Genomic DNA, 230,686 nt, shown 5'->3' with positions numbered 1-230,686 from the left:
GCAAGACGATCTTAAAGAGTGTGTCGTGGACTACTGGGACCGGACACTCGATTCCGCCGCTGTGGGAGCGCTTGACGACGATCTTGACCCGGCACATCTCGTCTGGCAGTTCGACCAGTATCTTCGGCAGTTCTCATGGCAGTGGCCTGCGGATGTCCCCGTTGTCGGCTTTGCCACGGGCGAAACCTATCGCAACACCACCACCGGTGAGTACCTCGAAGTTATCGAACCAGTCTCAGAGAACCGAAACGCAATGGATTCGTTCAAGATACGACGGTACACCGGCGACCCAGAAACCCACGACAGTGAGACGGAAATTCTCGATAGCACTACCGTTGTCGATCACATTGTTAATCGGCGACTTCTAATCCAAGCCCGTACCGACTCGGAGTCACTACCCGAGTCGACTGAACCGACAACGTGACCAGCGCAATTGGTCTGCATAGATATCTTTCGACTTCAGTTCTTCACAGTCTGAGTAAGCTCACACACGACTAAGATAGACGAAGTGATATTAAAACAAGAGAGAAATAGCCAAGATAGCCTTCTACAAGTCATATTTGCAGCCGTATTGTCGAAATATAGTCCCACAGTGCTAATATCTTGCCCTACTTTGAAAACAGATACTGCGTATTAGCTGGTCTCGTCTGTTGGACGGGAACATCGAAGGCACACAACGCTCTCTGCGACCCAGTTCACATCTGTCGAGCCACAGTGTGGGCAGCGGTGGTGGTCGGTGTCGTACTCCGTCGTCCCCCGAGGGGTCGCAAGGAAGCCGTCGTTAATGACCTGCTGAATAAGACTTGGGAACCGCTGGCGTTTGACGACGGCTCGCTGTGCGAGGAACCTGCCGGGGTCGCCCGGGTCTGTGCCATGGAGGTCTTCCCAGGGAAGAGCGATTTCGCCGTTGGCGGGGCCACGGGCGACCTGCTGGATGAGCGTTGCAGCGGACTCGAACAGCGGCGTCGTCCCCCACGCCTGCGGGTTGTCAATAGCACTTCCAGCGTCTTTGTAGGCTGATTCCGCCTCGCGGTACGCCGCCTCGACACCGTCGAGCCCTGCAACGGTTCGGAAATCCGCGACGAACTCATCGAGACAAGCGTGCTGAACCGGATGCTCGAGCCCGTTGGTCAAATCCTTGGCCACGGCGACGCCCTCGACGCCACGACGGGTGGCGCGTGTGTCGTTTCCGGCGACACGGTAACAGACCGCGCTTGTTGCGAGGTACTGAAGCCCGTCACCGACCCAGCCCTTCTCGTCAGCACCGAACGGCTCAATGCCTTCTCGCGGGTCCGAGAGAACACGCCACCCAGCCCGCGTGTATTCATCTCCAGCCCGCCGATAATCGCGGTCAGCGATAGCAGCGACTGCTGCCGCTTGGTGTCCTGCATCCTGTGTGCGCATGAAGCCCTTACGGGGTACGCCCTCACAGGCTTTCGCACCCAACAAATCGGTATCACAGTCGGCCTGAACCGTCAGACAGAATACAGCCCCGCCCTCTCAGTGGTACATGGAGTCGGTACCTCTTGTTACGGCGCTTACGGTGTCATTTCGGTTTGTTATCGGGGTGGTTGCCGCTGTCGCCGCGACGGTTGTGATGGATCTGGTAATGGCCAGACTGCCGGAAGGCGAAACACCGCCGTTCATTGCCTCCGGTGTGTTAACAAACAGTGTCCCAGCCGACGCGCCGGGTCGGCTTGCGAACGTCGTCCATTACATCGCTGGCTGGTTGACTGGGCCGTTGTTCGTCTGGATGCTTCTCACCAGCGAAGGCCTTCTCGGTGGCCAGTCAATACTCGCGACAGTCGTCGCTGCTGCGGTCCTCTATTCGCTGATGGTCGGCTTCTTTGTCTTTGTCGTGCTCCCACGTTCCCGACTGCCGTCGGCTCGGATGGCGGATATCCGACGGGACTGGGCGATTTCGGCGGCTGCGTATCTACTCGTTCTCGTGCCACTCGTCGCACTCGGGTCTCGGATCGTCTGACCTGAGTTGAAGCGCAATCCTCTTTGGCTGAACGGTAACCGGGGTGTTTACTGCCCGCCTGACGGCGCTCACTCGCCGACCGACAGCGTGCCGTCCGGCCCCACCTCACCGACTTCGCCGGTGTGATACCAGTCGTCCCGAAGCGTTTGTGAGCCAGTCTGGCCGTCGTCGAGGAACCCACCGAGGACGGTTGGCCCACGGATCAATAGTTCTCTGTTTTCGGAGACAGCGATTTCAACGCCCGGCATTGGGTCGCCAATCGACCCCTGGACGAAGGATTCTGCCGGGTTCAGTGCGCCGACACCGGTTGTTCCGACCGAACCGTATAGCTCGCATACCGGAACGCCAAGCCCCCGGAAAAAGTACAGCAGATGGTCGTCGAGTCGGCCAGTCCCGGAGAGAGCGTAGGTGAGGTTTGATAACCCCGCTTCTTGCCGCAGCGGCTTGTACACGAGCCGGTTGGCGGCTCTGTATTTCAGCGGCGTTCCCTGGCCTTCGACGATACCCTCCCCGTAGGACGCCACTCGACCGCCGACTTTCCGTTTCATCCAGCCCATGTCACCCAGACGGTCCTGTATCGTCCCGTAGAGCTGCTGGTACATCTTTGGGACACCGACGAGCACCTCCGGCTCAACAGCCGCGAGTTGGTCGATAAACTCCTCGGCCCCGAGGTATGCGACGGCACTCCCGGTCGCCCAGAGGTAGTATGTCGAAACACGCTGATAGATGTGTGCCAGCGGAAGCGAACAGGTCCCGGTCGCTCCGGGACCGGTAGGAAGCGCCTCGCGGAGGCTCTCTGCTGCCGCCAGAAGATTTCGATGTGTCAGCGCACAGCCGGCCTTCTCTGCGGGGGAAGCCACGTCAAACGCGACTGTCGCAACCTCGTCACCGTCCGTCTGCAGACCGGGCAGCACTCTCGCCTCAGCAGTCGGTAAGTCCTCGAAATCGAGCACGGTTTCGACGGCCATCGCGAGGTCGTCGGCCACGTCTCCCGCTGCCACGAGTCCGGTTGCGCCGGTCCGCTCGATAATCTGGGCTGCCCGGTCGTCGCTCGCGGACGGGTAGAGTGCAACCGGGACCAGCCCGGCGAAGTGACAGGCCAGGTCGAGCACGGACCACTCGTATTGGGACTGTGCTCTGATTGCCAGTCGGTCCCCGGGGCGCAGTTCCGTCGATAGGAGGCCGCCCGCAACTGCCTTCGCCCGCTCGGCCAACTCTTCGAAACTCCGTTCGACGAACTCGCCGTCATCTCGGACGAGCGCCGCGGTCCGGTCCCCGTGGTCCGAAACGATGTCTTCGAACCAGGACGCCACTGACCCGTCCGGGACCGAAAGCGAGGCTCCGTCGTAGATGTCGCTGTCGAGGCGCACACCGGCGTCCTCGCTCTGGCGATCAACTGGGACGGGGTCTTCTGATGCCGTCCGGTCATGATAGAGCTGCCCGGGTTCGTACTCGTAGTCGTCACTGACCTCTGTCTGGAAGTAGTCAGCGTAGTTCTGGTCCTCGTCGCCGGCGGCGATGTGCGCATCGAGCCAGTCCCGGGCAACTGTCAGGACCTCCATCGTGACGTACTCCCCGTTTTCGTGTTTCTCGCGGAGTTCTTGCACCTTGTCGGCGAACTCTTCGTGCATCTCACGGTGATTGTAGAAACAGTCGCTGCAGTCCATGGCGTAGCCACAGTTCTGCATGAACTCTTCCTCGTCACCGAAATGGTACTCCGTGTAGCGTTCAAGTTCCCGGAGAATGTCACCAACCATCCGTCTTTAGCTAAGATGAGAACCGCGTGACAGCGACGGCTTATCGAGGCTATTTTTCGAGAGGAATGAGGAGGAGAAGTCTGTGCACAACCCTCGCTCCTCAACGAGAATCATGCGTCGGCTCACTACGCTTTTTCCCTCTGAGTTCCTCGAAGAGCACGCCGAGGAACTCGGCGTGGTCGAGCGAGAAGGCAAGCTTCAGATTCCTGTCCTCGTGTGGGCGCTCGTGTTCGGCTTCGCCGCAGGCGAGAGCCGAACACTCGCTGGGTTCAGGCGCTGCTACAACGCCACAGCTGACGAACCGATCTCTTCTGGCGGCTTCTATCACCGGTTGACACCGACGCTGGCAGAGTATCTCCGCGACCTCGTCGAGCGCGGCCTCGACGAGGTCGCTGTTCCAGACGCTTTTGACGCTGATATCGACCGATTCAGGGACGTGATGATCGCTGATGGAACAGTGTTGCGGTTGCACGAATTCCTCTCTGATGAGTTCCAAGCCCGTCACGAGGAGCAGGCTGGAGCGAAGCTCCACCTGCTCCACAACGCCACCGACCAGACAATTGAACGGATCGACGTAACGGACGAGAAAACGCACGACAGCACGCTGTTCAACACAGGTTCGTGGCTACAAGGACGGCTAGTTCTGTTCGATCGAGCGTACTTCAAGTACCGCCGTTTCGCGTTGATCGACGAGAACGATGGCTACTTCGTGAGTCGGCTGAAGCAGAACGCGAATCCGGTGATAACGGCGGAATTACGGGAATGGCGCGGCCGCGCCATTCCCTTGGAGGGCAAGCAGATCCACGATGTGGTCGATGACCTCTCGCGGAAGTACATCGACGTAGAGGTCGAAGCGGAATTCAAGCGAGGGCAGTACGAGGGAACGCGGTCACTGGATACGAAGCGGTTCCGCGTCGTCGGCGTCCGCAACGAGGACGCCGACGACTACCATCTCTACATAACGAATCTGCCGAGAGAGGAGTTCCTGCCGTCAGATCTAGCGACGCTGTACCGGTGTCGATGGGAAGTAGAAACTCTGTTCCGTGAGTTGAAGACGCAGTATGAACTGGACGAATTCGACACGAACAACCCTGATGTCGTGAAAATTCTACTATACGCTGCGTTGCTGTCACTGCTGGTGAGCCGGGAGTTGTTGGATCTGGTCACCGAGCAGGCCGACGATGAGATCGTGTTTCCGCCGGAACGCTGGGCGGCGACCTTCCGGTCGCACGCCCAGCTCATCCTCCACAAACTCGGCGAGTACCTCGGTTACTCGCCACCGCCGTTGTTGGAGCGGCTAATCGAAGACGCTCAGAAGATTCATCAGCAACGGCCGATCTTACAGGAGACACTCGCTACCGCTACACAACCGAGGTGTGAGTCTTAGCTAAAGACGAATGTGTCACCAACCTCCTCCTCGGAATGGCCCTCGTTCATCGCCGTGTGGAGGTCGTTCAGCAGCCCGAACAGGCGCTTGTGCTGTTCATCGAACCGCTCGATATTCGTGCTGTACCGTTCGTCATCCCACTCGGCGAACTCCCCTGTCGAATCTGTGCCCATACCTGTTCTGTTACCCATTATTTGAAAAGCAACTCTCACGTTCTCACCGAATGAAAATGCGGTCTGCTCTCCAAGTAGTTGCCAGATAACGTTGCATCCGGGATGCGAGAATTACGTGACGAAGCGGTCGTTGATGTCCTCACTGACAACGGAATCGGCGTGCTGGCGCTGTCCGGCCCGACGGGGGCGGCCCCGTATCCGTTCCCGGTCGCGTTCGGGTACGACCCGGCGACGGATAGTCTTGCGTTTCACCTGTCAGAGAGCGACGATAGCCAGAAACACCGGTATCTGACCGCGGACGCCTCCGTCGGGTTCATGGTGTACGAGGAAACCGAGCCCAAATCGGTCTGGCGAAGCGTCGTGGTCACGGGTGAGCTGGTAGAGACGACGTACGGCGAGGTAGAACCGGCCCTTGCCTCGCTGGCCAGCAACACACAGTTCGCCCCGAACCCAGTCAGCTGGGACGACACATCGACGACGACGCCGTACGAACTTCGAATCGACGACTGGTATGGACGTGAATTCCGAGTCGGGTGAAACCGGTGTTGCAATCCACTAACAGCAGCGGGTATCGAACTCCTCTGGAGCGCTGTATTCGCTGCTCCGCGTCGCGGCTTGTGTTCTCACTTCTCGGGAACCAGCGCACGTAATTATGTTGTGAGGCCCGTATCTACAAACAGAGGTGTTCTAGATGCTACCGCCAACAACTGCGCTACTCCAGCACGGACCGATGGGGCCCCACGGTGGGGGAATGGGTATGGGTACGACTCCGGTCGGTTGGTGGCTGCTGCTCGCAGCGTTCATCATCGCTGTTGTGGCGATAGGGGGCCTGCTGTACGTGCAGCTACAGCGCGAGGCGACGGTTGAGCCGGATTCACTGGAAACGCTTAAACAGCAGTACGCATCCGGTGAGATTGACGAGAGCGAACTTGAAACGCGGGCTGACCGCTTGCTCCAGCACGAGTCATAGGCCACGACACTGGCAGTTTTCAGCCGCTGTTAGTTGGCGGAAGGAGCGTCACCCGTAGCAGCGTAAACTGTGTCACCCTGCTTGCGCCCACGACTGCCTGACACGCACTTCGTGGTACATTTATTCTACAACGGTGTACAGTGGGTATGGACCCGGACGACGTTCGAGACGACTGGGCCTCCCGTTCCGGGAAGTTCTCGCCGGCGTACTACGCCGAACTCGGACCGAATGAGGTGAGTGAGACACTGGTCAACGTGCTCGACCACTACGTCCACGACGACGCCCGAATCATCGAACTGGGCTGTGGCTCGGGCCGCCATCTGGCACACCTGCAGACCAGCGGATACGGGAATCTCACTGGTATCGACATCAACGACGAATCCTTTGACGTGATGGCTGAGCACTACCCGCGGCTCGCGGATTCGGGGACGTTCCACACCGGTGCCCTCGAAGACATTGTTACTGAGTTCGAGGACGATGCCTTCGATGTCGTCTATTCGGTTGAGACGCTCCAGCACATCCACCCGGACGACGCATGGGTGTTCGAAGAAATCGCCCGTATTGCCGGCGACCTCCTCGTAATCGCCGAAAACGAAGGCAACAGCCCCGAACGTGGACGCGCAGACACTGACGTGAGCTACGTCGATGACGATTTCCCGCTGTATCACCGCAACTGGAAGCAGGTGTTCTCAGAGCTCGGGTTCGCACAACTAATTCGAGAACCCACCTCTCGGGACACTATTCGCGTGTTCCGTGCGCCGTAGCCCGCATTGGTATCTGTCACTTCTGGGCGACTCCATAATCGAACAGCTACCCGTCGGGACATTCACAATCGATAACCGGGCAGCAACTATTTGTGTCACGGTATCATGCATCAAATTGGATCGCTATGCAACTGTGCCAAAACTGTCAGGCGGCTATCGACGAGTACCTCTTGGACAAACAACTCGAACCCCTGCGAGACCTCACAGTCGACGACTTCAATCTCTGTGCAGACTGCGTGACAGTCGTCGCGGACGCCTGTGTGGAATGTGACGGCGCGGTGTACGTTCCCCGGTCTGAAACTGCTGTCCCTGACTGCTGTCCGGCGTGCCGGTCGGAGCACATTGACGAAACCGGGACCGACCCGGGCTGGCATTTCGACACGGTGTCGACCTGACTCGGGCCATACATCTGGATGCTGACTCGGAGCATCCGCTCGGAACTGCCGACGTGGGCATCACCCTCGTTTTTGACATTACTAACAGTGGACCGAGAGACTGTTCGGTGGCCGAATGAGAACTCCGTGTTACGGACCAGAGTAGAACAATACGTCTCGGTACAACTGGCTTCGAAAGCACTGCGGATACACACTGTTTTCGAGAATTTCTGAACAGCAGGCCGGGCCGTAGAGGCCGTGTGTGTGCGTCACAGTGGCGATAGAAGCTTCATACTCCTCCAGCACATACGATTGGTCTCTACTGGAATGACACACTCGACACGATATATCGGCTTGCTGTTTGCTGCGCTTGCACTCATCTGGGGACTCTCCTTTGTGGCGATCAAGACTGGTCTCGAAAGCGTCCCGCCGGTGCTGCTGGCAGCTGTCCGACACGACATCGCTGCAGTCGTCCTGCTTGGCTATGCCCTCTGGCGAGGCCGGTCACTGCGCCCACAGACCCGCGATGACTGGTCGCTGATTCTCATCGGCGGGACTGTCCTCATCGGCGCACACTTCGCGCTTCTGTTCCTTGGACAGCAGTACGTCCCGAGTTCCTTCGGCGCAATCCTGCTCAGTCTCACGCCGGTTGTGACGCCGGCGTTCGCATCGACACTGATTCCGAGCTACAGGGCTCGACCGCACGAACTCATCGGCACCGTCTGTGGGTTCATCGGCGTGGTTATTATTGCGAACCCCACACTGGGAGCGGTCGGCGGCCGCCTGCTCGGCGTCGCCCTCCTCATCAGTTCCGCTGTCGCCTTCGCTGTCGGTGCAGTCCTGACCGAACGCTACACCAGTTCGCTCCCGCTCGTGAGCCTGCAGGCCTGGATGACGCTGCTCGGTGCTGCCATCCTGCACGCCGTCAGCGTAGGGCTGCCCTCGGAGCAACTCGGAACCGTCACCGTTGGGCTTGAACAGCTAGCTGCGATCGCGTATCTCGGTATCGTCGCCAGCGCAATCGGGTTCCTCCTCTACTTCCGCCTGATAAGCACAGTTGGTGCCGCTGAAACCAGTCTGGTTTCGTACGTGGTGCCAGCAGTGACGGCTATCAGCGGCTGGCTCCTGCTCGGTGAAACACTCGGTCCGGTGACCGTCGCCGGCTTCGCTGTCATCGTGGTCGGCTTCGCGTGGGTGAAAGCCGACGTGCTCCGGTCGCTACGCCGCCGCCGGACAGACTCGCCGTCGTACCGACCGTACGGGCCACAGGACGACTGTGTCGTCGTCAGCGGGAACGCGTACACGACACGAGAGTGATGCCCTGATAGCATGGGCGTCAGGCCTTAGCCGCTGTCACTCATTGTAACGGTATGACTTCCCACCCTGGGTTCCACTCGCTACACGACGAGACGGCGGCATCCATCTCCGTGACCGGTGACCTCCCGGACTGGCTCCGTGGCAGTCTCATCCGGAACGGACCCGGCGCGTTCTCCCTCCCAAACGGTAGCAGTGTCGACCACTGGTTCGACGGGTTCGCGATGCTGTACCGGTTCACCTTTGACCCCGACAGTGACGCCGTGCACTATCGGAACCGCTTCCTCCGGACGGACGCGTACGAGGCGGCGACGAGCGGCGAGTTCGAAGGCGGCTTTGCGACCGGCGAGACGACGCTCCGCTCGCGGCTGGCGACGTTCCTGACTGACCCGTACGACAACACGAACATTATCGCCGAGCGGTTCGGTAGTGAGTACGTCGCCCTGACCGAATCGCCCCGGAAAGTGCGCTTCGACCCGAATACACTCGAAACGACGGGTCACGTCGAACACGACGACGGTGTCCCGACTGGGCAACTCTCCTGTGCCCACCTCAAACGCGACCCGACGAGCGGCGTCCTCGTGAACGTCGACACGGCGTTCGGACGGACCAGCCAGTACCACGTCACTGCCATGTCACCCGATGGGGCCCGGAAACACGTCGGGAGCGTCGACACCGACCAGCCGGCATATATGCACAGTTTCGCGCTCACGCCGCGGTACGTTGTGCTGACGGAGTTCCCACTCCGACTCGACCCGCGACGGTTTCTCAAGCCCGGCCGGCAGGCACCGTTTATCGAGCAGTTCGAGTGGGAACCAGACCGCGGGACCCGAATCGTTGTCATGGACCGGACTACGGGAACCGTCGTCGCTGAGCCGGTCATCGACGCCGTGTTCGGCTTTCACCACGTCAACGCGTTCGAGCGAGATGGGGGCAGGGAACTGGTGTTCGACCTCGAAACAGTACCCGACGCGACGACCATCGACTCGCTATATCTGGACAACCTTCGTGCAGGCGAGATGGGCGCTATCGTTGGCCGCATCGAGCGGTTCACTGTGGACCTCGGTACCGGAAGCGGTGCCCCTCGCTACGGCGACGTCGACGCGGCGGTGTCACGCGAGATGTTGTACCCTGACGGCAGTGCGCTGCCGACCGTCTCACCGGCTCGCTGGTGTCGTCCGCACCGGTACGTGTACGCGATGGGGATGGATACTCCCGTCACCGAGTGGGCCCGGCGCGTGCTGAAACTCGACACGGACACGGGCGCTGTCGAGACGTTCGACGACGGAGGGGACTACTTCGGCGAGCCGGTGTTTGTCCCTGCACCCGACGGCGACACCGAGGATGACGGCGTGGTGCTAGTCGTTGCGCTGGATGCAGACGCCGATCGGTCCCGGCTACTCGTCCTCGACGGTCAGACGTTCGAGGAGCGCGCCAGCGCATCGCTCCCCCACGCAGCCCCGTTTGATTTCCACGGCCGATACTTCCCCGAGCTCCGGGTGGCGGCTGGCGACTGAGTCGTCGGGGGGACCCCTTCTTAATACGACTTCATCACTTCTCAGATTTGCCCACCCAGACAGTGTCGGCTCTGACCGGAACAGCAGATTTTTTACATGATGTTCGGTCTGCCTAAACTTCGAAAACGCTTTATCCATTTAGGCTGGCCTAAACAGTATGTTGAACGAATCGATCGACACCGCTGAACCGTCACACCGGCTGTCGGTGTCACGGACACTGAACGGAGCGTTGTGAATATGGTAGCAGTGGGGAACCGAACGGGGACGACGTTCGACCGTGATGTCATCATTGTCGGGGGCGGTCCGGCCGGATGTGCGGCGGGTGTGTTCACGGCCAGAGCGGACCTCGATACAGCCATCTATGACCGTGGTCGCTCGTCTCTCAAGCGCTGTGCCTACCTCGAAAACTACCTCGGTTTCCCGGCCGGTATCGACATTGAGACGCTGTATGACCGCATTCAGGACCACGCCGAAACCGCCGGCTGTACCATCGTCTCCGAGCTGGTCGACTCGCTCGACAGAACCGATGATGGTGAGGGGCATCCGTCTTTAGCTAAGATGAGAACCGCGTGACAGCGACGGCTTATCGAGGCTATTTTTCGAGAGGAATGAGGAGGAGAAGTCTGTGCACAACCCTCGCTCCTCAACGAGAATCATGCGTCGGCTCACTACGCTTTTTCCCTCTGAGTTCCTCGAAGAGCACGCCGAGGAACTCGGCGTGGTCGAGCGAGAAGGCAAGCTTCAGATTCCTGTCCTCGTGTGGGCGCTCGTGTTCGGCTTCGCCGCAGGCGAGAGCCGAACACTCGCTGGGTTCAGGCGCTGCTACAACGCCACAGCTGACGAACCGATCTCTTCTGGCGGCTTCTATCACCGGTTGACACCGACGCTGGCAGAGTATCTCCGCGACCTCGTCGAGCGCGGCCTCGACGAGGTCGCTGTTCCAGACGCTTTTGACGCTGATATCGACCGATTCAGGGACGTGATGATCGCTGATGGAACAGTGTTGCGGTTGCACGAATTCCTCTCTGATGAGTTCCAAGCCCGTCACGAGGAGCAGGCTGGAGCGAAGCTCCACCTGCTCCACAACGCCACCGACCAGACAATTGAACGGATCGACGTAACGGACGAGAAAACGCACGACAGCACGCTGTTCAACACAGGTTCGTGGCTACAAGGACGGCTAGTTCTGTTCGATCGAGCGTACTTCAAGTACCGCCGTTTCGCGTTGATCGACGAGAACGATGGCTACTTCGTGAGTCGGCTGAAGCAGAACGCGAATCCGGTGATAACGGCGGAATTACGGGAATGGCGCGGCCGCGCCATTCCCTTGGAGGGCAAGCAGATCCACGATGTGGTCGATGACCTCTCGCGGAAGTACATCGACGTAGAGGTCGAAGCGGAATTCAAGCGAGGGCAGTACGAGGGAACGCGGTCACTGGATACGAAGCGGTTCCGCGTCGTCGGCGTCCGCAACGAGGACGCCGACGACTACCATCTCTACATAACGAATCTGCCGAGAGAGGAGTTCCTGCCGTCAGATCTAGCGACGCTGTACCGGTGTCGATGGGAAGTAGAAACTCTGTTCCGTGAGTTGAAGACGCAGTATGAACTGGACGAATTCGACACGAACAACCCTGATGTCGTGAAAATTCTACTATACGCTGCGTTGCTGTCACTGCTGGTGAGCCGGGAGTTGTTGGATCTGGTCACCGAGCAGGCCGACGATGAGATCGTGTTTCCGCCGGAACGCTGGGCGGCGACCTTCCGGTCGCACGCCCAGCTCATCCTCCACAAACTCGGCGAGTACCTCGGTTACTCGCCACCGCCGTTGTTGGAGCGGCTAATCGAAGACGCTCAGAAGATTCATCAGCAACGGCCGATCTTACAGGAGACACTCGCTACCGCTACACAACCGAGGTGTGAGTCTTAGCTAAAGACGAATGTGGTGAGGGGTTTGTCGTCGAGACGCAGGACGGAGAGACGGCCACGACCCGTCGCGTCATTGCGGCGACCCGCTACGATGGCGAGTATATGCGTGGTCTGGACGACGATGCGGCAATGTTTGAGACGTACGAACACGACGGCGAGGAACGGGAAACCTTCGACCGCGGGTATGCTGACGCGGACGGAACAACACCGGTTCCGGGTCTCTACGTTGCATCACCGTCCGAAGCCGCTGATATGCAGGCTATCATTGCGGCCGGTCGGGGCGGACGGGTCGCACGTCGGGTGATCGCGGAGACGAGACTTGACGACGGCTGGTGGGAGGCTGTCGCTGACGATGTGGACTGGGTCCGACGCGAAGCTGAACTAGACGACGAATGGACAGAACGAGCAACTTGGGTCGAATATTTCGACGACCGGTACGCCGAGGATGCTCCGGTCGAGCCCGATTCGGATCGGTTCCAGCGGGTCCGTGAGGCGGCCCTCGATGAACGGCGCTCGTCGTATATAACATCCGACGAGATAGCTGATCGAACAGAAACAGGGCAAGAAGCACTGGCAGGCTATCTGGACCCCGCGGCGGTCGTTTCGGGGCTCGACCAGACCGCTGTTCTCGATGCGATGGATGACAAAACGATCCGGAACTACCTCGGCGCGAGCGACGGATGCGCGGAGGTGAGCGAGTAATGGCCAGCGAGACACGCGGAGCCACCGATGTATGGTCGCAAGCCAGAGCCTGGCTCGACACTCTCGACGGGTCCCTGTTCGGGTTGTGTGTTGCGAGCGTTGCCGTCGCCTTCGGGGCTGGTCTCCTGCAGGTGAGTTTCGGAGCGTACTCGATGACGATGCTTCAGGCGTGGCAAGCCGTGTTCGACCCGAAGGTGTGGTTCAGCGTTCGGGCATGGCAGTCGTTTTTCTTCGGGGCAGAGCTTCCCGAACTGCCGAAACGGACGCTCATCGTCTGGAACATCCGGATGCCACGGGTAATCGTCGCCGTGCTTGCGGGGATGTGCCTCGCCGTCTCCGGGGCGATATTCCAGGCCGTGACACGTAACGAACTGGCAAGTCCGTTCGTGCTAGGCGTGAGTTCCGGGGCGGGACTCACCGTACTGCTGACTCTCGTTCTGTTCAGCAGTCTCGCCCCGTTTCTCCCGCTGTTTGCTGCGGTCGGTGGCTCCATCGCGTTCTTACTCGTGTACATGATCGCGTGGAAGGGCGGAACGAGTCCGGTTAGACTGGTTCTGGCCGGTGTCATCGTCAACATGGTGTTTACGTCCCTCCAGCGGGGGCTGTTCTTCTTCGCTGACGATCTGGGCGTTGTCCAGTCAGCACTGGCCTGGATTACCGGTTCGCTCACGGGCGTCGGCTGGGAGGAGTTCCGTATCGCTGTCATCCCGACGCTGGCCGCGACGCTACTTGCGCTGGCCGGCGCACGGCAACTGAACCTCCTCCTGCTCGGCGAGGAGACCGCGAGTTCGCTCGGGATGAGTGTCGAGCGGGTCCGGTTCATGCTGTCCGCGGTTGCCATTCTGGCGGCCAGTACGGCAATCTCCGTTGCGGGGATCATCGGGTTCTTCGGCCTCGTGGTTCCACACATCGTCCGACTCATCGTCGGGAGTGACTACCGCCGACTCCTCATCGGCTGCGTGTTCGTCGGGCCGGCGTTGATGGTCGTTGCGGACGTTGGTGCACGGCTGGCCCTGAATCCCGCACAGGTTCCGGTCGGTGTCGTCACCGGCGTCGTCGGCGGCCCGTACTTCCTCTACTTGATGCGGCGACAGGAACAGATGGGTGAGATCTAATGTCACAGAACAACCCTAACTCGGATGGTATCGCCACGGCCAACGACATCGCTGCTGGGTCCCAGTCCGGTCACCGGGACCGGCCGCTGGTCGGCGACGATGTGGTGCTTTCGTACTCGGGGACGGATGAACCGGTCATCGACGGTGAATCGATCACCGCCGAACCCGGGGCCGTGACTGCGCTCGTCGGCCCGAACGGGTCGGGCAAGAGCACGCTGCTGAAAGGCCTCGCCAACCAGCTCGAACCGGACGCGGGATCGGTACTGCTGGACGGGCAAGACATCCAGACGCTGGAGACTAAAGCGATCGCCCGAAAGCTCGGCCTGCTCTCTCAGGAGAGTACGTCGCCAAACAGCATCTCGGTCGAGGATCTGGTGTATCACGGTCGCTACCCTCACCGCGGGTTCTTCGACAGTGTCACCGAAGAAGACGAGGCCGCCGTCGAGCGGGCGATTGACCTGGCCGGCTGTGGACACATCCGTGAGCGCGAAGTCGGTAGCCTCAGTGGCGGTCAGAAGCAACTCGCCTGGATCGCGATGGTTCTCGCACAGGACACTGACGTGCTCTTGCTCGATGAGCCGACGACGTTCCTTGACCTGCACCACCAGCTTGAGGTGATGGAAATAATCGAAACGCTCCGCGATGAGAGCGATATCACCATCGTGGTCGTCCTGCACGACCTCGAGCAGGCGGCCCGCCTCGCTGACCGGATGGTCGCACTCAAAGACGGCGAGATACAGGCTCGGGGACGACCCGAAGATGTGGTCACGGAGCAACTACTCGCTGATGTTTTCGAAATCGAGGCAGAGGTCTCGGCCACGCCACGCGGACCGCGCGTGAATCCAATCCGGGCCCGCCACGATGGTGACGACCACACTGGTGGTGGCGATACTGCTGAGTCGGACCGCGCCGAAGAAGTCGTTGCCGAATAGGAGCCACGAAATTGGACCCTGCCCGACGGATTCTTGACGCGGACGCTGGAGTCCGCGTTTGAAACCGGATTGTTCTGGCTCGGTGAACCGGAACAACTATATAATTTTTAGGCTAGCCTAAAACAATGGCTGACGACACCACAGACACCGAGACACCGACGCGGAGAGAGTACGTGAAATACGGGGGAACGGTTCTCAGCGCTGGATTGCTTGCGGGATGCACCAGTGACGCCGAACAGGGAGTCGGGACGACACGGACGGAGTCAGAGGCGGAGACAGACACACCCACTGGGAACGGCTCGTACTCCGTGTCGATGTCGCCAACGGGAGAAGTGACGTTCGACTCGCCACCGGAGACCGTCTTTACGCGGCTCACACACCACGCCGATATGGCGTTTGCGCTGGGGCATGGAGATACCGTCACGGCCATGCACGCCCCAGAGTACTACAGTGGGCTATGGAGCCAGTTCGTCGAACGGCTGCCGGGGGTGTCGCTGGACTGGACCGGGCTGTACTCCTCGTGGAAACCGAGCAAGGAGAAACTGTACGAACTGGACAGCGATATCCACCTGGCAGACCCGGCCTGGATCGCTAAACAGGACAGCTGGGGTCGGGAGGACTTCGAGGAGATCGCTACCAACGTCTCGCCCTGGTTTGGCAACTCACTGAGTGACCGACACGCCGAACCTCCGTCCGGATGGGCGAACTACGAGTACTACACCCTTTGGGAGCAGTTCGAACTTGTGGCCGAGGCGTTTCAGGAACAGGCCCGCTACGAGGCGCTCGCGGCCATCCACGACCAAATGCGCTCGACCATCGACGCGAACTTGCCACCTGAGTCGGAACGCCCGTCAGCAGTGATGCTCGCCGCGGCTGACCTTGACGAAATATACGCGTACACGCTTGACAACCCCGGGTTCCTGACCGCACACACTCGCCCATTCGGTGCACGGGACGCCTTCGAGGGCTCGGTGGAGACGAACTCAGTGGTCGACTTCGAAACGCTCCTCGAGGCTGACCCGGACATCATTCTGCACCTCGGCGGATTTGAACCGAGTACGAACCTTCCGAAGCGACGGGAGGCGTTCAAATCTGACCCAGTTGGGTCGGAAATCACGGCCGTACAGAACGACCGGATCTACCCCCAGGGGGCGAGATATCAGGGTCCGATACTGCATCTCTTCCAGTTGGAGATGACCGCAAAACAACTGTATCCCGAGCAGTTCGGCGAGTGGCCAACCTACACCGAGGGGCCGTATCCCGAGATTCCGCCCGAGGAACAGCTGTTCGACCGCCAGCGGGTCGCGGACATCGTGAACGGCGACATCTAACTGTCACTATCCAAACTCCTGAACAACAGTATTGAGGAAGAAGCTAGATTATCTGGATGAATGAACTGCAAAAGACACAATTGTTAGCAGTATATGTGGAATATAAGGGTATAGCCATCTGCTTGTCCAGAAAAGTTTTATAGTACCGTGCCATCCACTAACATATGTTAGTACACGAAGGAAACACGCACTCATACACCACTGGCTCCGACCGATATTGCCGTCACTGCAACGACGTTGCACTCGCTTACGACCCGTCGGCTGACAGCCCTCGCTGTCGGTCGTGCGGAAAGCTAGTCTAGCGCCATTCCGGGCCTTGCACTCGTATAGAACGATAACACTAGCCACACAGAGGCCTGCTCCGTGGACATTGTTTTACCATTAGCCACAAACGTCTGTCAAGTAATGCAGCGATTTGTGTGGCTGCGGCTCAATTGAATCCACAGACGGCGCCGGGATAGGTCGTTAGAATCACGGGTATGAAGCGGGAGAGTAATGTTATGCACAACACCCTCTTCCGCTTCGTGAAGCAAGTGGCTTCGCTCGCTCAAAAGCTTACTGACGCTGCGCTGATGGAACTGAGTGATCCAGCCGGCAACGGGTTTGCCGGCTGGAAGCACGCAGTCTTGCTCTATCTGCGCGAACACATGAGCGCGGAGTACGAGGAAATCATCGACTGGGCCGAAGAGATGGAACGTGTTCGAGCGGTATTGAATCTTCAACGCGGGGAGTTTCCCGCGCCTTCGACGCTGTGTAAGGCGTTCAAACGGGCATCGATGACTGTCTGGCGACAGCTGCTCCGCCGGTCGGCGGAGCTGCTGGACCAGAATGGTCACGCCGCAATTGATGCCACCTACTTCGACCGTCAGCAGGCATCGTCTCACTACTTGCGACGGATTGATCGTTCCGTCAAAACGATCCAGACGACGTTTCTCGTAGATACAGCTGAGGGAGCAATTCTTGACTTACACTGCAGCACGAAGTGGCCTGACGAAACCAAGATCGGCCCGAAGGTCGCCCTGCGGAACGCGGGCGACCTTCGAAGCTTGGCCGCTGACAAAGGCTATGATGACATGAGCTTCCGTGAGGAGCTTCGAAACGCCGGGATTCGTCCGCTGATAAAGCACCGTGTTTTCGCTCCTTACGATCACGCACACAACGCCCGAATAGACGACGAGCTCTATGGTCAGCGATCACAGACCGAGTCCGTCAACTCCTCAATCAAGCGCTCGCACGGCTCCGCCGTCCGAGCGCGTGACTGGTTCCGCCAGTTCCGGGAGATAACGCTCATAGCCGGCGTTTACAACGTGGAGCAGGCAATTGAACGCTGAAACGCCGAAATTCGCCGGATTCAATTGAGCCGTGGCTGCAAACCAGTGCGGATTGATTACAGCTTGACGAGAACTTTGATCGCCTCGCGCTCGTCCATCGCCTGATACCCTTCTGGAACGCCGTCGAGGTCGACTGTTTTCGTGAAGATCGGTGACGGGTCAAGCGTGCCCTGCAGCACATCGGCCAGCAGTTCATCGGCGTAGGCACGAACCGGTGCGATGCCACCGTTGAGCCCGATGTTATCGCCGAACAGCGAGAACATGTCCAATCCGGAATCATCGAGGCCGTGTGGGACGCCGACGTAGCCGACGGTCCCGCCAGGACGACAGACATCGATAGCGGTCTCCATTGCCGAGGCCGCACCGACACATTCGAGGACGTGATTTGCACCGCCGTTAGTCAGGTCGTCCGCGGCGTCGACGGCGTCCTGACCACGGGCGGCGACGGTCTCTGTCGCACCGAACGACTCGGCGAGTTCGAGGCGGTCCTCGTGGTGCCCCATCGCGATGATGCGTTCCGCACCGAGGCGTCGCGCCGCGAGAACGCCACACAGTCCAACGGCCCCGTCGCCGACGACGATACAGGTGTCGCCTTCACTGACACCGGCGCTTACCGCCGCGTGGTGGCCCGTTCCCATCACGTCTGTCAGCGGCAGAATCGCTTCCAGCGTGTCCTCGTCGTCGGCGTGGCGGTCTGGGACGCGGACGAGCGTCCCGTCGGCTTCCGTTGCTCGGACGTACTCGCCCTGGCCGCCGCCGTTGTCGCCGCCCCATGAGTCGCCGTTGACACAGGACGTGTGCAGTCCCTTCCGACAGAACTCACACCGGCCACAGCTGACGACGAACGGGGCGAACACCCGGTCGCCGGGTTCGACTGAGCGCACGTCGTCGCCGACTTCCTCGACGATACCCATCGGTTCGTGGCCGACGCGGGAGCCCTCTTCACGGTCGCTCTGGCCGCGGTAGAACCACAGGTCGGAGCCACAGACGGCAGTGTGGGTCACGCGTACAATCGCGTCAGTTGGCGATTCGATTTCGGGTCGGGGAACCTCTTCGACGGTGATATCACCGGGGCCACGGTAGATGGCTGCGCGCATAGATCCGTTTCGGGTCGGCTGTGGAAAACCGTTCTCATGCCGTCTGTCGCATCCGCCCGGCCGTGTTATTGGATGAAAACAATTACCAAAGATGGAATATAAATACAGAAACATGACGGACGTTCTTATTGTCGGTGGTGGTCCCGCCGGCCTGAGTGCGGCACTGTTTGTACAGAAAAACGGCCTGGAAACGACAGTCTTCGACACTGACGGGACCTGGATGCACAAGGCACACCTGTTCAACTATCTTGGGGTAGGTTCTCAGGACGGGTCCGCGTTCATGGAAACCGCCCGGACACAGGTGGATAGCTTCGGCGTCAACAGAAAGCAGGGTACAGAGGTGACTGACGTGCACCAAGCTGACAGCGGATTCGAGGTCGCAACTGAGGACGAGACGTACGAAGCACCCTACCTCGTCCTCGCGACGGGTGCCAACCGTGACCTCGCTGCGTCGCTTGGCTGTGAGATGACCGCTGAAGATGTCGTTGACGTGGACGTGACAATGGAGACGAGTGTCGATGACGCCTACGCGACAGGGGGAATGGTCCGAGCGGAGGAGTGGCAGGCTGTCATCTCCGCTGGCGACGGCGCGGCGGCGGCGCTGAACATTCTCACGAAGGAGGAGGGAGAGCACTTCCACGACTTCGATACGCCTGCCGACGCCGACGCGATGTTCGGTCCCGGAGAGTAGACCCCGAAACGGCTCGAGATGGGTCTCTCATTGCTACCCATCCAGCACCGTTCTATCGGCCATTGACTGACGGGTCCGGGCCGTGTTCGACGCCGGTTCAATCCGGTACTAAGCAGGTCCGTAAACTGCGCCATTGGGACTGTATCACGTCGCTGCAGGCGGTTCGAGACCGCCGACCCGGCTGGCCGTATTATCCACTGATTCACTATGGGAGCGTAGAGCGATGTGGTTGCTGTGAAGGAGTTCGCGTTCACCCTCAGGTTCACTGTGGGTGCCGATCCGGTAATGGACCTGTTTCACCAGTACCTGAGGCTACGACTCCGGAACGCCACGTGTACCGTGACTGAAAACGCCATGTGGCGCATCGATCATGTAGACGGTCCCGCTGACGCTATCCCCGCGTTTGATGAAGTCTTTCTCAACGACGAACGCTGTAACGAGTGTCTCGACGAACACGGCTGCTCTGGGACGCGAGAATACCAGGTTCTCGACCGGCAGCCGGCTGCCAGAATTGTATATACGTATCACGCCCGGATTGACCGGTGTTGTGCGGTGCCTGCTGTCGTTACCGATTATATCGGCGACGGTGTCGTCTTCGAATCGGAACGCACCGGGGGTGCGTACCGGTGGCGGGTGTTGTCGCCAGTCGAGACATCGCTTGACCTGCTGTTCGAACATCTCGAATCGGTACTTCCGACTGGGGTGCAACTCGATGTAAACCACCTGGGAAACGCTGAACGATGGCGAGAGAAAACACAGCCCGCGTTTCCATAGTGACTGCATGGAGTCCACGGCTGTATGTGTTCAGTGTAATAGGATGTAAACACATCTCGACGATATACGATTCCGCTAAGCCTACGCCGAAATCAGTGGACTGACCGCTCGTCGCTTTCGTCAATGTCCTCAATCGGGTCAGCGTTGCCAAACGATGGCTCCGGACCATCTCCGGCCGCGGCCCACTCGCAGGCATTGGCGAGGACCTGCTGGACCGCGTCGTTGTGGTAAACTGGATAGGTCTCGTGGCCCGGCCGGAAATAGAATATTCGGCCTGCCCCGCGGCGGTAGCAACATCCTGACCGGAACACCTCGCCGCCCTCGAACCAGGAATTAAACACGAGCGTGTCCGGCGCGGGGATGTCGAAGCGCTCGCCGTACATCTCGGTTTCTGGGAGTTCGATGTACTCGTCGATGCCATCGGCGATTGGATGGCCTGGCTCGACGACCCACAGGCGCTCGGTTTCGGCGGCTTCGCGCCATTTGAGGCTGCAGGTCGTTCCCATCAGTTCGCGGAAGATCTTGGAATAGTGGCCTGAGTGGAGGACGATGAGCCCCATGCCGTCGAGGACCCGCTCTTTCACTCGGGCGACAACCTCGTCAGCAACTTCGTCGTGCGCGGCGTGGCCCCACCAGGTCAGAACATCCGTTTCTGCCAGTACATCCTCGGTGAGCCCGTGTTCAGGCTCCTGAAGCGTCGCGGTTTCCGTGTCGAACCCGCGCTCTGCTAGTGCTGTGGCGATAGTGCCGTGAATCCCGTCTGGGTAGAGGTCCGCGACAGCTTCGTGTTCCTGTTCGTGGACGTTCTCGTTCCAGACCGTGACGCGTGTCATAGTCGTGATTTCCTCCTCCGCCGTAACGGCGTTCGCCAAGCGGCAATCCGTACGATTAGTGGGTGCCAACCGGGTTCGCCTCTGTTGGGCATTCATCGGGAATCCTCCAGAAGAGATTTAGCTGCCTCAGATACGGTTTTGTGTATCTTGGTCCTGAGCATCCGGATTATCCCACCGCGCGCCAGCGCCGCGCCACGGTGGCCATAACAGCCGCAACGTTGGCCCCTGATACGACCCGATTTCCAACCGTATCCACAGGACTGTGAATAACGCCCTGAAACGGCCAGATACAGACGACTGTATGGTGCTGCTGTAGGAGTACAGTTGAGTGTAATCGCGGCGTAAAGCACGGTTATACCGGATACACACGACTGTACTCCATTCCACCCAGACACACATGATAAACCCTGTATTTTGTCCCGTCAGGGCTTCTCGCTTCTATTCCACCGCTATTCTGAATAGATGATGATGTAAACAGTAGATAAGTATAAATACTCCCTGCCAGACGGCGTGATTGATGCACCCTACCAGAAACCGCTGTATCGGAAGGTTTCGAGCGATAGACCTGCGTAGCGAGGTGGTGCCGAAATGAGAGTCCGACATCGCCTCCCGGAGCGGGTGGCTGGTGGAAGTTCGGCCTGTCCGGACGAACAGATTGCGGGGGTGAGAACCAATGTCTGAACACACACTGGTGTTGATGGCACTGCTACCACTGGCGACGATTGCGGTGCTGATGGTCGGGCTGTACCAGCCCGCGACACGGACGATGCCTATCGCGTGGGCGGTGGCGGCCATCGCCGCTTTCGTCGGCTGGCAGATGTCCCCTACGCTGATCGCCGCCGCATCAATACGTGGGGCGCTGACAGCGACCAGAATTCTTGTCATCGTCTTTGGGGCGATACTCCTGCTGTACACGCTGAAACAGTCCGGTGCGTTCGAGGTCATCAACGCAGGGTTCTCCTCGATTAGCGACGACCGGCGCGTACAGGTCATCCTGCTCGTCTTCCTCATGGGGTCGTTCATCGAGGGCGCGGCTGGCTTCGGGACGCCCGCAGCCATTGTTGGCCCGCTGCTGGTCGGTCTGGGTTTCCCGCCACTGGCTGCAGTGGTCGTTGCGCTCACGGGGAATATCCTCGCAATCACCTTCGGTGCGGTCGGGACGCCGCTGATCATCGGACTGCGTGACGTGGTGTTCGCGGAGGGCACGGGCGCCTCACAGCAGGTGCTTCAGCAGGGTGGCTTCGCGAGCGTCGGTGCCTACGTCGCCCAGATTGGCGTGTGGGCGGCGCTCATCCACGCTATCGTTGGCATCGCCATCCCGTTCATCGGCGTGGCGATGATGACCCGGTTCTTCGGCGAGGAGCGGTCGATCAAGCCTGCGCTCGAAGTCCTGCCGCTGTGCCTATTCGCGTGGGCTTCCTTTGCCATTCCGTACGTCGCTACCGCGTACTTCCTCGGCCCGACGTTCCCGGCGCTGCTGGGTGCGATGGTCGGGCTGCTCGTGGTCACGACGACGCTGCGAGCTGGCTACTTCCTCCCCGATGAGGAATGGGACTTCGGCCCGCAGGCCCAGTGGCCGGACCACTGGATCGGCAGCATCGAACCCGGAGAGGGTGTCGGCACCACGTCGGGCGGGAGCCGAGAGGGAACTGTTGCAGCCGACGGTGGCACGGCAACGTTTGAAGACTCGCACTCGCAGGATATGTCGCTGGGTATGGCCTGGCTGCCGTACCTCCTCGTCGCCGCGTTGCTCGTCGTGACCCGCGTCGTCGGTCCGGTTCAGGAGTTCCTGGCGACCAACGGCGTTCTCATGTGGAACAACATCCTTGGCACGCCGTTCTCGGAGGGCGTCGAGATGTTCTACCTCCCGGGGAGCCTCTTCGTGCTGGTTGCCGTGATTACCTACGCGCTTCACGGGATGTCTACCGACGAAATCAAGGCCTCGTGGAGTGAGGCGCTTCGGAACATTGCACCGGCTGTCGTCGCGCTGTGGTTCGCGGTCGCAACGGTCATGATCATGCAGCGGACCGGTAGTGCAATCGTGCTGGAGACCGCGCCGATCAACTCCGGGATGCTCGGTCTGTTGTCCGAAATCACGGCAAGTGGGACCGGCCAGATGTTCCCGTTCTTCTCGGGCTTCATCGGCGCGTTCGGCGCGTTCATCGCCGGTTCGAACACTGTCAGCGACATCCTGTTCGGGCTGTTCCAGTTCCAGGCCGCACAGCAGATCGGCGCGCCGACCCAGATCGTCGTTGCCGCACAGGCGGTCGGCGGCGCAATCGGCAATCTCATCGCGATTCACAACGTGGTCGCCGCCCTCACGGTGGTCGGCCTTATTGGCGAGGAGGGGCGTGTCATCCGCCTCGAACTGATTCCGGTGCTGTACTACGGCGTGTTCACGGGCATACTGACGCTCATTCTCGCCTACGTCGTGGCTCCGGGCGCGTTCTAACCCGACTCACCTACCCACCTACCCTCCACCTACTCCCTACTCATGGCATACGATTCCCGACTCCCCGAGCAACGTGACCCGGCGACAGACCCGAGCGCGAACTACGACTATCAGGGCGACAGCGTCAACCGACCGGACCTTGTTTCGGCGCTGGAGCAGCGCGTGGACGGCGACGTACGCTTCGACACGTACACTCGTGAGCTGTTCGCAACCGACGCGAGCGCGTACGAACAGCTCCCCATCGGCGTCGTCTCGCCGGTCTCGACCGAGGACGTGGTCGCGGTGATGGAGTACTGCGCCGCGGAGGATATTCCGGTGCTTCCACGGGGCGGCGGGACCAGTCTCGCCGGGCAGGCCGTCAATGAGGCGGTCGTCCTCGATTTCAAGCGGTACATGGATGAGCCGCTGTCGGTCGACCCGGATGCACAGCGGGCCCGTGCGCAGGTCGGCATCACTATCGCCCGGCTTAACGACCGGCTCGAACCCCACGGGCTGAAGTTCGCGCCGGACCCGGCGTGGGGTGATAAGAGCGTCCTCGGCGGTGCAATCGGAAACAACACGACCGGCGCACACTCGCTGAAATACGGCAAGACAGACGCCTATATCGAGGAGTGTGAGGTCGTTCTCGCGGACGGTACCCGGACGACCTTCGGCTGGGTCGATGTCGACGAGCTTGAAGCGCGGGCGGCCGAGGCCGGCCCGGACGCCGACCTCGAAACACGGATCTACGCCGAAGTCGCGAAGATCCTCGCAGAAGACGCCGCGGAGATCGACGACAAATATCCGGAGCTCAAACGCAATGTCTCCGGGTACAATCTGGACGAACTGGTCGACAGCGCCAGGGAGCGCGGCGAGGTCAACCTCGCCCGACTGCTCGCCGGGAGCGAGGGGACGCTGGCCGTCGTGACCGAAGCGACGGTCTCGCTTGAACCCGTCCCCGAGGCCACGGCCGTCGCCATGTTGACTTACGACGACATCATCTCCGCGATGGAGGACGTCGCCCCGATTCTCGACCACGACCCCTCGGCCGTCGAGGTGATGGACGACGTGTTACTTGACCTCGCGTCGGAGACGCCAGAGTTCGCCGATGTCGTCGGTATGCTTCCCGAGGAGACGGACTCGACGCTGCTCGTCGAGTTCTACGCGGATTCGGCCGAGGACGGCGCACAGAAGGTCGCCGACCTGCTCGCCGACCGGCTCCCGGGCTACGACGCCAGAGAGTCCCCGAGCGAGGAGGCGAATTCGGTTACCGATGCCCCAGTCCACGCTGTCGATGCGCTGGAGGCATACGACGCGGACCGGCAGGCGAAGTTCTGGAAGATGCGCAAGGCTGGGTTGCCGATCCTCCTGTCGCGGACTGGTGACGACAAGCACTGGCCGTTCGTCGAGGACACGGCGGTTCCGGCCGAGAATCTCCCGGAATACATCGCCGACATCCGGGAGTTGTTCGACGAGCACGACACATTTGCCTCCTACTACGCCCACGCTGGCCCCGGCGTCCTGCACATCAGGCCGCTATTGAACCTGAAATCCGGCGATGGCATCGAGACGATGGAGGCCATCTCCGACGCTATCACTGACCTTGTCGTCCAGTACGACGGGTCCGTATCGGGTGAACACGGCGACGGTCGCGCCCGAACCCAGTGGAACCGCAAGCTCTACGGCGACGACCTCTGGGAGACGTTCCGCGACCTGAAGTCGGCGTTCGACCCCGACTGGCGGCTGAACCCGGGGAACATCTGCGGCGAGCACGACCCGGCCGAGAACCTCCGGTACGACCCCGACTACGAGTTCGATGCGGGCTTCGACCCCGCACTCGACTGGGACAACGAGAACGGGTTCCAGGGGATGGTCGAACTCTGTCACGGCTGTGCGGGCTGTACCGGCCATCAGGAGACTACCGGCGGCGTCATGTGTCCGACCTACCGCGCCGCAGAGGAGGAAATCACGAGCACTCGCGGCCGGGCGAACATGCTCCGGTCGGCGATGGACGGGGACCTCCCCGACGACCCCTTCGAGGAGGAGTTCGTCACCGAGGTTCTGGACCTCTGTATCGGCTGTAAGGGCTGCAAAAAGGACTGTCCGAGCGGCGTTGACATGGCGAAGCTCAAGGCCGAGGTGGTCCACGAACATCACCAGCGAGAGGGTATTTCGCTTCGTGACCGGCTGTTCGCCAACGTCGAGACAGTGCTCTCGCTGGGAAGCACGTTCGCCCCGGTGTCGAACTGGCTGATGGACCTGCCGGGCTCGGGACTGCTCATGGAGAAAACGGTCGGTATCACGGAAGAGCGGACGCTACCCGGCTTCCACCGGACCACGTTCCGGGACTGGTGGGCTGACCGCGGCGGCGCAATGGTCGCGGCGAGCAAAGCTGACCGAAAGGCGCTCTTGCTTGCCGACCCCTACACGAACTATAGCCACCCGGACGTCGGGAAGGCCGCCGTAGAAGTGCTGGAGGCGGCGGGCGTCCACGTGGTCGTGCCTGACGGTGTGACCGACAGCGGTCGTCCCGCGTTCTCCAAGAGTATGCTGGACCACGCCCGCGAGACGGCACAGGCGAACGTGGACGCGCTCGCGCCACGAATCCGCGACGGCTGGGACGTGGTCACTATCGAACCTTCCGACGCAGTCATGTATCAGGTCGACTACTGTGACCTGCTCTCCGGCGACGATGTCGATACCGTCGCGGAGAACACGTACGGCATCTGCGAGTATCTCGACACGTACCGGCTGGGAGAGACGATCCCCTTCGACGAATCGGGCGACTCGCTGGCGTACCACGGCCACTGCCACCAGAAGGCGACGAAGAAAGACCACCACGCTGTCGGCGTTCTGCGCCGGGCCAGATATGCTGTCGACCCGCTTGATTCGGGCTGTTGTGGCATGGCCGGCAGTTTCGGCTACGAGGCCGAACACTACTCGATGAGCGAGGGTATCGCGGACCTCCTGCTGGGACAGATAGACGACTCCCCTGCTGAGCAAGTCGTCGCACCCGGCGCATCCTGCCGGTCCCAGATCGACGATTTCGGCGATGGCGAGACTGAGCCGCCACATCCCATCGAGATGGTCGCAGCGTCGATCCAGTAACCGGGTATGCAGCGACAACCCCCGGCAGTGATCAGAACCCAAACCCGTCTTTCTGCCTGACCGTGACGTCGTGCTCGGCAACTGTTGCCCGAAGCGCCTGTGTGAACGGTTCGGGGTCGAACTGACCGTGGACGCGAACCGTCGTCGCGGAGTCTGTCCGGGGCTGTGCGGTGATTTTCGGCCGACCGATTCGGCCACCCGTGTGGATATCGACGCTGTCGAGTGCGTCGTATGACTGTGTTTCGACCTGTTCGGCTGTCTCGATGGCCGCGGGGACGCCCTCCTCGACCACCTGTGACGCGAATGCGGCAGCCCGCTGGTCCGGCGACCCGAACAACAGGTCGACGGGTGTCAGATAGTCGTACTCGACGAAGTAGGCTCGCTCCGTACAGAACAACACGTCGATAAGCCGGAGCGGGTACGAGCCGCGCATCGTGTAATGCAAGTGGACGCGGAGTTCATCGGTCACGAGAACCACCCTTTCGCAGTGGCCGCGTCAGCGACCGTTCCGTCTGAGGCAACCTTCGCACGTCCCACCCGATACATCGTATACACCTGGACGAGTAGGAAGACCGCCCAGAGGGCGTACCCGCCCGGTGCACTGCCGAGTACGGTCGTCTGCACGGCGAACATCTGTAATCCCAGCCGTGTCGCCAGCCCAGTTCCAATCAGGAGGACGCTGAAATAGCCGAAAAACGCGGCTGCGACCCACATTGCGGCAATCCGACCCCAGCCCGGCATTGTGTGCTCCGGGAGCCGGACTGTATTGACGAGCTGGACGATGACGATGTATGGCCACATCAATAACCCGGACATCGACGCCCCAACGACGAGCAATCCGAAGGGGTCGGATATCGATATCGGCAGGGTGAGGATGAGCACGCCCCAGCCACAGAAGACGGTCAGGAGTCCCCAGAACAATCGTGGCAGACTCCAGCCCGCCTCCCGACCGTACAGCTCGTAGATAATATCGGAGCTGTTCCGGACGAACGACTCGATAATCGCGTATTCGGTCGTGAACAGGGCGAGAAACAGTGTGACGTAGATGACGCTCGTCGTGAACCCGCCGACCGACGGCGCAATCTCGATGAGCCACATATCGACTGCGTCACTCGTCGCCCCCGGTGCCTGTGACACCGCGATGACGACCAGCATCGTCGTGACCAGCAGGAGGCCCAGCAGGAAGGTCAACAGGTGTTCTAACTGTGTCACGCGCCACCAGCCCCGCCACCGTTTGAGGTTCTGCGTGTCCGGGGTGAACGTGAACCCGTCCTCGTGAACCGTCTCGGGGTCGTCGCCGGCGAAGGGGTTCTTGATTCGGCCCTGATACCGACCCATTCCGTAGCCTTTCTCCCGTATCCAGAGGCTCTGTGAGAGATTGAGGTAGCCGCCCGCGCCGGCGTAGGCCAGCGCTCCGACCAGCACAGCGATGGTTCCGACCGGCGAGTAGTCGCCGACTTCCGTCAGGCTCCCCGGGACGCTGACCAGTACGTCAAGCGACCCGATGAGAACGAACAGCAGCAGTGTGAACGCAATCGACAAGGCCACCAGGATTAGCTGGAGGCTCTCGACGACGTTGTACATCAGCGGCGTCACCTGGTATGTGACCCAGATGAACACCATGAGCCCGATGCCGAACAGTCGCCAGCCAACGATGTTGACGCCGGCGAAGTCGTACGTGCCGAGGGCGAGCCCTTCGGCCCCGATTCGTGCGGCGCTCGCAGCCCACCCTGGCCAGCCGAGACTGACGAACCCGCCTATAAGCATGGCTAGTGGGAGGACCGGGTGCACTCGCTCGAACGCTCGAAACACGCTTTCACCGGTCGCAAGGGTCCATCGCTGTATCTCTGTGTTGATGACAAAGTGGAGACAGACGGCCACGAGGAACAGCCAGTACAGCCCCCACCCGTAGCTGGCGACCAGATGTGGCCAGAACAGCGTCTCACCGCTGCCGAGCGACGCCCCGAGCATGATCGCGCTGGGACCCACGACATGGCGGAGCTTCGGTACTTTCGGCAACGAGAGTTCTCTGAACCGCCCGCCGGTCCCCGTGTCTGGATGGTCGTCGCTCTCCGGTGCCGCCTCGAGGTTATCGTATGCGACCGGGGTGTACGAGGAGATTGGGTAGCGCTGCTCTTTACGGGAGGCGTACACCTCTGCTGTCTCCGACTCCGTCTCTTCCGCTACGTCCGACTGTTCCGTCGGCTTTTCCTCTGGCATCGGTGAACTCACCCACCGACGTAGTGCCAGACGTGTCCGTGGTCGACAGCCAGGTCAACCTGTGGGAGGTCCTCCAGCGCAGGCCCGATAGCGTCCCACCACTCGTCAGCGGTCTTGTACCCCGCCGGATGCTCCTGAAACACTTCGGTAATGAGTTTCCCGGCATCGGTGTCGGGGTTTTCGCGGAGATAGTCGTACGCAGCCCGTAGCGCCGCACGCCGGTCGTCGAGTACATCCCCCGTCCCCGGCAGGTCCGCGTCGGCGATGCTGTGCTCGACCGGGGGCTCTCGTTCCTGTTGGGGTTCCGCGCCCGAGCCGACAAGCTGGGAGAACGGGATCCACCAGACCCGACTCCGTGCCCCGACTTTCCGCGTTTCCAGATCCCCTCGTTCTACGAGTACGTCGAGCTTGTTGTGTGCCGTTTTCCGGGAACAGCCGAGTGCGTCCATCACATCGGTTGCCGTCAACGGTTTCGCCTGGTCCGCCCGATCTTGAAACACCGAGAGCACTCGCTCCGGTGTGAACTCTGCCGTGGACGGTGGCGACCCGTCAGCCCGACCATCGTCCGCGGTATTGCTCATACGTAGCCATTACAGTCGTATGTAATAGACTTTTCTGCATAACCTCCGTTTCGGGAGCAAACACTTCCCCTCCGTCTGACGCTTGATAGACATCAATCACACACGAAGGCATGAATGTACCCTCTCAGTGGATACACCAACAATGGGGTATCAAAAAGCCTCTTCATTGGTCTCCCTCCGCCAGCGACCACGCTCCGTTGTATCAGTCTAATTCTTGCTCAGCCGGCTCCGGTGCAGACACCGACTGCTCGGTTTCTACGACCGCACGCTCTGGTAGTTCGATGTCAGGTTTCCGACCGAGCGTCAGCAGGCGCTCAGTGAGTGTTAGCTCCTCAGGACTGGGGCTGGGCTTTTGTACTTCCTCGTAGTCGACGATTACCTGCCCCGCCTCGGCCGTGATACGGACCGCACAGAGCTGGTACGAGGGGTAAAACACCGGGGGAAGCAGCCCGATGACACCGTCCCGACGGTGGAGCCGCTTGAGCCAAGTCCCGCTGTTGACGACTAACCCACCGTCGACTGACTGCACGCTCGGTCGGTGCGTGTGACCGTAGCAGAAGACAACCACGTCTTCCTTTTCGTCGAACACTTCGCGGGCGGCTTCCTTGTACGTCGTCTGAGTGTCGACTGTGAGGTCTGTCTCGAAAACGCCAAAGCGATTGATGGTCTTCTTGATATCCCGTCGAAGGAGATACAGCGGGATGCCCACGAGCAACAGGAGCCCGGCCAGCGACGCATTCACTACGAGCAGCACCCAGATGGCGGTCCCGACGGTTCCGAACTGGCCCAGAAACGACGTTGTCGTTTCGACCGGTGCCGACCAGACTCCGAGCAGGTTCAACGCCGCCAGAATCGCCAGGATAGCACTAACGTTGAACAACAGCAGGAACGGGACGAGTGCGTACCGCAACAGCGGGTTCATTTCCCGGTAGAAGTACTTCGAGAGCATCCACACCGGGACTCGTTCCGTTGGCGTCACCGCCTGCACGTCCTTGAGCCAGTTGTACCGACCCCGGTCCGAGAGCTGGCCGGCCCGACTCGTCACCAGCGTGTTGTAGTAGTAGCCAAGCGGTGTCACGTTGGTGTGGCCCCAGTCTTCGATGCGGTTGTTGGGGTCCTGCTGATTGCCGTGTTCGAAGTGGATGGCCTGGTCCCCGACCAGACGGGTAATTGACTTCGACTGGACGAGATTGACGTTGTACGCCGCGAACCGCTCCGCGTACTCGTCATAGGCCGCGAGTTCGTGGTCGTGATTCCCTGGGATCAGGGTTATTTCGATGTTCTCGCCGGTCTTTTGCAACTGCTCGAACAGCGACGGATAGGTCGCTTCGAGGACATCGAACTTCTCCAGTCCCGACATTCCGGTGAACTCCCACAGCCCGAACGCGTCGCCGTTAATGAGTAGCTCGACGTCCTCGTCGGTGGTCTCCAGCCGCGATAAAAAATCAAGCAGTTCGTCCAGAAACTCCACGTCCTCTAGCTGTTCGTCGCCGCCGATGTGGAGGTCGCTGATGACGTAATAGACGCGGTCGTCGGCGGTGCCGTCCATTGAATACGGGTTCTTGACCCACAGACAAAGGCGTTGCTCTCCGGGATATCACGGCGGCAGGTCGTCGCTTCGGCTGGGTGTGTCGCTGGAATACGTGTTCCCGCCGGTGTCGCGACCTGCCCGATTACAGTTCAAGCACGGCCCGGAATCGTGCTTCGTTGTCGATCATCCGGCCGTAGGCCTCATTCACCTCTTCGAGCGGGTAGGTCTCTATTTCCGGTGCGATGTCGCGAAGCGAACTGAACTCAAGCGTGTCCTGTGAGTCGCGTGCGTGTCCGGAGGCCCAGCCCTCGACAGCGCCCCGGGTCTGGACGAGTTGCTGTCCGCTCACCGCTACCGGTTCGCCGGGGACGCCCACAACCACGACGGAGCCGTCGACACCGATGCCGCTGACGATGGAACTGATGGCGTCACTCGACGGTGCCGTCGCCAGCACCACATCGGCCCCACCAAGCTCCTGCAGTCGCTGCCCGGCGTCTGTCTCCGCCGCGTTAATGAAGTGGTCGGCTCCAAGCTCTTTCGCCAGCGATTCTTTTTCGGGCGTTCGGGAGATCGCGGCCGTCTCGAAGCCAGCTGCGTGTGCATACTGGATACCGAGGTGACCGAGGCCGCCGACGCCCTGCACGGCGACGAGGTCGCCGACGTTCGCATCGCTGTTCCGCAGCGCGTTGAATGTCGTCACGCCCGCACAGAGGAGCGGTGCTGCGGCCGCCGCATCAAGTGATTCCGGAATCTTTGCGAGCGCCTCCGACGGTGCGGTCATGTACTCCGCGTACCCGCCGTCGTAGCTCAGCCCGGTGATTTCACCGTTCTCACACTGGAGGAAGTTCCCCTGCCGACACTGGTCACACGTCGAACAGTGGCCGCCGTGCCAGCCGACGCCGACTCTGTCGCCCACCTCCCAGGCGTCGACAGCGTCGCCGACGGCGTCTACGTGGCCCGCCACCTCGTGGCCGGGAACCCGCGGATAGGAGACGACCGGGTTGGTCCCTTCTTTGGCGAACACGTCGCTGTGACAGATGCCACAGGCGTCGACCGAGACCCGTACCTCGCCGGGGTCCGGCTCGGGCACGTCTCGTTCGACGACCTCGAAGTCAGCCCCTGGCTCGGGTACGACTGCCGCTTGCATTGTATCAGACATATCGCTACTTTCGGCTCGACGCTGATAAGCGGCCAGTTAGCAGAGAGCTGTACGGGGCGTTTGTTGGGATGTCCGACCAGACCGCACCGAGGCGGCTCCTCGTTCAGGACCGGAGCCGCTGGATTCGCTTCTCTGTCGGCGGGTGGGTCGAAAACAGCTTCTCAAACAGCCCCTTGTCGGCGTTGAAAATACAGAGGGCGTTCATGCTGTCGTCGACGGCTGATTCCCGCCCCTCCGCACCGCGAGAGATTTTTTCGAGCGCACGGGCCAGCGGCTCGCCGGTGCCGATGGCGCGGCGCGCGTCCGCGTCGGCAACGTATTCCCGATACCTCGAAATCGCCAGCACGAACACCATGACCAGCGCGTTCGCGAGCGAGGAGGCGATCATCGCCATGATCCAGGAACCGATGTTTCGCTCGCCGCCGAACAGCACTGCGAAGTAAGCGACGTAGCCGACGAGCATTCCGATGGACTGCCCGACGACCATTGTGATGACGTCCCGGTTCTTGATGTGTGCCAGTTCGTGCGCGATGACGCCCTCCAGTTCGTCATCGTCCAGCAGTTGCATCAGTTCGCTCGACACGACGACGACACCCGCACCTTTCCGGCCGACGGCGAAGGCGTTGGGCACGCCCATGTCCATCACCATCAGTCGCGGCTCCTCGATACTCATATCTCTGCAGAGCCGCCGAACCATCTGGTGGACGTAGCCGAACCGCTGGTCGTCCGGCATCTCCTCCGCGCCACGGAGTGCCAGCCACTTCCCGAGCTTGTACTGGATCGCCGGCACGACGAGGATGCCGACGAGGAGCACCGGGACAAGCGGCAGGCCTAACAGCACCGACAGTGCCGTTCCGGCGAAAACGTAGAACGCGAACAGAACCGCACCGACGACAAGCATCCGCACCTGTAATCCGAAATCTGTCATACAGGGTCAAATCCGTCCGGCCACATAAACCGTCTGGCTGATAGCGCCGCTTGCGTCACTGGATTTCGCTGCGGATACAGCGCTTACGGCTTGTGGAGCGCGTAACTCCGTCGCCCATGGGTTTCAAGCGTGAGAGACGCCAGCCGCCAGTCGGTCTCTGAACAGAACTGGTGGACGGCAGGGATGACGCCGTTCACGATTTTGTAGTCGTCGCCCGTAATGTACCCGTCATCTGCGACTGCTCGCTGGCTCTCTCTGAGTTCGGCCAGCGTGGCCTCGTATTCGTGGGAACTGTTGATGTACACCCAGTCGAGCGAGTCAGTGTCGGTCTCACGGAGCACGGTAATCGGCTCAGCGTCCCGCAGATGTACAGTGCCCTGATGACCGCTGAATCGTTGCTTAGCAGCCTGCCGCTCTTCGTCGTTGTCCCACTGGTCGACCAGATAGAGCGTTTCCGGCCGCGTGACCCTGCTGATTGATTCGGCGAAGGAACCGTCTCCAGTACCGAACTCGGCGGCGGTCCCGCTGGTCGGCAGGTGTTCGAGGAGATCCGTCCGTTGGGGGAGAACTTGCACGTGTTCGAGCGCTGCCGCCGGGAGCGACGCCGGCACGCCTTCCTTCCGGTCCAGAATGGCCGCTGCTGCGGCTCCTTCTGTCGTGTCGGGTGGGAACGCAGTCTGATAGAGTCCGGCAATCAGCGGGTAGAGACGGTCCGGACAGGACTCGGTGATAGCGCGCTTTGCCCACGATAGTGACATTATTTTGAAATGATACTGCAACGGAGAGTAAAAGCATGCCGACTCCCCGCTCGCTATAGAGCCGAAAAGCTATGCGCCTGGGTCCGAAACGGCACTGGCATGCCTGTTTCCCGCTTTCTCCGACGGTTCCGGCCCTACTCTGTCCCGATCTGTCTGTTTACGGTGGTCGGCGCTGCCGTGTTGTTCGTGCCGGTGCTGGTTCTCGGGGACGCGACCGGACGCACATACGCCCTGACCGTGGCGGTTCTCATCGTCGCAATCTCGTCGGTCCTTCCGTACGCTGCCGCCGTCGGTGTTCTAACGGTCCCGTTCCTCTACACTGGCGTCGGGAGCTATGCGTCGCCGGCGGTCCTGCCGACCGACGCAGAGTCCCTTGCGCTGGCCGGAGTCCTCCGACACGTGGTCGCGGGCATCTCGTATGTCGTCGCGGCCACCGCTGTCGGCGCTGTCGGCATCGGCCTTGATTTCGCAGCTTCGAGTGGGTCGGAGCCGTTTCCGGCGGTCGGTTTCCCGTCGTTTCCGTCACTCGGGGTTCCGCCGTTTCTGCTGCTCGGGGGCGTGGTCACCGCTGGTGTCTACGTTACGGTTCAACTGTGGCGGTACGGGAAATCGCTCCGGGACCTTGGTTGGGAGACCGTTCTCGGCACGGGCGTTCTCGGCTTGCTCCTCGCTGTGGCGCCTGTGGTCGCGCTCTGGATTTTCGGGTCGTACGGCTTCTGACCGTCCCCGTGTTCCCTGCGAGAGCCGGCTTATTTGCAGACCGTCCGATAGTCGGTGCTACCCGCCGCCTTCCAAACGGCTTAATGGCGCAAGCATCAGTACTCAATAATGACTCAGCAACAGTCCCCGACAGATGGAGGTCCACGAGCGAGCGGTATGCCGATGCTCGGCCTCGGTACCTGGCAGAATGAAGACGCAGAACAGTGTGCCGAGAGCGTTCGGACGGCGCTGGAGGCCGGCTACCGACATATTGACACCGCACAGGCATACGACAATGAAAGCGCAGTCGGCGACGGTATCGCTGCCGCTGACGTGGACCGCGACGATATTTTCCTGGCGACGAAGGTCTGGATATCGAATCTCTCGCACGACGACGTGATCGAGACGACCGAGGAGAGCCTCGACAAACTCGGCGTCGATTCGGTGGACCTGCTGTACGTTCACTGGGCGGCGGGCGAGTATGAGCCTGAAGAGACGCTACCTGCGTTCGACGAACTCGTCGACCGCGGCCTTATCGACAACGTCGGCGTCTCGAACTTCGAACCGCACCACGTCGAAACGGCGATGGACGTGCTCGATGCTCCGGTGTTCGCAAATCAGGTCGAGACGCACCCGTTCCTCCAGCAGTCGGAACTCCGTGAGCACGCGGCCGAACAGGACTACGAACTGGTCGCGTACTCGCCGCTGGCCCGCGGTGAAGTGTTCGGTCACGATGTCATCGAAGCCATCGCCGACGACCACGACGCCAGCGAAGCGCAGGTCAGCCTCGCGTGGCTCCGTGAGAAGGGTGTGACGGCGATTCCGAAGGCTACGAGTGAAGCCCACATTACGGACAATCTGGCGAGCCTTGACCTGTCGCTGACGGACGCCGACATCGACCGTATCGACAATATCGATACTGTCGACCGACGTGTCGACCCGGATTTCGGGCCGGCCGCGTGGGACTAAGTCGGCGTCGGAGTTTCTCGGCCGAGTTTGCTAATCGGCTGTCGGTCCGTGACACCATGTCTCTCACAGCCCTCTTCACATTTCGACCCCTTGAACAGGTAATGAGATATTTTTGTTCTGACGGGTGGTCCAACTGACCTGGCCTATGCTGCGGTCCGCGGTCACTGAGCGTCCCTCAATCCCGGCTCGCTACCGCGACAGCGCACTGTTTGTCCTGCTCGCCGTGTTGTTTGGTGGCTCGTTCGTCGCAATCAAAACCGGGCTTCGTGAGCTGCCACCGGTGCTGTTTGCTGGCCTCCGGTTCGACTTGGCGGCGGTGACGTTGCTTGGCTACATCGTCTTTACCCGGCCCCGGTCGACGTGGCTACCCCGGACTCGCGGCGACTTCGTGGGTATCGGGATGGCGGCGCTGTTCCTGATCGCGCTCAACAACGGCCTGTTGTTCCTTGGCCAGGGCGCGACAACGCCCGCAGCGGCGTCCGTGATGTACGGTCTGAACCCGATACTCGCCCCTGTCTTCGCCTGGTGGCTGCTGGGCGACCGACTCTCGTGGCTCGGCGCGCTCGGTATCGGTGTCGCGCTGAGCGGCGTTATCCTCATCGTACAGCCGTCGCCGTCGACGTTCACCGACGCGAGCGCTATCGGGCAACTGCTCGTCCTCGGGGCGGCCGCGGCCGTTGCGCTGGGAAGCGTGCTGCTCCAGCGTGTCGGTCCGCAGATGGACAGTACTCCGCTGACTGCGTGGGCGATGGCCGTCGGCGCGGTGCTCCTCCACGTCGCAAGCCTGCTGGTCGGGGAGCCACCCACGGCCGTCATCGGCATCGGCCCGGAGACGATTGCGAGCATCGTGGCTGTGGGCATTCCCTCGACGGCAGTCGCCTACGCCATCTACTTCGGCCTCATCAATCGCATCGGCCCGGTTCGTGCGAACCTGGTCGCCTATGTCGTGCCGATATTCGCCGCGCTCATGGGCTGGGTCCTGCTCGGCTCGTCGGTGTCACTGTGGACGCTTGTCGGCTTCCTCGTCGTCGTTGCGGGCTTTGCCCTCATCGAGCGCGTGACGATCCGGATGGAGCTTCGCCGGCTCTACCGCCGGTTCGAAGACACGTCGCCGAAGCAGACGCCGCCGTGTGACGACTGAACGCCTCGGTAACTACAACCGCGGCGGACGCGTTACGTTCTGTGACCGTCTCAGTGGTTTCCTGCCGGTGACACAGGCCAAGCCAATCATGTACCGGCAGCTCCTAGCTACGGTATGGACCCTTCTGACGTGGAAACTGTGTTCGTCGCCGGAGCCAGCGGTGGGACTGGGCGAGCGACGCTCCGACTGCTCAGTTCGCGTGTGCCGACGGTCCGGGCATTGACCAGCACCTCGGCAAAAACAGACGACCTGCAGGCGGCCGGCGCTGACGAGGTTGTCGTCGACGACTTGCTGCATCCGATTGCGCTGACCGATTCGCTGTCGGATGTCGATGTCGTCCTGAGCGCCGTCGGGTCGGACATCACGGATGTCTGGTCACAAGATGAGTACGTCGACGGTGCGGGAACGACCAATCTACTCGATGCGGCTGCCGACGCCGGCGTGGAGGCGTTCGTCATGGAATCCGCCATCGGCGTCGGCGACGAACCGGCCAGTCCGCTCGCGGCGGCCTTCGATGTTGCCATCCAGCCGATACAGCGCGCCAAAGCAACGGCCGAGGCCGCAATCCGTGAGGCGCCGGTTCGACACACAATTCTCCGTCCTGGCGTCCTCACGAACGGGCCCCGAACTGACACCGTCTCCGTTGCCGAACCCGGCGCGAAGCTCTGGGGAAGCGTTTCGCGGGCCGACGTAGCCCGACTGATGATTGCTGCGCCTGTCACACCGGCGGCGGAAGACCGGACGCTGGAAGTCGTTGCGAAGCCGTCGTTCCCGGACCGCGCGCTACATATCGATTGGCAGCTCCCGCAAAGCGGGCATGCGGGAACCGTGACGGTCGATACCACAGACGGCGGCCCGTAGCGGGCAAGCTACCCGTGTGCAAATACGGCTCCAGCGTGAAAGGTCCCTGATGACTGCTGTGGACCACGCGAACGCCGGGTATCGGCGACTGTACGAGCAGGACGGGCTCTCGTTCGGGCTTGGATTTCCGCTCACAGACGAAACGGAGTCGACGCCGGATATCGACGCAGAACTCCGGCTGGCAAGCCACGCCGAAGCAGTCGGGTTCGACGCGCTCTGGGCGCGAGACGTGCCGACGTACTGGCCGCGGTTCGAGGACGCCGGCGGGGCCTTCGACCCGTGGTCGCTGCTGTCCCACGTCGCCGCCCACACCGAGTCAGTGGCGCTCGGCACATCGAGCATTGTTCTCCCGCTGCGCCACCCGCTCCACGTGGCAAAGTCGGCCGCGTCTGTCGACCGGCTCTCCGACGGCCGTCTCGTGCTTGGCGTTGCCTCGGGCGACCGCGACCCGGAGTATCCGGCGTTCGGTGTTGACCCCGAGAACCGGGGCCAACTGGTGCGTGAAAGCGTCGATGCACTCCGCGCGCTCTGGCGAGAGGAGTACCCGACGCTTGAGGGTTCCTGGGGCCAGATTGACGGTGAACTGGATGTTCTCCCGAAGCCGACGACAGATACGCTCCCGCTGTTTCCGACCGGGAACGCCAGACAATCGACGGAGTGGATCGCCGAGAACGGCGACGGCTGGATATTCTACCACCTTCCCGAATCGACGCTTGAGTCGTATCTCGACACGTGGCGCGGTCACGCGCCACAGAAGCCGTTCACGATTGCCCTGCAGGTCGAGTTCGCCGATGACCCGACGGCCGAGCCCGAACCGCTTCACCTTGGCTATCGGGCCGGCGTCGAGTGGTTCCGAGAGTATTTCCGACGGCTCGACGACTACGGCCTTGACCATGTTATAGTTGGGCTTCGTGCTGCGGAGCCAGCGGCGGCGATGACGACGTTCGCCAGCGAAGTCATCGAGGAACTGTGACTCCAGCCGTCGATGGCCGTCTATGTTGATCTCGCGGCGCGGTCACTCTGAGATATCTGGATACGACTGTCGACCGCCCTGTGTCTTTCTGGCGACCAATTGAGCGGTGGCGGCGGTCGTCCCGTCCGTCGTCGTGGTTCGCTCGTCGTAGTGTAGCACGGTCAGCCCGAGTCCCGCCCTGAGCAGTTCGTTCGAGGCGAACCGGTATCGGTCTCCCGAGGGGCCGCCGTCCACGTCGTCGGTCGTCCGGAGGTGGTGCTGAATGAACAGACAGCCGCCGTCGGCCAGCGCCTCAATGATATCGGGGAGGCGGTCGACGGGCCGATAGAAGCTAATCGTAATGACATCGTACGTCGACGCCGGGTACGCGAACGATTCGAGATCTGCCTGTAGCCACTCGATATCGCCTTCGACGCCAGCCGCGCGTGCGTTTTCACGGGCAATCTGAAGCCCCGCACGCGACTGGTCGACCGCATCGACGCGGTACCCGGCCGCTGCGACCGGCAGTGCGTTGCGCCCGGTCCCAGTTGCGATGTCAAGCGCCCGACCCGGTGGGAAGGTCGGCAGGTATCGTTCTAACACTGGATGTGGGTCCGGACGTTGCGGGTACGTCCCCGTTCGGTATCGCTCGTCCCAGGTCGTCATGGCTCCGGTAACCACCCGCCAAGACATGAAGCCTGTGGGCTGTGCCACAGCGCTTGCGTTGCGTTCCGTTTCCGGGCGCGACAATCTCAACTGACTTATTTGCACACCTGTGACCTATCCACAGGCTACCAGCTATGGACAGTCAAACCGGTGTGACCAGACGGCGACTGCTTCTCGGTCTCGGAAGCGGACTCGGTCTGCTTGGGGGTGGCGGTGCCTACGTGTACTGGTCGCTGCAGGGCGACTCCGGCGAGTATACTGCGCCGAACTCACAGCCAGTCGTCACTACGCGCGGACTTCTCGACTCAGCCGAGGAACCGGCCGCTGAGACCGAGGGCGCGTGGTCGTTCGACGACGCGTCGGAGGTGTTCCTGTTCGTCCACGGATTCAGTACCGACGCTGAGACGGCGCGAGATAATGCCTACACAGCGCAGCTAGCGCTCGGAGAGTCCACATCCGCACCGGTTGTCGCATACAGTTGGGATTCCGACGTCGAATGGGAGCAGGCCAAGGACAACGCTGTGGCGAACCGTACTCTCCTCGCCCAGTGGCTGATGGAGTGGGCCGAAACCGACGGGCGACCCGTCCACGTGCTCGCCCATTCGCTTGGCGCGCGGGTGACCGGCGAGACGCTTCGCGTGCTTGCCGAGCAAGGAGCGACAGACGTGCTTGCTTCGGTGTCACTACTCGGCGGCGCTATTCCCTACGATAGCGTGGTGCAAGGTGGCCGTTACGGCGACGCTATCGAGGCTGTTGACGCTCCGGTGTCGAACTTCTACAGCCAGAATGACAAGGTCCTCTCGTGGGTGTACCGGGCGTCGGACCGGGCACACGCCGTCGGCCACGCTGGAACGCGTGACGCTGGGCCGCTTCCCGACGGCTACCAAGACGTGAATGTCACTGACCTTGTTGCCGACCACTACTCGTACTTCGAACCGGGTGAGGGCTGTCTGGCGCGTGTCGTTGCTGAAATCGAGTGATGTGGCTCTGCCTTCACTGCTGCTAATAGAACTATATACGGCGGAAGTGTTATCTCAACTATGGGAACTGCTGTCAGACCAACGGCTGCTACGCGCCGGAGTGGAACATGAGCCTCTTTACTGCTGTTGTCGTTTTCGTGGTGGGGCTGCTCTCAGGCATCGTTGTCCGGTGGGTCGCTGGACTTGCTGCCGTTCTTGCGCTCGTTCTGGTGCTGTTGGGTGTCACCACGCCGGATATCGGTCTGGTAAACTTCGTGGTCGAACAGTACTACCAGGGTAACGAACTGCTGTTTCTCGCCGGATTGCTGTTCGGGCTGGACGCCGAACACACCAGAGATACTGTCGAGGGGTAACTCACAATCCTCGAACTCGCTGAGCCTGTTGGACTGGCGTTTCGGGGGAAGTGTCCACCAATGACGAGCGTTTGAGTGCGCTGTCACAGCGTTGCTGGTCCAGATAAACCGTGGTTACGCTTCAGGACAGAAAATATACGAATGGCGGATATCGCTGTCATACGTGAGTGACCCCGCGGGCGTTCTGAGTAGCGTTGCAACTGAGTAGAGGTCGCCGGCCGCTCCCGCTGTATTGAACAGCAGGGCGAGGAAGGCTGCGAACGCGAGAAGCGGGAGTGGAATGAACAACACGGGGAGAAGCAACGCGTCGAGTACAACGAGCGGCGCGATGCCGACGATAATATTGTGAGTCCGCACCTGAAACTGATGAAACGCTGCCACATAAAACGCGCCGAGCTGTGGGGCCACGCCGTAGGAAACATCGTAGCCGAACCATCGATAGGCGAGCCCGTGAACTAGTTCATGGAGCACAGTAGCTGCGACAATCGTGCCGATGCATGTGACCGCGACCAGCCCAGACGCGAGCGTGAACGTGATGCCTGTGGCGGTTTCGTCGACCGAAAAAACGGCGTCGAGCGCGGTTCCCTGGGCGTACCAGAGTATGCCGCCGAACACCACCGCAGCGACCGGTACCAGCACACTCACGAGACCGAGTATCACCAGCGGCGGGTATCGAAACGGCCGGGGTGACTGATAGCCCGCCGGCGTTGCAGGGCGCAACGTGTCGGCGGGAGTGTAATCGCTTGTCGGCATACCCGTGATTCAGCCGGAGGACTGAAAAATCAGGATGTCACTTTCGCCCGGTTGTAACTGAGAAGCAACCAGTCACTGCCGGTTGGTTCGACAGCAGGCGGCGAGCATATATTCGCTCTCATACAGCTATATAGAACTCATATAAAGCACCTATACCAGATTCACCGATGTTTCACAAACGACCTTACATAGATGGCTTCACCACCGACGTTTCATCCGGACCTCGGCGCACCACACCAGCGAATCCGCGGTCACAGATGGGAGGAAATCTACGTTGTCGGCGACGTCCACGGGTGTCGTCCGACCCTCGAACGCCTCCTGAACCGGTTAGACCCCACCCCGGACGAACTCGTGGTCTTCGTTGGTGACCTCGTCCGAAAAGGTCCGGACAGCGCTGGTGTCGTCGACATGGTCCGGCACACGCCGAACTTCCTCACCGTCCGTGGCAACAACGAGCAGAAACTCATCGACGGCCGCAAATCGATTCCGTCGTTGACCGACGACGACCTCTCGTGGATGGCGTCGCTCCCGGTGGCAATCTCGTGGGACGATTCGCTGGTCGTCCACGGTGGCGTCGACCACCGCAAGTCAATCGCGGAGCACGAACTGACTGAACTGCTGAACATGCGCTCACTTGTTCCGGACGGAAGCTACGACCGCCCGTACTGGTTCGAAACACGCCGTGCTGACCCTCGCATCTTCTTCGGTCACACGGTGCTTTCCGAGCCATTCGAGACACCTACTGCGGTTGGTCTAGACACCGGGTGCGTTTACGGCGGGCAGTTGACGGCGTACCAGTGCTCGACGCAGGAGTTCGTCACGGTGGACCCGGAGACGACCCACGAAGCCCGGTCGTCCGATAGCATCGTCGACCCGGAGCGTGCCCCGCCGACATCAACGTAACCCGATGGACCACGATTTAGAACCCCCCATCCCCGCGTACGAGCCAGCGGATGTCGACCTGACCGACTCGTCGCTGTATCTCAACCGTGAATTGAGTGCGCTCGCGTTCCAGCGGCGCGTGCTCCACGAGGCGCTGGACGAACGGAATCCGCTGTTGGAACGGGTCCGGTTCCTCGCTATCGTCACTCGCAATCTCGACGAATTCACGATGAAACGCATCGGCGGCCTCAAACAGCAGATAGAAGCCGACGTGACCGAAACGGCCCCAGACGGTCGAACGCCCGAGGAGCAGTTGGCGGCGGTCCACGAGACCCTGCGGCCGATGCTAGCGACGCAGGCCCGCTGTTACCGCGACGCGATTCGTCCCGCGCTTGCTGCGGAAGGTATCGAGATTCTCGACTACGACGACGCTGCTGCCGCGGAACAGTCTGAACTGCGAACCTACTTTGAGGAGTCTGTGTTGCCGACCCTGACACCGCTTTCGTTCGACCCGGCACATCCGTTCCCGTTTATTTCTAATCGGTCGCTCTCGCTCGCTGTTCTCACCCGGCATCCGAACGCCGAGGACCCGACGTTCACCCGAATCAAGATTCCGCCGAACAGGCCGCGGTTGGTCCAACTCGGGGACGATACTCGATACGTACTGCTTGAGGAGGTCATCCGTGCGAACCTCGATCTGCTGCTGCCGAACGTCGAAATCGTCGACACGGCCCTGTTCCGACTGACCCGCAACGCGGAGGTCCGACGTAATCAGGAGATTGCCGAGGACCTCATTGACATGGTCGAAGACGTCCTCGAACAGCGGCGATTCGCGTCGGTTGTCAGAATGGAACTCTCTCCCGACGCCGACTCCCGTATTCGCTCGACGCTCGCGACACAGCTCGGTCTCGACGAGCGCGAGATATACGACCTCTCGGGTCCGCTGGATTACCGGGATTTCGCGGAGTTGACCGACCTTGACCGACCGGACCTCTCGCTGGACGAGTGGACGCCACAGCCACACCCCCGTCTCAACGGTCACCGACAGCAGTCGTTCGGGAGGCCGGATACGACGGACCCGAGTGTCTTCCGGCGCATTCAGGACGGAGACATCTTGCTGTATCACCCGTACCACGACTTCACGGACACCGTCCAGCGGTTTCTCTCAGCAGCAGCTGAAGACCCGGACGTTCTGGCGGTGAAAGCAGCTATCTACCGGACCGCAAGCGACTCACAGATCATCCAGTCGCTGATAACGGCCGCTGAAAACGGGAAACAGGTGGCGGTGATGGTCGAACTGAAGGCCCGCTTCGACGAGCAGAACAACCTCGAATGGGTTCGCAAACTGGAGGAAAACGGTATCCACGTCGCCTACGGAACGGTGGGGCTGAAGACCCATACGAAGACGGCGCTGGTCGTTCGGGAGGAAGACGACGGCGTCGAACTGTACTCCCACATCGGCACGGGGAACTATCACTCCGAGACGGCGAAGGGATACGTCGACCTCGGACTGTTGACCGCCGACCGTGACATCGGCCGCGACCTGACCAAGGTGTTCAATTTCTTCACCGGGCCGTCGCTGGACGAGGAGTTCCGCGAACTCCTCATCGCACCGGTGACCATGCGCAAGGAGTTCACCCGGTGCATCCGTCGGGAAGCACAGCACGCACAGGCCGGTCGGCCTGCCCGTATTGTCGCAAAAATCAACGGACTCGAAGACCCCGGTATCGTCGCCGAACTGTACCGCGCATCGATGGCAGGCGTCGACATCGACCTCATCATCCGCGATATCTGCCGCCTCCGACCCGGACTGGAAGGCATCAGCGAAAACATCTCGGTGTACTCGCTCGTCGGCCGCTTTCTAGAGCATTCCCGTATCTTCTACTTCGAGAACGGCGCACGGGGCGACCCCGCTACCGAAGACGACTGGGGCGACCCCGAGTACTACATCGGTAGCGCCGACTGGATGACTCGCAACCTCGATTACCGGGTCGAAGCAGTCACACCCGTGACAAGCCCCAAAATCCAGCGCCAACTCCGTTTCACCCTCGACCTCCTCCTCTCGGACAACCGCAAGCTCTGGGAGATGGACAGCGACGGCGAGTACCACCAGCGGTATCCGGACGACGGCGAGCGCGTGATCAGCGCACAGGACATCCTGATGCGAGAAGCGCTAAAAGCCGGTCGCTCTGAGAACCTCATTACAGGTATCCCCGGTGACTATCCGATAGCCGGTGATCTCTGTATCGCAGGCGAGAGCACCCGGCAGGCGGCGGCAGATACCGCTGAGGGTAACCCAACTGAAGTCACAGATGGTGGGGAGACCGACGAGGTACTTTCGACGTACGGCGACCGGTGGTACGTCCCGGACAGCGTCGTGTACAACTACGCTGTTCGAACACCCGATGGAGAGCGGCGCTACCTCAAAACCAAAGCTGGCGTCACTGATCTCCTCGAACGACTGTATAGCGATACGGAATAGCTATTCGGCTATACTATTTCTCAGTTTCTTTTCGGCTCAGTAACTGCGTTGCCCCATCAATATGGGACCGCTTCACACAAAATGTGTTTTAATCCTTCACGAGGCCTATGAGCATGGCCTATCGAGTGTCCCGATGTAACTATGGACTTACAGGAATTCGTCCGCTCCAACGCCCCCGCAGACGGCGGCGATGGCTTCCAGAAGGAGAACAACAGACTGCTCGATATCCCACTCGATGGGACTGTGGTGGTCAAAGCCGGGTCGATGGTCGCGTACACCGGCGAGGTCACGTTCACTGGCAAATCCTCGGCGGAAGGCGGTATCACGGGCTTCGTCAAGGAGGCCGTGAGCGGCGAAGGGACGCCAGTCATGGAGGCCGAAGGGAGCGGCCACCTCTACGTGGCCGAGAACGGCAAGAAGGTACAGGTGCTGGCACTCGATGACGGAGAATCGATATCGGTCAACGGCACTGACGTGCTCGCGTTCGAATCAACTATCGACTACGAAATCAACACTGTCGGCAGTCTCTCTGGCATGGCTGCTGGCGGCCTGACGAACGTCTACCTCACCGGCCCCGGCGAAGTCGCGCTGACGACACACGGCGACCCGCTGGTGATGACGCCGCCGGTCTTCACCGACCCGGACGCGACCGTTGCGTGGAGTTCGAACCTCTCGCCGTCTATCGAGATGAACAAGACCTTCGAAATCGGCCAGACCTCTGGGGAATCGATCCAGATGGAGTTTACCGGTGACGACGGCTTTGTCGTCATCCAGCCAAACGAGGAAGGGTCTGTCACGCAGAGCCAGAGCTAATCGCCGCCGAGTTACCGCGTCGAAGACACCGAGCGCTTGCGGAGTCGTCCCCGAACGAACGGCCGGATTGGCGTTATGCCCAGATTGAGTCGCTCGATTTCGACGACATCGAACGACTGGTCAGCGACGAGCCGTGTCCCCGTCTGTCGGGTCAGATGGCACCCGCCGGCGAGTCGTTTCCAGAGCGGTGCGAGCGCCGACTGTAGCCGGGCGCGCCAGCCGTCGTCGATGACGTGCTCGAAGAAACGCAGTTCGCCGCCGGGTTTGAGGACGCGGGTGATTTCACTCATCGCGGATTCAATGTCCGGAATCGTACAGAACACCATCGACGTGATGACGACGTCGAAGGTGTCCTCGTCGTACGGGAGGGCTTCGGCCGGTGACGACTCGATATGAATCGGCGTGGCCTGCGTGTTCGCCTGCTCCGCTGCCTGCCGCCGCATATGTGGGTCCGGCTCGATAGCGTGAAACTCCGTCGAGGCGGTCGCAACGCTCTCGAAATACGGAAACATCGCGCCGGTTCCAGCGCCAAGATCCAGCACCGTTCCATCCAGATTCGCTACCAGATACTCACGATGTGGTCGCAAGAGCGTCCGCTCGATGAGCGCCGTTGCTGGGTCGTAGACCGCCGCAAATAACGGTGCTGAAGGTTCCTGACTGGGGTTCGGTTCAGGGGACACGCCAGTAGTACTGATGGCTCCCCTGAAAGCATTGGGTCATCTGAAGGGTGTCACACGCGCTCGTCACTCATTGCTGTCAGTCCCCGTCTGCCGACATCTCGATGCCTGCCTCGTCAATGTCGACTTTGGTTTCGGTGAGGTCGCTGTCTCGCCACGTCCCGCGTCGATACCAGCCGTACGCGATAATCGCTCCCGCGACATTTGAGACGGCGAACGATATCCAGATTCCGGTTTCGCCGAACGGCACAGCGGCGAACCACGCAATCGGGAAGCGGATAACGCCGAGCATCAACACCGATATCGCTGCGGCGGTGAGCGTCTTTCCGGCACCACGGAAGCTCCCGGTGTAGGCCCGCATGATGCCGATGAATCCGAAGGAAAGCGCGACGTAGCGGAGGAACTGCGTCGTGATTTCGACGACTTCGGGGTCCGTCGTGAACAGGTCGGCTATCGGTGCGGCGGTGAACCAGACGAGCACGCCAGCCAGGGAGAGCACGCCGAACAGGACCGTCGCTGCAAGGCCAGCTGCCTTCGCTGCCCGGTCCGGCCTGTCGGCCCCCATGTTCTGGCCAGTCATCGTCTCAACGCCACGCGCAACTGCGATGGCCGGCAGGAAGACGACCGAGAACACGCGCGTCCCGATGCCGTAGGCGGCGACGACCGTATCTGGGAACATTGCAACGATGACCAGCAGCAGGTTCATCGACAGCGCACGGCCCGTCCCTTCGATGGAGGCAGGCAGGCCGATGCGAACGAGACGGCGGAGATACGACAGGTCTGGGGCCATATCGCGGAGGTGAATCTGGACGCCGCGGTTCCCTCGGAACATAATTGCCAGCCCGACGACCAGCGCCAGCGCCCGCGAAAAGACGGTCGCGATGGCAGCCCCTTCGATGCCGAGTTCGGGGAACGAGATGGTCCCGACGAGCGGTGCGTTCTCGACGACCGTCCAGCCGAAGATCAGGAACGGGTCGATGATGATGTTGAGGACGACCGAGCCGAACATGACGAGCATCGGCGTTATCGTGTCACCGTAGCCCCGCATCAGCGCGACGAAGACGAAGAAGCCGAACATGAACAACAGACCCAGCGAAATGACTTCCATGTAGCTGGTCGCCATGGGAAGGACGTCTTCGGACGCGCCCATCAGGCTGAGAAACGTATCGACGCCGAGATAGCCCACGATACCGAGACCAAACGAGACGATGACGGCGAACGTTACCGTCTGGGACGCAGCGTACTCGGCTTCGCGCTCCTCGCCTGCGCCGGTAAACTGTGCGACGAGGACGCTGCCGGCGACGGATATCCCCATCCCGAGCGAGATAAGTAGGAACACCATCGGGAACGCGAAACTGATCGCCGCCAGCGCGTCCGTGCTGTACTGGCCGAGCCAGAACGTGTCCGCGAGGTTGTACGCAGTCTGGAAGAGATTCGTGATGACAATCGGCATCGAGAGGAAAAACAGCGGCTTCCCGATGCCACCCGACGTGAGGTCGAATTCCTCGGGGCCTTTGAACAGCGAACGAACGCGACTCCCAATCCCCATCAGCGGGTCGCCTCCGCTGGTGCGTCCGCAAAGAGGTGTGTCTCAGCGTATCGCGTAATCGTCTCGTTGAATCGGTCTATCGAACGGTCTGTGGCGACGTGTCGGGTATGGGCACCTGTAATCGTCGTCACGAGGAACTCCGCTGCAACACTCGGCTCGACTGTGTCATCGAATTCACCGGTTTCGATGCCGGCTACGATGATTTCCCGCAACTGGTCAAAGAGCACGGCATCGAACCTGGCCAGTTGTGTCCGGAAGGCGTCGTTGTACGGGGCCTGTGCCTTTATTTCGAGTAGTGCTGTTCTGAACTCTTGGCCGGGTATCGTTCGCCCGTCAGTGAGAACCGTGTCTAACAGCGAATCGAGTTCTTCCCGCGGTGTACTCCCGTCGACGCCCGTTATTTTTGCAGTGTATCGTTCGTACAAGAAGTCCAGAAACTCGGCAAAGAGGTTCTCTTTGCTGTCGTAGTAGTAGTGAATAGACGCTTTGCTCCGGTCCGCCTCGGCAGCGATGTCTTTGACCGTGAGTGCGGCGTACCCGTGCTGGCAGAGGGCGCGGTACGTCGCCGCAAGAATTTCGGTAGCTGTATCGTCATCCATAACGGCTGTGACAAAACTTACTAACTGGTTAGTCAAAAACGCTTTGAACCCCACAAACTAAATTATAAACGATACATAGGCCGAATCAAGCACCGAAAGACTAACTAACCAATAATCTGACTGAGCAATAGTATCGGGGTCACAACCGTTATCCAACCATGGTCGAAACCGTTACGCAATGGCTGGACCATCGGACCGCACCTTCTCGGACCAGACCGAGGAGATAATGCAGGCGACCTACCGGGCGTTGCGCGAGCATGGGTACGCTGACCTCACGATACAACGGATCGCGGACGAGTACGGCAAATCGACGGCTGCAGTGCACTACTACTACGACACGAAAGACGACCTTCTTGCGGCCTTTCTCGATTATTTGCTGGAGCGGTTCGTCGATTCGATTCACGATGTCGAGACAACGGACCCTGAAGCACGGCTGAACCTCCTGCTCGACGAACTGCTTGTCAAACCGCAGGAAAACCCCGACCTCTCGGTCGCTCTGCTAGAGATGCGGAGTCAAGCCCCGTACAAGGAGGCGTTCAGCGACCGGTTCCGACAGAACGACGAGTATGTTCGGTATATGCTCAAGGCAGTCATCAACCATGGGATCGACGAGGGCGTATTTACTGATGTCGACGCGGAGCACGTTACCCGTTCGCTGCTGACGATCATCGACGGTGCCCGGACTCGAGCCGTGATGCTAGACGACACTGAGGAACTCGAAACGGCCCGACAGACGGCGAGTGAGTACGCCGACGCGATGTTACAGTAGTAGCCCACCGGCCAGCCGCCATGTACCTGTCCCACAGCGTCCCGACTGTTGTTAGCTGGAACCCTCGGTCACACCGCGAATAATCTCACGACCAGAGGGCAATCAGCGCGATAACGACTGGAACACCTGTGAGTACAACAATAACGAACTTCCCGAATACCATCCACATCTCGGCAATATGGATACCGGCAATTAAGAGGTTGAACAGGAACAGTACCATATCACCTGCGCCGCTGTTCTGGAGGGGAGCAGCTAGCACTGCGAGCGAGACTATCTCAGTGTCTAGCTGCATACTCTCAAAAAACGACGACGTATCGTCACGACGGTACCGAACTCTGCTGCTGCAAACGCACAGCTACCCGTTTCGGCCCGTTTGAACAGCCGACGGGTTGCCTACGAGTCCACAGCATCGCCGCCTGCAACACTCTGTTCTGCAGGCGGCTGAATGGTCAGGTGGTCCCGCATCGATTCGATGAGGGACGCCGGCAATCGAATATCGCCGTCGGAATCCCGTTCAACGCCAAATATCTCTTGAATGTCGCTGTTGATGACAATCGTCTGGAGTTCTCCCGTAGTTGTATTGATCGTAATGTTTTGTAGTGTGCCGACTTCGCGGCCATCGGTACTCACGACCCGGACGTTGGAGAGCTGGTTTGCGAGGACCGTTCGCATACTAGTCAATCATACCGAAATTATCATAAAATTACTGCATTTCTCACAACTCTCTGCGCCCTCTCCCCTCTTACTGCAAGATCATTGCCTACGTGGATGCCACGAATACTGTCGCCACTGAACCATCGTCACAGATATTACCGTTTATATCGCAGCGAATTCGCCGCCTCACCGATCAGATCAGCATTACCGAGTTCAACGCGGTTTTAACCTATCGCTGGTGCTTTTTCAGTCCCGGTGTAACCGCTACCCGTATGCCAGCGAATGGCCCTCCACTTGCGATGCGGTACTGTTGGCAGCATCGCTCTCAAACGCACGCACAGTCGCCCGCACCACGGGAGGTGGTTCTGTGAGCGTCCGGTCGGTGGCGCTAGCCGCGGTGCTTATCGCCGCGGCAGCGACGGGTCCGGGGCTTGCTGCCGCGGAGCAGCAGGCCACGGTCTCAGAGGATAGCTTCCCGCTGCACGCTGACGAACAACAGGTGGTCACTGGGGAGACCACACTGGAACCCGGGACAGAGATGACGGTCAGAATCAAGTCAGCCAACGCGTCGAACCCGTTCCTTTCTCAAAGGCAGGTCAGAGTGCAACCCAATGGGACGTTCGTCGCCCAGTTCGATATGTCGCACATGCCAGCGAACATATCCTACGAACTGTCCGCTCATGTCGACGGCGACACGCTGTTTGAACGTACTGAGACCATCGCCCCGTGTGACGGCGACTGTACTGATACGGTACCGGAGACAGCGACCCCGAAGCAGACTGACGACGGCGAAAACACTGTCACGGTCTCCCAGGGCGACACCGCCGAAATACCGGTCTCTATGACTGACGGAGGGACCAAAACGCTCTCTGTTGGAAGCGAAGCGACCAACTACCGGATCAACGCGACCGTCAGTGACGACGACAGCGACGGCGAGGTGCTGGTCCTCTTTGACACTGCGGTCGCCGGCACTGAGGGGGCGACGCTTCGCGTGGCAGACGATGGTGACTCGCTGACCGTGACCGAGTCGGAGCCGGACCTCCCGTCGACCCTTGACCCCGCCGCGTACCCGTACCGCGTGTTCGATGGGCAGTCGACTGACGGGACACCGACTGTCGGCCGGCTTATCATCGAAGCTAATGGGACAGCAAACGAGCAGTTCGAGGTCGAAGAATCGGCCGACTTCGGGCTGGAAGAACCAGTCGTCAAAGGGCGGCAAGGAGAGACTGCTCGAATCCATGTCGTCCTTGCGACCGCTGACGCGGCCACCATCTCTATCGGGAGCCCGGAAATCAACTACGAGATCAATGCGACCGTCCGTGACGGGAACGGCGATGCCCGTGTCGCTCTCCTGTTTGACACCACGGCGGCCGGCCACGACGAACCGACCCTCGAAACCGCTGCGGATGCCGATGCCGTGGCGGTTGAATCCGGCTCGGAGGTCGCCCTCGATTCGCAACTTGACGCGGGCACCTACGACTTGTCGCTGTACCGTGGGACTGAGATGGATGGCCGGCCCGACACGGTCGGCACGTTGCTCATCACAGATGGGAACACCACATCTACAGACGCGTCTTCCGACGGCGTCGATTCAGTTACCGGCGAAACATCGGCTCCACAGCAGTCACAGGCTGGTGACTTGGGGATCAGTGCTGGTGCTCTCGCTGTCGGCGGCATCCTCGCTATCGTTGGCGTGGGGATCTGCCTTCGGTCCGTCATGAACTGATCCCAAGACAGTCGTCTCGAAACACGGTTTTTGAACCCATCTCGAAAGTGTCTAAAGTGGCATCCACTGTCAGAGGCCTGCTCTCACTGGTGTACCCACGACCGCGGCCTCGGGGCTAGATCGGTGAGCCGTGCGTTTTTGCCCGGAAACCGGTCACGGTTGAACTGTCGTTTTTTGTACTGTCTCGCGGACAGTCACTCGCCAGTCAGTAGCGCAGCGAGACCGAGAACGGTGAGACAGAGACAGAAAAACAGCACGCCCGGCTCGACGACTTCGAAAACGAACCACGCGAGTGTGCTGGTGCCACTGACGGGCCCGGTCTGTGGACTCGCAGGAGCTAAGACCCCGGCTCCGGCGGTTGCGTCTGCCAGTCGCTTTGCACCCCACTGAACGAAGAGACTCGCAAACCCAATCAGCCCGACCCCAGTAACAACATCGGTCATCGACTGTTGGATACGCGGCGCCAGGTCGCGGTCGCCGACCAGCACAATCGGGTCGCTGGCGGGACCGTACACGGTCATCTCGTTACCTTTCGAGGAGTACACCGTTTCGACCGGTTCGATGAGTTCCGCATCCTTGAGATTCGAGATGTGGTAGTGGACGTTCTGGACCGACGTGTCACACCGGTCCGCTATCTCGGATGGCGTTCCAGGCTCGTCGTACAGCGTGCGGAACAGCGACCGGCTGGTGTCCGACGCGAGCGCGTCGAACACGTCGTCGGTTTCGTTCTCTGCAACACCGAGTACCCGCGGTGATTCGTCTGCTGTCCCGGTCCGCTCCTGTATCGTTTCGATCGGGCTCGACATGGCGTCACTGTCGGATATATGATACGGGACTCCTCAAAGGTCTGTGGCTGGCTTAAAACGAGTTTTAACCATCAGTACGGTTCTGTGCTGCCCGGGCCGCGCGGACCGGTTCGACCGCCCCGTGACCGGTCGCGTTGTCGAGTCCCGGCCGTCCCACGTCCCTCGCAGTCTGTTCCAGCAGGTGCTCGGTTTCGTGGGGGGACAGCGACTCGTTTGCGTCCAGCAGCAGGGCCGCGGTGCCACCGACGTAGGGGACTGCGGCCGAAGACCCGACGAAGCCGTCAGGTGCGGCGGCGGCGAACTGCCTGTCCGGAGCCACGATGTCGACGCCGACCCGGTTATCGGCTGTCGGCCCACGCGAACTGAACGGTTCGAGCTGGTCGACACGGCTGTTGTACGCCCCGACAGTAATCACTTTACGGGCCGTCCCCGGAGCGACGATGCTGTTTCGAGCCGCCGTGTGCTGGAGGTCGTGCGTCGGAGACACGAGCCGTAACCGTGCGCCAGTCGGCGACGCTGGCCCGCGAATCACGAGATAGTAGTCGCCTGGTTTGACGTCGGCAACGATACGCTCGTTTGGCACGTCGTCGCCGCGGTAGGGCTGTGAGCGAGCGACGAGGCGGGAGTCGGTTCCATTTGTCCAGTGCAGTTCGACTGTGTACTGCTCGTCTGCGTATGCTCGTTCCCATGAGAGCCAGACCGTGATTTCGGTCCCACCTCTGATGTAATTCTGCCTGCTCCCGTTGGTAAACGCGACTGTCCGATTCTGGACGGTATCAGTGGTGTACTGCCCTGACCAGTGGGATTGTGCGAGATTACCAGCTGGGGCGATGAACACTGACCCACGCTCTGTCGCCTGTGTTGCGTTGCGGGCGACTGGCCCGGTTCCATCGCCTGGCTGCCCGTAGAAGGAAACGGGTGCGACGATCACGTCGATATCCTCTCGGACCAGCCAGTCGACTGCCTGTTGATAACTGTCGATGCTGTCAACCCGGGCGAGATACAGGTCAGCATCCGGTGCGGTCCGTGACACCACGGCGGCCGTTGCAGTCCCGTGAGCCTCGTGGGTATTGTGCACGGAACCAATCCCGAAGCTCCGTGTTTTGACGACTTGGCCGGCAATCGTTTTCGATTCCGTGTCGAATCCGGTCGGATCGACAATGCCGACCGTGACGTTCGAACCTGTGACTCCGGCCGCGTGGAGCCGTGCGAATCGGCCAGCTGCTCCGTCTGACACCGATACTGACGCGTCATCGGCCCTGTCCGGGCGGGAATCTGTCGGACCTGCCACCGCGAGCGTCGCGATGCTTCCAGTGAGTGACGCGATCGCGATGACGGCTAGCAGCAATACAGTCCGATCACGCACCCCTGACCACCTGCCGCGATAATACCGCCGGTCCGGGGGGCGCGGGTCTTGCAGTGAACACTGGTTGGGTACCGAGCACCGTACCGAGATGCTTGGCTACTCGGTGAGACACATTGCAGAGCACGTCGGCTGTGAAAACCGATACACGCACATCGACATAACAACAGTATAGCCGGCGGACACGTCGTTTCATCGTTACTTTCGGTCTGTGTAGTGTGGGACCCAACTGTAGTGCCAACGCACTGTGAATTGAGCGGTCGACAACGGGGAGAGCGGGCTGTACCCGTTGTCGTGTGGACATCCGGGCTGGGATGGAGTCCGGTTCGTGGAAACCGGTGGCACACGGGGAGGGCGCTGGCAGCCGGGACCTGTTACAGGCGGTCACCGGCATTTGACTCGTTGGACGGGAGCATAGTAAAGCTACCAGAGACTAAAAACTAGTTTTAAACGTCAGGTCGCGTGGTTGGCCACAACCCACATATTGGGCACTCGTCGTCAACAGAGTTGCACCGGAGTGTGAGATGGAAGATAATTTTGGGTCGGCCATCGGATTCCGACTGGATGTTGCGCCCTGACATTGGCCTGCCGAGATTCAGCGGCGGGCCGCTGGTTCCCGTTGCAACGTACCTCCTGGTGATTGTGGTCCTCTCCGGACTGATGACCATCTCCCCCGGCGCATCGCCGCCACCCGTCCTGGGAATGATCTGGGGTGTCTTCCTCGTTGCACTCACGGCTGGTGCGCTCAGAATCGAGACCGTCTCACTGCGCTCGCTACTCCCGCCTGTTCGCACACTGGTTCCCGTGATTGAGGTGGTCACCGCGTTCTGGGGACTGTACAACCTTGTTGCGGTCGCCCTCGCTATGGGTGGCATCTCTGGGTTCGAAGTCTCGCTGTCGAGAACCGCTGCCCACCCGCTGTTGTATCTCGCGGCACTTTTCAGTTCGCTGCTGTTCACTGCCATCCCGGAAGAACTTCTCTTCCGTACGTACCTGCAACAGAAAGTCACGAGGCTGGCCGGTGGGACAACTCGGCGGGCGGTGCTGTCTGGCATCGCTCTCGTTGCGGTCCTGTTCGCCCTCTTTCACCTGCCGCGGTGGTTTCTCGCTTCAGGGCACGGCGTTAGCTCCGCACTTGCGGCCAGACTCTTCGGATTGACGCTTATGGGGCTTGCTTACGGGAGCGTCTATGCGCTGACTGGCAACCTCTGGCTCGTCGCCCTGTTCCATGCATCAATGAATCATCCGCCGGTCATCGTATCGGTGAGCATCCCGTCCGAGCTACATCTGGTGGTCAGTGTGCTCGAATACACTGTCATGGTTTCGCTGGTCTACCTGACTGTCCGTCTGTCACGACGGCTCACCCCTTACCGGGTCACGGCGGGAGATATCTGCCTCGACCGAGAAGTAGGACGTGTCGGGGGTTCCGGGCTTGCTGCGTACGTTCTTCCCGTCTGCAGGTGCGGAGCAGCCCCAGACTGCTCTGCCAGTAGCTGTCTCTGGGTTGTTCATTATAGTTAATTAGTTATAAGTGACAGCTATTCTATGTGGTATATGGTTGTGTTAGACAATGTCAATGAACGCTGTTGTGTATAAGGGACCGAAAGAAGTGGCTGTCGAAGAAGTCGATGAACCAGAAATAGAGCACCCGAACGACGTACTTATCGACATCACGACGTCGTGCATCTGTGGGTCCGACCTCCATATGTACGAGGGGCGGACGGCAGCGGAACCCGGTATCGTGTTTGGACACGAGAACATGGGCATCGTCACCGAAGTCGGGGAGGCCGTCTCCTCGTTGGAGGAAGGCGACCGCGTCGTTGCGCCGTTCAACGTTGCCTGTGGCTTCTGTGAGAACTGCGAGGCTGGATACACCGGCTTCTGTACGAACGTCAATCCTGGCTTCGCCGGCGGAGCCTACGGGTACGTCGCCATGGGGCCATACAAGGGCGGGCAGGCCGAGAAGCTCCGTATTCCCTACGCAGACTTCAACGCGCTCAAACTCCCGGATGGGGATGAGCACGAGGACGCCTTTTCGCTGCTGGCGGACATCTTCCCGACAGGCTGGCACGGGACAGAACTCGCAAACCTCGAACCGGGCGACTCCGTCGCCATCTACGGGGCCGGTCCGGTCGGGCTGATGGCCGCTTACAGCGCGAAAATCAAGGGCGCAGCGGAGATTTACTCCGTAGACCGCGTTCCGAGCCGGCTCGAACTCGCGGAAGAACACTGCGACGCGACGCCAATCAACTTCGAGGACGGCAATCCGGTCGAGCAGATCAAAGCGCAACACGGCGGTGGCGTCGACAAGGGCGTAGACGCTGTTGGCTATCAGGCCATCGACCCGGATAAGGAAGCTGACGACGCGTACGACCCGGCGCGAGAGAACCCGGCCGTCGTCATCAACAACCTCATCCGAACGGTGAAACCGACCGGCGAACTGGGGATTCCAGGGCTCTACGTTCCAGAGGACCCGGGCGCGCCGGACGACATGGCCGCGCAGGGCCGCCTCGGTATCGACTTCGGACTGCTCTTCGAGAAGGGGCAGGCGCTCGGGACTGGCCAGTGTAACGTCAAGTCCTACAACCGGGAACTACGTGACCTGATTGACGAGGGTCGCGCCGACCCTAGCTGGGTCGTCTCTCACCGGGTCGGGCTTGAAGAGGCTCTCGAGATGTACGAGGCCTTCGACAACAGAGAAGAAGGTGTCACCAAGGTCCTGCTGGAGCCCTGACACCAGAACACCAGCCCATTTTTCGGCGATAGCTATACATCCTGCTACCCGGTATGGACAGCTATGTGTCAGTACTGTAGCTACCGGTTCCACGACGGCTGGACGCAGCTACTGTCCTATGATGATGTCTATCAGGCCGCGATGGGCGGCGACTCCGAGTCCACCTACGGGTTCCACGAGTCGTGGGACGAACTCCGCGAGGAAGTGGGCTACGGCGCAACCTGACTCACCCTTCCCGCGGGAACGGGTCACTGGCAAGCGTCTCCGTTCGCTCTTTGTCCGTAGCCAGACAGCCGTCAAGTTCAGCGATGAGTGTATCTCCGTCCATCTCCTGTCCAATAAAGACGAGCCGCGTGGACGGGTCGTCGTTGCCCCACTCCCCGATGGGTCCCGCCTGAACAGATGGGCCGGCCTGACTCACGCCCAGCACCGTCTCGGGCCTGCTGGCGACCCACGCAAACCCCTTCGCGCGGACGATAGCACCGTCCCAGTCGTCGAGCCAGTCATTGAACCGAACAGGGTGAAACGGCGTGTCTCGCCGATAGATGAGCGACTCGACGCCGTGTGCCGCTGCAGCCGACATCTCGTCGTCGTGTTCGTGGTCGGCATGGTCTTCTGCCCCGGCTAACGCCTGTTTCCAGCCCTGTCGTCGCTTGGCGTCCTCAAAATTAAAGCGTCCAGTCCCGAGTACGTCGCTAGGGTCGACTTCGCTGTACGTGGTTCGATGGATGGCTGCTCGAGGTTGGAGCGCCTTAACCGCGGCTTCTACGGCGTCCAGCGCGTCCGCGGGGACCATGTCACATTTGTTCAGGAGGAGTACGTCGCAGAACTCTATCTGGTCGACCAGGACCTCGGTGAGCGGGCGTTCGGGGTCGGGGGCGGCCTCCGGAAGCGATTCCTCGGGGTCGAACGCCTTCCAGAATCCGTAGGCGTCGACAACTGAAACCGTTGTATCTAGATGCAGTCCGTCGGGCGGGTCGCCCCCGTCCGGGCCGACTGTCAGCGTTCTGGCGATGGGAATCGGTTCGCTGATACCGGAGGCTTCGACGATGAGATAGTCAAACGTCCGCTCCTCGGCAAGTCGCGTCACCTCGGTGACGAGGTCGTCCTGCAGTCGGCAACAGATACACCCGTTCGAGAGGTCCACGACGCCCTCTTCTCCCGACTCTGCCTCGTCCGCGAGAAGCTCGGCGTCAACATTTATTTCCCCCATATCGTTGACGACGACAGCGATTCGCCTGCCTCCGGGCTCGCTTAACAACCTGTTTACCAGTGTTGTCTTCCCCGCGCCGAGTGGCCCGCTGATGACCGTCATTGGAACCGAGTCCGAGCTATCGGTAGCCATGCTATCACAACACACGTGTCAACACGTATTAAAGCCGTGTCCGGGTGCCAACTGGAGACGCAAGCCAGCACTTTGACTGTCACACCCGCTGAGCGAATGGCTTTATTTCGCCCCGACCAGAGATGCGACCATGGAACTGGAGACGGAGGCGTGGACTGATATGACCGAGGTCGAGACGGACCTTGCGCTGCTCCCCGTCGGAAGTACGGAACAACACGGGCCACACGCGCCGCTCGGAACGGATACACTCGACGCCGAAGTGGTCGCCGAACACGGTGCTGAGCGCCACGACGACCCCGTCGTCGTCGCACCGGCAGTCCCCGTCGGCGTCGCCGAGGAGCATCGGGCCTTTTCAGGGACGCTGTGGACCTCCGAATCGACGTTTCGGTCCTACGTCCGCGACATCGTCCGGAGCCTCGCCAGCCACGGCTGGGACCACGTGGTGCTGGTCAACGGCCACGGCGGCAACATCGACGCGTTGCGGGAAGTCGCGGGCACGATAGCCCGCCACGACGAGGCCTTTGCCGTCCCGTTCACGTGGTTCAACGCGGTCGGCGACCACAGCGCCGACATGGGCCATGGTGGGCCGCTGGAAACCTCGCTACTCCAGCATACGAACCCGGAGGCTGTCCACGAAGACCGGCTGGATGAGGCCGCGGACGGTGGCAGCGACGGCTGGGGGGAGTGGCAAAGCGGCGTCAACCTCGCGTTCGATTCCGACGAGTTCACCGAGAACGGCGTCGTCGGCGACCCGCGAGAGGGCAGCGCCGAACGCGGGGAGACGCTGCTGGAGCTGGCGACGGAGTCGCTCGTCGAACTCCTTGATGAAATCGCGGATCGGCCGGTCGGACCGCGTGAGTAAGCGGTGAAGAAAAACGCAGATAGCTGCTATTGAAACCACGCTAGCTGGTTCCTTCTCAACATAGTTCACACCTACTCTCTTAGTAAGAAAAATTCGATTGTGTAAATGCGGGCGAAATAATTATCAACGCTAACGAGTAGTGGTAAATAGTCCGCAAATATGTCTGTATATTCGGTGATTGTCTGAGGCGGTCACGATACCATTCACGATCCCGCATACTGATCAAAAGCGGATGTGCCGACTCAGTCGTCGCCTGTCCCTCGCTTCCGGATCTGTTTTCCGCCGGCGTCCGGCGTCCGGAGCACCGTCTCGTCCGTCTCCGGGCCCAGCACTTCCACGCGAACACTCGACACTTTGTACTCAGGAATGCCGGCGGTCGGGTCGAACGTCTCGCCGGTGAGTTTGTTGACCGCACCAGCCGCGAAGTGCATCGGGATGAACAGCGTCCCCGGGCCGACGCGGTCGGTGACCTGTGCCTTGACGACGATATCGCCCCGCCGGGACTCGACGCGGACGTACTCGCCGTCGGCGATGCCGAGCTTCTCGGCCGTCTCGGGATGTACTTCGACGAAGCTCTCGCCGACGTGGCTCATCAGCCCCTCGACACGGCGGGTAATCTGTCCTGTGTGCCAGTGATACAGCACGCGCCCGGAGGTAAGCGTCAGCGGGAACTCCTCGTCGGGAATCTCGCCGGGGTGTCCGCCGTCGGCAGGAACGAAGCGGGCCTTCCCGTCCTCAAAGTTGAAGTTCCCCTCGTCGTAGTCATAGAGGTACGGCGTGCCATCGTGGTCCTCGTCCCAGCAAGGCCACTGCAGGCCATGTTCTTCGCCGGATTCGAGCCGGTCGTACGTGACGCCGCCGTAGATGGGCGCGAGCGAGTTGATTTCGTCCATGACCTCCCGCGGGTGGTCGTAATCCCAGTCGTAGCCGAGGCGACGGGCCAACGCCTGCGTGATTTCCCAGTCCTGACGGGCCTTGCCCGGCGGCTCAGACGTGGGTCGAACCCGCTGGATGCGTCGCTCCGTATTGGTGAACGTGCCGTGTTTCTCCGGCGACGTGGCCGCAGGGAGCACCACGTCGGCGTACTCCGCCGTTTCGGTCATGAAGATGTCCTGTACGACGAGGAACTCTAGGTCTTCCAGAGCCTCGGCGGCGTGCTGGATATCGGGTTCCGAGAGCGCCGGATTCTCGCCGACGACGTACATTCCCCGAAGGTTCCCCGCGTGGGCCTCGGCGAGCATCTCCGGCACTTTGAGCCCGGGCTCCTCCGGCGGGCGCTCGCCCCACGCGTCGGCGAACTTCTCGCCGACCTCGTCGTCTGCTGGGTTCTGATAGCCCGGTAGACTCCCCGGAAGCGTCCCCATGTCGCCACCGCCGCCCTGGACGTTGTTCTGCCCGCGGAACGGCGAGAGACCAGCGCCCGGCTTGCCGACCTGTCCGAGGACGAGTGCGAGGTCGGCCATCGCGATGAGGTTCTCCGTGCCGTGGCTCTGCTGGGTCATTCCCATCGCCCAGCCGAAGACGACGCTGTCGGCCTCGGCGAGTGTCTCGGCCGCCGAGGCGAGTTCCTCTGGCGACACACCCGCCAGTTCCTCGACTTTGTCGGGCGTGAACGCCTGGACTTTCTCCTTGACTTCCTCGAAGTTCTTCGTGTTACGCTCGATGAAGTCCTCGTCGTGGAGATCGTGTTCGATGATGTAGCGAATCAGGCCGTTGAGCCAGGCCACGTCGTAGCCGGGGTTGGTCCGGGTGTACTGGTCGGCGTGTTCTGCGATGCCGATTTTCCGCGGGTCGAACACGACGAGGTCAGCCCCCTCACGGACGTTCTGCTTGATGCGGGTCGCCAACACCGGGTGAGACTCCGTCGTATTGGAACCGCTGATGAGGTAAGCGTCAGCCTCGCCGATGTCCTCGTTGATGCGGTTGGTCATCGCGCCGTAGCCGAGCGTCTGCTGGAGCGCCGCGACCGTCGAGGAGTGACAGAGCCGGGCGCAGTTGTCGATGTTCTTCGTGCCAAGCACCTGTCGGGCGAACTTCTGGACGAGGTACGCTTCCTCGTTGCTGCCTTTCGAGGAAGCCAAACAGCCCAGTGAGTCGATGCCGTGCTGGTCCTGAATCTCGGTGAAGCGCTCGGCCACATAATCGAGCGCCTCCTCCCAGGTCGTCGGTTCGAGTTCGCCGTCGTCGTTGCGAATAAGCGGCTCGGTGACCCGTTGCTCGCTATTGGCGAACTCGTGACCGAACTTCCCTTTGACGCAGGTCGAGAAGTTGTTCGCGGGCGCGTCGTCGGGGTCATCGACAGGGACGACACCGAGTGAGTCGCCGTCCTTGCCCCACATCTCGAACCGGCAGCCGACGGCACAGAACCCGCAGGTCGTCTCTTCCTTGTCGATTTTCGAGAGCCGGTAGTCGCTGACTATGTCGGCGATGTCGAACAGCCGGCCCTCGGGCATCGTGTTCGCCGCGATGCTCTCGGCGGTGTGTTCGCCGGCGAGAAACGCCTTCTTGCCGTAGTCCTTGGCGATGTCGCCGGCCCGGCGTTTTGCTTGCGAGGCGAATTTGGCGAGACCTTGCTTGCTCTTCGCCGCTCTCGGGTCGCCGGGCTCGAACCCGCGGTTGGGAGCGGTAGTATCATCGATGGTCTCAGCGTCCTCGTGTTCGATGACCTTCCCGATCGAGTTCCGCTGTGTAAAGCCCGGCAGCGGGAGCGTCGCCGCGCCGTCGATACCCTTCTCGGTCAGCGAGCCGGTGGGGCAGACGGTAGCGCAGTGGCCACAGGAGACACATTCGGAGTCGTGCATCGTCTCGGCGTCGGACTGGAAACCGATGCGAGTGTCCTCGCCGTGACCTTCGATACGGAGGACGCCTTCGACTTGCACGTCGTTGCAGGCGTCGACACACCGGTTACAGAGGATACACTTATTCCGGTCGATTTGGATGAACGAGGAGGTGTCGTCGATGGGTTCGTACTGGTCGCGCTCGTCGAAAACGCCGTAGCGGGGGTGGTCGACACCCTCGCTGATGGCGGCGTCCTGCAGTTCACAGCGCCCATTGCCGTTGCAGGTGGTACACCGGAGGTTGTGGTTTGAGAGGACGAGGTCGAGGTTGACGCTGCGGGCTTCCTCGGCGTCGGGCGTGTCCGTTGACACAGACAGCCCGTCTTCGGCGGGGAACGAACACGACGGGACGAGACCGTGTTCCTCGGTCTCGACCATGCAGGTGCGACACTCGCTGCGCGGGCCGACCTCGTCGCTGCAGTCCCCGTCGCGGTCGTAGTAACACAGGGCCGGAACATCGGCGTCGTCTTCGACGCCCTCCGCACCGGGGTCGACACTGACGATATCGTCGTCGAGGTCCTGCAGAGCGTCGATGATGGTCGACCCCGGGGCGACCGTGACCCGCTCGCCGTCGACGGTAAGCGTCGTCGGGTCGTCTGTGTCGGTTCCCACGTCGGGGTCGTTGGCGGTGCCGGTCTCGAACTCGTGAGTGACTGGCGTCTCAGGCTGTGGGTCGTGTAGGTCCGGAACTCGTGGAATCGATTTGTCTGTGCTCATAGCTTCTCCGTACAGGTGCCGCTGGGACAGTGTCCGTCAGTGTGAGCGCGGAACTCGGGCTCGAACTCGTCGATAGCTGTGGTCACTGGCCGCGGCGCGTGCGCGCCGGTCTGACAGTTACTCGACTGGCGCATCACCCGGGACAATTCGCGTATCTTGTCGTTCTCGAACGAGCCGTCGTATATGTCGCGCAGCAGTTCAGCGAGCTGCTTCGTTCCCTCACGGCCGGGCACACACCGGCCGCTGTTCTCCATCGATGCGAACCGCGCCCGCTTCCCAACCGTTTCAACGGTACATCGACCGGTGTCGAACAGTTCGACGACGCCATTGGTTCCGAGCCCGGCAGCCCGGAGCGACTGTGCGGTCGGTGCCAAATCAAGACTGCGCGTGACACCGCCGAGGACGCCGCCAACACAGGCCATTTTGAACGACCCGTCCATCTCGACCGCCTCGCGAACCGCTGCGAGGCTTGCGCTTGACCTGAGTTCGACTGTCGCCGAGTCCGCAACGTCGCCGGCGACCGCTACGATTCGCGTCCCGGGGTCCGCCGCGTCAGCGTCGACGCTATCGGGCTCGGCGACGGCTCGCTGAACCTGCGCGAACGTCCGCGGCGTGTGGACGACTGTTGGGCGGCCGTACAGGCCTCGTTTGGCCGGTGATGGCGGCTGGAGCCGCGGTTCGATGCGGTCGGCCCCTTCCAGTGCTTCGAGCGCCGCCGTGGGCTCGCCGGCGCGGAACTCGCCCGGACCGGCCACCAGTTGCGGAACGACAGGCAGGGTGTCGGCGGCTGCGTCGATTGCCTCGCGGAGGTGCGCCTGCAAGTCGGTCTCCGACTCGTTTACATAGACGACAGCGTCACCAGCGTCCACGTACTCGGCGACCGCCGCAATCCCGTCGAGGACTGCCATCGGTGCGCCGGACAGGAGCGTGTCGTCGCCCGTCGGGAGGTCGCTGGCGTCGTTGGCGTTACAGACGACCACTGGGTCACCGTCGGTTTCGCTGGCTGTTTCCCACGTATCGGCGACCGGTTCGTCAGCGGCGGCGTCCCCGCGACCGCGGCCCAGCAGCCCGGCTCCCGCTGCAACGTCGGCGGTCCGTTGGGTCGAGACGAACGACCAGTCGGCCGGCGAAAGCGGGGCGACCCAGCCACAGGGGCCCAGTACGTTGCGGCGGCCGACTGAGAGCGGGCCACGCTCCGGGGCGGGGAGCGACGCCGTTTCGGGGTCGTGCTCGACGACAGCGTCCGCATCGGCTGTCGGTACTGTCCCCGCTTCCAGTGCGTCGATGAGGTCACGGACGGTCGCCGGTGACGGGTCGCTGTAGAAGGCTGTCCGTCCGTTACGCGTGACTATCACTAGCGGTGTGGCTGCTGTGATGCCCGTCGGTCCCGTCCTGACGACCGGTGTCGAGCCCGCCGTCGTCCGCGCCGCGGAGAAGACCCGGTCCCCGTTCTGTGACCGGCCGTCCGTCGACACCCGGACGGCGGTCGAATGAGCGAGGGCCGTGGTTTCCCGTGTCATACTCTGTGCCTCGTGTTGAACGATTAAAAACCCCAGCCGAGCGGTCCCGGGACCACTGGTTGCAGTGGCGTCATCGACCCACACAACATATCACTTGCTTATACAATAATGGGACAGCGCTGGCCGAGTCGTTCCGCTGAAACAATGAGGCAGCGGGACGTTACCCCCAATCGAAATCATGAACCCACGGTTCGAGGAAGTCAAGACGGAGGCGTCAGCCGCGATAACCGAGGCCGACCTGCGCTCGGTGTACACCGGCATTATCCACGAGGACGGCCGCCACGAGTACTATTTCGGTAACGACACCGAGGAGGCGGCCGAACTCCGCGAGGCAGCGGCCATACAACTCGGAATGGTGCTTCGCGTCCTCGCGGACCGCTCGGACAGTAGCGTCGACGAACTGACGACGCTCGCCGCAGAGCGAGCAGAACAGATGGAGTTGCGATAAGATACGGAACGGCCGCGCTCGCTACCCGGTGGTCGCGATAGCTTCGATTTCGACCGCTGCACCTTTCGGGACCGCACCAACGCCAACGGCGCTCCGCGCCGGTGGCTCCGATTCGAAAAACTCGCTGTAGGCCTCGTTGAACGAGTCGAAGTCGTCGATGTCGTCGAGATAGACGGTTGTCTTGAGTACGTCGTCCAGCGAGAGGTCTTCTGACTCCAGAATCGCCGCGACATTGTGAAGGCACTGCCGCGTCTGGTCGGCGACTGGCTCGTCGTTGAGCAGTTTGCCGTCTGTCGTTAGCGGGAGCTGTCCGGCGGTGATGAGGAGGTCGCCGTTCGTCGTTGCCTGACTGTACGCGCCGACCGCGGCCGGTGCCTCGTCGGTGCTGACTACGCGCTTCATATCCGGCCGTACCTGCCCCCATCTCATAAACCCCTGCTGTGACGGGGGACACTCACACAACGTTCTCGAAAGCCAACCAGTTGTGTCCAGTCACTGATTGATGACGACAATCGCTATCAGCGCCAGACCGATGCCGGCGGCTTTCGTCAACGTCATGGACTCCCCGAACGCGATAACGCCGATGACTGCGGCAGTGATGAAGTACATCCCACCGATGGTGGACACGATCGACGTGGGCCCCACAGTCACGCCGACGAACGTCGAGACCACGCCGACGGCCGCCGCGACGCCCGCCGCGCCGGCAAACATCATCCCCCGGTTTGTGACGACGAACGATGCGTCTGAGACAACGACGTATATCCCGGTGACGACCGTTGCAGCGGCGTAGGACACGAACGCCGCGGTCTCCGGGTCCATTGTACTTGACGCGACGTTGCCAAACGCTATCCAGAACCCCCAGGCTATCATCGTCCCGAGCCCGAACAGGACGGCAGCGTTCATCTGTCCGCTCTCCAGATGAGTCGGCTCCAACTCTCTCTAAGCGTCCTTGGCGAACGGCGACACCCATGCTCGTGCAATCGACGCATTGATTTGGTCGTATGTGGCCCGCTGACTTGAGTTCGGTGCCCGCTCGCCGCGTGTTTTTTATATTGACTCCGACAAAAGTATGCTAATGGCTAACGTCCCAGAAGACTCGTCGGACCGGACGCTGGAGGACGTGTTCTATCCGGCTGACAGAGTCCCGTTCGTCGAGTGGGACGAGCTATCCGGCGCAAAACCGACGGTCGTCCTGACCGGGACGGTCGCGCTGCTGGCGTTCGTGACCGGCCTTTCGAATCTGAGTCAGGCATCGCTTGCACTTAATGGCCCGCTGACCGCCGTCGTCGACCTTCCGCTACCGTTCGTCAGGTTCGGTGGGGTGTTGTTCGCGTTCGTCCTCGGCATCGTGACGGTCGGGCTCCAGCGGCGCAAACAACTCGCGTGGCGCGTGGCGGCCGTCGTGCTTCTCGGTCTGGTAGTACTGCCGCTTACCACGTTTCAGCCAACTGATATCCCGTTGTTGTTGCTAACGCTGGTCACGTACCCGCTGCTGGTCCGCAACCGTCACCGGTTCGACCAGTCTCTTGACCTCTCGCCGATTCAGATCGCATCGCTGTCGGCGATTTTTGGCGTCGTTCTCTACGGGACCGTGGGTGCCTACGGGCTGCGAGGCCAGTTCCTCGAACTCGACAGTTGGGGCGACGCCGTGTACTACGTCGTCGTCACAATCGCGACGGTTGGTTACGGCGATATCACACCTGTGACAGCGGAAGCACGGTGGTTCTCGCTCTCTATCATCCTGTTCGGAACCGGCGCGTTCACCGTCGCCGTAGGCGCGCTCATTGGCCCCGCTATCGAATCCAGAATGGCGACAGCGTTCGGAGTCATGACAGCATCAGAACTCACACTCCTCGAGGACCACGTCGTGGTTCTTGGGTACGGAGACGTTACGGCATCGCTGCTTGAGGAACTGGGCGACGAGACGGAGGTTGTGGTTGTTACCCCCGATGAGGAGACGGTCGCGTCGCTGCAGGGCGAGGGCGTGAATCTGCTCACCGGTGATCCCACCGATGAAGATGTCCTCAGGGACGCACGCGTCGGGACCGCAAGCGGTGTTGTGGTGGGGAGTAACGACGATGCCCGCGACGTGCTTTCGGTCATCGCGACGAAGAACGTCAATCCTGACATCCGCACAGTCGCAGCGGCGACTGCCGAGAAACACGTCGAGAAGTTCCGCGCGGTCGGGGCGGACGAAGTTATCAACCCCCGTTCTATCGGCGGACGGCTTCTAGGAAAGTCGGTGCTGGGCCGTGAGTCGAGCGAACCACTACTGGACGGAATCGTTGCGGATGACGGGGAGAGCGGAGACACCACAGAGTAACGGTCCCGACGCTCGCCAGCGACGGTGTCGACCGGCTTGCATCGCGCTGTGGGATAGTAATATATGTATTCGATACTGAATATTGACGCATGGCCACCTCGGACGCCAGTGGCATTTCGGAGATCGTCGGCCGGCTACTGGTGCCACTGTGTGCCGCATCCGGGGCGCTCGTGCTCGCGGGGTTCTTCTTTCCGACGCTTGTCGGCGAAGCCGTGACTGGTCCGGCGTGGCTGACTATTGCGCTCGTGTTTTTCAGTTCGGGACTCTGTTACATCGCGCTCCTTCCCTACTCCGAAGACGCCACTGCGCCGGCCGCGGCCGATGTCCTGCTCCGCGTCCGGCGGACAAAGGTCAAACGGGCCATCAAAGAGTTCCTCACACAGCACGAGCCAGCCATCCTCGCGTTCCCGGTGCTCGTGTTCGCCGCGTTCTTCGGGCTTCAGATCGCATTCCCTGCACGGACGACGGGTGCCGTCGACGCCGCTGCTGCCACAGTCCTTCGCGGCGGCGGCCCGCTGTTTCTCGCCGCGGTCTTCCTCTCGGTCTGTTACTGTCTGTTTCTGTTGCTTGGGCCCTGGGGCGAAATCAAACTCGGCGGTCCGGACACGGAGCCAAGCTACACGTATCCGACATACTTTACGCTCGTTTTCACCGCCGGCATCGCGGCTGGACTGGTGTTCTGGGGCCCCACTGAGGCCCTGTTTCACTACGACCAGCCACCGCCGTACATCGGGGCAGCAGCCGGGTCGCCGGGCGCCGTCAACGGCGCGCTTGTGTACACCCTCTTTCACTGGGGCGTCTCGGCCTGGAGCGCCTACGCTGTCATCGGCGTCCCGATAGCGTACTTCGCGTTCACGCGGGGCGCTCCGCTCCGGGTCTCGACAGTGCTGGCCCCCTTGCTCGGTGTCGATGAGCTCGATTCGGCCTGGGCCACACTGGTCGATACGCTGGCCGTTTTTGCCACTATCGGGGGCATCGCCACCTCGGTCGCACTCGTGAGCGAGCAGTTCCTCGCCGGGATCAATTACCAGTGGGACGTGGCAGCCGGTGAGGTCGGGCCGGTCCTGTTCGTCGGCGGCTTGACCCTGATATTTGTTGTCTCCAGCGCGACTGGGATCCACCGTGGCATCCGTCGCATCGCCGGCCTCAATATCGTCTTGTTTGGCCTGTTCGCGCTTCTCATCGCCGCCGTCGGTCCACGGTTGTTCATTCTCCAGCGAGGAACGCAGGCACTCGGGACCTACGTGGTGGAGTTCGTTCCGTTGAGTCTTCACACGGGCGGGCAGTGGGTCGCGGCGTGGACCGTCTGGAACTGGTCGTGGTGGTTTTCGTGGGCACCCTTCGCAGGGCTGTTCATCGCCGCACTCTCCCGCGGTCGCCGGGTCAGAACTGTCGTGTTCACGAGTGTCGTTGCGACCTCGGCGGCGACGATGGTCTGGTTCCTACTGCTCGGTGGTACGTCGCTGTTCATCCAGCAGACGGGGCAGGCCGATATCCTCGCCGCGATCGCACAACGTGGCGGTTCGGAGGCGGTCGCCGGCTTCCCGCTGTTCGCGTCATTACCGCTTGGACAGCTTCTGATGTTCCTGTTTCTCGCGCTCATCATCGTGTTCATGGCCACGTCGGCGGACACCTCGACGCTCGTCGTCTCTGTTCTGGCAACGCGACGGGGGATGGCACCGTCGGCGACGCATATCGTCTTCTGGGGTATTTTTCAGGGTTCAGTCGCCGTTTCGGTGTTGCTTCTCGGTGGTGCTGAGACGCTTCAGGCCCTGGCCGTCCTGACTGGCGGCCCGTTCGCCGTAATATCACTTGTGGCGGTCGGCGGGCTGACCGTGACCTGGTACCGGGACGAGCAGGGCCACACCTCCCTCTTCCGACGCGCCGTCAGGAAACTGCCGGACATTCAGACACACCACGACGTCGATCCACCTGAAAAGAAATAGACGGCGCGGGTACTGTGATTTTAGGCCTTGGCGATTCCGGTACAGAAGTTCTCGACGATCTGTTTCCCGGCGTCAGTGAGGATGCTCTCCGGATGGAACTGGACGCCGATGTGCGGTTTTTCGGCGTGCTGGACGCCCATCACGATGCCCTGCTCGTCGTTCGTGTGGGCCGTTTCCGAAAGCGTGTCTGGGAGTTCCGATGCCTTGACGGCCAACGAGTGATACCGCCCGACCTCAAACGGGTCGTCGACGCCGTCGTATAGCCTCGTTCCATCGTGGCGGACCTCCGAGGGCTTCCCGTGGACCACGCTCGGCGCGTGGCCGACAGGAGTCCCGTGGGCCGCACAGAGCGCCTGGTGGCCCAGACAGACGCCAAGCGCCGGGTACTCTGTCTCGGCGAACACGTCGATGGACACACCGGCCTCTGCGGGCGTCCCGGGCCCCGGCGAGACGACGATGCCGTCCGGGTCGAGTTCGTGGATGCCCTCAACATCGATAGCGTCGTTCCGGCGGACCGTGACATCGTCGAACTCGCCGACGTACTGGACCAGATTGTAGGCGAAGGAATCGTAGTTGTCGATAATGAGTATCATCGCATCCCCTCCATCGGTTCGGTCTCGGATTCGACGGCGAACGACCCCTGTTCGCCGAGCGCCTCGTCGACGGCAGTAACGAGCGCCCGGGCCTTGTCCAGTGTCTCCCTGTACTCCGCCTCTGGAACGGAATCATGTACGATGCCGCTCCCGACGCGGAGGCGGTACTCGTCGTCGTAGTGAACCAGCGTCCTGATCGTGATGTTCAGCGTCGCACGGTCGTCGAAACCGAACATCCCGATACTGCCGGTGTAGGGCCCCCGTCGGGTCCGCTCCACCTCGTCGATAATCTCCATTGTCCGCGGCTTCGGCGCGCCGGTGATGGTCCCACCGGGGAACACGGCTGCGACCGCGTCGGCGATGCTCACCGCGTCGCGCAACTCCCCTTCGATGAGGGAAACGAGGTGCATCACCTCGGAATACCGGTCGACGCGGCGGTACTCGGCGACGTCGACGGACCCATACTCGCTGACCTTGCCGAGGTCATTGCGTTCGAGGTCGACCAGCATGGCGTGTTCAGCCCGCTCCTTCTCGTCGCTACAGAGGTCTGCCTCAAGCTCCTCGTCTTCCGCTGGCGTCGCGCCGCGCGGCCGCGTCCCGGCAATCGGCTCCGTGAGCAACTGGTCGCCATCGACGTCCAGCAACAGCTCCGGGCTGGCGCTGACAAGGTCGACGCCGGGGAACTCAAGCAGGGCTGAGTACGGAGCCGGATTCACCCGACGGACAGCGTCGAAGGTGTCGACTGGGTGGACGGCCGCCGGGGCGGTCAGCCGGTGTGAGACGTTTGTCTGGAACGTGTCGCCGTCCCTGACGTACTGTTTTATTTGCCGGACGCGGTCGGCGAACGCTGCCTCGCCGCACTCGCTTTCGAACGTGGCCTGACTTGCAGCGGTTGGCTGGGACTGGACGTGTTTCTCGCCGTGGATGGCGTCCTGTGCTAGCTCTCGGGCCATCGTCCGGCCACGCTCGAATGCCGATTCAGGCGACCCGTTGACGGTGGGACAGGCCGTTACATGTATCTCGACGTCGCCGTCGTGTGGCTCCTCCCACGCGGCGATGCAGTCGAACACGCCAAACTGAAGCCGTGGGAGGCCATCCGAAACGGTTGTCTCTGGGATGTCTTCCAGTTCCCGTGCTACGTCGTAGGAAAGCCACCCGAACGCGCCACACGGGTATGGAACCGTACAGTCGCCCCGTTCTAGGTGTTCGCGGTCGAGTAGGTCGTCGATAGCTTCGAGACTCGGACTTCCGCCATCCTGTGCGGGTGTCGCTCCTGCGGACACCTCGACGCGCTCGATTGGCTCGATGCCGAAGTACCCCCAGCCCGACTGCCCACCGGTCGTTTCGAGATAGAAGCCGTCTGTGTTCTCGTCGCGGGCGCGGCGATACGCCTCGAACGGGTCGGCAACGGTGACGCGCGCCTCAACCGGCACACGGGTGCCGTCCGCTGCTGCCCTCGCAGTTTCGATGAACGATTCTTTGTCGGTGCTGAATCGAATCTCAGTCATAGTGCAGTTGCTCCTAAGCGAGAGGCCCTGCCTCTCGGTGTGGTTGTGTAGACCAAGCATGGGTCAGGACAAAAACCTTCGGTACTCCCTCCTACTGCCTGAAATACTGCCGAACTGTCGACTGACTACGGCTAAACACTGGACGAATAGCCGATATCATTTCAAAGGCTGGACTATTCCGCATCACTCACTATTCCGACGGGGCTTGAGGAAAACATCGAACGCTTGGCCAACCCCAGCAGTTGACCGTGTAGCAGTCTGCTCACTCTGAACATCTAACTGGGGACTTCGGGGCCGACAGCAAACCTAGCAACAATGACTACAGTAATCGACGGGAACGAAATCGGCGACCAGATCACGGAGGGCGTCGCGGCGTGTACGGACACGCTCGTCAGCGAGGGTGTCACACCGGGGCTGGCGACTGTGCTGATGAGCGACGACGGCGCGAGTGAAACGTACGTCTCGATGAAACAGCGGGCCTGTAATGAAATCGGCATTGAGGGGTTTCATCATCAAATCAGTGCAGACGAGTCGGCCGAGGCGCTGTTCTCGACCATCGACGAACTGAACGCGGACCCGGCGGTCCACGGAATCCTCGTTCAGATGCCGCTCCCCGACCACGTGCCAAAGCGCGACGTACTGGAGCGCATTGACCCGATGAAAGACGTCGACGGGTTCCATCCCGAAAACGTCGGCCGACTCGTCGCGGGGAACGCGCGATACAAGCCCTGCACCCCCCATGGAATACAGAAAATGCTGGCCGAAACTGGTGTTGTGACGGAGGGGAAAGACGTTGTCGTCGTGGGTCGCTCGGACATCGTCGGCAAACCGATGGCAAACTTGCTCATCCAGTACGGGCCGGGCGGGAACGCGACAACGACCGTCTGCCACTCCCGAACTGATGACCTTGCGGACAAGACTCGCAACGCGGACATCGTGATTGCCGCCGCCGGGGTTCCGGAGATGATAGACGGGTCGATGCTCTCGGCGGGTACGACAGTTATTGATGTGGGCATCAACCGGGTTGATGCTGACACGGAGAAGGGGTACGAACTCGTCGGGGACGTGGACTTCGAGAGCGCTAAAGAGAAAGCGGACGCCATCACCCCGGTTCCCGGCGGTGTTGGACCACTCACCATCGCGATGCTGCTGTATAACACTGTGAAAGCGGCCAGCCTCCAGTCCGGCGTCGATATTAGGCTTCCGTAGGGCCCGTTCGCAGGACTACCCGCGTGGACTGTTATATCGTTTCGACCGCACCACACTCCGGGCATGTAATCAGGAGTTCACCTGCTGGGTCCTGTTCTCCCTCTATGACGTTGTGACCGCTGGCACACTGTTCGTGCATATACACCTCGTGGCTGTCGTGCTCACGCAGCCAGATGTGGCCTTCTTCCGGTGCTGAAACGATGCCGTGACAGAAGTAACACTCGCCGTTCATACAGAATCGATGACAAGCCAGTATCAAATAGCTACCTCTCAGTGTGGGATGCTGCTCGTTTTCAATTCTACAGCGCCGGCGAGAACACAACATATAGCGGAAAAGACAACTATTGTTTCAAAACTAAGATGCTTCAGCCCAACAATCCGATATGGACTACTGTTACACGGGCGACACACACGAGAAACTCTTCGCGGCGTACCGGGCCGATGAAGAGCCGTTCCCGACCCAGACGCAGATGGAGTTCCCGCGGCGGGAACACCGAAGACCGGAAATCGACATCCTCAAACGACTGTTCTTCCCGACCTGTTGGAACGCTGCTGAACTGGTCCGGGACGAGCTCGCCGTTCTGGACCGTCTTGACACTCTGGGCGGCCTCTTCTTTGCCGGTATTAGACCCTACTCCGGGTCGGACCCGGCTGAAACAGTTGACGCCGTCATCGATCAGCTCCCGGCGGTTCGCACACGACTTAAAAAGGACGTGGAGGCCGCGTTCAAAGGTGATCCGGCGGCAAAGACGTATATGGAGATAATCCGGTCCTATCCGGGGTTCATGGCAATACTCGTACAACGGGTCGCACACACCCTCTACGAGGCCGGAGCCTCCGAGTACGCTCGCGAACTCACCGAATACGCCAAGACTGAGACCGGCATCGACATCCACCCCGGCGCTGAAATCGGCGACCACTTTTTCATCGACCACGGGACTGGCGTCGTCATCGGCGAAACCACAACTGTCGGGGAGTGGGTCCGCCTCTATCAGGACGTGACGCTTGGCGCGCTCCACTTCGAGGCCGACGAGAGCGACGAACACAGATTAAAGAAGGGCTACAAACGACACCCGGATATCGGCGACCACGTCGTCATCGGCGCGGGCACGAAAGTTCTGGGTGCCATCAGCGTTGGTGACCACGTCAGCATTGGGGCGAACTCCTGGGTCACCGACGACATTCCGGACGATACGAAAGTGTACGTCACAGACCACCCGACACAGGAACGAAAACGAACCAAGTAAAATCGGAACCGATATCGCCCGGTTTCTGAGACTGCAAAGATACCACGAATTGGCTGGACGAACGCTTCTGACTGGTGTACCCGGCCCGAGGACCTCTCATACTGTTGTTGTCTGTCCAGTCGCGAGAAGGACTCCTCTTCTAATAGATTAGAATAACAACTGTACCAGCATTAGGGGCTGTTGGAATCGCTCCCGCCGTTCACTTTAGTCGTCACCGGGAACGAACTCAGCGACTCCGCTCAGGTTTCGTGACCAGACGCCCTCACCACGGTCGAGTCCGTCGTTCCACTTCCCCACAACAGTCGAAACTGCGAGGTCGCCAGTGACGTTGTTCATAGTTGCAATTCGCCCAAGAATCAGTACCTCACAAAGCATCGCCAGTTAACCTGACCTGAGTCACCTGTTCTGTTGGGATGAGTCGTCGATAGCGGTCGAAGAACACTAATCGAGGCCGGAGCTGTCGCTGTCGGCGGCGATCAGCCGCCGACGCGACAGCGTTGCCACTCACGAAGCGGCGTACTCGGTCGGTGATTACCGGTGGAACCGGTCATCAGGTGGTCGGTTCGCGGGGACGGCCCGACGCACTGCGAGGGCCGTCCACGCGGCCCGCCGAACCATATTGACGAACTCCTTGTATGGCCACCACCAGAGGCGACGCCCGCCTCGGCGGGGCGTCGCCACGTATTCGTAGTGGAGATACCGCCAGACGTTCTGCAACAGCAGACTCACCACAACGTACAGAAACCGAACCGTCGCATCTCGCGTTGTCGTCGTCGCTATCGCTTGCTCAGACAAGCGATAGCTCGACTCGATACCGAAGCGTTTGCTGTAATGGTAGCGAGCATCGCGTGGTGTCTCGATGAACGGCGCGTCAGCGGCGTAGCCGTGACGCGCCACACCGTTCTCGTCGTACCGTCCGTTCAGGTACGTACAGTCGATGTAGACGGGAAACTCGACGGTCCAGCTGTGACCGTCGAGTTTCCCTGTCAGGTCGTGTTCGATGACACGGCTCCACCCTTCCGAGAGTTCCTGCTGGATCGTCTCACCCCACCGGATGATTGGGATCACGTAGGGGTAGTTGTGCGCCTGGAGCAGCGTGAGACACTTGCTATCGTAGAATCCCCGATCAAGGTAGACGGCCTTGACCTCGGTGTCAAGGCCGTCGAGAACACCGAGGAACTCGGCGAGGACGCTGCTAGCGGTGTCGCCGTCTTCGAGACGGCGCACCGCCAGCGTGTAGCGCTTGTTCTTCACGCGTGCGTAGAGCGTCGCGTACGCGTGGAATGCAGTGGTTCCACGCTTGGCTTCTGAATGATAGAGGCCCTCTGTGTCGTCTTCATCACCGTAGTAGGACCGCAGGTGGAGGTCTGCGCAGACCTCCACCTGCTCGGGGAGGAGTTCGACGACATCTCGCCGAAGGAGCGTGTTAGCGACTCGTTCGAGTCGTTCCGGCTCGAACTTCGTCCGGAGGTGGTACAGGATCGTGTTCGCCGGTGGCGACTCTTCACTGGAGTTGCACAGCGTGGAGATCGAGGTCCCGTCGGCGGTCGCGCCGACGAGGACCTCGTAGATGTCCTCGGGATCGATTTCAGCGTTATTCGCCAGGGTAAGAGAAACTTCCTCGTCAAGCCGGTTGACGAGGAAGTTAAGAAGTTGGTCTTCGTGGATTTCACTGTCCGCTTGCTTTGCTTGCTTGGACACAACTCAGCAAGCGGACTCCTTCAACTTGCGAGCTTTGTGAGGTACTGAGAATAGGGTCGACCCCGGCGACGAATCCAACGACCTCCAGCGGAAGGCCGACCTGTGTGAGAATCACAGTGAGCATGACGATCCCCGCTCCCGGAACGCCAGCGGTTCCGATGCTGATGAGGACGGCCACAATTAAGACGAAAATTTGCTCAGTAAGCACTAGTGGCTGTCCGACGACGTTTGCGGCAAACATCACGGTGACCGCCTGTCGGATGGCAGCACCATCCATGTTCGCCGTGGCACCGACCGGGAGCGTGAACGAATACACTCGCTCAGCGATCTGCAGGTCTTCGTCCGCATTGCGCATCGTAACAGGGAGCGTTCCGCTCGACGACCGAGTCGCGAACGCAGTCACCATCGCGTCCTTCGCTCCGCTGAGGAACGCAATCGGCGACACGTCGGCAATCACGCTCATCAAAAGAACGAGATAGGTGAAGCCGATGTGAATGCCGATTGCAATAGTGACTGCCAACACGAGCTCGCCCAGCGAGGAGAACAGGCCGATGCCTTCAGTGCCGATGCCGGACGCCATCAACGCGAACACACCGAGCACACCGAATTCGAGGACGCCACGGACGATGACAAACATCGCCTCAGCACCCACTTCGAAGGCCTCGAACACTGAATCGACACTCTCTGCGAGCGCGTCTTGCCGGGCGCGGACGTATGTCAGCGCGATTCCAAAGACGATGACGAAGAAAACCGTCGCCAGCAGATTCCCCTCTGCGAGCGCCGCGACGGGATTGTTCGGCACGATACCGAGAACGACATCAAGCAACGACGGCGGCGCTTTCGATTGCGCTTCACCGCCGCCGAATTCGAGCCCACGACCCGGCTGAAGCACGTTTGCAACCGCGAGACCAATAATTCCTGCGAGGGTCGTCGTCAGGGCGTAGAGACCGACTGTCGCACCGCCGATTTTTCCAAGTTTTGCGGGTGAGAGCTGTCGAATCCCGGTCAGCAGTGTGAAGACGATAATCGGGATGACCAGCATATTGAGCAGTCGGAGGAAGAGGTCGCCTACTGGTCTGACGACAGCCATCTGCTCCCCGAACACGATACCGGCACCTGCTCCCAGTACGAAGGCGACAAAGATGCGCCAGATGAGCGGGATAGATCGATACCGGCTCCATAGCGTGCGAATGGGTTGTATCATATTACACAGCAACGGGTAGTCTTATAAAAACCCGTTAGCCCCGCCAGTATGTGCAAGCGGCTATGATGCGGTTTTCTCTTACAAGGTTCCGTTTTCAGACGGGTCTGTCGCCAAATGGCAAGTGCTACAGCCGTTCATCTGAAAAGGATAGCAAAATAGCGGTTGGAATTCGCTTGTTTTCAGAAGCGCGACGCCGTTGGCACTCCTGCCTGACGGTCGTTCTTACCGTTTCTCGCTTCGCTGTCGAGTTTCCCGTATCTAGAGAGTGGTCCAGTCAGTGACGGCCTGCTCACCCGGTTGTGGTCAGTCGGCCGGTGGACTGGTTTTCGGTTCGACGACCCGACGAAGCTCCGCTCGCAGCGCCGTCCACTTCGCCGCGATGAATCCCAGCAGGATACATCCGAACCCACCGACGGTGGCGAGCGTGACCTGCTGACCGAGCACGAGCCAGCCGGCGAGCGCGGCGAACAGGGGGATGACGTACTCGATGAAACTCATCTCGATAGGGCCCAGCTGGTCAAGTAACCGGAAGTACAGCAGGAAACCGCCGATACCGGCGACGACAGCCAAATACAACAGCGCCGCAAGCGCGGACGGCGTCCACGATGCGTCCGCAAACGACTGTCCGGGAAGTACGAGTACGGTGAGATGGAGGACAGCGGCTCCGATAGCCATCAACCACGCCTGTGTGGCCAGAAACGACATCGACGGACTGGTGTCGTGCGTGACGACGGCCGGGATGGCGAACGCCAGTGCTGCTGCGAACACGAGCGCGATTCCGATAGTACTGCTGAGGAGATTCGCTGGGTCAGGGTCAGCAATGACGACAACGCCGGCGAAGCCGAGTACCACGCCGACCCCAGTATTCGCGGTGAACGTGTCATCGCTCGACGCGAGCTTCGTCAGCGCGGGCGTTACGACGGGAACGAGACCGAGCAGTACGGCGGCGACGGCCCCGGTGACGTACTGTTGCCCGGTGAACAGGAATACGTGATGCACCCCGATCATAAGCGAACCCCCAGCGAGGACGTACACGTAGTCGTCGCGGGTCTGTGGCCGCTCTAGCGCGCCTGTGACAGCCAGCGCGGCAAACAGGAGAACGGAGGCGATGTCGAAGCGGACGGCAGCGAACGGTACTGGCGGCAGGTCGGCAAGGCCGACATCTGTCGCCATGAATGCAGTACCCCAGATTGCAGCCAGGAGGAGAAAGCAACCGGTCGTTCGATAGCGACTCATTCAGTTGCCGGTCACCACCCGACGGTAAAAGGGCCGTCGAAGCCTGTTGCAAATTGCTAGATGTTGCCACTGCGCCAGCGACCACTGACGCGGTGCCGATGACCGGGCGGCATCTGTCCGGGGAATACACGGTTGGGACCAGTGTAGTAGTGAGTAACGTCGACAGCGGTCCAGTTCTCACGCCGAAAGCTAAGCCTGCTTCAGAACCGGCATTTGGATGTAATATGAACTATATGGGTGAACATATTGCATATTTGAGAACATATATTGCAGAAATAATAAGAAAACACCCTATCTGGATATAAGTCTATACCAGCGAATAGCGGGCTATGCCGTTGGAATGCAGTTCTGTACCTCTGCTATATCCGCACTTTCAATGATTGTGTCCGCTGCGTCGATTGCTGTTTCGGGAACGCGTTCATCGGGGTCAAATAACACCGCGGTATCTGCCTCGATGAACGCCTCCGTATCAGTGTGTGAATCGCCGATATAGGTGATTGAGACGGGATTCTGCTTGCTTCGAATTTTTCTCAGTAGCTCTCCTTTCTCATTGGGACCGACACCGATATCGATAGCCGAAACCCGTCTATCCTCGAACCGAAGCCAGTTTCCACGAACAAACGCCGGTTCGTACGGCTCGAATCGCGTTGCAAGGTTCGCAATGCCGGCACTGAGGATGCCGAATCGGATATCCGTTTGCTGGAGGTGGGCGAGGAGGTCGACAGCACCTGCTTTCGGCTTGAGGGCCCGGGTCGCACGAGTGATATCTGATCTGGTGATATCGTTCGCACGCCACACGTCGACCGCTCCCTGACACCACTCTGTAAACGTAATTTCTCCGGCCTCGAACCGGTTCATTAGCGCCTCGGCTTCCGGTGTTGTTCCGTAGAGGGTGTGCAACAGCTCGAACCCGCCGCGCTGTCGAGTGAGCGTCCCGTCGAGGTCGAACACTACAAGATGCGACATACTACCGTTCTGCAACAACCTCTATCTCAACGTCGATATCGACTGGCAATTTAACGACTTCCACAGCACTGCGTGCAGGATAGGGTGGTGACATGAGCTCACCGTACACCTCGTTCACCTCGTCGTAGTATCGCATATCCTTCACGAACACCGTCGCCTTCACCACATCGTCAAGCGAAGCGTCACCGGCCTGCAACACGGCCGCGACGTTCCGGAGTGTACGCCGGGTCTGTTCACCGGGCGTGCCCTGGATTACCTCGCCGGTATCCGGGTCGACTGGCCCCTGCCCGGAAACGTACATACGGTCACCGCTAGCGATTCCCTGTGAGAACGGGCCGATACTATCAGGTGCGTCGTCTGTTGTTAGTTCTTCCATGGCTGTTTAATTGGGTGTCGGCTTTTCGTCCGCATCGTAGACCTCGTTGATGAACGATGTTGGCAGGCTCGTCGTCAATCCGCCGTCAAGCACCAGATTCTCACCGGTCAAGAAACTCGACATTTCGGAGGCAAGGAACAGGGTCGTATCAGCGACTTCTCGCGGTGTGCCGAACCGCCCGAGCGGATACTGGTCGAGCCAGCGCTCCCGGGCGCTCGTTTCACCGGTCCGTTCCTCCGTGTTTTCCATCTCCGCCCGCCTGTTCGCTGTTTCGATGGTCGCCGCCGAAATAACGTTCGAGCGGACCCCGTGTTGCCCGTAGTGGGCGGCGATGTTTCGGGAGAGCGCCAGGAGCCCGCTTTTCGCCTCGGAGTAGCCGGAGAGACCGACACCGAACAGGCCGTTGACTGATCCCATATGGATTATCGACCCGCCGCCAGCGGCGACCATCGCTGGCAGTACCTCTTTGCTCAGGAGGAACTGGCTTTTCAGGTTCAGGTCGACCATCGATTCGAAGGTCTCCTCGTCACACCGGTGCAACAGATTGGCGGATTCGTCTGCGCCACCAGCGTTGTTCACAAGCACGCGGATGTCCCCGAACTCTTGGATGGTCGTGTCGACAAGGTCCCGTACCGCCTCCCGGTCTGTAACGTCACATTCGACCGGAACAACGCGGCCATCGTGTGTCTGGGTCAGTTCCGTCGCAACCGCTTCCACGTCCTCGTAGGTGCGCGAACAGACGACGACATCGCCACCAGCTTCGGCGAACCGGGCCGCGATCTCGCGCCCGATACCCCGTGACGCGCCAGTCACAATGGCTGGCCGGTCCGCTAGTGATAGTTCTACCATGACACTGACACCCACGTAAGCTGCCCCCTTGAAAGTTGCTCTTGGCCGTTCATGTGATTCGATACTCCTCGATGGCGGCCATGTCGATAGAGACTCCGAGACCGGGACCGTCCGGGGCCGGGAGGCAGCCGTTGCTGACCTCGAACGGCCGCTCGATGATGTCTGCCTCCCAGCCGTAGTACGTCGAATCTGGGGGCAAGGAAAAGCCCGGGATGCCGATGAACGCGTGGAGGATCGCCGCCGTTCGAATCCCCAGGTCGAACGCACAGTGGTGGGTAAAGGGAACCCCGGCGTCTTCAAGGATGGCGGCCTGCTGTCGAATTCCACTGATGCCGCCGGCTGGGGTCAGGTCGATAACGCCGACATCCATCGCGCCAGCTTCGACAAGCGATTGCAGATTATGCGAGATATACGTGTCCTCGTTCGGCGCGATCGGCTGGCGGAGTCGTTGTCGGAGCCGGGCTAGCGATCTGTGTGCATCGACGCGAATCGGCTGTTCCATATACTGCAGGTAGATACCCGCATCTTCGAGCATCGCGCCGACCCGAACCGCCTGGTCGAGCGTCCAGCCCTGATTCGGGTCGAGTCGAAATTCGAGCTGTCCGTCGACCTCATCGTGCATCGCTCTGATTCGCTCGACATCCTGTCGCCAGTCCCGTCCTGCCTTCGTTTTGAGGACAGTGAAGCCCGCTTCGTGCGCTTCTCGGGCTTTGACACGAGACTCCTCGGGCGAGAGGATGCCGAGACAGAAGGCAACAGGGACCTCAATAGGAGCAGTACTGTCGCCATCGACGCTTTGCCGGTGTTGTTGTGTCCCCTGTGTCGGTGCTGTCCATCCGCCGAGCAGCTCATACACTGGTCTATCGAGGGCTTTCCCGACGATGTCCCAGCAGGCCGTTTCGACGGCGGCAAAGAACATATCGACGTTGGTGTACTCGACGAACACCTGCCGGCGGAGTCGCTCGATTTCGAACGGCGACTGGCCCTCAATCATCGGCCCAACTCCGTCTTCGATAATCGACTCGGTGGCTTCCGGTGACAGGAAGACACGCATCTCGCCCCAGCCGCTAAGGCCCTCATCTGTGTCGACACGGACGAGGACGCGTTCCATCGAACGTAACTTTCCGTGGTTGGTCACGTACGGCCCGATTCCGAGATGTTCATCCAAGTCGGCCAACGGTACATCTACAGTTACCGCTGACACGCCAGTTATCTCCATGCCATTCTGTCGTCCGGGAACCGATATCAAAGTACCGCTTCCCCCTCTCAGCTCACTGTCTCGATGGCGGTTTCGACCCACTCCAGTGACTGCTCTGGAAGCAGTCCGTAGTTATAGAAGGATAGCCGCGGCACTCCTTTCGAGTCAAGAGTCTCCACGATATCGACCACGGTCGCCTCGTCGTCGATGGCCGGATGGCCCGGCAGGAGACCAACGTGGAGTGGCACGTCATCAATCACCGTCTCAACGGCGTTGTACGCACCTATGACTGCGTCACTTGACGACTCGTAGGCCGGCAGACAGTAGTAATCGACGTGGTTCGAGAGCGCTTGTAGGTCGGCCCCAACGATCCACTCGCGGCCGGGTTCCGGCGCGCCGACGTAGTAGCCAAGCGGTGTTGTTCCCGCGGCGTCAGCCAGTGTGGCGTACAGTGACGACAGCATCCGTTCGCGGACATCGACGTACGCGGCGACAGTACTGTGCTCCGCAAGCCAAGCCTCCGGTGAGCGGTCATGTGACAGCTCGCCAGCGACGATATCGTCCAGCGCGTTGGCTACCGTCTCGCGTGCCTGTTCAGCATCGACGTCCTCAGCCGTCGCATTCTCCTGACAGTGTGGACAGAAACACATCCCGAGCAGGAACTCTCCGAGCACCCCCAGCCGTGCGTGAATCTTCTGATGGTGCCATCCAAAGCCCGTCCCGTAGAAGTAATCGAACGTTTCCAGTTCGATACGGGCAAACGTATCGCGGGCCGCCAGATCCGAGACCAGTGCCGAGAGATACGTCTGGACCACGGGTTGGGACGGGCACAGGCCAAAGATCAGGTCGTCACCGTGTGCAGATTCCAGCGTGTACTCGGGGTTGGCCATCCCGAGCCGAGAGTTGTGGCAGCCGACTGTCCAGGAATTGAGTGAAAGCTCTGACAGGCCGGCGGCGATGTCCGCGACCCAGTCCCCGTCCATCTGTTCATACGGCACTGGTTCGAGGTCCCCGTACTCTGGCCCGGGCTCGAAATACGAACTCGCGCGGGCGAACAGCGTCCGCCGCTCCGGATTGTGTGGCGTGAATGCCTGCACAGTGTGATAGTTCGTCGCAAGGTTCAGTTCGTCAACGCCGACGCCACGCAGTCGTGTTTCCACCTCGACCGGCCCTTCGTCCAGAAGGTCCCACGGGTACGCCCACATCGCGAATTCCATACGCGACCAACTATGGCGGCGATAATAAAAGTAGAGGCGGTTACTCCTTGACTGCGCCAGCCGTCATGCCAGCCACGATATACTCCTCTAGGAAGAGCGTGTCATAGAAAGCGCCACATGCAAAGCAGCAGGGTGCGGAAAGTGTGTCCAACACAACCGCGACCCTGCAGGACGTAGGTTCGGTTAACGACTTCTTGAATGCGGCGGCTACCGAGACAGTACCGCTGTTCGAGCATCTTGAGTTCGAGTTTCTGCTGGAGTACGACGTGTTCGCCCCCTCGGGGCGGGGGCGAACACGAGTCCATGAGCCACCAGACCTCTTTCGCGGCTTTCTACACTGCTACTACAAGGATGTATACGGCACACGTCCAGTCACACGAGAACTCCAGCACAGCCTCGTCTGGTACTACTGCGGACTCGACAAACCACCATCCAGAGACACAGTTGACCGGTTTCTTACCGATCTCGAACACGTCATCGATGATGTCTTCAAGAGACTCGTCGAGCAGGCCGCCTGCCGGGGCCTGCTCGACTCGACGTACTCCATCGACTCAACCCACATCGAAGCGGTCCAGTACAACGACGCCGCCTCGTGGAACTACGACCCAACAGCTGAGGAACACTACTACGGCTTCGGCTGTACGATCGTCTCGACCGGTCCAAAGATTCCGATAGCAGCGGAGTTCACACAGAGCAAACAAGCGGATCAAGAGACGGCGATGCGCGTCACGTGTGACGCGCTCGCCGTCGATACACCCATCTGGATGCTTGGAGACAGCGCATACGATATCCTCGATTGGCACGACCACCTGCTGGCCGCAGGGGTCGTGCCAATTGCCCCGTACAACCCGCGAAATACCGACGATCCGCTCGATATCGAGTATAGGGTCGAAGATCGTATCACCGAACACAGTGAGGAAGTTCTGCTCAAACAGTCCATCTTGGACGAGACGTACAACCACCGGATAGGAGTCGAACGAACTAACGATGCCGTCAAGGACTGCGGCCTCGGGCACGTCCGCGCCCGAGGCCGCGTCCACGCTCGAACAGAAGTGTTCGTTGCGCTCTGCCTACGACTCGTCGTTGCAATCACCAACTACGAGCGAGGAAACGAGCCGGGCTGTGAGATGCTATGAGATGGATTCTATGACACGCTCCTCCTATAGCCAACTTCTAGGTGAATATCTGAATGATATCATAATGCCCGTTTCTCGGTCATGACTTCTGGTACAGTGTCTACTGGACATCTAGGCTTTCCCATCACACAATTTAATTCGAGAAGGGTCAGCAGTATCTCAACAGTTAGTCAGGAGAATCAGTGAATCATTAGCAAAGGGTTAGAATCCAGTTGTCATAGTTAAAAAGTCGAGACCGGAATGAGCCGGAAAGAACGGTGTGACCGAAGCCGCTCCGGCTCACTGTCAAAGTGGAGAGAGCGATCCGAGTCGACAGCGACTATACAGGGCACGAGCGTCCCTGAGGGGGGTGGTAAGGATTGGGCCGGTGTTGTGGGTGTCGGGTAACTGCCCTCTCCATCAGTGTCTAAACCGCAGGGGTGTATTGTTATAGTCGTGTCGCTCTTGTGAAGCACGTTGTTGATTTTCAGAGGGCAGCATCAAGAGCATGTTTGAGCGCTTCGTCACCTGGTTTTCTGTAGAGTTCGCAGCGGAGCTGAAAGGCTCTGAGATACGGTGTTAGCTTGTCCTTTGACACTCCTCGATGGGGCGAGAGCCACCGTCGCGTCAGCGACGCGTGGCTCTCGCAACCGTTGACGTGTACTTCGCCATCAGCGTATTCACCGTCGCCGTGGACGACGTATTCGCGGGAGAATGCGTCGTCTTCTTCGAGCGGCTCGTACGCTCGAAATCCGTCCGTATAGACGGTCAGCGACTCCTCATCGTGGTCAGCAAGCAGGAGTCGAATAGTCGATTCACCAGCGGATTTCGCTGGCACGACGTATCGATCGTCCGAGCCACGATCGACCAGCGTGAACACCGGCGGTTTGTCGCCGTCGTACGAGCCTCGTCCACGCGTGGACAGGCCACGCGAGCGCGACTCCTGGTCGCGCTCGCGGCCTTTGAGACCGGCAGAGACGTACACTTCGTCGATTTCGACCGGTCCAGACAGTGTGATCGAAGGCGCGTCGAGCGCGCTGGCGAAGCGCTCGACGCGCCGTCTCACCGTTCTGTACGAAAGATCGAGCTCCGCCTCGATCTGGCGAATACTCGTGTTGAACCGTAAGAACACGTAGATCGTGAAGTACCACTCTTTCAGCGAGAGCTTCGAATGAGCGAAGATCGTGCCGGTCTTGTCGTTGAACGTCCGGCCGCAATTCTTACACAGATACCGCTGATACTCCCGATAGCTGCCGTTTCTGACCGCCAGGTCAGAACGGCAGCGGGGGCACTCGACGCCATCACGCCAGCGAACCTGCTGCAACAGGTCCGCTGCAGCCGATTCCGACACGAACCGGCTTATTGGGAACATATCGGGCACCGCTGGCGCGGTGCCCTTGCCCTCTTCGACTTTCAGCCGCAGCTCTCGCTATCAACAATCTCCTTCGCAAGAGCGTAGAGTTTATATTTATATGAGATAGGCAGCTGTAGCTGAGATTTATCCGGCACGAAATAATTGGAATCGACCTCCTCAACCCAACTATCAATTCAGACCGGCCGACATAGATCACTAGCAATGTATCAGAGTTTGAATGGAGACACAACTCACAGAATCCGACACCCACGTAATAGTCCACGTATTAATTTATATGTCAGACTAACATATATTCTGAGCTATATTTAGGTGATGCCTTCACAGAGCGAACAAGATACCGATAATTCTGGTGCATTCATATTTATTAAGTTACACCTACTCATATAATACTGTATTAACTGCTGAGCGAGAACGTTCAACCTGTGATTTCTCTCTATTTTTCTCACAGTCAAAAAGATCATAATAGCACCTGAGTAACAACAGGTTGTTTGTAATGCTATCGCAGTATCGAATAATGACTGACTGCGGCGACGTCGCCCACTCACCAGTAGAACAGGCGGGAAAACGACCAGAGCTTATACACCATCAAGCACCGCCGTTGGGAAACACGCGTTCGGTCGAAGTTGTAACGAGAGTCCCCATGTTCCTCCCACCAGCGTGGTGTTTGCGTCCCCAGAATCCGAAGTTTTTACCGCCGGCGTTTAAAATGGATTCGTATGAAAGATTGGATTGATGCCTATAACGGACGTGACTGGCAAACCACAACGGACGGAACGGTTCGGTACGCACTGTTGGGCCTCGGTTGGTGGACAATCGACCTGGCACTCCCCGCGATTCAAGACTCTGATCTAGGTGAAGTCACGACGTTTGTCAGTAGTTCCTCGGAGAAAGCCAAACGTCTCGCCGACGAAAACGGTGTAGACCACGGGATAAGTTACGAAGAGTTCCACGACGGGAAGGCGTCCGACGCGTTTGATGCCATCTACATCGGGACACCGAACGCTTTCCACCTAGAGTACGCCAAAACAGCCGCGGAGTTAGACAAAGCGATCCTGTGTGAGAAACCAATGGAGTCAACAGTCGAACGGGCAGAGGAGATGGTTGAGGTCTGTGAGGACGCCGCCGTGCCGCTGATGATCGCCTATCGAATGCAAACTGACCCCGCCGTCAGGCGTGCAAAGGAACTCATCGAAGACGGATTCATCGGTGAGCCAGTATCCGTATACGGCAACAATAGCCAGCCGTTGCTTGAGATGAATCCGAACACAGACCAGTGGCGGCTCGATCCGGACCTGTCAGGATATGGCACCTCAGTGATGGACCTCGGGATTTATTCGATTAACACGACTCGGTTCTTGCTCGAAAGAGAACCGCTGGCGGTGCAGTCACAGATGGATTCTCATGGGGAGGCCTTCGAGGACGTGCCTGATGAACGCTCCGGAGCATTGCTTGCGCTGGAAGACGGTGTCAAAATGGTCACGACCGATAGCCAGAACGCCCACCGTGATACGCAACTGAAAATAACTGGAACGGACGGGCAGATCGAACTCCGTCCAGCGTTCCACGGGAAAGCGAAACTCCATCTGTCTCGGAACGAGACCACAGTAACTGTCGAACACGAGAATTTCGACGCGGAGGATGAAATGCGAGAGGAGTTCGATTACTTCGCTGACCGCGTTTTGACTGATGCTGAGATTGTCCCGGACGGTCGCCATGGCCTCCAAGATATGCGGATCATCCGAGCAATTCACGAGGCTGCGGAGAGCAGCGATGTCGTCGAACTGTAACTGAGTCGTTCGGCTTTTCTAATTCTGTCGCTGATATATTGTCTTGAAGCTCAGTTATGTGCCAATAGCGGCTGTCGTGTTATTCCAGTCAAGACGGTGCACAGCGCAATCACAGTATCGTATTTCGAGGAAGTTTCCGGGTGAGGTTCCACTCCGCTCACCCTCCAAGATTGAAGATCTGTTTTCGGAGCCATAGTTAGCTGAAAGCCCCAACGAAGATTTACAATCCATCGTACCAGGTGTCGTTTAAAAAGCTATGGCCCAGAGCTGAAGCCGAAAAGTAATAACAGCTGTACAGATGTTATGTGAGAGGTCCCAGCGAACTCAACAGGCCTGTTGGCCACTAGTATCGGACACCTGTGTTCGGTATAGCAGCTTACGGACTTGCTGTCGCAGAGATCATATACAGTTGAAGCTAAACCAGGTCTTACCGTCTAAGTCGATCTAGCCACAATATATCACTATTTGGTGAGGCTGGTGTATTCTTGTGACTAGAATGTCGAGTATAAAAACAAAGGCCCACAATTCCTACCCTATATTTTTGTTTATATATTTGAGTTTTTACTAGTATCTTTCTTATTGTCGTACTTGGCTTGTTATGGCTATATTATAGCGAATTTATCACTAGAAAGTGCATATGTATAGTAAGGACAGAAAATATCGAGGTATTCCGTCACAGAGTGAAGTTGTGCAACATACACTGCAGTAATGGCGTGGTCAGTCACTCGCACTGCAAGCAAGGCACAGAATGGCTTCAGTGAGGCCGATGACCTGTCGTAGACTAACTGGGGCAGACAATGCACGATCCACCGTTCAGGAGTATTCATGAAACGTTCCCGGTGAGAAGTGATGCTATCTGGGTGTTCTGGATCGCCCTGTCAATAATGAGCGTTGTCGTCGGTGGGGTACTAGAATTTCGCCATGTTCGGACTTGATTTCTTCCTCATCGCGAAGATCTTCTAGCATCCCTGCGCCACAGATGGCCAGTTAATCCGAAAGCCATTCGTCTTTAGCTAAGACTCACACCTCGGTTGTGTAGCGGTAGCGAGTGTCTCCTGTAAGATCGGCCGTTGCTGATGAATCTTCTGAGCGTCTTCGATTAGCCGCTCCAACAACGGCGGTGGCGAGTAACCGAGGTACTCGCCGAGTTTGTGGAGGATGAGCTGGGCGTGCGACCGGAAGGTCGCCGCCCAGCGTTCCGGCGGAAACACGATCTCATCGTCGGCCTGCTCGGTGACCAGATCCAACAACTCCCGGCTCACCAGCAGTGACAGCAACGCAGCGTATAGTAGAATTTTCACGACATCAGGGTTGTTCGTGTCGAATTCGTCCAGTTCATACTGCGTCTTCAACTCACGGAACAGAGTTTCTACTTCCCATCGACACCGGTACAGCGTCGCTAGGTCTGACGGCAGGAACTCCTCTCTCGGCAGATTCGTTATGTAGAGATGGTAGTCGTCGGCGTCCTCGTTGCGGACGCCGACGACGCGGAACCGCTTCGTATCCAGTGACCGCGTTCCCTCGTACTGCCCTCGCTTGAATTCCGCTTCGACCTCTACGTCGATGTACTTCCGCGAGAGGTCATCGACCACATCGTGGATCTGCTTGCCCTCCAAGGGAATGGCGCGGCCGCGCCATTCCCGTAATTCCGCCGTTATCACCGGATTCGCGTTCTGCTTCAGCCGACTCACGAAGTAGCCATCGTTCTCGTCGATCAACGCGAAACGGCGGTACTTGAAGTACGCTCGATCGAACAGAACTAGCCGTCCTTGTAGCCACGAACCTGTGTTGAACAGCGTGCTGTCGTGCGTTTTCTCGTCCGTTACGTCGATCCGTTCAATTGTCTGGTCGGTGGCGTTGTGGAGCAGGTGGAGCTTCGCTCCAGCCTGCTCCTCGTGACGGGCTTGGAACTCATCAGAGAGGAATTCGTGCAACCGCAACACTGTTCCATCAGCGATCATCACGTCCCTGAATCGGTCGATATCAGCGTCAAAAGCGTCTGGAACAGCGACCTCGTCGAGGCCGCGCTCGACGAGGTCGCGGAGATACTCTGCCAGCGTCGGTGTCAACCGGTGATAGAAGCCGCCAGAAGAGATCGGTTCGTCAGCTGTGGCGTTGTAGCAGCGCCTGAACCCAGCGAGTGTTCGGCTCTCGCCTGCGGCGAAGCCGAACACGAGCGCCCACACGAGGACAGGAATCTGAAGCTTGCCTTCTCGCTCGACCACGCCGAGTTCCTCGGCGTGCTCTTCGAGGAACTCAGAGGGAAAAAGCGTAGTGAGCCGACGCATGATTCTCGTTGAGGAGCGAGGGTTGTGCACAGACTTCTCCTCCTCATTCCTCTCGAAAAATAGCCTCGATAAGCCGTCGCTGTCACGCGGTTCTCATCTTAGCTAAAGACGGATGATCCGAAAGCCATATACACCATATTAGGCCAACCTAAAACATGGACAAGGCAGACGATTCAAATGGTCTCACCCGGCGCGACTACCTCTCCGGCGGTAGTGTGCTGCTTGGCACGTCGATCGTTGCTGGCTGTTCCGGTGACGGTGGCGAATCGCCCAGTACCGCTACATCGCGCGATAGCGGAACGGACACATCGACCCCATCAGATAATGGCCCCTACACTGCCTCACTTTCTCCCGTCGGGGAAGTCGAGTTCGACTCCGTCCCGGAGAACGTCTTCACGATGTACAATCAGTATGCAGATATGTTAGTTGCGCTCAATCACGGTGACGCGGTCAATTCGATGTTCGTGCCAGACATGGCTGGGCCATCGATGAACCACTACTACGAGCGACTTTCCGGCGTCTCTTTTGAGTGGGAAGACCTTCCCAACCCCTACGATAATTTCAGCAAGGAGTTCTTTTATAGCCTCGGTAGCGACGTTCACTTCCTTGACCCCGCATGGGCGATTACCCAGGAGAACTGGGATATGAGCGATATCGAGGAAATTATCGACAACATCGGCCCCTTTTTCGGAAATTTCTACAGCGGAACACACAGTGACCCGCAGGGACCCTACAGTGGGGACTACCAGTATTACACGCTGTGGGAGCTTTTCAGTCGTGTCGCCACCGTATTTCAGGAGCGAAGGCGTTACGAACAGCTCAGAGCCGTTTACGATGAGCTCATCAATACCATCCAAACGAACCTTCCGCCAGAAGAAGAACGACCGACAGCGATTCGGGTTACACTTGGCGATGACCAGTTTTGGACGTATCATCTGAACCGTCCGGGATTTTGGCTCGCCGACACGCGTCCACTTGGAGCCAACGACGCTTTCGGGGATGAAACGTGGGACGGTCTCTGGGGTTCAGTTGGCTATGAAACGATGCTGGAGGCGGACCCTGACGTAATCCTCCACCTCTGGGGAATGACACCGCGCTACGACATGGATGATATCCGCGGGCGACTCGAGTCACACAGCGTTGGGAAAGAGCTCGCCGCAGTCCAAACCGACCGTGTGTACGCACACGGAATGCGATACCACGGCCCTATCATGAATCTGTTCCAGATCGAGATGACCGCGAAACAACTCTACCCAGATATCTTTGGTGAGTGGCCAACCTACGAAAACGGGGATCACTATCCAGAGATCCCATCGGCTGAACAGCTTTTTAGCCGCGACCGCGTTGCCAATATCATTACGGACGGGTAGTGTAGTCGAGGCGGCTTCCAGAGCCTATGGCGAACTCCAGTCGTACCGCATGACGAGGTCGTCCTCATCGATTTCGCTGGCGAGTTTGTCTACGAGTTCATCCCGTTCAAGATCGCCGAACTGTTCTAGTTCGTAGGGTTTGACCGTTACCGGTGAGGACTCACCCTCAGCGATGCGCTCTTGCAGTTTGGCGATGCCGTAGATGAGTGCCTCGGGGCATCCGTCTTTAGCTAAGATGAGAACCGCGTGACAGCGACGGCTTATCGAGGCTATTTTTCGAGAGGAATGAGGAGGAGAAGTCTGTGCACAACCCTCGCTCCTCAACGAGAATCATGCGTCGGCTCACTACGCTTTTTCCCTCTGAGTTCCTCGAAGAGCACGCCGAGGAACTCGGCGTGGTCGAGCGAGAAGGCAAGCTTCAGATTCCTGTCCTCGTGTGGGCGCTCGTGTTCGGCTTCGCCGCAGGCGAGAGCCGAACACTCGCTGGGTTCAGGCGCTGCTACAACGCCACAGCTGACGAACCGATCTCTTCTGGCGGCTTCTATCACCGGTTGACACCGACGCTGGCAGAGTATCTCCGCGACCTCGTCGAGCGCGGCCTCGACGAGGTCGCTGTTCCAGACGCTTTTGACGCTGATATCGACCGATTCAGGGACGTGATGATCGCTGATGGAACAGTGTTGAGGTTGCACGAATTCCTCTCTGATGAGTTCCAAGCCCGTCACGAGGAGCAGGCTGGAGCGAAGCTCCACCTGCTCCACAACGCCACCGACCAGACAATTGAACGGATCGACGTAACGGACGAGAAAACGCACGACAGCACGCTGTTCAACACAGGTTCGTGGCTACAAGGACGGCTAGTTCTGTTCGATCGAGCGTACTTCAAGTACCGCCGTTTCGCGTTGATCGACGAGAACGATGGCTACTTCGTGAGTCGGCTGAAGCAGAACGCGAATCCGGTGATAACGGCGGAATTATGGGAATGGCGCGGCCGCGCCATTCCCTTGGAGGGCAAGCAGATCCACGATGTGGTCGATGACCTCTCGCGGAAGTACATCGACGTAGAGGTCGAAGCGGAATTCAAGCGAGGGCAGTACGAGGGAACGCGGTCACTGGATACGAAGCGGTTCCGCGTCGTCGGCGTCCGCAACGAGGACGCCGACGACTACCATCTCTACATAACGAATCTGCCGAGAGAGGAGTTCCTGCCGTCAGATCTAGCGACGCTGTACCGGTGTCGATGGGAAGTAGAAACTCTGTTCCGTGAGTTGAAGACGCAGTATGAACTGGACGAATTCGACACGAACAACCCTGATGTCGTGAAAATTCTACTATACGCTGCGTTGCTGTCACTGCTGGTGAGCCGGGAGTTGTTGGATCTGGTCACCGAGCAGGCCGACGATGAGATCGTGTTTCCGCCGGAACGCTGGGCGGCGACCTTCCGGTCGCACGCCCAGCTCATCCTCCACAAACTCGGCGAGTACCTCGGTTACTCGCCACCGCCGTTGTTGGAGCGGCTAATCGAAGACGCTCAGAAGATTCATCAGCAACGGCCGATCTTACAGGAGACACTCGCTACCGCTACACAACCGAGGTGTGAGTCTTAGCTAAAGACGAATGGTGCCTCGGGGCGTGGTGGACAGCCCGGGACGTGGATGTCAACCGGAATGACTTGCTCTGCACCTTTGATCACGTTGTATCCTTCCTGAAATGGGCCACCGGAAATGGTACAGGACCCCATCGAGACGACGAACTTCGGCTCGGGCATCTGGTCGTAGACGCGCTTCATCCGCGGTGCGAACTTCGAAACAATTGTGCCTGGAACGATAATCAGATCTGCCTGTCGCGGTGATGCCCGAGGGACTCCGGCAGCAAAGCGGTCGAGGTCGTGTTTCGTCGCGAGAGTACCCATCATCTCAATAGTGCAACAGGCGATGCCGAACTGCAGCACGAACATGGAAGACCCCCGAACCCAGTTCAGGAACGTGTCGAATTTCGTGAGTATGAACGGAGATGACCCAAGCACCTCCCGAAGTGTAGAATTAAATCGGTCGTTTGCTCTTCTGCCGGGGCATATCCGATCATCTGACTGTGCGTCGTCCACATTCCGCCGATCACTACTCATGGCCAGATGGTGATAGATAGTGGGGCCGGATGCACGAACTGTCGTACACACTAGTGTCTTTATTCGGAAGCCGCTTTCAGAACTCGCCTGTGAGATATCTCCGCTTGGAGATCCAGTATGCACTGGAGTATCAGCGTCCGATGCACCGCCTTATGACCGAAAGCGATGCAATCAAGCGCGAATGGCTCGTCACATGGAAAGTCGGCGTCGAAGACGGAATTGCCTATACGTTGTTCTATGTCGTCGGCGATCGCGAGCCGTACGAATCGGCGCTTTCTGGGGTTGAAACCATGGAAAGCTACGATATTACACCCGTTCGGGACGAGGCGTTCTATGCGTTCATCCGTGGCCAAGAGACTGACCGATCACGACAGTTCTACACGGCGTTCGAACAGCCGACCCTAATGATAGTCCCACCGGTTGCCTACCGGCCGCATGGGATCGTGTTGTTCGACGTCGTCGGGGAGCCTGCCGCGCTCGAACAGGTCCGGAGTGCGCTTCCCGATGGAATTTCGGTAAATGTCCGGAAAATCGGCGAATACGATGCCAGTCCCGGAACATTTGCCACCGGCCTCACTTCACGCCAGCGCGAGGCACTCACCGTGGGACGAGAAGTCGGGTACTACGACGTCCCACGAAATGGGAGCGTCGAGGACGTTGCCAAAGAACTCGGTTGTGCCCCGAGCACTGCATCGAACCATCTCAGAAAAGCAGAGGCACGGCTTGTTGAACGGACGTTCAAATGACAGCTACCACAGAGATGGTTAGATATCGGTGCACCACTCCCGTGTTTGAATTACTTGAATGAGTGAAAGTAGTAGAACGTCGCGGGTGGATTATTGGTTATCACGATGACTGGCAAGTGGGTTATTGAAAGCTATATAGAATGCACCATTCAGTGACATTCTGAGCTCAGCAGCGGTCCCGGCGGATGAACAGGAACGCTGCAGCGTCTAGCGCGACCAATATGACGCCAACATTGACGCTGGAACCGGAAGCTAGAGCCATGGTGGATTCTGTATTTGCTATTGCAATTATGATGACGACACTGTCGAGCGTTCTGGGGTCGACCAATCTGAGAGGAGATTACAGAAAGGGGTCAGAACTGTACGTCTCACGGAGGCCCTTCCCAGATCATCGAGCAAGCAGTGTGTCACAGAGAACACCACGGTGTCTGCAGTAACATCGTATCAGATGGTCTCTATTGCCAGATTACTGCGGACATCGTGGCGTCTGACCGAAAAAGATAGGCATAATACTAAATCGACACCACGATGTCCGCTGTTCTACTGAGCGTTTGAGAAATCAGGAGTCAATTACTGCGGACATCGTGGTGTTATTCCATCGTAGTCACACCACGATGTCCGCTGTTCTTGTGGGCCGGAGAGGAGAACAGCGGACACAGTGGTGTGTACTCAGACAGTAGAAGTGCTATGAATTACTCAGGGAGAGGCTGGAAGCTGCAAACCAGATCAATAATAGGAGATAACACTCCCACCCCACTTTGTCCGCTGTTCTTCAGGCAGGACGGGAAGGGAAAGCAGAAACGGCAACATTTGAATTGAAATCTTGTTTGTCTAGACTAGGTATGTTCTCAAGTAATACTATAGTGCTCTCTTCTACAGCTATCAAATTACATTACGGTCTAGCTCTCTGCAGACCATAATAAACCTTTCCCTAATATATAGGTTCTCTCTCACCCCTCTCGCCCTTCTCTAGTTACTGCGGACATAGTGGGGTGGGAGGGTCCCCCCAATCGTTTATAATAAAAAGAACAGCGGACACTCCGGACACTGCGGACAGGGGTGGTTTTATATAGATTCCTTCCAATACGTCAAGCAACGACTATGGGGATGTTCGAACGTGACACCGAGATCTACTTGGATCGGGATGCCCTCCGAGAGGATTACCAGCCTGAGAACCTTGTCGGGCGTGATACTGAGCTAAACCGGTATCGAGCTGCGCTTCAACCCGTAATCAACGGTGAGCAGCCCAACAATATCTTCTTGTACGGTAAAACGGGGGTCGGGAAGACTGCTGGTACGCGGTATCTAATCGACCATCTCGAAGAAGACGCAGCAAAGTACGAGGATATCGATCTCACGGTGAAAATGTTAAATTGTGACGGCCTCTCCAGTAGCTATCAAATCGCTACCCGACTCGTCAACGAATTCAGGGACGAAACGAGCCAGATCAGTACGACGGGATATCCGCGCGCGACAGTGTATGATATGCTCTGGACCGAACTCGACTCCTGTGGTGGCACTATCTATATCGTTCTCGACGAAGTCGATCACATCGAAGACGACAGTATCCTCTATCAACTCCCACGTGCGCGAGCAAACGACAACCTGAGCTCTGCGAAGATCGGTATCATCGGTATCTCGAACGATTTCTCTTTCCGCGATGACCTCTCCCCGAAGGTCAAGAGCTCACTCTGTGAAGAGGAAATCCAGTTCCCCGCATACGACGCGAAGGAGTTGATACAGATCCTGCAACAACGCGCTGATGTAGCGTTTCACGACGGCGTCCTCGAAGACGGTGTCATCGAACTGTGCGCTGCTTACGGCGCGAAAGACGCCGGTGACGCACGACAGTCACTTGACCTGCTCATGAAAACGGGCGACCTGGCCCGCGACAAAGACACAGACACGATCTCGGAAGACCTTGTTCGAGAGGCACGTGACGTTCTGGAACGGGGTCGGATTCAAGAGGGTATTTCGGGACTGACCCAACACGGTCATCTGGTGGTATATGCTATGGTTACACTTGACCAGGAAGGGAAGACGCCGGCCCGGACACGGGATATCAGACCTCGATACACGAACTTCGCCGAAAAGGCAGGGATTGACCCGCTTGTTCCACGCCGGATGCGTGACCACCTCGGTGAACTGTCGATGTTAGGTATTATTTCGGCAATCGAACGGAACGAGGGACGGCGTGGTGGGACCTATCGCGAGTACTCTCTCGAGATGGACCCGGAAATGATTCTTGCAGCGCTTGAGAAGACTGTTGACGATGTTGGAATCCACAAATCTGTCACTAACCTTGTCGATGCCGAAGCGACGCTTTCGGACTTCCAGTCTACGTAGGAACGGCGGACATGGTGGTGTCGGAACCGACCGATACGGGATGGTTCTCAGGATATAGAACAGCGGACACAGTGGTGTTCAACAGTGACGACTCTTCTGTATTTACCTCAGTAGCGCGAAGAACTCCGGACACAGTGGTGTTCAACAGTGACGACTCTTCTGTTGATGGGATAATATTTCCTGTGAAATCTACTGATATTGCTTTTGAGAATCAAATACGTGTGATAGTTGTAATTAACACCATCTTTCAGGCAAGAATGGCTGAATAGTGGTTTTCTACGTCAAGTGATTGCTTCCTCGAAAACCAGAGACAATCCGCCTATCACGTGAATCGGACCTCTCATCTAAATCATCGCGTAAAGCCTCTCCTTGCACAGTATCACAGGCCAGACTATTGCAACCTGTCCACGTACGGTTGCTTGATGGGTGGCAACTTTCCAACCCAATGATGGGAAATTCTGAGATTGATTGTCAGTAAAATATTCACATAAGGACGCTATTGGGCTAGATACCCTGATCTGTATGCTTGCCACTAGTACCTACCTGACCTGTTGTTGTCGGTATTCGACAACTGGATCACTCCGTCAGCGCGCACTGTCACCAGAAAGTTCCGGTACTGAAATGTGATGGTCTGAGTCGCTGGTCCGGTTGACTGGCCCGGCTGTGTGCCGAACAGCAGTGTCTCAATTGCACCGACATCAATGTAGTCGTGCAATGGCGACTCACGATACGTTCCTGCTTCTGTTCCCGTCTGGTCGGCGATGGCCTGAACAATAACCGCGGCAAGCTCCTGATCGCTAGTTGGGTCGTACCGAACTTCAGTGAGGGTGCCGCTCGTTGCCGCAAAGAGGCCCGTATCCCCATCAGCCTCATCGCTCCGGCTGTCGTCGGTCATCTATCTAGCAAATAACTGGAACGCACGTATAATATATGTATGAATATTCGGGCATGATAATTACCCCCTCCAATCCGACTTGGGTTAATTCACGTCTAATTAGATAAGCTATACCGTATAGCTATTCGGCTTGCGCTGGTTAGTCTATACGCGTAGGATCACCCCATTCGTAGCCAGGATGGAACATACATGATAACAATAACCACAGTCATCTGTGCAGTGTGTGTCAGCTGAGGATATCCGTCCCCATGCACCAACTACATAGACGGCAGCTACTCGGAGTCGTGTGTTCGGGCTTGACTGTACTCGCCGGTTGTGGCAGCGATCAAAGCGGTAATTCGAGTGAGACTGAGACTGGTGGCGGTGCCGAACCAACGCCGGACTCAGCTGCGGTAACTGCTACGAATAAATCGACGCTCAGCGGTAACGACGACAGATCAACATAGTTCGGTCAGGTTACACGGTTCCCTAAATCGTATGCGATGACAGCCACAGTGCAGTCCGGAGGGCGGACCGTGGAGATGTCTGGCCGTTTCTACCGGGGAGATATGTACTAGTTATTCGATCAGCAGGGACAACAGATGGAGATGTATCACATTGGGAACAGTACGTACACCGTTGTTGGAGGGCAGTGTGTCCGGGGAACGATGCAACAGGGGATGGGCCGTGACGAGGTTGATCCAGGCCGTTTCTCCGATCAGCCGGAGGAAAACCCGGAAGTCACGCCGGTCGGTCGGGATACTATCGATGGTGAGGAGGTGCTGGTGTATGAAATCTCTCAGGCTGAGTCCCAGAAGCCGTTGACATACTACATTCTGGCGGACTCCGGATATCCGCGACGTATTGAAGGCGAGTCAATGCGGTGGGACTTCCACTCGTGGGGTGTGGTTGACCCGATCCAGAAGCCCGAAGGAGACTGTCAGTCAATGCCCGGTGGCGGCACGATGGCTGACGGTGGCAGTTAATCGCTCAGCTAGACGTGACTTGATGGGGCTACTCCGAGAGTAAGCAGTTCTCGACGTACCGTCGAAATTCGGCTCTCACGTCGTCGATTGTGTCCTCGTCGCTGGTAATCCGTTCCGCCTGAATCCCGACTAAAACTGTGTGGAACAGTGCGGCTGTCTGCGATGGGTCTTCGACAGTAAATGCGCCGGCGTCAACACCCGCTCGGATAACACGGGCGATCTGCTTTCGAATAAAGTCATCACTCCTGCGAAAGAGACGGTTGTAATCGTCGTCGTGCGCTGCCTGCGCTCGCAACTCAATCACAGCCTGGGAAAACTCGATATCACTGTTGTTGCTTGTCCCAAATATTTCGTCGACGATCACGTCAATGTATGCTTCAGGGGATTGGTTGGGAAGCGGAACTTGGTTTTCGACCTGCTCAAGCATATAATCAAGAAGATCTACCAGCAACTCGTCTTTATTATCGTAATGATGATATATGAGCGATTGACTCTTCCCGAACTCATCACCTATCTTTGAAATAGTTAGATCCGCGTAGCCGTGCTGACGCAGTGCATAGAAGGTTGCCTCGAGGATCTCCTCGCGGGTTCCCTCCGGGTTCTGAAAAAAGGTTATCTCGTTAGTCATCTTTACATTGACCGTTCCGTGCTTGAGCGGTACGGTTCAAATCACTCACGGTTTTGCTGTTCGCTCGCTGTTGACCACGTGGCCAATCTGGGGTCTCGTTTTCATCACTGGATTGAGTAAGGGCAGTTGTTGGTAGATAGCTATATTCTTGACTATACATTCAATAAACTTAAGCGTATTGTTGGCCCCTGTATCACGGAGTGAATTGGACTGCATTCTAGTTCTTTGTATTCACACACTCATCCGAGTGTATCGCACGTATCTGCCCATTTGGTGTGCTCTCAGACCCTTCTAACGCCAACACTCTGAGGTCCCAAAAATCAAACAGCGCGGGTTTTGATCGATTGGTTGTCCTATCTGACTTCAGAAGAGACGAAAGCACTATATGTGATTGAACGTTTAGTCAACTACAGGAACATGACGACTGGTAACCGAAGAATTTCGAAGCCGTTTATGACTACCAACGAACCGCGGATTGAATGGAAGCCTTACTAATATGGCACCGAAGGCACAGAAGCTGCTACTCCTGGCCGTAGTTGGCATTGTCGTAACTAGCGGAACGGCAACCGCTGCGGTCGTTGGGAGCCCCGATATCGTTGCAACGCTTGAAGACGACGGTGTCGCCCCTGGTGAGCAAAAGACTGTAGAAATTTCCCTAGTCAACACCGGGGATTTGCAAAGTGGTTCAGCTCAAAATCCGGCGTTAAACAGCGAGGTAACCGCTGCTAAGGGACTCACCGTGTCACTTAGCTCTGGCGACGCACCAATATCCGTCAAGAACTCGAAACGAAGCCTCGGGACCCTCCAAGTCGGCCCAAAGGTTACAGTCCCGTTTGAGATCAGCGTGGATGAAGACGCGGACTCTGGAACACACGAAGCACAACTGAAATTGAGGTACAAGCACGCGAGCTTCATCTCTGAAGAGACGGGGGCTCGAGACGAGAACGAGAACACTCGGACTGTCGACGTTGAAATCGATGTCACCAATGACGCCACGTTTAATGTGACTGATATTGATTCGAATGCCCGCGTTGACTCTACGGGCACAGTAGCGGTTACTGTTGAAAATACCGGAAGCAGTTCCGCACGGGACTCCGCGGTAACGCTGGAATCCCAGAGTCAGGACCTCACAGTGAGCGGCGGCGCTGCCACTTCACGATTCGTTGATAAGTGGGAACCGGGCGAAGTCCGGACGTTCAATTATCGTGTGAGTGCCGCTGAAGCCGCCGAGCCGGAGCCGTACGGGTTTGAGCTGTCGGTCGCATTTGACAACGAGGACGGCCTCCGAACGCAATCAGCAGGACAATCCATTGCAGTCGAACCTGATCCTGAACAGCGGTTCTCAGTCGTCAATTCAAGCAGCTCTGTCGCCGTCAGCAACACGGGAACGTACGAGGTTCAGCTCCGCAACACAGGCCCGTTGACTGTTGATGACGCATCTGTTACGTTTGCTTCACGGAACGCCGATATAACGTTCGGCAAGAGTTCCTCGACAACAGCATATGTTGGCAACTGGGAACCCGGTGAAGTTCGGACCGTCCGAGTTGATGCAACAGCCAGCCCCGATGCCGAGGACCGAAGCTACGCGCTGTCGGCCAACGTCCAGTATGATGATCACGAGGGCGACACCAGCACCTATGACGATGTACAGTTGAGCCTCAGTCCGGCACCTGAACAGAACTTTGGCGTGTCCAATATTGACACCTCACTCCAAGCCGGTGAAGACGGCTCACTGAGTGCAACCCTCACAAACACTGGAACGCGTGATATTGAGAACGTTGTTATCGCTTGGGAAAGCCAGCAGTCGACACTATCGCCAAAAGAAACGCAGTACGCTGTCGGAAATCTCGATGCAGGCGAATCAGCCAACTTCAGCTTTGGTGTTGACGTGTCCAACAGCGCAGAGGCAGGCGCTCGGCAGTTTGACTTCGGAGTGAGCTATCGCGACGACAACGATGACAGGGTTGACGCAGAGACACTTGAAGTTCGCTCAACAGTGGATGGCAGTCAGGACGAATTCGACATCGAAATGCAGAATTCGACGCTCGGCGTCGGACAAGACCGCTCAATTACGTTTACGATAACGAATACGAAAGACAAGACGCTGACCAGCATTGAGGGGAAGGCGTTCGTCAATGATCCGCTCAGCAGCAGTGACGATGAAACGTTTATCGCTGAGCTGGGACCCGGAGAGTCAGAAACGGTTTCCGTCCAGCTCTCAGCGGGAAGCAATGCGCTGGACAAGACGTATCCGCTCAATCTTGACTTCCAGTATGAGACGCCAGACGGGGACAAACGGGTTTCAGACACCTACAGTCTGCCAATAGAAGTTACGGACCAGTCCGGAAGCGGCGGGACGCCACTGTGGCTTATCGGTGGTGTTGGACTTCTCGCAGTCGTTGGCGGCGTGGTCTGGTACAGCCGACAGTAACTCTCCGAGGCTAACGTATATGACACAATGTTAGACTACCAGAAATATATCGACATCCTAGACGATTGGATTGTCAATCGTGACAAGACAGTCGTCGCTGTGTTCATCGTCACAACCCTCATTCTGTCGGCGGGGTTCGGCATGACTGCGACCGACTCGGGGACATCACAGTTCACCGACGGCGTTCCTGCACAGGAAGCGTTCGACGAGGTGAACGACAACTTCGAACGCGAACCGTTCGGTGAGGGGACTGGCTCCACGACGCTAATCCAGAAAGACCAGAACGTCCTGTCGAAGCCGGCCATCCTCAATATGCTGGAAGCCCAGAACCGGTTGACACAGCGCGAATCACAGGACGTTGTCGGAACGACGAGTGTTGCACAGGCCGTCGCACAGACGCTTGACCCGGACGCGGAGACACTGCCCGAACAGATCGATGCTGTAGAAGCAGCCTCACAGTCGGAAATCAAATCCGCCACTCGAACGACGCTCGAGCGCCAGCCGGCAGTCGCAGGACTTCTCAGCAACGACCTGAACCGAGAAGAGCCGTCTGCATCGGCAACACTGACGACTGTTACCCACGAGGTGTCAGGTGTCTCAAGCAGTGCCGGGACAGAGGGGTCATCACCACTGACGCCCATTCAGCAGGAAGCGGAGTTTATTGTTAGTTCGGTCGACGGTGATATCTCTGTCTTCGGCAGTGGGCTCATTTCTGCAGAACTGAGCAGTGTTATCTCCGATTCGCTGGGACTCGTTGTCCCGGCTGCTGTGGTCCTGATTCTGTTCTTCCTCATTATCGCGTACCGGGACCCGTTTGATCTGCTCATTGGCCTCGTCTCCCTTGCGATGGCGATTGTCTGGACATTCGGGTTCATGGGCTGGGCCGGTATCCCGTTCACGCAGATGTTGATCACAGTCCCGCCGTTGCTCCTCGCCATTGGAATCGACTTTGGGATTCACGCCGTGAACCGATATCGTGAAGAGCGCGTCGAGGATGTCGAGCCGACGCCCGCAATGCGGACCGCAACAGACCAGTTGCTCCCGGCCTTCTTCATCGTGACAGGCACGACAGTTCTGGGATTCGCGGCCAACGGGACCAGTCAGCTTGGTCCGATCCGCGACCTTGGGTTTGTCGCCAGTGTCGGAATCATATTCACGTTCCTTATTTTCGGTATCTTCCTGCCGTCGCTCAAACACTTCACGGACCGGCAGCGGGTGCGATACGACCTCCCCGAATTCAGTATCGCTCCGATCGGCTCTGAGGACTCCGCAGTCGGCAAATCCCTCACTATCGGTGTCACAATCGCCCGCCGGGCCCCGTACGTATTCTTCGCTCTTGTGCTGGTGTCTACGGCAGCCATGGGGGCGTATGGAACTGGAATCGATACCCGGTTCACCACTGAGGACTTCCTCCCACCGGAGGAGAACCCCGGGTACGTCGAGGTTCTGCCGGAAGCTGTGGCTCCGAGCGAGTACACAGTCACGAAACAGATAAACTATCTTGAGGACACCTTCGAGAGTGGCGAGAGTGACACAGTAACAATATACGTCGAAGGATCGTTACAGGATGGAACAGCGTTAGAGGAAATCTACCGGGCGAATCAGGACCCGCCTGACTCATTTGTCACAGCCGGCGGAAGTGCAGATACGACAAGTATCCTGACGGTGATTAACCGCTACGAGCGTGCTTCGCCGGAGTTCCGACAACTCGTCGCCCAGAACGACCAGAACGGGAACGGCGTTCCCGACCAGAACCTTCCGACTATCTACAACGCGCTGTATGACTCACCGTACGGTGACCGCGCGGCATCGTACATGACTGACGACTTCACGCGCACGCGAGTTGTATATTCTGTTGAGTCCGATGCGAGTCAACAGGAAGTGACAGATGACACGAGAGCCGTTGCTGATGAGTTCCGGATGGAGGCGACCGCAACCGGTAGCGTTGTGGTATTAAAAGCCGTCTCGGATGTAATCGCAGAGTCGGCGTACATAAGCCTGGGTCTCGCAATTCTCGCGTCTGCAGCGTTCCTGTTCTTCGCCTACTGGCTACTCGAACGCCGTCCCGGGCTCGGGGCTGCGAACCTCATCCCGATACTGCTTACCATTGCTGCCTTGGCTGCGACAATGCGGTATCTGGACATCCCATTTAATGTCCTCACCGGAACGACGTTATCGATCGGAATTGGGCTCGGTATCGATTACTCTGCCCACCTCGTCCATCGGTTCTCCGAGGAGTACCGGGGCGACGTCGGCTTGCTCGAAGCACTCGACATTAGCGTCCGGGGAACAGGTGGCGCATTGGCGGGCAGTATGGTCACCACAACATCTGGCACCGGAGTACTCGTCCTCGCAGTCGTCCCGATCCTGGGTCAGTTCGGGTTGCTGATCGCCCTCAGCGTCCTCTATTCGTTCGTAGCGTCCATACTGGTCCTTCCGACCTCGATCGTTATCTGGGACCATAGCCGTGGAACGCTTGGGACACTGCTCTCGTCGAGCCAATCACGGAGTGTGAATTAATGCGGTCCACTCACCTCGGTTCCTGCTCACTTGAGACTCATCGTGTCCCAATTGAACGAGTTAGTCAGGATCGCTCAGATACCGCGCTTGAGCAAGCGGCACCGTACTGCCACCCCAGCCGAAGTCAGGAGGGACGACTGTCTGTATGACTGACGAGAGCGATGCCCTGTGTGCAACTGAAAAAGAAATTATGCACGCAACTCACCGGGCGCTTGTTAACAGCGGGTACGCTGAGCTCTCGATATCGCGTATCTCTGATGAGCTTGACAAGGCCAAGTCGACGATATACCACTATTACGACTCAAAAGACGCGCTCCTACTCCGGTTCCTCAGATTCACCGTTGACCGATTCGAGGCGACAATCAACACCAGCATCGGTGACAACCCGAAAGAAGATCTCAACCACATTATTAGCACACTTCTCCCGTGTCAACTACCGGAAGAGAAACGCCAGCTACACAGCGTTTTAGTCACGCTCTCCCCGCAAGCACTTGAGCGGGCGGTGTTTCGCGAGCAGTTCACCGAAATCGATACTCGACTTGCTACAATCATCGAAAAAACTGTTCGGCGAGGCGTTGATGCGGATGTGTTTCGCGATGTCGATCCGACACACGCGGCCGAACACATTCTGGCAACGATTAAAGGAACCATGTATAGCCGCCTCACGACCAACCGTGAAGCCGCGACGGCCGCAGCGAAAGCGTCTCTGTTCTCGTATATCGATTCGCATCTGATTTCGTAGTTCCTGCCAGTCTGGGTCACGGTGCACTCTCTCTGCTACACGGTCCGGAGCAAGTCAATCACAGGCTATCCGCCTGCAGAACTACCGAGGGTGGGAAATTACCGAGGATTGCTGTTTTTTTGATAGTGTGCTTCTGCCCGGAAAGGCAGGGCAGCGGGGCCGACCACCGCTTAGCTTCTGAGTGTCTTTCAGTTAATAACCGAGGTGTTCGCGGATGAGGACAACGGTAGTGCGACCCTCTTCGAGTTCTTGGCGGAGGATGAGTTGCTTGGCGATCGCAGAGTCGACGCCGTAGACCTCCTTTGCACGCTCGTTTTCGAGGGGGTACGCGACGGTTTCCAGTCGGTCAAGCGCGTCCTCAAGCGTCGGCACGATTTTATTCACACCACTGACGATAACGACGTTACTGGCCGCAAACGGATACGCACCGATGCGGCTTCCCGAACGGTCCGCCGCGACGAGTTCGCCGGTCTGGGAAATGCCGTTGATGCCGCCGAGGAAGTAATCGGCCATCTGTGACTCTCGCCGAGCAGCTTGGCGCTTTGCGTCGTCGTCGATACTCCAGATTTCCTCGGGAAGGCTCTCCCACCCGTGATCCCCATCACTCAGGTACTCGTCGAACCCGATCTCTTCGAGTGTCGTCGAGTGGCCGTTCATCACAGACGCTTCTGCCGGGATGAGTGACTGCAGTTCCGCGAGTGCATCGTCGGCCGAGTTAACGACGATGACCTCGAATCCGTTTGCCTCCAAGTTCTCGACGGTCTCCTCAATGGTTTCTTCGGAGGCCAGTTCGTCCAGTGATTCGTCGATATCCGCGTCGTCAGCGAAATCTGATTTCTGTTGAGACATATTTTGTCGGTAGGTGTATCAGCATCAACACGAAGGCGTAGCTAGCCCAAAAGTGCTCGCGGACACCGGTGTCAGGTAGTTACATCGGTGATACTCCACCCTCAGATAGGATGTAATGTGCGGATAGAAACTCTGTGAACATGGTTTCTGGGCTTCAGAATCTCCCACCCCGATGTGGTCGGACTCGCCTCTGTCCGGAAACAGCACGGGGCGGCTGTGATATCAATTGCTGAAAACCGGGGGGTAGCATATATTGCTCTCCATTCATCATGTTACACTATCAATGCAAATGGCACGGAAGGAAACTACAGACACTACTGGAACACCCTCGAAGATGGTCCTGTTCTGTCCGGACTGTGATTTTGAGAGCGGGATGGTCGGAGGAGACTGGGACGTTTCGACCACCGGATATACGACCCGATATCACTGCCCGCGATGCCAGCACTCGTTTGGCGTTTCCAATCGCCGGTAACGCATAAGCAGAGTATGGTGGACGTGGACGGATTGTACGTCCGGTAATACTGAAAAACCGTACCGCTGGGAATCTTGTATCAGTCGTCGCTTGGCACAGCCTCAACGGATTTCTGCCCGCTGTCCTGCCAGCTAAAGAAGCTTGCCAGCGCCGGCCCTGTGATGTTATGCCAGACGCTGAACAGCGCGGGAATGAGTGCGGCCGCAGGCTCAAACAGGGTCGTTGCCAGCGCAACGGCCAGCCCGCTGTTCTGGAGGCCGACCTCGAACGCACAGGTCCGAACGCGGTCTGTTGACATCCCAGTTGCCCGACCGACACCGTACCCCGAGCCAAGCCCGATAGCGTTGTGAGTAACGACTGCCACCAGCACGAGTAGACCGGCAGTGAGAATATTATCCACGTTTGCGCCAACGACGCCAGCGACGATCGCGACAATGGCGGCAACACTGATAACCGGGAACACATCGGTACCGATTTCAGCAGCTTTCGGTGAATAGCGGTCCAGCAGATACCGGATCGTGAACCCGAGAAACACCGGAATAATGACGATCTGAATGATGCTCTGGAACATCTCTGCGAAGGTGACGTTTATCTGTTCACCGAGGGTAAACACCACCCAGGCCGGCATCACGATCGGTGCTGCAAGGGTCGTAAGGGTCGTGATTGCGACGGAGAGGGCCACGTCGCCCCGACCGAGATACGCCATCACGTTCGATGCGGTCCCACCGGGGGCGGCACCAACCAGAATGAGACCGATACCGACAGCATCTGGAAGATCGAGCAGGACATACAGCCCGTACGCAGCGGCGGGCATCACCAGCCACTGCGTGACAGCGCCGATACCGATATCCACTGGTTCCTTGATCAGTCGCTGAAAGTCCGCCGGCTGGAGCGTCAACCCCATCCCAAGCATAATTAGCCCGAGTAGTGGGGACACGTAGTCCAAAACTGGGATGAACGGGTCCGGCCTGACGAGAGCGAGCCCTGCCAGAATGACGACCCAGACGACGAAGTATTTGCTCGCAGCGCGACTCACCGCACGAAGCGTCGATACTGAAGTCACATATCTGGATGATGAACAACACAAAAAAAGTTTACTCTGGATCGCCGTATTGTCGAATTATGAACCCGGGGTGAGGGGCGGCCAGTGGTCCGTCGGCAAGACAGTGGATTGCTGGTACCAAGATCGGTGTAGACGTTCGACGAACTGTTTGAGAGAATAGGTACCCTGTCGCTGAACTAGTAAGAACAGCTGTTACCTATCCATCCGTTTGCTTGACGGCTTCCACCAGCAGGTAGCGACCGGAACTCACAGAACCCACGCAGCAATTTGCGCCAATGTACAACTTCGCCATCGGACCTGATCTAATCGGTTAGTTCAGCTACACTCTACATTAGTACTAGTTGCCTATTAGAGGTCATTCGTGGCCTACTCGTAGGCAACTGGAAACTACGATTAGTAGCACATACCAATCAAGCTGGAACATGATGATTCAACCCTCACTACTGCACTACCGGGGCAGAAATCTGTACAGTACTCCGGCTACGTCGGAGGTTCACTGGTGAGCACTCTTGCACGTAACATCAGCTCTTGGCTACTTGTTGCCACCGTGGTCGCCACTAGTGGGACAGTCGGGACAACGGTTGCATTCCAGGATTCTGCACAGGACATCCAGACAGAGAACGAAGCCCTTCGCGCTGAAAACGAGGAATTGCGTGAACAACTGAACGAGACTCGGGAAGATCGACAGGCCGCAAAAGCCCGCGCTGAAGAACTCAACAAACAGTTAGAAACACGTAACGAGGACGTAGACACACTTGTTTCGGAACTAGAAAGGAAAGAAAAGATGCTAAACGCCAGTCAAGCCCGGCTTGCGGAGTCCCGAAAAGATCAAGCGGGCATGCCGCGATCCGAAATGGAAAAACGGCTTGATTACCTCTGTGCACAGCCAGAGAACAGGGATAGATTCGGCTGTCAAGAGTTTGGTCCCCGTGAATAACATCGGTGACCTCTAAGTAAAGTCACCCTTCAGAACTGCTGAATCCGATTCTATGCTGTTGGATATACTACTGCACAGATTCCTATTCCACATGGCAAAATTCTTGATAGACTCACTACGGTCGCAACTGCGGGAGCTACCGCACGTTATCCGGAATACGATGTCACTGTAGATCTGGTTCCTGTTCACCAGTGATCTGGGAAAGGCAATAGAGAGTCAGTCGATCACATCGACAGCCGCGTAACCCCGTTTGATTACGGTGAACTAAACCGAACTAGCTGTGGAGCATCTTCGAACCGCTGGTGAGCATGATTTTCGGGATGGACCGTCGCTGTCGGCGGCGGACTGCCGCCGACGCGACAGTGTCACCACTGACGACCGCCGTCCGGCCCGATGGACAGCTACCGGAAGAACCGGCCGTCAAGTGGTTGATTCGCTGGAACAGACCTGCGGACACCAAGTGCTGTCCAAGCTGCGCGAAGCGTCATTTCGCAAAACTCCGTGAACGACCACTGCAAGAGGCGGCGCCCCCCACGGCGGGGCGCCGCCACGTACCTCCAGTGGAGATATCGCCAGCTGTTCTGAAGCAGTAGGCTCACTACAAACATTACCAACCGTAGTCCAGCATCCTGAGAACTAGTGAAAGCGAGGCTCTGCTTGGCTAATCGGTAGCTTGATTCGATGCCGAAGCGCTTGCTGTAGTGATCTCGTGCATCTCGTGGCGTGTCGATAAAGGGCGCGTCAGCGGCGTAGCCGTGACGCGCCACCCCGTGTTCGTCGTACCGTCCCTGCTGGTACACGCAGTCGATGAACACAGGGAACTCCACCTCGCCAGCGAGATCGTGTTCGATCTCGCGGCTCCAGCCTTTGCTGAGTTTGTTTTGAATCGTCTCACCCCACTTGACGATCGGCATCACATAGGCGTAATTGTGCGCGTACAGCAGCTTGAGACAGGTGCTGTTGTAGAAACCTCGATCAAGGTAGACGGCCTTGACGCCGAGGTCAAGGCCGTCAAGGAGTTCAAGAAACTCACCGAGGACATCGCTGGTGGTTTCGCCAGCAACGAGCTGGCGAACCGCCAGCGTGTATCGCTTGTTGCGTACGCGCACGTAGAGCGTTGCATAGGCGTGAAACGTCGTTGTTCCACGCTTGGCCTGTGAGGAGTACAGAGCCTCGGTTTCGTCCTCATCACCGTAGTAGGGATCGAGGTGGAGGTCTGCGCAGACCTCCACCGGTCGATCTGGAAGTGTCTCAAGCGTATCTCGTTGAAGCAGCGTGTCTCCAACCGATTCAACCGAATCCAGTTCAAACTGATCGGTGAGATGTCCACGGACGGTATTAGCGTGTGGTGAGTCGTCAGTCGTTTCGCAGACGTGATTGATCGAGGTCCCGCCGGCGCTGGCGCCGGCGAGGACCTCATAGAGCGTCTCTGCCGTGACCTTGACATTCTCGCCGAGATCTAATGAAAGTTCCTCGTCAAGACTATTGACGACAAAATTAAGCAGGTGCTCTTCTTCTATCTCGCTGTCTGCTTGGGTGGCTTCCACACTCTTCCCAAGTAGACGCTTCCTCTAACCCGATGTGATCGACTGACGCTTCACCCGACTACTCAGAAAGGTCCGCATAGAGTTGAGTAAACCCGCACTCCGGACAGAGGTATGCAGAAAGTGGGGCTTGATACCCGACACCGAGGCGGTCGAGGATACCGCCGTCTCTCTCAGTTTCGATGTAGAGGTCACCGACGCCTTCGGCAGTTACGTTTGTCTGCTCCATCAGGACATCACAATCCGGACAGGATCGTTCGCTCATGTCTCAGTATCGTGTTTCGCTCATCATACGCAAAAAGACCTAGCCGCTGTTTCATTGGCTGAAATGCTACTATCGGCATCTCCCTACGTTAAACACATGCTCTGGCTCTGTATGCAGCACTCGACTTCTATCAATCTTGAACTCTGGTTTGCTTCGATGGGTCTCACGGTTCTCGTCGGGTTTGTTGTCGCTGTACTGGCGGCTACCGGTGAATGATTGTTGCTGACTACAGCTTCCGGGTCCACGATGTTCCTGACAGAACCAGGGTAAATCGTTGCCATTGTGCTATACAGAGGGGTATGGCGTATGTTCTAAGGCCAGCATACTACGGCTGATTAAACAGCCAGAGAGTCAAGCAGATTTGGCAGGCACGGATATCTGCGCAGATTAACGTGGCCCAAAGAACGCTACTCGTTCAGTACTTCAACATCAAACTTCGAGTGCCAACGGTACCGTCGCCCTCCCCAAACAAATGTGTCCCGGGCGAAAGCATACAGCCCCAAGGGGACAGCGGCTACAAGTGCTGGTACCGTTAGCAGTAGCGAGGCTCGTCGAACCCCGAAGCTAGCACTGACACCGGCTGTCAGTGCCGTTAGTACCACCGCGAGGAGCGGGAAGAAGACACAACCGATGAGAACGGCGACCAACACACCAAATGAGAGTTTTGCTACCGTTGGATCATGCGTTGAGAAAATCTGGTTGAACCGGATATGTCGTTCAAGCGTCTGCCGGAGACTTCCACCCATTGGCACCCGGCGTACGCGTTGAACTGATGTCACACTAATGTGTTCCCCGAGGAGACCATCGTCGCTGATCGTCTGGCGGAGCTCCGAAAGGAACCTTTCCTCGTCAAGATCACTTCTGTCAAATATGACAGCCCCGCCCCAGGCGTGGTCACCCATGTATGTCCCGAGCGTGCCCCCAAGGACATAAACAGGCTCTAACAGGACTGCAAGCGGATCTTGACCGACGAACGCCGGCAACTCTGTTGTCGGGCCGTATTCGGCGTAGTCCTGGTGGAGGCGGTCAAGCCAGTCCGGGGGGTGATGAAAGTCATCGTCGGTCCAGACAAGACGGTCGTGATTGGCGGCTTCCATCCCAGCGGCAATAGCATTTGCTTTCCCGGAACACCCGACAGGGTCGCCGGCAGGGATGGACTGGACGTTCTCCGAGAGCGGTTTTCGGTCCACAACCGGGTCGTCCTTACTATCGTGGATGATGAGGAGTTCGTCTTCGGGACCTAACTGTGCGGCGACATCGTCGCAGGCGGCGGTCCAAGACACCGTCGGGAGGAGTACACTTGTTGGCGTGCGTGTCTGTCTGTTCGACATCCCTACTCGAAACGTGAGCGCGGATATGGATGGTAGTTTCTTATGACTTCTCTGACTGAAGCCAGACAGAAAGCCCAGAACGGCACAACCTATATTGACGAACCAAGAGATGGCCCGCTCACAGTGTCCGACGTGTGAGATCCTGAAGCACTCGCAGACCTGCTCGGTGACGAGTGTGCGCGCACGATTCTCGTCGAGGCGAAAAAGAAGCCTCGCTCGGCGGCAGAGCTCAGCGACTGCGCCGGGGTCTCGGAGCCGACAGTCTACCGCCGACTCGAACGGCTCCGAGAGTACGATCTTGTCACCGAAGATATCCAGCCAGTCACCGATGGGAAGAATTACAAACTCTATCGGACAGAACTCGATGGCATCGAACTCGATCTCAGCGAAGACGGCTTCGACATCACGGTCTCGCGTCGGGACCGGATGGTCGACCGCTTCACACAGTTCGTAGAGGGTAGCTGATATGCTCGCCATACTCCAACTCGATCTCGAAACGTTACGAACAGTCCGCCAGGTCAGCGAGATAGTTCCGATGATTCTCGGACTGGCAATCAGTTACCTTGCCTACACGGCGTACCGGCAAAACCGGAGCCGCCCGATGTTGTATATAGCGATCGGATTCATACTGGTGTTGTTCGTGCAGGCTCCGCTGGCCCTGATATTCGTTCACATTCTGGAACTCCCCACCCCGCTACTCAATAGCCTCCTTCAGATTCCTGAGTTTGCCGGCCTGGGACTGATTCTCTACGGCTTGTGGACCCCGCGGCGGGACTGAACCGCCTGTCGAACATTGAACTTGACGATTGGGTCAGGGCGTCACGCAAATTTTTGTAGTCAATTGCCGGTCATCGCCGGAGATGGGGTCAGGACGACCGGTAATTCGTTACAAAAGTCCGTATCAGTCGGACGGTTCAGTTCCGTGTCCATCGCTGGAGGGATTACCGGACACGGCTCCGTCAGTCGACCGGGAACCCGTCCAGCGCGGCTGGACGGCTTCGTTGTGTGAAAGCGTTTCAGGACCGTAGCGGACGACAAACAAGGTAGCGAGGACCCCGAACGTGCCGGTCAGAATCGCCGCGTATGGGACCGGCACTGCTGCCGCGCCGCCGACAGCCTGCCCGGGGACGTTCACCGCGGCGTTGAGCGTCCCGTGAAACAGTACGGCACCGAGAACAGATCCGTCCGACGCGTTGTAGTACCACGTGAGGATGACCGCAAAACAAACCACGCTGGCAGTGTACAGAACCGGTGAGTGGGGGTACACGTCGTAGACGAACATCGGGACGTGCCAGAGTGCCCAGACGCCACTGACGAGAACACTCGCGGTGAGCGCACTGAACCGCCTCTGGAGATGTGGGAGTGCGAATCCCCGCCACCCGAACTCCTCGTTTCCACCGGTGAACAGTGTCGCCAGCACCAGATTAAACAGGAAGAGCGGGGCCAGTTGCCCAAGGGAACTGCTGTCGGGAAGCCCCACGAGTGAGAAGACGACGACAGCGACTCCGAGGGCTCCGACCACCGGGACGGCGATTGCGAGTCCGTACCAGCGGAGTGGTCGTCGCCAATCGAAAATCGTCGCGAGCCAAGCGCGGACTGATTCACCACGGAGACGCGTCACGACCGCTCCCGCGGCGCCAGGGCCGAAGGCTCCGAGGACTATTCCCAACATCCCCAGTCCCGACCGTGCGGTAGTTATCGAAAACGTCGCAATCCACACCGTCCAAGAGAGTCCGATTGCCAGTGCGGAGAACACCACAACCGGATGTTCGTTGATGAGTCGTGCGAGCAGCGAGCGGTTCGATTCCATCACGCTCGGAGAAACGGCTGGAATACCTATCAGGGACGCCGGCCGGCTTCATTCGCTGAAGTTACCGTCCACTCTTATACTACCCGTCAGTTGAACATTGCCGAATCGGGATATCTGCTCCCAGGAACGCTTTGACGGTACAGAATCCAAATCTGCTCTAATAACAACTGGTAGTATATACTTAGGGTCCGGATAGATTGTGAGCGAAATCGCAGGACGGCAGAAATCAATTCCCACAATTACTCTTGGCGGTCGGTATAGCTTGAGACCCACTTCTCTCAGTGAGCCGTTCTACTAACGGACCGATTCATCCGAATTAGCACGGAGTCACTGATGACCGTTCGCTGTACTTAATCTCTACACTCATGTGAACCACGTTGCTGGTGAGTCAGAGAGCGGTTCGGACAATTTCTTTGAGAGCTTCTCGACTAGGTTTACGTAAGATTCGGCGGCGAAGTCGGAAAGCTTTGAGATATGGCGTGAACTAATCTTTTGAGACGCCTCGGTGCGGCGAGAGCCACGCGTCGCACAGAGCCGCCTCGGGCGCTGTCTGTCGAAGGTGCTGCGCAACGTTTTCGTACTCCCAGCACTCTCTCGGACGAATCGTTCGAGTTTCTCTTATTTGATGTCTACCATGCTTGCGATTCCTGCGATAGATTTGTTGCTCCTAGGTCGGATGAGTCCGTGAAAGTACTGCGTCCCGCGACGCCACGTCGTCTCACAGTTTCGCCACGAGAGCCGACGGCTCGGGGATTCGTCTCTATTCACTAGTTTCATGCGTGGAAGAGTATCCTTGCGGGAAACACGCTTTTGAACAAAAAACATTTTACATACACCCACAAAGGCCTGCTGTGGACCGACGTAGATTCCTCCATGGCGCAGCCCTCCTTCCGACAGCCGGTCTGGTCGGACTCTCTGGCTGTAGTAGCTCAGAGAGCCCGCCACCACGCCGGTCCCGAGTCCTCAGCACAGTTACAATCGATAGCGCCCAACTGCTGGCTGAGCTCGTTGACGACCCGTGGGTAGCCACCAGACGAGACGGCGTCCCAATCAATGGACAGAACGCGCAGTCACTCGACAGCAATGCCAAGGATTCACCGAGTGGACTGTCGGTCATCGGCTCGCTGAGTCCCGTTGGAACGGCCCAAGCACAGAAAGGCGGTGGTGGCGGTGGCCGCGGTGCTGTTGGTCGTGGCCGAGGCTCCTCCTATTCTGATGCGCCTCGTACTGGACGAGGCCGTGCCAAGTACCACGGTGGCGCCTACGTTGGGGCGTGGTACGATGACCACGATGACGAGGTGCGCCGGGCCGAAACCGAAATCTCCGAGGTGGGCATTGCCCGTACCGGCCCAGTAAGCGACACCGACGAGGAGCTGCCTTCGCCAGGGCCGGTTTCGTGGGATGAGATGTGGCAAAATCCCGACGATACAGTTAGTATCGACGTCACGAACGCAGGCTGGTACCGAGTCGGCACACACACTACCGCAGCCGACGGCACTAATCTCGGCTGGGAGGCCGTCGATGTCCTCGTCAAGGACGACAATGATACCTACAGCATAGCCCAGAAGTGGAAGGTCTCACCCCGAATTTGACCCGCAGCTCGCCCGTCCGCCGTTCGTTGCCCTGAGTCCCCCCAATGACACCACGACCGCACCATCCGCGCCACAGCGTCCCGCTGCTGCACGCGCTCACGTTTATCGTTGCGCTGTGTAGCTTTGCGTACGAACTCGTCTTTGCCGAGCTCTACACAGTTGTCTTCGGCGGGAGCGTCACTCAGTACGGCCTCACCATCGGATTGTTCTTTTCGTCGCTGGGGCTAGGATCGTTCCTCTCAGGCCGATTGGAGACAGACCCCGAGTCGAACTTCTTCCGTGTCGAAACGTACCTCGCCGTCGTTGCACCGCTTGGGTTCCTCCTCGTTATCCTGCTCGGAACGCTCAGATACCCCGCTGCATACGCGCCACTAGTCGGCGCGATTGCCCGGCTCCCGATTGTCACAATCGGGTTCCTCTCAGGGTTCGAGTTGCCGCTGTTGACCACACTATCGGAATCGGTTCGGGATACGGCGCGGCCCCCCTCCAGTATCGCCCGCGGGGTCCGGCGACTCACCAGCCATCTGAATCGGGCCTTTGGAGTGGTGTTGGGCGCCGCTTTTAGCATCAAGCGGCGAGAGGGCAAGCCGAGCGACCCAGCCGATGAAACAAGTGCCTATGCAGCAGTATTGGGCTTTGACTACCTTGGCGGGTTAGTCGGCTCACTTGTCTACGTGTTCTTCCTCTATCCGGCAGTTGGACTCATACCGTCGGTGTTCGTCCTTGCGTTCCTGAACGGCGTCGCTGCGCTAATCTTCGCGAGCACGACGGCGAACACACACAGACCAACGCTTCGAAGCCGACTCCCACAGCCAGTAGGATCAACGGGGAAGGCGCTGTTCGCAGTCTGCCTGCTCGTCACAGCAAGCACGGGTGCCGCGGCTGTCAACGCGGGCCCGGTCGGCGAGGACGTCTCTGAGTACTACTTCGAACGAGAATTTGAGTTGGAGTACGCTCCGGGGGCGATGGACGTTGCTGTCACAGACACGCGGACGACGAGGTACCAACGCGTCACGGAGTACAACCGAACGTGGACCGGCAGCGGCGACAACCCGTACTTCGGTGCCACCACGGAACACTGTCTCAGATTGGATTCCGCTGTCCAACTCTGTGAGTCGTGGGCAGACAGCTATCATCAAGGGCTCGTCGACGTCCCGCTGTCGATGTTCGAAAATAGTACTGACACGAAGGTTCTCCTCATCGGTGGGGGCGATTGGGCGGCGATGGACCGACTGCAACGCCACGGGGTTAGTGTCGACCACGTCGATATCGACGGCGAGTTCATGCAGCGGGCGAAGACCGATCCGTTCCTTGCGCAGTACCACGACGGAGCCTACCGATACGAAAACAAATCGACGCGCGTGCAAGACGCGTTCCAGTACCTTGAGCAGTCCGAGCAGCGCTATGACGTAATCTTGCTGGACATCCCTGGGGCGACCGACGACGACCAGCTCCCGCTATACTCTGTGGAGTTTTACAGTCAGCTGCGCCAGCATCTTACAGCAGACGGCGTGATCGCGACGTGGACGTATTCACGGTACAGCTACGCCCAGCACAGAACTGCGTACTACAACACGGTTCACAAAGCCGGCCTGACGAGTGCAGCACCGTATTTCGCATGGGAAGATATTGACGCAGATGGCGAGACAGAGCGCGTCGAGCGGTTCACACTGCTCGCACCGGCACCGCGCGATTCGCTTTCGCCACATAACGGCACAGCATACATGAACCGCTATCAGCACCGCTACCAAGCGGTCGAGTGGGTAGACACGCCGAGATACGCCGGTGTCCGGCCGAATAGCGTGTTCCATCCAAACTACGATATCCTCATTAAATAATGGGCGACACAACACACCAGACCACGACTGAGCTCTATCTGGCACATCCTGATGTGCCGCCGTCGTTCAACGCGATGGATGTAAAACAAGCACAGACGCTCCCCTTCTGTGGGGAGACAGCTACCTTCCGCGTCATCGGCAACTCACACGCCGTTACTGCCGACTCGCTCGGGTTCCATGAAATTTGCTCGTGCAAACCCATCTCCGAACAGGATGCCGAGGTAATTCCGCTCGAACAGGGCTGTACGGACTCACTTGCGAGTCCACACGGTGTGTCTAGCATGGCAATGACTCTCCCACTATCGGAATTTGACCCGGAAGCGGACTACGACCTTTGCTACGAGTTCGGGCCACGTGCCTATACGGCGATCACGACCGACGACAGGACGTTCGAGACGTACCACACTTACCCAGAGCACGACTTGCTGGTGGTTACCACCACAAGCATCACGCAGTACTGGGCCACGACCACCATCTAACGGACCGATTCACACCATGAGCGAGTACACAGGCGACGTGACTCTCAACGGCGGCATAGAGACACCGGTTCGGATGTCCGGACTGGAAGACATGTATGTACAGCCCGACTCGATTGACGGCGATCTCGACTTGCGAAACGTCGAGTACGTCTTCACCGGTGTGCCAATCACACCGGCTGCTGACGTGGCTGACCCGGTGACTGATATCACCGGTACGCTGGAGGATGGCTACACGGAACCGGATGGCGTCCATGGTGACCTCGCGGTTGGCACAGCCGAAGACGTGTTCATCGCCCACGGCGCTGTCGATGGGGCACTCTCGGCGCGTGGCCCCGAACAGGTCTTTGACGCCGGCACAAGCGATGCGCCGTCCCGTGACCCCGCAACCTACGACGTCACGGTAAGTGGCTGGCAACAACAGCGAGAGGTAACGGATCCCAACACTGGGGTCGTTCTCTCAGGCTGTCAGTCTACCGTTAACGTGACAGGCGCGACAGGCAGTGTCAGCTGCTATCTCATTGGGACGAACAACGAACTCATTGTTCGCGGCGATGCCTCTGTCGAGGTCCATATTGTCGGTCGGGACAATCGAGTCGACCTGGGTCCCTACATCGATGTCGACACGGCCGTCGAAACCGGATTCGACAATACGATCGACGTGCAGCCGTTTCCGGCCGACGATCTCATTGAGACGACCGAAGACGAAGCGTACAGCGCGGTCACGTTCGGCCGCGCGAAGGTGACTTATCAGTCGGTTGCCGAGGATGAGGACTGGTGTCGAGGGTGTGGTGAAGCCGCTGATGCGATCATCGAACGCCAACAAAAGGAGGCGTTCTTCATACTGGGGACGCCAATCATTACGTACGAAGAAGGGGGCGGCAGCTACGAGTGCGAACACTGCGCACACTCCGCCCCGGATACATCGCTCACTCCGGAGGAACGGCGTGAGATTTTTTGAACGACTATGCTCCAAATAAACAATCACGCTACTAAATAGCTACCCCAATGCCCAGTTCACTCTCCCCTAGCGACGTATGAGCTCAGTCCCCGACGCCGAGACATGTTCGTATCGCTTTGACCCGTCAAACGAGACAGACGCGTATATCGAGACAACATGGGAGTGCCCACACGAGTCTCACGCAGAGAGCGACAACTGCATCTTCCATATGTCGCGTGCCGAGCGCCGGTCACTCGATGTGACCGACGACGATATCGTGCAGACACTCCGTGAGAACCTCACCTCTCAAGACCCGCGAAGTAACGAGTACGTCGGGGCCGACCTTCCCACAATGTCGCTCACATATCAGCAAATCGACGGGGCGACAAACCATCTGCTCAACTTCCAACATGCCGATATTGCGGCACTAGACATCACCCACGGCCACATTGCGCAAGGAATCAATCTCCGGGAGGCGACCATTGGCAGTCTCAAGCTCGACGATGCCATCCTATCGGGTATTCTTGAGGCGACAGCAGTCACGGTCACCGACGAATTCTCGGCGAATGAGACGACGTTCCACGAAGATGTCCGCTTTTCTCAGGCACACTTTCACGGTCGTGTCGACTGCGATGAAGCGATCTTCGACGAGGATACGAGCTTCCGAGACGCATCATTTACCGGGGAGACCTCATTTCGGAACATCACCGCACGTGGCTCCAGCCACGAGTTAGACGATCATATCTCCTTTGCTGGCGCTCACTTCGAGTCAGCCGCATTGTTCAATCGCGCAGCGGTTGAGTGTGCGACGTTTGCCGACACGCAATTCGACGATGATGCGACGTTTACCCACGCGATATTCGGCGATGACACCACATTCGCGACTACAGAGTTCCGCCGGTCAGCAACGTTCAATGAGGCCACGTTCAACGAAGACGCTACGTTTACCGACGTTACTGTCGATGGACGTGCCAACTTCCGGGGAACCGAGTTCAATGGCGGCGCCCGTACCGTTGAAGATGATATCGCATTCGACAATGCGCATTTCCGTGGGGATGCTGATTTCAAGCTAGCCCGGTTCCGGTACGCTGATTTCAGCGAAACCACGTTCGATGGGCGGCTCAACCTCGACCGTGCGGAGTTCGAAGCCCGGGTCGACTGCCATGATATGCACGTGCTCGGCGACCTCTGTCTCGACCGGGCGGTGTTCAGCGATCCTGTACATGCCCACGACGCCACCTTCGAGGGCTCTGTTAGTGCCTTCGAAACGGAGTTTTACGGCGACGCGGATTTCGTGAACGCGACCTTTGGTGGGCCTGCGACCTTCGATGAAGTGCGGTTTCACGAGGACGTGAGCTTCAAGAGAGCGACGTTCAAGTCCGAAGCCAGCTTCGTGGGTGCGCTCTTCGAGGGGGAAGCAAAATCGCTCGAAGATAACGCTACATTCGAGGAGGCGGTCTTCGAGACCAACGCTACGTTTCGGGAGGCTACGTTCACGAACCTGTCTCTATGGGATACTAGGTTCGCGGTCGAGGTTGATTTCACCGGCGCGACCGTTACTGGTGAGGTGCATATCCGTCTCCACGCGCTTGACGATGATATCTATATGAATTTCGTCAGCGCGAGTATTAGTGGCGGCCAAATCGTCGAACCCGGCGATTCCAATATTCCATTCGACTTCACCGAGGCCACAGTCGGAAACGTCCAGTTGGGAAGCGAGAACGGGTCCGGTGAACTGCTTGATCAGTTTCGGTTCTGCCGTACTGACTTCGACCATTTCGACTTCTCGGATCACCACTCGTACTTAGAGCGGAACGACTGGGTTCTACACGAGTTCAGCGGGAACAACGCGACTGGCGATTTCAGCGTGGAAATGACTCCCGACGTGATTGAAGAGACCTACCGGAAAGCAATGACGAGTGCCAACGACGTCGGCGATACGCCCGCGAGTCGCGAGTTCGAATACAAGCGGTTCCACTACAACCGGCGAAAAAATCTCAGTCTCATCAGAGACGAATACTCGCTGGACGCAACGACGAAGGCAAAGAAGGGGGCTAGTGTCGTCCTGAACCGTGTGATGCAGTTTACTTGTGGCTACGGGAATCGACTCCCGCGGATTGCTGCGCTTACGTTTCTTCTTCCACTCGTATACGGCATTTTGTATGTCCTCGGAGGCCCCTTGGAGACTGGGGCAGGCGTTGTCTGGAATGCCGAGGACCAGCTGGCAGTAATAGGAAACGGCATCTACTACTCATACATTTCCTTTTCTACCATCGGCTACGGCGGAATCGGTCCTATCGGGTGGGGAGCGAAGCTCCTCGCGGCGAGTCAGGGGATGCTCAATGGACTCCTGTTCACGCTGCTCACGTTTACCCTGTTCAAGCGGGTGCTTGGTGGGAGTTAGCCACGCCAGAAAGGTAGTTGAACGCGTCCACCGAGCACTGAAGCTACCGAAAACCGACCCCGCCAAGGTACAATCCGTTAATTGACACTAAACAACATATTTGATCCAGCACTGCCATCATCAAACCACTACTGCTCACGCGTGCATACACACCACCGCTTCCGGTGAAAAACCACCAGACTACAGTAGTATTTACACTCGAAACACGGTGTGGTGAACCTGGGATGTGACCATGCTCAGCGCAGGAATAGCCCTACACTTCGAGTGCCTCCATCGGCTCAACCTCGAAGGTCAGCAGATGCGACCGGAGTTGGGCGTAGGCCCCGTCACCGTCAGTCGTGACACAGTACCGATTTGGCCTTGCCTGACGAGGATTGGCGTCGTTCTCTTGCCACGCCGCCAGCGTGAACTCAAGCGCCTCCAACTCGCTGTCAGCACCCTCAAAGACGGCCGCGACCGACGGCGTCCCGTGGTTGTCAGCGACGTAGGCAACCTCAACAGCGTCGTGGTTGGCGTCAAGTCTCTGCCAGCCATCGAGTTTGTCTGGCGGGTCCTCGGCGAACTGCTCGATTTCGCGCTGGGTCAGTTCGGCTTCTGCGGCGTCGCGCCACGCTTGCTTGATGTCCTCGGCTTGGGACCGCTCGATCTCCTGAAGGACGTCGCTGTCGATACAGTCGGCGGCCCACGCAAGCACGGTCTTGGCCTTCTTGTGCTTCTGCTCGGGTTCGCCGTCCAGCTGTCCGAAGTTCATCTCTTGGGGAGCCATCAAGAGAACTGACGACCGCCAGTAGCCGGGGTCAGCGTCGCATTCCTCGTCGGCATCGGGAGCCCACGACTCCATTGAGGTTCGGACTTCCTCGTGGTGTCCGAAGCCGGTTCGGACGCCGCCGGCGCGCAGGATTCGCTCCGCAAGGTCGATGGTTCGCTCGCGCTCGTCAGCGGGCGCTTCATCGGGGCGCTCAACGTCGGCGTAGAATGGCAAGCCGACTTTGCTGATGATCGTCTCTTTGTAGTTTGAGGTAAGCAGCGGTTCATCAACGAAGATCGGGTCAAACGGTGGTTCGGCTGTCGGCAACATACTGGAAAGCCTCCAGCCCATTCGTCTTTAGCTAAGACTCACACCTCGGTTGTGTAGCGGTAGCGAGCGTCTCTTGTAAGATCGGTCGTTGTTGGTGGATCTTCTGAGCATCCTCGATCAGCCGCTCCAGCAACGGCGGTGGCGAGTAGCCGAGGTACTCACCGAGTTCGTGGAGGATGAGCTGGGCGTGCGACCGGAAGGTCGCCGCCCAGCGTTCCGGCGGAAACACGATCTCATCGTCGGCCTGCTCGGTGACCAGATCCAACAACTCTCGGCTCACCAGCAGTGACAGCAACGCAGCGTATAGTAGAATTTTCACGACATCAGGGTTGTTCGTGTCGAATTCGTCCAGTTCGTACTGCGTTTTCAACTCACGGAACAACGTTTCTACCTCCCATCGACACCGATACAGCGTCGCTAGATCCGCCGGGAGAAACTCCTCTCTCGGCAGATTCGTGATGTACAGGTGGTAGTCGTCGGCGTCCTCGTTGCGGACGCCGACGACGCGAAACCGCTTCGTGTCCAGCGACCGAGTTCCCTCGTACTGGCCGCGCTTGAATTCTGCTTCCACCTCTACGTCGATGTACTTCCGCGAGAGATCATTGACCACGTCGTGGATCTGCTTGCCCTCCAAGGGAATGGCGCGGCCGCGCCATTCCCGTAATTCCGCCGTTATCACCGGATTTGCGTTCTGCTTCAGCCGACTCACAAAGTAGCCGTCGTTCTCGTCGATCAACGCAAAGCGGCGGTATTTGAAGTACGCCCGATCAAACAGAACCAGTCGTCCTTGCAGCCACGATCCCGTCTTGAACAGCGCGCTGTCGTGCGTTTTCTCATCAGTCACATCGATCCGTTCAATCGTCTGGTCGGTGGCGTTGTGGAGCAGGTGGAGCTTCGCTCCAGCCTGCTCCTCGTGGCGGGCTTGAAACTCATCAGAGAGGAACTCGTGCAACCGCAACACGGTTCCATCAGCGATCATCACGTCCCTGAATCGGTCGATATCAGCGTCAACAGCATCAGGGACAGCGACCTCGTCGAGCGCGGCCTCGACGAGGTCGCGGAGATACTCTGCAAGAGTAGGCGTCAACCGGTGATAGAAACCGCCAGAAGAGATCGGTTCGTCAGCTGTAGCGTTGTAGCAGCGTCTAAACCCAGCGAGTGTTCGGCTCTCGCCTGCGGCGAAGCCGAACACGAGCGCCCACACGAGGACAGGAATCTGAAGCTTGCCCTCTCGCTCGACCACGCCGAGTTCCTCGGCGTGCTCTTCGAGGAACTCGGAGGGAAACAGTGTAGTGAGCCGACGCATGATTCTCGACGAGGAGGTGTCAGTGTGCACAGCGGACTCCTCCTCATTCCTCTCGAAAAGTAGCCTCGATAAGCCGCTGCTGTCACGTGGTTCGTCTCTTAGCTAAAGACAGATGGGTCTACTATTCTTGACCAACCCAGATCGAATACCGCGAGTGCAAGTAGAACAAAGCCCATAGCTCATGGTCTCCAAGTTAGGATCACTCTTGTTATCGTTGATCCTTGTCACCTCTCTCACAGGATACTTGCTAATCTCGTCTTCAGAATAATAGAGAGTCAAATAGCTATCAGCGTACTCAGATGGGTTATGTGATTGCCATGGATCATTGGGAGGCGCATAACCTATCTCAGAACTGGTATCAAATTGCATCTAGATTGCTAGCTATGTTCTAAATATATATTATTTCTGCATATTCAATTTTGATTGGACCCAGAAGAGCATCAAATGTGAGTTCCTCAAAATTCCCAGTTTGGCCAAAAGCCGATAAGGTCCGGAGAAGCCAGAGGATATTTCACTAGAGGGGGCAACAAGGGTAGTAGAGCCACCTACACTCATGAATAAAAAATCACTTGACAGATCAGAACGCCCGACCGTTTCTAAGGACAACAGGCGTGGGGCCGAGTTCGATAAAAGCAGGGAATATCGGCATCGACTATGGCATGTCTGGGATGTGAGAAAGCCAACGGTCGCGTTCATTATGCTTAACCCCAGCACCGCAAACGAAAACGAGAACGACCCAACGCTACGACGGTGTATTGGCTTCGCAAAAGATTGGGGATATGGTTCAATTGAAGTGGTCAATTTGTTCGATTTATGCGCTACAAATCCTGACGATCTTCGGGATCATCCTAATCCAGTGAGTGATCAGAACGATGAATACCTACAGAAAGTGTCTGAAACTGCTGAACTGGTAGTGGCGGCATGGGGGGCTAATGGGACGCTATATAATCGAGGGTTGGAAGTTGCAAAGAAACTAGATGTAGATTTGTATGCTTTAGATACTACGAAAGATGGACATCCATCTCACCCACTTTATCAACCAACCGATACTGAATTAGAGTCTTGGAATGCAGGCATGCTGCGCGACAAGGCCGACAACTAAGATTGAAGTTGTCAAGCAATACGTTCACTCCCCAACCGCTTCCTCAACAATCTCGATTTCCTCGTCGGTCAACCCATACAGCTCGTAGACGATCTCATCGATCAGTTCGTCAGTCTGCTCGATCTTCGCCTCCAATTCGTCGGCCCGATCGACCGTCTCCATGTAACTCGCCAGGCCATCGCGAACGTCGTCGACGGCGGGCAACGTCAGCTTCCGCAGCCGATCTACCAGCGAGTTCGTCTTCGTCGCCGTTTCACGGAAGTCAGCGAAGCCACCGGCCTCGTCGACGGCGACCGGCACATACGTCCGGATAAGCGCGGCGACCCGTTCGTCGAGATAGTAGCCCGCAAAGAGGTCAGAATTCCGGTAGGGGGACCCGAGTGTGGCCTGACTCATAGGTTAATACTCTAGACGGTAGCAGGTAAGCTAAAGAACCTAGTGGAAACCAATAGGCCGCCCTCCGGCAATAACTAACAATCAAACGAGGGAAACAGTGGTAAAAAGTCGACGCTGTCGGACAGGTGTCGATGGCTAACCAACAACGGTCCGATATTTCACGAAATGTTGGTTAGCTTTACTCGGAGACGAACTGGACCATTGAGTCCTTTGCCTGACGTGACTTATCGCTCCTCCCAGTCAACTTCAGCTTCGAACGAGCTGGCAATATTGAATAGGGTCCTCTCATCAAGATGGCTACCAACGAGCATCATTCCAACAGGCAGTCCATCCGGCTTCGCGCATGGAACGGTTAGTGCCGGATGGTTCGTCAGATCAAACATACCCGTATTCGCCAAGTTACCAAGCGTTCGGCTAACCCGCTCAACCCGATTTAGACTGTCATCCCGCTCATACGGAAGCATTGGAGTTGTCGGAAGAACTAGCGCGTCGTGTTCTTCCAGATGGACATTATATTTCCGTTCAGCGTCGAGTGCAAGGTTCTTTGCTTTCGCGTATAGTTCAATACTGTACTCATCCTGTAGATGAGCGTCAGCAAGGAGTGACGTCTTGACCGTTGGCGGGAACTCATGGGCACGCGCCTCACGGAACTTACTGAACGCTTCAAGTAGATCATCCCAGTACCAACCCTTGTAGTTCGTCCCAACGCCTTCGTCTTTCAGGAGACTGATCCCACCCTGAGTTGCTGCAACGGTCCAAATCGGAACAGTGAGTCGGTGTGTCTCAACTGACACTGGCTCTGTTTCCACACCGAGTCCCTCAAGAACCTCAATAGCATCCCGGACAGCGGTATCAACTTCTTCATCTGAACTTTCCCAACCAAACCCTTCCTCAAGGACACCAATGGAAATGTCCTCAAGGTCTTCATCGAGTGCCCCGGTGTAATCGTCTGCCTCAACACCACGGGGTTGGCGAGGGTCCATTTTGAGCCCATCGTGGAGATCTTCACCAGCAATCGCCTCAAGAATCGCTGCAGCATCCTCGACAGTCTTGGCCTGTGGTCCAGTGTGGTCGTACCCACGATCAATCGGGAAGATCCCAGTGTACGGCACAAGACCTGTGGTCGGTTTAAGCCCGACAAGTCCAGACCAAGCGCTTGGGACCCGAATAGAGCCTCCCTGATCGCCACCAAGAGCAGCATCACAGTCACCTGCAGCCGGTGCGGCCCCACTGCCACTGGATGACCCTCCTGTGAGGTACCCCTCAGCGTGTGGGGTTTCAACGGTGCCAAAGTCGCTAGTATCACTCGACCCGGACCACGCGAAGCTCTCCATATTGAGCTTTCCTGTGAGAGTGGCTCCAGCGTCCAGTAGTCGAGTCGCCACAGTAGCATCGATCTGTGGAACATACCCTTCAAGGACTGAGGAACCACACGTCATTTCGTAGCCAGCGAGCGCGATATTGTCCTTGAGTCCTATTTCCATACCCGAAAGTGGGCCGTCTTCGGCTCCTTCAACGGTGAATTTCGTGATCCACGCATTGTATGGGTCTTCGTCAGCATCTGGTCGATACCCCGGTGACCGGTCAGTGTACTTGATATCGTGAACGCCAAACCGCGGATTGTCGGCTTCAGCAACGCGCTCAGCCGCTTCAAGTGTCGAGTTAACTAACTGTTGATAGTCCTCAACCTCCTGGTCGTTTAGACTCAACCCCGCAGCAGCAGCAAGTTCTACAAGCCGTTCTTGCGAGGGCTGGTGGATGGTTTGGTCGTCACTACTTGGCATACACTTCTCCTGATTCAATTGCGACGATGGAAATTGTATCTGACACTATTACCACAGCTGTTCCTCAGAGCACATGATTAAATATTTTCCCTCGATGGCATTATTTTCGAGTTATCGGGCAATTTTGATTATATTCGACTACATATATTGATTATACACGCCCAAAAGAAAACCTATGTTTCTCACGAGTCGTGCCGTAATTCATATTTCAACGACCGGCTTATCTCCATGTGTGGTCATCTAACTAACATATAATGGGTTATTGCTCTGTGTGAGATAACCACAGTCCAGCAGACCGTTCACCCTCTTAACCACATCCTCACCACTCTCAGTTTCCGCGTTGGTCAGCCCGCACAACTCGTAGACAACATCAGTGACCAACTCGCCGGCCGACTCGGCCGTCTTCGTATAATTTGTCAGCCCGTCACCAATGCCGTCAACGGTTGGCAACGACAATGCCAGAAGCCGATTTCCCATCGAGTCCAGTTTCGGCAGCGTGAGATGTATACCGGTCAAGCACATATACTATATTCCGGGCTCGGGGCCTATGAGGCACAGGCGTGGGACTTTTAATCCCGAGACAGAGGGTTCGAATCCCTCCGAGCCCGCTCGCATCCGTTCGTCGATCACAACCGCTTCGGCTCACCAAATTGTCACAGCATCCGTCTTTAGCTAAGATGAGAACCGCGTGACAGCGACGGCTTATCGAGGCTATTTTTCGAGAGGAATGAGGAGGAGAAGTCTGTGCACAACCCTCGCTCCTCAACGAGAATCATGCGTCGGCTCACTACGCTTTTTCCCTCTGAGTTCCTCGAAGAGCACGCCGAGGAACTCGGCGTGGTCGAGCGAGAAGGCAAGCTTCAGATTCCTGTCCTCGTGTGGGCGCTCGTGTTCGGCTTCGCCGCAGGCGAGAGCCGAACACTCGCTGGGTTCAGGCGCTGCTACAACGCCACAGCTGACGAACCGATCTCTTCTGGCGGCTTCTATCACCGGTTGACACCGACGCTGGCAGAGTATCTCCGCGACCTCGTCGAGCGCGGCCTCGACGAGGTCGCTGTTCCAGACGCTTTTGACGCTGATATCGACCGATTCAGGGACGTGATGATCGCTGATGGAACAGTGTTGCGGTTGCACGAATTCCTCTCTGATGAGTTCCAAGCCCGTCACGAGGAGCAGGCTGGAGCGAAGCTCCACCTGCTCCACAACGCCACCGACCAGACAATTGAACGGATCGACGTAACGGACGAGAAAACGCACGACAGCACGCTGTTCACCTATGGAAACGCTGCTACCTAGACGAACCACCGTTATCGACAAAATATTTGCGCCGTCCTGTAGTCTGCGGCTCTCCCAGCCGGCAGGCGGCCGATATCTTCAGGCGGTGCGGTCGCAGTCTGGCGATAGCTGTTGCTAACGCTGGCCCCGACCGGCCACTGAGGGCCGCCCGCCCGGCGGCCCTCAGTTCCCTCCTCTATGAACTCACATCAGGCGGGTCGTATACTTCGCCCCGGTCTAGCATGTGGTAGATCGACACCAGCATTTTCCGAGCGCAGGCGACGATTGCCTTCTGTGAGTTCTTCCGGCTAGCTAACCGCTCATAGAAGCGGCTCAGGTACTCATCGTTACAGGTGTGAACTGCTGTGTTTGCAGCCTGGACGAGCAACCACCGGACACGACCCGATCCACGTTTCGAAATACTCCCTTCGATCCGCGAGTCTCCTGACTCGCGGATTACCGGGTTCAATCCCACGTAGCTGACAACCGATTTATCACCGTCAAACCGACTGATCTTGCCTAACTCGGCGTAAATCGTCAACGCCGTATAGTAACTCACGCCGGGAATGGTCATCAGCAGCTGGGTCTCCTTCAGAGACCCAGCGCGCTCCTCGATCGTTTCTTCGAGTTCCTGTATCTCCTCGGTGAGCGTCTCTATCAGTTCGAGATACGACTCCAGCAACGCGTCCCACGGCGTCGGGAGCGAGAGTTCCCGGAGGAACTCTCGTCCCTCCTTGTTCAACGGCTTCACGTCCTCAGTGATGCCGTGATCGGAGAGAAGTCCGTGAATCTTGTTGGCGTACTTTGTCCGGTTTTCGACTAGGGTCTGTCGCCCGCGCACGAGTGCGCGGGCTTCCCTGATCTCGTCGGTCGGAACATAACTCTCTGGCACCGAGTTCAGCCGCACCATCCGCGCGAGTTCTTTTGCGTCGACGCGATCGGTTTTCTTGTCCGAGTTAGCAATCTGATTCAGCTCCTTCGGGTGAGCGACAGTCACATCCAAATGTTCGGACAGCGTATCGTGGATGTGGTAGTAATTGCTGGTCGCTTCGAGTGCGGCTTCGGCACCAGCGTACCGCTGGGCGAGGTCGTCTAGGTTCGCGTTCTTGACGCGAACCTCTTCGACGATCTCCCCAGCCTCATCCATTACTGCCACCTGTGCGTACCGTTTGTGGACATCAATTCCAAGGTACATTGTCTGTTCACCCGGGACGCCAGTGCGTGAAGCAGAGATTCACCTATTCGGGCTTTCCCGGATGCCGCGCCCCGCGGCATCCGGGCTGTAACGCCCATGACTCGGCTTCTTTCGCACACGGACCAGTCAACACGACGTGCTCTAAGGCACGGAATAGCGGTCGGTCTCTTGCGCCCCATGTCTTAATTCACGCTCTCATGGCGTAGCAGCGTTTCCATCGAGTCAACACAGGTTCGTGGCTACAAGGACGGCTAGTTCTGTTCGATCGAGCGTACTTCAAGTACCGCCGTTTCGCGTTGATCGACGAGAACGATGGCTACTTCGTGAGTCGGCTGAAGCAGAACGCGAATCCGGTGATAACGGCGGAATTACGGGAATGGCGCGGCCGCGCCATTCCCTTGGAGGGCAAGCAGATCCACGATGTGGTCGATGACCTCTCGCGGAAGTACATCGACGTAGAGGTCGAAGCGGAATTCAAGCGAGGGCAGTACGAGGGAACGCGGTCACTGGATACGAAGCGGTTCCGCGTCGTCGGCGTCCGCAACGAGGACGCCGACGACTACCATCTCTACATAACGAATCTGCCGAGAGAGGAGTTCCTGCCGTCAGATCTAGCGACGCTGTACCGGTGTCGATGGGAAGTAGAAACTCTGTTCCGTGAGTTGAAGACGCAGTATGAACTGGACGAATTCGACACGAACAACCCTGATGTCGTGAAAATTCTACTATACGCTGCGTTGCTGTCACTGCTGGTGAGCCGGGAGTTGTTGGATCTGGTCACCGAGCAGGCCGACGATGAGATCGTGTTTCCGCCGGAACGCTGGGCGGCGACCTTCCGGTCGCACGCCCAGCTCATCCTCCACAAACTCGGCGAGTACCTCGGTTACTCGCCACCGCCGTTGTTGGAGCGGCTAATCGAAGACGCTCAGAAGATTCATCAGCAACGGCCGATCTTACAGGAGACACTCGCTACCGCTACACAACCGAGGTGTGAGTCTTAGCTAAAGACGAATGATTGTCACAGTTCATCAGCAGTCAAACCCAGCACAATCGCAAGACACAAGCCGAATACAGGCATATTATTCATACTTCACTAGCCGGCTCTCAACAAATGACCCAGTGTACAAACTGCGATACGGAAGTCCCCATTCTTGAGGGGAGTTGTACCGACACATATGGTCGACTGTGTGAGGCGTGCAAAGAGATCGTCTCCAGACCAGGGCACCAGGCGAGCGATGGTAGCTCCTCATCATAGCCGCATTCACCATTGAACTGCTATATAGCATACCCACCCCCACACTCCGTTCAGAGACGCCTGTAGTGACTCGTGTTCGTTCAGAACGTCCGCTCGGTATACCGACGGCATCTTCTCTAGTGCCCACGCATCCAGTGCGTCAGTGTGGAACTGCCGTAAAAACGGCTCGATCTTGTTGAGACCGTCGGCCCGTCGATTCCCTCCTTTGATGCGACACTCGTCAGAGCGATGGAACCGAACGCCCCGCCACCGATAACGCGCTGGCAGGCCTTAGACAAACTCCAACAGGCCGGTGTGTCGGTGTTCGTCTCGATGTCGACCACATACTCGCCGATGGGCGAAGACGACTTTCACGAGCTACTCAGCTACTTCAGAGCGCTTGGTGAGGTTGTGGTCCTCCACGAACCAATCAATCCCCGTGGCGCGAATTTCCAGCAGTGTCTCACTGCCGCCGAGCAAGCCGGCTACGACGACGTTGTCGAGGAACTCCAGCAGGTGCAGGACAGTCATCAGTACTGGGTTGAGTACGCCCTCGAACAGTTGAATACAGTCCAGCAGGTCGCAACGCGCTTCGACGGGCTCGACGTCCACTCTTGGCCAGACGATGAGTTGGTGCGCTCGACGAGCGGCCAACTTCGGTCGAAGCTCACGGCAATACAACAGGCCGTCTCACCGGAGTCGTTCTCCACACGTGCTACGGACGCCTCGCCTGAGCAGTCCGAGTTAGCCCGGGACGGGGAGTCCATAGACCATCTTATCTGACGTGTCTATCAGGCACCGCGTCAGGGTCCGGCAGGTCGACGTTACGGCCCTTGCCGGCACAAGCTGAGTATTAGTACGTGGCAGGACACGGTGTCGTGAAAAGCGCTAACCAATAAGGCCCCGGCAGAACCCAAAGCTGTTGGTTAGCTACCCACTCGGATTTCTAACCGTCATTTGTTTCTCTCCTCGATCCCCTGGACCAACCGTTCAGGAAGTATACCTATCATCCGAACCGACGAGCAAGTTCGTAAGCGATGGTAACAGGGATACTGATAGCGAGCACTCCGAATATGATTTCATCGACAGTCGGGCCAGACTGAGTTAGTGAACTGTAGAACACGAGAGCACCAGTGGCAAGAACGCCGATGACAGTTGCGACGTATTTTGGATTTGTCCACTGGGGAGGAGGGGCATTGGTAGTCACGTACTGACATTGGACTGTGGCTGTTCTAACTTTTCTGGAGTCCTATTGCCTTCGCACCTCCTATCCATAGATACGTAACCTGTACTGCCTGCCCCGCACACGAGCCACTCACCCAGAGCCGACCGCTCTTCCTTGGCGTCGACGGCGAGGGTGCCGCGCATTACTGGGACAGCTACGAGTTCGCCGTGGCTGTTGTCGCCGCTGGTGGTGACGCTGAGAGGGTCGTGTTGGCGGAGACGCCCTTCGAGACGCTCGAAGAGTGGTGCGAATACACGCGTGGTGAGCGCGGCTGGGACGCTGGGCCGCACGTCGGTGGATCGCTTGTCGGCGATCTTATTCGAGGTGTTGGGGCATGAGTTGCACTGTGGAAGAACGGCGGCGGGTTCGTCGAGCCGCGCGGGCTATTCGTGACGAGGTGGCCACTGAGTCCGTCGATGTGCTTGCGCCGAGCGCGAGTCAGTACGGTGCCTGGACGCTTGACGCGGTGTTCGGGACTGTGAGGGTGTGTCACCGGAAGTGCTCAGGGAGTTGGCGCTCGCTGGGTTGACGCTCCAGCCGATGCCGTCGCAAGCCGAGTACCAGCACGTCGCGGCGACAGTATAGAGAGTAGACGTTAACCAACAACAGCTGATCGGTACCCGGACTGTTGGTTAGCCGAGAACCGATTAGCTTCTGTCCGGCGTTTGTTTTTCGCTATCTCACCAGAAATACCCGTTCAGTAAGCGTGCAAAGAATACAATTGAACCAGACGAACGCAAGCGAAGACACAACGGATATAAGAAATTGCACAGAAGATGGAATTATTTACTCGGCCGACAAGCTAGGATAGTAAAAAAGCACTCCTTGTATATTTTAGAAAATCTGTAAAATGGGAATGAAATCAAAAAACCGATTCAGTGGTTGGGCGCTAATTATATTTGCAGTAGCAGTGCTTATTATCTCTGGCTTACTCATTGGTGCTCCCTCGGAGCCGACGAACAAGGCTTACACCACAGAGACGAATGAATCGCAAGTGTCTCCCGATGACGAGGTAGTTCGTTACAATGACCTTTCAGCAGCGGGCCAAGACGTGTTCGACCAAGCACTCCGTGCTGATGGGATTGCCACAGTGAATCAGTCACCGCCAGATTTCGACTATCCAGATGATACAATGGACTATACCTACGTCGAAAAAAGCGGGACGATATACACCATAGGCACTGGATCAAACCCATGCAGGATGTGTGCCTTCGTGGAGCCACTTGGTATCGTGGTTGGGCTCGCGGGGGTCATCCTGTTACTGAGCGGTGTGTATCGCCTGATAAGCAGGGAAACTGACGCTACATAGAGCTGATTATCGGTAGAGGAAGAACGGAAGCGAGTGCACCGGGCAGCACTGGCGATTCAAGAGGAAGTGCCGACTGAGTCTGTGGACGTGCTTGCACCGAACGCGAGTCAGTACGATGCCTGGACGCTCGATGCTGTGCTTCGGGATGCTGAGGGTGTGCCACTGGAAGTGCTCAGAGAGTTAGCGCTGGCCGGGTTGACGCTGCAGCCGACGCCGTCCCAAGCTGAGTATCAGCACGTGGCGGCGACGGTGTAAAAGCCGCTAACCAACAATAGCTGCTCAGAACTCACGACTGTTGGTTAGTCGAGAAGCGATTGGTTGCTGCCCGGCGTTCGTTTGTCACGAGCTCAACAGAAATATCCGCTCAGTGAGTATGCGACTGGAACTCTCAATTGGGATGAGAACAGCAGCGACAGTCGTCCCGCTATTAAGGGGACTCGCTCGTCGAGTTTGTCTCGAGGTTACAGGCCATGAGCGTCGAAATGGTGCTTGCCGTGAGTTCTCCCGTATCGTCGACCTCCGCGCGCGTCGGGGATCGGTTACAATCGAAGTTTTCGGGCGTGACCTGTTCGGTGACGGTCGTCTCGGTTTCGAGCACACCTACCGATAGGGAGTACGTATCGGGCTCGCTGAGCGTAATCAGTACAGTGCCCTCAGGTTCGGCCGTGTAGACGGCGTCGAAGTGCGCTGTCGAGTCCTTCTCGACGAGGATTCGCGTCGTCCACGTCTCCTCCGATGGGTTCCGGAGCATGAGCGTGTGGCTGCCTTTCCCCGTGTCTGTGGGAATCGGGTCGTCGCCGAGCGTTTCCGACGCAGATTCACGAGCAGCAACGTGGTCGCTCACGACGCCTTGGCACGCCATCCGCGTGGAAATACCCAGCGAGTCAAGTGTCCCGTCGTCCTGGACGCTGATCGTCGTCTTGGTCACGTTACAGGTGAACTGGCTGGGTTCGACGGTAATCTTTTCCGTCGCATCCAACTCGGGGACGGACACACGAGCGGTGTACGTGTCGAGATCAGTGAGCGACGCCACAATGCTCGCGTTCGGTTCGAGTTCCACCGATTCCTTGAACACGGTTTCGTCCGCCGTCGAAACCGTCACCGTCCCCTGATGAGACTCCGCCGCCGGATTCCCGAACGCGACGTGGTGGGGAGTTCTGAGACCGCGCTCATCGAGCGACTCAGCGCCGATGGTTCGCTCGACAGTTCCATCGGCGGCGACGTGTGTACGCTCGGTTTGTTGTTCAGTGTTGGTTTGCGTGTCCTCAGAGGTTGGCGTCTCGGAATCTGTCGGCAGTGAGTCACTCGATCCAGCTTGAGTGGTGCAACCGGCGACTGCGGTTGTGAGACCAATTCCTGTGCTTGCCAGAAACGTTCGCCGTTTCATACCCTACCATTGGAAGGTGGAAGTATCGCGCTATCCCAGATTCAAATACGTCTTTGAGTCCCGGCTACTCACTCACGCCGAGTGGGCGTGATTCCGTGCTGGCCGATACGTCCCCCAGTACCAAGCAACGAAGAACAACAGAATCAGGAAGATGCCAATTCCCAGCACGACTCCACCAGGCCCGGTCGCAAACGTTCCGAGCGTCTCCCACATGGTTGGGTCGGGTTGCTGAACAGGGGACGCACCAGCCCGGGGCGATGATACTGGTGTCGGTACTGACCGGCGTATATGGGCGAGTACACTGACGGCTCCGACGAGACCCACTGCGCCGAAGACGCGACTCAACGCCGTCTTGAGCGACGGGCTTGTTCGTTCTGCCCCCGCGAAGAGAACGAGCGCGCTATTGGTCGGCGCGTACACGTCCATTTCGCGGCCCTGCTCGGAATACCACGTCTCGACGACCGCCACCAGGTCTGCGTCTTGGAGTCGGTCGAGATGATAGCTGATATTCTGTACCGAGGAATTGAGTTCAGTTGCGATCTCCGATGCTGTCGTTGGTTCCGCGTATATCTGGCTGAGAATGCGGCGTGCAGTTGTTGAGGAAACTGCTGAGATGATCTGTTCCGCTGATTCATCTTCGAAGTCAACGAGCCTCGGTTCCAAACTACGATCCGAAGCTGTTTGTGGGGTGGGTTTCAGGGGTAATAATGAGGACATTGTTGTCTGATTCGCTTGTAGGAGTATGTGATTGGGGAAGAGTCAAAGCAGTATTTGAGTCCAATTCTTGTCGAACTATGCTCCTCCGAGACGCTTTCGGAGTGGTGCGAATACACGCACTTGGAGCGCGGTTGGGAGACTGGTCCGAATGTCGGTGGGTCGCTCGTCGACGATCTTGTCCGAGGTGTTGAAGCGTGAGCTGCACCGTCGAGGAGCGCAAGCGTGTTCGGCGAGCTGCGCGGTCGATTCAGAAGGAAGTGCCGACTGAGTCCGTTGATGTGGTTGCACCGAGCGCGAATCCCCGCAACATTTCAACGTCGCGGGGGAGGACACACTCGATGCCCCCCATCATCGATGAAACCGTGTTCGGCGAACCCTCCAGAGGGCTTGCAGTGGTTTATCTCTGTGGCGCACTTCTGCTGGCCGGCCAGCAAGTGTACTACGTTATTGTAGAAGGGGCGACACCGTTCTATGCTGGACTGTTTCTGAGCACCGGGATGGCCCTCTCCGGCATTGCCGAGTCCCTGCCGAACCCCCGACGACGGGCAGCTGGCGTCTTGCGGGTCACAGCACTCGTCGTGCTGGTGAGCATGCTCGTAATTTTGTTTGTCACACCCGACCTCCTTATCAACTAAGAGCGGTGATCGATTCGAATTCACTGCTGCCGGCCGGGTGTGTTCTTGAAGAGGAACCGCCACGACCGCTGACGATTCCCGGGGAGATCTGCCGTATCAGTCACGCCGCTACTGACAGATTCTAAGCGAGTGATCGGGTTCGCCTATACATGAGTCCGCTATACTGAGTAGAGGAAGCCATGGCGGTACCCTCTTATGACCGACCACTCGAACTCACATATGATTGGGCTGGGGACGCTACTTATAATTCTCACAGTCTTTGTGGTGATGACTCTGACTCTCGGTCTGCTACTTCGGTTGCTGAAAGACGCTGACGGACTCTGAGCAGTCAATTAACTGGACTGACTTGATCATTACAAGCAATTGACTCAGTGCCCGCTGTTTCTCGACGCCGTGCCGCGAGACACCGACGGCGTCCCAGCCGAGGTACTCCGGGAACTGACGCTGGCCGGCCTAACGCTCCGGCTGACGCCCTCGCAGGCCGAGCATCAACACGTCGTCGCGACAGCCTGACAGAACCGAATACTCCACTTTTTTATTAACATACTTCGGTTCCAGTTCTCCTATCCCTCATTCCGTCTGCGCTGACCGAACGCTTATGCCACTCATACAGCAACTAGAGGTATGGCCAGCTCGACGCGCGATGGAGAGCCCCACGAGGATGAGATTCGGATGTGGCGCGAGGGGGACTCGTGGATCATCACGGATGTCGAAACCGGCATCACCACGCAGGGCGAGACTCGTCAGGAGGCTCTGGAAATGCTTGACGACGCGGTCGCGGGCTATAAGGGCGAACGCGGCCACGAACCCACCGACGAAGAACTCCGAGAGCTGGGAGTTGACCCCGAAGACAATACCACCGGTAATGGCGATCTGCCCGACTTCATGCAGTAAATGGCCCGGGGCAAGTTCTCTGGTCGGGATGTCGTGAAGGTCTTGGTAAATGTCGGTGGCTTCGAGTGGCGTCGGACGACTGGCGATCACGCCCAACTCTACTACCAGCACCCAACCAACGAGAGCGACCGACGACACGTTACCGTTCCGCTACACGATGAACTCAAAACGGGAACGCTCCGAAGCATCGCCGACGATGCTGGCGCGAACGATTTTGCGGCGTTCTGTGAGTGGCTCGACCGCAATTCGTAGGCGAACCAACTCGTCACCGTCGGCTGCGAGTACCTCGAGTCGAAGCGCTGACGCGACACTTCGATAACGGGGTGTTTGACAGGCGATTCCTCTATCTTTCTGTCGAACTGTGTGACTGTTTTGCATGGGTCGGGATGGTTTCGAGACTACTCCTGACAGTTTGCGACCCCGTGCCGGGGCCTGCGGGGGGTCCCACAACGGCGCGAGTGCCTGAGTTGAACCGATAGAGCAATCATAGTCTGACGGCGCGGACTCACCCCTATTTTGTGACCCTCCACCGGGTGAGAGGCGTTCCAGAGAGAGCGTCTTGACCACCAGCTATGTCAGAGAAACACGCGATCCAGACCAAGTTGAAGGGCTACGTCGTCATGAGCCAGAGCGGGCCAGACAGCCTTGGCTTTGGCACGTACACACGCACCCATCCTTCATATCTGAAAGAGCGCGTTGAGGCACAGCAGTCTCCAGCAGCCGGCGGCGCGGGCAACGTCAAGCGAGCACGCCACATCGCTCGCGAGTACCGCGGCTGGGACCGACCAAGCGATGGCGGGCGAGACGTGATGTGCAGTGACTCATCCAACCATATGACCTGCAGAACCGACGAGTGCGACGCGCCGATCTTCGACGCCGAGCGCATCGTGTCTGTCGACGGAGAGTACGGGCCCTGCATGGCTGTTGGGCGTCACGCCGGCGTCTGTTCCAGCGGCCATCTCTCTGTCTGGGACGTCGCTGAGGCCTGAGTCCCCGTCGGCCGCGTACTCGCCCGTATTTTGTGTCCCCCTGGTGGGTGAGGGGTTTCCCGAACATGAGTACCGAACAGCAGTCCGTCGACGAGCAGCCTTCAGGCACCGAAGCCGACGACCGACCGGACATTCGTGCCCAGCACCGGCAGGCACAGGCCAGTGGCGAGGTTTTTGCGGGGCGTCCACGGGGTGAGAGGTAGATGTGCTGCCCCGACTGCCAGTAGGCCCCACAAGAGAGACTCAACCTCGACAGTTGAGAAACGGTTAACGAGGAGCATGCAAAAGTCGGGCTTGTGACTGACGATCTCGCGTATCCCTCTGTCGAACTCATCCTTGAGCTCCACGACCAGGTCGTGACAGAAGGCGACATCACGGAACCGGGGGTCCGGTCAGAGGACGCGATTGCATCCGCACTACAGTACGTTTCGGAGGGGTTCTTCGGGGAAGTACCTGAGACGATCCATCAAAAGGCGGTCCATCTGATGCGACTACTCGTTTCGGATCATCCGTTCGTCGACGGAAACAAGCGAACGGCACTCCGAACAGTGGTCGTTTTCTATATACTGAACCGATACACGTTTGAGTACGGTGATGAAATTCGAGCGCTCTTACACCGGTTTGCGACCGGCGAAACCACAGTCGACGTAGACACTGCAGTCATCTACTTCCGGGCATGTGCTCGCCGCAACTGATAAACCGATACACTGGATAATGATAGATAGAGAAATGGCGTCTAGCACCGATTCCTCGACGGCGATTGACGAGGAAGTCCGCCAGTTGTACGAGCGATATCAGGCGGCCGAAAGCGACGCCGAACGCCGCGAGATTGCGCTTGAAATGGGGAAGCTCGATGGACGTCGCCACGCAGATATCTACGCAGCGCTCGAAAACGAGTGAGAGGTCCTCCGTTCTACGGTTGCCCGTCCAGCGGAGTTTGTAGATAGGCTGTTCGGTCGCCTCTTCCAGACGATTCTGTTTGCTTGTAGTAACGTGGAGAATGTCGACGCGCATGTCCGGGTCGCGTGCGGTTGGCGACAAGAGCAGTGGTTCCGGATTTCGGGGCAATTTGTTGCACGCTGATCACATCTGGTACCCGATGGTATGAGGGGAGTACAAGAGCTGCATGAAAACTAGGTGTCAGGCCCCGCAGAAATCACTGATTGCGAACCTCCCCACGCCGCCGCTCGCACTCCGCACGCTCCAGTGTCCACTCGTACGCACTCTCGAGCGTTGATCAACCAGGCCACACCAGAACCCGTTCGGTCGCTGTGACGGGTGCAGCCAGCCGCTGATCCCGAACCGTGACAACGCAGCCGTGCTCGACGAATACCTGCTCGCACGTTGTCGGCGATCGCCTGAGTGGCCTGTTGCCAAGTTTCTCAACTACTATAACCGATCAACCGTGACCCCGCGCCGCAACTCTGCTAGCTGACACGAATTCAAACACTCAGTGAGACAAGCGTGAAATAAATGCATCCGATTGCAAAGTTATGCTGTTATTCTTCGTGAGACTGTGGCCAGAAGTGTCTGATATTACCTCCAAAACTACCGCTCTGGATGTATAAATCCTCATATTCCAAGTTGGTTATACGTGTGTGAGTATTATACTTGAAAATACCATGTCGGTACCGTGGGCCACTCCGGCTGGCATTGCATACATTGGACTATTTTTTCTTACCGGGGTCGGTTGCATGGTGTCTCTGCCCCGGGCATGGACGGTCGCTGATATTGAGGTCCGGTATGGTTTAGTCGGATTACTCAGTTTAACTGGCCTCTGGGCATTGTTCAAAACAGCCTTTTTTATCGCCCCTCTCTCATTGCAGTCGGCAATCTATATTATCGGGCTTATCTCAGGGTTTGGAGCCGTCTGGGCATGGTTGTACTTCGCTTCCGCTTACACTGGCCGGTCACTCCACAAAAATTCGACACTCCGCCGACTCGGTGGCGTTGCCTTCCTTATTATCACGGTACTAAAACTCACAAACCCAGTTCATAAACAGTACTTTACAACCACCGAAATGACGACTCCGTTCCGGTATTTAGCGATCGAACACGGACTCGTTCATTGGGTGTCGACAAGTCTTTCGTACGTTCTCGCAACTATTGGTTTGTTTATGATTTTCGAACTGTATGTTGAGTCAGGGTACGATACAACGCCACTTGGTGTGCTGACAGCCCTGCTGGCTTTGCCTGTTACAATAGACCTCATTGCCATAGCAACGCCACAGTTAATTGAATTCATTTATGCCCCAGTTGGGGTTGCAATCTTTGCCGTTGGTACCTTGTTTATTGTTGGCGATCAGTTCCTTGCGGTTCGGACTACGGCCCAGGGTGATGCAGCTACAATAGTACTGGACGAGACAGAGCGGATTCAAGCATATTCACCCCCTGCTGCGGATATTTTCCCGGAACTCGATGGAGCAACAGGCACACCTCTCGACGATGCGCTTCCAGCAGTTGCAGCCACCGAGGACAAGGACGCTGATCAGGTCATCGAACGCGACGGCAGCGATGGACCGCGCTACTATCTCATTTCTCCTAGGTCGATGACGATGGGAGACTCAACAGTTCGAGTTCTCGCGCTTTCGGATGTCACAGAATCAGAACGCCAGCGCCACAACCTGATCCAGCGGAAGCGTGAACTCGATAAACAGAACGAGCTCTATCGAGCGATCATCTCTGCGAGCTTCGCCTTTGTCTTTCAGATTGATACAGAGGCTCGGTTCAGTTTTGTTTCGCCGTCTGTCGAAGACTTCACGGGGTACAGACCCGATATGCTCAATGGCGAACCAATCTCGATACTTGGGTCTGACGAGCAAGCAATCAAAGAGGCACGCGACTATCTTGCCCGCGTACTCAACGATGGTGAAGCTATTCAGGTCCGTGGCCACCCAATTGAAACTCAATCCGGTAACACGGTCTACGGAGATATTCGGGCAGAGCCAATTTACGAGCCCAGCGTTGCGTCAAGCGCACGGACTACAGAGAATATTATCGGTGCCCAGGTGATGGTGCGGGATGCAAGTGAGCGCCGTCAGCGTGAGGGGCTAATCAGCGTTATCAACCGCGTTCTGCGTCATAACGTGCGTAACAAGCTCACTGTGATTAACGGACATGCCAAAATGCTGGCAGCTGATCTTGACGGAGATAGCGCTTCGAAGGCAGACCGTATTCTTAATGCTGGTAATCACCTTCTGAATCTGAGCGAGTCTGCCCGCCGTATCGAATCCCATCGTGAACTGTCCCCAAAGTTAGAACCGCTTGATATTGTACCGGTTATTAGCGAGCTGCTCACCCAACTCAATGAAGAGTACTCTGGGGCGTCAGTGGCAACAGACATTCCAGAGACTGCCATTGCGGAAACACAGCCGCGGATCGAAACTGCGCTATGGGAAATTCTTGACAACGCTGCGCAGCACACAGGTTCGGAGCCGACGATTGACATCGATGTCACTGTAACTGACAAACAGGTTCTGATCAGGATCCGCGACTATGGACCAGGGCTCCCAGAGACCGAGCAAAAGGTACTAGCGACTGGGGAAGAGGATCCGCTCGTCCATGGTCAAGGACTCGGACTATTCTTAGCTCATTGGATCATTACAAATCTAGATGGCGAAGTTTCTGTAGCCACGACTCGGGGGACTTCCGTTGATATCCGACTCCCGACACCGCCAGAGACAGTAACCCCTGAGACTCAACCACAGAACTAGTTTTCTTGTTTTCATTTACCTGTAGAATTTCATGAATTTGTAACAGTTGTTCCGGATTTTGGGGTGATTTGTTGCGCGTCAATCACACCCGGTACCCGGTGCGATAAGGGGTTACGGGGACTGCACGAGAGTCGGATGTCAGGCCCCGCGGAAATCACTGATTGTGAGCCTCTACACGCCGCCACTCATACGCCGCCCGCTATAGTATCCACTCGCACACATTCCCGGGCGTCGGCCAACCACGCCACACCAGAACCTGTTCGGTCGCTGCGACGGGTGCCGCCTGAGCGGCGGCCCCGGAAATTTATCCACCTGTGGGTACACTGTACATACATGACGACCCGCGTCAATTTCCGATTGCCCGACGAACTTCTGGACAAAGCGGATGTCGCGGCCGCAGCGACACACAAAAACCGGACAGAGATCGTCGTTGCGGCGCTGCAGGAGTACTTAGATGAGATGGAGGATCAAGAGACGTTCAAGGAAACTGTTGTCGACCTCTATCTCGATGGTGAGATTGGCTTTGACTCGCTGAAAGAGGTCATCGGGCGGCAAGACGCCGAATCCGTCCGGGCGTCCAAGACCCTTCTTGACCAGGGCGACGAGATGGCCGACGATCTCGCGCAACTGTGAGCGCTGCATGATTGTCGCGGATACAGCTGCACTCATCTCACTCGCGTCGGTCGACCTGCTTGATACGTTGCTCACCGAATTCGAGGTCGCTACCACGGAGACAGTTATCTACGAACTCGATGCAACCAGTGCCTATGACGATACCCACGGCCACGCCGCACAGACTGTCCTCGACAATACAGCGCAAATCACTGTTAGACACGTTGACGGCACGCTTGCCTCATCCCGGATTGACGATGGCGAAGGGAGTTGTGCGCTCCTGTGCAACGACCTCGACGCAGCGTTCTTGATTACTGATGATCTTCGTGCCCTGCCCGAGCTCCAGACCGCTGTCGACGCACAGGTCGCGATTTCACCCATCGTGCTCAAAGCACTGGTAACCCGGCAGGTTCTCGATAGACAGACTGCTCTGGAGAAGCTTGACCAGCTCGCCGAACAGCGGTCCTGGCTTGGACAGCCGATCTATCGGCGGGCACAGAAGTTGTTTGGAGAATAGCGGGTCCGGACGGGAAGCCATCTTGTTGCAACTACTCGGGCCAAATGGCCGGTCTATGACTTCGTAGCCCTACTCGCACGCCCATCGCTTCTCATCGGCAGTGATCATCTATGTGGCCCGTCGTCGAGTCTCTCGATCACTCTAGCCCACTATCACAGAAGTGGCAGATACGGACATTTGGTTTCGTTAGTGTCCAGACCGACGGTGGCCCATTCACGTATATCCAGTACTGTCAGTGAGTATCTGTACGGTTTGTGCCAGAAGCCCCAGCACCACACAGAGGACCATCGCCACTGCTGTCAGCACGATAATCCCAAGGAGGGCACCACCAAGCGGTGGAAGCAGTTGATCGAGGGACAGAGTCGCCGGGAGGAAACGTAGCATCGTCCAGAAAATTAGAACCGCTGAGGCCACGGCCCCAGCACCGGCACCAGCGCATAGCAAACGCCGTGCCCACGTTCCAGACTGTCCCCAGTGCGTATGTGCGGCTAACAGCCCACCGCTTCCAAGGCCCAGTAGTCCGACAATCAAAAACACGCCAAAAAAGAGGCCAGCTACGCTTGTTCCCCCGGTGGCTGGCTGTTCATACGTTACAATCGTACCGATAGTCGCTATGAGTGAGCAGAGGGACCCGCCAATAGTTCCAACAGCTAACCGACGCGGGGATACTGAACAGGGCATGCTAGCAACACTTCTGTCGGAAATTAAAACTATTCTGGACTGGCGGAGCAGCGGTAACGCCTGCTTCTACCGATTTTGACACCGACCATCACGTTCGGCACCGGTATGGTAGTCTGACCGTTTGATTCCTTGCTTGGGCGGCACTCTGACCGGTGTGTCTGAGATGTAATAATGATAGCGTGTACTTCCGGGAGATTCACTAACCAACACTCGGTGGAGAAAACGGTCCAACGTTGGTTAGTCAGAAGAATGCTGTGGAACAATTCACAAAGCGGCTGATTGAAGAACTATTGCTAGTGAATTGGCTGGTCAGTAGGCCTGCGTACTACCGTAGCGACTGTACTGACTCCGAGATATGTTTCGGTAGCCTGCGAGATATCGGCGCGAACCAGCACCTCATCAGCGGTTCACGAGCAACCCAGGCTCGGCCCAGTGGCGGGTACGCGAATCCCCGCAACATTTGACCGTTGCGGGAGACGACACGCCCGATGCCCTCCATCATCGATGAAACCGTGTTCGGCGAACCCTCCAGACGTCTTGCAGTGGTGTACCTCTGTGGCGCACTTCTGCTGGCCGGGCAGCAAGGGTACTACGTCATTGTCGAAGGGGCGACACCGTTCTATGCTGGACTGCTTCTGAGCGCTGGGATGGCCCTCTCTGGCATTGCCGAGTCCCTGCCGAAACCTCGACGACGGGCAGCTGGGGTCTTACGCCTCACGGCACTTGTCGTGCTGGTGAGTCTGCTCGTAATTTTGTTTGTCACACCCGACCTCCTCATCAACTAAGAGCGATGGTTAATTCGCACTCACTGCTGCCGACCAAGTGTGTTCTTGATTCATCAGGTGGGAATGAAACAACTGCTCGGTAAGATTCAGTCGATCACATCGGGTTAGAGGAAGCGTCTACTTGGGAAGAGTGTGGAAGCCACCCAAGCAGACAGCGAGATAGAAGAAGAGCACCTGCTTAATTTTGTCGTCAATAGTCTTGACGAGGAACTTTCATTAGATCTCGGCGAGAATGTCAAGGTCACGGCAGAGACGCTCTATGAGGTCCTCGCCGGCGCCAGCGCCGGCGGGACCTCGATCAATCACGTCTGCGAAACGACTGACGACTCACCACACGCTAATACCGTCCGTGGACATCTCAGCGATCAGTTTGAACTGGATTCGGTTGAATCGGTTGGAGACACGCTGCTTCAACGAGATACGCTTGAGACACTTCCAGATCGACCGGTGGAGGTCTGCGCAGACCTCCACCTCGATCCCTACTACGGTGATGAGGACGAAACCGAGGCTCTGTACTCCTCACAGGCCAAGCGTGGAACAACGACGTTTCACGCCTATGCAACGCTCTACGTGCGCGTACGCAACAAGCGATACACGCTGGCGGTTCGCCAGCTCGTTGCTGGCGAAACCACCAGCGATGTCCTCGGTGAGTTTCTTGAACTCCTTGACGGCCTTGACCTCGGCGTCAAGGCCGTCTACCTTGATCGAGGTTTCTACAACAGCACCTGTCTCAAGCTGCTGTACGCGCACAATTACGCCTATGTGATGCCGATCGTCAAGTGGGGTGAGACGATTCAAAACAAACTCAGCAAAGGCTGGAGCCGCGAGATCGAACACGATCTCGCTGGCGAGGTGGAGTTCCCTGTGTTCATCGACTGCGTGTACCAGCAGGGACGGTACGACGAACACGGGGTGGCGCGTCACGGCTACGCCGCTGACGCGCCCTTTATCGACACGCCACGAGATGCACGAGATCACTACAGCAAGCGCTTCGGCATCGAATCAAGCTACCGATTAGCCAAGCAGAGCCTCGCTTTCACTAGTTCTCAGGATGCTGGACTACGGTTGGTAATGTTTGTAGTGAGCCTACTGCTTCAGAACAGCTGGCGATATCTCCACTGGAGGTACGTGGCGGCGCCCCGCCGTGGGGGGCGCCGCCTCTTGCAGTGGTCGTTCACGGAGTTTTGCGAAATGACGCTTCGCGCAGCTTGGACAGCACTTGGTGTCCGCAGGTCTGTTCCAGCGAATCAACCACTTGACGGCCGGTTCTTCCGGTAGCTGTCCATCGGGCCGGACGGCGGTCGTCAGTGGTGACACTGTCGCGTCGGCGGCAGTCCGCCGCCGACAGCGACGGTCCATCCCGAAAATCATGCTCACCAGCGGTTCGAAGATGCTCCACAGCTAGTTCGGTTTAGTTCACCGTAATCAAACGGGGTTACGCGGCTGTCGATGTGATCGACTGAGATTTGGAATCTTGTATTCAGATTCCGTATCGTACTTGTTTCCGGTAGCTGTAATTTCATCCATGCGCCCTGCCCTCCGATACATCATCTCAGTAGGTGTTGGACTCGCAGTGACGGCGCTTGCAGTAGCATTCGCCACAGCGGACCACCTGATCATGCTTTCGCTTCTCCCACTCTATGGGGCGGTAACGTCAATGATGTTAGCACATAAGCAGCAGTGGCTGTCCCTTTCCCGTGGGAGTCCCACTCGGTCAACAAGGAAACGAGGAGCTATTATCGGTGGCCTTGGAGCATTCACTGGGTCACTACTTCTCCAAGCATCGATTCCTGCGGGGCTTGCTGGGTACGGATTAATGCTTCTCGGCATGGCTGGAGCGATTGCTGACTTGGACCAAGCCACCAGTACTGACCAGGCTACCACAAGCGATTGACTCAGGACTTGCTGTTTCTCAACGCCGCGCTTCGGGAGACCGACGGCGACTCACCTGAAGTCCTCCAGGAGCTGGCGCTGGCTGGGTTGACGCTCCAGCCGACGCCCGTCCAGAACGAGCACCAACACGCAGCGTGTTATAAAACTGTTCACAGCCGGCCAAGGGAATCATGTTTTGGTCACTGGTTGATACTAATTGGGTTCAATAGCTTATTCACCCTGAACTGTGCAATTTCCGTGCATGTCCTCCATTGCCAGCTTGATACGCAACTTGAGCAGAGATGAGATCGTGAGTATCACAATTATCGGCATAACTGTCGCGGTGTTTGCCTGGTATCGGACCAGCATGACTGGTATACAGCGGTTGAGCAACTCTATTATCGTTCTCCTCGTGAGTATTGGCTGTGCGACGGCTGTAACAGTAGTTCTGAAGGAATGGAATCCCACGTGGTATTCCTCATGATGATAGACGATGAGTGGCCCAATTGCGTGAGACCGACCTATGAAAATCCCGCACCGGCAAATCCAATTTCTTGAACAATTAGATTGAGCTGACACCGACCAACTGGTAATAGTGTTCAGTTCGTAGGCTCACTGAGCAGCCGGTTCACCGTCTCCGACACGAAAAAAGAAGCTGCCGTGCTGACTTGATCCTCTGTATCGGTCACGCTGGTACCGACAGACGGTGGGGAGTTCGAAACGACGCTGTTGCATAGAGGGCGCATATGCAGCAAAGCAGAATCCACAGGGAGAACGACTGGAGCCCTCCTACCATGTTTCATTCCTGGGTTACGCCGGGAAGGGAGAGTCCCCCGTCAGGATTACAAAAAGACGCCAACCGCGGCCAGCGAGGAAAGCGCCGTGACGAACACGGGGATGGCGTACAATTGTATCAGGTATGCGCGTCGGTGTTTTGCTTCCAAATCCGATGGCGAGGATTTGGTGATAATCGGGTCGACTGATCCGGAGCCCTGTAATCGCACACGCCCGTTCTGAATATCTACGACCCTACCGACCACGGTTACCGTATCTCCAGCACTCATCGTCGTTTCCTGAAACTGGGCCGTCCCTTCCGGCGTCCGGACAGCATTCAAGACCCAGCCGAAAACCCCCGGTGAATCGGCAGTCTCCGCTTCAAGTTCGATCCGACCACCGAGTTCATCGTATTTTTGTGGCCACCCCTCACTCGGGGTCCGTCTGTCTTCAAATTCGGGGGGATCAAGCTCCGTAGCAATCGAATTAAGAATCGATTCCTCGCCAGATCCAAGCAAGTGTTTGAGTTCGTCTGTAGCACTCAGATTCTTTTCCCTGCTAACGTTGCTGATTCTGACATTCTTGGTCTCTCCCGCGATTACGAGTGTTTCAGCATCGATTCCAATACCTGCAACAGACCAGTAGGACATATGGTTGAAAATGTCGTATCGTCGGAGGGTCGCAACCTTCCAAAACGCCAACTCACACTCTGTGGACTGAACAGGCGAGGTGATTTTTTGATCCGTGTCTTTTATTTGACCGGATAGTTTCGCCAGTTCGCCATCACTGACCGTGGCTGAAGACAATGAAGGAAGTCTGATTATCTCTTGGTACTCCTTTCGGGTTTGCCATCCTCGGTACACCAGTGGCGACGCGAGTGCCATGAGTACCATGAATAACAGGAGACCGCTACCGATTGCCTCGCCAAGCCTAGCGGCCTCAGTCATCGCGAAAACACTCGAAAAGACAGAACGAGGATTCATATGCTAATTTTACAATAGACGGCATACGTTCCAGACCCTACCGAGGCTGTCAATATGAGAAACGGTGCATAAGTTACTTATAACGTACGAAAGCGAGCTCAGATACTTGGAGACAGTATGCTGACGTCACGCTAGATATGAGCATGACAATGGATAAAATGTAGAATATGTAGCGCTCACTTGTTATATTAGAGAATTATTATAGAATGAAAAATACAATATATCCTGCAACAACTGCGACAGCGGTCCAGAGAACGTACTTTTTTGCTAGTTGTTTCGGCTGAGCACTGGATTCGTCTCTCGACATATTTTCGTATCGTTCGTAGACGAGTTTGAATTTTCTCACTACTGCGTGCTCTGAGACAGAACAGTCGAAGCTAAAGACAGGTTCCTATTTTTGATGATTGTAACGAAATTGAGCATGTCACGGAATCGTTCGCAGTTGCTCAGTAGACGGTTATGCTTCCTGCTCCGGGCTCGGTCAGCGGTAGTTGCTGGCTCTGAAATTGTAGAAAGAGTATATGTGCGATGCAGCTGAACGATTGAACGTGTCAGAACAGCCCTCCACAAATTCGAAGAGCTTGGTCAGCACAGAAACCAAGATTACAGCAGTCTTCGTCATACTCGGCCTCGTATCGGTGTACGGCACAACAGCTGTAACTGATAAGCAATGGGTTCACTTCGCCGTGCTCATCGGCGTTGGCGTCATCGCCCCAACATTCATTAACGAATGGCGTGACTAATCGGATTGCGAATCCGACACACACTATTCATCAGAAGATGGCGTGTCCGGAGCGACCCGCAGTCGTTTTTGCCTGTCGAGACGACACAAATCAACGATGCTAGTCGTGTCTACCCCACCGACAGCCCCACCGGCCGAACGACTGGTCACACCCGTGACGGCATACCAGTCCAACAGTGACACAGCTATGTGGCGTCCCCAATCCACCCGTGAGCGATGACGATAGCGCCGTCGCCAAACCCGCCTCGCTCCTGACGAAGACACAGCGGTCCCGGATCTGTGCGGCGTTTGCCGAGCAGGACGAACACCAGCGTCGGCGAGACCAACAGCAGATCCGCGAACGAATACGGGCCGGTGTGACAGATTTTGACCTTCTCGCTGACTACCCCGACCAGCAGTTCGACCTCGCTTTCGATGATCTTGACGACGAGGAGATAATAGCCACGCTTGCAGACGTTTGGCTCGTTACTGAGCGGCTACGAGCACTCCGCGGTATCGAACGCAAAGCAGTCATCCAGTGTGCGAGCGAGCGTGCGAGCGCGTTGTCGTCAGAGTTAGAGGGAGAGAGTATCGACAATGTGGAGCTCGTCTCGGCGGCAACATACCGTCAGCAGGGTCGTGCGGCCGCCGAAGCTGAACAGAGGAATCGCTGGGGCGAGCGCGTCGACAGCTTGTTGAAGACCGCTGCAGTCGCTGCGCTTCCATTACTGGTGGGCTGGTTTGCTGACACAGTGACCGAACAGAATCTGCTAGCGACTCGGGCGGAAGTCGGCATTGCGATGGCCCTCTCCGCGCTGGTCGTCATCATAGTGGCCGCGAGCGTCTTCCTGATCAAGGGCGCACAAGCGCTGAAACACGATATCATTCCAGCCACTAGGCGGTTCCGTCAGGATCCGACCGCTATCGTCAGAAACATCGCAACGGCGCTCCGGCGGCCCGGCGCGAAACTTAGGGCAATCTGGGACGAGCTCTGAGCCTGCCGCAGCGTCTATGATTAGATTGGGACCAGATTGAGGACTAACTCATGGACAGTGACCGTCCATGTCATCGCGTGAGTAATCGCTGTCACGGTCAGATTTTCGGTCCGTTCGTAGGCATAGCCCCACACCATCCCGGGGAGTGCGGTGGTCATTCCCCAGCGTAGCGCCCCGAGCGTACCCACATTCGGCGTGACTAGGCCAACTAAGACGTGCATGAGTCCAAACAGGAGTCCACCGATAACCACAGTTCCAGCCAAATCGAAGCCTTTGCGGAGCGTTCCTTGGATGATGCCTCGGTAAACGAGTTCCTCTGCCGGAGCGGCAAAGACGAACATTCCGACGAATGCGGCTGGCCAGAGCAGCGGCTCGGCCGCAAGGTCGAGATGTCCAGTTCCGGCCACTGGGTCAGGGTGTGGCAACCCGAGAGCCGCCAGCACTGGGGAGAGGACGACTCCCTGTGCGGCGAACACAAGTGGGATGAAGATGATCCAGGCGGCGTCTTCCAGCGTGGGAAGACGAAGCTTGCAGTAGTGGTCAATATCACTACGCCAGGCGAGAAACGCAGCAGCGAAGACTGCGAAGCCGACCTGGATAGAGCGAAGTCGGAGGGCCGAAACGGCAGGGACCGTCAGGACGCCAGCAAGGCGGAGCACGGTACCGGCGACCACGATGCTAACAACACCAGTCACCCACGCAGTGACAGCAATTCCGAGGGCTGCCACGCCGGCACGGAGCCGTGTGGAGATCGGCGGGCTCCGATCAGCGCCCCAGTCGGTCAAGACGTTCATGAGTCACCTCTGTGCGTCAACCGGTTGCAACAGTGATCGGAGACAGTGCTGCGTACCCTGGACTGGGAGCGGAGTCGTGATGGGGTCGTCGACATCGCAGGTCAATCCGATGAGTAGAGGATGTATAATGCCAGTCGGCCGTTTACAGGCATTATACGGCCATACACCCGATTCTATCCGTTTATGTTGACGGCGGTGTACGGGCGTACACCCGGGGGGATCCATTTTTTCAGGTCGACTTCACGAATAGTGTGCAGCAGCTTTTCGCTGCTCAATCTCTGAGCGAAATCAATACGCTCGTTTTCAATCACCCCGCCGAAATCACTGACTGAGCTTCTCTACCCCACGCCGCCGCTCGTCCTTGTCACGCTCCAGTGCCCACTCGTACGCACTTCCGAGTGTCGGCCACCCACGCCACATCAGAACCCGCTCGGTCCCTACGACGGGTGCCGCCAGCTGCCGATCCCGAACCGTGACCGCGTAGCCTCGCTCGACGAATACCTGCTCGCACGTCGTCGGTGATCGCCCAGGTGGCACACCCGCCTCAGTCACAGCCTATCATACCGTCCAGTGAATCGGATACATGCAGCCCGGCACACTCACGCGGTATGTACAATATCTACGTCAGCAAGCTCCAGAAGAGGCTCCGTGTCGAAATCATTCTTGTTGTGGGTGATGAAAGTACCACCCTCGGTGTGTGCAGTTGCGAGGTTCAAGAGGTCGACAGGGTCAAGAGAGACATCTTGCGACTGTAGACGTTCTTCGAGAGAGGCGGCTTCAAGCGCGGTGTTCCCGGTGAAGTCGATGATGCGGTCCAACGTCGATATGAGGCGCGTTCGTGCGCGTTCCATCTCCGACCGACTGCTACAGGAGCGGTAGAACTCGAAGGCGACAAGCGACGGGATTGTCCACTCCTCACTACGATACTGTTGTAGGTGGCTGACAACCTCGGGGTCAGGGTTCGCACCGCCGAGCTTCACCAATATGTCGTTGTCCAAGACGATCATTCGTCACTGCGACGGTCCAACGATTCGTTCAGTTCCTCGTGGGTCTCACGCATATCGTCTGCAAGACTCCCATCATCGAACTCACTGAGGAACCCTGCCATCTCCTCTACGTCTTTCTCGCTTCGGCTAAGGCGGTCCAACAGGTCGTTGAAGCTTTCGTCGTCCCGCTTCAGGTCACGCAGTCGCTCTTTCACTTCATCGGTGACTCTGATAGTACTCATGTGTATACGTTGTGTACAAGCTGTTAGTATCTCTTTCGGTGACTGAGAGAAGTAGTCCGCTGTGTGGTGAGATGCCGGCGGCATCGTACCCAGATGTACCACCTCCGCGCTCTCGTCACCGCCTTCGAGGAAGTCGACCAACCACACCACGCCAGAACCCGTTCGGTCGCTGCGACCGGTGCTGCCAGCTGCCGATCCCGAACCGTGGCTATGTAGCCTTGCTCGACGACTGCCTGCTCGCACGTTGTCGGCGAGCGTTCAGGCCGCCTGTCGCTGATCTTCTTTGCCACCCTTACGCACTGATTAGCTAGTAGCACGCTGTCAAATAATCAAATGGCCACAGCAAGGACTGTACGTATTCCAGTAGCAGGGTGTTTGAGTCATCGGTAACAGGAGATTTCATGAACCAAGAGTATCTCGTCTGATACTTGGGTCAGCAACTTTATGAAGCGAAATTAAGTAGATTCGATATTGTGTCCGAGATGTCGCGTATTACGGTCCTCCACGTTGATGATGAACCGGATTTCTTGGATGTAGCAGCCGAACTTCTTGAGCAGCAGTCTAGCGATTTCAATGTTATTACCGAGACAAGTGGTACTGAAGCGTTAGAACGACTCGCAGCAAGCGATGTTGATTGCATCGTCAGCGATTACAGGATGCCCGAACAGGACGGTATTGAACTGCTTGAAGCCGTCCGAGAAACGTATCCTGACGTACCATTTATTTTGTTTACTGGACAGGGGAGCGAAACAGTCGCAAGTGATGCCATTGCTGCAGGCGCAACCGATTACCTTCGAAAAGGCCACGGCACAGAGCGATACGAATTACTGGCAAATCGTATCGAAAATGCCGTTGACCAGTATCGTACTAGCCAGCGGGCTGCCGAACTTGAGCGGGTTCGTGCCCTCGCAAGTAGTGTCGACCAGGCACTCATCCGAGCGGACTCGATTGCAGAAATTAAAACCCGCGTCTGTGAAATCATTAGCGAGTCCGACCCCTACCTTTTTGCGTGGATTGGCGAGCGTGATCCCGACACAGATCGGATCGAGCCCTGCGCCTCTGCTGGCGTTGAAGAGTCGTACTTAGAGAACATTACTGTCACTGCTGACGATTCACCTACTGGACAGGGGCCTGCAGGTACGGCTATCCGGAAGCGACGCATCGCTGCCTCACAGAACATTCAAAACGACCCGGAATTCGAGACTTGGCGGGAGGAGGCACTTGAGCGGGGGTACAAAAGTTGTGCCGCGGTTCCACTAGAATACGACGGCACGTTGTACGGTCTTCTGGGTGTGTACTCGTCTCGCTCGTTTGCCTTTTGTGAGAGCGAGCAGGCGCTGCTCAGTGAACTTGGGGACAACATCTCCCATGCCGTGCATTCGCTGAAGATTCGTGATGAGCTGCGTGCAGAGCGGACCTTCATCGACCAAGCACTTGACTCGCTTGCAGACATCTTCTATGTTCTCGATCCTGAGGGCCATATTCAGCGCTGTAACGAACAGTTCGCAACGGTGACTGGACGTAGCGAAGCACAGCTCTCGAACCGTGATGTGATCAACCTCTTTCCAGACGACGAGCATGACACAATCTCTGAAGCAATCGAGGAGACGCTCACTACGGGGCAAACAGCCATTGAGGCCGATTTACTTGCTGAGGACGGCAAGCGGATTCCGTATGAATTCACCGGGAACCGCCTGACAGATCAAAATGGTAATCTGAGAGGACTTGTCGGTACTGGCCGCGATGTCTCCGAACGGAACAGGCGTGAACGAGAGCTTGAGGATCAAAAAGAACAGCTAGAGCAATTTGCAGCCACTGTTAGCCATGATCTACGGAACCCGCTAAACGTAATTACTGGCCGTCTAGACCTCGTTCAACAGGAGTGCTCAAGCGAACACCTCGATGTGATCGAAACAGCGACCGACAGAATGGAGCGTATTATCGAGGACCTGCTGTGGCTGACTCGTGAGCAACGGGAGATTGGGTCACAGGAACCAGTTGCGATTGAAACCGCTGCTGAGGCCGCGTGGAATATTGCGGCTGACCCTGCCGATGACGCCGAGGTGTATTGCGATTGTGGAGGTGCTACTCAGACGCTGATCAGAGCAGACGTGGATCAATTCCAGCACCTCTTGGAAAACCTGTTCAGGAACGCAATTGACCATGCTGGCGTGGATGTCACCGTCGTTGTTGGTATGATTTCTAGCGACGATGTTGGGTTCTATATTGAGGATGATGGGCCGGGAATCCCCGCTGAAGAACGCGAAAAGGTGTTTAATCTTGGATATTCGACCTCTGAAGCGGGTACTGGGATTGGCCTCAACATCACCAAGCGAGTCGTCGACGCTCACGGATGGGATATTCGTGTGACTGAAAGCTCGATCGGCGGAACACGATTTGAGATTACTGGCTTGGAGATAATCGAGTGACGACCAATCTTCTCTGCGCATAACACACACGCTGCGAGAGTCTCATTCCAGCAGTGGTTCCGGATTTCGGGGTAGTTTGTTGCACACCGATCACACCCGGTACCCGGTGCGATGAGGGGGGTGCGAGAGCTGCGTGAAAACTAGGCGTCAGGCCCTTCTGATATTGGTCCCCCCTGCGTCTGCTTCGGGGTCGTATACACCGCCCAATTGGGCACCGTTCCGGGTTGAGTTCATGAATCGCGTGGAGCAACTCCTCGCTGGCTTACCCACGAGCACGATACGCTCGGTTTCGGTTATCTGCTTGCAATTACCACATGGACTTCACCCCATTTGATGACCCGTCGGCGACGATCGCCACAACAGCTGTCCGCTAGAACCGGTCCATCCCGAAATGACAACTGCGCTTGCTCGAGCGAACGGAACGCACCGAATGCAAAACCGAGCGATATGCGAGTACAGCGATTCTGCTGCTGATTCTCTCAACCAAAAGAGAAGATATCTGAACCAGTGTAGCTCCCGTATCAGTATAGACTGCCACTAGATGTGAAACCAAGACATCCATTCCACACCCACAAAACACGATTGCGCTATGAGGCAGATTGATTAATTTTTTAACCATTCAGCAGCGTGACGCCAATATGGTCCCGCTTGAATTGCAAGCTCCCCTCCAAAGTAGTGACATCCTCGGTGGTGCCGCAGCCACTGTAATACTCCTATTCCAGTTAGCCCTTGTTGGAGTCCAAGTCGCTGGTATGTGGACGGTATTCAGTAAAGCCGGCCACGCAGGTTGGAAGGCAATTATCCCGATATATAATCTGTACGTGATGCTCCAGATCGGTGAGAACAGATGGTGGTGGCTGCTACTGCTTGTCGTTCCGGTTGTGAACCTCTACGCAGTGTATAAGATTCATGCTGGCGTAGCTCGGGCGTTCGGAAGAGGCATCGGGTTCGGACTTGGACTCCCATTCCTTGGCATCCTCTTCTTCCCGCTGATGGGCTTTGGCGACTACCAGTATCGCAACTCTAGCCAGTTAGCATAATGAACGTGCAAGCACGGCTGATTCTGGTCACAGCTGCAACGCTTTGTCTCCTCGCACTCGCTGGCTGCGGGCAGCCCGCCGGTTCGCTCTCTATGGAGCCAGTGGATGACGAAGAGCTAGCTAACAACGCCAGCACACAACTCTCTGAAGAAGAGTTGGGAGATCTAGAAGAACGCGACCGCGGTATGCGAGTTCTCCGTCAGGCCGCGAAGAACGACTCAGTGACGGTCGCCGCAACGGAGCCGCCGCATAGTGCTAACGAGACGGTGTATCGGACCGGTAACCGATTCTATACGCTCTCGTACGCTGCGGTCAACACGACGACTGGCCGACAAGTGACGTATCGACTCGACAAGAATGTAACCACAAACGAGACGGTAGTGTTTAGTTAGTAGCATTGTGCCAGCGAGCGAAACTCAGCAACCAATTTTCGGCTGTTTCCGGTTCGACATGGCTAAAGCAATTCGAAAACGACGAGGTTCGTCGCTTTAGTTCTCGAAAAATCCGTTCGACAGCGTTCCGATTTCCGTGGCGAGACATCTGAAATCGGAGTCCAGCTCGTTGCAGTGCAGTTTGAAGATGTTGAGCGCCATCGACGAGAAAGACGGCAGTTTCGACGTCGTGTTTTTGCCGAAGTTCGCGCAAGAAAATTTCTGTGAGAGTGGTCGTAGTCGTCGCAAATAGCCGGATGTGAAGCAGTTCGTTCGACTGCGGATCGGCCGCGGCGTACAGCCAGAACTGCTGATCGTTGATCCAAATCACTGTTTCGTCAATCGCAATCTGATTCGGAGATTTTCCAGAGTCGGGCTGTAGATCGGCTTTCTGCACCCAATCGTGGACGGCTTTGCGACTGCGTTGGACACCCAGATCTTCGAGTAATTCAACGGTATTCGATAGCGAGAGGCCCGCAACGTGCGATTGAATACCCAACGCCATCGCTGGCTCGGGTGTCCGCTCGCGCTCCACAAAACCCAAATCAATCCAGTCTCTACATCCGCTGAGGCGCGTGATTTCTGCCATGGACAGCTGAAATCACTCTCGCCTCACTTTTCACGCTTAACTAAACACGACCACTAAACAGTACCGAGTTTAGAAAAATGATGAACTACTTTTATTCTGCGGAATATGAACCACTGTGTCACAGACGAACGAAGATGCTGTTCGAGCGTACTACACGGCGGTCGATGCTGAAGAGTATGATACAGTGTTTGCTCTCTTTGATGAGAGTATAGTGTATGAACGCCCTGGGCAGGACAACATTCGTAACAGAGACGCTCTCAAGGACTTTTATCTCAACCAACGGCCGCTGTCTGCTGGGTCCCATGAAATCCACTCGCTCACCAGCGAAGACGAGACTGTTGCGGTGAGAGGGACATTTAGCGGCGTGCAAGCTGATACCGCTGTCTCATTTGGATTTGCCGACTTCTTCGTATTCAACGAGGCTGGTCTGATTAAGCGTCGCTACACCTACACGGACCGAGATACGGTTTGATTGGTCGCGACGCTGAAGCTCAACGTGGCGACTGAGGGCCGTGTTCCCGCGTGCGTCGAGACAGGATAGGAACCCCAGCAAGGGGTTGTACTTGTACTGTGATGTGTGTTGGAACCAGCGCCGGAGGATACCAGCAAACCACACCCGAGCTCAAAGACGAGCATCTCAGCGGTATCTCGTTCAACGACACCACCCACCTCATGCCATGTGCAATATATACGGTCCCACCAGGAACGGCCATCGACGGAAAGGCGAGCGGGGAACTCACGGAAGGTGGACGGAGACTGCTGAAAAAGTCGCTCATTTCTCTCATTCCGTAACTGGGCGACAATAGAAGCAGGTATTCGTTTCGACAAAACGGCCAAGAATCAGCACGGTCGGTAATTCCTCTGTACTGCCTGTCCCGTACACGAGCCACTCACGCAGGGCCGTCCGCCCTTCCCTGGCGTCGACGGCTTGCTCGCCAGCGACAACTCCATGGCCGGTCGAAGTTCACCAGCAAGCGCGACCGGAATCTCGCTCACGGGCTTGGCGAAATCCGACGCATTGCGAGTGCGCTGTCTGAGAGTAAGGCGGTGAAAGAGCAGGCAGCCACGTTCTTCAGGGAAGCCCAAGACAAGGACCTCCTAATCGGACGGTCGATTGAAGACGGTGCAGCGGCCGCTGTGTACGCTGCCTGCCGGTGCAATGGCCTCGTGACGATGGAGACGGTAGCCGACGTTGCCCGGTGTTCAGACTCCCATATATGGAACTGCTACCGGACGTTCTTGGTGGAACTTGACCTTCCGATCCCAGTATCGCTCCCGGTGGACTGGGTGGCGCGGATTTGTTCGGACCTTCCATTCGACGTTGCCCCGGAGATTCGCCAGCGGGCACTCGAACTTGCAGAGCAGGCAACTGAGTCAACAGCGGTCAACGGGCGACCAGACGGTGTCGCAGCCGGCGCTCTGTACCTCGCCGGGAAAGAATCAGATATCCGGCTCACACAAGCGACGATCTGCGAGCCACTGGATGTGCATATTACGACGGCCCGCCAGTGGTTCCAAGAAATCGAGGAGCATATCGTTGCGTGACCGCTCGCGACCGTTGTTTTGCGTGCCCCGGCGAAGGTGCAGGGCGAGCCAGCAAGCACGTCCTGAGAAGGACACATGTCAGTTACTGATACTTCAGAATCGGCGGCACAGCACGACTCTTCGAGTGTTTTTGCGTCGGTCCCAGCGCCACGGTCGCCAACGAAAGTCGCATCGTTTGTCGAACGAGTCCTTGTCGAACTTCGCCACGAAGCGGTGGCTGCTCGGTACGTGACTGATCTAGACCAAGCCGGAGCGAAGACGATCTGGTGTCGAGTTGAGCACACGCCGTTGGACATCGACGCAGAGTACGTCCAGATTCGAGACGACCCCCGGCTAGGGGTTGACGTCGAGCCGTGTTCGCAGGCGACGGTTCGAGAACGACTGTGCCAGTGTCTTGACCACGATCGGACTGGGCGCGTCGACGTTCGGCCGCTGGCTGATGTCTCGATGTGCGACGGCTGATGAGACGATACCACTACTCGACAGAGCAGCCGTAGGTCTCAGAATAGGTGAAGAATTATACTACACGAACGTATAGCATTTGTATATGTCTGATGCAGACAGCGATACTGGAAACGGTGGTCCAGAGATGGTACAGATAAACCTCCGATTGAGCAAATCGTTTCTCGAAGACATCGATGCAACGTGGCAGGAGGAGGGATTCAATTCGCGGAGTGAGTTCCTTCGCCATGTCGCTCGGGATGCAGTGAAGCACCCCGCATTTAGTCGGAGTGGGTGGAAACAGATTGCCGCGAGCGAGCACGATCTTCGGGCGGGTAATGCTGAACTGGTTTCGCGTGAAGAAGTCCGTGCGATGATGGACCAAGACAGTAATGACGAGTGACGCTGAGTGGACGTGGAAGTTCACTGAGCGTGCGACTGAGCAGTTTGGTGATCTCGATACGCACGTTCAGGATCGAGTCGTTTCGAAACTAGACGAGGTTGTCGACTCAACATGGCACGAGCCCAAGGACTTCCTAGAACCACTGACTGGCGGGCCGTTCTGGAAACTCCGAGTTGGAACGTACCGCCTTGCATGTGTGCTTGCACATGATGCCTCAGTGCTTGAAATCCACAGAATCGAACACCGGAGCGGTGCTTACACGGCTGACGACGACTGACTGTCGCTTGTTCGTTCTGGCAGGTCGAGATCACCGAAGGCAGTGTGCTGGCGGAGTACACAGAGATGTGGGCAGACGGTCGTCGCCTGGAAGACTTCGCAGCTGCACCAGCCGGTGTGGGTCCCGTTTGGATGCTCGGCCAGCGAGCAATTAACGGGACAGTCGTCGTCGACGGAGACGAGGAACAGGTCCGGACGGCCACCCTTCGTTACGTCGACACTGGCATCGAGGGCGGCGTTCCACGTTGCTGACCGACGCTGTCGAACCTCCTTGAAATCAAGTTCGCGGGTGCCGCTGGGCTGGCGGGATATCCACTGGTCTGGGGGCGAACACTCGCTAGCCGGGGTAGGGGACTCGGCTGTTTTCATGATGAGTCCTCGTACTAATACATATATTCCCAAACAGGAAAAAAATTGCTATAGAGGCGATAAAGAGCGGATTTTGTGTTTCTCTAGTGGCTGAGAGAATCCAACAATGAGTAGTAAATACCAACGTGGGAATACGGGTCCGAAAAAGTTGAAGTGGCGATGGAAAGATGAGACTGAGAATCGGTCGTTGCCCCAATCGTGGGCCGACAACGGGCGCACAGAATCTCCCGAGGAGAACGAAGTGCAACTGTACGCAATCCAGTGCCGGGCTGGGCTCTTACTTGAGTGGCTGGTGAATACACGAACAGGAAAGCTACTCAGAGGGCCACTGAGTGAGAAGCCGGGGATTCGTGTTCTGTACGTTACTGCTGACGGTGAGCATGCGGTCATGAGGCAGTTGGAGGCCCGCGAAATTGATGACAGTTGGAAGCCGCCCAAGCAGTTCGCCAGCATCATCGCGAAGCACCCGGAGGAAGCTGATCCAGTTCCAGACTCCAGTCAGGACTACTATCGACGGGGGGTTGAGGACCTGTACGACTCGTCGTAGCTGTTGTGAATACGGGCTCTTCATCCGTGAAAGCAATTGAAACGACCGCTCAGTATGCGTGTAGACGTATCGATGTGTTCAGTATGAACCCGGCAAAATGATTAATAGTACTACTAACGTATTACAGACGTATGTCTGAAGCAACCACAGGAGGAGACGAGGAGGATAAAATCGTCACAGTGAATTTCAAAGCCACAGAGTCATTCCTCGACGAAATCGACAAGACGTGGCAAGGACGCGGTTTCAACAGCCGGAGCGAGTTTATTCGTTACACACTCCGAGATGCTGTCGAGTTCCCGACGTTCGACCGCGACGAACTTATCGCACTCCTCGCTGCTGAGGAAGAAAGTCGTGAAGGAAAAACGATGGACGCCGAAGAAGCGCGTGAGAGGTTCGGAACAAGCGATGAGTGATGACAAGTGGACGTGGGAACTCTCTTCCACGGCACAGGATGATCTTAATTCGCTCTCACCAGAGGTACAGGACCGAATCCTCGATAAACTCACTGAGATCGTCACCTCGCCGTGGCGCGACCCGCCAGAGTACGGCGAACCACTTCAGAACAGCCCACACAAGAAAATTCGAATCGGACAGTTCCGTCTCTCCGTGACGTTTCGGCAAGAAGAACAGTTGCTTGTTGCCGCCCGGATCAAACGCCGTGGTGGCGCATATACGGCTGACGACGACTGAACAGGCTCTATATTCACTCGGTCCCTATCTTGACTCGATCACTTGGCAAGTAGAACTCTCAGAGTGACGCTCTTCAGCAGGCCAGATTTTGTGACTCTCTGGTGGCTGAGAGAGTATGGCTTCGCCACAGATCGACGTCGACGAGATTGTTGCAACACTTGAGCAAATTCGCCAGCGCGGGCACAGCGCCCACACAGTCTTCCGAGACTGGGTCAACCTTATGATGTTCGCACTGCAGGACCGAGACGACCCGTATCTGGAGATCGTCGATGACTATCGCGAGCGCGGCGACATGGACTATCCAGACGAACAGCGCTCGGTCGACCTCTTCGCCAAGGCGTTCGGTCAGCTCCAAGAACGGATGGCGGCCACCGATGCTGACGTTCTGGGTGCTGTGTACGAGGAGTATGGAATGTCCAGCGACGCTTTCGGTCAGCACTTCACACCGCACTCTGTTTGCAGACGATGGCCGAAATCGCCGGCGTCGGAGACGAGAATGATACTGAGGACCGACAGACAGTTTGTGACCCAGCCTGTGGGAGCGGTCGAACACTGCTGGTCGCCGGTCGAAAGCAGCCAGACGCCCTGTTTGTCGGGCAAGATAAGGACCCACTCTGTGCCCGAATGACGGCACTGAACTGCTGTTTCCTGAATCTGGATGCCTACGTTATTCAGGGCGACTCACTGACTGTCGAGTTCCAGCGAGCGTGGCAGACGTCGTACTCTTCGCTGGGTGGGAACGTTCGCGAGCTAGACGACGAGAAGGTCGAAGAGCTTCACGAGTGGGTGACCGGCGCCTTCGAGAATACGGTCGAGGCGAAGAACCATCCCAGTCCAACGCAGGGGGCAGATACGGGCTCGGAAGATCGAACACCTCCGGTCACGTCGTCCGTTCCGAGTGAGCAGGCTAGTCTGGGTGCGTTCGAGAGCAGCGATTGAGGGCTGTTTTGTGTGCCCCAGTCGGGTGCGGGGCGGTCCAGTGAGAGCGTCCCGAGGAAAACCATGTCAGAAGAATCAGACACAGAGCCGGATGCGGCTCCAGACTCAGTTGAAAAGGTCGAACGAACGGACTTTGGGTGCAGTATGGAGGCCCGGATGAAACGAGGAACCGGGACGCGAGACGAAGACAGTATGACGATCAAGTCGAAGGGTGAGACTGCCGAGGAGACGATTGCGGAGTTTTACAAGCTCCTAGAAGAGTACGACCAGGAGATCAGTGGTCGGCTTCGGGATGTTCAGCCCGAGGAGGACGAGGCAGGCGAGGATTAACACTAGTTTACAATCAGATTTCAGCCGTTTTCGAAACCGGTTCTAGCCATCAATGCGTCTGGATTTTAGTCAATTTCATTAGACTTAACGGCGCAAAGTTGTTAGATATCCTGAAATGTTTGACCTCACCAGTTTTCAACGTGACCTGCTGTATGTGGTGTACGGTCTAGACGGCCCACATGGCCTCGCAATCAAAGAGGAGATGGAGGAATACTATGAGGGAGAAATCCATCATGGGAGGCTGTACCCGAGCCTTGACACACTTGCCGACAAAGGGCTCATTGAGAAGGCACAAAAAGACAGACGAACCAACATCTACTCAGTCGCGCGACGTGGCGAACGAGAGATAGCTGCTCGAAACGAGTGGGAACAACAGTACGGAACGAGTGAGCTTTCTGGATAACTGTCAACGCGCCTGATTTTGATCCGACTCTGAATGGCCACGCCGCAGTCGAGATCGAGAACGTGGTTCACGCGGACGTCTCAAAATCGCGAGGTAAGAGGATAGGTAAAGCAGCCACAGCGTGTGTATCAAAGCGATAACCCCGGCTGTCACTAACTCAGGACAGGCATCATCGCTGGAGAGTCCATATCGTATTCTAAGTCTGCAGGATTACACCACGTCGAACCCTCGCTAAGGACACTGTCACTCGCGGCCTTCGTCACTGCTTACAGCAGCTTCGCTTCGATGTACTGGTCGATATTCTCATTGTCGTCGAGTTCGTTCAGCGTGTCCAGCGCTCCTTCCATCGAGCCGAGGTCGTCTGCCGTGAAGTCGTCCTGCCGGGCTACCCGCCCCAGACTCACGAGGAGCTTGATTTTGTTCACGTCCGTCTCAAGACGCATCACTTTCGTCACGACGCTCTCGTCGTCGGGGTCGTCCAGTCGGACGAACGCCGGCGGGATTACGTCCCGAAGCAACGCCGAGACGTAGAGGTTGTCGTCGGTAGCGTCGCTGGGAACGTCAGCGAGCATCTGCTTGATTACTGAGTGGCGGTCGTCGGAGTCAGCGTAAACGACGTTACGGACGAATTGTCCCGAGTCGACGCGGCGCAGGTCTCGGTCCTCATTGACTTGGACACGAATCAGTTCTAGAATCTCGTTCGGGAACTCTGTGCTAATGTCGTCGCGGTGGACACACACGTCTGCACCGTACTCACCGATGTCGAGAGCGGCGAAGGGGTCGCCGAGGGTAACTGAATTCGGTCCACTAGCATCAGTCACGCGTCATCACCGTCCAGAAGATGTTTATCGAGTGGATGGTCCCGACTTACATCGGCCCACGGCTCCTGTGTCTTGATCAGGAGCACAGCACCAGTGTCGAGCTGGTCAACTTTCCAGGCTGGTGAAGCCGAAATTCGATCTGTCCACCCAAACTGGTCTATGAGTGAGGGGGAATAGACGCTTAGCCAGGGAAGACGTTCTATCTCGAATACCCCCTCAGTTGGCATTATTTCGAGTGGTGATGGGCGAACATCCTTCACTGGATGTCCAACCGATACGTAGTCGGGTTCGAGTGCAATTGAGAGCCGGCGTATTAGATCAACGAACGTTGCTGTGTATCCCTCGTACTGATCGCCGTGTTCGTCGGTTCCCACCAGGTAGCGTGCGCTAGTACTCAAGCCCAGAAAACGCTTTAACCGACGTTCAATCTTGTCATCCGGTTCAAATCGTATCCGAAATTCCGTCTCATCGGCGTGCAGAAGGAGCACATCGCCGAGACCGATATCAGTTGCTGTAGCAGGTTCGTCGCCATCCCAACTGTAAGGCAGCTCTGCGTGGTCGGCGACGCTCAGTACCTCGTTGAGGACGTGTTCTACCCCGTTCGGGTCCCAGGTGTAGAAGCCCGCCTGTGCAACACCTTCCATCATGAGGTCTCTACCTCGTTGAAACGTTTGAACGTTACTTCGACACCGTTGAAGTTGGATTCAACCTGGTCGCCGAGATCACGGAGTGACTCCGCACCGCTCAGCTGCCCGGAAAGACTACGCTGGACTTCTGGGGCGAATGCCGTATCGGCATCTTGCCGAACCACAACGACAATTTCGTCTTGACCGCTGGCACCGAACGTGTTGAGCTTTGTTCTGAGGTCATCAAGTGAGTCAGCAGTTTCCTCGTACGCTCTCGGGAACTCTGCAAAGGGTTCGTAATCCAAGTTCTTCACCTCGTAGGCCGGACCGCCATCGATATCGCTATCGATGTCAGTGTTACTGTTGTAATCACTCGACTGCAGGGAATCGGTTTCCCAACTGCTATCCTCCCTAATCTGCTTGTCCATCTCGAGGTCGTTGGCGTCGATATCGTCTCTGTCCAAGAGGTCTGAGTTTACCTCTACTTCACCGTCGAGCCCTTTCATGTTCGAGCTTATATCGTCGCCAGAGCTGCTTGTACCTCTGTTGATAGCGTCGTCGAGACCGTCGACATCGTTCTGGTCGAGGTCATCGATGTCGTCCTGTATGTCCCTGACATCGCGGCCATAACTTTTGTCGCTGTAGGTATCGTAGGCCCTTACCAGGTCATCAACCTCCCCGTCAGTCAGAACACTATCGCTGCCGTCACTGAGATCAGTTGCGTCGTTGGTGACCGAGACACCGTCAGTGCCCTCGCTCTCGATGAGATTGGTGGCTGAATCCTGTGCGTCCCCGTCTAGCTCGTTGATAGATCGGCGGACATCGTCGACGCTGTCGGCATCAAGGTCTCCGTCGACATTCACAAGGGCATCCTGCAGGTCATCCTCTACGTCATCCGGAAGATCGGGACAGCTTCCACCGCTCTGTGCGAGGGTCGACGGCGGCGTTGCGACCGAGTGATACCGGTCAGTGCGAAGCGACCCCGCACGACCGAGCGACGGCGCACTTCTGGCCCCACAGGGTGAGACCACAGCATCGAACGTATCCGAGTCCGTGCGCCCGGCGAAGTCGGCCGCGTCGTCGCCGTTGCGCGCCAACATCTCGTCGAACTCCGCCTTTCCATCCGCATCTAAACTGTCGTAGCGGGTGAGTGCCGTCGTGAGTTCATCGCTGTCGACCTCGCCGCTCTCGTATGCGCGGGCGAAATCGCTCCGGGTACGGGTATCCATCTCGACCCGGGTCAGGGCATCAATTTCGTCTTGGTCCATTTGCCGGACGGCACGGGCAACGGCTGGATCGTTTTCTGCAAGCAGTGTGCCGAGGCGTCGCTGTTGGGCTGGGTCCAGCTCCGCCATGTCGACGTCTGTCCGACGGATCGTGTGCCGGATGCGGACTGTATCAGTTGCTGTTCTGGCGGGTTTGAGGACACGCCGAGCGCCGCTCCGTGGGACCGTCGTTGCCTTCGATAGTTGTGATATCGCTCGCATCTGTTGCCGGGCGCGCCACTCCCCAGCTCGGTCCTGTGCCCGACTGTACGTCCGGGCCGCCCGCATTACGCGAGTCCCGCCTAACCGGTCAGCTACAGTGTTCGCCGTCTGGGTTCGCTTGGCCGCGCTGGCTGCTTGGCTGCCGGTGACGGACCGGGCAACCTCGCCCCAGAGCATCCCGGCGAAGTAGTTAGCCCGGAAGTCTTTGTGCAACTCCGGCTTTGCGTCTTGATCGTAGGGATTCGCCCTGTCTTGACGATCCTCATAGCTCTGTACCATCGCGTCAAACACTGCCGGCGCTTGCGAGAGGAGGTTGCTCAGTGAGTCCAGACCAGGAATAGAGTCCAGAAGGGTACTGATCGCCTCGATGGCCCTCAGTGGGTCTTTAGCGAAGGACTGGAGTGACTCAATGCTACTGCCAAACGTTGTTGCTAGTCCCGAAGAGAACCCCAGTCCCTGTGCAGCTACTCTGGAATTGGTATCTACCGCCTCAGAATGCTGTGCTCCCTCAACAAAGATCGTGCTTCGAGTGAATGCAGGGGACGAGCGTGCATTCCCATGCGTATCTGTAACTCTGATTTTTGTTGTTGCCGCTGAGAGATCATCCTCAAGGGACTGGACGTATCCGGTCCGATATTCGATGAGGTGAGTATACTGGTTCTCTCTAACTCGGGGCGTTGCCTTCGTTTCACCGTCATGACTGACTACTATCGTTTGAACCGCAGATGGGTCGTCAACCTGAAACGTGAGTGAGTACGTCGCCCGGTTGTCGGCCCACGAATTTGGCTTACTGAACTGAGCGGTAAAGACAGTGACCTCCGGTGGCTGGAAATCATGGATCGTCGGATCAAGGCCCTTAACGATCTCTCTGTGGTCGGAAATCGAATCGTTATCTGTATCGTGACTATGGGGGTCTAGACGGTACCGTCGTTCCTGTGCGTCAGTTACCCCATCGGAATCCGAGTCCGAAAGTGTCGGATCAGATTGGACTGAGATCGTCTCAAGATGCCCCATCCCATCCCCAGCAGAACTGTACAATGTGTTCGTGAACTCGGTCGATTGGTCAGCACTGGTCGTCCGCTGAACTTCCCAGCCTGCGACTTCCTCCGCGTCGGTCAGGTTGTCGCCGTCAGTGTCGACCTGCCTTGGATTGGCGAGATGGTTGTAATAGGAGGCGGTCCTGCCACTATAACTGACTTCCGTGTACTGGCCGATTTCTCTGCTGTCGGAGAGGCCGTCACCGTCGGTGTCAGCGCTCTTCGGATCTGTCGTGACGCGATCCCCATTGGGTCCACCTAGTATGACCCCCTCGCGTTCCATCTCGTCACTCAGGCCGTCACCGTCCGTATCGTTGATCTCGGTGGTGTTCTCGGCGATCCGTGAGAACACGTTGGGCAGTTCCAAGCGGTCCGTGACATAATTGAATTCTCCGTCGGTGATGTTGGCGATATCCCGGAGTTTGTCACGATTCGCGTTGTCGAAGCCGACGGTGTAGACAGTGGTGTTTTGATTAGCGGCCGTCTGGGCCTCCGAAATCCCGCCGTTGCCTCGCCCATCAGTCAGCAGTATCATCACTTGTGCACGGGAGTCGTTGCTGTTAGATGCGAACTGGCTGTTTGCGGTACTGAGTCCCGAACCAATGTCAGTCCCACCGCCGCTGCCGAGATTATCTAATGTCGAATTGGCAGCACCGAAATCCGATGTCAGGTCCTGTGCCACGTATGCGGATGAGTCGAAGTCGACCACTGCCGCACGATCCACGTCAAGCAGTCCCGCAACGAACCGCTGTCCAGCTGTATTCCGAAGCTTAACGCTGCTGCTCATCGATCCTGACGTGTCCATGACCAGCGTCACGTCGACTGGGCGTAGCCCATCGTCGTCGGTCTGTCGCACTGGCTCAGTTGCGTTGTACGTCGTCGCCCAGTTGCTGATATCAAAGACCGCAAACGTGGAGAAGTGAGTCGTTTCTGCAGTGGCCGTGTTGTTAGTGGCGTCAACAGTGGAGTTCAACGGCACGAAGATCCCCGCCTCGGGATCGTATGTGAACACGGCGAGGTCCTGGCTCTCATTTTCCACCCCAGTCTCGTTGTACCCCAGAGTAACGTTAGCCGAGGAGAATTCTTGCTCGGAGTTGAGTTCAACAACTGGCGAGGCACTCATATTCCCCACACGGGACGTGTTGAACCGTGGGTCGTCTTGTGGGGCGATGGTCGTCCCATTGCCGATATCACCGTTGCCAGTCAGGCTCAGTGTGACTCCGAGCGTCTCGTTGGTCGCCGTCGTGGTATAGCTCTCTTCACCATCACTGACGCCGTTGTCGTTGCTATCGGCGACGAGTGGATCTGTTCCGAGGCGAACTTCCTCGCCGTCTGGAAGGCCATCATTATCTGTATCCGCTTTGAGCGGGTCAGTTCCAAGCTGGTGTACCTCTGTCCCGTCCAGCAGGCCATCACCGTCCGTATCTGGATCGTTGCTGAGAGTACCTGCGACGGTCTCGTTGTAGATGCTCAGTGAGTCGTTATCTGGATCGGCAGCGCTATCCTGCACGCCGTCGTCATCCGTATCGGGGTCGGTCGGATCAACGCTCTGGAGCCGTGATTCGACGTCATCAGTGAGTCCGTCACCGTCTGTATCGTTGCTTTGAGGGTCAGTACCGAGTCGGTATTCGCGATATGCCGGTAACGTATCATTGTCCCAGTCTTCTGCGCCGTCAATCACAGCATCCCCGTCAGAGTCTGCTACCCTGGGGTCGGTCTTCGTAACGTTTCGCTCGTAGGCATCCGGAAGTCCATCGCCATCAGTGTCATTGGAGGGCGTCGAGCGCGTGGCGACGAAGAGCCACTGGATATCCCCGACATCGGTTCGGTTGTCACCCGTGTAATCATACGCGCTCCAGTTGGCACCGGCTGCTGTCGATTCCAAATGACGAGACAGTGCGTCGACGTCGACGATGTTGACAGCGCCATCGCCGTTGACGTCTTCGTAGAGTCCGTCGCCATCTGGATCAGTAGGCTGGTTATCGCCAACGAGCGGGTACGGGTGCGAGTCGTTTTCTCGGGGTGCTAACTCCGCGATGGCACTCGCATTCGGCTCGGTTGAGCCATTCCAGCTGGTCGAAAGTGGTCCGGTCGCTTGGTTCCCAGCCGTTGCGGCGGGTGTTTGTGTCGGTTGTGTCTGTGTCGGCTCGTTTCCGGCCGTGGTGACGGCCTGGTTTCCGGTACTTGTACCAGAGATGTCATTGCCGGCCGTCTGCAACGGGCCAGTCCCGGTACCGGTCATCACCCCTGAGACCGGACCGACAGCCACTAATAGTAATACTCCAAATAACGCTTGTAATTTTGTCGTTGAACTTGCCATATAAACCCCCACCAGAGGTAGTATTGTGAGTTTGAATCAGTAACCAGAATACTTAATCCTACTTATTGAGACAGTATATTTAATGAGGAAGCTTGCGACAGTATTCGGCCTTTGTATAGCAGTATCCCTCTGGGCGGGGATCGCGATGGGGGCGGGAACGACCAGTGTCGTAGTCCAGCCTTCGACTGACACTGTTACGGTTGGAAACACAACCACTGTTGATATCGTAGTCACGTCGACCACAGGCGGGGTCGGCTCACTGGATCTCGATATCGCAAGCACCAACGATTCGGTTGCAACAGTCTCGAACACGTCTGTTGCTGGAAATCCAGAAACAGTCCAGTCCTCTGAGGAGGCGAACGGCGTCCGCATTGCGGCGACTGGAATGGATACCGCCGACAGTGGCTCGACATCTGTTGTCTCAGTCACGCTCACCGGCAAGGCTGCCGGGACAAGCGATGTGGATCTGACCGTTGCAGCCGTCGGTGACGAATCCGGGACCGCATACAATGTCACCAGCGTCCGCGATGGAACACTGACAGTCAAGTCCGGAGAAAACGCAACGGAGACGCCAACACCGACACCGACTGCAACAGAAACACCAACAGAAACTCCTACCGAGGAAGACTCGTCGAGTTCCGGCGGTAGTAACAGTGATGATGGTGATGACGATGACGGTAGCGACTCCAGCGGCAGTGACTCTGGTGACACAGTAACAGCGACGGACACACCGACAGTAACGGAACCGACGCCCAGCGACACCCCAACAACAACGACGACCGAAGTGACTGAACGCTCGACCAAAACGGACACCGAGGAATCAACCTCAACCCAGACCAGCAGTGGTGGGCCAGCAATCACACCGTCTCAGACCGCAGCCACAGACACTGTCGAGCCGTCTGGCGGCTCACCCACGAATCTGCTTATTGCCGGGAGCATGATCGTCGCTGTTCTCGGTGGGATCATCATCTACCGCCGGTTGTAGAAGCGATTCCAAGACACACGAGACATTTTCACCTCGCTGACCGGCTCAATTGGATGGCGTCTATAGCCTCCATGTGAAGAGGTACTGGCAACTTCCCCACCGTCGATGATCTCGTTCGGTTACCATCGGATCGTCGATTCCGTCTTTCGATGCGACGCTCGTCAGAGCCGTGGAACTGAACGCCCCGCCACCGATAACTCGCTGGCAGGCGGTAGACGAACTCCAGCAGGCCGGTGTGTCAGTGTTCGTCTCGATGTCGACCACATACCCGCCGATGGGCGAAGACGACTTTCACGAGCTACTCAGCTACTTCAGAGCGCTCGGGGCAGGTCGTCGGTTCTGACAGCTCCCCGTCCTCGGTTGCCTCGGACCAATCGCCAATACAGTGCCAGCGCTGTTCGCAACTGGGACAGTACGGCGAGCCCGTGCCCCAGCGTTGTGTCGGGAGGTCGAGACCCTGGCTAACACTTATTTCCGAAGACAGGCAATTTTTGCGTGGAAGGAACACTGTCACACGCTCCTTCCATCCCCTTTCTAGGCCTGATGACACGCGAAGTCTCGGTCGCTGCCCAAACTGTGACGAGCGTATCACGACTGCGTGGCTGCTGGTTGAATACGAGAAAGACGATGATACGGAGGGTATCTGGGCCGAGTGTCCAATGTGTGAAGACGTCGTTGCGCCTGAGTAGTCATAGACAGCAGACTCAACGTACTCGGCAGAAGACAATCCGCGCTTCCTGTACGGCTACTCCCGGCGAAATTGATGGTTCTCAATTACTCGATGCTCCGCTGAACTCAAGAGTGTTACCTGAACAACTTATGCTGTGTCTTCAACACGGACATCTGAATACTACTACGCAGTTCAAGCGGAAATTTATCAACTCGAAATGAGACAGGCTGGACCTTACTTAGACGGCAGAAGGTAGTAGATTTTCAGTATTGCTATAGTGAATCATTCCGACGATGTCGTCCACCACCGAATCAAGTACACGATCGACGATATCCAGAATGCAGCAAGAAAGACATACATTGCATCGCCTTGAGGCGATACCGACTGAGTGAAGCTCCACGAAACCACATAGCCGATAGCAGCGACGAGAATTGGGAGGCCAACATGTGCAAAAACGTGTGACTGCTGGTCGGCATCTTGCAGCCAATGTTCCTTGCCATGACGATACATCGCGATCCCTGTCAACGGGGTCAAACCCAGTATTAGGCCGAGCAACCCGAAGGCAGAAAGGATGACTATAGCATCGTTTGCTGGAACAAAGAAAACAGCCCAGATGAGCAATGGTGACAAGACAATGTATCCGAGTATAACAAGCGGCCACCTATCCGAGAGATTAATATGGGATCCAAACCGCTCGACGAGAGCTAATGAGAATGGATACCGCCATGCCGTCCCAAATATGGCTTTCACCATTGCGATGAGCCCGACAGCGAATGTCCAAGCCGTGACAGCAAACCAAAGCATGAGAAGTGCCGAAGTAACGATGCCAGCGACCGTCGACACAGACGATGGAAAGATAGAGACATCGGTGACACCCTGTCCAGTCAGTTCGGCATAGGTGAACACAGAGCCGAACGTGACGGCGGTTATCAGTAACACAGTAAGGTGCCAGTCAAGCGCGTTACGGGCGTTTCGTTTTGTGAACTCGTCAGTGGCGAGGAGATACAGGAGTCCAGCTCCGACGACGCCAGTTGGAATCGCAAGGAAGTGGATGAGGATGCCACCGAGTGAGCGTTCCTCGAGCAGTTTGGGTCCGGGCGTAGGTGGTGTGGAGGTCATGGGTTGAGTGGAGGGCTTTGAAGTCGTATTAGTGATCTCTGATTCGTTTTGCTTACGTCGATGGCAGGAGGTTCAGTGGGCCATATCTGTCACGAACCCACCGGACTGTCCGCTCGGTGACGAGTAACAGTATGCTCACGACTACCAGGTCGAATGCGGTATCCCAGAGTAGGATGTCGCTTTGGGTACCGCTTACATCAGCACCAATGACTGTGAGGACGCCACCAAGTGCGAGCAGGACGAGGCTCAACTGGAACCCAGCGAGCACGAGTGTGCGGATTCCAGCCGTGTCCGAGAGGGTAAGGAATCCGCGAGTGGAGAGCCGATCCAGCGGGGTGTTTGCATTCAGCGCATCTTTGCCCTCGGGCGACACTGGCCAGTCCGACTCTGGGTGGTTGATGTAGTACAGGCTGATCGAGTCAGGGTACGTTTCGGTTGCGACGACATCGATCTCCTGAAGCTCCTGAAGCCGGTTTCGAACCGTGGCCCGACTGACGTCAGGCTTGATGCGCGCATGCAGTTGACGGATCGAAAAGAACGGTCGATCGGACTCAAGCATCGTCTCGACAACGTGTTCCTGCGTGAGCGTGTTGTCGAGGTTCCGATCAATCCGTTCGTCGATCCAAGTTGGAATCGCGGACACGGTATCGCTGGATAGTTGACGGGGATAATTAAAATCGGACGGGGATTTTGTGCCCGTGAACTGCAATTTGACGGCCGTAAAACCGGATTAGTCTTTTTTCAAAAACTGGGAAACCACCGTACGTCGACGGTTTTGGATGCTGCCCTGGAAAAAATAAGCCGACCGAGGTTCATAGCCATGAACCGGATATTTTCGGAGTTGGCATGACCCGAGACCGGCTAGATGAACTACCTCAGGGGTTAGTCTCGGGACACCCAGCCTGCGCCGCCTGTAGACTGACGGACGTACAATTGACCAGTACCGTCACGGAATTCACCACTTTTTTGTTAGGTCAGTAAACCACTATGGATATGGTCCCCATTGGGGTGCTAGCTACCCCTCTCCAGAGCAGTGATGCCGGTGGTATCGTGCTCCTCTTATTCCAGCTATTGCTCGCTGCAATCCAGATTGCCGGGATGTGGATGGTATTCAAGAAAGCTGGTCACGCAGGGTGGAAAGCAATCATTCCGATATACAACCTCTATATCATGCTTCGGATCGGGGAGAATGCATGGTGGTGGTTGCTCCTCGTATTTATTCCGGTCATAAATCTATACGCGCTGTATAAGATTCATGCTGGAGTAGCTCGAGCGTTTGGGAGAGGTATCGGGTTTGGACTTGGGCTCACTTTCCTTGGTATCCTCTTCTTCCCACTGCTGGGCTTTGGCGATTATCAGCATCGTCAGTCTGGTGGGCTCGCATAATATGGACGCGGTGACCCCAAGCTTGTAACCAATTACAGGATCACTCTTAAATTAGGCCGATGGGCTGTGTTTGGACACATAATAGCAGTGTAGAGGGTGTCCTACAACGCTCCTCACACTACCTATGGCTCTCCACAAACGGTCAGTACAGGCGGAATATCTACTAGTCCAATCTGTTCAATCTATAGTCGACTCCGCGAGAGATACGCAAGTCTCACAAGAGTGGACCCGACGACAATTAGCGATGGCGAGTCTACTGACGTATGTCTTAACGGTCAAGCATTTTTTACTCGAGTACGTCAGCGCTGTCTTGGTCGAGCGGATCTTCGATATCGCCGATAATCGTTTCCAGCAGGTCAGTGACGGTCACTAGTCCAATAACCTCGCCGTCTTCGATGATGAGAGCCATCTCTTGTCGCTCTGTCTGGAACTGATCGATCGCGTCGCTCACATCGGTATCGGGCGAAAGCGTCATCGTCGGTGCCGCCAGTTCAGTGAACGCACCGTTGCCACTGGCGAGTTCCTCACGATGATTGAACAGAGCTGGACTGTAGACGATCCCATGGAATTCAGTTAAATCCTCACCAATTAGTGGATACCGTGTATGAGGGTGCTGCTCAAGCTTTTCGAAGTTCGCTTCAGCTGAATCCTCAGTTGAGATGGCTATGATTTCTTCGGTGGGGACCATGACCTCTCTCACCGACTGTTCACCAATCGTCAACGCGTTCATGATCTCTTCACGGCGCTCCGCAGGCAATTCACCCTCTTCGAGTACCGATCCAAGTCGGTTCCGAAGGTCGGCACGAGTTTCGATGACTTCTCTCTCGGTTTCTGTCCATGCCTGAGTCATCTCGATGCCGAACAGGCCCAGTGTTCCCTTTGCAACCGAATCACCGACCCAGATAGCTGGAGCGAGTATCTTGGCAAACCAGTACAGCGGTCGTGATCCATACCGGGCGACCTGTTTGGAGCGTTCGACACCAAGGTAGGTAGGCGTCTGTTCCCCGTGCGTGAGGTGGACTAAGTTGATAATAAGAAAGCCGAGTAACGAGCCAGCCCCGACCGATGCGAACGTGGTGTTCTCAAACACCGGTTCAATCAGAGCCGCTAGTCCAGGTTCGGCGATAATCCCTAGTGCGATACTCGTTGCGGAGATCCAGACCTGGCAAGTGGTTAAGTAAAACTCCAGATCAGTGGTCATTTCCCAGGCGAGCTCAAGCCCAGGCGTATCGAATTCCGATTTGGAATACTGTCTGACACGGCTCAATTGAATCCACAGACGGCGCCGGGATAGGTCGTTAGAATCACGGGTATGAAGCGGGAGAGTAATGTTATGCACAACACCCTCTTCCGCTTCGTGAAGCAAGTGGCTTCGCTCGCTCAAAAGCTTACTGACGCTGCGCTGATGGAACTGAGTGATCCAGCCGGCAACGGGTTTGCCGGCTGGAAGCACGCAGTCTTGCTCTATCTGCGCGAACACATGAGCGCGGAGTACGAGGAAATCATCGACTGGGCCGAAGAGATGGAACGTGTTCGAGCGGTATTGAATCTTCAACGCGGGGAGTTTCCCGCGCCTTCGACGCTGTGTAAGGCGTTCAAACGGGCATCGATGACTGTCTGGCGACAGCTGCTCCGCCGGTCGGCGGAGCTGCTGGACCAGAATGGTCACGCCGCAATTGATGCCACCTACTTCGACCGTCAGCAGGCATCGTCTCACTACTTGCGACGGATTGATCGTTCCGTCAAAACGATCCAGACGACGTTTCTCGTAGATACAGCTGAGGGAGCAATTCTCAGTCGATCACATCGGGTTAGAGGAAGCGTCTACTTGGGAAGAGTGTGGAAGCCACCCAAGCAGACAGCGAGATAGAAGAAGAGCACCTGCTTAATTTTGTCGTCAATAGTCTTGACGAGGAACTTTCATTAGATCTCGGCGAGAATGTCAAGGTCACGGCAGAGACGCTCTATGAGGTCCTCGCCGGCGCCAGCGCCGGCGGGACCTCGATCAATCACGTCTGCGAAACGACTGACGACTCACCACACGCTAATACCGTCCGTGGACATCTCAGCGATCAGTTTGAACTGGATTCGGTTGAATCGGTTGGAGACACGCTGCTTCAACGAGATACGCTTGAGACACTTCCAGATCGACCGGTGGAGGTCTGCGCAGACCTCCACCTCGATCCCTACTACGGTGATGAGGACGAAACCGAGGCTCTGTACTCCTCACAGGCCAAGCGTGGAACAACGACGTTTCACGCCTATGCAACGCTCTACGTGCGCGTACGCAACAAGCGATACACGCTGGCGGTTCGCCAGCTCGTTGCTGGCGAAACCACCAGCGATGTCCTCGGTGAGTTTCTTGAACTCCTTGACGGCCTTGACCTCGGCGTCAAGGCCGTCTACCTTGATCGAGGTTTCTACAACAGCACCTGTCTCAAGCTGCTGTACGCGCACAATTACGCCTATGTGATGCCGATCGTCAAGTGGGGTGAGACGATTCAAAACAAACTCAGCAAAGGCTGGAGCCGCGAGATCGAACACGATCTCGCTGGCGAGGTGGAGTTCCCTGTGTTCATCGACTGCGTGTACCAGCAGGGACGGTACGACGAACACGGGGTGGCGCGTCACGGCTACGCCGCTGACGCGCCCTTTATCGACACGCCACGAGATGCACGAGATCACTACAGCAAGCGCTTCGGCATCGAATCAAGCTACCGATTAGCCAAGCAGAGCCTCGCTTTCACTAGTTCTCAGGATGCTGGACTACGGTTGGTAATGTTTGTAGTGAGCCTACTGCTTCAGAACAGCTGGCGATATCTCCACTGGAGGTACGTGGCGGCGCCCCGCCGTGGGGGGCGCCGCCTCTTGCAGTGGTCGTTCACGGAGTTTTGCGAAATGACGCTTCGCGCAGCTTGGACAGCACTTGGTGTCCGCAGGTCTGTTCCAGCGAATCAACCACTTGACGGCCGGTTCTTCCGGTAGCTGTCCATCGGGCCGGACGGCGGTCGTCAGTGGTGACACTGTCGCGTCGGCGGCAGTCCGCCGCCGACAGCGACGGTCCATCCCGAAAATCATGCTCACCAGCGGTTCGAAGATGCTCCACAGCTAGTTCGGTTTAGTTCACCGTAATCAAACGGGGTTACGCGGCTGTCGATGTGATCGACTGATTCTTGACTTACACTGCAGCACGAAGTGGCCTGACGAAACCAAGATCGGCCCGAAGGTCGCCCTGCGGAACGCGGGCGACCTTCGAAGCTTGGCCGCTGACAAAGGCTATGATGACATGAGCTTCCGTGAGGAGCTTCGAAACGCCGGGATTCGTCCGCTGATCAAGCACCGTGTTTTCGCTCCTTACGATCACGCACACAACGCCCGAATAGACGACGAGCTCTATGGTCAGCGATCACAGACCGAGTCCGTCAACTCCTCAATCAAGCGCTCGCACGGCTCCGCCGTCCGAGCGCGTGACTGGTTCCGCCAGTTCCGGGAGATAACGCTCATAGCCGGCGTTTACAACGTGGAGCAGGCAATTGAACGCTGAAACGCCGAAATTCGCCGGATTCAATTGAGCCCTTGAAACCGATATACTAAACGGTGAAATGAATCTCTAAGCTACAACTGGAGCTACATTCGAGAGGTTGTGCTCGAAGCCATCTCGGAAACCTTTGAGACACTGTCTCCGTATCCTCTACTCGTCAGAGAGACACAAAGTACGAACGCAGTGGAGTAGGAACGACTATTACTCTGCCGCTCTTGCATAGGAGATTGTTGATACTGGAGAGCGGTAGGTGCGGAGTCGAAGAGGACAAGGGCACCGCGCCAGCGGTGCCCGACACGAATGATTCCGCTCGATGTGTTTGGGTTGGAATCGGTCGCAGCAGACCTGTTGGAGCAGGTTCGCTGGCGTGACGGTGTTACCTGTCCTCGCTGCCGTTCTGACCGGACGGTCAGAAACGGCAGCTACAGAGAGTTTCAACGGTATCTCTGTAAGAATTGCGACCGCACGTTCAACGATACTCCAGAACAATCCCTGAAGTGAATGCTGGCCGCGTCCATGGATCACTTGGCCGGGTACATCCTGACCCAGCGGTGCTAGATCTGTTCACTGAGTATGGAATCCAGTTCGTTCTTGGATCGGACAGCCACACGCCTGTGGAACTCTCGGAGCGAGTCCCCCAACTACGAGCGGTGACTGGAACTTCAGACCGGTATCCTGTTTCTGAGGTACTACGTGACAATCAACAGTAAGTTCTGGAAACTGCGCTTCAGTGGGTTCGGTTGCTGGATGTTATTTTCCGTTTTGATCGCCTTCAGTAGCCTTCCCATGGTACGGTCAGGACGCTCTCACTGGAACGGCCCTCACCAGACTGGGGCTAAAAAATGGGTCCCATGCCTGTGAGACCAGTCGTTGGATATAGTTTCTTCACCTGTGAAAGCGAGTGAACTAACTGCAAGGTAGACCTTCGAACGTACCGATTTGCCCTATCCGGGACATCAGTGAGGAACTTGAGCGGACAGAGATATTAGTCAGGTCGGGCCAGCCTTTTGACGCTCTTTTTGTACCAGATACACCAGCAACCCAAGCATTCCAAGAAGTCCGTATGCCATTCCGTGAAGTTTCGGGTTCCAACTCCCGTTGTCTGACACCCGTCAGACCCCACTATTTCTACTATTAGAATTACACATTAGGATAGAAGAAGTAAGAATGGCCACCCACCCCCCACTATTTCCACTAAAGCTAGTAGGACAGGTAAGTTAGGCTCCGCACCTCATTTCTTTCACTAGAACTAGTCCCTACAACAACACCGCTCTAGCTCTACTACGGTCTAGCTATAATGCTATTATTATAAACCTTTCCCTAGTTCAAAGTTCATTTTCTGTAGTCGTCGCTACTTCGCTGTTCTTTACTGGAAATAGTGGGGGGAGGGTGTACCAATAATCTACACCATCCCATCCTACTTCCGTCTCCTGATTACACTTGTTTCACCGATATACTGGAAACGGTGGGGTCTCTAACTCTTATAAAAAGGTATTTACTGGAAATACTGGAACCCAGTGGTCTGACCCATCTGTCACAACTCATGATACAGTGACTCCGATTTACTGGAAACGGTGGGGTGTGTCTAGTCCACCCACGACACGCTATATACTGGAAATAGTGGGGTACTATCGCTCCACATAGCGCCAAGCGGCAGGTATCTCGTAGATACCTAATTCCATTCTACTGGTCTTCAACCGCACCGCGATAGAGCGCAGGTGATATAGTGGAAACAGTGGGGTCCTCCCCATATATCGGAAGGGCCACCCAGTCCTGGTTATACTGGAAATAGCGGAAACGGTGGTCGAAACAACTATTGTGGTAGCCTCACTCATTCACGCATAATATGGGTCCTCGTTTTCAACCGGACGACACGCTGTACAAACGCCGGAATACACTCAAAGTCGAGTATGTGCCGGATGATATCGTTGGCCGGGACAACGAGATTGAGGAATATGAAGCTGCTTTACAGCCGATAATCAATGGTGAGTACCCCGATAACATCTTCATCTATGGAAAGACTGGTGTCGGGAAGACTGCTGTGACGAACTTTCTACTTAATGAACTCCGAGAATCAGCGGACCATTTTGAAGTCGATCTCACCGTCATCTCGCTGAATTGCGATGGGCTGAGTACGAGCTATCAGGCTGCAATCAGCCTCGTGAATAACCTTCGCGGTCACGAGAACCATATCGCTGAGACCGGCCATCCTCAATCCAAAGTTTATCGTCTCCTCTGGAATGAACTGAATAAGCTTTCTGGTAGCGTTATCATCGTTCTCGACGAGATCGACCACATCACGGATGATACCTTCCTCTACCAGATCACCCGTGCCGATAACAACGGCTATATCGACAATATCCAGCTTGGTGTCATTGGGATCAGTAACGATTCGACCTTCCGCGAACAGCTCGATGCGAAGGTGCAGTCATCTCTCTGTGAGACGGAGATTTCGTTCCCGCCATACGGCACGGAAGAACTCCAGAAGGTCCTCGAACAACGGGCCGAGATAGCCTTCCACGAGAGTGCGCTTGAGGATGGCGTCATCCCGCTGTGTGCCGCACTCGGTCGCCAGGATGGTGGTGATGCCCGACGGGCGATCACGCTTCTGCGGAAGGCTGGCGACCTCGCTCGCACTGAAAACGCAAACTCGGTTACGACTGATCATGTCGAACGCGCTCAGGAGAAGCTTGAGGCCCAACAGAGCATGGACATTATGCGCGACCTCACTGAACACGAGCAACTCACACTCTATGCGCTGACCACGCTTGCTGCAGAGGGGGAAACACCCGCCCGCTCTCGGATTGTCTATCAGCGATATAAAGAGCTCTGTGAGTTTCAGGGCCGAGAACCGCGAACTGCGCGCCGAATGCGCAGTTTTCTCTCAGATTTCGAAATTCTCAATCTCACACTGTCTGAGATGGAACATCGTGGTCAGGACGGTGGCACGTACCGTCAGCATGAACTCAATCGCGATATTGCGACTGTCGTTGATGCTCTCCAGACGATTATTGGCGAGTTTGGAGCACATCAAAGTATCATTGAGTACCTGCCCGACTCCGGCGAGGAGTTCGCCACGATGTGACGAGGAAAACACACACCACTGTTTCCGGAGAAAACCGCACTACCTCGGACCAACCAGTGCAACGTACCGGCTCTTGACCTTCTCACCCGCTCCATCTATTGTATCTTTCGGCTTAACCACCCTGAATATTGCTCCAGCACTATCCATCGCTGACACGCCGAAGCAGCGCCTCAAACTTCTCGCGCTGGAGTGGGTGTGCATATACTCCATTCTCCCCCCTGGAAGGTCTGATTTCCCGACTTGCAACACCTCACTGTTGATTTCGACGGAGCGTTAACGCTGTCAACATGCCACATCAAATCTGTCCTGAGAAGATGTCTACGATCAAAGCGAAGAAACGTGACAATGCGTCGTTCAGCGACGCCGTAGCACGACTCATCGACGGGGCGTTCTCTCAGAGACCTTCGCGGTGCGTTCGATGAAGGTCAGGTAGCCGATATGCGAGACATCATCGGGCAGGCTGGTCAGGACGACCGTAATGAAGCCCGTGATGTCGCAGGGCGATTCGAATGATTTCGATACGAGCCCTATCTTGGATATCATCGACGCTGTCGTAGCGGCCGTTGAGAAGGAACGTGAGTTCGAAGTAGCGAATATTCCACTGGTGATTTCGGCGATAACAGTCTTGGAACTGTACATCGGCGTCGTACGGGGTCAAACTGGACGGGGAAGTGAAGGTCGCGCACACACGCGCGGAGCGCCCATAGAAGTCGTGCTTGACTCATCCGCGCTGGCCAACACGAACCTAAGCATTTCCCGCCGTGCTGGTCGGCTATTCGGTGAATGCATAGCTAACCGCAGATGACGGCGAAGGGAGCGGTATTGGCAAAGGACGCAGCAATCGCTGCAACCGTTTTGGGGCGTAACGAGTCCGTTCTCGTCGGTGATAAAGGAGACTCCCTACGCGCAACTGATTTATTTCTCACCTCTGAATCGCGGATTGTGCCGACCTGAGCGATGAAATCCTCCACCGATATCCAGATAATATCCCTCAAAACTTGACTATACTTTTCTAACTGTCGCTCAACTTCGCCGGTCCAATACACTACTGGAACCACCCGTGTGTATGCCACGCGTGTGCCGTGTGGTTCCTGAACATGGCGGGTCCAAGACCGTCCATTTATATACTCCCCTCCCATCGGATGTAATGCGAAGGTCGCGCCGGGCAGCATTCCCGGAACGACACCCCAACGCCACCTCCGCGGTGGGTTGGGTCACTCGCTTAGAACGCGAGGCCACCGAGGCTTCGTGTTCGTGTATGAGGATTCCACCCCTGCGGTCCGCCGTTAAGATGGAATCTGATGTGAGCCCACGGACCCATGCAGTAGTCAACATTGGTGTAGGAACCAATGTGTTAGCTTCCGACGGAGTGCAACCACTTCCGCCGCTGATGTATATCAGCACATTCCGGTTGATCCTGCCGGAGGCCATTGCTATCGGAGTCCGATTTAGCCATGCTAGTTGCACGAGTTTAGACTCGTAGCATATAGCTCAGTAACACGTGGCCAAACTACCCTACAGACCGCGATAACCTCGGGAAACTGAGGCCAATAGCGGATATAACTCTCATGCTGGAGTGCAGAGAGTTAGAAACGTTCCGGCGCTGTAGGATGTGGCTGCGGCCGATTAGGTAGATGGTGGGGTAACGGCCCACCATGCCGATAATCGGTACAGGTTGTGAGAGCAAGAGCCTGGAGACGGTATCTGAGACAAGATACCGGGCCCTACGGGGCGCAGCAGGCGCGAAACCTTTACACTGCACGACAGTGCGATAGGGGGACTCCGAGTGTGAGGGCATATAGCCCTCGCTTTTCTGAACCGTAAGGTGGTTCAGGAACAAGGACTGGGCAAGACCGGTGCCAGCCGCCGCGGTAATACCGGCAGTCCAAGTGATGGCCGATATTATTGGGCCTAAAGCGTCCGTAGCTTGCTGTGTAAGTCCATTGGGAAATCGACCAGCCCAACTGGTCGGCGTCCGGTGGAAACTACACAGCTTGGGGCCGAGAGACTCAACGGGTACGTCCGGGGTAGGAGTGAAATCCTGTAATCCTGGACGGACCACCAATGGGGAAACCACGTTGAGAGACCGGACCCGACAGTGAGGGACGAAAGCCAGGGTCTCGAACCGGATTAGATACCCGGGTAGTCCTGGCTGTAAACAATGCTCGCTAGGTATGTCACGCGCCATGAGCACGTGATGTGCCGTAGTGAAGACGATAAGCGAGCCGCCTGGGAAGTACGTCCGCAAGGATGAAACTTAAAGGAATTGGCGGGGGAGCACCACAACCGGAGGAGCCTGCGGTTTAATTGGACTCAACGCCGGACATCTCACCGGTCCCGACAGTAGTAATGACAGTCAGGTTGACGACTTTACTCGACGCTACTGAGAGGAGGTGCATGGCCGCCGTCAGCTCGTACCGTGAGGCGTCCTGTTAAGTCAGGCAACGAGCGAGACCCACACTTCTAGTTGCCAGCAACACCCCTGCGGTGGTTGGGTACACTAGGAGGACTGCCATTGCTAAAATGGAGGAAGGAATGGGCAACGGTAGGTCAGTATGCCCCGAATGGACCGGGCAACACGCGGGCTACAATGGCTATGACAGTGGGACGCAACGCCGAGAGGCGAAGCTAATCTCCAAACGTAGTCGTAGTTCGGATTGCGGGCTGAAACCCGCCCGCATGAAGCTGGATTCGGTAGTAATCGCGTGTCAGAAGCGCGCGGTGAATACGTCCCTGCTCCTTGCACACACCGCCCGTCAAAGCACCCGAGTGGGGTCCGGATGAGGCCGTCATGCGACGGTCGAATCTGGGCTCCGCAAGGGGGCTTAAGTCGTAACAAGGTAGCCGTAGAGGAATCTGCGGCTGGATCACCTCCTACTGACCGGGATCAGGGCTCTGCCCTGACCCACCTACACTGACTGGTGACCACAAGTCACCGCGAGTCGGTAAGCACCGACTACTGCATGGGCCCGCTGGGCTCACAAGACCTATCCGAGGCGGATATCCCCTCACGGGGATGTCGGGTGCAACTCCCGACGGGTCCGTACTCCGTATCGCTTCGAAATCCGTCCCCTTAAGTGTGGGACGGCGTTCGAATGTGATACGACGACAGATGCACCAGGCCGGGTAAAACCGAGCCTGGGAAGGGTCGATTCGCCCACCATCTCCACCTTGGGGGCGAGTATGAAACCGTGTGTACGTGCGATCCAGGCGTCCACTGGACTCGTTCAGTTGAACGAGTCACAACGACGTTGGCTACTATGCCAGCTGGTGGATTGCTCGGCTCAGGCGCTGATGAAGGACGTGCCAAGCTGCGATAAGCCATGGGGAGCCGCACGGAGGCGAAGAACCATGGATTTCCGAATGAGAATCTCTCTAACAATTGCTTCGCGCAATGAGGAACCCCGAGAACTGAAACATCTCAGTATCGGGAGGAACAGAAAACGCAATGTGATGTCGTCAGTAACCGCGAGTGAACGCGATACAGCCCAAACCGAAGCCCTCACGGGCAATGTGGTGTCAGGGCTACCTCTCATCGTCCGACCATCTCGACGAAGTCTCTTGGAACAGAGCGTGATACAGGGTGACAACCCCGTACTCGAGACCAGTACGACGTGCGGTAGTGCCAGAGTAGCGGGGGTTGGATATCCCTCGCGAATAACGCAGGCATCGACTGCGAAGGCTAAACACAACCTGAGACCGATAGTGAACAAGTAGTGTGAACGAACGCTGCAAAGTACCCTCAGAAGGGAGGCGAAATAGAGCATGAAATCAGTTGGCGATCGAGCGACAGGGCATACAAGGTCCCTTGACGAATGACCGACGCGCGAGCGTCCAGTAAGACTCACGGGAAGCCGATGTTCTGTCGTACGTTTTGAAAAACGAGCCAGGGAGTGTGTCTGCATGGCAAGTCTAACCGGAGTATCCGGGGAGGCACAGGGAAACCGACATGGCCGCAGGGCTTTGCCCGAGGGCCGCCGTCTTCAAGGGCGGGGAGCCATGTGGACACGACCCGAATCCGGACGATCTACGCATGGACAAGATGAAGCGTGCCGAAAGGCACGTGGAAGTCTGTTAGAGTTGGTGTCCTACAATACCCTCTCGTGATCTATGTGTAGGGGTGAAAGGCCCATCGAGTCCGGCAACAGCTGGTTCCAATCGAAACATGTCGAAGCATGACCTCCGCCGAGGTAGTCTGTGAGGTAGAGCGACCGATTGGTGTGTCCGCCTCCGAGAGGAGTCGGCACACCTGTCAAACTCCAAACTTACAGACGCCGTTTGACGCGGGGATTCCGGTGCGCGGGGTAAGCCTGTGTACCAGGAGGGGAACAACCCAGAGATAGGTTAAGGTCCCCAAGTGTGGATTAAGTGTAATCCTCTGAAGGTGGTCTCGAGCCCTAGACAGCCGGGAGGTGAGCTTAGAAGCAGCTACCCTCTAAGAAAAGCGTAACAGCTTACCGGCCGAGGTTTGAGGCGCCCAAAATGATCGGGACTCAAATCCACCACCGAGACCTGTCCGTACCACTCATACTGGTAATCGAGTAGATTGGCGCTCTAATTGGGTGGAAGCGGGGGCGAGAGCTCCTGTGGACCGATTAGTGACGAAAATCCTGGCCATAGTAGCAGCGATAGTCGGGTGAGAACCCCGACGGCCTAATGGATAAGGGTTCCTCAGCACTGCTGATCAGCTGAGGGTTAGCCGGTCCTAAGTCATACCGCAACTCGACTATGACGAAATGGGAAACGGGTTAATATTCCCGTGCCACTATGCAGTGAAAGTTGACGCCCTGGGGTCGATCACGCCGGGCATTCGCCCGGTCGAACCGTCCAACTCCGTGGAAGCCGTAATGGCAGGAAGCGGACGAACGGCGGTATAGGGAAACGTGATTCAACCTGGGGCCCATGAAAAGACGAGCATAGTGTCCGTACCGAGAACCGACACAGGTGTCCATGGCGGCGAAAGCCAAGGCCTGTCGGGAGCAACCAACGTTAGGGAATTCGGCAAGTTAGTCCCGTACCTTCGGAAGAAGGGATGCCTGCTCCGGAACGGAGCAGGTCGCAGTGACTCGGAAGCTCGGACTGTCTAGTAACAACATAGGTGACCGCAAATCCGCAAGGACTCGTACGGTCACTGAATCCTGCCCAGTGCAGGTATCTGAACACCTCGTACAAGAGGACGAAGGACCTGTCAACGGCGGGGGTAACTATGACCCTCTTAAGGTAGCGTAGTACCTTGCCGCATCAGTAGCGGCTTGCATGAATGGATTAACCAGAGCTTCACTGTCCCAACGTTGGGCCCGGTGAACTGTACATTCCAGTGCGGAGTCTGGAGACACCCAGGGGGAAGCGAAGACCCTATGGAGCTTTACTGCAGGCTGTCGCTGAGACGTGGTCGCCGATGTGCAGCATAGGTAGGAGACACTACACAGGTACCCGCGCTAGCGGGCCACCGAGTCAACAGTGAAATACTACCCGTCGGTGACTGCGACTCTCACTCCGGGAGGAGGACACCGATAGCCGGGCAGTTTGACTGGGGCGGTACGCGCTCGAAAAGATATCGAGCGCGCCCTATGGCTATCTCAGCCGGGACAGAGACCCGGCGAAGAGTGCAAGAGCAAAAGATAGCTTGACAGTGTTCTTCCCAACGAGGAACGCTGACGCGAAAGCGTGGTCTAGCGAACCAATTAGCCTGCTTGATGCGGGCAATTGATGACAGAAAAGCTACCCTAGGGATAACAGAGTCGTCACTCGCAAGAGCACATATCGACCGAGTGGCTTGCTACCTCGATGTCGGTTCCCTCCATCCTGCCCGTGCAGAAGCGGGCAAGGGTGAGGTTGTTCGCCTATTAAAGGAGGTCGTGAGCTGGGTTTAGACCGTCGTGAGACAGGTCGGCTGCTATCTACTGGGTGTGTAATGGTGTCTGACAAGAACGACCGTATAGTACGAGAGGAACTACGGTTGGTGGCCACTGGTGTACCGGTTGTTCGAGAGAGCACGTGCCGGGTAGCCACGCCACACGGGGTAAGAGCTGAACGCATCTAAGCTCGAAACCCACTTGGAAAAGAGACACCGCCGAGGTCCCGCGTATAAGACGCGGTCGATAGACTCGGGGTGTGCGCGTCGAGGTAACGAGACGTTAAGCCCACGAGCACTAACAGACCAAAGCCATCATTCATACGCACTGTGACTCATTCACCGACGATTTAACTCGTCGCTGAACGAGTCCAGGCGCAATCTGGATCGCACGTAATCACACGGTGGAAAAGTTAATCGAGACTGGTACTATCGCGGTTCGATTCCGTGACTCGACGTTAGGCGGCCACAGCGGTGGGGTTGCCTCCCGTACCCATCCCGAACACGGAAGATAAGCCCACCAGCGTTCCGGGGAGTACTGGAGTGCGCGAGCCTCTGGGAAACGCGGTTCGCCGCCACCATTCATACCTATCACAGCCCACTCAGGAGAGATATCTCTCCCGAGTGGGCTTTCCGTATTTAAACAGAGCCGAACCACTCAGTAAATGACCGGTTCTCGCACTCTGTGGAATACGGCTTCAATCGGTGAGATCAGACGTGCGACTAGCGATCGTGATCGAGTCGTTGAGTCACAGCCTAGGCGTTTGCAGGCAACGGTCTGGATCTTGTTGCATGACTCGTCGAATCTCGGATCAACGAACAGGATGGCTCCCGTGTTGTCAAAATATCGAATGATAGCATCCAGAACAGTCTATCTAGTTCGATTACTGTCAGCAGCAGTTATACTATTGGATGAGAATGTGCGAGATACACCCTGTTTCGAGTGTAAGCCAGCCGTCTGTTACGATTAATCGAGTTCTCCGTATCCGTCTCCTCTCATGAGCTCTGCAACGGCCTCTACGTTGTCGAACGCTGCAAGAAGCGCATACTCACGAGCGTCCGTCTTCGCAATGTCGTCCGTTCCGAGTTCCGAAGCAAGCTGGCTCCGAAACTCCGCTTCTCGCGAAACGACTTTATCGCGAGCGAAGAGTTCGAGACGGTTGTCTCGTTCGTCCCCGACGTTACTCCGACGGACGAAGTACGGATACTGGTGAGCACTCGTTTGGTGTGGTTCGGCATCGTTGGCCGTGGGAGTGCTCGTCGTACTCTCTTCGTTGGGACTATTGGCCCCCTTCGCTTCAGAAAAGTCCCGGCTGTCATCTACCTCCTCAGGGGTGGCTTCCTTGGGTTGCCGATCGTCCGCCTCCTCGTCTGCGATGTCATCGATTTCCTCACCGGCTTCCGCTGGCTCGTCGTCTGCTTCTTCCTGATCATCTCCGAAGCTGAGGTTACCTGATCCTGATTTGAATGAATCGCCCCCCATTAGTCAGCCACCTCCGGCTTAGCGGTGAGGTCAAACTGCATCGTCTCGGTTCCATAGTCGTCGATATCTAAGACCAGTTTATCATCAACGTCGACATCGAACGTCTCAGTCGCAATGAACCCCGCCAGTTGCCAAAGTTTATCCAGAGTCTCGAGTTCACGGTCGGGCACTCGCCGCTCTCCCTTTTTTGAGACCATCTCCTCGTCCTCTTCGTAGGTCTTCCACCGCTCCTCTACTACTTTGAACGCGGAGCCACGGGCTTCCCACATGGCGTCCATCAAACTCTCGCGTGACCCGATCGACACTGGCGTTGCGAAGGCGTCCGTATTTTCGAACTGATCGCGATACTGCCTGTGGGCGTTTGTCTGGCCGACTCCGGATGGAACCACGCACGAAAGCCCGATTTCGATGTCCAACGCAGTCCCCATGTTCCCGACCATCTCTTCGAGACCATCAAGACTGAGACTTCCTTTTCCAGCTGGCTTGACAGGTGCCACCAATGTCCGAAGCGCGTAGATGGCATTGTAGAGCAGGTCTTCAGCGCGTGCGTTAGGGTCGATGAGGACCGCGTCGTATTCTTCGTTCAACTGCTCTTGCTCCCAGAGAAGATTGTAGAGAAGTTCAAAGCGGGGATACTCGTCTCGAGAAATTCCCTTCATGCCCGTTTCGTAGGAAATCTTCTGCTCAAGATTGGAAGTGAAATCGCCCAGCATATCGTGACTCGGAATAATATCAACACCCTCTTCAGAGGTCTCGATGAGGTTGTCGAAGTCCCCGTCTGGCATTTCAAGAATGTGCTTTACGAGATTGTCAGCCTCCGGGTCTCCACGGTTCTTACCGACGTCGAAGAGTGAGGTGAGGTTGCCCGTTTGTGGGTCCAAATCGATCACGAGGACATCAAGTCCCATCCGTTTGAACCCAACCGCGAGATTTGCTGTCATGGTCGTTTTGTATGTCCCCCCAGACTCAGCGTAGACGACGGTCGTTATCATACGCTTCCTCATTTGAACTTCTGTTAGGGCTCTTACATAACTCAGCGAAACACGTTGACGACGAAGCAGTCAAGAAGGCCGTGTAGTGGTGCTCCAGCGAGGTTTAACGTCCGTACGAACCCGTAGGTTCGGACGGACTGCTCCAATCCAGGCTTGGAGAGGCCGCGGAACTTCTGTAGCCATGGATTCACTAGCGACCAGAGGCATTCGACTTGGTTGATGTGGACGCCGTCATCAGTGACAAATTCTTCGGAGTGAACAACGGTCTGCTCGTTCTTGTAGACGAGTGGCGCGTACCCGCGCCACCCGTCGTGCCAGACCTCATCCAGTTTCCCTGAGAGAATCTCTACCTCATCAAGTGCTGGTTTGAGTTCTTCCGGTTGAGCACCTGGCTCGGCGCGAATTACACGAAGTACATCACGACAGGCACCGATCAGCGTCATGGTATCGCCAGGTGCTCCTTCCCACCGTGATCGCCCCCCTTCCCCAGAGCCGCCGCGGGAAAGCCCATCCCGCGGCGGCGTCTGTCCCTTGTAACCAGAGCACTTGTGGCCGGTTTCGTCGATCTGAGTTGGGCCGTCGATAGCGTGTTGGATGCGCTCCCAGACGAGGTAGAAGCCGCGCTGGAAGGCGGCTTCTACCTCTCGAATCGTGGAATGAACCGTGTCGTAGACCGCTTCGAAGAGCTGGGTGATTTGGTGGATGCTGAGAAGTGTGTCGGCATAGAGGACGAACGCAATGACGATTTCGCCAGGAGAGAGAGTGCGGCCTTCGAAGGGCGTGTTGCGGGTGTAGGAGAAGACATAGCGGCAGTTGGTGCACCAGACCCGGGGACTGCCGTCCCCGGACTGGATGGCGGTTTCACCACACTCCGGGCAAGGAGCTTGTTCCCATGCCTGCTTACAGCGCCGCTCGATTTCCTCATCGAGCGGCTCTGGGCGCAACACTATTGACGTGAGCTCAACAATATCCTGTAGCATCCCGCCGAAGGCTGTTTGATTGTACATAGCAACTAGCCTACGGCGGGATGCTGTAATTCTCGGGGTACTGTTTCACTCAGTTCGGTAAGAGCCCACGAGGCTCTTACATAACTCAGCGAAACACGTTGACGACGAAGCAGTCAAGAAGGCCGTGTAGTGGTGCTCCAGCGAGGTTTAACGTCCGTACGAACCCGTAGGTTCGGACGGACTGCTCCAATCCAGGCTTGGAGAGGCCGCGGAACTTCTGTAGCCATGGATTCACTAGCGACCAGAGGCATTCGACTTGGTTGATGTGGACGCCGTCATCAGTGACAAATTCTTCGGAGTGAACAACGGTCTGCTCGTTCTTGTAGACGAGTGGCGCGTACCCGCGCCACCCGTCGTGCCAGACCTCATCCAGTTTCCCTGAGAGAATCTCTACCTCATCAAGTGCTGGTTTGAGTTCTTCCGGTTGAGCACCTGGCTCGGCGCGAATTACACGAAGTACATCACGACAGGCACCGATCAGCGTCATGGTATCGCCAGGTGCTCCTTCCCACCGTGATCGCCCCCCTTCCCCAGAGCCGCCGCGGGAAAGCCCATCCCGCGGCGGCGTCTGTCCCTTGTAACCAGAGCACTTGTGGCCGGTTTCGTCGATCTGAGTTGGGCCGTCGATAGCGTGTTGGATGCGCTCCCAGACGAGGTAGAAGCCGCGCTGGAAGGCGGCTTCTACCTCTCGAATCGTGGAATGAACCGTGTCGTAGACCGCTTCGAAGAGCTGGGTGATTTGGTGGATGCTGAGAAGTGTGTCGGCATAGAGGACGAACGCAATGACGATTTCGCCAGGAGAGAGAGTGCGGCCTTCGAAGGGCGTGTTGCGGGTGTAGGAGAAGACATAGCGGCAGTTGGTGCACCAGACCCGGGGACTGCCGTCCCCGGACTGGATGGCGGTTTCACCACACTCCGGGCAAGGAGCTTGTTCCCATGCCTGCTTACAGCGCCGCTCGATTTCCTCATCGAGCGGCTCTGGGCGCAACACTATTGACGTGAGCTCAACAATATCCTGTAGCATCCCGCCGAAGGCTGTTTGATTGTACATAGCAACTAGCCTACGGCGGGATGCTGTAATTCTCGGGGTACTGTTTCACTCAGTTCGGTAAGAGCCCTCACGAACTACGACGAGGGCGTAACGAGGACTGGGGCGCACCCAACCCCTACATCCACGAACCCTATCCAATGCGGATGAACCACCGCGAAGGCTACCGCATCACCGAAACCGACGATAACACGCACCGCTTCCGCATCTCAGCGAAACCATACCACCACACCAAAGGCAAGTTGAAGGGCAGTCCTGACCACCACAATCTTCTCACGACTGCTCTCAACAACTCCGCGTGGCGTGTCGGTACCGCGGAACTCCTCCAACATCGTGGCGACTGACAGTGCCACATCACCGTCACCAACACAGACGCCAATGTCCACACGCCAGCGAATCCAATACGTGGTCGGCGTGGACATCAACGAGAACCGCGTCGCACTCGCCCCGATGAACTGGGAAAGCGGCAACGTACAGGACTCGCTCGTTCTCGAATACCTGGACGCGAAGCGTCGACGGCATGAGTGCTTCACGAAGCGCAGGTGGATACAAGAGGCAGGTCAGACCGCGTTCAAGACGGTCGTGGGACAGGAGAAACGAGACTCTGTTCACGACCAGCTCCACAAGATGTCGCGTGACGTCGTTAGGTGGGTCTCGCAGTTCGAGAATCAGGCCATCGTCTTTGGAGACCCCAAAGACATGCGAGACTTGATTAACTACGGGACCCGGATGAACCGCCACCTGCACTCGGTGCCGTTCGCCAAGCTTCGAGATCTGATCACGTACAAGATGGCTCGTGACGGTGTGTCGTCGGATGACGTAGATCCGGAGTACACGAGTCAGCGGTGTCCTCGCACCGCGTGTTTATACACGGAGCGTGGGAACAGGCGGGAGAAGCGGTTCAAATGCCGAGACCGTGGGTTTCAGAACCTGATCCAGAATCCTATCACAGATAATTACTACAGACGAGTATTACAGACAAAATTTACTTTGAAGCAGGCAAAGATAATAGTGGCCGCAGGCGGGGGGAGTGGCGTGCAACGCACCGTTTGGGGTCGTCATCTACGACGACAGGTTCTAGCCCCGGACCAGTCGATGCGTTTGGGGTGGAGTAGGGAGCGATTGAGCGGGGCCAGTACCTAACTAATCAGTATCTGGTTGGTATCGAAAAGTTTTGTGACTCGGGGTTACAATCTCTCTATCTGCCATTACGTCGCATTTTCTCCGCAAGGTGTGAATGCAACCACTCTCCACTCGCCGGCAGCACTCTCAAAGACGCTCGCAACCGATGGTGTTCCGTGGTTGTCAGCGACAGGTTCGTTCTGTAGGTCGCGCTCCGACACTAAATTGATGCCACAGAACGAGCACCCGTCTGCTTCAAGTTGCTAGAGCAGGAGCTTTCGGCTCTGGTCGGTTTTGAGTTCGGCCAGCAATACATCGGCGCTACTCACACAACTTTCTGCCAGGCTGGGCTCGCTTCGAGTTCTTGAAGCGCCGAGCGGAGCTCTGACTGAATTGCCCCATAATACCGCTTTCGGCCAACTGGTGTCTGGATACGGATAATGGCGGTCTCACTTGTCACCTCAAACAGCGATAGCGACCACTGTCCAGCTTGATAGGACCATTTGCCGAGCTCCACCGTTTGCTCATCTTGAATAGAGCGTGTGCCCAATTCCCAGCTCTGCCGTGTCAAATGAGGTAAATGGAATGGAACAACATCAGGAAGCGTGGCAGCACGGCCGGTCTCACATCGATTGTTATCTACTGCCATAACACGAAATCTAGAATCGATCAGTAAAAACGTGTCTACTTCCCCGGCTGGAAGCGCCGACTGAGGTTCCCCTACGACGAGTCCTCGGAGGAAGGTATTTGTCGACGTTCAGATACGTGGGCTGAGTTTGAGGGCACGCTCGACTTTGTGGACAGACACGAACTCCGAGACGCTGGGCTAAGGGACATTCCAAAACAGGAGTACCACGCGGGACCCCTGAAAATCGCGATGGAATACCCCCGGCTTACAAAACTCGTCACGGAAGACCAGAAGTCGTGAAATAACGCGTATTGGGGCGAGTGGATCAGCCGACAGTCGCTGTTTATCGCTTCGCATTGGGATCGAGCCAGTAGTAGACCACCGTCATTGTGAGTCCAAGCATCATTGCGTCGGAGCCGAGTGGCCTCCCGATGGCTACGCCAATCCCAAACAGTATCGACGCCGTCATGGCTCCTGTGAGGAGTGCGTATTCAGCGCGCGAACGGTTGCGGAGCCACTGGTCGAGACGGTTGTAGAGGTCGTTCATTTCTCTGTTGCATCCCGCTGATAGCTGGTGAGTACTGTCGGCAACACGACGCCAAAGCCAACGAGAACGGCCCAAGATACCCACGTGGCGACACTGCCCAGTGAGACGTACCAGAGCAGCATTGCGACGACAATGAATGGGAGGGTGGTTTTCGTCTGTCTGGAGACCATGACTTAGAGTTGTTGAGCGTGTCATAGAAAGGGTCACATACGAAGCAGCAGGGTGCGGAAAGTGTGTCCAGCACAACCGCAACCCTGCAAGATTTGGATTCGGTAGACGCCTTCTTGAATGTCGCGGCTACCGAGACAGTACCGCTGTTTGAGCATCTTGAGTTCGAGTTTCTGCTAGAGTACGACGTGTTCGCCCCCGCTTCGAGGGGGCGAACACGGGTGCATCAGCCACCAGACCTCTTTCGCGGCTTTCTGCACTGCTACTACGAGGATGTCTACGGTACACGCCCGGTTGCACGAGAACTTCAGCACGGCCTCGTCTGGTACTATTGCGGGCTCGACAAACCGCCATCCAGAGACACAATCGACCGGTTTCTCACCGACCTAGAACACGTCATCGATGATGTTTTCCAGAGGCTCGTCGAGCAGGCCGCCGCCCGCGGCCTGCTCAACTCAACGTACTCTATCGATTCGACGCACGTTGAAGCGATCCAGTACAACGACGATGCGTCGTGGAACTACGATTCAACGGCCGAAGAGCACTACTACGGGTTCGGCTGTACGATCGTTTCGACCGGTTCAAAGATCCCGATTGCAGCAGAATTCACCCAACGCAAGCAGGCAGACGCTGAGACGGCGATGCGCGTCACAAAAGACGCGCTCGCCGTCGGGACACCGATCTGGATGCTTGGAGACAGTGCCTACGACATTCTTGAGTGGCACGACTTCCTGCTGGAAGTAGGGATTGTACCAGTCGCCCCGTACAACCCACGAAACACTGATGACCCGCTCGATATCGAATACAGGGTCGAAGACCGTATCAAGGAACACATCCGTTCTAGTCTAACTTGATTCGGCTGACAGAGATTGTGCCAGAGCTGGTGATACATCTACGGTGAATAACTGGCGCTGAAGATTCGATCTGCTCGTGTGTGACAGCCTGAACTTCTCTCAGGAGGAAGAAGCACTGAATTGCCCATCTGGACCGAGTAGCGCAGCTAACCAGCGACGCGAATCCAGCGTTCTCGCTGGATTACGCGAGCTTGGCGTCAAACGAGTTGTACTGTACCTCCTCAAGCAATAAGGTACGGTGAGCGTTCGGGTTCAATCCGTCGTTCATCAGCGATTTGACGAGACTTGGCGTCTCATAGCCGAGTCGCCGAGCGACTCGGCGGAGTATCCGATCATTCCGGCGGCTCACAGCCTTTGCCCAGCGCTCTCGTGGCAGCAGTGACGACGGCTCAATGTCGTCGTCACTGCAGTTGTCTTCGAGAATCTCGATGAACAGTTCTCGAAGTGTCCGGCTCACAACGAGTGAAATGAGGCTGATCAGAATGAGCGCTTCAACGACCTCTGGTTTGGTTGTATCCATCTTGTCAAGGGCGTATGTAGTCTTGAGTTCACGGAAGAGAAGCTCTACTTCCCATCTAGCTTGGTAGAGCTTTGCGATATCTGAGGCAGCGTAGTCGTCAGCTGGAAGATTCGTGATGTAGAGGTGGTACTGCTGTTGGTCCTCGTTCCAGACACCAACGACGCGAAACGTCTCAACGGCACGGCTGCGCGTGCCGTTGTAGACGCGTCGCTTGAACTCGACCTCGCTCTTGGCATCAATCACGTCACGATGCAGATCGTCCAGAATATCCTGAACTTTTTCTCCCTCCAGAGAAATGGCGTTGCCACGCCATTCCCTGAGTTCGTCGACGATCTTCGGTTGTGCGTTTGGCTTCAACCGCGTCAGGAACCAGCCGCCGTTAGTGTCGATCAAGTCCATCGTCCGGTACTCGAAGTACGCCTGATCGTACAGCAGCAGTGCGTTCTCCAGCCATGGTCCAGTCGACAACTGCGTTGACTCGTGCGTGCGAGCGTCTGTGATAGAAAACTCGGTAGGGAGGCCTGTACTGGTTGATTCGACCACGTGGAGCTTCGCTCCAGCGTGGTCGTCACCAAAGCCAGGGAACTCATCAAACAGCTCCTGGAACAGCGTAATGACTGTCATATCCACGATGAAGACTTCACGGAACTCCTCAAACCGTCCTTGGAGACGGTCGCTCTCGTGATCGAGGTCCTCAAGGGCCTCCTTGAGGACCTCTCGAAGGAATGTACACAGTTCAGGCGTGAACCACTCGTAGAAGGATGAGTACCTGATCGTGCCACCAAAGGTATCGATGTAGGTTTGGCGGAACGCTTCGATTGTTCTGTGCCCGGCTGAGAGAAATCCGAGCGCAAGCGCCCAGAACAGAGCGTCAGCTTCCAACTTCCCGCCGTCGCGCTGCACCAGTCCGGTTGCGCGAGCCAGCTCGCGCAGCCGGCTGTTTGGAAAAGTATTCACCAACCGCTCTTCGATTACCTCATCCGGTGGTAGTTTCATTCACTTTCCACCGGTTTCTCATCCCGGTAACATCTGGTGGTTTTCCTGCTAACTCAGCCTTAGCCTAGAACGGATGTCAAGGAACACAGTGAGGAGGTTCAGCTCAAGCAATCAGTCTTGGATGAGACGTACAACCGCCGTACAGGAGTCGAACGCACCAACGATGCGGTGAAGGACTGCGGCCTCGGGCACGTTCGCGCCCGAGGCCGCGTCCACGCACGAACAGAGGTGTTCATTGCGCTGTGTCTCCGCATCGTTGTCGCAATCACAAATTTCGAGCGAGGAGACGACCCGGGTCGTGAGAAGCTCACACTATGAGGAGGATTCTATGACACGCTCGTTGTTGGATAGAAAGTGTAAGTCCACCGCTCCCGCAACTAGGCTGTTACTTGACCGACTCCAACCCAGCTATTGTGCAGTGCTGTGTTCTGTCGCTGGAAACGGCGCAAAGTTGCCCATACCATCCTATAGCTGGCCGACACTGCCGGGGTTGACGGCGAGTCCGTCACCGCAGGGCTCGGCGTATTGGATACTTCTAGACGGTCCCCTTCGGGAACTGGCCGTCCCAGAACTTCTCTGTAGTAAGGGTGTTATAGAACTGTTCACACACCATCTCCAAGACTCCTGAATCACTCAGCGCAGAGCAAAATTCTATCAGTTCGTGTAACAAACATTTGCTTGAAACGCAGCTCACGGCACTAATGCTTGGATTAGAACGCGGGACAGTCAAACTCGTCCCGCATCAAGAGGAGTGGAAACACCGCTATGAAAACGAAGTTGCACACCTGAAAGCCGTTGCAGGTGAGCGACTGCTCGATTTCGAACACATCGGTAGTACCGCAATCGAAGGAGTGCCAGCGAAACCGATAATTGACATACTCGCTGTTGTCGAAGACTTGGAAGCTGTGAGAGACCTGATTCCGGCTTTTGAAGAGAACGGGTATGAATACCGAGCCGATGACGACGTACGCGGCCGGCTATTCTTCGCCAAAGGACCACGCACGAACCGGACGCACTACCTTTCACTCGCGGAACGGGATAGTGACTTTTATCACGAAAAAATCGCCTTCAGAGAGTACCTTAGAGCCCATCCAGAGGTTGCCGAACAATATGCGTCGATAAAGCGGGCACTAGCGGAGAAGTACCCGGAGACGAGAGAGAAATACACTGCTGAAAAAAGTGATTTCATCCGGGACGTACTTGACCGTGCAATGAAGACGTAGCTCATATTGAGCGGGATTCGTTGCGGATACTGGTCAGCATTCTTGGAGTCTCCCATCCACTCGGACAGTAAGGCCTTCTTCACGAGCATAGTCTGCGACGGCCTTGAACGGGAGACCGAACGAATCAACGGTTGCCTCATGTGGGATTGGCCAGTCATCGCTGTAGGCGACATAGGAGTTGGTGGCAAGCCTGTACTCTCGACTGGCTTCGATAGGCTGCCCGTTGACGGCAACCCCCAGTAGCCGTCCAGCCTCGGTGTTGTACTCAACAGTCATTCCGCTGATGTCGCCGTGCCAGAGCCGTCCGTCCTCGCGGTGGGGACGGAAGGCAGCCTGCAAGAGGGTTCGTAGTTGTTCACCCGAGACATGGAGGACGTCTACCCTGCCGCCGAATGGGTTTACGCTGGCCACCTCGCCAGCGGTGACCTCGCCGGACAGGGGGCGACCCGTTCGGAGACCGCCATTGTGGACGAAGCTGACGTCGGTATCAGCCGCCCAGCGATAGGCGTCGGCCACGAGGTTGCCAACACGACTCTCGCCGCAGGTTCGCCGGTCAAGGTCCCGATGGATCGGGTCGTCGACAGTGGCAACAGTCTCCAGCAGACCGACATCGTCCAGCTGTTCGCGGGTCGTGTCAGCCACGGACTCGTCGATAGGTCCCTCGGCTGTCGAATGACGGGTGGCAATCGGCGAGCGATTCCCGTTGAAGAGTTCGATTTCCCAGACCACCTGTCCGTTCGCTCCGGGACGGACGACCAGTGTTCCGTCGACAACCTCGTGGCGTTCCCTGTGGACGTGGCCGCCAAGGACCGCGTCAACGCCATCAACGGCCGCAACGTCGGTCTCTAAGTCGCTCCGCAAGTGTGCGAGAACGACGAACTGGTCGACACTGTGACCGAGTTCGCTGACCGCTGTCCGCACGCTCTCGACAGGACTGGTCACGGTCAGCTCTGACGCGCCGGTGGGTGCAATCCGGGGAGTCGCAGGATCGATTACGCCGACGAATCCGACTCGCTGGTCATCTCGATGCAGGACTGTCGTTCCGTCTAACCCAGCGAAGGGAACGCCACGCCCGCCCTCCCTCTCCCCTTCAAAAACGTTCGCGACGATCCACTTCTGTGGACTCTCTGAAACCACGCCCAGAATGGGAGCAGTCCCGAAGTCGAAATCGTGGTTCCCTACCGTCCCGATGTCGGTACTCACTGCCCGGAAAAACGGTATCACTTGACGCCCTTCGCAGTAATGGGCGAGGACACCCGGTGCAGTGTTGTCGCCGGTGCCAGCGACTACTGCGTCCTCCCCGCGGATCGACTGGATGGTTCCGGCAAGCCGACCCATTCGCACAGGGTCGTCACAGGCGTTCTCAATGTCAGAGTAGTGGAGCAACCGGACCGACATCGCTCAAAGCTGATTCCAGCGGGGCATAAAAGTGTATTTCGCTTGTGATACATTAGCCCAGGGCTCCCGCTCTGGCCCCCTCTGTGAAACCGCCTCTATTGCTGGGCGAGATACGCTTTCGAAAAATAGCCTTGACTGGCGCGTCCACCACCTGTTCCGATCCGAGTTCTTTAGGTCGATTGTTCGGCCAGCGTTTTGAGTTCCACCAGCCGCGGCAGTTCCGTGACGCCGCTAACTACGACCAGAACCGACAGCGTGTCCCGGTCGGGTGTCGGCATATCGCCGCTCCGCACCTCGGGTGACTGGAGTTCCTCCGTGAGCCATCGTCGCCCGTCGGTAACAGCATCCCGAATCAACCACGCGGGCGGCCCGGCAAACACAGCCAGGGCTCTATCGGCTGAATCCAGCTCGCACTGGGCCGTCAGTTTGCCACGCACCGCTCGGCGAAGTGTCGTCTCGACGGCGTTGTACGCCTCGATTTCGTCGACATCGTCTGCGTTGTCACCGAGAAAGCGGTTCTTGAGTTGGTCTATGACCGTTCCGTCACCGCTGCCAGCACCCGTTTGCAGATCCTGACTGGCGTAGCCAAGCGTTGTGAATCCCGCGTCTGAGAGGGTATTGATTATTTCGCTGGCGTCGACGACACTCTGGCCGACAGCGTCGGGTGCCGTCGCCTCACCTGCTGCGAATAGCGCCCCCAGCCGCGCCACAACGGTCTCGTTCAGCGTCTCGGAGGCCGACTCGACCGTCTGTCCACTCCCGAGCCACGCTTCGTTGTCGAACAGTATTTGCCCGTCGACGGTCGATTCCAGCGCCCGGAGTGCCTGCATCGTGTTCGCGGCTGCGTCGTCGTCCCTGCCGGCGGGTAACACCGACAGACAGTAGACTGGAATCGAGTAAACCTCTCTGAGTGCATCAGCGATGTGGGCCGTGGCGCCGCTCCCCGTCCCGCCTGCAAGCCCGGCCACGAGGACGACGGCGTCGATATCGCTTGTCACCAGTTCGTCTATCGCCCGACGAACTTCGAGCCGTTCGTCTTCGATGGCGGCGGTGCCGCTCGTTCGGTCCCCGTTCGTTCCGGTCCCATTTGTTTCGGAGAGTCCGAAGGCATACCGCCGGTCGGCCGGGAGTGCGTCGAGTTCGTCGAGCGCTTCGGTGTCCGTGTCGACGGCACAGGCTGCGCCGAGATACGTTGTTTCGCGGCGTTCATTGTCCTGCCATAGCCGCTCAACGATCCGGCCCCCAGCACCACCGATTCCGACTGCCGCGACTCGCATACGTCGAGTTTGGTGTAGACTGACATTAATAGTCCGACTCGGCATGACGCCCCACTGGCACTTCGTGGCACGATGAATTACAGCGGAATAGCGTCTGATTTGCACTGGCGCTTCCCAAAGCTGGTGTCCGGGAAGATACTGTCGCGCGTCGGAGGAACAGAGGCCTTTCATACGGCAAGCGCTGAGAGGGGCCGTGTCTCAGGACCTCGCCAACGAACCATCTGATACCCTCTCTGTTACTATCTCCGGCGGGTCGATGGGTGGCCTGTTTACCGGCATCGCGCTCGACAGTGCAGGTCACGACGTGACTATCGCTGAGCAATCGGCCGGCGACCTCCGAAGTCGCGGCGGCGGCATCGTCGCCCAGCAGTCAATCCGCCAGTTCCTCTCGCGCCACGACATCGTCGACCCGGCGAACATAACCACCCGAGCCAGTGAGCGGCGCTTTCTGACCGCTGACGGCGATGTGCGAACGTCGACGCCGGATTCAATGGTGTTCACCTCCTGGGACGCCGTCTATCGTCAGCTGCGAGCGGCGTTCCCAGACGACCGGTACCACACCGGCCAGACTGTCACGGGTGTCAGGGCCACAGACGGCACGGTTACATTTTCCGACGGGGACCGGACCACCGCCGATCTGGTCGTCGCTGCCGACGGCGGGCAGTCTACAGCCCGTGCGCAACTGTTTCCCGACGCCGACCCGGAGTTTGCCGACTACGTCGCCTGGCGTGGTGTCGTCTCAGAAGCGGAGCTCTCGGACGCAGTCATCGACGCGTTCGACGGCCGGTTCACGTTTTATCAGGGGGAACAGATGCTCATCCTCGCGTACTTCATCCCCGGCGAAGACGGTAACACCGCCCCGGGAGACCGCCGTCTCAACTGGGTCTGGTATGACACACTCTCCGGGCGAGAGCGTGAGACCATCTTCACCGACACAACAGGCACGAGCCAGCAGTTCAGCGTGTCGCCGGGACAGCTCCGAGACCCAGTTGAAAGTCACCAGCGCGAGCGGGCCGCCGAGACACTGCCGCCCGTGTTTACCGACCTCGTTGCAACAACAGCAGCCCCCTTCGTGCAGGCAATTTACGACCTGCAAAGCCCCCAGATGACAGTCGACAGAGTCTGTCTGCTTGGAGATGCGGCGTTTGTCGCCCGTCCGCACACTGCCGCTGGCACTTCGAAGGCGGCGAGTGATGCCGTTGAACTCAAAGCCGCTCTCGACCGCCACAGTTCCCTTGGAGGCGCACTGGCGTCCTGGGATGATGCCCGAACCGACTACGGAGCGCGTCTCGTTGCCCAGGGCAAGCGAATGGGTGACGAACGGCTGTCCCTCGGGAGTTGAGGGACTACCGTTCTGTGTGCAGGTTTTCTCGGGCAGATGCTTGGTACTGATTTTTAGACGCTGGCACTGTCTTCCCGCGCTGTAAGAATTGATGGGGTGTTACTTGCCTGCTGCTTCGCTAGTCAGCACATGACACTCGTTGTGCCGTTCGACGGCTCCGAACTGGCCGAGGCAGCACTCGTCCGGGCGGCGGAGTTCGGCACCGTCTTCGAAGAGGATGTGCTGGCCGTCAGTGTCATCCGGAACGGGAATGCCAAATACGCACGGGAACACGACTGGATCGGGCCAAACGAGGACTTCGATCTGGAGACGGTCATCACCTCACTACACGAACAGGTGATGGACCTGTGTCCGAGTTCGGATTTCCGCCATACAGTCGTGGATCGATACGCGCCGGCCGGGGCTGTAGCGAAAGCCATCCGCAAGCTGGCCAAGAGAGAAGACGCCTCAATGGTATTCATCGGAAGCGAAAACGCCGGGCACCTCGTTACAAGTATCAGCAGCATTGGCGGGTCGATTGCCTCGGACGACGCCTACGATGTCGTCATCGTTCGACATCGTAACCCGTCCAAGATCGCCAAGCTCAGGAACACGTCCCCGCACAGACAACCGAAATCCGACTTCTATCTTCCGGAATAGGTAACGTCGGTTGTTCAAGCAAGCCAAGTGGTACGAACGGGCACGGCGACTTTCTGGAGCAGTGGTAGCGAGGCATCTATCTGGTCACAGCTTCGGGAAGCATCTGAACGACTTGGTGATGGGCACCCGAACCATCGGTCACAACCGATGTGAGCGAGATGTGAATCGTCTAAAAGAGAAGCACTTCCCGTGACACAGCCAGAGAGGGTGTCACTCTGGGACTGTTTCGGTGTTCCCGTAAACGAGTGGGCATAATTGCGACAGTCTCGCTGACACTTGACCGGACAATTCGCCGCTTCTGATAGCGCGTGCGTGCTGCACAGAAATCACAGAATCGACAGACAGCAAGCAGATATCACAACCGTTTTTATTACCAACTGTATACTGGTCGGTTGGGTTCTGGTCCTCGCTCCATTTCCCCTTGAATCCAATCCAGATCATCGATTGGCCCGAGTCCAGAACCTGTCGTCGTGGATGACGACTTCGAATGGTGCGTGCATGCCACTCCCCCCGGCTGCCCACCATTTCTTTGCTGACCTGCAGTGAGGAGCTGGTGGTTCTCGTGACACTAGTGCGGCTATTCGGCTGCCGCCATGCCATGGCTCTCCAGCAGCGAAGCGGCTACAGTGCGACTTGTGCATGACGGCGTGGCTCTGGAATGCGTGTATACATTAGAATCAATCGTATACATAGTGGTGCAAGTGCCAGGGTCGGACGGGATATTCAATTCGGGAATCTAGCCTGCTCCATTGAATCAGGGGCACTGCCGAAATCAAAACCACCGACTTGGACCCGTACTCGTAAGTTCTGGTTTGATCACTGCATCGCCTATCTGACCATGCTTTGCCCGGAGTCAGCGTGGTCAATTTTTCGGCGGCGAAAGCAACGAGCGGACTGTAGCAGACTGCTCTGGCATTCGGGCCCAGACAACAGGTCGATGTCCTATGCATCTATCCAGAAGGACCCATCTTGCGAAACTGTCTCTGGCGAGAAGAGGTCTGTCAAAACGGAGAAGGGGAAAACCAGGTTGGCAGACACTGGCGTTGGCCCCACTGGCTATATATACCCCAAACACATAAGTCTTTTGACAATAGTTCTATAATATTATCTAAACAGATATCAGAATAATAGGCGATGCGAGCTCCGATCGCCTACATTACTTTCTTGCGCAGATAGGCCGAGATACCTTCACTGATGAGCACAAGGCCCAGAATCGAGATGAGGATCGTCAGGACTGCTTCCCAGTTGAAGTAGTTGATCTCAGTCTGCAGCGGGATGCCGATACCGCCTGCACCGACGAACCCGATGATCGTTGACGCTCTGACGTTGATGTCCCATCGAAGCGTCGCGACGCTGATGAACGCCGGCTTGATCTGTGGAACGATACTGTAGATGAGTACATCAACGGGCGATGCCCCAGCTGCAGTGACCGCCTCAACAGACCCGCGGTCGATCTCTTCGATGGCTTCCGCGATTAGCTTTGCAGTGAACCCGATAGATCTGATCGAAATCGCCAGCACGCCAGCGAGGGCCCCCGGGCCGAAGATGACCACGAAGATCAGTGCCCAGATGATGACGTTCACCGAACGGGTAAACGAGATGATGAACTTACCCAGCAGGTACGCCGGCTTGTTGGGTGTCGTGTTGCTGGCACCGAGGAACGCGACCGGAATCGCCATCACGATGGCCAGTGCCGTGCCGAGGATCGAGATATTGATCGTCTCAAGCAGCGGCCCGACAATCTTTCGCGAGTATCCGACATTGGGCGGATACATCCGACCGAAGAGGTCAGCCAACTCACGCGGGGCAGTCACGGCGTAGCCGTAATTCACTTCCATGGCGCGCCAGGCTGCGACCAGAATGACGAGGCCAGCCAGCAGCCCGAAGAACCGGAGTAAGCGCTCACGGCGATCGAACCGACTCCAAGAGTCAGTGCTGTTTGACATTATTGGATCCGCCTCCTGGCGAGAGCGCTGACACCTTCACCGACCATGACGATCGCGACGATGACAGCGATAATCGCCATGCTGAACTGGTAGTCGTACTTATCGAAGGAGTTCAGCAGCGTGATCCCGATACCACCGGCTCCGACAATTCCGACGACAGTGCTGTGACGGAGATTGATGTCGAGCCGGTAAATCGACAGCCCGACGATCCGGGGCATCACCTGCGGGAGGACGCCGTAGAGATACGTCTGGACGGGCGTCCCACCGGCGGCAGTGATTGCCTCCATCTGCCCACGGTCGATATCTTCGATCTCCTCTGCGAGGAGTTTCGCGAAGAATCCGATCGTTTTGAACGCAAGTGCAAGGACACCAGCGAGTGGACCGAACCCGACCGCTTTGACCATGATGATCGCAACAATGAGCTCGTGGAGCGAGCGCGTGACGGCAACGATGCTGCGACCGACATAGTAGACTGGCTTCGGCGAGAGGTTATTCGAAGCCATAATCGCGACCGGCACGCTGACGATGATGCCGATTGTCGTGGCGACAATCGTCATCACGATGCTCTCGACGATGCCCTGAATGAGGAGTTCCCGTTGCGACGGAGTGTATGCCGGTGGAAGCATACTCGTGATGAGTTCGACACCGGCTCCGATCCCGCGAACAAATCGGCTGGGGGAAATCCGAAGGTTCCAGAAGCTATACGCGAAGAACAACAAGATAAGCCCGTAGATGAGATACTTGACTTTCTTGTTGTAGAAGACTGTGGGCCGCTCCCAAGATCCTTCAACGGTCGATCCAGATTCAGCAGCCATATTGATTAGTCACCTCGTTCGGCAATGACGTCATCAGCGTCAGTGCTGTTACCAGCACTCGGCTCTTCACGGTCCGCAATTGATTCACCACCGCGATAGATCTCGTCTCTGGCTGCCTGATCTAGGTCGTCAGGTGGGCCGTTAAAGACGATTTCACCGTCACTGAGGCCGATTATCCGGTCCGCGTAGTCGACCGCTAGATCGACTTCGTGGATGTTGATGATGATCGGGATATCGTCTTCGTGGGCGATGTCCGTCAAGAGGCTCATGACCTCTCGGGAGGTGTCAGGGTCCAGCGCGCTCGTCGGCTCGTCAGCGAGCAGGATTTTCGGCCGCTGAATGACGGCACGGGCGATACCAACGCGCTGTCGCTGGCCACCGGAGAGTTCATCTGCACGGTTGTTCTCGACACCCTCCAGATTCACCCGGCTGAGAATCTCGCGTGCGCGCCTGATGTCCTCCGGAGGGAAGTTCCGCCGGAACGCGTTCCACGTACTGAGATAGCCCAGGCGACCGGAGAGGATGTTCTCCATGACCGTCAGGCGCTCTACGAGATTGAACTCCTGGAAGATCATGCCCATATCGCGACGGACATCGCGAAGGGCTGATTTCTCCAGCCCGGTCACCTCTGTATCGTCAAGCGAGATGCGCCCGCCAGTTGGCTCGGTCAGCCTGTTGATGCTACGAACGAGCGTGCTTTTTCCGGCCCCGCTTGGCCCGATAATCGCAACGATCTCGTTACCACTGACTTCGAATGAGACACCTTTGAGTGCTCGATCACCGGAGTCGTACGTTTTTTCCAAATTATCTACAGTGAGCATTATTTGGGTCTCTTCTTAGCCTTCGATGTTGTCGATCTGGTACGTGATATCGTTGTTCTCCTGAATCTGGAGGATGATATCGTAGGTCGTAGCGTAATCAATCTCCGTCCACGTTCCGCGACCACCGAACACCTCCGCGATTTTGGTGTCCGAGTAGTCGTAGTCGATGAACGCCGCCCTGATACCCTCCTGAAGTTCCGGCTTCAGGTTGTAGCGGTAACAGAAACTCGTCGTGGGGAACGGATTGCTGGCCCACACGACTTTGAGGTTCGTCGGGTCGATGTTGTCTGCTTCTGCAACGCGCGTGACACAGGTGCTACAAACGGGGGCAGCGTCGTAGTCGTCGTTTGCAACGCCCAGAATGCTCTGTTCGTGGCCGCCGGAATAACTCACCTCGTAGTCTTCGCCTGGAGTGACGCCCTGGTTCGAGAACAGCGCACGCGGGGCGAGGTTCCCGGAGTTGGACGAGGGCTCGGCATGTGCGACGCGCTTGCCTTCGAGGTCCGCCAGCGAGGAGATATCGTCGTTATCTGCCTGCGTAGCCAGCCACAGCCGATAGCCGAAGTCACCTGCCTTCGAAATCTGGAGCGAGAACGGGACAGCACCGGCCAGGTTCACAGCAAAGGGCGTCGGCCCAGTAGAGAACCCGGCGACGTGGAGGCGTTCGGACCGCATCGCCTCGACCTGGGACGCGTACGAGTTGAGGGGGAAGTATTTGACGGACTTCCCGGTCTCTTCGGCGATGTTGTCCATCAGCGGCTGCATCGTATCTCGATAGACCGCTGGGTCTTCCGTCGGCGTCATCGCAAACGCAATACGGTCCGGGTCAATGAGATCGTCTTCATTATCGGGAGTACTCTGAACGGGGTCACCGTAGCGAGGCTTCTCGCGTTCCTCCATGTTCTTCAGGTCCTGTAGAGACCCTGTCTCGAACCCGGCCTCGATGAGCGTCTGCATCAACTGCGGGAACTCCGGATTCGACGGATCGAACTCGGGGTAATCGTTACTCTGTCCGGACCCACCGTCACCGCTACTGGACCCGTCACTACCGTCTCCGCCGGATGTTTCGGTGCTCTGACTGCTCTCCTGAGAACAGCCTGCAACGCCTGCTGCGAGCGCAGTAGCGCCGATTTTTAACACAGATCGTCGGTCAACTGGGTTCTGTTTCATTGTCGACGCAGACATATGCGAAATCTGGGTTAAAAAGTATTTATGTTTAAATCTGACAAAACTATAATTATCTCGTATCGGGTTTTAGGCTCTCTTCATATAGAATTTAGAATAAGCATCAGAATTCAGTATATGACAGATTCTATATACTAGCCGGTAATCGAGGGGGATTTTCCGGTCTCCGCAGGGGCCATGGCGATATTCAAGCTAGCCTCAAGGCCAACACCTATTACCCATCAGTATATTTGTCTCCATATAGAATATAGTAGTATATAGACTATATAAAAATGACGGAACCACCGTTTGTAAGATAAGATGACTGTAATGAGTGCAATCGCGAATACGGCTGTTTTCGGAGGTATAGAGGGGATAACCGTCGATACTGAGATACTACACCTTTTTATTGCAGGTGCACTGGGTATGCTGCTTGGGCTTGAACGAGAGTGGGCAAACAAGTCAGCAGGAATCCGCACGTTTACGCTGACCAGTCTGGTCGGCGCTGCCGCAATGTCTCTCAACGAGACGATACTACTTGCCTCGGGAGGGGCACTGGTACTCGTACAGGGCGGATTACTCGGAATCCGGGGCATAGTCGCACAGTGGACCGGCGACGATGGTGAGCTAGATTCTGGCCTGTCCCTGACAACATCGACTTCACTCCTTGTCGCGTACGCGGTCGGGATTCTGGTTGGAGCCAACCACGTCCTTATCGGCGTCATTATTGGCATCACGTCGTCATTCCTGCTCGTCCTTCGAAGGGAGTTACACGAGTTTGCGAACCAGCTATCGCGAGAGGAAGTACGCAGCGCCGGTGAGTTTGCGATTATTTCGTTTGTCGTGTATCCGCTCTTGCCCGGCGGAACGTACGGGCCATGGGATGCGATTGATCCGAAACTGGTCTGGATGCTCGTGATCGCAGTCAGCGGGATCGGGTTTGTGAACTATATCGTGATGCAGCGATACGGCAGTAAAGGGATCGCTGTCACCGGCTTCTTCGGCGGCTTGGTGAACTCAACTGCAGTGATCGGCGAAATTGCGGGCCGGGCAAAGAACAACACTGGGATCACAGAGCTCGCGGTGGGAACGATACTGATCGCTGATGCGGCGATGGCGGTCCGTAATTTAGCGATCATCGTTGCGTTCGTCCCCGAGTCGGTAGTCAGTGTTGGACTACCACTCGGCCTGATCGCTATCAGTGGCGTCGGGCTCGCATATTACGATAGCGACTGGGAGGGTGATCTGGAACTGGATTTCGACTCGCCGTTTAGCAGCGCGAACGCGCTAAAATTCGGCGTGCTCTTCCTTGCCGTCTTGATTCTCACTGCTGGCGCACAGCGCATATTCGGAACAGCCGGATTCTTGATTACGAGCTTCCTCAGTGGCATCGTCTCGAGCGGCACGACGACAACGACTGCAGTGACGCTGACGTCGACAGGACAGATATCGCCGGCAGTCGCGGCACAGGGTGTGCTGGCCGGGACGCTCTCCAGTATCCTCGTGAAAATCGGGTTTGCAACGAGTATCAACCGTTCACTGCTGTCACCGGTCGTACGAAAATCGCTCTACTTGTCCCTCATCGGGATCGGTGGCGTGGTCATCAGCGTCCAATTAGTATGAACGGGCAAAGCTATCGGCGTGTTTCGAGGGTTGTCCCGGTCCCTACAGCCAAGAAAGCGCCTGTGATCTCGGCAGCAGCGGCTGCTGCGGAAGCGTCACGGTTTGAGACGGAGGATTCTAGATGACATACACAAGTGCAATTATCGACCTCGACGGTACGGTATATCGTGGTGATTCGTTAGTTGAAAACGCCGCCGAAGGCGTACAGACAGTGCGTGAAGCGGGGCTTTCGACGCTATTTGTTACTAACAAGCCGATTGACCGGCGAGAGAAGTATTGTGAGAAGCTGAACGCGCTGGGCATTGATTGCAGCAGTGATGACATAATCACGTCCGCCACTGCAGCAGCGGATTATCTATCCGCGCAGTATCCGGAGCGCAAAATCTATGTTATCGGCGAGGACGCCTTGGTTGCGGAATTGCGCGCCGCTGGGCTGGACACGACAACCGACCCAGAGCGAGCAGGCACCGTGATCGCGTCACTTGATTTCGGTTTTGATTACCAGACGCTACAGGATGCGCTAATTGCACTCACTGAGAACAACGCGGTTTTCGTTGCCACCAATCCGGACCGGACGTGTCCTGTAGAGGGGGGTGAGATACCCGATGCGGCAGGGATGATCGGAGCGATAGAGGGAGTGACTGGGCAGGAATTGGACCAGTTGATCGGTAAACCGTCCAACGTAATCCTGCAGATGGCTCTGGAACGGGTCGGTGAAGAGCCGGACCGCTGTCTTATGATCGGTGACCGGCTTGGGACAGACATCAGGATGGGAAACCAAGCTGGAATGGAGACGGTACTGCCACTAACTGGCGTTACCAGTCCGGCGGACTTAGCGGAAAGTGACGTGATTGCTGACCACGTTGTGACCGACCTGTCAGAGCTGGCAGCGATCGTAGAAAACGGATGATAGGGCCGGGCGGGAACGAGGGGCGGTAACCCGTTCCCACTGCGCCGCTGCATCAAATATCAGTCGAGCACGCCGGGGTAGTCAGCGATGATGCCGTCAACACCGGCCTCGACCAGTTTCTCCGCCTGATGCCATGTCGTTATCGTGTACGGGATTACTTTCCGACCTTCCTCGTGAGCGGTCTCGACCAGATCGATCTCAGCGAAACCTGGGTCTTCGAGGTAATAATCCTCGTTGAAGAAGGGGGTGTTCATAATCATGTTGTACGGCGGCTGGATGTACTCTGCGTCCAGGTCACGGACAACAGCAAGGCCCTCTTCGATTGAATCCCAGAGCAAGTACGCTATCGGAATATCGGGGTCTGAGTTTTGGACAGACTGCAGCGCAGCCTTTTGGAACGACTGGACAATAAAGTCGTTCTCGTGAGTGGAGAGGACATCAAGTGCCTGTTCGGTAAACGGGTCCCAGGTCTCGACAGCGGATGCTGACGCGTCATCATCGGGCGAGACACCTGCAGCTTTCCACTCAATGTTGAGCGGGATGCTATCCGGAGTGGCTTCGACGAACTCGTCTAATCGGGGTATCGTCTGACCGCTGTCACGGATTTCGGCGTTCAGCACAGTCTCTACATCGTTCTCCCAGACGTATCCGGATTCATCTGTCAGGTTATCCAACTTATCGTCGTGGAAAACGACGATTTCGAAGTCTTCGCCCTTCCAGGGCTTACCGCCCGCAGGAACGAGGTCACACTCCATCATGTCGGTGTCGTACCCCTGACTGCGACGCCCACCGTACGCTGCCTGTTGGACGGCAGCAATGGTGTTTTGAGGATACAGACCGCGGTAGCCGCGGTGTGCAGCCAGAATCGGAGTGGTAGCGATAGGCGGCTCGGTACTGTCGTGGTCGTTTTCCCTGGCAGCCCCAGTTCCAACGATGGACCCCAGAGCGGCGGCAGACGTACTCTTCAGCACAGTTCGACGGCATATGTCTGGTATTCGAACCATTCCGTGGGCCATTACCTACACAATCTATATATAACTATTGATTGGTAATATTGGTATATACCGTTTTGTTCACCTGAGTTTATTTACGCTGTAGAGAGCCAGCAATGGCTGTAGAACGGGAGTATATATTGGTATATAGTATAAATATTAGTAGAAGGAACGCTGTAGTTATGTTGAAACGACAGGTAGCGCCCGAAATAGCCGGAAGTGTCGGTGTTTGGCTTTCTCGCCAGCAACGACTCTGCGATAGGGCTCCCCTGTTATCAGGTGAGCCCAGTGTTTGTCTCGGGTTTACAGCTGTGAATTCAGGTGGTACAATCGATAGTGCCGGCTTGTTCGAGTGATTGTGCCGCCGCTGCGTGATAGATGGCTTCGCCCGTCTGTGAATCGAACAGGTGGAGTCGCTCAGCATCAAGCGTCAACGCGACTTGGTCTCCCGGCTCGACGGCGGTTCGAGGCTTTGCGTGCAGCTTGAACGCCTGATCGCCAGTCCGACACTCCAGCAAGAGGCTATCACCGAGCGGTTCGGTAACCGTTATCTCAGCGGTAAACGAACTTCGGTCGGCCGAATCAGCTAACGACAGGCTCTCGGGCCGAATGCCCAGCAGTGCCTGTCCTCCGGCTGCTGTTTCCAGTCCGTCACCCTCGGGTAGCGGTACGCGAAACGTCGGACCGACGGCCTCGTATTCGCTTCCGTCATGGATGATATCCACAGAGAGCATATTCATCGCGGGGTCGCCGATGAACTCCGCGACAAACCGGGTCTCTGGATAGTCATACAGCCGCTGTGGACTGTCGACCTGCTGGATGCGGCCGTCGTTCATCACGACCACCCGATCACCAAGCGTCATCGCTTCTGTCTGGTCGTGAGTAACGTAGATAGTGGTGGTGCCAAATTCGCTGTGGAGTTTCGCCAGCTCAGCCCGCATTTTGATGCGGAGTTTGGCATCAAGGTTCGACAGCGGCTCGTCCATGAGGAACACCTCTGGGTCCCGGACCAGTGCCCGACCGAGTGCGACTCGCTGTCGTTCGCCGCCGGATAACTCACCGGGCGTCCGGTCGAGGAGGTCCTCGATGTCAAGCACCGCTGCGGCTTCCGCCACTTGGCGGTCGATTTCCTCGTCACTGAAGTCGCCGGCGGACTTCATCCCGAACGTGATGTTCCGGCGCGCGGTCATGTGAGGGTACAGCGCGTAGTTCTGGAACACCATCGCAACGTCCCTGTCTTTCGGTTCAACCCCGGTGACGTCCTGATTGCCCATTTGAATCGTGCCGTCAGTGGCCTGCTCTAGCCCGGCGATCAGCCGGAGCGTGGTGCTTTTGCCACAGCCACTCGGCCCGACCACGGTCACGAACGCTCCGTCCGGGATCTGGAGGTCGATATTTTTCACGGCGACGACACCATCGAATTCCTTTCGTACGTCCTGTAAGGTTACGTCAGTCATAATTTCCTCTCATTTTTGTTGAATCGTGAACGTCTCCAGCAGCTGTCGTCGGAACAGCACTAGCAGCGCCAGCGGTGGCAACAGGGTCAGCATCGACCCGGTCATCACCATGGACCAGGCCACTTCACCGGTGCTGGCCTGGCCGCGAAGCAGACTCAGCCCGACCTGTGCGACCTGCAGGCTTTCAGCGTTGATGATCACCAGCGGCCAGAGGTACTGGTTCCACGTGTAGACGAACATGATCACCGACACGCCCACGAGAACGGCGCGGGACATCGGAACCAGTACCGACCACAGAAACCGCAGCGGCCCGACACCGTCGACCTTTGCCGTCTCAACGAGCGAGGCTGGAATCGACAAGAAGTGCTGGCGCAGGATGAACACGGTCGTCGCGCTGGCCAGATACGGGACCGTGATCGCGAAGAAGGTGTTACTCATGCCGAGCTCTGTCGTCAGGCGATACAGCGGCACAAACCTGACCGGGACCGGGAGCAAGAGAGTAAAGAGGATAAACAGGAACACGGCGTTCTTGTACGGGAACCTGTAGTAGACGATCACCAGCGCGGCCAGCAGCGACACGACCAGTTTCCCGACGACGACGGCAACAGACATCAGGAACGAATTGAGCATAAATCGCCAGAATTCGAGGCCAATGAGCGCACGCCGGTAGTTCGACAGCGCGTGGCCGCCGGGAGCCAGATCGCCGATAGACGTAACGATACCCGCCCGCTTCGTGGAGACGAGTGCCGCGATCAACACTGGCAGTATGATCAGGAACACGATTGTCGCTGCAAGCACGTGCAGCGTGAGCTGCTCCGTCTCGAATCGCCGAATGCGTTCACTGGTAGTTCGTCCCGCAGACCGGGAGCGTTCAGCAGCGGCGGTCAACGCAGTAAGGAGTGAGCCGAGCATTTTATCCTCCGTAGTAGGCATATCTGTCGCTCAGCCGGAACTGACCGTACATCAACAGCCCGACGGCGACGAACAGCACAACGGACTTCGCCGAGGCGAAGCCGAACTCGTAGAACTGGAAGGCGGTCCGGTAAAGGTCATAGATGAGGATGTTCGTCGCACCGGCGGGCCCACCCTTGGTCATGAGGTCGACCATCGCGAACGTCCCGAAAAAGCCGTAGATCGTGTTCATGATGACCAGAAACACGAGCGTCGGCGAGATGATCGGGACGTACACGCGGAGCAGTCGCCGCGTTCGGGAAACGCCATCGAGTTCGGCGGTCTCAGTCAGCGACTCGGGGACGTTGCCGAGTGCGGCTGTCATGAAGATAACGTTGTACCCGACCTGCTTCCACACCGCGGCGATCAGCACGACGACGAACGCCTGCGGACCATTGCTGAACCAGTTGACATCGACGCCAAAGGCCTCGATGTAGCTCGTGAAGATGCCGATGTTCGGGTGTGCAATGAACAGGAACACAAGCCCGGCGACGGCCGGCGGCAGTGCGTACGGCCAGATAACCGCCACCAGATACAGTCCCTTTCCGACATCAATCTCGTGGATAAGGAAGGAGATGCACAGGGCAACGGCCATCACGCCGACGACGACACACGCAGCGAACAGTACCGATATCAGGACGCTCCGGAGATACTCCGAGGAGCTGGCTAACCGTCTGTAGTTCTCTAGCCCGACGAACACGTCACCTCGGGCAAGCGAGGCCCGGTACAAACTGAGTCCAACTGCACGGACCGTCGGGTAGTAGAGGAACACCAGCGATACGACCATCGTCGGTAACAGCAACACGCCGGCCTGCAGGCGGTCTGTGAAGACTTCGCGCGTGGACATTAGCTGTAGTATCGGTCCAGTTCGTCCTCGACAGCCGACTTCAGCTCGGAGAGCCCCTCGTCGACGCTGACATCGCCACTGAACAGCTCGACTGACATATCTTGAATTGTTGTCTGGACCTGTCGAGCTGGGCCGATGAGCATTCGCTTCGTCGCCGGCGTGCTCTCGGCCTGTGTCAACTGGTCGAATGCGGTTCGGTACATTGGGTTCTCCGCAAACCAGCCGTCGTTTTCGAGCTGTTCGACAGCGCTCTGTCGGATCGGGTAGTAGCCGGTCCCCTTGTGCCAGGTGATCTGTGACTCCGGTCGTCCCATGAATTCGAGGAAGCTGCCGATGTCGTCCTGGCGCTCCTGTGGCAGTCCGGAGGGAACGAACCACGAAGCACCACCGATAACCGGCCCGGTTCGGTCACCGTCAATTGTTGGGTAGAAGGCGTTGTCCACCTCGAATCCGTTCTCCTCCGCGCCGGAGCGGATACCAGTGACCGATGCCGTCGAGGTCATCAACATAGCGGCTTTCCCGGTAAGGAATGTGGACGTTGCTTCCCCCCAGGCCTCGATCCCGGGGTTGCTGAACAGACCGTTGTCAGCCATTTCGTGCCACCACTCGTACAGCGACCGGGCCGTACTGTTGTCCGTCTGCATCGTCGTCGGTTGGCCGGCATGGCCGTTCTCGGCGTCAAGTAGCGTCTGTCCGTCGACGGAGTAGAAGTGCTCGACGAACCAGACGTGGTTCGGCCAGGTGAGCCCGGCTTCGGTGACTCCTTCGTCGACGAGCGTCTGTGAGTAGCTACGCACTTCCTCCAGCGTGGTCGGTGGGCTGTCCGGGTCAAGCCCGGCTTCCTTGAACGCCGACCGGTTGTAATAGAGAATAGCGTTTGAGTTGTTGAACGGCATCGATGTGAGCGTATCATCGATGGTGAAAAACGAAGTCACGTTCGGCAGGAAGTCGTCGACCGGGTAGTCGTCGGAGAGCAAGTTCTCGACGGGCTCGACTGCGTCCGTATCGAGGACTTGCTGGGCGAACAGACTGTCGATCTGGAAGACATCAGGGACCTCGCCGGAGTCGAGTGCGCTCAGTGTGTTCGTCAGCACTCCCTCGTAGGAGTCCTGAAACACGAGGTTGGCGTTGATGTCTGTCTCGGACTGGAACTGGTCGACCAGCCCCTGCAGCGTCTCACCGTTGGTCCCGCCCATGGCATGCCAGATAGTGAGACTGTCTTCATTGACCGGTCGGACGCTGGCACCGCTGCTACTGCTACACCCCGCTAAGCCCACGGTCCCGACCGTGAGCGCAGTCCCTGAGGCTTTCAACACCGACCGCCGCGATACACCGTCGTACCCGCCACCACTTTGCACCATATCCTGTGCCAGCAAGGCATGAAGAATGAATGATTATAATTGATCTCTATACTGTCCAATATGTATATAAAGGTATTATGATAGGACAGTAGGCGCTGTCCGTTGCGATGGCGGCTACTGCGTGTCTGTCGGTCCGGAAACACGCTACCGAAGTTCCGGTCCAGTCACGTCATATCAGAAACGCATGAATCGTACCCACACCGTTAGTGTGCGCCTTTTGACAATTATAGGCACTGATTCGGCGTATGCTGAACCAGCCGTTAATTACGTTATCCGCTTACCGGGCGGTGTGACACTGTTCGACTCGACGACACTCAACGAGCTGCCATTAGATAACCGAGTTGGCCTTGCTCCGATGACACGGGTGAGCGCCACTGACGACGGCCGTGCGACGGCGGAGATGGCCCAGTACTATCAGCGGTTCGCTGACGGTGGGTTCTCGTTTCTCATTACAGAGGGGACGTATCCCGACGAAGCACATAGCCAGGGGTATCTGAACCAGCCCGGACTGGCGACCGACACGCAGGCAGCGTCTTGGCAACAGGTTACGGAGACAGTCCACGAGGCTGGTGTCCCGATTTTCGCACAATTGATGCATGCCGGTGCACAGAGTCAGGGGAATCCGCATGTTGCGGGGGAACAGACGATCGCCCCCTCAGCGGTACAACCGGACGGGCAAAAGGCCGAAGCCTACGGCGGAAGCGGAGACTTCCCGACGCCCAAAGCAGCCACGGTCGATGAGCTTGCCGACATCCGTGATTCATTCGTCACCTCGGCGCAGAACGCCATCGACGCGGGGTTCGACGGCGTCGAAATCCACGGTGCGAACGGGTATCTCCTTCACGAATTCCTCTCGGCTGACTTCAACCAGCGTGACGACGAGTACGGCGGTGAACCCGCAAATCGGGTACGCTATCCGCGCGAGGTTGTCGCTGCGGTCGACGAGGCCACACCTGCCGATTTCGTTGTCGGTATCCGAGTCTCACAGTCGACGGCCCTTGATGAAGACCACCGGTGGCCCGAAGGCGAGGACGCCGCCGCGGTGTTCTTCGACGAACTGTCGGCGGCTGGGGCCGACTACATCCACGTTACTGAACCCGATGCGACCACGCCAGCGTTTGGCGACGATGGACCAACCCTGGCCGAGGCCGCGGCCGAATACGCCGCGGATGAGACGGTCATCATCGACAACGGCGGGCTTGGGACGCCTGACGCGGCCCGCGAGAAGGTCGATGCCGGTGCCGACCTCGTAACACTGGCGACGAGTGCACTCGCCAATCCGGACTGGCCTGACAAAGTCGCAGCGGGCGAGGAACTGACTGCGTTCGACCCTGCTAAATTCCTCGCGCCGTCCGCTGCACTCTCCGAGCATGAACTGCAGACAGGCGGTGCCTCAGCCGACGACTGAGAGTGATTGCTGTGAGACAGTCTCCGCTCGCTCTCAGAGAGTCAAACTGTTCGACACAGCGGCCATAGCTGTCAGGGCCACGTGTCTGAAAGCCGTGTGATAAGGAAAACAGCCGTTCCAAGAGACCTCTTCTCTGCGGGCCGATAGAAAACGATGTGTGTAGTTTGCCAGCCGAATACATCAAAAATATAGAAAATGAGAACGACTAACTAGGTCTGTTGAGACGTGAGTGGTACAGATGCCAGAGCCAGTCATCGCATCGGTCGGTGCCTCACCGCTCGGCCGCACAGACCTCCCGGGCCGCGACCTGTTCTCAGTGGCCCTTGCAGAGGCGTTCGACGAACTGCCCGACCCTGCCGAGATCGTCGAGGCGGTGTACGTCGGGAACCAGTCGGAGAGCTACGAACACCAGATCATGCACGGGACGCTACTGGCCGAATGGGCCGGCCTCCGTCACGTCCCCGCCGAGCGGGTCGAGGGGTGTGCCGCCGCGGGCGCGCTCGCGCTACGCCATGCAGTCAAGGACGTTCGCAACGGCGAACACGAGGCGGTGCTTGCCTGCGGCGTCGAAAAAATGACGTCTGCGGGCACCAGCGGCGCGACAGATGCGCTCTCGGCGGCATTCGACCGCGCCATCGAGCAACGCTCCGGCATCACCGCACCCAGCCAGTACGCACTGCTCGGCCAGCGCTACCTCCATGAGACCGACGCCACGGAGCGAGACCTTGCCGAGATCGCAGTGAAGAACCACGCCAACGCCGCTCGCAACCCCCGGGCGCAGTTCCCGAAAGAGATCGACGTGGCGACCGTGCTGGAATCGGACCCTGTCGCCCCGCCACTGAAGCTCTACGACTGTGCGCCGGTCGGAGACGGTGCCGCCGCCGTCCTCGTGACGACCGCCGAACTGGCGGCCGAGCTTGACCAACCACAGGTGCGCGTCGCTGGCAGTGGGGCTTCTGCGAACAACATCGCGGTCGCCGAGCGAGATATGACCGACATCGCGGGCGCTCGCGTCGCCACCGAGACGGCCTACGAGGAAGCAGGCATCGACGCCACGGCCGTCGACATCGCGGAGGTCCACGACGCTTTCACCGTCTGCGAGGCGCTGCTTGCCGAGGCCGCCGGCTTCGCTCCCGCAGGAACGGGCTATCAGAGCTACCTGCCACCAACGGAGCGGGCTAACGGCTGGACGGACGTGCAGTTGAGCCCGAGTGGGGGACTGAAGGCCCGCGGTCACCCTATCGGTGCCACCGGGCTCTTGCAGGCGCTCGAAGCCTACGAACAGCTCACGGGCGGTGCGGGCGACCGGGCAGTCGAGGGTGCCGAGACAGCTCTGTTGCTCAACGAAGGAGGCGTCGGGGATGCCGTCACCGTCAGCCACGTGCTCACGACGGCGGAGGCACCATGACGGGCAGCGACCTCGATGCGACCGACCCGCGGACGCTACCGGGCTTCTTCGACGCCCTCGCAGACGGCGAACTTCTGGGCGGAGTCTGTGCGGACTGTGGACAGGTCCTGTTGCCGCCGCGACCGGCCTGCTACGCCTGTGGCAGTCGCGCTGTCGACGTCGAATCGCAGTCCCGCGAGGGCCAGATATTCTCGTACACAGCGGTCCACACGCCGCCGCCGGCCTTCGAAGCGGACGCGCCCTACACGGTCGCCGTCGTGGAACTCGCGGACGGTGGCCGCCTGCTTGGGCGCGTCACCGCCGACTACGCCGATGTCACCATCGGGGACCCGGTCGAACTCACGGTGCGTGAGCCGACGGCCACAGAGCAGGAAATCGCCCTTGACTACGAGACCGACTGGCCGGTTCACGTCTTTGAGCCGCGATGATAGACAGGCGACGGTGAGACAGTGTCGGCCACCGTAACCCGTCGACGCTGCTGATGGGGTGTACGGTTATTGTCGGCAGATTCGGAGCGGTCGGTCAACCAATGTTTCCGTCGTCGATCTGAGACCAGATATCCAGACCGACGCGGAGAGCGGCTTTGAGCGCCCCGAGGACGACGGGACCGAAGAGCAGTCCCATAACCCCGAATGCGTATGCCCCGCCGAGGATACCGAGGAGGATGACGGCCGGATTGAGCTTCGCGTACCTATCGACGGCGAACGGCCGGAGATAGTCGTCGGTGAGTCCAACAATGATGACACTGTAAAGGAATAACCCGACAGCAAGCAGTGGCTCGTTCGTGACATACAGGTACACTACTACCCCACCCCAGACAGGTATTGTCCCGATGAGTGGGACCATCGCGAGCACGACCATGATAGCCGTCCAGAACAGCGCATTGGGAACGCCAGTGGCGGCGAGTCCGACGCCGGCGACAATTCCCTGAACGATGGCAACGAAGGCGTGGCCGAAGAGGACGCCTAGCATCACGTCGTCGATTTCGTCGTAAAAATCACGCTGGACGTCCACCGGAAGGGGCACTGTTTGTTGGAGCCAGTCGACCAGGTCATCGCCGTCTTTGAGAAGGTAGTAGATCAGAAAAAGTGCTAACGCAATCCCGATGAGATGGAAGGTGACCGTACTGAACGCCTGGGTCGACCGTTCGAATATGATCGTTCCGATGTCCCGCCCGGAACTGACGAGTTCACCGGCGATATCGACCTCGCGGCCAGTAAGTTCCTTGATTCGGGATTCGACTACGTCAAGCTGCACCGGCTCGGTGCCCAGCTCTCGGAGTATCCGGTCAGCACTATCGGCCACCGACGCGAGGACAACTACGACCGGGGCGACGAATCCAGCGACTGCCAGCGTCACGAGCGAGAGTGCAGCGACCATCGGTGAGACATACGTTTCGAGGCGGACCTGTAGCGGATAGAGAACGTAGGCGAGGAGGACAGCACCGAGAATGTACTGGAGAAACGGCCGTATCAGCATGCCCGCTAGCACGAGGAGGGTGACGATGAGGGTGAGGACAAACCCCTTGCTGAGGTTCACGACTGCGAGTTTAACGACCGATGACAAAAAGATTCGATATCTTCACAGTGGTCTGTGTCGTCTCCGGTGTGCCAGAGCAGCCGTTAGCAAATGACCGATGGGCGGTTCGAACAAGATAGTAGCACTCCTGTGTCAGTCAGAAATGACAGACAACGCCCCAGCGTGTGCGGAGTTCTCACTCGATTTCTAGCTGCCCACTTCCGCCGCCGTCCTCGCCATCAGTCTCGTCCCATTCGAGTTCGAACTCGACACTCAGTTCAGTCATGTTTCCTGCTGGACCTTCACGTTCAGCTTTGACTTCAAAGGTTGGTCGGGCAGGGGGAGCCAGCGTTACAGTCTCAGAGCCTGCTTTCAGGGTAATATCGTTTCCGCTGTCGAGATTGTCCGCGACTTTCCGGAGGTACGATGCAATCGCCTCTCGACTCTGGTTACTTTCTGACTTGAACAGAACTTCTTCGGGCATACGGGAGATGGTACACAGCCTGTCACAATAAACCCGCCCGCCGTACGACTAAACCACGATCAAATTTCGGTCTCTCGTCTCGGACGTTGGTATGCTCGGTGGAACACATCTCGACAAAATCTCGCCTACTCCCACCGCTGTGCAATCGTCTTCGCGTTGAACGGCTCTGTTGAATCACTAGACGGCGTCGGGATAGGTCGCTAAATCAAAGGAGTTGAAGCGGGATGATTCGGTTGCCTATGACACAAATCTCCCGCTTCACTGGTGAGATTGTGCCGATTGCTCAAGTTGTTACCGGTGATGGAGACGAATCCGCCGCCCCGGAAGGCGGCGGCGGATTCGCCGACTATGCCATCGTTTCCCTGCATTGTCTGCGGATCTATCTTGATACATCCTACCGGATGACGATTGACCTGCTCAAAGAGATGCCACAAATAATCGGGGAGATCGGCCTCAGCGCGGCCGATCTCCCCTCTCCATCTACGTTGTGTAAAGCGTTCGACCGAATCGAAATGAGCGTCTGCCGAGTGTTGCTGCGCCAGTCGGCGCAGCTGCACGACCCATCGAAACACGCTGCTATCGACGCTACATTCTACGAACGCTCAGCAGCGAGCCGTCACTACTGCCAGCGCATAAGCTACCGCGTCCAGAAGCTGAAAGTCACGAAACTCGTCGATACAGAGACCCAAGCAATCCTTGACGTACACTGCTCAACGACTCGGGAAGGAAGCGACGCAGACCTCGCTGAGCAGATCGTCCGCCGGAACGCGGGCGATCTGCGGTCTCTAGCGGCCGATAAAGGCTACGACAAGCAAGCGCTCCGTAAAGCACTGCGTGAACTCGGCATCAGACCGCTCATCAAGCACCGCATCTTCGCTCCCTACGACCACGCTCACAACGCCAGAATCGACAAACAACGCTACAATCAGCGCTCTATGACTGAGACCGTTAATTCGGCCGTGAAGCGCTCGCTCGGCTTCGCCGTGCGAGCGCGTTCCTGGTTTCGTGAGTTCCGAGAAATCGCCCTGATGTGTGTCGTCTATAACATCAAACGTGCCGTCAAACAGTGAATTCCACCGCCTTATGGCGATTCAACACAGCCCGTTGAACCATCCCGTTTCCGACATCCAAATGCTGACAGAACTCACGTTTCACGGTCTTGATATCGCCCGAGTCGAACCAGACGGCGATCTCATCGACTTCGTCGCAGACGAACTCCCCGCCGGGGCAGCATTGCTGTTTGGACAGGCAGACCAACAGATACCCACCACGGCTGTCCGGGGAATGGAGTATCAACATGGGAGGGCGAGCCGAATTCAGGCGGTGTCGTCCGCGCGGACTTCTCAAGAGCATCCAGTTAACGGCTCGCCTGAAGGCCGGTGAATGGGTCTGACAACAGCGCTGTGCTGATGTGTTCTGTGCCGATAGTCACTCGGCTGCGCGATCCATCGGGTCTTCGAGTTCACCGGTGATCGCCTCGAACGCGTCTGTCGCGGTGAGAAGACCAACGACATCGTCATCTGCGACCACGAGGGCGAGTTCCTGATTTTCGGCCTGACACCGGTCGATGAAGTCACTGATAGTTGTTTCAGCAGCGACAGTCAGCGGCGAGGTTACCAGGTCTTCGAGGGTTGTCGCCCCCGAATCCAGCATTTCGTAGTTGTGCAACACTGTCGGGGCGTAGACGACACCGATGAACGAGTCCACTGAGTCTTTGATCAACGGAAAGCGGACGTATGGCATCCCGTCGATCCGGTCCATGTTCGTCTCGAAGTCGTCAGTCGTCGAGAGCGCGACGATGTCACTGTGATCAACCATGATCTCACTGACTGGCGTTGCGCCGATATCGAGGGCATTGATAACTTCACTTCGTCGCTCTTTGGAGATATCGAGTCGGCTGAGTGACTCACCCATCTCGCTGCGCAGTTCGGCGCGAGTGGTTGCGGGAGCGCTTTCGGCTTCTGATTCAGTCCACGAACGGGAGATTTTGACGCCGAAGAGGCCCAGCAGCGCCTTGGCCACCCAGTCCGCTGCGATGATTACCGGATACATGAGTTTTGTCCAGACGTACAGCGGGCCCGAGCCGTATCCGGCGACGAGCTTGGCACGCTCGATTCCCAGATACGTCGGTGCCTGCTCGCCGATGATAACGTGCATGAGATTGACCACTACCAGCGCGAGGAGCACGGACAGCGTCGTGTGTCCGCCGCCGGTGACGCCAACCGCGCCCAGCAGGGGCTCCAGCACTGCTGTGATAGCCGGCTCAGCGACAACTCCCAGCCCGACACTACAGATGGTGATTCCGACCTGACAGCCTGTGAGGAATATCTCCAGCCGCTTGGTCATGTTCCAGGCGCGTTCAAGTCCACGTCCGTTGCCGAGAAACGCGTCCTCCTCAAATTGCCTGACGCGGGTCATCGCGAACTCGGTCGTGACAAAGAAGCTGTTTCCCAGAAGTAAGGCGACACCACCGAACAGACGGAGCCACGTTACCAGCGAGATAGGCATCAAACGCTGGTTTCTCTGGCCGTTATCTAAATCTACTGCTGCTACGCCGTGGTCGGACGCCCTATATTGGTTTCCACCTCCAGCAGTCGATACTGAATGCCTAGCGCCAGACTCAGTCAGCTGTTGAGTCGGAACTCGGTGAAATAGTACAGAAGGCTGACCTTCGGGAAGCCGCGGTCATTATCGGTTTAGCGCAGGTTGTTGACCTCGCCGACATTCTCGAAGAGTGGGGATACGGACAGTAGAGCAGTCTTGCGATGCTGAAAAAGTGTGCCCCGAAAACGGCTGTCTAGTGGCTCACGCGAAAATCTCGGCGCGTCGTGAAATCTGGGTAGAGAGCGCTTCCCAGCAGTCCGTTCTCCGATGTACGTGTCTGAAACGGAGAGCATCGCTGAGTGGTGAGGCTGCCGACGCCGACCAGCAACCGCTTAATACAGCCTGGCCGATTGTGATGGCGTCCCCTCGCACTGCAGTCGGTCTGCCGCAGTCTCGGAGAAATTACTCTTCACGTCGCTGTGAATTGTGTTTACTGTCGTGGGAGGCGACAGCGAAGTGAGGCTGCATTTCGCTCGAGTCAATGCCATCGACATCCAGCGGGAGCCATTGCACTTACCCAGAAGTTAGTTACTAGCTTAGCCTTTGGTTAGCGCACGCTCTTTACACGCTACAGCAACAGTTTGGCATGCACTGTTGGAGACAAGAGAGGAGCATATACCGAGGCACGGAGTGATGCAGGGCAACACAGATTCCGGGGACAACCATGCGAGTGTCCTGCTCGTCGGTGCAACCCCAATGGATGCCAGAGTGATCTCTTGTGGGCTCAAGCGCGAAGACATCTCAATGGACATTGCAGCAGATGTCCGCACAGTAATCGACCGCCTGACGACAATGTGTGAGGACGAGACCACTGTGGCGTCCTCCTGTCTCGTCGCTATCGACTTCACGACGGCCCCGGCCGACGGGCTAACCGTGCTCAACGCGATACGGGCGAGCCCCCGACTGCAGACGCTTCCAGCTATTGCGCTTGTCAATCACACAGTGGCCCCAGACGAGGCGAAAGAGCGCATACAGAGTGCGTACGAGCACGGCGTGAACGGACATATCTCGGGTGCCAGCGACATTGAGACCTACGCCGATGCCATTCAGGAGTTCGCCGCATTCTGGTTCAGCCAGGTGTCGCTACCGCCACAGTCGTTATATTCCGACAGTGCAACAATATCGTATGACTGATGTCTTTTCGGACGCTGAAAGTCCGCTCTTACCCGAATCTCTCCAGCAGAGCGTGTCTCTCGTCTCAAAGAAGTGGCATCCGGCCATCATCCGCTGTCTGGCGACGAGCGATGGACTGGGCTACAGCGACCTCGAGGACCGACTGGACGGTGTCTCCGCGAAGGTCCTAACCGACGCGTTATCTGAGCTTCAGGAACACGATATCATCGACCGGACCGAGGTCAGCCAGCAACCCCTCCGCGTTGAGTATACGCTAACCGAACGTGGGGATGAATTGGAGGGAGTCATTCAGTCGCTCGCGGACTGGGGCGAGACACATCTTGACAGTAACGATGAAGAACGCGTTGTCTTGATAGCTGACGACGATACGCGTGTCATCACCATGCATGAGACGTGGCTGGAAGACGAGTACACTGTCCGGACAGCACGAGATGGAAAGGAAACGCTAGACCAACTCGACACGGACGTGGATGTCGTCGTCCTTGACCGACGGATGCCGGGACTGACGGGTGATGAAGTGCTCGACTGGATCCGTTCGCAGCGCTACGACACTCGCGTGGTTATGGCCACTGCCGAAGACCCAGAAGTCGAAATCCTCGAGATGGGGTTCGACGAGTATCTCACCAAGCCGGTGCTGAAAGATGAGTTACAGTCGGCCGTGGCGAACCTTATCGAGCGAGCCGAGTACGACGAGCAAGTCAGGGAGTTGCTGGCACTCCGGTCGAAGCTAGCGCTGTTGGAGGCGGAAGTGCCGGGTGACGAGCTGGCAGCCGACGACGCGTACACCCGCTACCAGAAGCGCCTCGAGACGCTCGAGCACGATATCGAGAACCCCTCAAAAGCCGCTGAAACAGCACTCGAACAACTACGGGCAAACAACACACAATGAGCACTGACAATATCGCGCAAGAAACAACACCTGAAACTGTCTTCGGCCGCATCGACGAGGCGGTTTTTGCGCTCGATACTGACTGGCAGTTCACTTACATCAATCAGCAGACGGCTGCGCTTGTCGACCGCGACCCGGCGACACTTCTCGGGGAGTCGCTCTGGGAGGTGTTTCCGGACAGTGCCGACTCGGCCGCGTTTGACGCGTGTCACAACGCGGTCGAGACACAGGAGCCCTGTCACTTCGAGATGGTGTTTGGCCCCCGTGACACCCGATTCGTAGTGCATGCATACCCGTCGAATGATGGGCTGACCGTGTGCCTCCGCGAACTGACAGCGGAACGCGAGCGAAAACTCGAACTCCAGCGCAGTCAACAGCTGTTCGAGTCCGTGTTCCACGAGACGGAGGACGCTATCATCGTTGCCGACACCGACCGCCGAATCACTGATTTCAATCCCGCGGCGGAGCGGCTATTCGGGTACGACGCGTCCGAGGTCATCGGCGAGAAGTCACAGTTGCTGTACGCTGATCCCGAGACGTTCGAGCGCCAGGGTGACAAACGGTTCAACGAGCAAGCCCCGCAGCGCCGCGACCGATACGTCGTCGAATACGAGCGGGCGGACGGGACAACGTTCGAAGGAGAAACAGTCGGAACGCCGCTCAAAAGAGAGGCGGATGGGTCGTTCGCGTTCTTCGCGACGGTCCGGGACGTGACGAGCCAACTCAACTACAAGCGCAGCATCGAGCAGCGCAATCGCGCGCTCAAGCAGTTTCACGATATAACGACTGACGAGAAGAAACCGTTCGCGACGCAGGCGGCGGCAGTGCTCAAGCTTGCGGTCGACTATCTCGATGTTGAAACTGGTGTGATAGCTGAGATAGACGGGCAGACGCGGATTCCCCGTCACGTATTCACCGCTGGGGAAACGGCAACAGCCACTGAGCGACGCCCCCTCGACACGACGTTCGATGAGCGCGTCGCGACGACCGGCAAACCGTTTGGGTTCCACGACGTGAAGGAGGCAGAGTTCACAGAGCACCGTGCCGCCGAATCGGGGGAGATAGCGGCGTATCTCGGCGTCTCAGTCACCGTCGACGACAAGCAGTACGGAGTCCTCAGCTTCACGGACGGAGGTAGTCGGGCGTCGGCGTTCTCAGAGAGTGAGGAAACGTTCGTCCGCATCGTTGCACAGTGGGCGGGCAAAGAGATCAGCAGACGGCGAAATCAGAAGCGAGCGAACGCCGAACGCGAACGGTTGCGACAGATAATCGACACCATCCCGCAGCAGGTATTTGTGAAGGACGCCGACGGCACTTACACGCTCGCAAACAAGGCCGCGGCAGCGGCCCACGGCGTCGTCGTCGAGAGGCTTGAGGGCGCAACCCATGACGAATTCGCGCTCTCGGACGAACAGCGAGACTTCAAATCAGACGATGCAGCGGTCATTGAGAACGGTGAGTCGGTCCACATCGAGGAGGACCGATTAGTCGAGGCAGACGGAAGCTCGCACACCGTCCAGACCGACATCGTCCCAATCGAGATCGCGTCCGGAGAGAGGCGGGCCCTCGTCGTGGCGACGGATATTACCGAACAGAAACAGCTGGAGGCGCAACTCGAGCAGAGTAAGCGGCGGTTGCGGCAGATAATCGATATGCTCCCACAGCTGGTGTTCGCAAAGGATGAATCGGGAACGTTCCTGCTGGCAAACGAAGCTGTCGCCGACGCGTACGGGACCACGGTCGACGAACTGGAGGGGGCAACCGACGCCGAGTTCGCCGACAGCGAGGCGGAGGCCGAACAGTTTCGGGCTGACGATCGGGCCGTCATCGACTCCGGGGAGCCAAAGCACATTTCCGAAGAGTCGCTGACGACCACTGATGGAATAGAGCGGATTTTATCGACGAGGAAAATCCCCTACGACCCGGTCGATATACCCGGCGACGCCGTGCTGGGCGTCTCAACGGACATCACGGAACTCAAACAGCGCGAGGCCGAGCTGGAGATGCAGTCGGCCGCGATGGAGGCATCGATGGACGGCATCTCCGTCCTCGACGACGACGGTGAGTACATCTACATGAACGAGGCGCACGCGGCGGTGTTCGGATATGACCCTGACGACCTCATCGGGAGTTCGTGGCGACGGTTGTACAGCGACGAGGAAGTCGAGCGAATCAGACAGGAGGTGTTTCCGGAACTGGAAGAGCACGGTCAGTGGCGCGGCGAGACGGTCGGACGGCAACGCGATGGGTCGCCGGTCACCCAGGAACTAGCGCTCTCGCTGCTCGACGATGGCAAACTCATCTGTACGAACCGTGACATCACGGAGCAGAAAGCCAGAGAGAACGTACTCGAACAGTACGAGGCGCTCATCGAAAACATGAACGAGGCAGCGTTCATCGTTGATGATGAGTGGCGACTCGCCTACGCAAACGAAAGAACGCTCTCGTTGGGAGATGTCGAGCCACGTTCGGTTCTCGGACAGGATATAATGGAACTGTTCGACGGCTTGGTTACCGACAAGGCTGATTACAAAACGTTCAACGACACATTAGAGCGAACGCTCGATGGGGAACAGGTCAATGAGCGGTGTGAAGTACCGCTGCAACTACCGACCGGGGAGTACATTCTGGAGTGTCTGTTCTCACCGTTCACCTCCGCCGGCGAACAACGGGCAGCAGTCGTTGCCCGTGATGTCACGGCACAGAAAGCACGCGAACAGGAACTAGAGCGCAAGCGGGCACGGCTCCGGGCGCTGTTCGACGAGTCGCCCGATGGCATTATTGTCCACGACGAGAACGGCGAGATTATCGACACGAACACCACTCAGATCGACCAGCTCGGCTACGAAGAGTTGTGCGGGGTGAATGTCGCCGAGTTCGAGGTCGGACATAGCCGGACGGAACTTCGTGCACTGTGGAGCGACATGGCACTTGGCGAAACACGCCGGGTTGAGGGGAATCACCGTCGTAAGAACGGGAGTATCTTCCCAGTTGAGGTCTGGATATCGAAAACAGAGGTCCACGGGGAGGTACGGTTTATCGCCATCTCCCGTGATATCAGCGATAGAAAAGCCCGCGAGCGGGAGATGGTCCGTAACCGCGAGTTCCTCGAGAAAACACAGAATATCGCGTCCGTCGGCGGCTGGGAAATCGACCTCCAGACAGATGAGCTGCGGTGGACGGACGAGGTGTATCGCATTCATGACTTGCCGCTCGATGCCGACGTTACTGTCGAGGACGGCATCGACTACTACCATCCAGAGGAGAGGCCGACACTCAATGCGGTGTTCGATCGGCTGGTCGAAGAAGGCGAACCGTACGACGAGGAACTGCGCATCGTCACTGCGGCTGATGCGGTCAAGTGGGTACGGACTGTCGGCGACCCCGAGTTCGACGACGGCGAAGTCGTCGGGGCCCGTGGTATCTTTCAGAACATCACCGATCGAAAGGAGCGAGAGCAGGACGTGCAGGAGCTGACAGAGCGACTTGACCTCGCCGTCGAAGGCGCGAATCTCGGTGTCTGGGACTGGGACATGACCACGGATGCCGTGACGTTCAACGAGCAGTGGGCGTCGATGCTCGGCCTCTCGTTGGATGAGATTGCCCACACGCTGGAAACGTGGGAAGAACGCGTCCATCCAGTGGATATGGACCGCGTCGAGGACGCGCTGGAGGCACATATCGCTGGGGAGGCAGAACTGTACGACTGTGACCATCGGATGCGGACAGCGAGTGGTGAGTGGAAGTGGATTCGGGACGTCGGCGAAGTCGTTGAACGTGATTCTGACGGCCAGCCGACCCGTGCTGTCGGTATCCACCTGGATATCACTGACCAGAAGCGGTCCGAGAACGCTCTCGAAGAAGAGCGTGATATGTTCGCACAGGGTCCCGCGGTCGTGTTCAAGTGGCAAAACGAACCCGACTGGCCTGTGGAATACGTCTCGGAGAACGTCACCGAGACGTTTGGCTTCACGCCGGAAGAGCTGGAGTCGGGTGACATCCCGTACAAGACGCTGATTCACGACGAGGACATGGATACGGTCACCGCGGAGGTGCAAGCAAACACCGACACCGAGACCGAACGGTTCAGTCACGACCCATACCGGATGGTCACGGCCGACGGCGAGGTGAAGTGGGTCACGGACAACACGAAGATCATCCGTAGCGACGGCGAGATAACGCACTATCTGGGCTACCTTATCGATATCACTGACCGAAAGCGACTCGAACAGTCTCTTCGGCAGAGTGAGCAGTCACTGCGCGAAATGACCGAAGTCGCATCCGATACAGACCGTGGGTTCGAAGGCAAATTGGCCGCGATACTCGAACTGGGCTGTGAGCGACTCAACCTGCCGTATGGCTTCTTGACCCGTATCGACGATGGGACACAGCATATTGTTGAGGCGTCGGGTTCCCATTCAGAGCTACAGGCCGGGGCGTCCGCACCGATGTCGAAGGCGTACTGCCGGCGGACTATCGAGCAGGACGAACCGCTCACCATCCAGAACGCGGTCGAAGCGGACTGGCCGGACGACGTCGCGTATGAAATGTTTGGACTGGGCTGCTATGTCGGCGGGAAAGTGACCGTCAACGGCGAACTCTATGGGACACTCTGCTTTGCTGACCGCGACAACCGAGACCACCAGTTCGATGAAAGCGAGCGCGCGTTCGTCGAACTCCTTGTCCAGTGGGTGCGGTATGAACTCGCCGGTGAGGCCGTCGAGACGAAGCTCCGCGAACTCAACGAGACCGCGCAGCGACTCCTGTCGGCCAGCGACGCGTCGGAAGTCGCGTCTACCGCTATCGAGAGTGCAAAGCGGGTACTCGGCCTGCCGATGACGGGAATCTGGTGGTACGATGAGGGGAAGGACGCACTCGTTCCGGCGGGACTAACAGATGAAGCGGGGGCGCTACTGGGCACGCAGCCGACGTTCGATGGAGAGGGATCGCTGGCCTGGGAGACCTTCGAGAGCGGCGAGGTGCGGGTCTACGACGACCTACAGGAAGTGGAGGCACGGTTCAACGACGACACACCGATACGCTCCGAGACCCTCGTGCCGCTGGGCGATAAGGGGATTTTGATAAGTGGGTCCACCGAACAGCGGGCATTTTCCGAGACCGACCGCGGGCTGTTCGAAATCCTCGCTGCGACCGTCGAAACGGCACTCAGTCGGGCCGAGCGCGAGCAGGTGTTGCGAGACACTCGCGAGCGACTGGAGCAGTCCAACGAAGAACTCGAACAGTTCGCGTACGCGGCCTCCCACGACCTGCAGGAACCGCTTCGGACCGTTTCGAGCTACCTCACGCTCCTCGAACGACGCAATGAGGAGGTGCTGGACGACGACGCGCTGGAGTTCATCGACTTCGCCGTTGACGGAGCCGAGCGGATGCGGGAGATGATACAGGCACTGCTGGCCTACTCGCGTGTCGATACTCGCGGGCAGGCGTTCGAATCAACCGATATGGATGCAGTGTTTGACACAGTCGCTCGAAACCTTGAGGTGAACATCGAAGAGTCCGGCGCGGTCGTGAACGTCCCCGATGCAGGCGGCCACGTCGTCGGCGACACGAACCAGCTCGTTCAGTTGTTCCAGAACCTCGTCGAGAACGGGATCAAGTACAGCGAAGAAACGCCACACGTGGATATTTCTGTCGTCCGGTCCGACGACGATACCGTCGAGTACGCGGTGTCCGACGACGGAATCGGAATGGAACCGAGCCAACTGGACGATATCTTCGAAGTGTTCCAGCGACTCCACACGCGCGAAGAAATCAGCGGGACTGGTATCGGGCTCTCGATGTGCCGGAAGATCGTTGACCGACATTCCGGCCAGATACGGGTCAAATCGGCACCAGACGAGGGCTCGACGTTCTTCGTGACACTTCCCGCCGCAGGTGACGAACATGAGTGAGCCGACGCCGCTTGTCGTCTCGGTTGAGGACAACCCGGCCGACGTACGACTCATCGAAGAGGGTGTCGCTGCCGTCGACCGGGATATCGACTTCCGCGTATACAACAACGGCCGAAATGCCATCGAACAGTTGACCGGCGATGGTGGCGTCCCCGCAGAGTCGGTACAATTAGTATTGCTTGATCTCAATATACCAGGCAAGTCAGGGCTTGAAATCCTCCGATATCTCCGCAAAGATTCGGAATTAGACGCTGTGCCTATCCTCACTGTGTCGAGTTCGGAGAACCCGGACGACATCCGCCGTGTGTATGAGTCGTCCGCGAACGCGTACTTGACGAAGCCGACCGACCCCGACGAATTTATCCAGATGATCACCGCCGCAGTGCGGTTCTGGATGCCACCAATCAGTAGCTCAACTACCAATGACTGACACACAGCAATACAATATCCTGCTCGTGGAGGACAATCCCAGCGACGCGCGGCTCATCAAAGAGTATCTCAAAGAGCCGGGCTGGTCGGGGCAGCAAACAGTGCCGACCATCCAGCACTTCGACCGGTTGTCTGCGGCGGTCGATGCCCGGGACGAATCGATTGATATTATCTTGCTGGACCTTGGGCTGCCGGACAGCAACGGGTTCGAGACGCTCGAAACGATGCTCGAAGCAGCCGGGGACGAACCCGTTGTCGTCCTCACTGGACTTGACGACGACAGCGTCGGGATTGAGGCCGTCGAACGCGGCGCACAAGACTTTCTCGTCAAGGGCGACATCAACCCGAAACTCCTCCAGCGGACACTAAGCTACGCTGTCGAACGTGAACGCCAGCAACAGGTGCTTGAACGACGTAACAAGGAACTCGCTCTACTCAATCAGGTCATCCGCCACGATATCAAAAACGACCTGACAGTCATTCTCGGCTGGGGTGATGCGCTCCGTGAACACGTCGAACCAGCCGGACAGGACCATCTTGAGCGGATTATGAATGCAAGCGAGCACATTGCCGGCATCGCTGAAACCGCCGGTGACTTCATGGAGATACTCGAAGGGAACAGGGAACCAGAACTCCATCCCGTTGCGCTCAAACCCGTTCTGCAGAGCGAAATCGAGAAGTCACAGTCCGCACACTCGGCGGCAACCATCACAGTCAATGGCGAACTATCCGAGACGCTCCAGGTTTCGGCAACCAATCTGCTCTCGTCCGTGTTCCGCAATTTACTGAACAACGCTGTCACACACAACAATAAGTCAAGCCCCGAGATCACAGTCGAAGTGGACGTCAGCCCGGATACAGTCGAGGTCTCCGTCGCTGACAACGGCCCGGGTGTGCCCGATAGCCAGAAGACAGAGATATTCAGTCGATCACATCGACAGCCGCGTAACCCCGTTTGATTACGGTGAACTAAACCGAACTAGCTGTGGAGCATCTTCGAACCGCTGGTGAGCATGATTTTCGGGATGGACCGTCGCTGTCGGCGGCGGACTGCCGCCGACGCGACAGTGTCACCACTGACGACCGCCGTCCGGCCCGATGGACAGCTACCGGAAGAACCGGCCGTCAAGTGGTTGATTCGCTGGAACAGACCTGCGGACACCAAGTGCTGTCCAAGCTGCGCGAAGCGTCATTTCGCAAAACTCCGTGAACGACCACTGCAAGAGGCGGCGCCCCCCACGGCGGGGCGCCGCCACGTACCTCCAGTGGAGATATCGCCAGCTGTTCTGAAGCAGTAGGCTCACTACAAACATTACCAACCGTAGTCCAGCATCCTGAGAACTAGTGAAAGCGAGGCTCTGCTTGGCTAATCGGTAGCTTGATTCGATGCCGAAGCGCTTGCTGTAGTGATCTCGTGCATCTCGTGGCGTGTCGATAAAGGGCGCGTCAGCGGCGTAGCCGTGACGCGCCACCCCGTGTTCGTCGTACCGTCCCTGCTGGTACACGCAGTCGATGAACACAGGGAACTCCACCTCGCCAGCGAGATCGTGTTCGATCTCGCGGCTCCAGCCTTTGCTGAGTTTGTTTTGAATCGTCTCACCCCACTTGACGATCGGCATCACATAGGCGTAATTGTGCGCGTACAGCAGCTTGAGACAGGTGCTGTTGTAGAAACCTCGATCAAGGTAGACGGCCTTGACGCCGAGGTCAAGGCCGTCAAGGAGTTCAAGAAACTCACCGAGGACATCGCTGGTGGTTTCGCCAGCAACGAGCTGGCGAACCGCCAGCGTGTATCGCTTGTTGCGTACGCGCACGTAGAGCGTTGCATAGGCGTGAAACGTCGTTGTTCCACGCTTGGCCTGTGAGGAGTACAGAGCCTCGGTTTCGTCCTCATCACCGTAGTAGGGATCGAGGTGGAGGTCTGCGCAGACCTCCACCGGTCGATCTGGAAGTGTCTCAAGCGTATCTCGTTGAAGCAGCGTGTCTCCAACCGATTCAACCGAATCCAGTTCAAACTGATCGGTGAGATGTCCACGGACGGTATTAGCGTGTGGTGAGTCGTCAGTCGTTTCGCAGACGTGATTGATCGAGGTCCCGCCGGCGCTGGCGCCGGCGAGGACCTCATAGAGCGTCTCTGCCGTGACCTTGACATTCTCGCCGAGATCTAATGAAAGTTCCTCGTCAAGACTATTGACGACAAAATTAAGCAGGTGCTCTTCTTCTATCTCGCTGTCTGCTTGGGTGGCTTCCACACTCTTCCCAAGTAGACGCTTCCTCTAACCCGATGTGATCGACTGATATTTGGTCGTGGGGAGATGGGGGCAAAGAGTCAGGGGTCAGGAATCGGCCTCTATCTCGTGGATACGCTGGTAGAGATGTACGACGGGACGGTCACGATTGCAGACCGCGACGAATGGGTCAGTGAGCCGGACGTGGATGGCAGCGTCTTCACAGTAACCCTCAATCGGGCCTGACAGCCGGTGACAGTTGCTCTGGCTAGCCTGCGTTCTGTTGGCCGGCACTTGTGACCACAGGTGTCCAGTGCGTTTGTCGGCCTGTTTCCGTCATATGGAGATAAAAAGGACATCGCTCTTGCGAAGGAGATTGTTGATAGCGAGAGCTGCGGCTGAAAGTCGAAGAGGGCAAGGGCACCGCGCCAGCGGTGCCCGATATGTTCCCAATAAGCCGGTTCGTGTCGGAATCGGCTGCAGCGGACCTGTTGCAGCAGGTTCGCTGGCGTGATGGCGTCGAGTGCCCCCGCTGCCGTTCTGACCTGGCGGTCAGAAACGGCAGCTATCGGGAGTATCAGCGGTATCTGTGTAAGAATTGCGGCCGGACGTTCAACGACAAGACCGGCACGATCTTCGCTCATTCGAAGCTCTCGCTGAAAGAGTGGTACTTCACGATCTACGTGTTCTTACGGTTCAACACGAGTATTCGCCAGATCGAGGCGGAGCTCGATCTTTCGTACAGAACGGTGAGACGGCGCGTCGAGCGCTTCGCCAGCGCGCTCGACGCGCCTTCGATCACACTGTCTGGACCGGTCGAAATCGACGAAGTGTACGTCTCTGCCGGTCTCAAAGGCCGCGAGCGCGACCAGGAGTCGCGCTCGCGTGGCCTGTCCACGCGTGGACGAGGCTCGTACGACGGCGACAAACCGCCGGTGTTCACGCTGGTCGATCGTGGCTCGGACGATCGATACGTCGTGCCAGCGAAATCCGCTGGTGAATCGACTATTCGACTCCTGCTTGCTGACCACGATGAGGAGTCGCTGACCGTCTATACGGACGGATTTCGAGCGTACGAGCCGCTCGAAGAAGACGACGCATTCTCCCGCGAATACGTCGTCCACGGCGACGGTGAATACGCTGATGGCGAAGTACACGTCAACGGTTGCGAGAGCCACGCGTCGCTGACGCGACGGTGGCTCTCGCCCCATCGAGGAGTGTCAAAGGACAAGCTAACACCGTATCTCAGAGCCTTTCAGCTCCGCTGCGAACTCTACAGAAAACCAGGTGACGAAGCGCTCAAACATGCTCTTGATGCTGCCCTCTGAAAATCAACAACGTGCTTCACAAGAGCGAAAGGACATACAGGTGAGGGTGTCATAGAACTCTTCTCACACCGTGATGATCGTGCTTCCCGGATTGTCTCCGCGTTCGTAGTTGGTGATTGCGACGACGAGACGAAGGCACAGAGCGAGGAACACTTGTGCTCGTGCGTGAACGCGGCCTCGGGCGTGCGTCCGCCCGAGGCCGCAGTCCTTCACTGAGTCGTTAGTTCGTTCGACTCCCGTACGTCGGTTGTACGTCTCATCCAACGTGGACTGCTTCAGCTGAACGTCCTCGCCGTGTTGTTCGATACGGTCTTCGACCCTGTACTCGATGTCTTTCGGGTCGTCGGTGTTTCGCGCGTTGTACGGGGCGACTGGCACGACCCCTGCAGCCAGCAGGTGGTCGTGCCAGTCGAGTGTGTCGTAGGCGCTGTCACCAACCATCCAGATCGGTGTGGCGACGGCGAGCGCGTCACGTGTGACGCGCATCGCCGTCTCTTCTGGCGCTTGCTTACTCTCTGTGAACTCCGCCGCAATCGGGATCTTTTGTCCGGTCGAGACGATCGTGCAGCCGTAGCCGTAGTAGTACTCGTCGTCGGTTGGATCATAGCATTTCGACGCGTCTTGATCGGCGGGCATCGCCCTCACGTCGGTTGAATCGATACAGTAGGTCAAGTCGAGCAGGCCGCGGCGGGCGGCCTGCTCGACGAACCGGTCGAATACGTCGTCGACGACATGTTCGAGGTCGGTGAGAAAGCGATCAACCGCATCTCTGGACGGCGGTGAATCAAAGCCACAGCCAAGCCAGACAACCGTGTTGTGCAGCTCTCTTGCAACAGGACGAATCCCGTATATGTCTTTGTAATAGCAGTGGAGGAAGCCACGCATCATTTCTGGAGGCTCGTGCTCTCGTGTTCGCCCCGTCTCCGTCGGGGCGAACACGTCGAACTCTTCGAGAAACTCGAAGGAGAGGTGCTCGAACAACGCAAGCGTCTCTGTCTCCACGACATTGAAGAACGACTCGACCGAAGGATCATTTTGCAGGGTCGTTGAGTCCATACCACCTCAGCATTCACCCTGCTCTTTGGTGTGTTAACTGTTCTATGACACCCTCACATACAGGTAGCAACTTACCCTCTTTTTCGCAGACTCTCGCTCGCCGGCACGTGCAGTGTCACTTCGGTCCCGCCCTGAGTCACATCAACGGAGACATCGCCGCCCACCTGCTTGACGATCATCCGCACCATACAGAGGCCGATCCCCTGTCCGTGGTTTAGTGGCGTCTCTTCGCCCGTCCTGAGTACGCTTGCTTCCGCATCCGGCAGTCCAAAGCCGTTGTCTGCAACGGTAATACCGACCCAGTCGTCAGCGGTTTGC

Annotated in this window: 202 protein-coding genes, 1 tRNA gene, 3 rRNA genes and 20 pseudogenes (2 of these 226 running past the window's edge); 129 read left to right on the top strand and 97 right to left on the bottom strand. The window is 57.6% G+C overall.

Annotation, left to right across the window (positions count from 1 at the left end):
• Window positions 1-424, top strand: partial view of a hypothetical protein gene (locus BDK61_RS18930; RefSeq protein WP_121304125.1) — the 3' end only. 425 nt of this gene lie to the left of the window's left edge; 424 of the gene's 849 nt are visible here — the last part of the coding sequence; its start codon lies off the left edge, out of view; its stop codon occupies window positions 422-424.
• Window positions 425-633: 209 nt separating this feature from the next.
• Here the strand turns inward: BDK61_RS18930 and BDK61_RS18925 are convergent, their stop codons facing one another.
• A complete protein-coding gene (locus BDK61_RS18925) occupies window positions 634-1,404 on the bottom strand; it encodes a hypothetical protein (RefSeq protein ID WP_121304123.1) in 771 nt (256 codons plus the stop codon).
• A gap of 106 nt (window positions 1,405-1,510) precedes the next feature.
• Between BDK61_RS18925 and BDK61_RS18920 the strand changes: the two genes are divergently transcribed.
• The gene (locus BDK61_RS18920; protein WP_004965445.1) at window positions 1,511-1,984 is read left to right on the top strand and encodes a hypothetical protein; all 474 of its coding nucleotides are present in this window, start codon (window positions 1,511-1,513) and stop codon (window positions 1,982-1,984) included.
• 68 nt (window positions 1,985-2,052) lie between these two features.
• Here BDK61_RS18920 and BDK61_RS18915 read toward each other — a convergent pair whose 3' ends face one another.
• A complete protein-coding gene (locus BDK61_RS18915; RefSeq protein ID WP_244209901.1) occupies window positions 2,053-3,741 on the bottom strand; it encodes an AMP-binding protein in 1,689 nt (562 codons plus the stop codon).
• A 112-nt stretch (window positions 3,742-3,853) separates the two neighbouring features.
• On the opposite strand from BDK61_RS18915, the gene BDK61_RS18910 reads away from it, so the two are divergent.
• On the top strand, window positions 3,854-5,128 hold the full coding sequence (locus BDK61_RS18910; protein WP_121302325.1) for an IS4-like element ISHma1 family transposase: 1,275 nt from the start codon (window positions 3,854-3,856) through the stop codon (window positions 5,126-5,128).
• Here the strand turns inward: BDK61_RS18910 and BDK61_RS23595 are convergent.
• Complete coding sequence (locus BDK61_RS23595) at window positions 5,125-5,301, bottom strand: hypothetical protein (RefSeq protein ID WP_167467400.1); 177 nt, start codon at window positions 5,299-5,301, stop codon at window positions 5,125-5,127. The genes BDK61_RS18910 and BDK61_RS23595 overlap by 4 nt on opposite strands.
• 102 nt (window positions 5,302-5,403) lie before the next feature.
• Here BDK61_RS23595 and BDK61_RS18905 point away from each other — a divergent pair, with 102 nt between their 5' ends.
• From BDK61_RS18905 to BDK61_RS18845, 13 genes and pseudogenes are all read left to right on the top strand, one after another.
• A complete protein-coding gene (locus tag BDK61_RS18905; protein WP_121304121.1) occupies window positions 5,404-5,838 on the top strand; it encodes a pyridoxamine 5'-phosphate oxidase family protein in 435 nt (144 codons plus the stop codon).
• Between the two features lie 220 nt (window positions 5,839-6,058).
• On the top strand, window positions 6,059-6,271 hold the full coding sequence (locus BDK61_RS18900; RefSeq protein ID WP_049938632.1) for an SHOCT domain-containing protein: 213 nt from the start codon (window positions 6,059-6,061) through the stop codon (window positions 6,269-6,271).
• 146 nt (window positions 6,272-6,417) lie between these two features.
• A complete protein-coding gene (locus tag BDK61_RS18895; RefSeq protein WP_004965434.1) occupies window positions 6,418-7,035 on the top strand; it encodes a class I SAM-dependent methyltransferase in 618 nt (205 codons plus the stop codon).
• A gap of 125 nt (window positions 7,036-7,160) precedes the next feature.
• Entirely contained in the window at window positions 7,161-7,430 is a 270-nt protein-coding gene (locus BDK61_RS18890) for a DUF7571 family protein (RefSeq protein WP_004965433.1), read from the top strand.
• A gap of 306 nt (window positions 7,431-7,736) precedes the next feature.
• Window positions 7,737-8,726 (top strand): DMT family transporter, encoded by a 990-nt coding sequence (locus BDK61_RS18885; RefSeq protein ID WP_121304119.1) that lies wholly within the window; start codon window positions 7,737-7,739, stop codon window positions 8,724-8,726.
• 53 nt (window positions 8,727-8,779) lie between these two features.
• Window positions 8,780-10,240, top strand: a complete 1,461-nt coding sequence (locus BDK61_RS18880) for a carotenoid oxygenase family protein (protein WP_121304117.1) — start codon at window positions 8,780-8,782, stop codon at window positions 10,238-10,240.
• A gap of 237 nt (window positions 10,241-10,477) precedes the next feature.
• Window positions 10,478-10,780: pseudogene (locus BDK61_RS18875) on the top strand (FAD-dependent oxidoreductase); the annotation flags it as partial.
• Between the two features lie 115 nt (window positions 10,781-10,895).
• Complete coding sequence (locus BDK61_RS18870; RefSeq protein WP_121302325.1) at window positions 10,896-12,170, top strand: IS4-like element ISHma1 family transposase; 1,275 nt, start codon at window positions 10,896-10,898, stop codon at window positions 12,168-12,170.
• Window positions 12,171-12,181: 11 nt separating this feature from the next.
• Window positions 12,182-12,871 (top strand): annotated as a pseudogene (locus BDK61_RS18865) (thioredoxin reductase); the annotation flags it as partial.
• On the top strand, window positions 12,871-13,986 hold the full coding sequence (locus tag BDK61_RS18860; RefSeq protein ID WP_121304115.1) for a FecCD family ABC transporter permease: 1,116 nt from the start codon (window positions 12,871-12,873) through the stop codon (window positions 13,984-13,986). The pseudogene BDK61_RS18865 and the gene BDK61_RS18860, both read left to right, overlap by 1 nt.
• The gene (locus tag BDK61_RS18855) at window positions 13,986-14,918 is read left to right on the top strand and encodes an ABC transporter ATP-binding protein (protein ID WP_121304113.1); all 933 of its coding nucleotides are present in this window, start codon (window positions 13,986-13,988) and stop codon (window positions 14,916-14,918) included. The genes BDK61_RS18860 and BDK61_RS18855 overlap by 1 nt, the downstream gene beginning before the upstream one ends.
• A gap of 125 nt (window positions 14,919-15,043) precedes the next feature.
• Complete coding sequence (locus BDK61_RS18850) at window positions 15,044-16,249, top strand: ABC transporter substrate-binding protein (RefSeq protein ID WP_121304111.1); 1,206 nt, start codon at window positions 15,044-15,046, stop codon at window positions 16,247-16,249.
• A gap of 479 nt (window positions 16,250-16,728) precedes the next feature.
• Window positions 16,729-17,580 (top strand): IS5-like element ISHma10 family transposase, encoded by an 852-nt coding sequence (locus BDK61_RS18845; protein WP_121301968.1) that lies wholly within the window; start codon window positions 16,729-16,731, stop codon window positions 17,578-17,580.
• Between the two features lie 56 nt (window positions 17,581-17,636).
• On the opposite strand, the gene BDK61_RS18840 is transcribed toward BDK61_RS18845, so the two are convergent.
• Entirely contained in the window at window positions 17,637-18,677 is a 1,041-nt protein-coding gene (locus tag BDK61_RS18840; RefSeq protein WP_004965419.1) for a zinc-dependent alcohol dehydrogenase family protein, read from the bottom strand.
• A 112-nt stretch (window positions 18,678-18,789) separates the two neighbouring features.
• On the opposite strand from BDK61_RS18840, the gene BDK61_RS18835 reads away from it, so the two are divergent.
• The gene (locus tag BDK61_RS18835; protein WP_121304109.1) at window positions 18,790-19,368 is read left to right on the top strand and encodes an FAD-dependent oxidoreductase; all 579 of its coding nucleotides are present in this window, start codon (window positions 18,790-18,792) and stop codon (window positions 19,366-19,368) included.
• Window positions 19,369-19,593: 225 nt separating this feature from the next.
• Window positions 19,594-20,142 (top strand): hypothetical protein, encoded by a 549-nt coding sequence (locus tag BDK61_RS18830; protein WP_449405075.1) that lies wholly within the window; start codon window positions 19,594-19,596, stop codon window positions 20,140-20,142.
• Window positions 20,143-20,234: 92 nt separating this feature from the next.
• On the opposite strand, the gene BDK61_RS18825 is transcribed toward BDK61_RS18830, so the two are convergent.
• Entirely contained in the window at window positions 20,235-20,975 is a 741-nt protein-coding gene (locus BDK61_RS18825; RefSeq protein ID WP_121304424.1) for a ThuA domain-containing protein, read from the bottom strand.
• 673 nt (window positions 20,976-21,648) lie between these two features.
• Between BDK61_RS18825 and BDK61_RS18820 the strand changes: the two genes are divergently transcribed.
• Together BDK61_RS18820 and BDK61_RS18815 are read left to right on the top strand one after the other, a co-directional pair.
• On the top strand, window positions 21,649-23,427 hold the full coding sequence (locus BDK61_RS18820; protein ID WP_004965411.1) for an L-lactate permease: 1,779 nt from the start codon (window positions 21,649-21,651) through the stop codon (window positions 23,425-23,427).
• 42 nt (window positions 23,428-23,469) lie between these two features.
• Window positions 23,470-26,514, top strand: coding sequence for an FAD-binding and (Fe-S)-binding domain-containing protein (locus BDK61_RS18815; RefSeq protein ID WP_121304107.1), 3,045 nt, complete (start codon window positions 23,470-23,472; stop codon window positions 26,512-26,514).
• A gap of 31 nt (window positions 26,515-26,545) precedes the next feature.
• Here BDK61_RS18815 and BDK61_RS18810 read toward each other — a convergent pair whose 3' ends face one another.
• From BDK61_RS18810 to BDK61_RS18780, 7 genes are all read right to left on the bottom strand, one after another.
• Entirely contained in the window at window positions 26,546-26,992 is a 447-nt protein-coding gene (locus BDK61_RS18810) for a hypothetical protein (protein ID WP_121304105.1), read from the bottom strand.
• Window positions 26,980-28,734 (bottom strand): Nramp family divalent metal transporter, encoded by a 1,755-nt coding sequence (locus tag BDK61_RS18805; RefSeq protein WP_121304103.1) that lies wholly within the window; start codon window positions 28,732-28,734, stop codon window positions 26,980-26,982. The genes BDK61_RS18810 and BDK61_RS18805 overlap by 13 nt, the downstream gene beginning before the upstream one ends.
• Before the next feature lie 8 nt (window positions 28,735-28,742).
• Window positions 28,743-29,315, bottom strand: coding sequence for a helix-turn-helix transcriptional regulator (locus BDK61_RS18800; protein ID WP_004965402.1), 573 nt, complete (start codon window positions 29,313-29,315; stop codon window positions 28,743-28,745).
• 202 nt (window positions 29,316-29,517) lie between these two features.
• A complete protein-coding gene (locus tag BDK61_RS18795; RefSeq protein WP_121304101.1) occupies window positions 29,518-30,864 on the bottom strand; it encodes a metallophosphoesterase in 1,347 nt (448 codons plus the stop codon).
• Between the two features lie 124 nt (window positions 30,865-30,988).
• Window positions 30,989-31,993 (bottom strand): alcohol dehydrogenase, encoded by a 1,005-nt coding sequence (locus BDK61_RS18790; RefSeq protein ID WP_167467405.1) that lies wholly within the window; start codon window positions 31,991-31,993, stop codon window positions 30,989-30,991.
• 115 nt (window positions 31,994-32,108) lie between these two features.
• Entirely contained in the window at window positions 32,109-32,933 is an 825-nt protein-coding gene (locus BDK61_RS18785) for a M48 family metallopeptidase (RefSeq protein WP_011222692.1), read from the bottom strand.
• Between the two features lie 83 nt (window positions 32,934-33,016).
• Window positions 33,017-33,691 carry a class I SAM-dependent methyltransferase gene (locus BDK61_RS18780; RefSeq protein WP_121304097.1) on the bottom strand — a complete coding sequence of 225 codons (675 nt, stop codon included), beginning with the start codon at window positions 33,689-33,691 and terminating at the stop codon, window positions 33,017-33,019.
• A gap of 99 nt (window positions 33,692-33,790) precedes the next feature.
• Between BDK61_RS18780 and BDK61_RS18775 the strand changes: the two genes are divergently transcribed.
• The 5 genes from BDK61_RS18775 (at window position 33,791) to BDK61_RS18755 (ending at window position 38,334) form a co-directional block, all read left to right on the top strand.
• Window positions 33,791-34,411 carry a hypothetical protein gene (locus BDK61_RS18775; protein WP_174790012.1) on the top strand — a complete coding sequence of 207 codons (621 nt, stop codon included), beginning with the start codon at window positions 33,791-33,793 and terminating at the stop codon, window positions 34,409-34,411.
• Window positions 34,412-34,567: 156 nt separating this feature from the next.
• Complete coding sequence (locus tag BDK61_RS18770; protein WP_004965389.1) at window positions 34,568-35,359, top strand: aldo/keto reductase; 792 nt, start codon at window positions 34,568-34,570, stop codon at window positions 35,357-35,359.
• Window positions 35,360-35,504: 145 nt separating this feature from the next.
• The gene (locus BDK61_RS18765) at window positions 35,505-36,500 is read left to right on the top strand and encodes a DMT family transporter (RefSeq protein ID WP_011222695.1); all 996 of its coding nucleotides are present in this window, start codon (window positions 35,505-35,507) and stop codon (window positions 36,498-36,500) included.
• A gap of 114 nt (window positions 36,501-36,614) precedes the next feature.
• Entirely contained in the window at window positions 36,615-37,361 is a 747-nt protein-coding gene (locus tag BDK61_RS18760) for an NAD(P)-binding oxidoreductase (RefSeq protein WP_121304095.1), read from the top strand.
• A gap of 49 nt (window positions 37,362-37,410) precedes the next feature.
• On the top strand, window positions 37,411-38,334 hold the full coding sequence (locus tag BDK61_RS18755; protein ID WP_121304093.1) for an LLM class oxidoreductase: 924 nt from the start codon (window positions 37,411-37,413) through the stop codon (window positions 38,332-38,334).
• A 42-nt stretch (window positions 38,335-38,376) separates the two neighbouring features.
• Here BDK61_RS18755 and BDK61_RS18750 read toward each other — a convergent pair whose 3' ends face one another.
• Window positions 38,377-38,979, bottom strand: a complete 603-nt coding sequence (locus BDK61_RS18750) for a class I SAM-dependent methyltransferase (protein WP_049938589.1) — start codon at window positions 38,977-38,979, stop codon at window positions 38,377-38,379.
• 134 nt (window positions 38,980-39,113) lie between these two features.
• Between BDK61_RS18750 and BDK61_RS18745 the strand changes: the two genes are divergently transcribed.
• A complete protein-coding gene (locus BDK61_RS18745; protein WP_004965379.1) occupies window positions 39,114-39,959 on the top strand; it encodes a DUF726 domain-containing protein in 846 nt (281 codons plus the stop codon).
• 107 nt (window positions 39,960-40,066) lie between these two features.
• Window positions 40,067-40,312 (top strand): hypothetical protein, encoded by a 246-nt coding sequence (locus BDK61_RS18740; protein ID WP_004965377.1) that lies wholly within the window; start codon window positions 40,067-40,069, stop codon window positions 40,310-40,312.
• A 114-nt stretch (window positions 40,313-40,426) separates the two neighbouring features.
• Here the strand turns inward: BDK61_RS18740 and BDK61_RS18735 are convergent, their stop codons facing one another.
• On the bottom strand, window positions 40,427-41,065 hold the full coding sequence (locus BDK61_RS18735) for a DUF3267 domain-containing protein (protein ID WP_121304091.1): 639 nt from the start codon (window positions 41,063-41,065) through the stop codon (window positions 40,427-40,429).
• A gap of 192 nt (window positions 41,066-41,257) precedes the next feature.
• On the opposite strand from BDK61_RS18735, the gene BDK61_RS18730 reads away from it, so the two are divergent.
• The 3 genes from BDK61_RS18730 (at window position 41,258) to BDK61_RS18720 (ending at window position 45,242) form a co-directional block, all read left to right on the top strand.
• The gene (locus BDK61_RS18730; RefSeq protein ID WP_014031236.1) at window positions 41,258-41,968 is read left to right on the top strand and encodes a metallophosphoesterase family protein; all 711 of its coding nucleotides are present in this window, start codon (window positions 41,258-41,260) and stop codon (window positions 41,966-41,968) included.
• A gap of 4 nt (window positions 41,969-41,972) precedes the next feature.
• Entirely contained in the window at window positions 41,973-44,429 is a 2,457-nt protein-coding gene (ppk1, locus tag BDK61_RS18725; RefSeq protein ID WP_121304089.1) for a polyphosphate kinase 1, read from the top strand.
• A gap of 141 nt (window positions 44,430-44,570) precedes the next feature.
• Window positions 44,571-45,242 carry an AIM24 family protein gene (locus BDK61_RS18720; RefSeq protein ID WP_121304088.1) on the top strand — a complete coding sequence of 224 codons (672 nt, stop codon included), beginning with the start codon at window positions 44,571-44,573 and terminating at the stop codon, window positions 45,240-45,242.
• Between the two features lie 11 nt (window positions 45,243-45,253).
• Here the strand turns inward: BDK61_RS18720 and BDK61_RS18715 are convergent, their stop codons facing one another.
• The 3 genes from BDK61_RS18715 to BDK61_RS18705 all read right to left on the bottom strand — a co-directional run bounded on the left by BDK61_RS18715 (window position 45,254) and on the right by BDK61_RS18705 (window position 48,067).
• A complete protein-coding gene (locus tag BDK61_RS18715; protein ID WP_208644694.1) occupies window positions 45,254-45,922 on the bottom strand; it encodes a class I SAM-dependent methyltransferase in 669 nt (222 codons plus the stop codon).
• A gap of 76 nt (window positions 45,923-45,998) precedes the next feature.
• Window positions 45,999-47,468: an MATE family efflux transporter gene (locus tag BDK61_RS18710; protein ID WP_007190581.1), complete on the bottom strand. Its 1,470-nt coding sequence runs from the start codon at window positions 47,466-47,468 to the stop codon at window positions 45,999-46,001.
• The gene (locus tag BDK61_RS18705) at window positions 47,468-48,067 is read right to left on the bottom strand and encodes a TetR/AcrR family transcriptional regulator (RefSeq protein WP_121304087.1); all 600 of its coding nucleotides are present in this window, start codon (window positions 48,065-48,067) and stop codon (window positions 47,468-47,470) included. The genes BDK61_RS18710 and BDK61_RS18705 overlap by 1 nt, the downstream gene beginning before the upstream one ends.
• 178 nt (window positions 48,068-48,245) lie before the next feature.
• On the opposite strand from BDK61_RS18705, the gene BDK61_RS18700 reads away from it, so the two are divergent.
• A complete protein-coding gene (locus BDK61_RS18700) occupies window positions 48,246-48,836 on the top strand; it encodes a TetR family transcriptional regulator C-terminal domain-containing protein (RefSeq protein WP_004966015.1) in 591 nt (196 codons plus the stop codon).
• Between the two features lie 85 nt (window positions 48,837-48,921).
• Here the strand turns inward: BDK61_RS18700 and BDK61_RS18695 are convergent, their stop codons facing one another.
• Together BDK61_RS18695 and BDK61_RS18690 are read right to left on the bottom strand one after the other, a co-directional pair.
• Window positions 48,922-49,128, bottom strand: a complete 207-nt coding sequence (locus BDK61_RS18695; RefSeq protein WP_121304086.1) for a hypothetical protein — start codon at window positions 49,126-49,128, stop codon at window positions 48,922-48,924.
• A 101-nt stretch (window positions 49,129-49,229) separates the two neighbouring features.
• The gene (locus BDK61_RS18690) at window positions 49,230-49,508 is read right to left on the bottom strand and encodes a PRC-barrel domain-containing protein (RefSeq protein ID WP_004966013.1); all 279 of its coding nucleotides are present in this window, start codon (window positions 49,506-49,508) and stop codon (window positions 49,230-49,232) included.
• A 349-nt stretch (window positions 49,509-49,857) separates the two neighbouring features.
• Between BDK61_RS18690 and BDK61_RS18685 the strand changes: the two genes are divergently transcribed.
• Window positions 49,858-51,216: a DUF7827 domain-containing protein gene (locus BDK61_RS18685; RefSeq protein ID WP_004966012.1), complete on the top strand. Its 1,359-nt coding sequence runs from the start codon at window positions 49,858-49,860 to the stop codon at window positions 51,214-51,216.
• 194 nt (window positions 51,217-51,410) lie between these two features.
• On the opposite strand, the gene BDK61_RS18680 is transcribed toward BDK61_RS18685, so the two are convergent.
• The gene (locus BDK61_RS18680) at window positions 51,411-52,022 is read right to left on the bottom strand and encodes an ArsR/SmtB family transcription factor (protein ID WP_011222710.1); all 612 of its coding nucleotides are present in this window, start codon (window positions 52,020-52,022) and stop codon (window positions 51,411-51,413) included.
• Between the two features lie 64 nt (window positions 52,023-52,086).
• Complete coding sequence (locus BDK61_RS18675; RefSeq protein ID WP_121304085.1) at window positions 52,087-53,388, bottom strand: S8 family serine peptidase; 1,302 nt, start codon at window positions 53,386-53,388, stop codon at window positions 52,087-52,089.
• A gap of 561 nt (window positions 53,389-53,949) precedes the next feature.
• Here BDK61_RS18675 and BDK61_RS18670 point away from each other — a divergent pair.
• From BDK61_RS18670 to BDK61_RS23590, 3 genes and pseudogenes are all read left to right on the top strand, one after another.
• A pseudogene (locus BDK61_RS18670) lies at window positions 53,950-54,796 on the top strand (CPBP family glutamic-type intramembrane protease).
• Between the two features lie 165 nt (window positions 54,797-54,961).
• Window positions 54,962-56,119 carry a glutathione-independent formaldehyde dehydrogenase gene (locus BDK61_RS18665; protein WP_121304420.1) on the top strand — a complete coding sequence of 386 codons (1,158 nt, stop codon included), beginning with the start codon at window positions 54,962-54,964 and terminating at the stop codon, window positions 56,117-56,119.
• 63 nt (window positions 56,120-56,182) lie between these two features.
• Entirely contained in the window at window positions 56,183-56,344 is a 162-nt protein-coding gene (locus BDK61_RS23590) for a hypothetical protein (RefSeq protein ID WP_004966007.1), read from the top strand.
• Between the two features lies 1 nt (window position 56,345).
• On the opposite strand, the gene BDK61_RS18660 is transcribed toward BDK61_RS23590, so the two are convergent.
• Window positions 56,346-57,434 (bottom strand): CobW family GTP-binding protein, encoded by a 1,089-nt coding sequence (locus BDK61_RS18660; RefSeq protein ID WP_121304418.1) that lies wholly within the window; start codon window positions 57,432-57,434, stop codon window positions 56,346-56,348.
• Window positions 57,435-57,594: 160 nt separating this feature from the next.
• On the opposite strand from BDK61_RS18660, the gene BDK61_RS18655 reads away from it, so the two are divergent.
• Complete coding sequence (locus tag BDK61_RS18655; RefSeq protein ID WP_121304084.1) at window positions 57,595-58,326, top strand: creatininase family protein; 732 nt, start codon at window positions 57,595-57,597, stop codon at window positions 58,324-58,326.
• Window positions 58,327-58,568: 242 nt separating this feature from the next.
• Here the strand turns inward: BDK61_RS18655 and fdhF are convergent, their stop codons facing one another.
• Window positions 58,569-61,880, bottom strand: a complete 3,312-nt coding sequence (fdhF, locus tag BDK61_RS18650) for a formate dehydrogenase subunit alpha (protein ID WP_121304083.1) — start codon at window positions 61,878-61,880, stop codon at window positions 58,569-58,571.
• Window positions 61,877-63,400, bottom strand: coding sequence for an NADH-ubiquinone oxidoreductase-F iron-sulfur binding region domain-containing protein (locus BDK61_RS18645; RefSeq protein ID WP_121304082.1), 1,524 nt, complete (start codon window positions 63,398-63,400; stop codon window positions 61,877-61,879). Before BDK61_RS18645 ends, fdhF begins: the two co-directional genes overlap by 4 nt.
• 178 nt (window positions 63,401-63,578) lie before the next feature.
• Here BDK61_RS18645 and BDK61_RS18640 point away from each other — a divergent pair, with 178 nt between their 5' ends.
• On the top strand, window positions 63,579-63,848 hold the full coding sequence (locus tag BDK61_RS18640) for a hypothetical protein (protein ID WP_004966002.1): 270 nt from the start codon (window positions 63,579-63,581) through the stop codon (window positions 63,846-63,848).
• Window positions 63,849-63,869: 21 nt separating this feature from the next.
• On the opposite strand, the gene BDK61_RS18635 is transcribed toward BDK61_RS18640, so the two are convergent.
• Both BDK61_RS18635 and BDK61_RS18630 read right to left on the bottom strand, forming a co-directional pair.
• Entirely contained in the window at window positions 63,870-64,250 is a 381-nt protein-coding gene (locus BDK61_RS18635) for a Rid family detoxifying hydrolase (protein ID WP_121304081.1), read from the bottom strand.
• A 90-nt stretch (window positions 64,251-64,340) separates the two neighbouring features.
• Window positions 64,341-64,751 (bottom strand): EamA family transporter, encoded by a 411-nt coding sequence (locus tag BDK61_RS18630; RefSeq protein ID WP_004966000.1) that lies wholly within the window; start codon window positions 64,749-64,751, stop codon window positions 64,341-64,343.
• A gap of 172 nt (window positions 64,752-64,923) precedes the next feature.
• Between BDK61_RS18630 and BDK61_RS18625 the strand changes: the two genes are divergently transcribed.
• Together BDK61_RS18625 and BDK61_RS18620 are read left to right on the top strand one after the other, a co-directional pair.
• Window positions 64,924-66,171, top strand: coding sequence for an NAD-binding protein (locus BDK61_RS18625; RefSeq protein WP_121304080.1), 1,248 nt, complete (start codon window positions 64,924-64,926; stop codon window positions 66,169-66,171).
• Between the two features lie 89 nt (window positions 66,172-66,260).
• Window positions 66,261-68,117: a BCCT family transporter gene (locus tag BDK61_RS18620; RefSeq protein ID WP_121304079.1), complete on the top strand. Its 1,857-nt coding sequence runs from the start codon at window positions 66,261-66,263 to the stop codon at window positions 68,115-68,117.
• A 20-nt stretch (window positions 68,118-68,137) separates the two neighbouring features.
• On the opposite strand, the gene BDK61_RS18615 is transcribed toward BDK61_RS18620, so the two are convergent.
• Window positions 68,138-68,710, bottom strand: a complete 573-nt coding sequence (locus tag BDK61_RS18615) for an anthranilate synthase component II (RefSeq protein ID WP_007190565.1) — start codon at window positions 68,708-68,710, stop codon at window positions 68,138-68,140.
• Complete coding sequence (locus BDK61_RS18610; RefSeq protein ID WP_121304078.1) at window positions 68,707-70,218, bottom strand: anthranilate synthase component I family protein; 1,512 nt, start codon at window positions 70,216-70,218, stop codon at window positions 68,707-68,709. The genes BDK61_RS18615 and BDK61_RS18610 overlap by 4 nt, the downstream gene beginning before the upstream one ends.
• Before the next feature lie 315 nt (window positions 70,219-70,533).
• Here BDK61_RS18610 and BDK61_RS18605 point away from each other — a divergent pair, with 315 nt between their 5' ends.
• A complete protein-coding gene (locus tag BDK61_RS18605; RefSeq protein ID WP_121304077.1) occupies window positions 70,534-71,427 on the top strand; it encodes a bifunctional methylenetetrahydrofolate dehydrogenase/methenyltetrahydrofolate cyclohydrolase in 894 nt (297 codons plus the stop codon).
• Window positions 71,428-71,458: 31 nt separating this feature from the next.
• Here the strand turns inward: BDK61_RS18605 and BDK61_RS18600 are convergent, their stop codons facing one another.
• Window positions 71,459-71,659, bottom strand: a complete 201-nt coding sequence (locus BDK61_RS18600; RefSeq protein ID WP_004965994.1) for a hypothetical protein — start codon at window positions 71,657-71,659, stop codon at window positions 71,459-71,461.
• Window positions 71,660-71,810: 151 nt separating this feature from the next.
• Here BDK61_RS18600 and epsC point away from each other — a divergent pair, with 151 nt between their 5' ends.
• On the top strand, window positions 71,811-72,674 hold the full coding sequence (epsC, locus tag BDK61_RS18595; protein ID WP_004965993.1) for a serine O-acetyltransferase EpsC: 864 nt from the start codon (window positions 71,811-71,813) through the stop codon (window positions 72,672-72,674).
• 204 nt (window positions 72,675-72,878) lie between these two features.
• Here epsC and BDK61_RS24270 read toward each other — a convergent pair.
• From BDK61_RS24270 to BDK61_RS18550, 9 genes and pseudogenes are all read right to left on the bottom strand, one after another.
• A pseudogene (locus BDK61_RS24270) lies at window positions 72,879-73,031 on the bottom strand (dicarboxylate/amino acid:cation symporter); the annotation flags it as partial.
• A 174-nt stretch (window positions 73,032-73,205) separates the two neighbouring features.
• On the bottom strand, window positions 73,206-74,375 hold the full coding sequence (locus BDK61_RS18585) for an ISH3 family transposase (protein WP_121304076.1): 1,170 nt from the start codon (window positions 74,373-74,375) through the stop codon (window positions 73,206-73,208).
• Window positions 74,344-75,579 carry a dicarboxylate/amino acid:cation symporter gene (locus BDK61_RS18580; protein ID WP_244209895.1) on the bottom strand — a complete coding sequence of 412 codons (1,236 nt, stop codon included), beginning with the start codon at window positions 75,577-75,579 and terminating at the stop codon, window positions 74,344-74,346. The genes BDK61_RS18585 and BDK61_RS18580 overlap by 32 nt, the downstream gene beginning before the upstream one ends.
• 303 nt (window positions 75,580-75,882) lie before the next feature.
• Window positions 75,883-76,815 (bottom strand): DMT family transporter, encoded by a 933-nt coding sequence (locus BDK61_RS18575; protein WP_011222723.1) that lies wholly within the window; start codon window positions 76,813-76,815, stop codon window positions 75,883-75,885.
• 327 nt (window positions 76,816-77,142) lie between these two features.
• Window positions 77,143-77,781 carry an HAD family hydrolase gene (locus tag BDK61_RS18570; protein WP_121304075.1) on the bottom strand — a complete coding sequence of 213 codons (639 nt, stop codon included), beginning with the start codon at window positions 77,779-77,781 and terminating at the stop codon, window positions 77,143-77,145.
• A 1-nt stretch (window position 77,782) separates the two neighbouring features.
• Complete coding sequence (locus BDK61_RS18565; RefSeq protein ID WP_121304074.1) at window positions 77,783-78,157, bottom strand: Rid family detoxifying hydrolase; 375 nt, start codon at window positions 78,155-78,157, stop codon at window positions 77,783-77,785.
• 6 nt (window positions 78,158-78,163) lie between these two features.
• Window positions 78,164-79,006 (bottom strand): SDR family NAD(P)-dependent oxidoreductase, encoded by an 843-nt coding sequence (locus BDK61_RS18560; RefSeq protein ID WP_121304073.1) that lies wholly within the window; start codon window positions 79,004-79,006, stop codon window positions 78,164-78,166.
• A gap of 49 nt (window positions 79,007-79,055) precedes the next feature.
• Window positions 79,056-80,225 (bottom strand): mandelate racemase/muconate lactonizing enzyme family protein, encoded by a 1,170-nt coding sequence (locus BDK61_RS18555; RefSeq protein ID WP_121304072.1) that lies wholly within the window; start codon window positions 80,223-80,225, stop codon window positions 79,056-79,058.
• A gap of 47 nt (window positions 80,226-80,272) precedes the next feature.
• A complete protein-coding gene (locus tag BDK61_RS18550) occupies window positions 80,273-81,421 on the bottom strand; it encodes a hypothetical protein (protein WP_121304071.1) in 1,149 nt (382 codons plus the stop codon).
• Window positions 81,422-81,564: 143 nt separating this feature from the next.
• On the opposite strand from BDK61_RS18550, the gene BDK61_RS18545 reads away from it, so the two are divergent.
• On the top strand, window positions 81,565-82,557 hold the full coding sequence (locus tag BDK61_RS18545) for a transposase (protein ID WP_121302489.1): 993 nt from the start codon (window positions 81,565-81,567) through the stop codon (window positions 82,555-82,557).
• A 466-nt stretch (window positions 82,558-83,023) separates the two neighbouring features.
• Here BDK61_RS18545 and BDK61_RS18540 read toward each other — a convergent pair whose 3' ends face one another.
• Window positions 83,024-83,908, bottom strand: a complete 885-nt coding sequence (locus tag BDK61_RS18540) for an IS1595-like element ISHja1 family transposase (RefSeq protein ID WP_121302041.1) — start codon at window positions 83,906-83,908, stop codon at window positions 83,024-83,026.
• Window positions 83,909-84,627: 719 nt separating this feature from the next.
• Here BDK61_RS18540 and gfo6 point away from each other — a divergent pair.
• Window positions 84,628-85,698, top strand: a complete 1,071-nt coding sequence (gfo6, locus tag BDK61_RS18535) for a D-xylose 1-dehydrogenase Gfo6 (protein WP_007190258.1) — start codon at window positions 84,628-84,630, stop codon at window positions 85,696-85,698.
• A gap of 1,013 nt (window positions 85,699-86,711) precedes the next feature.
• Here the strand turns inward: gfo6 and BDK61_RS18530 are convergent.
• Window positions 86,712-87,986, bottom strand: coding sequence for an IS4-like element ISHma1 family transposase (locus BDK61_RS18530; RefSeq protein WP_121302325.1), 1,275 nt, complete (start codon window positions 87,984-87,986; stop codon window positions 86,712-86,714).
• 155 nt (window positions 87,987-88,141) lie between these two features.
• Here BDK61_RS18530 and BDK61_RS18525 point away from each other — a divergent pair, with 155 nt between their 5' ends.
• Entirely contained in the window at window positions 88,142-89,356 is a 1,215-nt protein-coding gene (locus tag BDK61_RS18525) for an ABC transporter substrate-binding protein (RefSeq protein WP_011222625.1), read from the top strand.
• 24 nt (window positions 89,357-89,380) lie between these two features.
• On the opposite strand, the pseudogene BDK61_RS18520 reads toward BDK61_RS18525, so the two are convergent.
• Window positions 89,381-89,578: pseudogene (locus BDK61_RS18520) on the bottom strand (NADH-quinone oxidoreductase subunit B); the annotation flags it as partial.
• A 110-nt stretch (window positions 89,579-89,688) separates the two neighbouring features.
• On the opposite strand from BDK61_RS18520, the gene BDK61_RS18515 reads away from it, so the two are divergent.
• Window positions 89,689-90,963, top strand: a complete 1,275-nt coding sequence (locus BDK61_RS18515; protein WP_121302916.1) for an IS4 family transposase — start codon at window positions 89,689-89,691, stop codon at window positions 90,961-90,963.
• 14 nt (window positions 90,964-90,977) lie between these two features.
• Here the strand turns inward: BDK61_RS18515 and BDK61_RS18510 are convergent.
• Window positions 90,978-91,481, bottom strand: a pseudogene (locus BDK61_RS18510) (NADH-quinone oxidoreductase subunit B); the annotation flags it as partial.
• Between the two features lie 140 nt (window positions 91,482-91,621).
• On the opposite strand from BDK61_RS18510, the gene BDK61_RS18505 reads away from it, so the two are divergent.
• On the top strand, window positions 91,622-92,227 hold the full coding sequence (locus tag BDK61_RS18505) for a helix-turn-helix domain-containing protein (RefSeq protein ID WP_232508522.1): 606 nt from the start codon (window positions 91,622-91,624) through the stop codon (window positions 92,225-92,227).
• 1,101 nt (window positions 92,228-93,328) lie between these two features.
• The gene (locus BDK61_RS18500; protein WP_004965595.1) at window positions 93,329-94,573 is read left to right on the top strand and encodes a Cdc6/Cdc18 family protein; all 1,245 of its coding nucleotides are present in this window, start codon (window positions 93,329-93,331) and stop codon (window positions 94,571-94,573) included.
• A 532-nt stretch (window positions 94,574-95,105) separates the two neighbouring features.
• Here the strand turns inward: BDK61_RS18500 and BDK61_RS18495 are convergent.
• Window positions 95,106-95,468 carry a HalOD1 output domain-containing protein gene (locus BDK61_RS18495; protein ID WP_004965598.1) on the bottom strand — a complete coding sequence of 121 codons (363 nt, stop codon included), beginning with the start codon at window positions 95,466-95,468 and terminating at the stop codon, window positions 95,106-95,108.
• A gap of 587 nt (window positions 95,469-96,055) precedes the next feature.
• On the opposite strand from BDK61_RS18495, the gene BDK61_RS18490 reads away from it, so the two are divergent.
• Entirely contained in the window at window positions 96,056-96,433 is a 378-nt protein-coding gene (locus BDK61_RS18490; RefSeq protein WP_244209893.1) for a hypothetical protein, read from the top strand.
• A gap of 28 nt (window positions 96,434-96,461) precedes the next feature.
• Here the strand turns inward: BDK61_RS18490 and BDK61_RS18485 are convergent, their stop codons facing one another.
• Window positions 96,462-97,061: a TetR/AcrR family transcriptional regulator gene (locus tag BDK61_RS18485; protein ID WP_004965603.1), complete on the bottom strand. Its 600-nt coding sequence runs from the start codon at window positions 97,059-97,061 to the stop codon at window positions 96,462-96,464.
• A 496-nt stretch (window positions 97,062-97,557) separates the two neighbouring features.
• Between BDK61_RS18485 and BDK61_RS18480 the strand changes: the two genes are divergently transcribed.
• The 3 genes from BDK61_RS18480 (at window position 97,558) to BDK61_RS18470 (ending at window position 102,754) form a co-directional block, all read left to right on the top strand.
• Window positions 97,558-99,492, top strand: coding sequence for a COG1361 S-layer family protein (locus BDK61_RS18480; RefSeq protein ID WP_121304070.1), 1,935 nt, complete (start codon window positions 97,558-97,560; stop codon window positions 99,490-99,492).
• Window positions 99,493-99,519: 27 nt separating this feature from the next.
• On the top strand, window positions 99,520-102,012 hold the full coding sequence (locus tag BDK61_RS18475) for an efflux RND transporter permease subunit (protein WP_011222619.1): 2,493 nt from the start codon (window positions 99,520-99,522) through the stop codon (window positions 102,010-102,012).
• Between the two features lie 145 nt (window positions 102,013-102,157).
• Window positions 102,158-102,754: a TetR/AcrR family transcriptional regulator gene (locus BDK61_RS18470; protein WP_011222618.1), complete on the top strand. Its 597-nt coding sequence runs from the start codon at window positions 102,158-102,160 to the stop codon at window positions 102,752-102,754.
• Window positions 102,755-102,946: 192 nt separating this feature from the next.
• Here BDK61_RS18470 and BDK61_RS18465 read toward each other — a convergent pair whose 3' ends face one another.
• Window positions 102,947-103,603 carry a lactate utilization protein gene (locus BDK61_RS18465; RefSeq protein ID WP_121304069.1) on the bottom strand — a complete coding sequence of 219 codons (657 nt, stop codon included), beginning with the start codon at window positions 103,601-103,603 and terminating at the stop codon, window positions 102,947-102,949.
• 551 nt (window positions 103,604-104,154) lie between these two features.
• A complete protein-coding gene (locus BDK61_RS18460; RefSeq protein ID WP_049938544.1) occupies window positions 104,155-105,111 on the bottom strand; it encodes a bile acid:sodium symporter family protein in 957 nt (318 codons plus the stop codon).
• 526 nt (window positions 105,112-105,637) lie between these two features.
• On the opposite strand from BDK61_RS18460, the gene BDK61_RS18455 reads away from it, so the two are divergent.
• Window positions 105,638-106,075, top strand: coding sequence for a hypothetical protein (locus BDK61_RS18455; protein WP_229380487.1), 438 nt, complete (start codon window positions 105,638-105,640; stop codon window positions 106,073-106,075).
• A gap of 401 nt (window positions 106,076-106,476) precedes the next feature.
• Here BDK61_RS18455 and BDK61_RS18445 read toward each other — a convergent pair whose 3' ends face one another.
• The 3 genes from BDK61_RS18445 to BDK61_RS18435 all read right to left on the bottom strand — a co-directional run bounded on the left by BDK61_RS18445 (window position 106,477) and on the right by BDK61_RS18435 (window position 109,215).
• A complete protein-coding gene (locus tag BDK61_RS18445; protein WP_121302812.1) occupies window positions 106,477-107,622 on the bottom strand; it encodes an ISH3 family transposase in 1,146 nt (381 codons plus the stop codon).
• 58 nt (window positions 107,623-107,680) lie between these two features.
• Entirely contained in the window at window positions 107,681-107,884 is a 204-nt protein-coding gene (locus tag BDK61_RS18440; protein WP_004966845.1) for a hypothetical protein, read from the bottom strand.
• Window positions 107,885-108,291: 407 nt separating this feature from the next.
• Window positions 108,292-109,215, bottom strand: coding sequence for a glycosyltransferase (locus BDK61_RS18435; RefSeq protein ID WP_121304416.1), 924 nt, complete (start codon window positions 109,213-109,215; stop codon window positions 108,292-108,294).
• Between the two features lie 466 nt (window positions 109,216-109,681).
• On the opposite strand from BDK61_RS18435, the gene BDK61_RS18425 reads away from it, so the two are divergent.
• Window positions 109,682-109,993 carry a DUF7521 family protein gene (locus BDK61_RS18425; RefSeq protein WP_121304068.1) on the top strand — a complete coding sequence of 104 codons (312 nt, stop codon included), beginning with the start codon at window positions 109,682-109,684 and terminating at the stop codon, window positions 109,991-109,993.
• Between the two features lie 123 nt (window positions 109,994-110,116).
• On the opposite strand, the gene BDK61_RS18420 is transcribed toward BDK61_RS18425, so the two are convergent.
• Together BDK61_RS18420 and BDK61_RS18415 are read right to left on the bottom strand one after the other, a co-directional pair.
• Window positions 110,117-111,025: a type II CAAX endopeptidase family protein gene (locus tag BDK61_RS18420; protein WP_121304067.1), complete on the bottom strand. Its 909-nt coding sequence runs from the start codon at window positions 111,023-111,025 to the stop codon at window positions 110,117-110,119.
• Between the two features lie 388 nt (window positions 111,026-111,413).
• A pseudogene (locus BDK61_RS18415) lies at window positions 111,414-111,557 on the bottom strand (IS1595 family transposase); the annotation flags it as partial.
• Between the two features lie 319 nt (window positions 111,558-111,876).
• Here BDK61_RS18415 and BDK61_RS18410 point away from each other — a divergent pair.
• The 5 genes from BDK61_RS18410 (at window position 111,877) to BDK61_RS18390 (ending at window position 118,275) form a co-directional block, all read left to right on the top strand.
• Window positions 111,877-112,617, top strand: a complete 741-nt coding sequence (locus tag BDK61_RS18410) for a hypothetical protein (protein WP_121304066.1) — start codon at window positions 111,877-111,879, stop codon at window positions 112,615-112,617.
• 44 nt (window positions 112,618-112,661) lie between these two features.
• Window positions 112,662-114,455 (top strand): spermidine synthase, encoded by a 1,794-nt coding sequence (locus BDK61_RS18405; RefSeq protein ID WP_121304065.1) that lies wholly within the window; start codon window positions 112,662-112,664, stop codon window positions 114,453-114,455.
• Window positions 114,455-114,934 (top strand): DUF2617 family protein, encoded by a 480-nt coding sequence (locus tag BDK61_RS18400; RefSeq protein WP_121304064.1) that lies wholly within the window; start codon window positions 114,455-114,457, stop codon window positions 114,932-114,934. The genes BDK61_RS18405 and BDK61_RS18400 overlap by 1 nt, the downstream gene beginning before the upstream one ends.
• A gap of 16 nt (window positions 114,935-114,950) precedes the next feature.
• Entirely contained in the window at window positions 114,951-115,892 is a 942-nt protein-coding gene (locus BDK61_RS18395; protein ID WP_004966854.1) for a hypothetical protein, read from the top strand.
• Between the two features lie 76 nt (window positions 115,893-115,968).
• Window positions 115,969-118,275: a pentapeptide repeat-containing protein gene (locus BDK61_RS18390; RefSeq protein ID WP_121304063.1), complete on the top strand. Its 2,307-nt coding sequence runs from the start codon at window positions 115,969-115,971 to the stop codon at window positions 118,273-118,275.
• Window positions 118,276-118,528: 253 nt separating this feature from the next.
• Here BDK61_RS18390 and BDK61_RS18385 read toward each other — a convergent pair whose 3' ends face one another.
• Both BDK61_RS18385 and BDK61_RS18380 read right to left on the bottom strand, forming a co-directional pair.
• Window positions 118,529-119,353, bottom strand: coding sequence for a hypothetical protein (locus BDK61_RS18385; RefSeq protein WP_121304062.1), 825 nt, complete (start codon window positions 119,351-119,353; stop codon window positions 118,529-118,531).
• A gap of 31 nt (window positions 119,354-119,384) precedes the next feature.
• Window positions 119,385-120,659, bottom strand: coding sequence for an IS4-like element ISHma1 family transposase (locus BDK61_RS18380; RefSeq protein ID WP_011222252.1), 1,275 nt, complete (start codon window positions 120,657-120,659; stop codon window positions 119,385-119,387).
• A 553-nt stretch (window positions 120,660-121,212) separates the two neighbouring features.
• Between BDK61_RS18380 and BDK61_RS18370 the strand changes: the two genes are divergently transcribed.
• Complete coding sequence (locus BDK61_RS18370) at window positions 121,213-121,761, top strand: DUF1643 domain-containing protein (RefSeq protein WP_121304061.1); 549 nt, start codon at window positions 121,213-121,215, stop codon at window positions 121,759-121,761.
• Window positions 121,762-121,785: 24 nt separating this feature from the next.
• Here BDK61_RS18370 and BDK61_RS18365 read toward each other — a convergent pair.
• Together BDK61_RS18365 and BDK61_RS18360 are read right to left on the bottom strand one after the other, a co-directional pair.
• A pseudogene (locus tag BDK61_RS18365) lies at window positions 121,786-122,097 on the bottom strand (restriction endonuclease); the annotation flags it as partial.
• 284 nt (window positions 122,098-122,381) lie between these two features.
• On the bottom strand, window positions 122,382-123,941 hold the full coding sequence (locus tag BDK61_RS18360) for an amidase (RefSeq protein ID WP_121304059.1): 1,560 nt from the start codon (window positions 123,939-123,941) through the stop codon (window positions 122,382-122,384).
• A 534-nt stretch (window positions 123,942-124,475) separates the two neighbouring features.
• Here BDK61_RS18360 and BDK61_RS18350 point away from each other — a divergent pair.
• Window positions 124,476-124,549, top strand: a tRNA-Lys gene (locus tag BDK61_RS18350).
• A 166-nt stretch (window positions 124,550-124,715) separates the two neighbouring features.
• Window positions 124,716-125,225, top strand: a pseudogene (locus BDK61_RS18345) (IS4 family transposase); the annotation flags it as partial.
• Window positions 125,226-125,412: 187 nt separating this feature from the next.
• Here the strand turns inward: BDK61_RS18345 and BDK61_RS18340 are convergent.
• A complete protein-coding gene (locus BDK61_RS18340) occupies window positions 125,413-126,411 on the bottom strand; it encodes an IS110 family RNA-guided transposase (RefSeq protein WP_121303628.1) in 999 nt (332 codons plus the stop codon).
• Between the two features lie 227 nt (window positions 126,412-126,638).
• Between BDK61_RS18340 and BDK61_RS18335 the strand changes: the two are divergent.
• The 6 genes and pseudogenes from BDK61_RS18335 to BDK61_RS18305 all read left to right on the top strand — a co-directional run.
• Window positions 126,639-127,412: pseudogene (locus BDK61_RS18335) on the top strand (IS4-like element ISHma1 family transposase); the annotation flags it as partial.
• A gap of 482 nt (window positions 127,413-127,894) precedes the next feature.
• Window positions 127,895-128,428: a radical SAM family protein gene (locus tag BDK61_RS18330; RefSeq protein ID WP_244209889.1), complete on the top strand. Its 534-nt coding sequence runs from the start codon at window positions 127,895-127,897 to the stop codon at window positions 128,426-128,428.
• Between the two features lie 486 nt (window positions 128,429-128,914).
• On the top strand, window positions 128,915-129,208 hold the full coding sequence (locus tag BDK61_RS18320; RefSeq protein ID WP_121304056.1) for a hypothetical protein: 294 nt from the start codon (window positions 128,915-128,917) through the stop codon (window positions 129,206-129,208).
• Window positions 129,205-129,455: pseudogene (locus BDK61_RS18315) on the top strand (hypothetical protein). The gene BDK61_RS18320 and the pseudogene BDK61_RS18315 overlap by 4 nt, the downstream one beginning before the upstream one ends.
• A 271-nt stretch (window positions 129,456-129,726) precedes the next feature.
• Window positions 129,727-130,179, top strand: coding sequence for a hypothetical protein (locus tag BDK61_RS18310; RefSeq protein WP_244209887.1), 453 nt, complete (start codon window positions 129,727-129,729; stop codon window positions 130,177-130,179).
• A 33-nt stretch (window positions 130,180-130,212) separates the two neighbouring features.
• On the top strand, window positions 130,213-130,434 hold the full coding sequence (locus BDK61_RS18305) for a hypothetical protein (RefSeq protein WP_049939210.1): 222 nt from the start codon (window positions 130,213-130,215) through the stop codon (window positions 130,432-130,434).
• 172 nt (window positions 130,435-130,606) lie between these two features.
• On the opposite strand, the gene BDK61_RS18300 is transcribed toward BDK61_RS18305, so the two are convergent.
• Both BDK61_RS18300 and BDK61_RS18295 read right to left on the bottom strand, forming a co-directional pair.
• Window positions 130,607-131,566, bottom strand: a complete 960-nt coding sequence (locus BDK61_RS18300) for a hypothetical protein (RefSeq protein ID WP_121304054.1) — start codon at window positions 131,564-131,566, stop codon at window positions 130,607-130,609.
• Between the two features lie 72 nt (window positions 131,567-131,638).
• A complete protein-coding gene (locus BDK61_RS18295; protein ID WP_121304053.1) occupies window positions 131,639-132,283 on the bottom strand; it encodes an ArsR/SmtB family transcription factor in 645 nt (214 codons plus the stop codon).
• A 338-nt stretch (window positions 132,284-132,621) separates the two neighbouring features.
• Here BDK61_RS18295 and BDK61_RS18290 point away from each other — a divergent pair, with 338 nt between their 5' ends.
• From BDK61_RS18290 to BDK61_RS18240, 13 genes are all read left to right on the top strand, one after another.
• Window positions 132,622-132,918, top strand: coding sequence for a hypothetical protein (locus BDK61_RS18290; protein ID WP_011225007.1), 297 nt, complete (start codon window positions 132,622-132,624; stop codon window positions 132,916-132,918).
• 363 nt (window positions 132,919-133,281) lie between these two features.
• A complete protein-coding gene (locus BDK61_RS23585) occupies window positions 133,282-133,431 on the top strand; it encodes a hypothetical protein (RefSeq protein WP_167467399.1) in 150 nt (49 codons plus the stop codon).
• A 111-nt stretch (window positions 133,432-133,542) separates the two neighbouring features.
• Window positions 133,543-133,812 (top strand): type II toxin-antitoxin system HicB family antitoxin, encoded by a 270-nt coding sequence (locus BDK61_RS18285; protein ID WP_008313657.1) that lies wholly within the window; start codon window positions 133,543-133,545, stop codon window positions 133,810-133,812.
• Window positions 133,813-134,064, top strand: a complete 252-nt coding sequence (locus BDK61_RS18280) for a type II toxin-antitoxin system HicA family toxin (RefSeq protein ID WP_011225005.1) — start codon at window positions 133,813-133,815, stop codon at window positions 134,062-134,064.
• Window positions 134,065-134,384: 320 nt separating this feature from the next.
• Window positions 134,385-134,801, top strand: a complete 417-nt coding sequence (locus BDK61_RS23955; RefSeq protein ID WP_244209886.1) for a hypothetical protein — start codon at window positions 134,385-134,387, stop codon at window positions 134,799-134,801.
• Window positions 134,802-134,866: 65 nt separating this feature from the next.
• Window positions 134,867-135,004 carry a hypothetical protein gene (locus BDK61_RS23580; RefSeq protein ID WP_011225003.1) on the top strand — a complete coding sequence of 46 codons (138 nt, stop codon included), beginning with the start codon at window positions 134,867-134,869 and terminating at the stop codon, window positions 135,002-135,004.
• Between the two features lie 93 nt (window positions 135,005-135,097).
• A complete protein-coding gene (locus BDK61_RS18270; protein ID WP_049939212.1) occupies window positions 135,098-135,496 on the top strand; it encodes a type II toxin-antitoxin system death-on-curing family toxin in 399 nt (132 codons plus the stop codon).
• Window positions 135,497-135,530: 34 nt separating this feature from the next.
• Window positions 135,531-135,701, top strand: a complete 171-nt coding sequence (locus BDK61_RS23090; protein ID WP_004592295.1) for a hypothetical protein — start codon at window positions 135,531-135,533, stop codon at window positions 135,699-135,701.
• 698 nt (window positions 135,702-136,399) lie between these two features.
• Window positions 136,400-138,514, top strand: coding sequence for an ATP-binding protein (locus BDK61_RS18265; protein ID WP_244209884.1), 2,115 nt, complete (start codon window positions 136,400-136,402; stop codon window positions 138,512-138,514).
• A gap of 333 nt (window positions 138,515-138,847) precedes the next feature.
• Entirely contained in the window at window positions 138,848-139,147 is a 300-nt protein-coding gene (locus tag BDK61_RS18260; protein ID WP_121304051.1) for a ribbon-helix-helix protein, CopG family, read from the top strand.
• 7 nt (window positions 139,148-139,154) lie between these two features.
• Window positions 139,155-139,643, top strand: coding sequence for a hypothetical protein (locus tag BDK61_RS18255; protein ID WP_121304050.1), 489 nt, complete (start codon window positions 139,155-139,157; stop codon window positions 139,641-139,643).
• 1,169 nt (window positions 139,644-140,812) lie between these two features.
• Window positions 140,813-141,109 carry a hypothetical protein gene (locus tag BDK61_RS18245; RefSeq protein ID WP_121304048.1) on the top strand — a complete coding sequence of 99 codons (297 nt, stop codon included), beginning with the start codon at window positions 140,813-140,815 and terminating at the stop codon, window positions 141,107-141,109.
• A 132-nt stretch (window positions 141,110-141,241) separates the two neighbouring features.
• Window positions 141,242-142,387, top strand: coding sequence for an ISH3 family transposase (locus BDK61_RS18240; RefSeq protein WP_121302948.1), 1,146 nt, complete (start codon window positions 141,242-141,244; stop codon window positions 142,385-142,387).
• A gap of 1,436 nt (window positions 142,388-143,823) precedes the next feature.
• Here BDK61_RS18240 and BDK61_RS18220 read toward each other — a convergent pair.
• The gene (locus tag BDK61_RS18220) at window positions 143,824-144,702 is read right to left on the bottom strand and encodes a hypothetical protein (RefSeq protein WP_121304045.1); all 879 of its coding nucleotides are present in this window, start codon (window positions 144,700-144,702) and stop codon (window positions 143,824-143,826) included.
• A 584-nt stretch (window positions 144,703-145,286) separates the two neighbouring features.
• On the opposite strand from BDK61_RS18220, the gene BDK61_RS18215 reads away from it, so the two are divergent.
• On the top strand, window positions 145,287-145,481 hold the full coding sequence (locus tag BDK61_RS18215) for a hypothetical protein (RefSeq protein ID WP_244209883.1): 195 nt from the start codon (window positions 145,287-145,289) through the stop codon (window positions 145,479-145,481).
• 208 nt (window positions 145,482-145,689) lie between these two features.
• Window positions 145,690-146,454, top strand: coding sequence for a hypothetical protein (locus BDK61_RS18210; RefSeq protein ID WP_121304043.1), 765 nt, complete (start codon window positions 145,690-145,692; stop codon window positions 146,452-146,454).
• A 20-nt stretch (window positions 146,455-146,474) separates the two neighbouring features.
• On the opposite strand, the gene BDK61_RS18205 is transcribed toward BDK61_RS18210, so the two are convergent.
• From BDK61_RS18205 to BDK61_RS18190, 4 genes are all read right to left on the bottom strand, one after another.
• Window positions 146,475-147,248: a CPBP family intramembrane glutamic endopeptidase gene (locus tag BDK61_RS18205; protein ID WP_121304042.1), complete on the bottom strand. Its 774-nt coding sequence runs from the start codon at window positions 147,246-147,248 to the stop codon at window positions 146,475-146,477.
• A 321-nt stretch (window positions 147,249-147,569) separates the two neighbouring features.
• Window positions 147,570-147,800 carry a hypothetical protein gene (locus BDK61_RS18200; protein WP_121304041.1) on the bottom strand — a complete coding sequence of 77 codons (231 nt, stop codon included), beginning with the start codon at window positions 147,798-147,800 and terminating at the stop codon, window positions 147,570-147,572.
• 47 nt (window positions 147,801-147,847) lie between these two features.
• On the bottom strand, window positions 147,848-148,255 hold the full coding sequence (locus BDK61_RS18195; protein WP_121304040.1) for a type II toxin-antitoxin system VapC family toxin: 408 nt from the start codon (window positions 148,253-148,255) through the stop codon (window positions 147,848-147,850).
• Window positions 148,252-148,476 (bottom strand): DUF7557 family protein, encoded by a 225-nt coding sequence (locus BDK61_RS18190; protein ID WP_004966782.1) that lies wholly within the window; start codon window positions 148,474-148,476, stop codon window positions 148,252-148,254. Before BDK61_RS18190 ends, BDK61_RS18195 begins: the two co-directional genes overlap by 4 nt.
• Before the next feature lie 482 nt (window positions 148,477-148,958).
• Here BDK61_RS18190 and BDK61_RS18180 point away from each other — a divergent pair, with 482 nt between their 5' ends.
• From BDK61_RS18180 to BDK61_RS18170, 3 genes are all read left to right on the top strand, one after another.
• Window positions 148,959-150,905: a hybrid sensor histidine kinase/response regulator gene (locus BDK61_RS18180; RefSeq protein WP_121304410.1), complete on the top strand. Its 1,947-nt coding sequence runs from the start codon at window positions 148,959-148,961 to the stop codon at window positions 150,903-150,905.
• A 638-nt stretch (window positions 150,906-151,543) separates the two neighbouring features.
• Window positions 151,544-151,945, top strand: a complete 402-nt coding sequence (locus BDK61_RS18175; protein WP_121304039.1) for a DUF5684 domain-containing protein — start codon at window positions 151,544-151,546, stop codon at window positions 151,943-151,945.
• Window positions 151,945-152,337 carry a hypothetical protein gene (locus tag BDK61_RS18170; protein WP_121304038.1) on the top strand — a complete coding sequence of 131 codons (393 nt, stop codon included), beginning with the start codon at window positions 151,945-151,947 and terminating at the stop codon, window positions 152,335-152,337. The genes BDK61_RS18175 and BDK61_RS18170 overlap by 1 nt, the downstream gene beginning before the upstream one ends.
• On the opposite strand, the gene BDK61_RS18165 is transcribed toward BDK61_RS18170, so the two are convergent.
• Window positions 152,330-152,965, bottom strand: coding sequence for an IS6-like element ISH14 family transposase (locus BDK61_RS18165; protein ID WP_121304037.1), 636 nt, complete (start codon window positions 152,963-152,965; stop codon window positions 152,330-152,332). The genes BDK61_RS18170 and BDK61_RS18165 overlap by 8 nt on opposite strands.
• Window positions 152,966-153,080: 115 nt before the next feature.
• Between BDK61_RS18165 and BDK61_RS18160 the strand changes: the two genes are divergently transcribed.
• From BDK61_RS18160 to BDK61_RS18135, 5 genes and pseudogenes are all read left to right on the top strand, one after another.
• The gene (locus BDK61_RS18160; RefSeq protein WP_049939215.1) at window positions 153,081-153,437 is read left to right on the top strand and encodes a nuclear transport factor 2 family protein; all 357 of its coding nucleotides are present in this window, start codon (window positions 153,081-153,083) and stop codon (window positions 153,435-153,437) included.
• 446 nt (window positions 153,438-153,883) lie between these two features.
• Window positions 153,884-154,510 (top strand): annotated as a pseudogene (locus BDK61_RS18150) (transcription initiation factor IIB); the annotation flags it as partial.
• A 75-nt stretch (window positions 154,511-154,585) separates the two neighbouring features.
• Window positions 154,586-154,972, top strand: a complete 387-nt coding sequence (locus tag BDK61_RS18145) for a hypothetical protein (RefSeq protein ID WP_049939216.1) — start codon at window positions 154,586-154,588, stop codon at window positions 154,970-154,972.
• Between the two features lie 85 nt (window positions 154,973-155,057).
• On the top strand, window positions 155,058-155,354 hold the full coding sequence (locus tag BDK61_RS18140; protein ID WP_011224988.1) for a ribbon-helix-helix domain-containing protein: 297 nt from the start codon (window positions 155,058-155,060) through the stop codon (window positions 155,352-155,354).
• Window positions 155,344-155,631 carry a type II toxin-antitoxin system RelE family toxin gene (locus BDK61_RS18135; protein WP_011224987.1) on the top strand — a complete coding sequence of 96 codons (288 nt, stop codon included), beginning with the start codon at window positions 155,344-155,346 and terminating at the stop codon, window positions 155,629-155,631. Before BDK61_RS18140 ends, BDK61_RS18135 begins: the two co-directional genes overlap by 11 nt.
• Here BDK61_RS18135 and BDK61_RS18130 read toward each other — a convergent pair.
• The gene (locus BDK61_RS18130; protein ID WP_121304036.1) at window positions 155,610-155,999 is read right to left on the bottom strand and encodes a hypothetical protein; all 390 of its coding nucleotides are present in this window, start codon (window positions 155,997-155,999) and stop codon (window positions 155,610-155,612) included. The two genes, BDK61_RS18135 and BDK61_RS18130, sit on opposite strands and share 22 nt — an antisense overlap.
• 106 nt (window positions 156,000-156,105) lie before the next feature.
• Here BDK61_RS18130 and BDK61_RS24380 point away from each other — a divergent pair, with 106 nt between their 5' ends.
• The 6 genes and pseudogenes from BDK61_RS24380 to BDK61_RS18100 all read left to right on the top strand — a co-directional run bounded on the left by BDK61_RS24380 (window position 156,106) and on the right by BDK61_RS18100 (window position 158,908).
• Window positions 156,106-156,546: a hypothetical protein gene (locus tag BDK61_RS24380; RefSeq protein ID WP_121304035.1), complete on the top strand. Its 441-nt coding sequence runs from the start codon at window positions 156,106-156,108 to the stop codon at window positions 156,544-156,546.
• A gap of 131 nt (window positions 156,547-156,677) precedes the next feature.
• Window positions 156,678-156,959, top strand: a complete 282-nt coding sequence (locus BDK61_RS18120) for a ribbon-helix-helix domain-containing protein (RefSeq protein ID WP_050007921.1) — start codon at window positions 156,678-156,680, stop codon at window positions 156,957-156,959.
• Window positions 156,952-157,236: a type II toxin-antitoxin system RelE family toxin gene (locus BDK61_RS18115; protein WP_121304034.1), complete on the top strand. Its 285-nt coding sequence runs from the start codon at window positions 156,952-156,954 to the stop codon at window positions 157,234-157,236. The genes BDK61_RS18120 and BDK61_RS18115 overlap by 8 nt, the downstream gene beginning before the upstream one ends.
• 115 nt (window positions 157,237-157,351) lie before the next feature.
• Window positions 157,352-158,175, top strand: a pseudogene (locus tag BDK61_RS18110) (N-6 DNA methylase).
• A 63-nt stretch (window positions 158,176-158,238) separates the two neighbouring features.
• Window positions 158,239-158,505 carry a DUF7389 domain-containing protein gene (locus BDK61_RS18105; RefSeq protein WP_011224981.1) on the top strand — a complete coding sequence of 89 codons (267 nt, stop codon included), beginning with the start codon at window positions 158,239-158,241 and terminating at the stop codon, window positions 158,503-158,505.
• A 115-nt stretch (window positions 158,506-158,620) separates the two neighbouring features.
• Window positions 158,621-158,908 (top strand): PadR family transcriptional regulator, encoded by a 288-nt coding sequence (locus tag BDK61_RS18100; protein WP_011224980.1) that lies wholly within the window; start codon window positions 158,621-158,623, stop codon window positions 158,906-158,908.
• 266 nt (window positions 158,909-159,174) lie between these two features.
• On the opposite strand, the gene BDK61_RS18095 is transcribed toward BDK61_RS18100, so the two are convergent.
• From BDK61_RS18095 to BDK61_RS18085, 3 genes are read right to left on the bottom strand one after another with little or no spacing between them, the layout of a single operon-like run.
• Window positions 159,175-159,729: a hypothetical protein gene (locus BDK61_RS18095; RefSeq protein WP_121304033.1), complete on the bottom strand. Its 555-nt coding sequence runs from the start codon at window positions 159,727-159,729 to the stop codon at window positions 159,175-159,177.
• Window positions 159,726-160,376 (bottom strand): hypothetical protein, encoded by a 651-nt coding sequence (locus BDK61_RS18090; protein ID WP_011224978.1) that lies wholly within the window; start codon window positions 160,374-160,376, stop codon window positions 159,726-159,728. Before BDK61_RS18090 ends, BDK61_RS18095 begins: the two co-directional genes overlap by 4 nt.
• On the bottom strand, window positions 160,373-165,148 hold the full coding sequence (locus tag BDK61_RS18085) for a VWA domain-containing protein (protein WP_167467398.1): 4,776 nt from the start codon (window positions 165,146-165,148) through the stop codon (window positions 160,373-160,375). Before BDK61_RS18085 ends, BDK61_RS18090 begins: the two co-directional genes overlap by 4 nt.
• Window positions 165,149-165,344: 196 nt before the next feature.
• Here BDK61_RS18085 and BDK61_RS18080 point away from each other — a divergent pair, with 196 nt between their 5' ends.
• The 3 genes and pseudogenes from BDK61_RS18080 to BDK61_RS24495 all read left to right on the top strand — a co-directional run.
• Entirely contained in the window at window positions 165,345-166,184 is an 840-nt protein-coding gene (locus tag BDK61_RS18080) for a hypothetical protein (RefSeq protein ID WP_121304031.1), read from the top strand.
• Between the two features lie 169 nt (window positions 166,185-166,353).
• Window positions 166,354-166,527, top strand: a complete 174-nt coding sequence (locus BDK61_RS18075) for a hypothetical protein (RefSeq protein WP_394337635.1) — start codon at window positions 166,354-166,356, stop codon at window positions 166,525-166,527.
• A 199-nt stretch (window positions 166,528-166,726) separates the two neighbouring features.
• Window positions 166,727-166,873, top strand: a pseudogene (locus BDK61_RS24495) (DUF7837 family putative zinc-binding protein); the annotation flags it as partial.
• A gap of 263 nt (window positions 166,874-167,136) precedes the next feature.
• Here BDK61_RS24495 and BDK61_RS18065 read toward each other — a convergent pair.
• Together BDK61_RS18065 and BDK61_RS18060 are read right to left on the bottom strand one after the other, a co-directional pair.
• Window positions 167,137-167,973 carry a DUF4870 domain-containing protein gene (locus tag BDK61_RS18065; RefSeq protein ID WP_011224972.1) on the bottom strand — a complete coding sequence of 279 codons (837 nt, stop codon included), beginning with the start codon at window positions 167,971-167,973 and terminating at the stop codon, window positions 167,137-167,139.
• Window positions 167,974-168,025: 52 nt separating this feature from the next.
• Window positions 168,026-168,616: a helix-turn-helix domain-containing protein gene (locus BDK61_RS18060; protein ID WP_049939223.1), complete on the bottom strand. Its 591-nt coding sequence runs from the start codon at window positions 168,614-168,616 to the stop codon at window positions 168,026-168,028.
• A 350-nt stretch (window positions 168,617-168,966) separates the two neighbouring features.
• On the opposite strand from BDK61_RS18060, the gene BDK61_RS18055 reads away from it, so the two are divergent.
• Window positions 168,967-169,359 carry a DUF5684 domain-containing protein gene (locus BDK61_RS18055; RefSeq protein WP_049939224.1) on the top strand — a complete coding sequence of 131 codons (393 nt, stop codon included), beginning with the start codon at window positions 168,967-168,969 and terminating at the stop codon, window positions 169,357-169,359.
• Window positions 169,360-169,645: 286 nt separating this feature from the next.
• On the opposite strand, the pseudogene BDK61_RS18050 reads toward BDK61_RS18055, so the two are convergent.
• Window positions 169,646-170,626: pseudogene (locus tag BDK61_RS18050) on the bottom strand (CNNM domain-containing protein); the annotation flags it as partial.
• Between the two features lie 45 nt (window positions 170,627-170,671).
• On the opposite strand from BDK61_RS18050, the pseudogene BDK61_RS18045 reads away from it, so the two are divergent.
• The 5 genes and pseudogenes from BDK61_RS18045 to BDK61_RS18015 form a co-directional block, all read left to right on the top strand.
• Window positions 170,672-171,154: pseudogene (locus tag BDK61_RS18045) on the top strand (IS5-like element ISHma10 family transposase); the annotation flags it as partial.
• 44 nt (window positions 171,155-171,198) lie between these two features.
• The gene (locus BDK61_RS18040; RefSeq protein WP_121302948.1) at window positions 171,199-172,344 is read left to right on the top strand and encodes an ISH3 family transposase; all 1,146 of its coding nucleotides are present in this window, start codon (window positions 171,199-171,201) and stop codon (window positions 172,342-172,344) included.
• Between the two features lie 184 nt (window positions 172,345-172,528).
• Window positions 172,529-172,903: pseudogene (locus tag BDK61_RS18030) on the top strand (IS5-like element ISHma10 family transposase); the annotation flags it as partial.
• Window positions 172,904-173,200: 297 nt separating this feature from the next.
• Window positions 173,201-173,377 (top strand): annotated as a pseudogene (locus tag BDK61_RS18025) (transposase); the annotation flags it as partial.
• A 1,369-nt stretch (window positions 173,378-174,746) separates the two neighbouring features.
• A complete protein-coding gene (locus BDK61_RS18015; RefSeq protein ID WP_004966666.1) occupies window positions 174,747-175,985 on the top strand; it encodes an orc1/cdc6 family replication initiation protein in 1,239 nt (412 codons plus the stop codon).
• 375 nt (window positions 175,986-176,360) lie between these two features.
• On the opposite strand, the gene BDK61_RS24290 is transcribed toward BDK61_RS18015, so the two are convergent.
• Entirely contained in the window at window positions 176,361-176,528 is a 168-nt protein-coding gene (locus BDK61_RS24290; protein WP_208644690.1) for a hypothetical protein, read from the bottom strand.
• 861 nt (window positions 176,529-177,389) lie between these two features.
• Between BDK61_RS24290 and BDK61_RS18000 the strand changes: the two genes are divergently transcribed.
• The 3 genes from BDK61_RS18000 (at window position 177,390) to rrf (ending at window position 182,420) form a co-directional block, all read left to right on the top strand.
• Window positions 177,390-178,861, top strand: a 16S ribosomal RNA gene (locus tag BDK61_RS18000).
• Window positions 178,862-179,230: 369 nt separating this feature from the next.
• A 23S ribosomal RNA gene (locus BDK61_RS17995) occupies window positions 179,231-182,161 on the top strand.
• 136 nt (window positions 182,162-182,297) lie between these two features.
• Window positions 182,298-182,420 (top strand): 5S ribosomal RNA (gene rrf, locus BDK61_RS17990).
• The 16S, 23S and 5S rRNA genes sit together here, the layout of an rRNA operon.
• Before the next feature lie 386 nt (window positions 182,421-182,806).
• Here the strand turns inward: rrf and BDK61_RS17985 are convergent.
• From BDK61_RS17985 to BDK61_RS17970, 4 genes are all read right to left on the bottom strand, one after another.
• Window positions 182,807-183,322 carry a hypothetical protein gene (locus BDK61_RS17985; RefSeq protein ID WP_121304029.1) on the bottom strand — a complete coding sequence of 172 codons (516 nt, stop codon included), beginning with the start codon at window positions 183,320-183,322 and terminating at the stop codon, window positions 182,807-182,809.
• Window positions 183,322-184,314 (bottom strand): ParA family protein, encoded by a 993-nt coding sequence (locus BDK61_RS17980; protein ID WP_004966660.1) that lies wholly within the window; start codon window positions 184,312-184,314, stop codon window positions 183,322-183,324. Before BDK61_RS17980 ends, BDK61_RS17985 begins: the two co-directional genes overlap by 1 nt.
• A 41-nt stretch (window positions 184,315-184,355) precedes the next feature.
• Window positions 184,356-185,321: an IS1595 family transposase gene (locus BDK61_RS17975; RefSeq protein WP_121302811.1), complete on the bottom strand. Its 966-nt coding sequence runs from the start codon at window positions 185,319-185,321 to the stop codon at window positions 184,356-184,358.
• A gap of 85 nt (window positions 185,322-185,406) precedes the next feature.
• The gene (locus BDK61_RS17970) at window positions 185,407-186,372 is read right to left on the bottom strand and encodes an IS1595 family transposase (protein ID WP_121302811.1); all 966 of its coding nucleotides are present in this window, start codon (window positions 186,370-186,372) and stop codon (window positions 185,407-185,409) included.
• Window positions 186,373-186,515: 143 nt separating this feature from the next.
• Here BDK61_RS17970 and BDK61_RS17965 point away from each other — a divergent pair, with 143 nt between their 5' ends.
• The gene (locus tag BDK61_RS17965; RefSeq protein ID WP_148709161.1) at window positions 186,516-186,713 is read left to right on the top strand and encodes a hypothetical protein; all 198 of its coding nucleotides are present in this window, start codon (window positions 186,516-186,518) and stop codon (window positions 186,711-186,713) included.
• A gap of 34 nt (window positions 186,714-186,747) precedes the next feature.
• Entirely contained in the window at window positions 186,748-187,512 is a 765-nt protein-coding gene (locus BDK61_RS17960; RefSeq protein WP_121304027.1) for an IS200/IS605 family accessory protein TnpB-related protein, read from the top strand.
• Window positions 187,513-187,816: 304 nt separating this feature from the next.
• Here BDK61_RS17960 and BDK61_RS17955 read toward each other — a convergent pair whose 3' ends face one another.
• From BDK61_RS17955 to BDK61_RS23575, 3 genes are all read right to left on the bottom strand, one after another.
• Window positions 187,817-188,140, bottom strand: a complete 324-nt coding sequence (locus BDK61_RS17955) for a hypothetical protein (RefSeq protein WP_011224875.1) — start codon at window positions 188,138-188,140, stop codon at window positions 187,817-187,819.
• 322 nt (window positions 188,141-188,462) lie between these two features.
• The gene (locus BDK61_RS17950) at window positions 188,463-188,666 is read right to left on the bottom strand and encodes a hypothetical protein (protein ID WP_004966658.1); all 204 of its coding nucleotides are present in this window, start codon (window positions 188,664-188,666) and stop codon (window positions 188,463-188,465) included.
• On the bottom strand, window positions 188,663-188,836 hold the full coding sequence (locus tag BDK61_RS23575) for a hypothetical protein (RefSeq protein WP_167467397.1): 174 nt from the start codon (window positions 188,834-188,836) through the stop codon (window positions 188,663-188,665). Before BDK61_RS23575 ends, BDK61_RS17950 begins: the two co-directional genes overlap by 4 nt.
• Window positions 188,837-188,899: 63 nt before the next feature.
• On the opposite strand from BDK61_RS23575, the pseudogene BDK61_RS17945 reads away from it, so the two are divergent.
• Window positions 188,900-189,667 (top strand): annotated as a pseudogene (locus BDK61_RS17945) (transposase); the annotation flags it as partial.
• 202 nt (window positions 189,668-189,869) lie between these two features.
• On the opposite strand, the gene BDK61_RS17940 reads toward BDK61_RS17945, so the two are convergent.
• Window positions 189,870-191,204 (bottom strand): IS4 family transposase, encoded by a 1,335-nt coding sequence (locus BDK61_RS17940; protein ID WP_244209796.1) that lies wholly within the window; start codon window positions 191,202-191,204, stop codon window positions 189,870-189,872.
• Between the two features lie 75 nt (window positions 191,205-191,279).
• Here BDK61_RS17940 and BDK61_RS17935 point away from each other — a divergent pair.
• Together BDK61_RS17935 and BDK61_RS17930 are read left to right on the top strand one after the other, a co-directional pair.
• Window positions 191,280-191,522: pseudogene (locus BDK61_RS17935) on the top strand (transposase); the annotation flags it as partial.
• A 383-nt stretch (window positions 191,523-191,905) separates the two neighbouring features.
• Complete coding sequence (locus BDK61_RS17930; RefSeq protein WP_121304026.1) at window positions 191,906-192,427, top strand: GrpB family protein; 522 nt, start codon at window positions 191,906-191,908, stop codon at window positions 192,425-192,427.
• 33 nt (window positions 192,428-192,460) lie between these two features.
• Here BDK61_RS17930 and BDK61_RS17925 read toward each other — a convergent pair whose 3' ends face one another.
• A complete protein-coding gene (locus BDK61_RS17925) occupies window positions 192,461-193,825 on the bottom strand; it encodes a bifunctional metallophosphatase/5'-nucleotidase (protein WP_121304025.1) in 1,365 nt (454 codons plus the stop codon).
• Between the two features lie 170 nt (window positions 193,826-193,995).
• Window positions 193,996-195,102, bottom strand: coding sequence for a tubulin/FtsZ family protein (locus tag BDK61_RS17920; RefSeq protein ID WP_007187980.1), 1,107 nt, complete (start codon window positions 195,100-195,102; stop codon window positions 193,996-193,998).
• A 193-nt stretch (window positions 195,103-195,295) separates the two neighbouring features.
• Here BDK61_RS17920 and BDK61_RS17915 point away from each other — a divergent pair, with 193 nt between their 5' ends.
• Together BDK61_RS17915 and BDK61_RS17910 are read left to right on the top strand one after the other, a co-directional pair.
• Window positions 195,296-196,444: an FAD binding domain-containing protein gene (locus BDK61_RS17915; RefSeq protein WP_082229957.1), complete on the top strand. Its 1,149-nt coding sequence runs from the start codon at window positions 195,296-195,298 to the stop codon at window positions 196,442-196,444.
• A gap of 129 nt (window positions 196,445-196,573) precedes the next feature.
• Window positions 196,574-197,083 (top strand): universal stress protein, encoded by a 510-nt coding sequence (locus BDK61_RS17910; protein ID WP_121304024.1) that lies wholly within the window; start codon window positions 196,574-196,576, stop codon window positions 197,081-197,083.
• Window positions 197,084-198,234: 1,151 nt separating this feature from the next.
• On the opposite strand, the gene phnE (BDK61_RS17905) is transcribed toward BDK61_RS17910, so the two are convergent.
• The 4 genes from phnE (BDK61_RS17905) to phnD are packed head-to-tail and all read right to left on the bottom strand — an operon-like array spanning window position 198,235 to window position 201,850.
• Window positions 198,235-199,029 carry a phosphonate ABC transporter, permease protein PhnE gene (gene phnE / locus BDK61_RS17905; RefSeq protein WP_121304023.1) on the bottom strand — a complete coding sequence of 265 codons (795 nt, stop codon included), beginning with the start codon at window positions 199,027-199,029 and terminating at the stop codon, window positions 198,235-198,237.
• Window positions 199,029-199,844 carry a phosphonate ABC transporter, permease protein PhnE gene (gene phnE, locus BDK61_RS17900; RefSeq protein ID WP_004966650.1) on the bottom strand — a complete coding sequence of 272 codons (816 nt, stop codon included), beginning with the start codon at window positions 199,842-199,844 and terminating at the stop codon, window positions 199,029-199,031. Before phnE (BDK61_RS17900) ends, phnE (BDK61_RS17905) begins: the two co-directional genes overlap by 1 nt.
• Before the next feature lie 5 nt (window positions 199,845-199,849).
• Window positions 199,850-200,665, bottom strand: a complete 816-nt coding sequence (phnC, locus tag BDK61_RS17895; RefSeq protein WP_004966649.1) for a phosphonate ABC transporter ATP-binding protein — start codon at window positions 200,663-200,665, stop codon at window positions 199,850-199,852.
• A gap of 15 nt (window positions 200,666-200,680) precedes the next feature.
• Window positions 200,681-201,850 (bottom strand): phosphate/phosphite/phosphonate ABC transporter substrate-binding protein, encoded by a 1,170-nt coding sequence (phnD, locus tag BDK61_RS17890; RefSeq protein ID WP_004966648.1) that lies wholly within the window; start codon window positions 201,848-201,850, stop codon window positions 200,681-200,683.
• Between the two features lie 300 nt (window positions 201,851-202,150).
• On the opposite strand from phnD, the gene BDK61_RS17885 reads away from it, so the two are divergent.
• Complete coding sequence (locus tag BDK61_RS17885) at window positions 202,151-203,452, top strand: MgtC/SapB family protein (RefSeq protein ID WP_208644689.1); 1,302 nt, start codon at window positions 202,151-202,153, stop codon at window positions 203,450-203,452.
• 121 nt (window positions 203,453-203,573) lie between these two features.
• Window positions 203,574-204,362: an HAD-IIA family hydrolase gene (locus tag BDK61_RS17880; RefSeq protein WP_121304021.1), complete on the top strand. Its 789-nt coding sequence runs from the start codon at window positions 203,574-203,576 to the stop codon at window positions 204,360-204,362.
• Between the two features lie 59 nt (window positions 204,363-204,421).
• Here BDK61_RS17880 and BDK61_RS17875 read toward each other — a convergent pair whose 3' ends face one another.
• The 5 genes from BDK61_RS17875 to BDK61_RS17855 form a co-directional block, all read right to left on the bottom strand.
• Window positions 204,422-205,333 carry a glycerophosphodiester phosphodiesterase gene (locus BDK61_RS17875; protein WP_004966645.1) on the bottom strand — a complete coding sequence of 304 codons (912 nt, stop codon included), beginning with the start codon at window positions 205,331-205,333 and terminating at the stop codon, window positions 204,422-204,424.
• Window positions 205,334-205,671: 338 nt separating this feature from the next.
• On the bottom strand, window positions 205,672-206,811 hold the full coding sequence (locus BDK61_RS17870) for an ABC transporter ATP-binding protein (protein ID WP_004966644.1): 1,140 nt from the start codon (window positions 206,809-206,811) through the stop codon (window positions 205,672-205,674).
• A 9-nt stretch (window positions 206,812-206,820) separates the two neighbouring features.
• A complete protein-coding gene (locus BDK61_RS17865) occupies window positions 206,821-207,723 on the bottom strand; it encodes a carbohydrate ABC transporter permease (protein WP_004966643.1) in 903 nt (300 codons plus the stop codon).
• A gap of 1 nt (window position 207,724) precedes the next feature.
• Window positions 207,725-208,609 (bottom strand): carbohydrate ABC transporter permease, encoded by an 885-nt coding sequence (locus tag BDK61_RS17860; RefSeq protein ID WP_011224885.1) that lies wholly within the window; start codon window positions 208,607-208,609, stop codon window positions 207,725-207,727.
• Window positions 208,609-209,805 carry an extracellular solute-binding protein gene (locus tag BDK61_RS17855; RefSeq protein ID WP_121304020.1) on the bottom strand — a complete coding sequence of 399 codons (1,197 nt, stop codon included), beginning with the start codon at window positions 209,803-209,805 and terminating at the stop codon, window positions 208,609-208,611. The genes BDK61_RS17860 and BDK61_RS17855 overlap by 1 nt, the downstream gene beginning before the upstream one ends.
• Before the next feature lie 454 nt (window positions 209,806-210,259).
• Between BDK61_RS17855 and BDK61_RS17850 the strand changes: the two genes are divergently transcribed.
• The 3 genes from BDK61_RS17850 (at window position 210,260) to BDK61_RS17840 (ending at window position 213,214) form a co-directional block, all read left to right on the top strand.
• Entirely contained in the window at window positions 210,260-211,378 is a 1,119-nt protein-coding gene (locus BDK61_RS17850) for an oxidoreductase (protein WP_121304019.1), read from the top strand.
• 238 nt (window positions 211,379-211,616) lie between these two features.
• On the top strand, window positions 211,617-212,786 hold the full coding sequence (locus tag BDK61_RS17845; RefSeq protein WP_121304018.1) for a thiolase C-terminal domain-containing protein: 1,170 nt from the start codon (window positions 211,617-211,619) through the stop codon (window positions 212,784-212,786).
• Window positions 212,783-213,214, top strand: coding sequence for a Zn-ribbon domain-containing OB-fold protein (locus tag BDK61_RS17840; protein WP_004966638.1), 432 nt, complete (start codon window positions 212,783-212,785; stop codon window positions 213,212-213,214). Before BDK61_RS17845 ends, BDK61_RS17840 begins: the two co-directional genes overlap by 4 nt.
• 94 nt (window positions 213,215-213,308) lie before the next feature.
• Here the strand turns inward: BDK61_RS17840 and BDK61_RS17835 are convergent, their stop codons facing one another.
• Window positions 213,309-214,325, bottom strand: coding sequence for an AI-2E family transporter (locus BDK61_RS17835; RefSeq protein ID WP_121304017.1), 1,017 nt, complete (start codon window positions 214,323-214,325; stop codon window positions 213,309-213,311).
• 175 nt (window positions 214,326-214,500) lie between these two features.
• Window positions 214,501-214,788, bottom strand: a complete 288-nt coding sequence (locus tag BDK61_RS17830) for an amphi-Trp domain-containing protein (protein WP_004966636.1) — start codon at window positions 214,786-214,788, stop codon at window positions 214,501-214,503.
• Window positions 214,789-215,027: 239 nt separating this feature from the next.
• On the opposite strand from BDK61_RS17830, the gene BDK61_RS17825 reads away from it, so the two are divergent.
• Window positions 215,028-215,858 (top strand): IS5 family transposase, encoded by an 831-nt coding sequence (locus tag BDK61_RS17825; RefSeq protein ID WP_121303441.1) that lies wholly within the window; start codon window positions 215,028-215,030, stop codon window positions 215,856-215,858.
• A gap of 61 nt (window positions 215,859-215,919) precedes the next feature.
• Window positions 215,920-216,171: a hypothetical protein gene (locus tag BDK61_RS17820; RefSeq protein ID WP_244209876.1), complete on the top strand. Its 252-nt coding sequence runs from the start codon at window positions 215,920-215,922 to the stop codon at window positions 216,169-216,171.
• 45 nt (window positions 216,172-216,216) lie between these two features.
• Here BDK61_RS17820 and BDK61_RS17815 read toward each other — a convergent pair whose 3' ends face one another.
• On the bottom strand, window positions 216,217-217,296 hold the full coding sequence (locus tag BDK61_RS17815) for a CNNM domain-containing protein (RefSeq protein WP_121304016.1): 1,080 nt from the start codon (window positions 217,294-217,296) through the stop codon (window positions 216,217-216,219).
• Window positions 217,297-218,025: 729 nt separating this feature from the next.
• Here BDK61_RS17815 and BDK61_RS17810 point away from each other — a divergent pair.
• From BDK61_RS17810 to BDK61_RS17790, 5 genes are read left to right on the top strand one after another with little or no spacing between them, the layout of a single operon-like run.
• Entirely contained in the window at window positions 218,026-218,526 is a 501-nt protein-coding gene (locus tag BDK61_RS17810; protein WP_011224893.1) for a response regulator, read from the top strand.
• Complete coding sequence (locus BDK61_RS17805) at window positions 218,519-219,415, top strand: winged helix-turn-helix transcriptional regulator (protein WP_121304015.1); 897 nt, start codon at window positions 218,519-218,521, stop codon at window positions 219,413-219,415. The genes BDK61_RS17810 and BDK61_RS17805 overlap by 8 nt, the downstream gene beginning before the upstream one ends.
• Window positions 219,412-225,327 carry a PAS domain S-box protein gene (locus BDK61_RS17800; protein ID WP_121304014.1) on the top strand — a complete coding sequence of 1,972 codons (5,916 nt, stop codon included), beginning with the start codon at window positions 219,412-219,414 and terminating at the stop codon, window positions 225,325-225,327. Before BDK61_RS17805 ends, BDK61_RS17800 begins: the two co-directional genes overlap by 4 nt.
• On the top strand, window positions 225,320-225,757 hold the full coding sequence (locus BDK61_RS17795) for a response regulator (RefSeq protein WP_004966630.1): 438 nt from the start codon (window positions 225,320-225,322) through the stop codon (window positions 225,755-225,757). The genes BDK61_RS17800 and BDK61_RS17795 overlap by 8 nt, the downstream gene beginning before the upstream one ends.
• Window positions 225,750-226,715 (top strand): ATP-binding response regulator, encoded by a 966-nt coding sequence (locus tag BDK61_RS17790; RefSeq protein ID WP_244209875.1) that lies wholly within the window; start codon window positions 225,750-225,752, stop codon window positions 226,713-226,715. The genes BDK61_RS17795 and BDK61_RS17790 overlap by 8 nt, the downstream gene beginning before the upstream one ends.
• A 147-nt stretch (window positions 226,716-226,862) precedes the next feature.
• On the opposite strand, the gene BDK61_RS17780 is transcribed toward BDK61_RS17790, so the two are convergent.
• The gene (locus BDK61_RS17780) at window positions 226,863-228,008 is read right to left on the bottom strand and encodes an ISH3 family transposase (protein ID WP_121302812.1); all 1,146 of its coding nucleotides are present in this window, start codon (window positions 228,006-228,008) and stop codon (window positions 226,863-226,865) included.
• A gap of 63 nt (window positions 228,009-228,071) precedes the next feature.
• Between BDK61_RS17780 and BDK61_RS17775 the strand changes: the two genes are divergently transcribed.
• Both BDK61_RS17775 and BDK61_RS17770 read left to right on the top strand, forming a co-directional pair.
• Entirely contained in the window at window positions 228,072-228,230 is a 159-nt protein-coding gene (locus tag BDK61_RS17775) for a hypothetical protein (protein WP_244209874.1), read from the top strand.
• Between the two features lie 197 nt (window positions 228,231-228,427).
• The gene (locus BDK61_RS17770) at window positions 228,428-229,312 is read left to right on the top strand and encodes an IS1595-like element ISHja1 family transposase (RefSeq protein ID WP_121302041.1); all 885 of its coding nucleotides are present in this window, start codon (window positions 228,428-228,430) and stop codon (window positions 229,310-229,312) included.
• A gap of 63 nt (window positions 229,313-229,375) precedes the next feature.
• On the opposite strand, the gene BDK61_RS17765 is transcribed toward BDK61_RS17770, so the two are convergent.
• Both BDK61_RS17765 and BDK61_RS17760 read right to left on the bottom strand, forming a co-directional pair.
• Window positions 229,376-230,368 (bottom strand): transposase, encoded by a 993-nt coding sequence (locus BDK61_RS17765; RefSeq protein WP_121303151.1) that lies wholly within the window; start codon window positions 230,366-230,368, stop codon window positions 229,376-229,378.
• 71 nt (window positions 230,369-230,439) lie between these two features.
• A protein-coding gene (locus tag BDK61_RS17760; protein WP_121304013.1) for a GAF domain-containing sensor histidine kinase crosses the window boundary here: on the bottom strand, window positions 230,440-230,686 show its final stretch. 1,745 nt of this gene lie beyond the right edge of the window; the window shows 247 of its 1,992 coding nt (coding positions 1,746-1,992); its start codon lies beyond the right edge, outside the window; it ends in the stop codon at window positions 230,440-230,442.

This window comes from Haloarcula quadrata (assembly GCF_003634715.1).
GTDB lineage: Archaea > Halobacteriota > Halobacteria > Halobacteriales > Haloarculaceae > Haloarcula > Haloarcula marismortui.
This window is presented reverse-complemented; position numbering and strand designations above follow the sequence as displayed.

Coding starts and splice junctions, on each gene's coding strand:
- BDK61_RS18700 (WP_004966015.1), top strand. CDS start 48,246: ATGGCTGGACCATCGGACCGCACCTTCTCGGACCAGACCGAGGAGATA.
- BDK61_RS18925 (WP_121304123.1), bottom strand. CDS start 1,404: ATGCGCACACAGGATGCAGGACACCAAGCGGCAGCAGTCGCTGCTATC.
- BDK61_RS18395 (WP_004966854.1), top strand. CDS start 114,951: ATGAGCGAGTACACAGGCGACGTGACTCTCAACGGCGGCATAGAGACA.
- BDK61_RS17800 (WP_121304014.1), top strand. CDS start 219,412: ATGAGCACTGACAATATCGCGCAAGAAACAACACCTGAAACTGTCTTC.
- BDK61_RS17885 (WP_208644689.1), top strand. CDS start 202,151: ATGACTGTAATGAGTGCAATCGCGAATACGGCTGTTTTCGGAGGTATA.
- BDK61_RS18890 (WP_004965433.1), top strand. CDS start 7,161: ATGCAACTGTGCCAAAACTGTCAGGCGGCTATCGACGAGTACCTCTTG.
- BDK61_RS17975 (WP_121302811.1), bottom strand. CDS start 185,321: ATGTACAATCAAACAGCCTTCGGCGGGATGCTACAGGATATTGTTGAG.
- BDK61_RS18205 (WP_121304042.1), bottom strand. CDS start 147,248: ATGAACGTCTTGACCGACTGGGGCGCTGATCGGAGCCCGCCGATCTCC.
- BDK61_RS17985 (WP_121304029.1), bottom strand. CDS start 183,322: ATGGGGGGCGATTCATTCAAATCAGGATCAGGTAACCTCAGCTTCGGA.
- BDK61_RS17810 (WP_011224893.1), top strand. CDS start 218,026: ATGCAGGGCAACACAGATTCCGGGGACAACCATGCGAGTGTCCTGCTC.
- BDK61_RS18755 (WP_121304093.1), top strand. CDS start 37,411: ATGACTGCTGTGGACCACGCGAACGCCGGGTATCGGCGACTGTACGAG.
- BDK61_RS18855 (WP_121304113.1), top strand. CDS start 13,986: ATGTCACAGAACAACCCTAACTCGGATGGTATCGCCACGGCCAACGAC.
- phnE (WP_004966650.1), bottom strand. CDS start 199,844: ATGGCTGCTGAATCTGGATCGACCGTTGAAGGATCTTGGGAGCGGCCC.
- BDK61_RS18260 (WP_121304051.1), top strand. CDS start 138,848: ATGACGACCCGCGTCAATTTCCGATTGCCCGACGAACTTCTGGACAAA.
- BDK61_RS18370 (WP_121304061.1), top strand. CDS start 121,213: ATGAATAAAAAATCACTTGACAGATCAGAACGCCCGACCGTTTCTAAG.
- BDK61_RS18870 (WP_121302325.1), top strand. CDS start 10,896: ATGCGTCGGCTCACTACGCTTTTTCCCTCTGAGTTCCTCGAAGAGCAC.
- BDK61_RS18255 (WP_121304050.1), top strand. CDS start 139,155: ATGATTGTCGCGGATACAGCTGCACTCATCTCACTCGCGTCGGTCGAC.
- BDK61_RS18220 (WP_121304045.1), bottom strand. CDS start 144,702: ATGACTGAGGCCGCTAGGCTTGGCGAGGCAATCGGTAGCGGTCTCCTG.
- BDK61_RS23580 (WP_011225003.1), top strand. CDS start 134,867: ATGAGTACCGAACAGCAGTCCGTCGACGAGCAGCCTTCAGGCACCGAA.
- BDK61_RS18175 (WP_121304039.1), top strand. CDS start 151,544: ATGGTCCCGCTTGAATTGCAAGCTCCCCTCCAAAGTAGTGACATCCTC.
- BDK61_RS18475 (WP_011222619.1), top strand. CDS start 99,520: ATGTTAGACTACCAGAAATATATCGACATCCTAGACGATTGGATTGTC.
- epsC (WP_004965993.1), top strand. CDS start 71,811: ATGGACTACTGTTACACGGGCGACACACACGAGAAACTCTTCGCGGCG.
- BDK61_RS18630 (WP_004966000.1), bottom strand. CDS start 64,751: ATGAACGCTGCCGTCCTGTTCGGGCTCGGGACGATGATAGCCTGGGGG.
- BDK61_RS18580 (WP_244209895.1), bottom strand. CDS start 75,579: ATGATACAACCCATTCGCACGCTATGGAGCCGGTATCGATCTATCCCG.
- BDK61_RS17940 (WP_244209796.1), bottom strand. CDS start 191,204: ATGAAACTACCACCGGATGAGGTAATCGAAGAGCGGTTGGTGAATACT.
- phnD (WP_004966648.1), bottom strand. CDS start 201,850: ATGTCTGCGTCGACAATGAAACAGAACCCAGTTGACCGACGATCTGTG.
- BDK61_RS18695 (WP_121304086.1), bottom strand. CDS start 49,128: ATGCAGCTAGACACTGAGATAGTCTCGCTCGCAGTGCTAGCTGCTCCC.
- BDK61_RS24380 (WP_121304035.1), top strand. CDS start 156,106: ATGAGTAGTAAATACCAACGTGGGAATACGGGTCCGAAAAAGTTGAAG.
- BDK61_RS18495 (WP_004965598.1), bottom strand. CDS start 95,468: ATGACCGACGACAGCCGGAGCGATGAGGCTGATGGGGATACGGGCCTC.
- BDK61_RS17790 (WP_244209875.1), top strand. CDS start 225,750: ATGACTGACACACAGCAATACAATATCCTGCTCGTGGAGGACAATCCC.
- BDK61_RS18620 (WP_121304079.1), top strand. CDS start 66,261: ATGGCCACCTCGGACGCCAGTGGCATTTCGGAGATCGTCGGCCGGCTA.
- BDK61_RS18290 (WP_011225007.1), top strand. CDS start 132,622: ATGCCCCCCATCATCGATGAAACCGTGTTCGGCGAACCCTCCAGAGGG.
- phnE (WP_121304023.1), bottom strand. CDS start 199,029: ATGTCAAACAGCACTGACTCTTGGAGTCGGTTCGATCGCCGTGAGCGC.
- BDK61_RS17820 (WP_244209876.1), top strand. CDS start 215,920: ATGCTGACAGAACTCACGTTTCACGGTCTTGATATCGCCCGAGTCGAA.
- BDK61_RS17830 (WP_004966636.1), bottom strand. CDS start 214,788: ATGCCCGAAGAAGTTCTGTTCAAGTCAGAAAGTAACCAGAGTCGAGAG.
- BDK61_RS18895 (WP_004965434.1), top strand. CDS start 6,418: ATGGACCCGGACGACGTTCGAGACGACTGGGCCTCCCGTTCCGGGAAG.
- BDK61_RS18840 (WP_004965419.1), bottom strand. CDS start 18,677: ATGCGCGCAGCCATCTACCGTGGCCCCGGTGATATCACCGTCGAAGAG.
- BDK61_RS18615 (WP_007190565.1), bottom strand. CDS start 68,710: ATGATACTCATTATCGACAACTACGATTCCTTCGCCTACAATCTGGTC.
- BDK61_RS18135 (WP_011224987.1), top strand. CDS start 155,344: ATGACGAGTGACGCTGAGTGGACGTGGAAGTTCACTGAGCGTGCGACT.
- BDK61_RS17920 (WP_007187980.1), bottom strand. CDS start 195,102: ATGCGAGTCGCGGCAGTCGGAATCGGTGGTGCTGGGGGCCGGATCGTT.
- BDK61_RS18730 (WP_014031236.1), top strand. CDS start 41,258: ATGGCTTCACCACCGACGTTTCATCCGGACCTCGGCGCACCACACCAG.
- BDK61_RS17960 (WP_121304027.1), top strand. CDS start 186,748: ATGTCCACACGCCAGCGAATCCAATACGTGGTCGGCGTGGACATCAAC.
- BDK61_RS18655 (WP_121304084.1), top strand. CDS start 57,595: ATGGAACTGGAGACGGAGGCGTGGACTGATATGACCGAGGTCGAGACG.
- BDK61_RS18905 (WP_121304121.1), top strand. CDS start 5,404: ATGCGAGAATTACGTGACGAAGCGGTCGTTGATGTCCTCACTGACAAC.
- BDK61_RS17855 (WP_121304020.1), bottom strand. CDS start 209,805: ATGGGCGGGACCAACGGTGAGACGCTGCAGGGGCTGGTCGACCAGTTC.
- BDK61_RS18740 (WP_004965377.1), top strand. CDS start 40,067: ATGAGCCTCTTTACTGCTGTTGTCGTTTTCGTGGTGGGGCTGCTCTCA.
- BDK61_RS18575 (WP_011222723.1), bottom strand. CDS start 76,815: ATGAGTCGCTATCGAACGACCGGTTGCTTTCTCCTCCTGGCTGCAATC.
- BDK61_RS18640 (WP_004966002.1), top strand. CDS start 63,579: ATGAACCCACGGTTCGAGGAAGTCAAGACGGAGGCGTCAGCCGCGATA.
- BDK61_RS18465 (WP_121304069.1), bottom strand. CDS start 103,603: ATGTCTCAACAGAAATCAGATTTCGCTGACGACGCGGATATCGACGAA.
- BDK61_RS18380 (WP_011222252.1), bottom strand. CDS start 120,659: ATGCGTCGGCTCACTACACTGTTTCCCTCCGAGTTCCTCGAAGAGCAC.
- BDK61_RS18280 (WP_011225005.1), top strand. CDS start 133,813: ATGGCCCGGGGCAAGTTCTCTGGTCGGGATGTCGTGAAGGTCTTGGTA.
- BDK61_RS17865 (WP_004966643.1), bottom strand. CDS start 207,723: ATGCTCGGCTCACTCCTTACTGCGTTGACCGCCGCTGCTGAACGCTCC.
- BDK61_RS23595 (WP_167467400.1), bottom strand. CDS start 5,301: ATGGGCACAGATTCGACAGGGGAGTTCGCCGAGTGGGATGACGAACGG.
- BDK61_RS17765 (WP_121303151.1), bottom strand. CDS start 230,368: ATGGACTCAACGACCCTGCAAAATGATCCTTCGGTCGAGTCGTTCTTC.
- BDK61_RS18635 (WP_121304081.1), bottom strand. CDS start 64,250: ATGAAGCGCGTAGTCAGCACCGACGAGGCACCGGCCGCGGTCGGCGCG.
- BDK61_RS18680 (WP_011222710.1), bottom strand. CDS start 52,022: ATGTCGAGCCCGATCGAAACGATACAGGAGCGGACCGGGACAGCAGAC.
- BDK61_RS18765 (WP_011222695.1), top strand. CDS start 35,505: ATGCTGCGGTCCGCGGTCACTGAGCGTCCCTCAATCCCGGCTCGCTAC.
- BDK61_RS17795 (WP_004966630.1), top strand. CDS start 225,320: ATGAGTGAGCCGACGCCGCTTGTCGTCTCGGTTGAGGACAACCCGGCC.
- BDK61_RS18425 (WP_121304068.1), top strand. CDS start 109,682: ATGCTCGCCATACTCCAACTCGATCTCGAAACGTTACGAACAGTCCGC.
- BDK61_RS18470 (WP_011222618.1), top strand. CDS start 102,158: ATGACTGACGAGAGCGATGCCCTGTGTGCAACTGAAAAAGAAATTATG.
- BDK61_RS18780 (WP_121304097.1), bottom strand. CDS start 33,691: ATGTCACTATCGTGGGCAAAGCGCGCTATCACCGAGTCCTGTCCGGAC.
- BDK61_RS18550 (WP_121304071.1), bottom strand. CDS start 81,421: ATGGAATTCGCGATGTGGGCGTACCCGTGGGACCTTCTGGACGAAGGG.
- BDK61_RS17815 (WP_121304016.1), bottom strand. CDS start 217,296: ATGCCTATCTCGCTGGTAACGTGGCTCCGTCTGTTCGGTGGTGTCGCC.
- BDK61_RS23590 (WP_004966007.1), top strand. CDS start 56,183: ATGTGTCAGTACTGTAGCTACCGGTTCCACGACGGCTGGACGCAGCTA.
- BDK61_RS18195 (WP_121304040.1), bottom strand. CDS start 148,255: ATGATCGTCTTGGACAACGACATATTGGTGAAGCTCGGCGGTGCGAAC.
- BDK61_RS18180 (WP_121304410.1), top strand. CDS start 148,959: ATGTCGCGTATTACGGTCCTCCACGTTGATGATGAACCGGATTTCTTG.
- BDK61_RS18610 (WP_121304078.1), bottom strand. CDS start 70,218: ATGACTGAGATTCGATTCAGCACCGACAAAGAATCGTTCATCGAAACT.
- BDK61_RS18910 (WP_121302325.1), top strand. CDS start 3,854: ATGCGTCGGCTCACTACGCTTTTTCCCTCTGAGTTCCTCGAAGAGCAC.
- BDK61_RS18530 (WP_121302325.1), bottom strand. CDS start 87,986: ATGCGTCGGCTCACTACGCTTTTTCCCTCTGAGTTCCTCGAAGAGCAC.
- BDK61_RS18600 (WP_004965994.1), bottom strand. CDS start 71,659: ATGAACGGCGAGTGTTACTTCTGTCACGGCATCGTTTCAGCACCGGAA.
- BDK61_RS18300 (WP_121304054.1), bottom strand. CDS start 131,566: ATGAAACGGCGAACGTTTCTGGCAAGCACAGGAATTGGTCTCACAACC.
- BDK61_RS17825 (WP_121303441.1), top strand. CDS start 215,028: ATGACACAAATCTCCCGCTTCACTGGTGAGATTGTGCCGATTGCTCAA.
- BDK61_RS18525 (WP_011222625.1), top strand. CDS start 88,142: ATGGACAAGGCAGACGATTCAAATGGTCTCACCCGGCGCGACTACCTC.
- BDK61_RS17980 (WP_004966660.1), bottom strand. CDS start 184,314: ATGATAACGACCGTCGTCTACGCTGAGTCTGGGGGGACATACAAAACG.
- BDK61_RS18800 (WP_004965402.1), bottom strand. CDS start 29,315: ATGAGCAATACCGCGGACGATGGTCGGGCTGACGGGTCGCCACCGTCC.
- BDK61_RS18915 (WP_244209901.1), bottom strand. CDS start 3,741: ATGGTTGGTGACATTCTCCGGGAACTTGAACGCTACACGGAGTACCAT.
- BDK61_RS18105 (WP_011224981.1), top strand. CDS start 158,239: ATGTCAGAAGAATCAGACACAGAGCCGGATGCGGCTCCAGACTCAGTT.
- BDK61_RS18170 (WP_121304038.1), top strand. CDS start 151,945: ATGAACGTGCAAGCACGGCTGATTCTGGTCACAGCTGCAACGCTTTGT.
- BDK61_RS17860 (WP_011224885.1), bottom strand. CDS start 208,609: ATGTCCACGCGCGAAGTCTTCACAGACCGCCTGCAGGCCGGCGTGTTG.
- BDK61_RS18440 (WP_004966845.1), bottom strand. CDS start 107,884: ATGAGCGAACGATCCTGTCCGGATTGTGATGTCCTGATGGAGCAGACA.
- BDK61_RS23955 (WP_244209886.1), top strand. CDS start 134,385: ATGTCAGAGAAACACGCGATCCAGACCAAGTTGAAGGGCTACGTCGTC.
- BDK61_RS18165 (WP_121304037.1), bottom strand. CDS start 152,965: ATGGCAGAAATCACGCGCCTCAGCGGATGTAGAGACTGGATTGATTTG.
- BDK61_RS17880 (WP_121304021.1), top strand. CDS start 203,574: ATGACATACACAAGTGCAATTATCGACCTCGACGGTACGGTATATCGT.
- BDK61_RS18055 (WP_049939224.1), top strand. CDS start 168,967: ATGGTCCCCATTGGGGTGCTAGCTACCCCTCTCCAGAGCAGTGATGCC.
- BDK61_RS18625 (WP_121304080.1), top strand. CDS start 64,924: ATGGCTAACGTCCCAGAAGACTCGTCGGACCGGACGCTGGAGGACGTG.
- BDK61_RS18295 (WP_121304053.1), bottom strand. CDS start 132,283: ATGTCCTCATTATTACCCCTGAAACCCACCCCACAAACAGCTTCGGAT.
- BDK61_RS18065 (WP_011224972.1), bottom strand. CDS start 167,973: ATGACCTCCACACCACCTACGCCCGGACCCAAACTGCTCGAGGAACGC.
- BDK61_RS18080 (WP_121304031.1), top strand. CDS start 165,345: ATGGGGGCGGGAACGACCAGTGTCGTAGTCCAGCCTTCGACTGACACT.
- BDK61_RS18360 (WP_121304059.1), bottom strand. CDS start 123,941: ATGCCAAGTAGTGACGACCAAACCATCCACCAGCCCTCGCAAGAACGG.
- BDK61_RS18405 (WP_121304065.1), top strand. CDS start 112,662: ATGACACCACGACCGCACCATCCGCGCCACAGCGTCCCGCTGCTGCAC.
- BDK61_RS18090 (WP_011224978.1), bottom strand. CDS start 160,376: ATGATGGAAGGTGTTGCACAGGCGGGCTTCTACACCTGGGACCCGAAC.
- BDK61_RS18390 (WP_121304063.1), top strand. CDS start 115,969: ATGAGCTCAGTCCCCGACGCCGAGACATGTTCGTATCGCTTTGACCCG.
- BDK61_RS18140 (WP_011224988.1), top strand. CDS start 155,058: ATGTCTGATGCAGACAGCGATACTGGAAACGGTGGTCCAGAGATGGTA.
- BDK61_RS18735 (WP_121304091.1), bottom strand. CDS start 41,065: ATGCCGACAAGCGATTACACTCCCGCCGACACGTTGCGCCCTGCAACG.
- BDK61_RS18330 (WP_244209889.1), top strand. CDS start 127,895: ATGGAACCGAACGCCCCGCCACCGATAACGCGCTGGCAGGCCTTAGAC.
- BDK61_RS18705 (WP_121304087.1), bottom strand. CDS start 48,067: ATGGATGACGATACAGCTACCGAAATTCTTGCGGCGACGTACCGCGCC.
- BDK61_RS17950 (WP_004966658.1), bottom strand. CDS start 188,666: ATGAACGACCTCTACAACCGTCTCGACCAGTGGCTCCGCAACCGTTCG.
- BDK61_RS18190 (WP_004966782.1), bottom strand. CDS start 148,476: ATGAGTACTATCAGAGTCACCGATGAAGTGAAAGAGCGACTGCGTGAC.
- BDK61_RS17930 (WP_121304026.1), top strand. CDS start 191,906: ATGCTTGGATTAGAACGCGGGACAGTCAAACTCGTCCCGCATCAAGAG.
- BDK61_RS18560 (WP_121304073.1), bottom strand. CDS start 79,006: ATGGTAGAACTATCACTAGCGGACCGGCCAGCCATTGTGACTGGCGCG.
- BDK61_RS18605 (WP_121304077.1), top strand. CDS start 70,534: ATGACTACAGTAATCGACGGGAACGAAATCGGCGACCAGATCACGGAG.
- BDK61_RS17845 (WP_121304018.1), top strand. CDS start 211,617: ATGCCAGAGCCAGTCATCGCATCGGTCGGTGCCTCACCGCTCGGCCGC.
- BDK61_RS18820 (WP_004965411.1), top strand. CDS start 21,649: ATGTCTGAACACACACTGGTGTTGATGGCACTGCTACCACTGGCGACG.
- BDK61_RS18785 (WP_011222692.1), bottom strand. CDS start 32,933: ATGACAGATTTCGGATTACAGGTGCGGATGCTTGTCGTCGGTGCGGTT.
- phnC (WP_004966649.1), bottom strand. CDS start 200,665: ATGCTCACTGTAGATAATTTGGAAAAAACGTACGACTCCGGTGATCGA.
- BDK61_RS18145 (WP_049939216.1), top strand. CDS start 154,586: ATGTCAGTTACTGATACTTCAGAATCGGCGGCACAGCACGACTCTTCG.
- BDK61_RS18775 (WP_174790012.1), top strand. CDS start 33,791: ATGCCTGTTTCCCGCTTTCTCCGACGGTTCCGGCCCTACTCTGTCCCG.
- BDK61_RS18900 (WP_049938632.1), top strand. CDS start 6,059: ATGGGTACGACTCCGGTCGGTTGGTGGCTGCTGCTCGCAGCGTTCATC.
- BDK61_RS18770 (WP_004965389.1), top strand. CDS start 34,568: ATGCCGATGCTCGGCCTCGGTACCTGGCAGAATGAAGACGCAGAACAG.
- BDK61_RS17925 (WP_121304025.1), bottom strand. CDS start 193,825: ATGTCGGTCCGGTTGCTCCACTACTCTGACATTGAGAACGCCTGTGAC.
- BDK61_RS18490 (WP_244209893.1), top strand. CDS start 96,056: ATGTATCACATTGGGAACAGTACGTACACCGTTGTTGGAGGGCAGTGT.
- BDK61_RS18750 (WP_049938589.1), bottom strand. CDS start 38,979: ATGACGACCTGGGACGAGCGATACCGAACGGGGACGTACCCGCAACGT.
- BDK61_RS18815 (WP_121304107.1), top strand. CDS start 23,470: ATGGCATACGATTCCCGACTCCCCGAGCAACGTGACCCGGCGACAGAC.
- BDK61_RS18130 (WP_121304036.1), bottom strand. CDS start 155,999: ATGAAAACAGCCGAGTCCCCTACCCCGGCTAGCGAGTGTTCGCCCCCA.
- BDK61_RS17970 (WP_121302811.1), bottom strand. CDS start 186,372: ATGTACAATCAAACAGCCTTCGGCGGGATGCTACAGGATATTGTTGAG.
- BDK61_RS17965 (WP_148709161.1), top strand. CDS start 186,516: ATGAACCACCGCGAAGGCTACCGCATCACCGAAACCGACGATAACACG.
- BDK61_RS17910 (WP_121304024.1), top strand. CDS start 196,574: ATGACACTCGTTGTGCCGTTCGACGGCTCCGAACTGGCCGAGGCAGCA.
- BDK61_RS23575 (WP_167467397.1), bottom strand. CDS start 188,836: ATGGTCTCCAGACAGACGAAAACCACCCTCCCATTCATTGTCGTCGCA.
- BDK61_RS18745 (WP_004965379.1), top strand. CDS start 39,114: ATGGACAGTCAAACCGGTGTGACCAGACGGCGACTGCTTCTCGGTCTC.
- BDK61_RS18515 (WP_121302916.1), top strand. CDS start 89,689: ATGCGTCGGCTCACTACGCTTTTTCCCTCTGAGTTCCTCGAAGAGCAC.
- BDK61_RS18285 (WP_008313657.1), top strand. CDS start 133,543: ATGGCCAGCTCGACGCGCGATGGAGAGCCCCACGAGGATGAGATTCGG.
- BDK61_RS17775 (WP_244209874.1), top strand. CDS start 228,072: ATGGGGGCAAAGAGTCAGGGGTCAGGAATCGGCCTCTATCTCGTGGAT.
- BDK61_RS18665 (WP_121304420.1), top strand. CDS start 54,962: ATGAACGCTGTTGTGTATAAGGGACCGAAAGAAGTGGCTGTCGAAGAA.
- BDK61_RS17805 (WP_121304015.1), top strand. CDS start 218,519: ATGACTGATGTCTTTTCGGACGCTGAAAGTCCGCTCTTACCCGAATCT.
- BDK61_RS18340 (WP_121303628.1), bottom strand. CDS start 126,411: ATGTACCTTGGAATTGATGTCCACAAACGGTACGCACAGGTGGCAGTA.
- BDK61_RS23090 (WP_004592295.1), top strand. CDS start 135,531: ATGGCGTCTAGCACCGATTCCTCGACGGCGATTGACGAGGAAGTCCGC.
- BDK61_RS18845 (WP_121301968.1), top strand. CDS start 16,729: ATGAAGCGGGAGAGTAATGTTATGCACAACACCCTCTTCCGCTTCGTG.
- BDK61_RS18120 (WP_050007921.1), top strand. CDS start 156,678: ATGTCTGAAGCAACCACAGGAGGAGACGAGGAGGATAAAATCGTCACA.
- BDK61_RS18885 (WP_121304119.1), top strand. CDS start 7,737: ATGACACACTCGACACGATATATCGGCTTGCTGTTTGCTGCGCTTGCA.
- BDK61_RS18645 (WP_121304082.1), bottom strand. CDS start 63,400: ATGACACGGGAAACCACGGCCCTCGCTCATTCGACCGCCGTCCGGGTG.
- BDK61_RS18880 (WP_121304117.1), top strand. CDS start 8,780: ATGACTTCCCACCCTGGGTTCCACTCGCTACACGACGAGACGGCGGCA.
- BDK61_RS18835 (WP_121304109.1), top strand. CDS start 18,790: ATGACGGACGTTCTTATTGTCGGTGGTGGTCCCGCCGGCCTGAGTGCG.
- BDK61_RS18310 (WP_244209887.1), top strand. CDS start 129,727: ATGAAATCAAAAAACCGATTCAGTGGTTGGGCGCTAATTATATTTGCA.
- BDK61_RS18480 (WP_121304070.1), top strand. CDS start 97,558: ATGGCACCGAAGGCACAGAAGCTGCTACTCCTGGCCGTAGTTGGCATT.
- BDK61_RS18485 (WP_004965603.1), bottom strand. CDS start 97,061: ATGACTAACGAGATAACCTTTTTTCAGAACCCGGAGGGAACCCGCGAG.
- BDK61_RS18555 (WP_121304072.1), bottom strand. CDS start 80,225: ATGGAGATAACTGGCGTGTCAGCGGTAACTGTAGATGTACCGTTGGCC.
- BDK61_RS18540 (WP_121302041.1), bottom strand. CDS start 83,908: ATGTTCCCAATAAGCCGGTTCGTGTCGGAATCGGCTGCAGCGGACCTG.
- BDK61_RS18920 (WP_004965445.1), top strand. CDS start 1,511: ATGGAGTCGGTACCTCTTGTTACGGCGCTTACGGTGTCATTTCGGTTT.
- BDK61_RS18690 (WP_004966013.1), bottom strand. CDS start 49,508: ATGCGAACGGTCCTCGCAAACCAGCTCTCCAACGTCCGGGTCGTGAGT.
- BDK61_RS18505 (WP_232508522.1), top strand. CDS start 91,622: ATGCACCGCCTTATGACCGAAAGCGATGCAATCAAGCGCGAATGGCTC.
- BDK61_RS17870 (WP_004966644.1), bottom strand. CDS start 206,811: ATGACTGACGTAACCTTACAGGACGTACGAAAGGAATTCGATGGTGTC.
- BDK61_RS18710 (WP_007190581.1), bottom strand. CDS start 47,468: ATGGGGATTGGGAGTCGCGTTCGTTCGCTGTTCAAAGGCCCCGAGGAA.
- BDK61_RS18805 (WP_121304103.1), bottom strand. CDS start 28,734: ATGCCAGAGGAAAAGCCGACGGAACAGTCGGACGTAGCGGAAGAGACG.
- BDK61_RS18825 (WP_121304424.1), bottom strand. CDS start 20,975: ATGACACGCGTCACGGTCTGGAACGAGAACGTCCACGAACAGGAACAC.
- BDK61_RS18420 (WP_121304067.1), bottom strand. CDS start 111,025: ATGGAATCGAACCGCTCGCTGCTCGCACGACTCATCAACGAACATCCG.
- BDK61_RS18660 (WP_121304418.1), bottom strand. CDS start 57,434: ATGACGGTCATCAGCGGGCCACTCGGCGCGGGGAAGACAACACTGGTA.
- BDK61_RS18435 (WP_121304416.1), bottom strand. CDS start 109,215: ATGTCGAACAGACAGACACGCACGCCAACAAGTGTACTCCTCCCGACG.
- gfo6 (WP_007190258.1), top strand. CDS start 84,628: ATGAAAGATTGGATTGATGCCTATAACGGACGTGACTGGCAAACCACA.
- BDK61_RS18400 (WP_121304064.1), top strand. CDS start 114,455: ATGGGCGACACAACACACCAGACCACGACTGAGCTCTATCTGGCACAT.
- BDK61_RS18500 (WP_004965595.1), top strand. CDS start 93,329: ATGGGGATGTTCGAACGTGACACCGAGATCTACTTGGATCGGGATGCC.
- ppk1 (WP_121304089.1), top strand. CDS start 41,973: ATGGACCACGATTTAGAACCCCCCATCCCCGCGTACGAGCCAGCGGAT.
- BDK61_RS18385 (WP_121304062.1), bottom strand. CDS start 119,353: ATGTTGCCGACAGCCGAACCACCGTTTGACCCGATCTTCGTTGATGAA.
- BDK61_RS18565 (WP_121304074.1), bottom strand. CDS start 78,157: ATGGAAGAACTAACAACAGACGACGCACCTGATAGTATCGGCCCGTTC.
- BDK61_RS18790 (WP_167467405.1), bottom strand. CDS start 31,993: ATGCAAGCGGCAGTCGTACCCGAGCCAGGGGCTGACTTCGAGGTCGTC.
- BDK61_RS17955 (WP_011224875.1), bottom strand. CDS start 188,140: ATGGCAGTAGATAACAATCGATGTGAGACCGGCCGTGCTGCCACGCTT.
- BDK61_RS17840 (WP_004966638.1), top strand. CDS start 212,783: ATGACGGGCAGCGACCTCGATGCGACCGACCCGCGGACGCTACCGGGC.
- BDK61_RS18100 (WP_011224980.1), top strand. CDS start 158,621: ATGTTTGACCTCACCAGTTTTCAACGTGACCTGCTGTATGTGGTGTAC.
- BDK61_RS18760 (WP_121304095.1), top strand. CDS start 36,615: ATGGACCCTTCTGACGTGGAAACTGTGTTCGTCGCCGGAGCCAGCGGT.
- BDK61_RS18115 (WP_121304034.1), top strand. CDS start 156,952: ATGAGTGATGACAAGTGGACGTGGGAACTCTCTTCCACGGCACAGGAT.
- fdhF (WP_121304083.1), bottom strand. CDS start 61,880: ATGAGCACAGACAAATCGATTCCACGAGTTCCGGACCTACACGACCCA.
- BDK61_RS24290 (WP_208644690.1), bottom strand. CDS start 176,528: ATGATATCCAAGATAGGGCTCGTATCGAAATCATTCGAATCGCCCTGC.
- BDK61_RS18860 (WP_121304115.1), top strand. CDS start 12,871: ATGGCCAGCGAGACACGCGGAGCCACCGATGTATGGTCGCAAGCCAGA.
- BDK61_RS18015 (WP_004966666.1), top strand. CDS start 174,747: ATGGGTCCTCGTTTTCAACCGGACGACACGCTGTACAAACGCCGGAAT.
- BDK61_RS18720 (WP_121304088.1), top strand. CDS start 44,571: ATGGACTTACAGGAATTCGTCCGCTCCAACGCCCCCGCAGACGGCGGC.
- BDK61_RS18570 (WP_121304075.1), bottom strand. CDS start 77,781: ATGTCGCATCTTGTAGTGTTCGACCTCGACGGGACGCTCACTCGACAG.
- BDK61_RS18245 (WP_121304048.1), top strand. CDS start 140,813: ATGCCCTCCATCATCGATGAAACCGTGTTCGGCGAACCCTCCAGACGT.
- BDK61_RS18795 (WP_121304101.1), bottom strand. CDS start 30,864: ATGGACGGCACCGCCGACGACCGCGTCTATTACGTCATCAGCGACCTC.
- BDK61_RS17770 (WP_121302041.1), top strand. CDS start 228,428: ATGTTCCCAATAAGCCGGTTCGTGTCGGAATCGGCTGCAGCGGACCTG.
- BDK61_RS18850 (WP_121304111.1), top strand. CDS start 15,044: ATGGCTGACGACACCACAGACACCGAGACACCGACGCGGAGAGAGTAC.